The sequence below is a fragment of the Arthrobacter sp. NicSoilB8 genome, from assembly GCF_019977355.1.
Taxonomy (GTDB): Bacteria; Actinomycetota; Actinomycetes; order Actinomycetales; family Micrococcaceae; genus Arthrobacter.
The window spans coordinates 1,599,532-1,830,217 of the sequence record NZ_AP024655.1 but is presented as its reverse complement, the minus strand read 5'-3'; the positions used below and the strand labels follow the sequence as shown (position 1 = coordinate 1,830,217).

Annotated in this window: 193 protein-coding genes, 1 tRNA gene, 3 rRNA genes and 2 pseudogenes (2 of these 199 running past the window's edge); 56 read left to right on the top strand and 143 right to left on the bottom strand. The window is 67.2% G+C overall.

Annotated elements, in window-relative coordinates; translation table 11 throughout:
• Positions 1 to 507 carry the 3' portion of a M56 family metallopeptidase gene (locus LDO15_RS08140; RefSeq protein ID WP_223985795.1) on the top strand. 483 nt of this gene lie to the left of the window's left edge, so only the last 507 of its 990 coding nucleotides appear in the window; its start codon lies off the left edge, out of view; its stop codon occupies positions 505 to 507.
• Positions 508 to 665: 158 nt separating this feature from the next.
• Here LDO15_RS08140 and LDO15_RS08135 read toward each other — a convergent pair whose 3' ends face one another.
• Together LDO15_RS08135 and LDO15_RS08130 are read right to left on the bottom strand one after the other, a co-directional pair.
• The gene (locus tag LDO15_RS08135) at positions 666 to 2,210 is read right to left on the bottom strand and encodes a M20/M25/M40 family metallo-hydrolase (protein ID WP_223985793.1); all 1,545 of its coding nucleotides are present in this window, start codon (positions 2,208 to 2,210) and stop codon (positions 666 to 668) included.
• A 168-nt stretch (positions 2,211 to 2,378) separates the two neighbouring features.
• Entirely contained in the window at positions 2,379 to 4,487 is a 2,109-nt protein-coding gene (locus LDO15_RS08130) for a DNA topoisomerase IV subunit B (RefSeq protein WP_223985791.1), read from the bottom strand.
• Positions 4,488 to 4,737: 250 nt separating this feature from the next.
• Between LDO15_RS08130 and LDO15_RS08125 the strand changes: the two genes are divergently transcribed.
• The gene (locus tag LDO15_RS08125; protein ID WP_208748566.1) at positions 4,738 to 4,959 is read left to right on the top strand and encodes a hypothetical protein; all 222 of its coding nucleotides are present in this window, start codon (positions 4,738 to 4,740) and stop codon (positions 4,957 to 4,959) included.
• 242 nt (positions 4,960 to 5,201) lie between these two features.
• On the opposite strand, the gene LDO15_RS08120 is transcribed toward LDO15_RS08125, so the two are convergent.
• The 4 genes from LDO15_RS08120 to LDO15_RS08105 all read right to left on the bottom strand — a co-directional run bounded on the left by LDO15_RS08120 (position 5,202) and on the right by LDO15_RS08105 (position 11,064).
• Positions 5,202 to 6,539 (bottom strand): RNA polymerase sigma factor, encoded by a 1,338-nt coding sequence (locus tag LDO15_RS08120; RefSeq protein WP_223985789.1) that lies wholly within the window; start codon positions 6,537 to 6,539, stop codon positions 5,202 to 5,204.
• 263 nt (positions 6,540 to 6,802) lie between these two features.
• Complete coding sequence (locus tag LDO15_RS08115) at positions 6,803 to 8,545, bottom strand: DUF4192 family protein (protein WP_223985787.1); 1,743 nt, start codon at positions 8,543 to 8,545, stop codon at positions 6,803 to 6,805.
• 213 nt (positions 8,546 to 8,758) lie between these two features.
• Entirely contained in the window at positions 8,759 to 10,090 is a 1,332-nt protein-coding gene (locus LDO15_RS08110; protein WP_223985785.1) for an MFS transporter, read from the bottom strand.
• Between the two features lie 35 nt (positions 10,091 to 10,125).
• The gene (locus LDO15_RS08105) at positions 10,126 to 11,064 is read right to left on the bottom strand and encodes a PAC2 family protein (protein WP_223985783.1); all 939 of its coding nucleotides are present in this window, start codon (positions 11,062 to 11,064) and stop codon (positions 10,126 to 10,128) included.
• 394 nt (positions 11,065 to 11,458) lie between these two features.
• Between LDO15_RS08105 and LDO15_RS08100 the strand changes: the two genes are divergently transcribed.
• The 4 genes from LDO15_RS08100 (at position 11,459) to LDO15_RS08085 (ending at position 17,038) form a co-directional block, all read left to right on the top strand.
• Positions 11,459 to 13,000, top strand: a complete 1,542-nt coding sequence (locus tag LDO15_RS08100; RefSeq protein WP_223985779.1) for a leucyl aminopeptidase — start codon at positions 11,459 to 11,461, stop codon at positions 12,998 to 13,000.
• A 286-nt stretch (positions 13,001 to 13,286) separates the two neighbouring features.
• Positions 13,287 to 14,672: a dihydrolipoyl dehydrogenase gene (lpdA, locus tag LDO15_RS08095; protein ID WP_223985776.1), complete on the top strand. Its 1,386-nt coding sequence runs from the start codon at positions 13,287 to 13,289 to the stop codon at positions 14,670 to 14,672.
• Positions 14,673 to 14,797: 125 nt separating this feature from the next.
• On the top strand, positions 14,798 to 16,543 hold the full coding sequence (gene sucB, locus LDO15_RS08090; RefSeq protein WP_223985774.1) for a 2-oxoglutarate dehydrogenase, E2 component, dihydrolipoamide succinyltransferase: 1,746 nt from the start codon (positions 14,798 to 14,800) through the stop codon (positions 16,541 to 16,543).
• 144 nt (positions 16,544 to 16,687) lie between these two features.
• Complete coding sequence (locus LDO15_RS08085) at positions 16,688 to 17,038, top strand: hypothetical protein (protein WP_223985772.1); 351 nt, start codon at positions 16,688 to 16,690, stop codon at positions 17,036 to 17,038.
• Positions 17,039 to 17,121: 83 nt separating this feature from the next.
• Here the strand turns inward: LDO15_RS08085 and LDO15_RS08080 are convergent, their stop codons facing one another.
• The gene (locus LDO15_RS08080; protein ID WP_223985770.1) at positions 17,122 to 17,496 is read right to left on the bottom strand and encodes a VOC family protein; all 375 of its coding nucleotides are present in this window, start codon (positions 17,494 to 17,496) and stop codon (positions 17,122 to 17,124) included.
• 215 nt (positions 17,497 to 17,711) lie between these two features.
• Between LDO15_RS08080 and LDO15_RS08075 the strand changes: the two genes are divergently transcribed.
• Positions 17,712 to 18,140 (top strand): OsmC family protein, encoded by a 429-nt coding sequence (locus LDO15_RS08075; protein ID WP_223985767.1) that lies wholly within the window; start codon positions 17,712 to 17,714, stop codon positions 18,138 to 18,140.
• 145 nt (positions 18,141 to 18,285) lie between these two features.
• Here the strand turns inward: LDO15_RS08075 and LDO15_RS08070 are convergent, their stop codons facing one another.
• A complete protein-coding gene (locus tag LDO15_RS08070; RefSeq protein WP_223985765.1) occupies positions 18,286 to 21,909 on the bottom strand; it encodes a S41 family peptidase in 3,624 nt (1,207 codons plus the stop codon).
• 74 nt (positions 21,910 to 21,983) lie between these two features.
• On the opposite strand from LDO15_RS08070, the gene LDO15_RS08065 reads away from it, so the two are divergent.
• Positions 21,984 to 22,877 (top strand): TIGR01777 family oxidoreductase, encoded by an 894-nt coding sequence (locus tag LDO15_RS08065; RefSeq protein WP_223985762.1) that lies wholly within the window; start codon positions 21,984 to 21,986, stop codon positions 22,875 to 22,877.
• A 34-nt stretch (positions 22,878 to 22,911) separates the two neighbouring features.
• On the opposite strand, the gene LDO15_RS08060 is transcribed toward LDO15_RS08065, so the two are convergent.
• Both LDO15_RS08060 and LDO15_RS08055 read right to left on the bottom strand, forming a co-directional pair.
• Complete coding sequence (locus LDO15_RS08060; protein WP_223985759.1) at positions 22,912 to 23,553, bottom strand: hypothetical protein; 642 nt, start codon at positions 23,551 to 23,553, stop codon at positions 22,912 to 22,914.
• Between the two features lie 528 nt (positions 23,554 to 24,081).
• Positions 24,082 to 25,026, bottom strand: a complete 945-nt coding sequence (locus LDO15_RS08055) for a protein kinase (RefSeq protein ID WP_223985756.1) — start codon at positions 25,024 to 25,026, stop codon at positions 24,082 to 24,084.
• 143 nt (positions 25,027 to 25,169) lie between these two features.
• On the opposite strand from LDO15_RS08055, the gene lipB reads away from it, so the two are divergent.
• The 4 genes from lipB to LDO15_RS08035 all read left to right on the top strand — a co-directional run bounded on the left by lipB (position 25,170) and on the right by LDO15_RS08035 (position 28,297).
• A complete protein-coding gene (lipB, locus tag LDO15_RS08050) occupies positions 25,170 to 25,838 on the top strand; it encodes a lipoyl(octanoyl) transferase LipB (RefSeq protein ID WP_223985753.1) in 669 nt (222 codons plus the stop codon).
• Positions 25,835 to 26,842 (top strand): lipoyl synthase, encoded by a 1,008-nt coding sequence (gene lipA / locus LDO15_RS08045; RefSeq protein ID WP_175321644.1) that lies wholly within the window; start codon positions 25,835 to 25,837, stop codon positions 26,840 to 26,842. The genes lipB and lipA overlap by 4 nt, the downstream gene beginning before the upstream one ends.
• A 91-nt stretch (positions 26,843 to 26,933) precedes the next feature.
• Positions 26,934 to 27,683: a DUF4191 domain-containing protein gene (locus LDO15_RS08040; RefSeq protein WP_223985751.1), complete on the top strand. Its 750-nt coding sequence runs from the start codon at positions 26,934 to 26,936 to the stop codon at positions 27,681 to 27,683.
• 251 nt (positions 27,684 to 27,934) lie between these two features.
• Positions 27,935 to 28,297 carry a DUF3817 domain-containing protein gene (locus tag LDO15_RS08035; RefSeq protein WP_223985749.1) on the top strand — a complete coding sequence of 121 codons (363 nt, stop codon included), beginning with the start codon at positions 27,935 to 27,937 and terminating at the stop codon, positions 28,295 to 28,297.
• A 293-nt stretch (positions 28,298 to 28,590) separates the two neighbouring features.
• On the opposite strand, the gene LDO15_RS08030 is transcribed toward LDO15_RS08035, so the two are convergent.
• Positions 28,591 to 29,028 (bottom strand): RDD family protein, encoded by a 438-nt coding sequence (locus tag LDO15_RS08030; RefSeq protein WP_223985747.1) that lies wholly within the window; start codon positions 29,026 to 29,028, stop codon positions 28,591 to 28,593.
• 281 nt (positions 29,029 to 29,309) lie between these two features.
• On the opposite strand from LDO15_RS08030, the gene glnA (LDO15_RS08025) reads away from it, so the two are divergent.
• Positions 29,310 to 30,734 (top strand): type I glutamate--ammonia ligase, encoded by a 1,425-nt coding sequence (glnA, locus tag LDO15_RS08025; RefSeq protein WP_223985745.1) that lies wholly within the window; start codon positions 29,310 to 29,312, stop codon positions 30,732 to 30,734.
• A 121-nt stretch (positions 30,735 to 30,855) separates the two neighbouring features.
• Here glnA (LDO15_RS08025) and LDO15_RS08020 read toward each other — a convergent pair whose 3' ends face one another.
• The 5 genes from LDO15_RS08020 to glnA (LDO15_RS08000) form a co-directional block, all read right to left on the bottom strand.
• Complete coding sequence (locus LDO15_RS08020) at positions 30,856 to 31,056, bottom strand: transcriptional regulator (protein ID WP_090956597.1); 201 nt, start codon at positions 31,054 to 31,056, stop codon at positions 30,856 to 30,858.
• A gap of 139 nt (positions 31,057 to 31,195) precedes the next feature.
• Positions 31,196 to 31,711 carry a GNAT family N-acetyltransferase gene (locus LDO15_RS08015; protein ID WP_223985743.1) on the bottom strand — a complete coding sequence of 172 codons (516 nt, stop codon included), beginning with the start codon at positions 31,709 to 31,711 and terminating at the stop codon, positions 31,196 to 31,198.
• Positions 31,712 to 31,760: 49 nt separating this feature from the next.
• Positions 31,761 to 32,177 carry a VOC family protein gene (locus LDO15_RS08010; RefSeq protein WP_223985741.1) on the bottom strand — a complete coding sequence of 139 codons (417 nt, stop codon included), beginning with the start codon at positions 32,175 to 32,177 and terminating at the stop codon, positions 31,761 to 31,763.
• Between the two features lie 78 nt (positions 32,178 to 32,255).
• A complete protein-coding gene (locus LDO15_RS08005) occupies positions 32,256 to 35,267 on the bottom strand; it encodes a bifunctional [glutamine synthetase] adenylyltransferase/[glutamine synthetase]-adenylyl-L-tyrosine phosphorylase (protein ID WP_223985739.1) in 3,012 nt (1,003 codons plus the stop codon).
• Positions 35,268 to 35,276: 9 nt separating this feature from the next.
• Positions 35,277 to 36,617 (bottom strand): type I glutamate--ammonia ligase, encoded by a 1,341-nt coding sequence (glnA, locus tag LDO15_RS08000; RefSeq protein WP_018772372.1) that lies wholly within the window; start codon positions 36,615 to 36,617, stop codon positions 35,277 to 35,279.
• Between the two features lie 264 nt (positions 36,618 to 36,881).
• Here glnA (LDO15_RS08000) and panB point away from each other — a divergent pair, with 264 nt between their 5' ends.
• The 3 genes from panB to LDO15_RS07985 all read left to right on the top strand — a co-directional run bounded on the left by panB (position 36,882) and on the right by LDO15_RS07985 (position 39,265).
• Positions 36,882 to 37,832, top strand: coding sequence for a 3-methyl-2-oxobutanoate hydroxymethyltransferase (gene panB / locus LDO15_RS07995; RefSeq protein ID WP_223985733.1), 951 nt, complete (start codon positions 36,882 to 36,884; stop codon positions 37,830 to 37,832).
• 238 nt (positions 37,833 to 38,070) lie between these two features.
• On the top strand, positions 38,071 to 38,460 hold the full coding sequence (locus tag LDO15_RS07990; protein WP_223985728.1) for an SHOCT domain-containing protein: 390 nt from the start codon (positions 38,071 to 38,073) through the stop codon (positions 38,458 to 38,460).
• A gap of 34 nt (positions 38,461 to 38,494) precedes the next feature.
• On the top strand, positions 38,495 to 39,265 hold the full coding sequence (locus LDO15_RS07985; protein ID WP_223985725.1) for an MBL fold metallo-hydrolase: 771 nt from the start codon (positions 38,495 to 38,497) through the stop codon (positions 39,263 to 39,265).
• A gap of 36 nt (positions 39,266 to 39,301) precedes the next feature.
• On the opposite strand, the gene LDO15_RS07980 is transcribed toward LDO15_RS07985, so the two are convergent.
• Together LDO15_RS07980 and LDO15_RS07975 are read right to left on the bottom strand one after the other, a co-directional pair.
• The gene (locus LDO15_RS07980) at positions 39,302 to 41,350 is read right to left on the bottom strand and encodes a phage holin family protein (RefSeq protein ID WP_223985723.1); all 2,049 of its coding nucleotides are present in this window, start codon (positions 41,348 to 41,350) and stop codon (positions 39,302 to 39,304) included.
• A 140-nt stretch (positions 41,351 to 41,490) separates the two neighbouring features.
• Positions 41,491 to 41,655, bottom strand: coding sequence for an SPOR domain-containing protein (locus LDO15_RS07975; RefSeq protein WP_018772367.1), 165 nt, complete (start codon positions 41,653 to 41,655; stop codon positions 41,491 to 41,493).
• 129 nt (positions 41,656 to 41,784) lie between these two features.
• On the opposite strand from LDO15_RS07975, the gene map reads away from it, so the two are divergent.
• Both map and LDO15_RS07965 read left to right on the top strand, forming a co-directional pair.
• A complete protein-coding gene (gene map / locus LDO15_RS07970) occupies positions 41,785 to 42,663 on the top strand; it encodes a type I methionyl aminopeptidase (protein WP_223985721.1) in 879 nt (292 codons plus the stop codon).
• Positions 42,664 to 42,757: 94 nt separating this feature from the next.
• Positions 42,758 to 43,561 carry a polyphosphate--glucose phosphotransferase gene (locus tag LDO15_RS07965; RefSeq protein ID WP_223985719.1) on the top strand — a complete coding sequence of 268 codons (804 nt, stop codon included), beginning with the start codon at positions 42,758 to 42,760 and terminating at the stop codon, positions 43,559 to 43,561.
• A 190-nt stretch (positions 43,562 to 43,751) separates the two neighbouring features.
• On the opposite strand, the gene nrdR is transcribed toward LDO15_RS07965, so the two are convergent.
• From nrdR to LDO15_RS07950, 3 genes are all read right to left on the bottom strand, one after another.
• A complete protein-coding gene (gene nrdR, locus LDO15_RS07960; RefSeq protein ID WP_223985717.1) occupies positions 43,752 to 44,255 on the bottom strand; it encodes a transcriptional regulator NrdR in 504 nt (167 codons plus the stop codon).
• A gap of 232 nt (positions 44,256 to 44,487) precedes the next feature.
• On the bottom strand, positions 44,488 to 45,873 hold the full coding sequence (gene hisD / locus LDO15_RS07955) for a histidinol dehydrogenase (protein ID WP_223985715.1): 1,386 nt from the start codon (positions 45,871 to 45,873) through the stop codon (positions 44,488 to 44,490).
• Between the two features lie 4 nt (positions 45,874 to 45,877).
• A complete protein-coding gene (locus tag LDO15_RS07950) occupies positions 45,878 to 46,450 on the bottom strand; it encodes a hypothetical protein (protein WP_346655985.1) in 573 nt (190 codons plus the stop codon).
• Between the two features lie 283 nt (positions 46,451 to 46,733).
• On the opposite strand from LDO15_RS07950, the gene LDO15_RS07945 reads away from it, so the two are divergent.
• Positions 46,734 to 47,192 carry a flavin reductase family protein gene (locus LDO15_RS07945; RefSeq protein ID WP_223987197.1) on the top strand — a complete coding sequence of 153 codons (459 nt, stop codon included), beginning with the start codon at positions 46,734 to 46,736 and terminating at the stop codon, positions 47,190 to 47,192.
• A gap of 48 nt (positions 47,193 to 47,240) precedes the next feature.
• Here the strand turns inward: LDO15_RS07945 and dnaE are convergent, their stop codons facing one another.
• The 23 genes and pseudogenes from dnaE to dinB form a co-directional block, all read right to left on the bottom strand.
• Complete coding sequence (dnaE, locus tag LDO15_RS07940; protein WP_223985711.1) at positions 47,241 to 50,798, bottom strand: DNA polymerase III subunit alpha; 3,558 nt, start codon at positions 50,796 to 50,798, stop codon at positions 47,241 to 47,243.
• Positions 50,799 to 50,890: 92 nt separating this feature from the next.
• Positions 50,891 to 51,865, bottom strand: coding sequence for an RluA family pseudouridine synthase (locus tag LDO15_RS07935; RefSeq protein ID WP_223985708.1), 975 nt, complete (start codon positions 51,863 to 51,865; stop codon positions 50,891 to 50,893).
• Positions 51,858 to 52,436, bottom strand: a complete 579-nt coding sequence (gene lspA / locus LDO15_RS07930) for a signal peptidase II (RefSeq protein WP_223985705.1) — start codon at positions 52,434 to 52,436, stop codon at positions 51,858 to 51,860. The genes LDO15_RS07935 and lspA overlap by 8 nt, the downstream gene beginning before the upstream one ends.
• A gap of 167 nt (positions 52,437 to 52,603) precedes the next feature.
• Positions 52,604 to 53,299, bottom strand: coding sequence for a DivIVA domain-containing protein (locus LDO15_RS07925; protein WP_223985702.1), 696 nt, complete (start codon positions 53,297 to 53,299; stop codon positions 52,604 to 52,606).
• A gap of 163 nt (positions 53,300 to 53,462) precedes the next feature.
• Positions 53,463 to 53,771, bottom strand: coding sequence for a YggT family protein (locus LDO15_RS07920; protein ID WP_223985699.1), 309 nt, complete (start codon positions 53,769 to 53,771; stop codon positions 53,463 to 53,465).
• A 138-nt stretch (positions 53,772 to 53,909) separates the two neighbouring features.
• Entirely contained in the window at positions 53,910 to 54,440 is a 531-nt protein-coding gene (gene sepF, locus LDO15_RS07915) for a cell division protein SepF (protein WP_223985696.1), read from the bottom strand.
• Between the two features lie 87 nt (positions 54,441 to 54,527).
• A complete protein-coding gene (locus LDO15_RS07910) occupies positions 54,528 to 55,337 on the bottom strand; it encodes a YggS family pyridoxal phosphate-dependent enzyme (protein ID WP_223985694.1) in 810 nt (269 codons plus the stop codon).
• Complete coding sequence (locus tag LDO15_RS07905; RefSeq protein ID WP_223985692.1) at positions 55,330 to 56,079, bottom strand: polyphenol oxidase family protein; 750 nt, start codon at positions 56,077 to 56,079, stop codon at positions 55,330 to 55,332. The genes LDO15_RS07910 and LDO15_RS07905 overlap by 8 nt, the downstream gene beginning before the upstream one ends.
• Before the next feature lie 129 nt (positions 56,080 to 56,208).
• Entirely contained in the window at positions 56,209 to 57,426 is a 1,218-nt protein-coding gene (ftsZ, locus tag LDO15_RS07900) for a cell division protein FtsZ (protein ID WP_223985690.1), read from the bottom strand.
• Between the two features lie 254 nt (positions 57,427 to 57,680).
• Positions 57,681 to 58,694 (bottom strand): FtsQ-type POTRA domain-containing protein, encoded by a 1,014-nt coding sequence (locus LDO15_RS07895; protein ID WP_223985688.1) that lies wholly within the window; start codon positions 58,692 to 58,694, stop codon positions 57,681 to 57,683.
• Positions 58,687 to 60,087, bottom strand: coding sequence for a UDP-N-acetylmuramate--L-alanine ligase (gene murC, locus LDO15_RS07890; protein WP_223985686.1), 1,401 nt, complete (start codon positions 60,085 to 60,087; stop codon positions 58,687 to 58,689). Before murC ends, LDO15_RS07895 begins: the two co-directional genes overlap by 8 nt.
• On the bottom strand, positions 60,084 to 61,259 hold the full coding sequence (gene murG / locus LDO15_RS07885; protein ID WP_223985684.1) for an undecaprenyldiphospho-muramoylpentapeptide beta-N-acetylglucosaminyltransferase: 1,176 nt from the start codon (positions 61,257 to 61,259) through the stop codon (positions 60,084 to 60,086). The genes murC and murG overlap by 4 nt, the downstream gene beginning before the upstream one ends.
• A gap of 298 nt (positions 61,260 to 61,557) precedes the next feature.
• Positions 61,558 to 62,733 (bottom strand): annotated as a pseudogene (gene ftsW / locus LDO15_RS07880) (putative lipid II flippase FtsW); the annotation flags it as partial.
• A 149-nt stretch (positions 62,734 to 62,882) separates the two neighbouring features.
• Entirely contained in the window at positions 62,883 to 64,484 is a 1,602-nt protein-coding gene (gene murD / locus LDO15_RS07875) for a UDP-N-acetylmuramoyl-L-alanine--D-glutamate ligase (protein WP_223985681.1), read from the bottom strand.
• Positions 64,466 to 65,575: a phospho-N-acetylmuramoyl-pentapeptide-transferase gene (gene mraY, locus LDO15_RS07870; protein WP_223985678.1), complete on the bottom strand. Its 1,110-nt coding sequence runs from the start codon at positions 65,573 to 65,575 to the stop codon at positions 64,466 to 64,468. Before mraY ends, murD begins: the two co-directional genes overlap by 19 nt.
• Complete coding sequence (gene murF, locus LDO15_RS07865) at positions 65,572 to 67,182, bottom strand: UDP-N-acetylmuramoyl-tripeptide--D-alanyl-D-alanine ligase (RefSeq protein WP_223985675.1); 1,611 nt, start codon at positions 67,180 to 67,182, stop codon at positions 65,572 to 65,574. The genes mraY and murF overlap by 4 nt, the downstream gene beginning before the upstream one ends.
• A 6-nt stretch (positions 67,183 to 67,188) precedes the next feature.
• Positions 67,189 to 68,847 (bottom strand): UDP-N-acetylmuramoyl-L-alanyl-D-glutamate--2,6-diaminopimelate ligase, encoded by a 1,659-nt coding sequence (locus LDO15_RS07860; RefSeq protein ID WP_223985672.1) that lies wholly within the window; start codon positions 68,845 to 68,847, stop codon positions 67,189 to 67,191.
• 149 nt (positions 68,848 to 68,996) lie between these two features.
• Positions 68,997 to 70,799, bottom strand: a complete 1,803-nt coding sequence (locus LDO15_RS07855; protein ID WP_223985670.1) for a penicillin-binding protein 2 — start codon at positions 70,797 to 70,799, stop codon at positions 68,997 to 68,999.
• Between the two features lie 45 nt (positions 70,800 to 70,844).
• Complete coding sequence (locus tag LDO15_RS07850) at positions 70,845 to 71,534, bottom strand: hypothetical protein (RefSeq protein ID WP_223985667.1); 690 nt, start codon at positions 71,532 to 71,534, stop codon at positions 70,845 to 70,847.
• Positions 71,531 to 72,529, bottom strand: a complete 999-nt coding sequence (rsmH, locus tag LDO15_RS07845; RefSeq protein ID WP_223985664.1) for a 16S rRNA (cytosine(1402)-N(4))-methyltransferase RsmH — start codon at positions 72,527 to 72,529, stop codon at positions 71,531 to 71,533. The genes LDO15_RS07850 and rsmH overlap by 4 nt, the downstream gene beginning before the upstream one ends.
• 197 nt (positions 72,530 to 72,726) lie before the next feature.
• Positions 72,727 to 73,155, bottom strand: coding sequence for a division/cell wall cluster transcriptional repressor MraZ (gene mraZ, locus LDO15_RS07840; protein ID WP_090956633.1), 429 nt, complete (start codon positions 73,153 to 73,155; stop codon positions 72,727 to 72,729).
• Between the two features lie 401 nt (positions 73,156 to 73,556).
• Positions 73,557 to 73,928 carry a DUF3040 domain-containing protein gene (locus LDO15_RS07835; RefSeq protein WP_223985661.1) on the bottom strand — a complete coding sequence of 124 codons (372 nt, stop codon included), beginning with the start codon at positions 73,926 to 73,928 and terminating at the stop codon, positions 73,557 to 73,559.
• A gap of 303 nt (positions 73,929 to 74,231) precedes the next feature.
• Complete coding sequence (dinB, locus tag LDO15_RS07830; RefSeq protein ID WP_223985659.1) at positions 74,232 to 75,392, bottom strand: DNA polymerase IV; 1,161 nt, start codon at positions 75,390 to 75,392, stop codon at positions 74,232 to 74,234.
• 361 nt (positions 75,393 to 75,753) lie between these two features.
• Here dinB and LDO15_RS07825 point away from each other — a divergent pair, with 361 nt between their 5' ends.
• Positions 75,754 to 76,281, top strand: coding sequence for a hypothetical protein (locus LDO15_RS07825; protein ID WP_223985657.1), 528 nt, complete (start codon positions 75,754 to 75,756; stop codon positions 76,279 to 76,281).
• Positions 76,278 to 77,372 carry a polyprenyl synthetase family protein gene (locus tag LDO15_RS07820; protein WP_223985655.1) on the top strand — a complete coding sequence of 365 codons (1,095 nt, stop codon included), beginning with the start codon at positions 76,278 to 76,280 and terminating at the stop codon, positions 77,370 to 77,372. The genes LDO15_RS07825 and LDO15_RS07820 overlap by 4 nt, the downstream gene beginning before the upstream one ends.
• 238 nt (positions 77,373 to 77,610) lie before the next feature.
• Here the strand turns inward: LDO15_RS07820 and LDO15_RS07815 are convergent, their stop codons facing one another.
• A complete protein-coding gene (locus LDO15_RS07815; protein ID WP_223985653.1) occupies positions 77,611 to 77,964 on the bottom strand; it encodes an Rv2175c family DNA-binding protein in 354 nt (117 codons plus the stop codon).
• A gap of 309 nt (positions 77,965 to 78,273) precedes the next feature.
• Between LDO15_RS07815 and LDO15_RS07810 the strand changes: the two genes are divergently transcribed.
• The 3 genes from LDO15_RS07810 (at position 78,274) to LDO15_RS07800 (ending at position 83,242) form a co-directional block, all read left to right on the top strand.
• Positions 78,274 to 79,677, top strand: a complete 1,404-nt coding sequence (locus tag LDO15_RS07810; protein WP_223985651.1) for a lytic transglycosylase domain-containing protein — start codon at positions 78,274 to 78,276, stop codon at positions 79,675 to 79,677.
• 119 nt (positions 79,678 to 79,796) lie between these two features.
• Entirely contained in the window at positions 79,797 to 81,977 is a 2,181-nt protein-coding gene (locus LDO15_RS07805) for a PASTA domain-containing protein (RefSeq protein ID WP_223985649.1), read from the top strand.
• Between the two features lie 209 nt (positions 81,978 to 82,186).
• Positions 82,187 to 83,242 (top strand): DNA polymerase IV, encoded by a 1,056-nt coding sequence (locus tag LDO15_RS07800; protein WP_223987194.1) that lies wholly within the window; start codon positions 82,187 to 82,189, stop codon positions 83,240 to 83,242.
• A 608-nt stretch (positions 83,243 to 83,850) separates the two neighbouring features.
• On the opposite strand, the gene LDO15_RS07795 is transcribed toward LDO15_RS07800, so the two are convergent.
• Both LDO15_RS07795 and LDO15_RS07790 read right to left on the bottom strand, forming a co-directional pair.
• Positions 83,851 to 85,242, bottom strand: coding sequence for a 3-deoxy-7-phosphoheptulonate synthase class II (locus LDO15_RS07795; RefSeq protein WP_223985647.1), 1,392 nt, complete (start codon positions 85,240 to 85,242; stop codon positions 83,851 to 83,853).
• Positions 85,243 to 85,330: 88 nt separating this feature from the next.
• Positions 85,331 to 86,134: a lysophospholipid acyltransferase family protein gene (locus LDO15_RS07790; protein ID WP_223985645.1), complete on the bottom strand. Its 804-nt coding sequence runs from the start codon at positions 86,132 to 86,134 to the stop codon at positions 85,331 to 85,333.
• Between the two features lie 113 nt (positions 86,135 to 86,247).
• Here LDO15_RS07790 and LDO15_RS07785 point away from each other — a divergent pair, with 113 nt between their 5' ends.
• Genes LDO15_RS07785 through LDO15_RS07775 form a run of 3 tightly spaced genes read left to right on the top strand, consistent with a single transcriptional unit; the run spans position 86,248 to position 88,662 of the window.
• Positions 86,248 to 87,048: an alpha/beta fold hydrolase gene (locus LDO15_RS07785; protein ID WP_223985642.1), complete on the top strand. Its 801-nt coding sequence runs from the start codon at positions 86,248 to 86,250 to the stop codon at positions 87,046 to 87,048.
• Entirely contained in the window at positions 87,045 to 87,848 is an 804-nt protein-coding gene (locus tag LDO15_RS07780) for an alpha/beta fold hydrolase (protein WP_223985640.1), read from the top strand. Before LDO15_RS07785 ends, LDO15_RS07780 begins: the two co-directional genes overlap by 4 nt.
• Positions 87,841 to 88,662: a hypothetical protein gene (locus LDO15_RS07775; protein WP_346655984.1), complete on the top strand. Its 822-nt coding sequence runs from the start codon at positions 87,841 to 87,843 to the stop codon at positions 88,660 to 88,662. The genes LDO15_RS07780 and LDO15_RS07775 overlap by 8 nt, the downstream gene beginning before the upstream one ends.
• 105 nt (positions 88,663 to 88,767) lie before the next feature.
• Here LDO15_RS07775 and LDO15_RS07770 read toward each other — a convergent pair whose 3' ends face one another.
• The gene (locus tag LDO15_RS07770; RefSeq protein WP_223985638.1) at positions 88,768 to 89,859 is read right to left on the bottom strand and encodes an ROK family glucokinase; all 1,092 of its coding nucleotides are present in this window, start codon (positions 89,857 to 89,859) and stop codon (positions 88,768 to 88,770) included.
• 247 nt (positions 89,860 to 90,106) lie between these two features.
• Between LDO15_RS07770 and LDO15_RS07765 the strand changes: the two genes are divergently transcribed.
• Positions 90,107 to 91,930: a long-chain fatty acid--CoA ligase gene (locus LDO15_RS07765; protein WP_223985636.1), complete on the top strand. Its 1,824-nt coding sequence runs from the start codon at positions 90,107 to 90,109 to the stop codon at positions 91,928 to 91,930.
• A 145-nt stretch (positions 91,931 to 92,075) separates the two neighbouring features.
• Here the strand turns inward: LDO15_RS07765 and LDO15_RS07760 are convergent, their stop codons facing one another.
• On the bottom strand, positions 92,076 to 95,471 hold the full coding sequence (locus LDO15_RS07760; RefSeq protein ID WP_223985634.1) for a pyruvate carboxylase: 3,396 nt from the start codon (positions 95,469 to 95,471) through the stop codon (positions 92,076 to 92,078).
• A gap of 320 nt (positions 95,472 to 95,791) precedes the next feature.
• On the opposite strand from LDO15_RS07760, the gene LDO15_RS07755 reads away from it, so the two are divergent.
• Positions 95,792 to 96,682 carry a ParA family protein gene (locus LDO15_RS07755; protein ID WP_223985632.1) on the top strand — a complete coding sequence of 297 codons (891 nt, stop codon included), beginning with the start codon at positions 95,792 to 95,794 and terminating at the stop codon, positions 96,680 to 96,682.
• 127 nt (positions 96,683 to 96,809) lie between these two features.
• On the opposite strand, the gene LDO15_RS07750 is transcribed toward LDO15_RS07755, so the two are convergent.
• The 5 genes from LDO15_RS07750 to gcvH all read right to left on the bottom strand — a co-directional run bounded on the left by LDO15_RS07750 (position 96,810) and on the right by gcvH (position 100,018).
• Positions 96,810 to 97,406 carry a MerR family transcriptional regulator gene (locus tag LDO15_RS07750; protein WP_223985630.1) on the bottom strand — a complete coding sequence of 199 codons (597 nt, stop codon included), beginning with the start codon at positions 97,404 to 97,406 and terminating at the stop codon, positions 96,810 to 96,812.
• 351 nt (positions 97,407 to 97,757) lie between these two features.
• Positions 97,758 to 98,261, bottom strand: coding sequence for a bifunctional nuclease family protein (locus LDO15_RS07745; RefSeq protein ID WP_120954887.1), 504 nt, complete (start codon positions 98,259 to 98,261; stop codon positions 97,758 to 97,760).
• Entirely contained in the window at positions 98,261 to 98,983 is a 723-nt protein-coding gene (locus tag LDO15_RS07740; protein ID WP_223985627.1) for a MerR family transcriptional regulator, read from the bottom strand. Before LDO15_RS07740 ends, LDO15_RS07745 begins: the two co-directional genes overlap by 1 nt.
• Before the next feature lie 17 nt (positions 98,984 to 99,000).
• Positions 99,001 to 99,477 (bottom strand): FHA domain-containing protein, encoded by a 477-nt coding sequence (locus LDO15_RS07735; protein WP_223985624.1) that lies wholly within the window; start codon positions 99,475 to 99,477, stop codon positions 99,001 to 99,003.
• A gap of 154 nt (positions 99,478 to 99,631) precedes the next feature.
• On the bottom strand, positions 99,632 to 100,018 hold the full coding sequence (gene gcvH, locus LDO15_RS07730; protein WP_223985621.1) for a glycine cleavage system protein GcvH: 387 nt from the start codon (positions 100,016 to 100,018) through the stop codon (positions 99,632 to 99,634).
• Between the two features lie 193 nt (positions 100,019 to 100,211).
• Between gcvH and LDO15_RS07725 the strand changes: the two genes are divergently transcribed.
• The gene (locus tag LDO15_RS07725; protein WP_223985618.1) at positions 100,212 to 101,081 is read left to right on the top strand and encodes a DNA-formamidopyrimidine glycosylase family protein; all 870 of its coding nucleotides are present in this window, start codon (positions 100,212 to 100,214) and stop codon (positions 101,079 to 101,081) included.
• Between the two features lie 166 nt (positions 101,082 to 101,247).
• Here the strand turns inward: LDO15_RS07725 and LDO15_RS07720 are convergent, their stop codons facing one another.
• The 11 genes from LDO15_RS07720 to LDO15_RS07670 form a co-directional block, all read right to left on the bottom strand.
• Positions 101,248 to 103,110, bottom strand: coding sequence for a polysaccharide lyase (locus LDO15_RS07720; protein WP_223985615.1), 1,863 nt, complete (start codon positions 103,108 to 103,110; stop codon positions 101,248 to 101,250).
• A 347-nt stretch (positions 103,111 to 103,457) separates the two neighbouring features.
• A tRNA-Pro gene (locus LDO15_RS07715) sits at positions 103,458 to 103,534 on the bottom strand.
• A gap of 149 nt (positions 103,535 to 103,683) precedes the next feature.
• Positions 103,684 to 105,234: a ribosome biogenesis GTPase Der gene (gene der, locus LDO15_RS07710; RefSeq protein WP_223985613.1), complete on the bottom strand. Its 1,551-nt coding sequence runs from the start codon at positions 105,232 to 105,234 to the stop codon at positions 103,684 to 103,686.
• Entirely contained in the window at positions 105,231 to 105,911 is a 681-nt protein-coding gene (locus tag LDO15_RS07705; RefSeq protein ID WP_223987190.1) for a lysophospholipid acyltransferase family protein, read from the bottom strand. The genes der and LDO15_RS07705 overlap by 4 nt, the downstream gene beginning before the upstream one ends.
• A gap of 67 nt (positions 105,912 to 105,978) precedes the next feature.
• Positions 105,979 to 106,740: a (d)CMP kinase gene (gene cmk, locus LDO15_RS07700; RefSeq protein WP_223985610.1), complete on the bottom strand. Its 762-nt coding sequence runs from the start codon at positions 106,738 to 106,740 to the stop codon at positions 105,979 to 105,981.
• A complete protein-coding gene (locus LDO15_RS07695; protein WP_223985607.1) occupies positions 106,740 to 107,849 on the bottom strand; it encodes a prephenate dehydrogenase in 1,110 nt (369 codons plus the stop codon). The genes cmk and LDO15_RS07695 overlap by 1 nt, the downstream gene beginning before the upstream one ends.
• Positions 107,850 to 107,851: 2 nt before the next feature.
• On the bottom strand, positions 107,852 to 109,123 hold the full coding sequence (locus tag LDO15_RS07690) for a pseudouridine synthase (protein WP_223985604.1): 1,272 nt from the start codon (positions 109,121 to 109,123) through the stop codon (positions 107,852 to 107,854).
• Between the two features lie 110 nt (positions 109,124 to 109,233).
• Positions 109,234 to 109,803, bottom strand: a complete 570-nt coding sequence (locus tag LDO15_RS07685; protein WP_263428381.1) for an SMC-Scp complex subunit ScpB — start codon at positions 109,801 to 109,803, stop codon at positions 109,234 to 109,236.
• Between the two features lie 125 nt (positions 109,804 to 109,928).
• Complete coding sequence (locus LDO15_RS07680) at positions 109,929 to 110,741, bottom strand: ScpA family protein (protein WP_223987188.1); 813 nt, start codon at positions 110,739 to 110,741, stop codon at positions 109,929 to 109,931.
• A 119-nt stretch (positions 110,742 to 110,860) separates the two neighbouring features.
• Positions 110,861 to 111,760 (bottom strand): AAA family ATPase, encoded by a 900-nt coding sequence (locus tag LDO15_RS07675; protein ID WP_223985600.1) that lies wholly within the window; start codon positions 111,758 to 111,760, stop codon positions 110,861 to 110,863.
• Positions 111,761 to 112,060: 300 nt separating this feature from the next.
• A complete protein-coding gene (locus LDO15_RS07670; protein WP_223985598.1) occupies positions 112,061 to 113,419 on the bottom strand; it encodes a cation:dicarboxylase symporter family transporter in 1,359 nt (452 codons plus the stop codon).
• 136 nt (positions 113,420 to 113,555) lie between these two features.
• Here LDO15_RS07670 and LDO15_RS07665 point away from each other — a divergent pair, with 136 nt between their 5' ends.
• Together LDO15_RS07665 and LDO15_RS07660 are read left to right on the top strand one after the other, a co-directional pair.
• A complete protein-coding gene (locus LDO15_RS07665; protein WP_223985596.1) occupies positions 113,556 to 115,292 on the top strand; it encodes a sensor histidine kinase in 1,737 nt (578 codons plus the stop codon).
• A complete protein-coding gene (locus tag LDO15_RS07660) occupies positions 115,289 to 116,008 on the top strand; it encodes a response regulator (protein ID WP_223985594.1) in 720 nt (239 codons plus the stop codon). Before LDO15_RS07665 ends, LDO15_RS07660 begins: the two co-directional genes overlap by 4 nt.
• A gap of 130 nt (positions 116,009 to 116,138) precedes the next feature.
• Here the strand turns inward: LDO15_RS07660 and LDO15_RS07655 are convergent, their stop codons facing one another.
• Entirely contained in the window at positions 116,139 to 118,040 is a 1,902-nt protein-coding gene (locus tag LDO15_RS07655) for an AMP-binding protein (RefSeq protein WP_223985592.1), read from the bottom strand.
• A gap of 188 nt (positions 118,041 to 118,228) precedes the next feature.
• Between LDO15_RS07655 and LDO15_RS07650 the strand changes: the two genes are divergently transcribed.
• The 4 genes from LDO15_RS07650 to LDO15_RS07635 all read left to right on the top strand — a co-directional run bounded on the left by LDO15_RS07650 (position 118,229) and on the right by LDO15_RS07635 (position 122,505).
• Positions 118,229 to 118,870, top strand: a complete 642-nt coding sequence (locus tag LDO15_RS07650; protein ID WP_223985589.1) for a GntR family transcriptional regulator — start codon at positions 118,229 to 118,231, stop codon at positions 118,868 to 118,870.
• Between the two features lie 10 nt (positions 118,871 to 118,880).
• Complete coding sequence (locus tag LDO15_RS07645; RefSeq protein ID WP_223985587.1) at positions 118,881 to 120,401, top strand: MmgE/PrpD family protein; 1,521 nt, start codon at positions 118,881 to 118,883, stop codon at positions 120,399 to 120,401.
• Positions 120,401 to 121,303 carry a methylisocitrate lyase gene (gene prpB, locus LDO15_RS07640; RefSeq protein WP_223985583.1) on the top strand — a complete coding sequence of 301 codons (903 nt, stop codon included), beginning with the start codon at positions 120,401 to 120,403 and terminating at the stop codon, positions 121,301 to 121,303. Before LDO15_RS07645 ends, prpB begins: the two co-directional genes overlap by 1 nt.
• A gap of 62 nt (positions 121,304 to 121,365) precedes the next feature.
• Entirely contained in the window at positions 121,366 to 122,505 is a 1,140-nt protein-coding gene (locus tag LDO15_RS07635; protein ID WP_223985580.1) for a bifunctional 2-methylcitrate synthase/citrate synthase, read from the top strand.
• 760 nt (positions 122,506 to 123,265) lie between these two features.
• On the opposite strand, the gene LDO15_RS07630 is transcribed toward LDO15_RS07635, so the two are convergent.
• The 14 genes and pseudogenes from LDO15_RS07630 to LDO15_RS07565 all read right to left on the bottom strand — a co-directional run.
• The gene (locus tag LDO15_RS07630; RefSeq protein WP_223985576.1) at positions 123,266 to 124,585 is read right to left on the bottom strand and encodes a hypothetical protein; all 1,320 of its coding nucleotides are present in this window, start codon (positions 124,583 to 124,585) and stop codon (positions 123,266 to 123,268) included.
• Positions 124,586 to 124,604: 19 nt separating this feature from the next.
• Positions 124,605 to 125,114 (bottom strand): sigma-70 family RNA polymerase sigma factor, encoded by a 510-nt coding sequence (locus LDO15_RS07625; RefSeq protein WP_223985571.1) that lies wholly within the window; start codon positions 125,112 to 125,114, stop codon positions 124,605 to 124,607.
• Between the two features lie 68 nt (positions 125,115 to 125,182).
• Positions 125,183 to 125,671, bottom strand: a complete 489-nt coding sequence (locus LDO15_RS07620) for an 8-oxo-dGTP diphosphatase (RefSeq protein WP_223985569.1) — start codon at positions 125,669 to 125,671, stop codon at positions 125,183 to 125,185.
• A 611-nt stretch (positions 125,672 to 126,282) separates the two neighbouring features.
• Positions 126,283 to 128,229, bottom strand: a complete 1,947-nt coding sequence (locus LDO15_RS07615; protein WP_223985567.1) for an HNH endonuclease signature motif containing protein — start codon at positions 128,227 to 128,229, stop codon at positions 126,283 to 126,285.
• 364 nt (positions 128,230 to 128,593) lie between these two features.
• Entirely contained in the window at positions 128,594 to 129,523 is a 930-nt protein-coding gene (xerD, locus tag LDO15_RS07610) for a site-specific tyrosine recombinase XerD (protein WP_223987186.1), read from the bottom strand.
• Between the two features lie 128 nt (positions 129,524 to 129,651).
• Positions 129,652 to 130,317, bottom strand: a complete 666-nt coding sequence (locus LDO15_RS07605; protein ID WP_223985565.1) for an NUDIX hydrolase — start codon at positions 130,315 to 130,317, stop codon at positions 129,652 to 129,654.
• Between the two features lie 27 nt (positions 130,318 to 130,344).
• Complete coding sequence (locus tag LDO15_RS07600; protein WP_223985563.1) at positions 130,345 to 132,144, bottom strand: CTP synthase; 1,800 nt, start codon at positions 132,142 to 132,144, stop codon at positions 130,345 to 130,347.
• A 123-nt stretch (positions 132,145 to 132,267) separates the two neighbouring features.
• A complete protein-coding gene (recN, locus tag LDO15_RS07595) occupies positions 132,268 to 134,004 on the bottom strand; it encodes a DNA repair protein RecN (RefSeq protein WP_223985561.1) in 1,737 nt (578 codons plus the stop codon).
• Positions 134,005 to 134,007: 3 nt separating this feature from the next.
• Positions 134,008 to 135,033: an NAD kinase gene (locus tag LDO15_RS07590; protein ID WP_223985559.1), complete on the bottom strand. Its 1,026-nt coding sequence runs from the start codon at positions 135,031 to 135,033 to the stop codon at positions 134,008 to 134,010.
• A gap of 22 nt (positions 135,034 to 135,055) precedes the next feature.
• A complete protein-coding gene (locus LDO15_RS07585) occupies positions 135,056 to 135,868 on the bottom strand; it encodes a TlyA family RNA methyltransferase (protein ID WP_223985557.1) in 813 nt (270 codons plus the stop codon).
• Positions 135,865 to 136,296: a hypothetical protein gene (locus LDO15_RS07580; protein ID WP_223985555.1), complete on the bottom strand. Its 432-nt coding sequence runs from the start codon at positions 136,294 to 136,296 to the stop codon at positions 135,865 to 135,867. Before LDO15_RS07580 ends, LDO15_RS07585 begins: the two co-directional genes overlap by 4 nt.
• Positions 136,297 to 136,305: 9 nt before the next feature.
• Positions 136,306 to 137,295 (bottom strand): HAD-IIA family hydrolase, encoded by a 990-nt coding sequence (locus LDO15_RS07575; protein WP_223985551.1) that lies wholly within the window; start codon positions 137,293 to 137,295, stop codon positions 136,306 to 136,308.
• A gap of 4 nt (positions 137,296 to 137,299) precedes the next feature.
• Positions 137,300 to 139,291, bottom strand: a complete 1,992-nt coding sequence (locus LDO15_RS07570; RefSeq protein ID WP_223985548.1) for a hypothetical protein — start codon at positions 139,289 to 139,291, stop codon at positions 137,300 to 137,302.
• Positions 139,292 to 139,636: 345 nt separating this feature from the next.
• Positions 139,637 to 139,822: pseudogene (locus tag LDO15_RS07565) on the bottom strand (ISL3 family transposase); the annotation flags it as partial.
• A gap of 575 nt (positions 139,823 to 140,397) precedes the next feature.
• Between LDO15_RS07565 and LDO15_RS07555 the strand changes: the two are divergent.
• Together LDO15_RS07555 and LDO15_RS07550 are read left to right on the top strand one after the other, a co-directional pair.
• On the top strand, positions 140,398 to 140,736 hold the full coding sequence (locus tag LDO15_RS07555; RefSeq protein WP_223987710.1) for a hypothetical protein: 339 nt from the start codon (positions 140,398 to 140,400) through the stop codon (positions 140,734 to 140,736).
• Between the two features lie 66 nt (positions 140,737 to 140,802).
• Positions 140,803 to 141,384 carry a dihydrofolate reductase family protein gene (locus tag LDO15_RS07550; protein ID WP_223985545.1) on the top strand — a complete coding sequence of 194 codons (582 nt, stop codon included), beginning with the start codon at positions 140,803 to 140,805 and terminating at the stop codon, positions 141,382 to 141,384.
• 395 nt (positions 141,385 to 141,779) lie between these two features.
• Here LDO15_RS07550 and rrf read toward each other — a convergent pair.
• From rrf to LDO15_RS07520, 6 genes are all read right to left on the bottom strand, one after another.
• Positions 141,780 to 141,896 (bottom strand): 5S ribosomal RNA (gene rrf / locus LDO15_RS07545).
• 217 nt (positions 141,897 to 142,113) lie between these two features.
• Positions 142,114 to 145,258, bottom strand: a 23S ribosomal RNA gene (locus LDO15_RS07540).
• 539 nt (positions 145,259 to 145,797) lie between these two features.
• Positions 145,798 to 147,324, bottom strand: a 16S ribosomal RNA gene (locus LDO15_RS07535).
• Together the 16S, 23S and 5S rRNA genes form the textbook arrangement of a ribosomal RNA operon.
• A gap of 500 nt (positions 147,325 to 147,824) precedes the next feature.
• Entirely contained in the window at positions 147,825 to 149,138 is a 1,314-nt protein-coding gene (gene tyrS / locus LDO15_RS07530) for a tyrosine--tRNA ligase (protein WP_223985542.1), read from the bottom strand.
• Positions 149,139 to 149,304: 166 nt separating this feature from the next.
• A complete protein-coding gene (locus LDO15_RS07525; protein WP_223985539.1) occupies positions 149,305 to 151,533 on the bottom strand; it encodes an AAA family ATPase in 2,229 nt (742 codons plus the stop codon).
• A 150-nt stretch (positions 151,534 to 151,683) separates the two neighbouring features.
• On the bottom strand, positions 151,684 to 152,241 hold the full coding sequence (locus LDO15_RS07520; RefSeq protein ID WP_223985537.1) for an adenine phosphoribosyltransferase: 558 nt from the start codon (positions 152,239 to 152,241) through the stop codon (positions 151,684 to 151,686).
• A 137-nt stretch (positions 152,242 to 152,378) separates the two neighbouring features.
• Between LDO15_RS07520 and LDO15_RS07515 the strand changes: the two genes are divergently transcribed.
• Positions 152,379 to 152,993 carry a GNAT family protein gene (locus LDO15_RS07515; protein ID WP_223985535.1) on the top strand — a complete coding sequence of 205 codons (615 nt, stop codon included), beginning with the start codon at positions 152,379 to 152,381 and terminating at the stop codon, positions 152,991 to 152,993.
• Positions 152,994 to 152,997: 4 nt separating this feature from the next.
• Here the strand turns inward: LDO15_RS07515 and LDO15_RS07510 are convergent, their stop codons facing one another.
• Positions 152,998 to 153,519 carry a hypothetical protein gene (locus LDO15_RS07510; RefSeq protein WP_223985533.1) on the bottom strand — a complete coding sequence of 174 codons (522 nt, stop codon included), beginning with the start codon at positions 153,517 to 153,519 and terminating at the stop codon, positions 152,998 to 153,000.
• Between the two features lie 136 nt (positions 153,520 to 153,655).
• On the bottom strand, positions 153,656 to 154,456 hold the full coding sequence (locus LDO15_RS07505) for a DNA-3-methyladenine glycosylase (RefSeq protein ID WP_223985531.1): 801 nt from the start codon (positions 154,454 to 154,456) through the stop codon (positions 153,656 to 153,658).
• Positions 154,457 to 154,546: 90 nt separating this feature from the next.
• Between LDO15_RS07505 and LDO15_RS07500 the strand changes: the two genes are divergently transcribed.
• The gene (locus LDO15_RS07500; protein ID WP_223985529.1) at positions 154,547 to 156,094 is read left to right on the top strand and encodes an AlkA N-terminal domain-containing protein; all 1,548 of its coding nucleotides are present in this window, start codon (positions 154,547 to 154,549) and stop codon (positions 156,092 to 156,094) included.
• Positions 156,091 to 156,609, top strand: a complete 519-nt coding sequence (locus tag LDO15_RS07495; RefSeq protein ID WP_223985527.1) for a methylated-DNA--[protein]-cysteine S-methyltransferase — start codon at positions 156,091 to 156,093, stop codon at positions 156,607 to 156,609. Before LDO15_RS07500 ends, LDO15_RS07495 begins: the two co-directional genes overlap by 4 nt.
• A 154-nt stretch (positions 156,610 to 156,763) precedes the next feature.
• Here the strand turns inward: LDO15_RS07495 and LDO15_RS07490 are convergent, their stop codons facing one another.
• The 10 genes from LDO15_RS07490 to argC all read right to left on the bottom strand — a co-directional run bounded on the left by LDO15_RS07490 (position 156,764) and on the right by argC (position 167,037).
• Positions 156,764 to 157,501: a maleylpyruvate isomerase family mycothiol-dependent enzyme gene (locus LDO15_RS07490; RefSeq protein ID WP_223985524.1), complete on the bottom strand. Its 738-nt coding sequence runs from the start codon at positions 157,499 to 157,501 to the stop codon at positions 156,764 to 156,766.
• A 37-nt stretch (positions 157,502 to 157,538) separates the two neighbouring features.
• Positions 157,539 to 158,078: a pyridoxamine 5'-phosphate oxidase family protein gene (locus LDO15_RS07485; protein ID WP_223985521.1), complete on the bottom strand. Its 540-nt coding sequence runs from the start codon at positions 158,076 to 158,078 to the stop codon at positions 157,539 to 157,541.
• Positions 158,079 to 158,198: 120 nt separating this feature from the next.
• Positions 158,199 to 159,686 (bottom strand): argininosuccinate lyase, encoded by a 1,488-nt coding sequence (gene argH / locus LDO15_RS07480; RefSeq protein WP_223985518.1) that lies wholly within the window; start codon positions 159,684 to 159,686, stop codon positions 158,199 to 158,201.
• On the bottom strand, positions 159,683 to 160,888 hold the full coding sequence (locus tag LDO15_RS07475; RefSeq protein WP_091249950.1) for an argininosuccinate synthase: 1,206 nt from the start codon (positions 160,886 to 160,888) through the stop codon (positions 159,683 to 159,685). Before LDO15_RS07475 ends, argH begins: the two co-directional genes overlap by 4 nt.
• Positions 160,889 to 161,000: 112 nt before the next feature.
• Positions 161,001 to 161,531 (bottom strand): arginine repressor, encoded by a 531-nt coding sequence (locus LDO15_RS07470; protein WP_223985515.1) that lies wholly within the window; start codon positions 161,529 to 161,531, stop codon positions 161,001 to 161,003.
• A complete protein-coding gene (gene argF / locus LDO15_RS07465; protein WP_223987183.1) occupies positions 161,531 to 162,544 on the bottom strand; it encodes an ornithine carbamoyltransferase in 1,014 nt (337 codons plus the stop codon). The genes LDO15_RS07470 and argF overlap by 1 nt, the downstream gene beginning before the upstream one ends.
• 8 nt (positions 162,545 to 162,552) lie before the next feature.
• A complete protein-coding gene (locus tag LDO15_RS07460) occupies positions 162,553 to 163,866 on the bottom strand; it encodes an acetylornithine transaminase (RefSeq protein WP_223985512.1) in 1,314 nt (437 codons plus the stop codon).
• Positions 163,863 to 164,792 (bottom strand): acetylglutamate kinase, encoded by a 930-nt coding sequence (gene argB / locus LDO15_RS07455; RefSeq protein WP_223985509.1) that lies wholly within the window; start codon positions 164,790 to 164,792, stop codon positions 163,863 to 163,865. Before argB ends, LDO15_RS07460 begins: the two co-directional genes overlap by 4 nt.
• 50 nt (positions 164,793 to 164,842) lie before the next feature.
• Positions 164,843 to 166,009 (bottom strand): bifunctional glutamate N-acetyltransferase/amino-acid acetyltransferase ArgJ, encoded by a 1,167-nt coding sequence (gene argJ / locus LDO15_RS07450; protein ID WP_223985506.1) that lies wholly within the window; start codon positions 166,007 to 166,009, stop codon positions 164,843 to 164,845.
• Positions 166,006 to 167,037, bottom strand: coding sequence for an N-acetyl-gamma-glutamyl-phosphate reductase (gene argC, locus LDO15_RS07445; RefSeq protein ID WP_223985503.1), 1,032 nt, complete (start codon positions 167,035 to 167,037; stop codon positions 166,006 to 166,008). The genes argJ and argC overlap by 4 nt, the downstream gene beginning before the upstream one ends.
• A gap of 255 nt (positions 167,038 to 167,292) precedes the next feature.
• Between argC and LDO15_RS07440 the strand changes: the two genes are divergently transcribed.
• The 4 genes from LDO15_RS07440 to LDO15_RS07425 all read left to right on the top strand — a co-directional run bounded on the left by LDO15_RS07440 (position 167,293) and on the right by LDO15_RS07425 (position 175,019).
• On the top strand, positions 167,293 to 168,396 hold the full coding sequence (locus tag LDO15_RS07440; protein ID WP_223985501.1) for an acyl-CoA desaturase: 1,104 nt from the start codon (positions 167,293 to 167,295) through the stop codon (positions 168,394 to 168,396).
• Positions 168,397 to 168,552: 156 nt separating this feature from the next.
• The gene (locus LDO15_RS07435; RefSeq protein ID WP_223985499.1) at positions 168,553 to 169,518 is read left to right on the top strand and encodes a quinone oxidoreductase; all 966 of its coding nucleotides are present in this window, start codon (positions 168,553 to 168,555) and stop codon (positions 169,516 to 169,518) included.
• Positions 169,519 to 169,629: 111 nt separating this feature from the next.
• On the top strand, positions 169,630 to 173,562 hold the full coding sequence (locus LDO15_RS07430; protein ID WP_223987180.1) for a Pls/PosA family non-ribosomal peptide synthetase: 3,933 nt from the start codon (positions 169,630 to 169,632) through the stop codon (positions 173,560 to 173,562).
• 149 nt (positions 173,563 to 173,711) lie between these two features.
• Positions 173,712 to 175,019 carry a M1 family metallopeptidase gene (locus LDO15_RS07425; protein ID WP_223987177.1) on the top strand — a complete coding sequence of 436 codons (1,308 nt, stop codon included), beginning with the start codon at positions 173,712 to 173,714 and terminating at the stop codon, positions 175,017 to 175,019.
• A gap of 6 nt (positions 175,020 to 175,025) precedes the next feature.
• Here the strand turns inward: LDO15_RS07425 and LDO15_RS07420 are convergent, their stop codons facing one another.
• The 5 genes from LDO15_RS07420 to LDO15_RS07400 all read right to left on the bottom strand — a co-directional run bounded on the left by LDO15_RS07420 (position 175,026) and on the right by LDO15_RS07400 (position 181,666).
• Positions 175,026 to 175,787 carry a 4'-phosphopantetheinyl transferase superfamily protein gene (locus tag LDO15_RS07420; RefSeq protein ID WP_223985497.1) on the bottom strand — a complete coding sequence of 254 codons (762 nt, stop codon included), beginning with the start codon at positions 175,785 to 175,787 and terminating at the stop codon, positions 175,026 to 175,028.
• Positions 175,788 to 175,842: 55 nt separating this feature from the next.
• A complete protein-coding gene (gene pheT, locus LDO15_RS07415) occupies positions 175,843 to 178,386 on the bottom strand; it encodes a phenylalanine--tRNA ligase subunit beta (protein WP_223985495.1) in 2,544 nt (847 codons plus the stop codon).
• Positions 178,387 to 178,388: 2 nt separating this feature from the next.
• Positions 178,389 to 179,450: a phenylalanine--tRNA ligase subunit alpha gene (pheS, locus tag LDO15_RS07410; RefSeq protein WP_223985493.1), complete on the bottom strand. Its 1,062-nt coding sequence runs from the start codon at positions 179,448 to 179,450 to the stop codon at positions 178,389 to 178,391.
• Positions 179,451 to 179,825: 375 nt separating this feature from the next.
• Entirely contained in the window at positions 179,826 to 181,241 is a 1,416-nt protein-coding gene (locus LDO15_RS07405; RefSeq protein WP_223985491.1) for a hypothetical protein, read from the bottom strand.
• Positions 181,242 to 181,447: 206 nt separating this feature from the next.
• Positions 181,448 to 181,666 carry a hypothetical protein gene (locus LDO15_RS07400; RefSeq protein WP_223985488.1) on the bottom strand — a complete coding sequence of 73 codons (219 nt, stop codon included), beginning with the start codon at positions 181,664 to 181,666 and terminating at the stop codon, positions 181,448 to 181,450.
• A gap of 368 nt (positions 181,667 to 182,034) precedes the next feature.
• On the opposite strand from LDO15_RS07400, the gene LDO15_RS07395 reads away from it, so the two are divergent.
• Both LDO15_RS07395 and LDO15_RS07390 read left to right on the top strand, forming a co-directional pair.
• On the top strand, positions 182,035 to 182,505 hold the full coding sequence (locus tag LDO15_RS07395; RefSeq protein WP_223985487.1) for a hypothetical protein: 471 nt from the start codon (positions 182,035 to 182,037) through the stop codon (positions 182,503 to 182,505).
• A 1-nt stretch (position 182,506) separates the two neighbouring features.
• Entirely contained in the window at positions 182,507 to 183,145 is a 639-nt protein-coding gene (locus LDO15_RS07390; protein WP_223985479.1) for an SIMPL domain-containing protein, read from the top strand.
• Positions 183,146 to 183,172: 27 nt separating this feature from the next.
• On the opposite strand, the gene pcp is transcribed toward LDO15_RS07390, so the two are convergent.
• Positions 183,173 to 183,814 (bottom strand): pyroglutamyl-peptidase I, encoded by a 642-nt coding sequence (gene pcp, locus LDO15_RS07385; protein WP_223985477.1) that lies wholly within the window; start codon positions 183,812 to 183,814, stop codon positions 183,173 to 183,175.
• Positions 183,815 to 184,247: 433 nt separating this feature from the next.
• Here pcp and LDO15_RS07380 point away from each other — a divergent pair, with 433 nt between their 5' ends.
• Together LDO15_RS07380 and LDO15_RS07375 are read left to right on the top strand one after the other, a co-directional pair.
• Entirely contained in the window at positions 184,248 to 184,766 is a 519-nt protein-coding gene (locus tag LDO15_RS07380) for a DUF1269 domain-containing protein (protein ID WP_223985474.1), read from the top strand.
• A 51-nt stretch (positions 184,767 to 184,817) separates the two neighbouring features.
• Entirely contained in the window at positions 184,818 to 185,996 is a 1,179-nt protein-coding gene (locus LDO15_RS07375; RefSeq protein ID WP_223985472.1) for an Rv2578c family radical SAM protein, read from the top strand.
• 64 nt (positions 185,997 to 186,060) lie between these two features.
• On the opposite strand, the gene LDO15_RS07370 is transcribed toward LDO15_RS07375, so the two are convergent.
• From LDO15_RS07370 to LDO15_RS07355, 4 genes are all read right to left on the bottom strand, one after another.
• Entirely contained in the window at positions 186,061 to 187,434 is a 1,374-nt protein-coding gene (locus tag LDO15_RS07370) for an NAD(P)(+) transhydrogenase (Re/Si-specific) subunit beta (protein WP_223985471.1), read from the bottom strand.
• Positions 187,431 to 187,844, bottom strand: coding sequence for an NAD(P) transhydrogenase subunit alpha (locus LDO15_RS07365; protein WP_223985470.1), 414 nt, complete (start codon positions 187,842 to 187,844; stop codon positions 187,431 to 187,433). Before LDO15_RS07365 ends, LDO15_RS07370 begins: the two co-directional genes overlap by 4 nt.
• A complete protein-coding gene (locus tag LDO15_RS07360; RefSeq protein ID WP_223985469.1) occupies positions 187,844 to 188,986 on the bottom strand; it encodes a Re/Si-specific NAD(P)(+) transhydrogenase subunit alpha in 1,143 nt (380 codons plus the stop codon). The genes LDO15_RS07365 and LDO15_RS07360 overlap by 1 nt, the downstream gene beginning before the upstream one ends.
• 88 nt (positions 188,987 to 189,074) lie before the next feature.
• Positions 189,075 to 189,539: a (deoxy)nucleoside triphosphate pyrophosphohydrolase gene (locus tag LDO15_RS07355; protein WP_223985468.1), complete on the bottom strand. Its 465-nt coding sequence runs from the start codon at positions 189,537 to 189,539 to the stop codon at positions 189,075 to 189,077.
• Positions 189,540 to 189,805: 266 nt separating this feature from the next.
• On the opposite strand from LDO15_RS07355, the gene LDO15_RS07350 reads away from it, so the two are divergent.
• Entirely contained in the window at positions 189,806 to 191,014 is a 1,209-nt protein-coding gene (locus LDO15_RS07350) for an MFS transporter (RefSeq protein WP_223985467.1), read from the top strand.
• A gap of 129 nt (positions 191,015 to 191,143) precedes the next feature.
• Here LDO15_RS07350 and LDO15_RS07345 read toward each other — a convergent pair whose 3' ends face one another.
• Positions 191,144 to 192,064, bottom strand: coding sequence for a cation diffusion facilitator family transporter (locus LDO15_RS07345; protein WP_223985466.1), 921 nt, complete (start codon positions 192,062 to 192,064; stop codon positions 191,144 to 191,146).
• A 230-nt stretch (positions 192,065 to 192,294) separates the two neighbouring features.
• Here LDO15_RS07345 and LDO15_RS07340 point away from each other — a divergent pair, with 230 nt between their 5' ends.
• Positions 192,295 to 192,564, top strand: a complete 270-nt coding sequence (locus LDO15_RS07340) for a GlsB/YeaQ/YmgE family stress response membrane protein (protein ID WP_223985465.1) — start codon at positions 192,295 to 192,297, stop codon at positions 192,562 to 192,564.
• 132 nt (positions 192,565 to 192,696) lie between these two features.
• Here the strand turns inward: LDO15_RS07340 and LDO15_RS07335 are convergent, their stop codons facing one another.
• The 4 genes from LDO15_RS07335 to infC all read right to left on the bottom strand — a co-directional run bounded on the left by LDO15_RS07335 (position 192,697) and on the right by infC (position 195,639).
• A complete protein-coding gene (locus LDO15_RS07335) occupies positions 192,697 to 193,593 on the bottom strand; it encodes an RNA methyltransferase (RefSeq protein WP_223985463.1) in 897 nt (298 codons plus the stop codon).
• Positions 193,594 to 193,658: 65 nt separating this feature from the next.
• Positions 193,659 to 194,129, bottom strand: a complete 471-nt coding sequence (rplT, locus tag LDO15_RS07330; RefSeq protein WP_223985461.1) for a 50S ribosomal protein L20 — start codon at positions 194,127 to 194,129, stop codon at positions 193,659 to 193,661.
• 120 nt (positions 194,130 to 194,249) lie between these two features.
• Complete coding sequence (gene rpmI / locus LDO15_RS07325) at positions 194,250 to 194,444, bottom strand: 50S ribosomal protein L35 (protein WP_009358635.1); 195 nt, start codon at positions 194,442 to 194,444, stop codon at positions 194,250 to 194,252.
• Positions 194,445 to 194,559: 115 nt separating this feature from the next.
• On the bottom strand, positions 194,560 to 195,639 hold the full coding sequence (gene infC, locus LDO15_RS07320; RefSeq protein WP_263428349.1) for a translation initiation factor IF-3: 1,080 nt from the start codon (positions 195,637 to 195,639) through the stop codon (positions 194,560 to 194,562).
• Between the two features lie 452 nt (positions 195,640 to 196,091).
• On the opposite strand from infC, the gene LDO15_RS07315 reads away from it, so the two are divergent.
• Positions 196,092 to 196,478, top strand: a complete 387-nt coding sequence (locus LDO15_RS07315; protein ID WP_223985459.1) for a DUF1844 domain-containing protein — start codon at positions 196,092 to 196,094, stop codon at positions 196,476 to 196,478.
• Between the two features lie 214 nt (positions 196,479 to 196,692).
• On the opposite strand, the gene LDO15_RS07310 is transcribed toward LDO15_RS07315, so the two are convergent.
• From LDO15_RS07310 to LDO15_RS07275, 8 genes are all read right to left on the bottom strand, one after another.
• Positions 196,693 to 198,006, bottom strand: coding sequence for an MFS transporter (locus LDO15_RS07310; RefSeq protein WP_223985457.1), 1,314 nt, complete (start codon positions 198,004 to 198,006; stop codon positions 196,693 to 196,695).
• A gap of 61 nt (positions 198,007 to 198,067) precedes the next feature.
• A complete protein-coding gene (locus LDO15_RS07305; protein WP_223985455.1) occupies positions 198,068 to 199,030 on the bottom strand; it encodes an SseB family protein in 963 nt (320 codons plus the stop codon).
• A gap of 13 nt (positions 199,031 to 199,043) precedes the next feature.
• Entirely contained in the window at positions 199,044 to 199,790 is a 747-nt protein-coding gene (gene priA, locus LDO15_RS07300) for a bifunctional 1-(5-phosphoribosyl)-5-((5-phosphoribosylamino)methylideneamino)imidazole-4-carboxamide isomerase/phosphoribosylanthranilate isomerase PriA (RefSeq protein WP_223985453.1), read from the bottom strand.
• Between the two features lie 49 nt (positions 199,791 to 199,839).
• Positions 199,840 to 199,998 carry a hypothetical protein gene (locus LDO15_RS07295; RefSeq protein WP_223985452.1) on the bottom strand — a complete coding sequence of 53 codons (159 nt, stop codon included), beginning with the start codon at positions 199,996 to 199,998 and terminating at the stop codon, positions 199,840 to 199,842.
• Positions 199,999 to 200,775, bottom strand: coding sequence for an imidazole glycerol phosphate synthase subunit HisH (gene hisH / locus LDO15_RS07290; protein ID WP_223985450.1), 777 nt, complete (start codon positions 200,773 to 200,775; stop codon positions 199,999 to 200,001).
• The gene (gene hisB / locus LDO15_RS07285; protein WP_091557762.1) at positions 200,772 to 201,398 is read right to left on the bottom strand and encodes an imidazoleglycerol-phosphate dehydratase HisB; all 627 of its coding nucleotides are present in this window, start codon (positions 201,396 to 201,398) and stop codon (positions 200,772 to 200,774) included. The genes hisH and hisB overlap by 4 nt, the downstream gene beginning before the upstream one ends.
• 70 nt (positions 201,399 to 201,468) lie before the next feature.
• Complete coding sequence (locus tag LDO15_RS07280) at positions 201,469 to 202,587, bottom strand: histidinol-phosphate transaminase (protein WP_223985449.1); 1,119 nt, start codon at positions 202,585 to 202,587, stop codon at positions 201,469 to 201,471.
• 68 nt (positions 202,588 to 202,655) lie between these two features.
• Entirely contained in the window at positions 202,656 to 202,961 is a 306-nt protein-coding gene (locus LDO15_RS07275; RefSeq protein WP_223987172.1) for a LysM peptidoglycan-binding domain-containing protein, read from the bottom strand.
• A 485-nt stretch (positions 202,962 to 203,446) separates the two neighbouring features.
• On the opposite strand from LDO15_RS07275, the gene lexA reads away from it, so the two are divergent.
• Positions 203,447 to 204,196, top strand: a complete 750-nt coding sequence (gene lexA, locus LDO15_RS07270) for a transcriptional repressor LexA (protein WP_223985448.1) — start codon at positions 203,447 to 203,449, stop codon at positions 204,194 to 204,196.
• Between the two features lie 185 nt (positions 204,197 to 204,381).
• Here lexA and LDO15_RS07265 read toward each other — a convergent pair whose 3' ends face one another.
• Together LDO15_RS07265 and hflX are read right to left on the bottom strand one after the other, a co-directional pair.
• Complete coding sequence (locus LDO15_RS07265; RefSeq protein WP_276572945.1) at positions 204,382 to 206,514, bottom strand: ATP-dependent DNA helicase; 2,133 nt, start codon at positions 206,512 to 206,514, stop codon at positions 204,382 to 204,384.
• Positions 206,507 to 208,111 (bottom strand): GTPase HflX, encoded by a 1,605-nt coding sequence (gene hflX, locus LDO15_RS07260; RefSeq protein ID WP_223985447.1) that lies wholly within the window; start codon positions 208,109 to 208,111, stop codon positions 206,507 to 206,509. Before hflX ends, LDO15_RS07265 begins: the two co-directional genes overlap by 8 nt.
• 556 nt (positions 208,112 to 208,667) lie before the next feature.
• Between hflX and LDO15_RS07255 the strand changes: the two genes are divergently transcribed.
• On the top strand, positions 208,668 to 209,282 hold the full coding sequence (locus tag LDO15_RS07255; protein WP_223985446.1) for a methyltransferase: 615 nt from the start codon (positions 208,668 to 208,670) through the stop codon (positions 209,280 to 209,282).
• Here the strand turns inward: LDO15_RS07255 and dapF are convergent.
• The 6 genes from dapF to LDO15_RS07225 all read right to left on the bottom strand — a co-directional run bounded on the left by dapF (position 209,263) and on the right by LDO15_RS07225 (position 215,266).
• Entirely contained in the window at positions 209,263 to 210,216 is a 954-nt protein-coding gene (dapF, locus tag LDO15_RS07250) for a diaminopimelate epimerase (RefSeq protein ID WP_223985444.1), read from the bottom strand. The two genes, LDO15_RS07255 and dapF, sit on opposite strands and share 20 nt — an antisense overlap.
• Positions 210,217 to 210,267: 51 nt before the next feature.
• A complete protein-coding gene (miaA, locus tag LDO15_RS07245; RefSeq protein WP_223985442.1) occupies positions 210,268 to 211,218 on the bottom strand; it encodes a tRNA (adenosine(37)-N6)-dimethylallyltransferase MiaA in 951 nt (316 codons plus the stop codon).
• A gap of 4 nt (positions 211,219 to 211,222) precedes the next feature.
• Positions 211,223 to 212,692, bottom strand: coding sequence for a tRNA (N6-isopentenyl adenosine(37)-C2)-methylthiotransferase MiaB (gene miaB / locus LDO15_RS07240; RefSeq protein WP_263428380.1), 1,470 nt, complete (start codon positions 212,690 to 212,692; stop codon positions 211,223 to 211,225).
• 289 nt (positions 212,693 to 212,981) lie between these two features.
• Positions 212,982 to 213,494 carry a regulatory protein RecX gene (locus tag LDO15_RS07235; protein ID WP_223987166.1) on the bottom strand — a complete coding sequence of 171 codons (513 nt, stop codon included), beginning with the start codon at positions 213,492 to 213,494 and terminating at the stop codon, positions 212,982 to 212,984.
• Positions 213,495 to 213,705: 211 nt separating this feature from the next.
• Positions 213,706 to 214,758 carry a recombinase RecA gene (recA, locus tag LDO15_RS07230; protein WP_091249847.1) on the bottom strand — a complete coding sequence of 351 codons (1,053 nt, stop codon included), beginning with the start codon at positions 214,756 to 214,758 and terminating at the stop codon, positions 213,706 to 213,708.
• Positions 214,759 to 215,029: 271 nt separating this feature from the next.
• A complete protein-coding gene (locus tag LDO15_RS07225) occupies positions 215,030 to 215,266 on the bottom strand; it encodes a DUF3046 domain-containing protein (protein ID WP_223985437.1) in 237 nt (78 codons plus the stop codon).
• A 41-nt stretch (positions 215,267 to 215,307) separates the two neighbouring features.
• Here LDO15_RS07225 and LDO15_RS07220 point away from each other — a divergent pair, with 41 nt between their 5' ends.
• Positions 215,308 to 215,847 carry a MarR family transcriptional regulator gene (locus LDO15_RS07220; RefSeq protein ID WP_223985435.1) on the top strand — a complete coding sequence of 180 codons (540 nt, stop codon included), beginning with the start codon at positions 215,308 to 215,310 and terminating at the stop codon, positions 215,845 to 215,847.
• 183 nt (positions 215,848 to 216,030) lie between these two features.
• Here LDO15_RS07220 and LDO15_RS07215 read toward each other — a convergent pair whose 3' ends face one another.
• From LDO15_RS07215 to LDO15_RS07180, 8 genes are all read right to left on the bottom strand, one after another.
• Positions 216,031 to 216,483, bottom strand: a complete 453-nt coding sequence (locus tag LDO15_RS07215) for a helix-turn-helix transcriptional regulator (protein WP_120953958.1) — start codon at positions 216,481 to 216,483, stop codon at positions 216,031 to 216,033.
• 138 nt (positions 216,484 to 216,621) lie between these two features.
• Entirely contained in the window at positions 216,622 to 217,164 is a 543-nt protein-coding gene (locus tag LDO15_RS07210) for a CinA family protein (protein WP_223985433.1), read from the bottom strand.
• Positions 217,161 to 217,799: a CDP-diacylglycerol--glycerol-3-phosphate 3-phosphatidyltransferase gene (gene pgsA / locus LDO15_RS07205; RefSeq protein WP_223985431.1), complete on the bottom strand. Its 639-nt coding sequence runs from the start codon at positions 217,797 to 217,799 to the stop codon at positions 217,161 to 217,163. Before pgsA ends, LDO15_RS07210 begins: the two co-directional genes overlap by 4 nt.
• A gap of 26 nt (positions 217,800 to 217,825) precedes the next feature.
• Positions 217,826 to 220,771, bottom strand: a complete 2,946-nt coding sequence (locus LDO15_RS07200) for a DNA translocase FtsK (RefSeq protein WP_223985429.1) — start codon at positions 220,769 to 220,771, stop codon at positions 217,826 to 217,828.
• A 321-nt stretch (positions 220,772 to 221,092) separates the two neighbouring features.
• Entirely contained in the window at positions 221,093 to 222,784 is a 1,692-nt protein-coding gene (locus LDO15_RS07195; protein ID WP_223985427.1) for a ribonuclease J, read from the bottom strand.
• Positions 222,785 to 222,844: 60 nt separating this feature from the next.
• Positions 222,845 to 223,753, bottom strand: a complete 909-nt coding sequence (gene dapA, locus LDO15_RS07190; protein ID WP_223985426.1) for a 4-hydroxy-tetrahydrodipicolinate synthase — start codon at positions 223,751 to 223,753, stop codon at positions 222,845 to 222,847.
• Positions 223,754 to 223,856: 103 nt separating this feature from the next.
• On the bottom strand, positions 223,857 to 224,621 hold the full coding sequence (locus LDO15_RS07185) for a carbon-nitrogen hydrolase family protein (protein ID WP_223985424.1): 765 nt from the start codon (positions 224,619 to 224,621) through the stop codon (positions 223,857 to 223,859).
• A 68-nt stretch (positions 224,622 to 224,689) separates the two neighbouring features.
• Positions 224,690 to 224,992, bottom strand: coding sequence for a hypothetical protein (locus LDO15_RS07180; protein ID WP_223985423.1), 303 nt, complete (start codon positions 224,990 to 224,992; stop codon positions 224,690 to 224,692).
• A gap of 332 nt (positions 224,993 to 225,324) precedes the next feature.
• Between LDO15_RS07180 and LDO15_RS07175 the strand changes: the two genes are divergently transcribed.
• Entirely contained in the window at positions 225,325 to 226,578 is a 1,254-nt protein-coding gene (locus tag LDO15_RS07175) for a heparan-alpha-glucosaminide N-acetyltransferase domain-containing protein (RefSeq protein ID WP_223985421.1), read from the top strand.
• A gap of 27 nt (positions 226,579 to 226,605) precedes the next feature.
• On the opposite strand, the gene LDO15_RS07170 is transcribed toward LDO15_RS07175, so the two are convergent.
• From LDO15_RS07170 to glp, 6 genes are all read right to left on the bottom strand, one after another.
• Positions 226,606 to 227,088, bottom strand: a complete 483-nt coding sequence (locus LDO15_RS07170) for a hypothetical protein (protein WP_223985419.1) — start codon at positions 227,086 to 227,088, stop codon at positions 226,606 to 226,608.
• A gap of 5 nt (positions 227,089 to 227,093) precedes the next feature.
• The gene (gene dapB / locus LDO15_RS07165) at positions 227,094 to 227,852 is read right to left on the bottom strand and encodes a 4-hydroxy-tetrahydrodipicolinate reductase (RefSeq protein ID WP_223985417.1); all 759 of its coding nucleotides are present in this window, start codon (positions 227,850 to 227,852) and stop codon (positions 227,094 to 227,096) included.
• Between the two features lie 129 nt (positions 227,853 to 227,981).
• Positions 227,982 to 228,485 (bottom strand): molybdenum cofactor biosynthesis protein MoaE, encoded by a 504-nt coding sequence (locus LDO15_RS07160; protein WP_223985415.1) that lies wholly within the window; start codon positions 228,483 to 228,485, stop codon positions 227,982 to 227,984.
• The gene (locus LDO15_RS07155; RefSeq protein WP_223985412.1) at positions 228,475 to 228,987 is read right to left on the bottom strand and encodes a MogA/MoaB family molybdenum cofactor biosynthesis protein; all 513 of its coding nucleotides are present in this window, start codon (positions 228,985 to 228,987) and stop codon (positions 228,475 to 228,477) included. The genes LDO15_RS07160 and LDO15_RS07155 overlap by 11 nt, the downstream gene beginning before the upstream one ends.
• Complete coding sequence (moaC, locus tag LDO15_RS07150) at positions 228,984 to 229,409, bottom strand: cyclic pyranopterin monophosphate synthase MoaC (RefSeq protein WP_263428379.1); 426 nt, start codon at positions 229,407 to 229,409, stop codon at positions 228,984 to 228,986. Before moaC ends, LDO15_RS07155 begins: the two co-directional genes overlap by 4 nt.
• Before the next feature lie 128 nt (positions 229,410 to 229,537).
• A protein-coding gene (glp, locus tag LDO15_RS07145) for a gephyrin-like molybdotransferase Glp (RefSeq protein WP_223985407.1) crosses the window boundary here: on the bottom strand, positions 229,538 to 230,686 show its 3' portion. 75 nt of this gene lie beyond the right edge of the window; the window shows 1,149 of its 1,224 coding nt (coding positions 76-1,224); the start codon falls outside the window, past its right edge — the gene reads right to left on this strand; it ends in the stop codon at positions 229,538 to 229,540.

The following is a 230,686-nucleotide window of genomic DNA, read 5'->3' as shown; positions in this document are numbered from 1 at the left end:
GTACTCTCCGACGGACTCATGGCCGCGCTGGAACCCGATGAACTGCGCGCGGTGCTCATTCACGAGAACGCCCACCTGAGCCAGCGCCACCACCTCCTGCTGTGGGCCTTTGCCGCGTGGCGCCAGGCCCTGCCATGGCTCCCCACCACCAGGCTGGCGCAGGAGTCGGTCAACTCCCTGATCGAGATGCTGGCGGACGACGTCGCACTCAAAACGGAAAGCAAGGCCACCCTCATCCGGGCGATCGCCATTGTTGCCAGCGGTTCCCCGGCTGCCCCGACGGCGCGCCTGGCGTTCGGCGAGCCCGGCCTGCCCGACGCGGACCCCGGCCAGCCCGGCGCCACCGGGGGCACCGGCTCGGCGGGCACGACGGCGTCCCGCGTCAGCCGCCTGCTCTCGCCTCAGCCGCCGCTCCCCGAAGCGCTGCGCGCCGCCGTCCTGGCAGCCTGCGTCCTGCTGCTGGCCCTGCCGACGGCCCTGCTGCTGGTTCCGGGGCTGCTCGGCTGAGCCGGTCGCTTCCGCACCCATGCTGCCAGCGCTGACACATCCTCCTGCTCAGGCACCGGGCCGCCCCGCCTGACGACGGGCGAAGCGGTCCGGGTGGAGCTGTTCGTGCGGTTCTTCAACACGCGGTCACTTCAGCACGCGAATATTTCAGCACGCGGCTACTTCAGCAGCTTGCTGGCCTTGTATTGAAGGTCAGCGCTGCCGGAGCCGTTGCCCTTGGAGGTTCCGTTGATCGCCGAGGTGGTCATGGCAAAGGTCAGGGTGGAGTGGGCAATCGCGTCGGCCATCTGCTCCAGCACAGTGGTGTTGACGTTGTCGTTGTCGTCCGCTGTGTCGAGGGCGTCGCAGGCCGCGTGGTAGCAGGCGTCATAGGGAACGCCCGCGGTCCCGCCGAATACCGCCGCCTCGTCTGCTGTCTTCAGCCCCTCAGCGCCGGTGAACAGGCCGCCCGCCGGAATCCCGTTGTCGATGAAGCCGGAGTAGTCCGAGCGCCCGTCGAACTCCGTCGGCGCAGTCGGCAGGTTCTGGGACTTGAAGTAGTCCAGGAAGACCTTCTCGACGAGCGCGGAGCCGTTGGGGCCCTTCGTGCCGAACGAGGAACCGTCGCCGTCGTAGACGAACCGTACGAAGTTCGGCGAGCCGACCATGTCGAAGTTGAGGTTGACGGAGTGCCCCTTGATCTGGCTCGACGTCAGCTGGGACACATAGTAGTCGGAGCCGATGAGTCCCGGCTCCTCGCCTCCCCAGAAGGCGAAACGGACCCTGTTGACCGGGGTCTGCCCGGTCGCCTTCAGGTGGATCGCCGTCTCGAGGATGGAGGCAGTACCGGTGCCGTTGTCGTTGATGCCGGGCCCTTCAGGCACAGAGTCCAGGTGCGCTCCCACAACGACGGTGCGGTCGGACCGTCCGCCGGTGTCGGCCAGAATGTTGAAAGACGTCAGCGAGGTGACGGTGGCGTTCACCGAGAGGTGCATGCTCACGCCAGTCAGCCCGGCGAGTTCGGCGCCGGTGGCGAAGCTTGTGCTGACCACAGGAATGCCGGCCTGAGGGGCCCCGAGTGTGCCGGCGAAAAGTTCGAAACGCTCGTCGCCCGGGTCCACATTGCCCTGGTTGAAGATGATGACGCCGGCTGCCCCGGCCGCCGCGGCGTTGTCCGCCTTGATCCGGAAGCTACAGGTGCCGCGCTGGATCAACGCGATGCTGCCGGCAGTAAACCCGCCAAAATCGGATGCCTCGCAGCCGCTCGTGGATGCCCGGTCGCCGGTCAGATTGAGGTCGACGGCAGCCAGGGGGGCCGTGACGTTGCCGGAACCGGAGTAGGTCATGTCCAGGAAGCCGTCCGGGGCGTCATAGCCGTAGCTTTTCGGAGACGGCGCCAGACGTTCCAACGACGCCGAGACGGTCTCGTACCGGTCGTAGGGAAAGGTCTGGCGGACCGGGGTGTATCCGGCGGCCCGCAGCTTGTCCTCGATGTACCGGGCGGAGGCTTCGTAGCCCGGAGTGCTCGCCGCTCGGGTGCCATCGTTCGCGTCTGCGACCGCCTGGAGGGCTGCGAGATGCTTCATGATGTTCGTCGCCGACACAGCCGCACGCAGTGGTGCCGTGTTTGTTCCGTTGTCAGCGAGTGCGGGCGGCGCAAGGCTGGCCGCCAATCCGATCGAGGCGGCGATGGCCGCACGGCGGATATTCCGGCGTTGCTTCATAGGGATCTCCTGGATTTCGGCTGCGGAATCCGAGTCCGGGCGTCATTGCCCACATCGGTGAGATGACGCTATCGGATACACCTTGGGCGAAGGTTGGGAGACCCCGGTGGCGGCGGGACGGCCGAGACGGGACATCATCCCGTCGCCCGGACCGTCCGCCGCCGGGTGTCAGGCGTCGATGCGCTCCCGGTCCAGGCTTGCGGCGCCCGCAATGATGAAGTCCTTGCGCGGCGCCACGTCGGAGCCCATGAGGAGGTCGAAGGTGTCCTCGGCCTGCTTGGCGTTTTCGATCCCGACCTTGCGGAGCGTGCGGTGCCGCGGGTCCATGGTGGTTTCGGCCAGCTGCTCGGCATCCATCTCGCCCAGCCCCTTGTAGCGCTGGATCGGTTCCTTGTAGCGCTTGCCCTCCTTGGCCAGCCGCGCCAGCAGGACGTGGAGCTCAGCCTCGGAGTACGTGTAGATCATCTCGTTGGCCTTCTGGCCGGCGTTAATGACCTCCACACGGTGCAGCGGCGGGACGGCGGCGTAAACGCGGCCCTCGTCGATCATCGGACGCATGTAACGGAAGAAAAGCGTCAGGAGCAGTGTCCGGATGTGGGCGCCGTCGACGTCGGCGTCGGTCATGAGGATCACCTTGCCGTACCGGGCGGCGCTGATGTCGAACGTCCGGCCCGAGCCGGCTCCCACCACCTGGATCAGGGCCGCGCACTCGGCGTTGGAGAGCATGTCCCCCACGGAGGCCTTCTGGACGTTGAGGATCTTGCCGCGGATCGGCAGGAGCGCCTGGAAGTCGGAGGACCTCGCCAGCTTGGCGGTCCCAAGGGCGGAGTCACCTTCGACGATGAACAGTTCGGAGCGGCCGACATCGTCGGTGCGGCAGTCGGCGAGCTTGGTGGGCATGGAGGACGTTTCCAGCGCATTCTTGCGGCGCTGGGTTTCCTTGTGGACGCGCGCCGAGATGCGGGACTTCATCTCGCTGACGACCTTTTCCAGCAGCAGCGCGGACTGGGCCTTGTCGTTGCGGTGTGACGAGGTCAGTTTGGCGTTGATCTCGTGTTCCACCACCTTGGCCACAATGGCCCGCACGGCGGAGGTGCCCAGGATTTCCTTGGTCTGGCCCTCGAACTGGGGCTCCGCGAGCCGGACGGTCAGGACCGCGGTCAGCCCGGCGAAGATGTCATCCTTTTCGATCTTGTCGTTGCCGGCCTTGAGCTTGCGGGCGTTGGTTTCCACGGCCTTGCGGAAGGTCTTGAGCAGGGCCTGCTCGAAGCCGGACTGGTGGGTGCCGCCCTTGGGCGTGGCGATGATGTTGACGAAGCTGCGGACCGTGCTGTCGTAGCCGATCCCCCAGCGCAGGGCGACGTCGACCTCGCAGTCGCGTTCGACTTCGGCGAGGTGGCTGTGGCCCTTCTCGTCGAGCACGGGCACGGTCTCCTTAAACTTCCCGGCGCCGTGCAGGCGCCAGATGTCCGTGACGGCAGGATCTGCGGCAAGGAATTCGACGAACTCGGAGATGCCGCCGTCGTGGTGGAACACCTCCTCATGCGGGCCCGATTCCCCCGGCGTGCCGGCAACCCGGCGTTCATCCCGGACCGTGAGCTTGAGCCCGGGGACCAGGAACGAGGTCTGGCGGGCACGCGCGGCGAGATCATCGTAGGAAAACTTGGCGTCGGGCGTGAAAATCTGCCGGTCCGCCCAGTAGCGGATCCGGGTTCCCGTGACGCCGCGCTTGGCCTTGCCGATCACGTCGAGCACGGAGCCGTCAACGAACGGTTCGAAGATGGAGGCCGGGTCCGGCTTGGTGCCCGGATCCTTGAAGCGGCCGGGCTCACCCCGCCGGAAGGACATCTTGTAGGTCTTGCCGCCGCGGTCCACCTCGACGTCGAGGCGGGCCGAGAGGGCGTTGACCACGGAGGCACCCACGCCGTGCAGGCCGCCCGAGGCCGTGTACGAGCCGCCGCCGAACTTTCCGCCGGCGTGCAGTTTGGTGAAAACCACCTCGACGCCGGTCAGCCCGGTTTTCGGTTCGACGTCCACGGGGATGCCGCGGCCGTCGTCGTGGATCTCCACGGAGTTGTCGGCGTGCAGGATGATCTTGATGTCATGGCCGAACCCGGCGAGGGCCTCGTCGACGGAGTTGTCGATGATTTCCCAGAGGCAGTGCATGAGTCCGCGGGAGTCCGTGGAGCCGATGTACATGCCCGGGCGCTTGCGGACGGCCTCGAGGCCCTCCAGCACGGAGAGGTGCCGGGCGGTGTAATCAGAACTGGGTGCCACGGGTCGTGAACTCCTTACAGGATCGGGACGGCCCCGGCAGCGTGCACAGGCGGGCCGTCACAGTATTAACGCTCTTCCTAGGTTAGTCGGACTCCGGGTCCTCCCCGGTTTGCCACTCCCCGCGGGGACTCTTCGGCCGCCCGCCGTTACTGAGACGTGATACGCGGACAGCGAAAGTGGGCCATCCATGCGATGGTTTGGCCCCGAATGCTGGTTATATAGGTATACCGATCTACTAAGGAGGCCGAACATGACAACAGCAGTTGCGGACCGCACACTGACCGCCGCAGACCGGTGCGATCGTTGCGGAGCACAGGCATACGTCCGGGTTGTTCTCGGTGCCTCCGGCGGTGAGCTTCTTTTCTGCGGCCACCACGCACGCGCCGTAGAGCCGACACTCAAGCCGCTCAGCTCAGACTGGCATGACGAGACTGACCGCCTTCACGAGAAGGCCCCGGTTCCGGTCGACTAGACCACACCGGTTCCAGCTCGGCTCCCACCGGGTCCGGGCGACCTGAGACCACTGCACCAGGGCCCCTCCATTCGGAGGGGCCCTGGTTCGTTAAGCCCAATTCGCTAAGCCCAATTCATGAAACCCAAGGTTCTCCAGCAACAGCAACGCGGGGTCATTTCCGGCCCATTCCTCCGTTGAGGATGGGCGGGAAGTGACCCCGCGTTGCTTGAAACTGCGTTCGGTCTGCGCCAGCTCCGGGATTAGTCCAGGTAGTCGCGCAGGACCTGTGACCGCGACGGGTGCCGTAGCTTGGACATGGTCTTGGATTCGATCTGGCGGATGCGCTCACGCGTCACACCGTAGACCTTGCCGATTTCGTCTAAAGTCTTCGGCTGTCCGTCGGTGAGGCCGAAGCGCATCGCGACCACACCAGCTTCGCGCTCGGACAACGTGTCCAGCACCGAGTGCAGCTGTTCCTGCAGCAGGGTGAAGCTCACGGCATCCGCGGGAACCACAGCTTCGGAGTCCTCGATGAGGTCACCGAACTCGGAGTCGCCGTCTTCGCCCAGCGGGGTGTGCAGCGAGATGGGCTCGCGGCCGTACTTCTGGACCTCGACGACCTTTTCCGGCGTCATGTCCAGCTCGAGGGCCAGCTCCTCCGGTGTGGGTTCGCGGCCCAGGTCCTGGAGCATCTGGCGCTGGACGCGGGCGAGCTTGTTGATGACTTCCACCATGTGCACCGGGATGCGGATGGTGCGGGCCTGGTCGGCCATGGCGCGGGTGATCGCCTGGCGGATCCACCACGTGGCGTAGGTGGAGAACTTGAAGCCCTTGGTGTAGTCGAACTTCTCGACCGCGCGGATCAGGCCCAGGTTGCCTTCCTGGATCAGGTCCAGGAACAGCATGCCGCGGCCGGTGTAGCGCTTGGCCAGCGAGACGACCAGGCGGAGGTTGGCCTCCAGCAGGTGGTTCTTGGCACGCTTGCCGTCGTGGATGACGAATTCAAGCTCACGCTTGAGCTTCGGATCCATCGTGCCGTCGTCGGCGGCGATCTTCTCCTCGGCAAAGAGACCGGCCTCGATCCGCAGGGCCAGGTCAACTTCCTGCTCGGCGTTCAGCAGGGCGACCTTGCCGATCTGCTTCAGGTAGTCCTTGACGGGGTCGGCCGTGGCGCCGGCGGACATGACCTGCTGCACCGGGGCATCGTCGTCGTCGGCGTCGGAGTATACGAAGCCGGAGCCGGTGGTCGCTGCGGCCTTGCCGGCAACCTCTTCGCCCTCTACTTCGTCGCCGAGCTCGGCGGCATCGGGGGCGATGTCGTCGAGGTCCTCATCGACGTCGACATCATCGTCATTATCACTGGCTGATTTACCCGCGGCCTCGGCCGCGGCTTTGGCGCCGGGCTTGGGCCCGCGCTTCTTGGGCTCAGGCTTGGCGACTCCGGATACGGTGTCGCCACCCTCTGCGGAAACGGCGTCCTTGACAGCCTTGTTGGCTGCACGCGTAGCGGCGCGCTTGGCGTTAGTCGCCGCCTTCTTTTCCTCAGGGGACATTTCGGCCTGGTCGGCGGGTTCCTTCTTCGCGGAAGACGGGGTCACTGAAAACCTTTCTAGCTGCGGTCTGCGGATCGCCATACGGGCAACACCACTATGACCCTGTCAAGTCCGTGTTCGACATCAGGTGCAACCACGACCAGCAGAGCCACTTAGTAGAACTGCTGGAGTGGCCTTAATGTTCCCTGTTTCCAAGGTTCATTACGGCACTTGATACACGGACCCAACCGGGTCTCGGCAACCATTGTCTCACGGTTTTCCTCGCGGACCCCTTTCGGGCGCCGCGTCCAGACCATTGCGTCGGCGGCTCACGCCGCGTCGGGAGCAAACTTCTGCCAGGCAGCATCCCTTCTGGCCGCCCAGCCGCAAAGGGTGCCGCGCCGGCCAAGTTCCGCCAGCAGTTCCGCCAGCCTGTACCCCGGGTGGTCCTGCAATGCCTGACGGTACAGGGCATCGGCGTACGAGCCCCGGCCGCGGCACCATTCAATCCAGCCCCGCGCCGTCACGGCTGCTGCAGTTGGCTCACCGTCACCGAGACGGCCGAGCAACTCCAGGACCCGATCGAGCCCGACCATCAGGGCCCAGTCCGGGACCGACGGCGCCAGGCCGAGCAGGACCTCGCCGTAGCCGGGGACCGCGCCAGCGTCAGGGCCCGCGGCGGCAGCCGCGGCAGGACCCGGGGCGTTAAGGTCCGGAGCGGCAAGGTCTGGAGCGGCAGGACCCGGGGCGGCAGCCGCGGCGGCCCGCCCGTCAATGGGCACGTCCGGCAGAGGCGGCAACGGCGCGCATGGGGAACCAGACGTCGAACCGGCCCTTGCGCCAGGCCTGGGAGCGGACGGTGATCGGGACGTCGAACCGGGCAGTCGCTCCGGAATGGGGCCAGGAGCCGGGCCGGGCCGTGTTGCGGACCGGGATCCCGACCCGGCCTGGGTGTCGAAAATGCCAAACTCCTCGGCGCCGCAAACGGCCGCGGTCCGCCCTGCCGCTGCCATCACGAGCACGGCGTCCCGCCACGACGGCGTGCAAAGGCTTGCCCGCAGGTAGCCGGCCAACTCCGGTGAGAGTTCAAGGGGCTGGCCCTCGGACTGGGGATCAAAGTTTCTGGCATCAAGTGGGCCCGGGGAGCGCTCTCCCGGGGCTTGGGTGCCCGGGGCCTTGAGGTCCGTCACGAGGCCGTCTTGGGCCAGGCCGTCCGGGGCGAGGCCGTCTCGGACGAGGCCAAGTGGGCGCTCCCGGGCGGTGGCCGCCTGCAGGACCATCGTCCAAACATCGAGAACCTGCGCGAACTGGGCCCGGTCCCGCCGACGCGGAAAGAATTGCTCCGCCCAGCCGGACTCCGCCGCACGCACCGCCGGATCCACTGAACCCGGCACCGGAAGGGTTCCATGCGTGCCGGGGGCGGCACCTACACTGCTGCCGCGGTACACCATCTCCGCGTTGAGCCTGCTGTTCCTGATCTGCTCAACCGGCCGGCCTGCCGGCCCGCAGCACTCCGGATCACTGCAGTAGGCGTTTCGCCAGATTTCGGCACCGACAATCCAGGCGTCCCTCAAGGGCAGTCCGGCAGCTTCGAGGGCAAGTTCGAGTTCTCTAAGCAGTTCTGCCCATGCCGGGCTTGCGCCGTCGGCGTCACTATTCGTGCCGGCGCCGGTGTCAGTGTCAGTGAAGAAGGCCAGCAGCGTACCGTCGGCTGCGTCGTCCGCCTGCAGGTAGGACACGACATGTCGGGCAAAGCCGGCAAGTGTATCCCCGCGCCCGGATCTGGCACGGCGTTTAGGACCGGCAACGCCGCGCCCCACTTCCGCGGCGTCACCGCCTGCACCTCGCCCGCCTCTAGTGCCACCGCCCTCGCCTCCGGTGCAGCGCCGGCCGGAGGCGCCGGAGGAGGGACCGCCAAGCGCGGGGAGGTCGACACGCAGGGTGGCACCAAGCCGTTTGCCCTGCATGGTCATGGCCACGAGGCTGTTTTCCGGCCAGTAGCCCAAGGAGTGCGGGATGAAGCCAAGGATGTCTTCGGGCCCGGTGATTCTCAAATGATCTGGAGCTGTCATAAGCCCAGCTTCGCGGTGACAGGAACCTTGCGGTACGCCCCGGTTGCGCTATGTGGACAACTTGCTGCCCCGCCCGAAACTGCCCCGCCCGAACCGCTAAACCACCGAACCCGAGCCGCGAACCGTTGAACCACCGAACCCGAGCCGCGAACCGCTGAACCACCGAACCCGAGCCGCGAACCGCCGAACCCCCGAACCCTGCCAATCCGAGGGTCAGGGTGTGCGGCGGCGCTCCGCGACCAGCCGGCGCTGCTCGGCGAGGGCTTTGAGCAGCGGCGGCACCATGACGCCCTGGGCCGCCATCTGGCGCCGGACTTTCCGCCGGGTGGCGATGATGGCCCCGGCTCCCCCGGCCAGCAGCAGGAACTGCACGCTGAGGGCGATACGGAAGGGGTCCAGGGCGTAGAGCTCGCCCTGGGAGAATCCGGTGGCGTGCAGGAGGTCGAGTACGAGCCCAATGAGGTAGATGGACACCAGCGCGGCGATGAAACCACCCACGTTGACAATCCCGGTGGCGGTGCCGAGCCGGTGCGCCGGGTTGAAGGTCCGGGCGAAGTCGAAGCCGATCATCGAGCCGGGGCCGCCCACAGCCAGTGTCACAACGAGAACAGCCAGGAGCCAGAGCGGGGATCGTCCCGGCAGCAGCAGAACGGAGGCCCAGACGACCGCGGTGCATCCGGAAATCAGGAGCACCATGGTGGACCGCCGCAGCGGATGCCGGGCCACGAACCTGCCCATCAGGGGTCCGGCGGCAATGGCTGCGGCCACGTACAGCGCCATGAGGGCCGAGACGGTTCCGCGGTCCAGCCCCTGGGCGGAAATCAGGAACGGGTAGCCCCACGTCATGGCAAAGACCGTGCCGCTGAACTGGACGGTGAAGTGGCTCCAGAGCCCGAGCCGGGTGCCGGGCTGGCGCCAGGCGTGCGCCAGGGAGATCCCGGTGGCGCGCAGTCCCTGCGACTTTTCCGGCGGGGGGTGCCCGGGCGGAAGGTCCTGCAGCAGGAGCAGGACCAGCACGACGGCGAGGCCGGACATCGCGGCCAGCGTCAGGAAGGCCGGAGTCCACCCCGCGGAGTGCAGGATCATCGCAAACGGCACCACGCTGAACAGCTGGCCCAGTTGCCCGGACATGCCGGTCAGCTGCGTCAGCAGCGGCACTCGCGCCGCGGCGAACCAGAGCGGAATGAGCCGGATCACGGAGATGAAGGTCATGGCGTCGCCCGCGCCCACCAGGACGCGTCCCAGAACGCCGCCGGGGATGTTCTCGGCAAACGCCAGCTGAAGCTGGCCGAGTCCCATCAGGAGGCCGCCGCCGGCCAGCATGGCGCGGGAGCCGAACCGGTCCACGAGGATGCCCACCGGAATCTGCAGCGCGGCATAGACCAGGAGCTGGAGGACGGTGAAGAAGGAGATCTCGGCCGCACTGGCATGAAAGCGTTCCGTCGCCTCCAGGCCGACCACCCCGAAGGAAGTGCGCTGGCTGACGGCCACGAGATACGCAAAGATCCCGATGATCCAAATCAGCCAGGCGCGGGGAGAGGTCACTCCCCCATTATGCCCGGCCTTTTGATAAATAGTATTTATTCGCCGGGTTCTTTACGGGCCAGGTACGCCTCCACGGCGGCGCCGAGGGCATCGGCGTTCGGGATTTGGTCGTTCTCATCGGCCAGCAGCGACCGCCGGACCGTCCCTTCGGCCTTTTCGTCGTACCGGGCCTCCAGCCGCGAGACCACCTGCTGGACCTCCTCGGACGCCTCAATCTGCTCGGCGATCTGCCGGCCCACCTCGCGGCCGGCCTCGCGAAGGCGGTCGGTCGGCAGCATGAGGGACGTTGCCGCGCCCAGGTATTCGAGCCCGGCAACGGCGGCCGTGGGGTACTCGGCTTCTGCAAGGTAGTGCGGCACGTGGATCACGTAGCCGGCGATGTTGCGGCCGGCATCGGTCAGCCGCAGCTCCAGGATGTGGCCCACCGCGGCCGGGACCTCCACGGTGGGCTTCCAGACCGAGATTCCTTCGATCAGCTCGGGCCGGTTGCCGTGCACGGTCACGCCGACCGGCCGGGTGTGGGGCACGGGCATCGGGATCGAATGGACCCAGGTGACGAGGTTGACGTCGAGGTCCTCCACGATCCCGACGACGGCGCGCGCGAAGCGCTCCCACTGCAGGTCCGGCTCGAACCCGGCAAGGAGCAGGAACGGGCTGCCCAGCCCGTCGACCAGCCGGTAGAGCGCCAGGCTCGGCGCCTGGTAGTCCTGAAGGTGGTCCTCGACAAAGCTGATCTGCGGCCGCCGCGACCGGTAGTCGATCAGCTGGTCGGCGTCGAATTCTGCGATCATCTCGGCATCGAGCGTGTCCAGCAGTTCAGCGGTGATCTGCCGGACGACGTGGCCGGCGTCGGCGAAGCCGGTGAACCCCATGACGAGGTTGAGCCCGTGCAGTTCGGGGCTGGAGAACAGCGCGTCGTCACGGATGTAGAGAGACTTGGGGTCCAGCAGAGAGCCGGAAATCCGTTCAATCACGGCGTGTTCCTTTCACGATGGCGGCGGTGGGAGAGGCGGGGCGCGGTCCGTCATCCGGACGGTCAGGCAGATTCCGCACAGTCAGGCAAAACCCGCACCAGCAGGCAGATCCTGCCGGCCAGTCCGAGAGGGTCCGCACCGCACGCCAGCGCCGCTAACAGTACAACGCCCCGGCGACCGGGCTAATTCCTGTCCCGGGTGTGCTGCAGCTCTCATTCGATTGAATTTCCGGGCCGCGGAGAGACTACGATCGGAACTGGCCCTTTGGGCTTGCTTGCAGACACCGGGCGGCGTCCCAGAACGACGGCGGCCCGGGATCCGCGGCAGGGCGCCGAACATGCAGTTCCTGCCGAAAATCACCGAGAACCATCACAGAGAATTGAGGACTGTCCTCGTGGTCAAGAATAGTGAAGTCAAACTTAGTGCAGTTGCAGGGGACCTGAAGAAGTCCCCCAGCGATGCCCTCGTCATCGGCGTCGGACAGGGACCGGACGGTCCTGTCCTGCTCGACAATCCGCTGACGGCCAAGGCCGCGGAGGCCCTGGCTGAGTCACTGCGCGTTCTTGGCATCACCGGCGCGGCGGACCAGGCCCACCGCCTCCCCGGCCTGCCCGAGGCAGGAGCCACCATCCTGCTGCTCGCCGGCGTCGGCAAGCTGCCGTCGAATAAAGTCTCTGCGAAGCAGCCGCTCACCGAGGAGGCACTGCGCCGCGCCGCCGGCTCGGCCGTGCGCCAGCTGGCCGGCGTCACCACCGTCACCCTGGCACTTCCGACGACGACACTGGCCGAGGTCGCGGCCGTCGCCGAGGGCGCCGCAATGGGCGCCTATTCCTACACGGAGTTCCGGTCCTCCAAGGACGGACTCAAGGACCCGGTGAAGAACGTCGCCATCCTGACCGATTTCGCGGCGGACAAGGCACTCCAACCGGTCCTGAACCGCGCGTCCCTCATCGGCACGGCCGTGAACGCCACCCGCACGCTGGTCAACCAGCCCCCGAGCCACCTCTACCCCGAGTCCTTTGCCGACGCCGCCAAGGAGCTGTCCAAGGGCCTGCCCGTCAAGGTGACGGTCTGGGACGAGAAGCGCCTCGAGAAGGAAGGCTTCGGCGGCATCCTCGGCGTCGGCAAGGGCTCCACCCGGCAGCCGCGCCTTGTTAAGGTCGAATACGCCCCGGCCAAGGCCACGGCCAAGATCGCGCTCGTGGGCAAGGGCATCACCTTTGACACCGGCGGGATCTCCATCAAGCCGGCCCTGGGCATGGGTGACATGAAGAGCGACATGGCGGGCGCCGCCGTCGTCCTTAACACCGTGCTGGCCATCGCCGGCCTCGGCCTCCCGGTCAAGGCGACCGCCTGGCTGTGCATTGCGGAGAACATGCCCTCCGGCGCGGCCCAGCGCCCCGCCGACGTCCTGACCATGTTCGGCGGCAAGACCGTGGAGGTCTTGAACACCGACGCCGAGGGCCGCCTGGTCATGGCCGACGGCATCGTCGCCGCGGGCCAGGAGTACCCGGACGCCATCATCGATGTGGCCACCCTGACCGGCGCGCAGCTGATCGCCCTGGGTGACCGCACCGCCGGCGTCATGGGCTCCGATTCAGTCACCGGCGCCATCAAGGCCGCCGCGGACCGTGCCGGCGAGCTCGTCTGGCCGATGCCCCTGCCCGAGGAGCTGCGTGCCAGCCTCGACTCCCAGGTCGCGGACATCGCCAACATCGGAGAACGGCACGGCGGCATGATGACCGCGGCGGTGTTCCTGCGCGAATTCGTCGGCAAGGGCAAGGACGGCGAGCAGATCCCGTGGGCACACATTGACATCGCCGGTCCGTCGTTCAATAACGGCAGCCCCTACGGCTACAACCACAAGCAGGGCACCGGCTGCACCGTGCGCACGCTGGTGGCCTATGTCGAAGACCTCCTGCCGGCTTCGTCCTAACATCACTGCCTGGCACGGCTGTGCGCACTCACGCGGCTTTGCGGCCGGGGTCTGACGCCCCGGCCACAAAGCCGCGTGACACTGGACACAAGCGCTCCACAAACGCCTCGACAAGGTGGAGCATGTATTAGTGGTTCGCTAAGGTGAACCTTGTTTCAACGAAACAGACCCCAAGAAGTAGTCACAAATGAAAGGGAACAGGCCGGCTGGCATAATCGCCGCAGGCAGGTTTCAAGACCAGATGATGCGTACTCTCGCGTCATCGTTCACGCGAGGGAGCGTTTTAGTGGCCGATCAGGCAACTGCGCAAGAATTCGACATCCTGGTACTCGGCGGCGGCAGCGGCGGTTACGCCACCGCTCTGCGGGCCGTTCAGCTTGGCCTCACCGTCGGCCTCATCGAAAAGGCCAAACTCGGCGGCACCTGCCTGCACAACGGCTGCATCCCGACGAAGGCGCTCCTGCACTCCGCGGAGCTGGCGGACCACGCCCGCGACTCGGCGAAGTACGGCGTGAACGTGACCCTCGACGGCATCGACATCACGGCCGTCAACGCCTACAAGGACGGCATCATCGCCGGCAAGTTCAAGGGCCTGCAGGGCCTGATCAAGGGCAAGAAGGGCATCACCGTCATCGAGGGTGAGGGCAAGCTCCAGGGCGCCGACACCATCGTCGTGAACGGCACCGCCTACAAGGGCAAGAACATTGTCCTCGCCACCGGCTCCTACTCCCGGACACTGCCGGGCCTGGAAATCGGCGGCAAGGTCATCACCTCCGACGAAGCCCTCACCATGGATTACATCCCCAAGAGTGCGATCATCCTGGGCGGCGGCGTGATCGGCGTCGAGTTCGCTTCAGTGTGGAAGTCCTTCGGCGTCGACGTCACCATCGTCGAAGGCCTGCCTTCCCTCGTCCCGAACGAGGACGCCACGATCGTCAAGAACTTCGAGCGCGCCTTCAAGAAGCGCGGCATCAAGTTCTCCACCGGCGTGTTCTTCCAGGGCGTTGAGCAGAACGACGACGGCGTCAAGGTCACCCTTGTCGACGGCAAGACCTTCGAAGCCGATCTGCTGCTCGTCGCCGTGGGCCGCGGCCCCGTCACGGCCAACCTCGGCTACGAAGAGGCCGGCCTGACCATCGACCGCGGCTTCGTCATCACCAACGAGCGCCTGCACACCGGCGTCGGCAACATCTACGCCGTCGGCGACATCGTCCCCGGCGTCCAGCTGGCCCACCGCGGCTACCAGCAGGGCATCTTCGTCGCCGAGGAAATCGCCGGCCTCAAGCCGGTGGTCGTCGAAGACGTCAACATCCCCAAGGTCACGTACTCCGAGCCGGAAATCGCGACGGTCGGCTACACCGAGAAGGCCGCCAAGGCCAAGTTCGGCGACGACCAGGTCGAAACCCAGGAATACAACCTTGCCGGCAACGGCAAGAGCTCCATCCTGGGCACCAGCGGCATCGTCAAGCTGGTCCGCCAGAAGGACGGCCCGGTCGTCGGCGTCCACATGATCGGCGCCCGCATGGGCGAGCAGATCGGCGAGGCCCAGCTGATCGTGAACTGGGAAGCCTACCCCGAGGACGTGGCCCAGCTGGTCCACGCCCACCCGACCCAGAACGAATCCCTGGGCGAGGCGCACCTGGCGCTGGCGGGCAAGCCCCTGCACGGCTAGCAGCTCAACCCGCACCTCCGCAAGACCACAGGGCTTAGTGCGCCCGGCCCAAAATGCCGGGTGCACTAAGCTCAAACAAGGCAGCAATCATCCGCACTAAAATCAATAAGGAGAACGGGGACGACATGTCTGAATCCGTTAACTTGCCCGCCCTCGGTGAGAGCGTCACCGAAGGAACCGTCACCCGCTGGCTCAAGCAGGTCGGTGACCGGGTAGAGGTGGACGAGCCGCTGCTCGAAGTCTCCACCGACAAAGTAGACACCGAAATCCCCTCTCCGATTGCCGGCGTGATCGAGGAAATCCTCGTCGCCGAAGACGAGACCGCAGAGGTCGGCGCCCCGCTGGTCCGCATCGGCTCCGGCGACGCCGCACCGGCCGCTGCCGAGGCCCCGGCTGCGGCACCCGCCGAAGAGGCCCCGGCGGCTTCCGCGTCCGCTGCCGCAGCGCCGGCTCCTGAAGCCGCCGCACCGGCCGCCGAGGCGCCGGCAGCTGCTGCCGTTTCTGCTCCCGCCGGTGAAGGACACGACGTCACGCTTCCGGCCCTGGGCGAAAGCGTCACCGAAGGCACCGTCACCCGCTGGCTGAAGAGCGTCGGCGACTCCGTAGAGGTCGACGAGCCGCTGCTCGAGGTCTCCACGGACAAGGTTGACACCGAAATCCCGTCTCCGGTTGCCGGAACGCTGCTGGAAATCCGCGTCAACGAGGACGAGACCGCCGAGGTCGGATCCGTCCTGGCCGTGATCGGCTCCGCCGGCGCAGCCCCCGCAGCGCCGGCTCCCGCAGCGGCCGCACCGGCAGCCGCGCCGGAGCCCGAAGCGCCCAAGCAGGAAGCTCCGGCAGTTCCCGCCCCGGCGGCCGCTCCCGCAGCAGCACCGGCGCCCGCCGCGCCTGCCCCGGCAGCCCCGGCAGCCCCCGCGCCTGCAGCAGCTGCCGCACCGGCGGAATCCGGCTACGTCACCCCCCTGGTCCGCAAGCTGGCCAACCAGCAGGGTGTCGACATCGCCTCCCTGGCCGGCACCGGTGTCGGCGGCCGCATCCGCAAGCAGGATGTCCTGGCAGCCGCGGAGGCCAAGGCCGCACCGGCAGCAGCCACCGCAGCGCCGTCAGCGGCTCCGTCGGCGGCTCCGTCCGCAGCCGCAGCGTCCTCGCTGCGGGGCACCGTGCAGAAGGCCCCGCGCATCCGCCAGGTCATAGCCCGCCGCATGCGCGAGTCCCTGGACATCTCCACCCAGCTGACGCAGGTCCACGAGGTCGACATGACCAAGGTGGCCAAGCTGCGCGCCAGGGCCAAGAACTCCTTCCAGGCCCAGAACGGCTCCAAGCTGACCTTCCTGCCCTTCATCGCCAAGGCTGTCGCCGAGGCCCTGAAGCAGCACCCGAAGATCAACGCCTCCTACGACGAGGACAAGCAGGAGATCACCTACCACAACGCCGAACACTTGGCGATTGCGGTGGACACCGACAAGGGCCTGCTGGTTCCGGTCATCTCCGATGCCGGCAACCTGAACCTTGCCGGCCTGGCAGGAAAGATCGCCGACGTCGCGGACCGCACCCGCAACGGCAAGATCGGCCCGGACGAGCTCTCCGGCGGAACCTTCAGCATCACCAACATCGGTTCCGTGGGCGCCCTCTTCGACACCCCGATCATCAACCAGCCCCAGGTGGCCATCCTGGGCACCGGCGCGATCGTCAAGCGTGCCGTGGTGGTCGCGGACGAGAACGGCGATGACTCGCTGGCCATCCGCTCCATGATGTACCTCTCCCTGACGTACGACCACCGCCTGGTGGACGGCGCCGACGCGGGCCGCTTCCTGCAGACGCTGAAGGCACGCCTCGAAGAAGGCGCGTTCGAAGCAGACTTGGGCCTCTAGGGTCTAAAAGCACACCGACGGCGACGGCGGTGCGGGCTCCGGTGGGAAACCAGCGGAGTGCCCGTGCCGCCGTCGCCGTTTGCCGTTCCGGGGCCCCGGCGGGTCTTACTACGTTCTGTAGAATCTTCTGGCTAGACTGTTCCCATGAAAATTGTCTTTGACATCCTGGTCTTCCTGCACATCATCGGCGCGTCCATGATCGTCGGTATCTGGATTGGCCAGATGAAGAAGCCCACTGTCCACCCCCGCCAGTTCGACGGCGCGATGCTGCAGCTCATCACGGGTATCGCCATGATGGGACTGATCCCGGCCCTGGACATGAACGCCAACTACGTCAAGCTCGGCATCAAGCTCGTCATTGCCCTGATCGTCGGCGTCCTCGCCTTCATCGGCCGTCGCAAGTACAAGAAGGGCGAGCCCATCAGCAAGGGCCTCGCGCACAGCGTCGGCGGACTGGCGCTGCTTAACGTTGCGATTGCGACCCTGTGGCAGTAATCGGCATATAGCCGTGGCCACGACGGCGCCGCACCCGGCCGGGTGCGGCGCCGTCGTCGTTTAACGGCTTCGTTTTTCACGGCTCAGTCGCCGGCGATGCAGAATTCGTTGCCTTCGGGATCCTGCATGACGTCCCAATGGAAGTCGCCGATGTCATCGCCCGCCACGTAGCCGGCACCCAGGGACTCGGCGAGAGCCCGCAGCGCCTTGGGGTCGGACGCGTGGATGTCCAGGTGCAGGCGGCGCCTGCCCTGGGTGGGCTGCTCGACCTGCTGGAAGGCCATCTGCGGGGCGCCGGCACCGGCCGGCTGGAGCCAGACGAACTGTTCGAAGCGCGAGGCCACAGCGGTGCCCAGCAGCGTGGACCAGAACCGGGCGAGGCGTTCGGCGTCGACGGCGTTGACCATGATCGTGGCGATGCGCGCCGTGAGGGCCGCAGCGGGTTCGGTGATTTCCATGACGACACTGTACTGCCGACACTGTGCTGCCCCCTGGCCGGCCGGCACCGGGCGGGATCGCTGCAAGGGGTCGCTGGGCACGGTCGCGGGAGGGGGTCACAATCCACTGACAGCGGAACCCCCGTGCGGCGGCCGCGCGGAATCCCTAGGATTGATCACGGCAGGATCCGGCACCTCGCCGGATCGCTGATTCACATCGACGTCGAGGAGTGGACATGGCAACAACACGCACCGCACACACTGTATGGAATGGTGACCTGATGACGGGCGCCGGGAACACCACGCTGGACAGTTCCGGGCTGGGCAACTTCGATGTCACCTGGAAGGCGCGCGCCGAAGCCGCCGAGGGCAAGACCAGCCCTGAGGAGCTCATCGCGGCTGCACACTCCGCCTGCTTCTCCATGGCGTTCAGCAATGCCCTGGCCCAGGCCGGACACACGGCCGAGGAAATCAACACCAAGGCCGACGTGACGTTCCAGCCCGGCACGGGGATCACCGGCAGCCACCTCACCCTCGTTGGCCGGGTCCCGGGCATTTCCGCGGATGACTTCCAGCGCCTGGCCGAGGAAGCCAAGACCGGCTGCCCGGTCTCCGCCGCCCTGACCGGCATCGAGATCACCCTGGACGCCACCCTGGCCTCCTAGCCCCACCCGCTGTACCGGACCGCTGAACTGGTCCGCCGTAGCAGCCCGCAGCACGACGAAGGCCACCGCCGCACCGGATTTGTCCGGTGCGGCGGTGGCCTTCGTCGTGGTGGCTTCCGGGGTCGTGCGACCCCCCGGGGACCGCCTAGGCCTGGCCGGCCTGTTGCCGCGCAGGCAGCGGTGCGGGCCGGACCCGGCGGTAGCCCTCGCGCAGCGGCGGACGGTCCGTGGGCAGTTCCTGGATCATTTCCTTCAATGCCCCGATGCCGTATTCCAGCTGCGGGTCGGTCCCGGCAGCATAGGCGTGCGGCGGGAAGGTCACCTCGATGTCCGGGGTGACGCCGAAGTTCTCCACGCCCCAGCCCACGCCACCGGAAAACCAGGTGGCGTAGCGCGGCTGAGTGACACCCGTTCCGTCGGCCAGCGCGAAGCGGTTGTCGATCCCGACGACGCCGCCCCAGGTGCGGGTGCCGATGACGGGTCCGATCCCCCGCAGCTTGGAGACCTGCGTGATGATGTCGCCGTCGGAACCGGCGAACTCGTCCGTGAGGATGATGACCGGTCCGCGGGGTGCGTGGTGCGGGTACGTCCGCGGCTTTTCCCCGCGGGGCATGCTCCAGCCGGTGACCTTGCGTCCGATGAGTTCGGCCACGAGCTGGGAGGTGTGGCCGCCGCGGTTGCGGCGGACGTCGACGATCAGCCCGTCCAGGGCCGTTTCGGTGTCAAGGTCGCGGTGCAGCTGGGCCCAGCCGTTGGCCATCATGTCCGGGATGTGGAGGTAGCCGAACGTCCCCTTGGAGGCTTCCCGGACGGTCCGCCGGTTGCCGGCGACCCATTCCTGGTAGCGGAGTCGTTCCTCATCCTTGACCGGGACCACGGCCACGCGGCGCTGGGCGCCTGCGGCCGCGCCGTGGCCGGCACCGTTGCTCAGGGTGAGCTCGACGGCACGGCCGGCCGCGCCGACCAGCTGCATGGCCGGGGTCAGCGAGTCCGTGAGTTCAACGCCGTCGATGGCCAGCAGGACGTCGCCGGGCTTGGCGTCGGCGCCGGGACGGGTCAGCGGCGAGGTGGCCAGCGGGTCGGAGGACTCGCCCGCCAGGATGCGGGTGATTTCCCAGCCCTCGCCGGTGAACTCAAGATCCGCGCCGAGCCGGCCCTGCGGGCTGCTGCCGTTCTCGGCAACGGCCATCGGCCGGACGTAGGCGTGGGACGTGCCCAGTTCGCCGTGCAGCTCCCACAGCAGGTCCACGAGGTCATCGTGGGAGCCGAGACGTTCCACCACGGGACGGTAGCGGGAGTGGACGGACTCCCAGTCCTGGCCGGCCATGTCCTCGGTCCAGAAGAAGTCGCGCTGGAGCCGCCAGGCCTCGTCGAAGGCCTGGCCCCACACGCTGAGCGGGTCCAGCTGCACCCGGATGCGGCCGAGGTCCACCTTGACGAGCTGGCCGGAGTCCTCGTCGGCCTTGGCGCCGACTGGCGTAACCCGGATCTGCTTGTCCTGGATGAACACGACCTTTTCCCCGTCGCCGGTGACCCGGTAGCTGTCCAGTGCCTCCACCAGGGTGGAGGCACTGCGCTTGGCGAGGTCATAGCGGACCAGGCTCGGCGCGGCGGTCTTATCCTCCAGGCTTGCCCGGCCTTCGCCGGTGGTGCCGGAGAGTTCGCTGTCCAGCCAGAGCAGGGCCCCGGCCGTCGCGGAGAGCGACGAGTAGTTGCCTTGCGGCACGGGGACCCCGATCACGCGGTGGGCCAGGCCCTCGGCGTCGACCCGCACGGAAGGCACCGGCTTCGCGGCGGACGGTGCCGCCACCGCGGCGCCGTCCGCCGCGAAGCCGTCAGTGCTCGCTGTGCCGTCAGTGCTCGCTGTGCCGGCGTCGAATTGAAGGTCGACGCTCGGGCCGAACGGGGACGGGGTGTCGGCGGCGAGAGCCACGAGGTAAGGCTTGATCGGGCTCGGGAAGGACAGATCGAAGGAGTGGCCGTCATAAACCGGATCGAAGCTGCGGTTGGAGAGGAAGGCGAGGTACTTGCCGTCCGGAGTGAACGACGGTGACTCGTCGCGGAACCGGCCGTCGGTGACATCGATGATCGCCGCGCCCGTGCCGCCGTCGATCCTGGTGACGCGGAGCCGGCTGCGGGAGCCGAAGGACGTGACCGGTTCGGACCAGCCGAGCCAGGCGGAATCCGGAGACCAGCTGAATCCTTCAATGCTGCCTTCGCCGATGCTGCTCAGCAGGGACATCGTCCCCGCGCGCGTGTCCGCAAGGTAGATGTCACCGAAGGACGTGCCGACCGCGAGCCAGCGTCCGTCGGGGCTGGCCTCGATGGCGCTGGCCCGGCTGGGCTTGGGGAAGTCGATCCGCGTGACCCCACCGGAGGCAGGCACCTCCTTGACGGCGGCGGCTGTGCCAGCCGTGCCGCTGTGGTGAGCGGCGCCGGACGTGTCAGTGCCGGACGTGTCAGTGCCGGATCCTTCAGTGCCGGCTGCGGCGGGGACCGGGTTGGACACCCAACTGCCTGCCGCAGCGGGAGTTGATCCTGAGCCGGTCAGCGCGGCGGCGGACACCGGCTTCGGAAGTGGCGACCCGGCCCCGGTGTCGTCGGGCTGGACCGGGGATTGAACAGCAGGCTGGACGGCGGACTGGGGCGCCTTCGGGTCGGTCCCGGACGCGCCGGCCAGCGGGGCGGCAATGGCTTTGAGGTACAGGGCCTCTACGCCGGCGTGGTCGGCGACATAGACGATTCGGCCCTCGCCGAACGGCCGGGGCAGCCGGGCCCGGACGCCCGGGGTGGCTTCGAGGACCCGCGAGGGGCCGTCCTTGTGCCGCAGCCAGTGCACAGTGCCGTGAGATTCGACGGCACTGGACGCGCCGGTGCGGTCCGGAACGACGTCACCGAGGTGCCGTGAGGGCTTCAGCGGGGCGGGCCGGCGCGCCTGTGAGGCGGAACCCAGCGAAATGTCGAGCTTGACTGCTTCCGCGTCGAGGCCGGACAGCAGCCAGAGTTCACCGGCCGATTCGAAGATGACGCGCTCCCCGTCGGTGGAGGCGTGACGCACGTAGAAGTCTTCGTGGTCCGTGTGGCGCCGCAGGTCGCCACCGTTGGGCAGTAACGAATAGAGGTTTCCGTAGCCCTCGTGGTCGGACAGGAACGCAATCCGTCCCTTGACCCACAGGGGGTCCGTGAGGTTGCCGTCCAGTTCGGGGGCGAGCCGCTCGAACTCACCGTTTCCGTCGGCGTCGATCCACAGCTTGCCCGCCGCACCGCCGCGGTAGCGCTTCCACCAGGCAGGCTCACGCGAGAGCACGCTGGCGAGCACCACGGGTCGTTCGTCGCCGACGACCGGGCCGAAGGCCACCGATTCGACCGGGCCGAACGGGAGCTCCTCCGCCCAGCCGCCGGTGACGGGAAGGCTGTAGGCATGGGTGTGGCGGCTGTCCGACTGGCGGAAGGCGCTCGTGACCAGGACGTCGCCGCCGGGGGTGAAGCCCTTGACCCGGGTGGAGGGGTGGCCGAAGTAGCTCAACTGGCGGTAGCCGCCGCCGACGACGTCGGCCGTGACGACCTCCGGGGCTGTCCCCTGTACAACGGTCCACACCAGGCGCTTGCCGTCGGGGGTGAAGCGGGGGTTGCGGGCCGGCAGCTGCAGGGAGGAGACGCGCCAGGCACGGCCCCCGCCCACGGGCGCAATCCAGACGTCGTCCTCGGCCACGAAGGTGACCAAATCGCCGTGGACATGCGGGAAACGGAAGTAACTCGAGGGGGTCATCGTTCGATCATAGCCACAACGGCCATTGCGGCCCGGAAGGTTTCGCCGCCGTGCCGGGCGTGGTGAGATGGATCATGCGAATCCTTGTTGCCGGCGCCTCCGGGCTGATCGGAACCGCCCTTTCCAACGCGCTGCGCACCGAAGGGCACGACGTCGCTGCCCTGGTCCGGCGTCCCCCCGCCTCGGCCGCCGAGTTCCAGTGGGACCCGGCCGCCGGCCGGATCGACGACACCGCCCTGAAGGACGCGGACGCCGTGGTCAACCTCTCCGGCGCCGGAATAGGCGACAGGCCCTGGACCCGGGCGCGCATCAACGAACTCCGCAGCTCCCGGCTGGGAGCTACGCAGACCCTCACCGGCGCCATGGCGCGCATGGACACGCCTCCTGCGGTGTTCCTGAGCCAGTCGGCGTCCGGCTACTACGGCAACGCCGGTGCACAGGTGCTTCGTGAGAACGCGCCCGCCGGCTCGGGCACACTCGCCCGGATCTGCGTCGATTGGGAGGCCGCGGCGCATGAGGCTCCCGCCGGCGTCCGCGTTGTCACGCCCCGCACCGGAGTCGTCCTGAGCCGCTCCGGCGGCGCACTGGGCCGGCTGATGCCGCTGCTGCGGCTGGGCGTGGGCGGGCCGCTCGGCAACGGCAGGCAGTACTGGCCTTGGGTCACCCTGCCGGACGTGGCCGGCGCCTTTTCCTTCCTGCTCTCAACTCCGGTGTCCGGGCCGGTGAACGTGTGTGCCCCCGAAACCGCGGACGTGAACTCCCTGATCGCCCGGCTGGCCGCGGCCTTGCACCGGCCGGCGCTGTTGCGGGTCCCCGCGCCGGTGCTGCGGCTGGTGATGGGCCAGCTCGCCGACGAACTGCTCCTGGCAAGCCAGCGCCTGGAGCCGGCGGTCCTGGCCGACCATGGCTTCGAGTGGCAGCACCCGTCTCTCGCCGAGGCCGCGGCCTGGGCGGCGGACCGGGACTAACCGTTCATCGCCACCCGGAGGTCACCGGACCCGGCTAGCCGGACGCAGTGTCCGCGGCGAGAATCTGTGCAATCCGCCACCGTCCGTCAACGCTGGCCAGGACCAGCCGCAGCCTGACCTCTTCCCCGGCCGGAGCCTGAGCCACCACAGCACCGGCCGCATCGCGTTCCTGGTAGGGCGAGGACACGGCGCTGACCGCCACCACGGCCCGGTCCGCGCCGCCCGGGGCTGCCTGCACACTCGTCAGTGTGGTCTCGAACCCGGACAGGATGTGTCCGGCCGCTGCCAGCCGGGCGGCGATCCTGGTGTCCGCGGCCGCGGCATCCGACGCCGGGACGTTCACTTCCTCCAGCAGCCGCAAATTCCCGGAGCGGAACGCCAGCGAACGCAACGCAGCAAGTCCGCGGACCGCTTCTCCGGGGTCGTTTGATCCCAACAGGTCCCTGAGCTCGTTGGGGATGGCCTCCGGCACCGGCGCCCCGGCAGTCCCCTCGCCGCGCGATGACTTGTCCGCGCCTGAGCCGTGTGCATCTGAGCCGTGTGCATCGGAGCGGTCGGCATCGGCCGCTTTGGCGCCGGCAGCGCCCGGCCTTGCGGCGGACGGATGAGAGGCAGCGAGCAGATCCGGGATGCTGCCTCCCCCAAACAGCCAGATCCCGCCGAGGCCTGCGAGCACAGCGACCGCAACGGCCCACCCGGCCCGGGCTTTCCGACAACCACGACGGCGGCCCCCGGCCGGGGCACCTCGCCGGCCACCGCGCAGGCCACCTCGCCGGGTGCCACGCCGAATGCCGGGCGCGGTCTGACCCCGTGCGTCGTGCCCGGCGCCGGACCCGGCGACGCGCGCGCCATCCCGCGCGCCGGCAGTCGGGCTGTCGACGGCTCGATCCGGGCCGGATTCAGGACCGGAGCCGGGACCGGTGCCGGCGGCGGAGTGCCTCGCCGTGCCCCCGCTGACAGCGTGCCTCGCGGTCGCGGCCGAGGAGGGCCTGGAATGCGCCCCCGGAAGCGCTGCGGGAGACCGCCTCCCGGCCAAGGCGGCCGGCCCGGCCTGGGCGGTCCCGGATGCGCGGTCAATGCTGCCGGGCGGCGCCCCGTTGCCGGCAGAGGCGGCAGGACTGGCGGCACCGTTTGCCGGAACCCCGCTGCTCCCCCCGGGCGGGCGGCGCCACCGGCGGAACCACGGGCGGCGCCGGCGGAGACTTTAGGCCCGGCGCTCCCGGGCGGTGCGGGGCACCGCCCGCCGGGTCAGCAACTGCGGAACCACGCTCGGATGGGCCGTGACGGACAGATCCACGGGCTCCGCCGCAGCGCTGCGGTAGACAGCGGCGGCCAGTTCCGCGGCCGAGGGCCGCCGGCGCCGTTCCTCGTCGAGTCCGGCCTCCAGCGCGGCGGCCAGCGCAGCCGGCACGCCGGGTACGAGCAGCGGCAGCGGCGGACGCCGGACGCCCGGACCCGGCGGCTGGCCCGTCAGGCAATACCAGCCGACGGCCGCCAGCGAATAGACATCGCGCTCCGGTTGGAGGCCCGCCCGGACAGCATCCACCGGGGCCGGATCGGAAAAGCCCTGGGTCCCGGCGACGCCGGCGGATCCGACGTCGGCCACCATCCGGGCCAGACCCGCATCGGCGAGCAGCGGCTTCCCGTGCGCCGTGAACAGCACATTGCCCGGAGAAACATCGCCGTGGGTGAAGCCCTGCGAGTGCAGGTACTCAAGCGCCTGCGCAATCGGCGTCAGGACCGTTACCGTTTCGCCCGCGCCAAGCCGGCCCCGACCCGCCACGAGCTCAGCGACTGATCCGCCGGGCGCATAGTCCAGCAGCAGCGCCAGGGCGTCGCCGGAATCGGGCCCGGACCACGGACCGCGAAGGCGCAGCACGGCGTGGGCCCTGAGCAGGTGGTCGTGGTCCAGCGCCGACAGGATACGGACCTCCCGCCGCACTGCCTCTTCGGCTTCCCGGGCCCGGGCCCCGCCGCCTTCCTCCGTTGTCTCACCGCCGGGGTCGAAGCATTTGAGGGCATAGTCGCGGCGCGTCGACTGTTCGGTGACCAGCCAGACGGCGGCCGTGCCGCCGCGCCCCAGCAGGCGTCCGACGTCGTAACCGGGAACCTCCGGGGCGGCACTGCCTGAATCACGGACAACATCCATACCCAAGAGATAGCCGATCGCGCGGAATCGTGCAGAAGTTATCCACAGACAGCCCGGCGCGGGACCTCCCACGACCCGGCAGGGCTGTGAGAGCTTAAGCACACCGACGGGCAGGCGGTGCGGCGGGGTCTAAGCTTGATGCCATGACTCTTGAGTTCAAACAGCTGGGTCTTGCCCCGGACTTCATCGACTACACCCGCGGCTGGGACCTCCAGCGCGAACTGCACGAAAAAGTCCTCGCGGGCACGGCACCCAGCACTGTACTACTGCTCGAACACTCCGCCGTCTATACCGCCGGCAAGCGCACCGAAGACCACGAACGGCCCTTTGACGGAACCCCCGTTGTCGCGGTGGACCGCGGCGGCAAACTCACGTGGCACGGCCCCGGCCAGCTCGTGGGCTACCCCATCATCAAGCTGAAGAACAAGGCCGGCATCCGCGATTACGTGGAGCGCCTGGAGGCCGTGATCATTGCCGTCCTCGCGGACTACGGCATCGAAGCCGTCCGCATCAAGGGCCGCGCCGGCGTCTGGATCGAGCAGGACGAGAAGGGGCCGGCCCGCAAGATCGCAGCCATCGGCATCCGCGTCCACGACGGCGTCACGATGCACGGATTCGCCATCAACTGCAACAACGATCTCGCCCCGTACGCCCAGATCATCGCCTGCGGTATCACTGACGCCGGAGTCACCACGATCGCCCAGGAACTCGGCAGGGACGTCACCCCGGCAGACCTCGTGTCGCGGATCACCGAAGAACTGCGCAACAATGAAGAAGCCCTAGTTGCAACCCCAGAAGGAGCTCTACTGTGACACTGGCACCAGAAGGCCGGAAGATGCTGCGCATTGAGCAGCGAAACGCGGCCACACCGGTGGAACGTAAGCCGGAATGGATCAAGGCCAAGGTCCAGATGGGCCCCGAGTTCGTCCAGCTCAAGAACCTCGTCAAAAAAGAAGGCCTCCACACGGTGTGTGAAGAGGCCGGCTGCCCCAACATCTTTGAATGCTGGGAAGACAAGGAGGCCACCTTCCTGATCGGCGGCTCCGAATGCACGCGACGCTGCGACTTCTGCCAGATCGACACCGGCAAGCCCTCACCCGTTGACATGTTCGAGCCCACCAAGGTGGCGCGCTCGGTGCAGTCCATGCAGCTGCGCTACGCCACCGTGACCGGCGTGGCCCGCGACGACCTCGCCGACGAGGGCGTCTGGCTGTACGCCGAGACGGTCCGCAAGATCCACGAACTGAACCCGGGCACCGGCGTCGAACTGCTGATCCCCGACTTCTCCGGCAAGCCCGAGCACATCGAGGCCATCTGCGACTCCAAGCCCGAGGTCTTCGCCCACAACGTGGAAACCGTGCCCCGGATCTTCAAGCGGATCCGTCCGGCCTTCCGCTACGAGCGTTCCCTGGACGTCATCACTCAGGGCCGCAAGCTCGGCATGGTGACGAAGTCCAACCTGATCCTCGGCATGGGCGAGACCCGCGAGGAGATTTCCGAGGCCCTGCGCGACCTCCACGAGGCCGGCTGCGACCTGATCACCATCACCCAGTACCTCCGTCCCTCCGAGCGCCACCTCCCGGTGGACCGCTGGGTCAAGCCGCAGGAATTCGTCGACCTGCAGCAGGAAGCCGACGAGATTGGCTTCCTGGGCGTCATGTCCGGCCCCCTGGTGCGTTCCTCGTACCGCGCCGGCCGGCTCTGGGCCACCGCGATGCGCAAGAAGGGCTGGGAAATCCCGGCCGAGCTCGCCCACATCGAAAGCTCGGGCAGCACCCGCCAGGAAGCCAGCTCGCTGCTCGCGGCGCATTCCTGAACCCTGCTGTAACACCCGTCCACCTAGGGGCCGGCACCGGATCATTCCGGCGTCCGGCCCTTAGCCGTCAATCACGTAGAATTAAGGCACTATGGCGAATTCCCCTGATTCCAGCAACTCCAGCCCGGCTTCCGATGCTCCGAAGCGCGGTCTTTTCTCCCGCAAGCCCAAGGAAGCAAAGGCCAAGAAGCCCAGCCGGCTGAAGCAGATCGGCGAGGTCTTCCAGATGACGCGCCGCCATGACCCCATGGTTCCGTGGCTCATGTTGCTGGCGTTCCTGGGCGTTGTCGCCGTCAGCCTCCTGGTCGGCTTCCTGCTCGAAAACTGGGTCACCGGCCTGATCATCGGCATCGCCCTGGGCGCCATTGCCGCCACCCTCATCCTGTCGCGCCGCGCCGAGCGCGCCGCGTTCGCGCAGATCGAGGGCCAGCCGGGCGCCTCAGGTGCCGCCCTGGGCACGTTGAAGCGCGGCTGGATCACCGAGGACCAGCCCGTTGCCGTCAACCCCCGCACGCAGGACGCGGTGTTCCGCGCCATCGGCCGTCCGGGCGTCGTGCTTGTCAGCGAAGGTCCCAGCAACCGGGTCAAGCCGCTGGTTGACGCCGAACGCAAGCGGCTGGCACGCATCCTGCCCAACGTCACCATCCACGTGATCGAGAGCGGCCGCGGCGAGGGCCAGGTGCCGCTCAGCCAGCTCGCCAAGAAGATGAACAAGCTCAAGGGCGAACTGACCAAGACCGAGGTCAGCGCCGTGTCCAAGCGCATTTCCTCGCTCGGCGGCCGCCTGCCGATTCCGAAGGGCATCGATCCCTACAAGGCCCGCCCCACCCGCGGACGCTAGGCCCTGCCGGGGGCACCGCCCTAACGCAGCAAAGCGCAAGCAGCAAAGAATCGCCCGCAGTACGGAATCGCCCCGGTTCACGGCCACATCAGGCCGCCAGCCGGGGCGTTTCTTTTACCGCCCGACGTCGGCCGGCGCGGCCGCCTGGAACTCAGACACCAGCACCACAGACACCAGTACCACAGCCGCCGGCAGCACGGACGACACGGACCCCTCGGACCCCACGGACGCAAAAAATTCAGGAGACCAGCATGAAATTTCCCTCGACCGCCACCATGATCCGCGTTTTCCGGGGGCTGGCGATCGCCGAAGCGTTCAGCTGGGCCGCGCTCCTGCTCGGCATGGTGCTCAAATGGGTCACCCGGACCACCGAAGTCGGAGTGGAGATCGCCGGTCCGATCCACGGAGCGTTCTTCATCGGCTACGCGATTGCGGCGTTGAGCCTGTGGGCGATGCTGCGCTGGCCGTTCCGGGTTGCCCTGCTCTCAGGGCTCTCGGCCGTCTGTCCTTTCGCGACGGTCTGGTTTGAGCGCTGGGCCGGGCGCCGCGGCCACCTCAATGCCTCCGCCGCAGCGGCTTCACGGACGACGGCTCAGGAGACGGCGGGGGTCTAGCTCCGCCCCGCAACTCGGGTTCTGTGCCCTGGCATCATCACTGCGCCCATCTGACGCATATGGCCGCTATGCGGGGAGATTAGCGGCCGTTCGTGGCGACCCGCCGCCGATCGTCGAGGTCTACCGGCCATCCGTGGCCAACAGACGAGGGAACGCGCCGCCCTGGCACCATCACTGCGCCCATCTGACGCATATGGCCGCTGTGCGGGGAGGTTGACCGGCCGTTCGAGGCAAACGGACGGGGGACCGCCGCGCCCTGGCATCATCGCTGCGCCGTCGGACACGGGCAGGGGTTACATCCGGAGGAGCACGGTGTTCATGGCCTTGTCATGGAGGCCGCGCTGGTCCGGATCGAAGATGACGGCGGGAATGACCAGGCAGAGCAGCAGGGTCCGCACCAGGGCCGCGAGCGGACCCGCAGGGCCGCCGCCCAGCCGGACCACGTGGATGCCCACGATCCGGTGGCCGATGCTGTAGCCCAGGGTGCCGATCAGCAGGACCTGCTCGATGGCAAACACGGCCAGCGTGGCCCATGAATCGCCGGCGAAGGCGAAGTTGCTGATCAACAATGCGATCGCCCAATCGACGCAGATCGCCAGGATCCGGCGTCCTGCGCGGGCGATCGATCCGGGCCCGGCCTCCGGCAGGCCGAGCCGCTCCCCGGGGTACCTGGAAATGCCGGATGTGTCCGGCCCGCTGAGCCATGAACCGATGTCTTTGCGATCTACCACCCTCCCAGCTTATCGGCTCCCGCCCGTCCACACTGTGGGCGCCCCTGTGTCACACTGTGGGACCGGATAGGTCACACTGTGGACAGCGACTAGCGTTTACGTGTCAGGGCATTCTGTAACCTCCCCGAAACAATACGGACACTGCAAGGAAATCCCGTGTCCTTAGAGTGGTAACAGTTGCTAGCGGCTCAGGAGCGGGGATGCTTTTTGCCTTCCCGCTGTTGGACTGCCCTGGACCAATGTGCCTGACGGCCAGATCTTTCATATGCGTAAGGAGCATAATGTTCAAGACTGCGGACGAAGTCCTCAAGTTCATCAAGGACGAAGACATCAAATTCGTCGATATCCGCTTCACCGATCTTCCTGGCGTTCAGCAGCACTTCAACGTGCCCGCCAAGAGCGTTGACGCCGACTTCTTCGTCAATGGCCAGCTCTTCGACGGATCTTCGATCCGCGGCTTCCAGGGCATCGCCGAGTCTGACATGCAGCTCATCCCGGACGTCACCACTGCATTCATCGACACGTTCCGCATGGAGAAGACCCTTGCGTTGAACTTCTCGATCGTGAACCCCCGCACCGGCGATCCCTACCACCGCGACCCCCGCGGCGTAGCCGAGAAGGCCGAAGCCTACCTCGCCTCCACCGGCATCGCCGACACCGCGTTCTTCGCCCCGGAAGCCGAATTCTTCGTCTTCGACAACGTCCAGTACCAGTCCTCCCCGCAGGGCAGCTTCTACAAGATCGACTCCGAAGAAGCGCACTGGAACACCGGCCGTGAGGAAGAGGGCGGAAACCTCGGCTACAAGACCCCCGTCAAGGGCGGTTACTTCCCCGTCTCCCCCACCGACAAGCAGGCCGACCTGCGCGACGCCATGTGTGTCGCCCTGGACGAGGCCGGCCTCGAGGTCGAGCGCAGCCACCATGAAGTCGGCTCCGCCGGCCAGGCTGAGATCAACTACAAGTTCACCACCCTGACCCACGCGGCTGACGACCTGCAGAAGTTCAAGTACGTCATCAAGAACACCGCCGACGCCTGGGGCAAGTCGGTGACCTTCATGCCGAAGCCGGTCTTCGGTGACAACGGCTCGGGCATGCACTGCCACCAGTCGCTGTGGACCGGTGGCGAGCCGCTGTTTTACGACGAGAAGGGCTACGCCGGCCTGTCTGACACCGCCCGCTGGTACATCGGCGGCCTGCTGAAGCACTCCTCGGCAGTCCTCGCCTTCACCAACCCGACGGTGAACTCCTACCGCCGCCTGGTCAAGGGCTTCGAAGCTCCGGTCAACATGGTCTACTCGCAGGGCAACCGCTCCGCCGGTATCCGTATCCCGATCACGGGCTCCAACCCGAAGGCCAAGCGCATCGAGTTCCGCGCTCCGGACCCCTCTTCCAACCCGTACCTGGCGTTCGCTGCCCAGCTGATGGCCGGCATTGACGGCATCCGCAACCGGATCGAACCCCCGGCTCCGATCGACAAGGACCTCTACGAGCTCCCCGCCGAAGAAGCCAAGGACATCCCCAAGGCTCCGGGCACCCTCGAGGAAGCCCTGGAGGCACTGGCCGAGGACAACGAGTTCCTGCAGGCCGGCGGCGTCTTCACCCAGGACCTGATCGACACCTGGATCGAGTACAAGTACGAGAACGAGATCCGCCCGCTGTCACTGCGCCCGAACCCGTACGAGTTCGAGCTCTACTACGGCGTCTAGCCAGACCACGCGGATAAGCACGGTTTAGCCCGCCGGAACCCCGCAAGGTTCCGAAACAGAAAGGCCGGCCACGGAGATCTCTCCGGGGCCGGCCTTTCTGTTATGGCCCAGCCACGCCGCCTCAGCGCTTACCGTACTTCTTGTGCACGGCCTGCTTGCTGACGCCCAGGCACACCGCGATTGCCTCCCACGAGAGACCGGCCTGCCGGGCGCGCAGCACCACCTCTGTTTCAGTGCGCGCCAGTTCCTTGTGGAGCTCCGCCACGGCGTAGAGCGCCTCGGCCGGGCCTTTGCCGTCCATTGAGCCAATCAGTGTTTTCATGCCACACCTCCTGGCGTCAACCCTAGTTGACGCCAGAGGGTGCCGTCAACGAAAATTGACGACGGATCACCCGGATCCTCGAGCTGTCCGGTGCCCCGAAGCTAAGGGCTCAGGGCTCAGGGCTCAGGGCTCCCGGATATCAGAACGCCCGGTACATGATGCGCTGCGGACCGGCGTCGCCGCCGTCGTAGCGGCCGCGGTCCTCGAATCCGGCCTTTCGGTAAGCGGCGCGCCCGCCGGGGTTCAGTTCGTTAACGGAGAGTACGACGCCGGTCTGGCCGCTGCCGAAGCCGGCCGTCAGTTTGGCAGCCTCCCGCACTGCGGCGTCCGCGGCGAGGGTGCCCAGGCCTTTGCCCTGCTGCCGCCGGTCGATCAGGAAGCCCCGGAGGAGCCAGGCGGAGTCGTCGTCGGGCCAGCCGGCCAGGGTGGCCGCCCCGGACTGGAGCGTCAGGACTCCCACCGCGGTGCCGTCGGAGTCCACGGCAAACGGGTGGCGGGAGTCCTCTTCCAGCGCGATGAGCATCATCCGCAGCGGCTCGCCAACGAACTTCTGCTGCCCCTCGCCCAGCTCCAGCAGCGCAATCTCCCCCAGTTTGATGGCGCGGGCGTCATCGTCGAGGTTTTTCAGGGGCAGCAGCCAAACTTGTCCAGACATGTAGACAGCGTACCTGCGCCGGCGTCGCCTGCCGGCGTGAGGAACCGGGTTAGAGCGCCGCGTCCTTGGGCGGGCCTGCAGGATCCATCCAGAAGACTTCCCAGAGGTGGCCGTCCGGGTCCTGGAAGCTGTGGGTGTACATGAAGCCGTAGTCCTGGGCCTCCTCCGATGCCCTGCCCCCGGAGGTCAGCGCCGTGCGGATGGCCTCATCCACGGCTTCACGGCTCTCAAGCGAGAAGGACATGATGACCTCGGCGCCGTCCGCGGTGGGGGCAACGGACTTGGCGGTGAAGGTCTTGAAGTAGGACTCGACGAGCAGCATCACGTAAGCGCCGTCATTGACGATCATGCAGGTCGCGTTCTCGTCGGTGAAATCCGGGTTGAAGGAGAACCCCAGCGCGGTGAAGAACTCAACGGTCCTATCGAGATTCCGGACGGGGAGGTTCACAAACAGTTGCCTGGCCATCCGCCCAAGGTAGCACCGCAGGGCCATCGTGTCAGCAAGGGGGCGCGACAGTAGCCGTCCACCGGCGGCCCGGCGGCGTCACTGGCCGTAGAAGACCCGCTCGAAGACGGCGCGGGCGCGCCGGCTCAGCCGCAGGTAGTCCTCTTCCAGCGCCGCGGCGTTTCCCTGCCCGTACCCGCACCAGCGGGCCACGGCTTCAAGGTCGCGGCGGGAGGAGGGCAGCAGGTCCGAAAGCCGGCCGGTCCAGATGACGTTGGCCGAGCGGATCCGGCTCGCCAGCCGCCAGGCCCGGAGCAGGATCACCGCGTCCCCGGCGTCAATCAGGTCCAGTGCGGCGGCCGCCTCAAGGGCCTCCACGGTGGATGTGGTCCGCAGCTCCGGGTGCTTGCCGGCGTGCCGGAGCTGGAGGAGCTGGGCCAGCCATTCGACGTCGCTCAGGCCTCCGCGGCCGAGCTTCAGGTGCCTGGCGGGATCGGCGCCGCGCGGCAGGCGCTCCGACTCCACCCTGGCCTTGACCCGCCGGACCTCGCGCACGTCCTGGTCGGAGAGTGCCTCCGGGTACCGGATCGGATCGATCAGGGCCATGAAGTCCTCCGCCAGGGCGTCGTCACCTGCCATCGGGCGCGCCCGCAGCAGCGCCTGGGCCTCCCAGACGAGGGACCACCGGCGGTAGTACTCGGCGAAGGACTCCAGGGACCGCACCATGGGTCCGCTTTTGCCCTCGGGGCGCAGGTCGGCGTCCACCGACAGCACCCGTTCTGCCAGGATCGCCGGCTTGAGCGGCTGGGTCAGCAGGCTGGAGAGCTTAGCCACGATCTGCAGGGCCTGAGCCTGCGCTTCCTCGTCCGGCACGCCGGGGAGTCCGCGGTGGACGTACATGACGTCGGCGTCGGAGCCGTAGCCGATCTCCCGGCCGCCCTGCCGGCCCATCGCGACCACCAGCACGTGCGTCTTGAGCGGTTCCTCGGCGGTGATGATCGTCTCCGCCACGCGCAGCGCCCCCAGGACGGCTGCCCGGTCCGTGTCGGCCAGGGCTTCCCCCACCTGGTCCTGGTCCAGCAGCCCGGCGCTGTCCGCAATGGCGATCCGGAGGATCTCCCGGCGCCGGATCAGCCGGATCAGCCGCATGGCGCTCTCGGGGTCCGCGTGCCGCGACATCTTCGACGTGATCTCGAGCCATTGGGATTCGAAGCTGAGCGGCACCAGTTCCTTGTCCGTGCCGAGCCATGCCACGGACTCGGGCGACACCTCCAGCAGGTCCGCGATCAGCCGGGAGTTGGCGAGCACGTGGCACAGCCGCTCGGCCGCCGCCGTCGAATCCCTCAGCATGCCCAGGTACCAGTGCGTCGTGCCGAGGGCCTCGCTGACCCGCCGGAAGGCGAGCAGCCCGGCGTCGGGGTCCACACCGTCGGCGAGCCAGTCCAGCAGGATCGGCAGGAGCTGGCGTTGGAGCGCGGCGCGGCGGCTGACGCCGGCGGTGAGGGCCTCGATGTGGCGCATGGCGCCGCGGGGGTCGAGGTAGCCGAGGGCGGCGAGGCGGCCTTGCGCGGCTTCCGGCGTCAGGCGCGCCTCTTCGCTGCTCAGGGTGGCGACGGTGTTCAGCAGCGGGCGGTAGAAGATGCGTTCGTGGAGTTCGCGGACGGAGCGCTTGGTCTTGCGCCAGGCCGCCACCAGGGCGTCCGGCTTGGGCCGCTCGGTGGAGAACGGGCCCAGGACGGCCTTGGCCAGGGAGCGCAGCGACGCTTCGTTCACCGGCATCAGGTGCGTCCGGCGCAGCTGGAAGAGCTGGATCCGGTGCTCGAGCAGCCGCAGGTAGCGGTAGTCACGGTCGAACTCCGCGGCGTCCGAGCGGCCGATGTACCCGCCTGCCGACAGCGCGGTAATGACCGACGTGGTGTCCCGGCAGCGCAGCGATTCATCGGACTTGCCGTGCACGAGCTGCAGCAGCTGGACGGTGAATTCGACGTCGCGCAGTCCCCCGCGTCCCAGCTTGATCTGCCGCTGCTCCTCATCGGCCGGAATGTGCTCCGTGACGCGGCGGCGCATGGCGCGGACGGATTCGACGAAGCCTTCCCGGCCGGCCGAGGACCAGATCAGCGGCGACACGGCGGCCTCGTAGCGCTCTCCGAGGGCGGTGTCGCCGGCGATGGTCCGGGCCTTCAGGAGGGCCTGGAATTCCCAGCTCTCGGCCCACCGGGCGTAGTAGCTCTCGTGCGAGGCCAGGGTCCGGACCAGCGGCCCGGATTTTCCCTCGGGCCGCAGGTTCGCATCCACCTCCCACAGGCCGGGTTCGCGGCTCGTCGACATGATCGCCCGCGAGATCCCCGAGGCGAGGGCCGTGCCGATCGTGGTGGCCCGGACATCCTCCAGCGTGCCGGAATCGATCACGTAGATGACGTCGACGTCGGAAATGTAGTTCAGTTCGCGCGCGCCGCACTTGCCCATGCCGATCACCGCGAGCCCGACGTCGGCAACCTCCGCGGCGTCGAACTTCTGCGCCGCTTCGGCCCGGGACACGGCGAGGGCCGCCTCGATGGCGGCGCCGGCGAGGTCCGCCAGTTCCGCGCCGGCAGCCGGCATGAAATCCAGCGGATCGGCGGCACAAAGGTCCTTGATGGCGAGTTCAACAAGTCCGCGCCGGTAGGCGGTCCGCAGGGCGGCATAGGCTTCTTGCCCGCTGAGGGCAGCCACCGGCCGGGCAGACTTCGGATCGGCCCGCACCGACTGCAGCAGCCGGTCGCGCAAGACCACGGCATCCGCGGCCAGGGGTTCCGGGCTGGCGCGGACCTCGAACGCGTCGAGGTGTTCGGGGTGGCGGATGAGGAATTCGCCGAGCGCCTCGGAAGCGCCCAGGACCCGGTACAGCGGTTCGCTGATTTCCGGGTCCGCGACGGCGAGCTTGCGCAGCTCCGGGTGCTTCTCGATCAGCCGGACCAGGGACTGCAGCGCCGTGTCCGGGTTTGCCGCCAGCTGCAGCCCGGCAAAGAGGGCATCCTGATCGAGCCCCTCCAGTTCCCGGGCGGCCAGGAACCGTTCGCCTTTATCAAGATCGCTGAATCCGGCGGCAATGAGGCGTCGTGCCAGGCTCACCGGGCTCGCCTACAGAATGCCGAGGTTGCGCTGCAGTTCGTAGGGCGTCACCTGGAGGCGGTAGTCCTGCCATTCTGCACGCTTGTTGCGCAGGAAGTGCTCGAACACCTGTTCGCCGAGGATCTGCGGCATGAGTTCGGAATCCTCCATGGTCCGGATGGCGTCGTGCAGGCTCGCCGGCAGCGGGTCGTGTCCCATGGCGCGGCGTTCGGCCGAGCTCAGCGACCAGATGTCGTCTTCCGCCGCCGCGGGGAGCTGGTAGCCTTCCTCGATGCCCTTGAGTCCGGCGCCCAGGAGCACGGCGTACGCCAGGTAGGGGTTGGCAGCGGAGTCGATGCCGCGGTATTCGATCCGCGCGGACTGGCCCTTGCCGGGCTTGTACAGCGGGACGCGGACCAGCGCGGAGCGGTTGTTGTGCCCCCAGCTCAGGTAGCTTGGCGCTTCTCCGCCGCCCCAGAGCCGCTTGTAGGAGTTTACGAACTGGTTGGTGACGGCCGTGAATTCCGGCGCGTGCTTGAGGATTCCGGCAATGAACTGCCGCGCGGTCTCGGAGAGCTGGAACTCTGAACCGGCCTCGTAGAAGGCGTTGGTGTCTCCTTCAAACAGCGAGAAGTGCGTGTGCATGCCGGATCCCGGGTGGGCCGTGAAGGGTTTGGGCATAAAGGTGGCGTAGGTGCCCTGCTGCAGCGCGACTTCCTTGATCACGGTCCGGAACGTCATGATGTTGTCCGCGGTCTGCAGTGCGTCGGCGTAGCGCAGGTCGATCTCGTTCTGGCCCGGGCCGGCCTCGTGGTGGCTGAACTCCACGGAAATGCCCACCGATTCGAGCATGGTCACGGCGGTCCGGCGGAAGTCCTGGGCCACGCCGCCCGGGACATGGTCGAAGTAGCCGCCCTCGTCCACGGGGACGGGCGATCCGTCAGGACCCGGCTCCTGGGACTTGAGCAGGTAGAACTCGATCTCGGGGTGGGTGTAGCAGGTGAAGCCCATGTCCGCGGCTTTGGCCAGAGTGCGCTTGAGGACGTTGCGCGGATCCGCAGCGGAGGGTTCGCCATCGGGCGTGAGGATGTCGCAGAACATCCGCGAGGTCGCCTCGGTCTCGCCGCGCCACGGCAGGATCTGGAAGGTGGCCGGATCCGGCTGTGCGAGCATGTCGGATTCAAAGACACGGGCCAGGCCCTCGATCGAGGATCCGTCGAAGCCGAGTCCTTCTTCGAAGGCGCCCTCCACCTCGGCCGGGGCAAGAGCCACGGACTTGAGCGATCCCACGACGTCGGTGAACCACAGGCGCACAAACCGCACATCGCGCTCTTCGATCGTCCGCAGGACAAACTCTTGCTGGCGGTCCATACTGGCCTCTTTCCGGTTCTTCCATCCGTGCCCCAGGCCCGCCTTTCATGGGCCCCGCGGCTGCTCACGGTTCACTTTACTAATCATTGGCACCGATTGCTGAAGCCGGAGCTCCGCGTAACACACCGTTAACACAAAGTCGGACGTTTTGGTGCTCCTTCGGCGGCGTCGGGCGGCCAAGGGAGTGGCGCGTGTGACGTGATTCACCGGCGTCGGCCGCTCTCCCGGTAGCTGCGGCACCCCGTGTCGCATTACGCTCGTGGCATGGCCACCAGCAACAGCTCCGATTCCAGCACGCCCGCCGAACTTGCGGCCCCCTACGGCAGCGGCCCGGCGGCTTCCCCGGCCGCCGGCACCGGGGACAGTGCCGGGAACAGTGCAGGGAACAGTGCAGGGAGTGCGGAGGCGGCCCGGAAACCGGCGGCCAGGATCCGCACCCATCATCTCCACCAGGCCAAGGTCAGCGGCGAGCACTTCGCCATGCTCACCGCCTACGACCAGTACACGGCCGAGATCTTTGACCAGGCCGGCATCGAGGTCCTGCTGGTGGGCGATTCGGCCTCCAACAACGTCTTCGGCAACGAGACCAGCCTCCCCGTCACGGTGGACGAGCTCCTTCCCCTCTGCCGGGCCGTCGCCCGCTCCGCGCGCCGCGCCCTGGTGGTCGCGGACCTGCCCTTCGGCAGCTACGAGGTCTCCGCCCAGCAGGCCGTCGCCACCGGCGTGCGGTTCCTCAAGGAGGGCCTGGCCCACGCCGTCAAGATCGAAGGCGGAAAGTTCTACGCCGAGACCGTCCGCGCCATGGTCCAGGCCGGCATCCCGGTCATGGCACACATCGGCTTCACCCCGCAGAGCGAGCACGCCCTCGGCGGCTACCGGGTCCAGGGCCGCGGCGATGACGCCCAGCGGCTGATCGAGGACGCCGTCGCCCTGGCCGACGCCGGCGCGTTCTGCGTGCTGATGGAAATGGTCCCCGCCGCCACGGCGGCCGCCGTGGATGCCGCCGTCGACGTCCCCACGGTCGGCATCGGCGCCGGCAGCGCCACCACCGGGCAAGTCCTGGTATGGCAGGACATGGCGGGACTGCGCGGCGGAAAGATGGCCAAATTCGTCAAGCAGTACGCGGACCTGCGGACCTCGCTCACCAACGCCGCCAAAGCCTACGGCGACGACGTCCGCTCCGGCCACTTCCCCGGCCCCGAACACTCCTTCTAAGCCACAGCCGGCGCACTGATTCCAAGCCACCACCGGTGCCCGGAAGGCAGTCGCTATTACTCTCCAAACCGTGACCTGCGGTGACACCTCATCCTTCCCGGGGGATGCGTTGCGTAGGGAGTCCGGGCAGGCTGACCATTAAGGTCCGCATCAGGACCTCAAGATGTTCCGCCGGACCGGCCGTCTCGTGCGAGAGGCGCTGGGCCCGGCACCGGCGGACACGATGGGAGGAGTATCGATGGGCACCACTAGCTTCTGGGACATTCTGCTGTGGAGTTTCTGGTTCTTCATCTGGATCGCCGCGCTGACGGTGTATTTCCGCTGCTTGTTTGACATGTTCGGCGACCACTCGCTCAGCGGCTGGGCCAAGGCCGGGTGGGCAATATTAATGATCTTCCTGCCCTGGCTCGGCGCCCTTATCTACCTGATCGCCCGGGGGCGCAGCATGGCCGAACGCCAGATGGCCCGAGTGGCCCAGCAACAGGCTGCCCAGCAGGAGTACATCAAGCAAGCCGCTGGCACGGCGGCCACTCCGGCCGCGCAGATCGCGGACGCCAAGGCGCTGCTGGATTCCGGAGCCATCAGTGCGACCGAGTTTGAATCCCTCAAGGCAAAGGCCCTGGCCTGAGCTGACGTGACGTGACACGCGGGCCGCGCCCGGCATGAGAATCACCTGGCTGGGTCACTCGTCAGTGGTTCTGGATATCGACGGGGTTCGGGTCCTGACCGATCCGCTGCTTCGTCCACATGCCGGGCTGTTGCGGCGCCTGGCACCGCGGCCGGACCCGGCATTGTGGCGCCGGCCGGACGTGGTGCTCCTCTCCCACCTCCATCACGACCACGCCGAGTTGCGCTCCCTCCGGATGCTGCGCGGAGCGGCGCTCATGAGCGCTCCGGCGAACGTCGACTGGTTAAGTCGCCGGAACCTGGCGCACACTGTTCCCCTCGGGGACGGCTGGACTTCGCCAACCGTCCCGGCCGGCAGCGGGGTCCAGATTCGCCAGGTGCCGGCGGAGCACCGCAGCCGCCCCATGCCGCACCGCCCTAACGACGCCAACGGCCAGCTGGTCCGGGGGCCATCGGGCATCGTCTGGATCGCCGGTGACACGGGGCTGTATCCGGAGATGGCAGCGCTCCCCGCCATGGCGGGCGGCCCCATCGATGTCGCCCTGGTCCCGGTCTGGGGGTGGGGACCGCGGCTCTCGGCTGGTCACCTGTCTCCGGAGAGCGCCGCTGAGGCGGTGGCGATGTGCGGCGCCCGGTTCGGCCTGCCGGTGCACTGGGGAACCTTGCACCCTCCGTTGATCACGCACTTTGCCCGGGGCTGGCTCGAGCAGCCCGGCCGCCGGTTCGCTGATGCCGTCGCGCAGCAGGCTCCCGGCTGCACGGCAGTGATCCTGGCACCCGGCCAGTCATGGGTGGTGCCATCGTGAGCCGGCTGTCAGGATCCACACCCGCCCTGGACTCGCTCAGCCGCGGAACGCCGTCGTGGCGCGCTGGCCGCCGGACTCGAGCATGGCCACCAGCAGCCGGTGGAGTTCACCGGCACCCTCTATCCGCTCGGGCAATCCCGCCATGAATTCGGCCGGGCCAAGGAGCAGAGCGCGATCCTGCCACCCGCCCAGTCCTCCATGAGATCCGACGAGGCCTTCGAACGCAGCGACGTCGCCGGTCAGCGGATCAACCGTGCTGTTGACGTAGAGATCCGGTGCCTCGGGGTGCATCAGCGCACGTCCTAGCATCCGCGCCGCGTGGGACCCGAAGTTGGCCAACGGGTCGGCGCCCTCCACCGCGCCGCTGGTGATGTTGATGCGCCCGCCGCTCCCGATCGCCCATGCTTGGCCGTGGTCATCGATGCCGGCGACGAACCCGACGCCAGCATGTCCTGCCAGTCCGGGGACCAGGGCGGGCCACCGCCTGTCGAGGCCTTGAAGAGTCCAGCGCCGGTCACCACGCACGTAGACCAGGCCGAGGTTGCCCGAGCCCAGCACTACAACCGGATCCTCGGGGGCCCCGCCAGGGCCGGGAGTCTGCCGTGCCGGCGTCTGCTGTGCTTCGGTCAACGCCCGGTCGGCACGGGCAGCGAGTTTCCCGGCCACTCCACCGGCTGCGATGTCGCCGGCGATGGAGTCCGCACGTCCGAGCCCCTCGACGGCAGCGTCCACGTTCTGGACGTGGTCGTCGATGAGTTCCGCGCACAGATCGCCGAGTGTCTGGCCGTATCGGTCGGCGAACGGGGTTCCCTGGGACTGGCCGTGGTCCGAGAGCACCACCAGCCGATAGCGGCGGGGAGCGGATTCCGCGAGCCGGGCCAAGGACCCCAGGGTGCGATCCAAGCCGTCCAGGGCGGCGAGCGATTCGGGCCGGAACACGCCGGCGTGGTGGGCGATCTCGTCGTAGTCAACGTAGTCGACATAGATGCTCTTCGTGCCGCGGCGCAGCTCCTCTGCCACCAAGGACGTGTTCAGATCACGCAGGAGGCCGTTGGTGACTGCCCGCAGCAGAGCGAAGGTCCAGTCCCGGTGCACTCGCGGGTCGAAGTCGCGTTTGACCTGTCGCCGGGCCTGCCAACGCTCCTTGAGGATCTCCCCCGTGGTCCGGGTAAGGCTGCGCATGAACCCGTTGGGCGAGGCGAAGAACCAGGCAAACGCACGACGGGTTTGGGTGGAGCCGCGCCTGACCTCCACCCGGCTCATTGTCAGGAGTGATCGGGGCGCGTCACCGGTAAACAGGTTTGAGATGGAGACGCCGTCATCGCAGAGCAGGCCTTGGCCGGTGCTGTGCCGCTCCTCGATCACCCGGGCGTCGGCAGGACGGTTGGCCACCAGGACCCGGTTGAGCTCACGGTCGTACCACCGGAAGGCGGGGATCCCCTCGACGGTGCCGTGCAGGATGCCCAGCTGGCTGGCGGGCGTGGTGCACGGGAGCTGGGGGGTCCATTCCCGGAACAGGTACTCCCCCGATGTCAGCCACCGCCGGATATTCGGTACCGCCCCGGACTGGACCGCCCACTGCAGCACCGGGAAGGGGACACCGTCAAGCTGGACGAACAGGACGCCGTCAACCTCCGGATCGGCCACCGCCTCCTGCCGCCGTGCCCGTGCGGCCAACGAGGCGACAAGGCCGTCATCAGTGCCGGCGGTGGTGGCCCATGAAATGAGCGTGCCGACGGCGGCACTGACCCAAGTTGCGGCAAGAGCGGTCCAGGCTGTCGACTCGATGCCGGGCACCAGACGGATGGCGATGTACGTGATCAGGGCCTGCCCGACCAACGCGGTAAGAAGCACCGCCACCCAGCCCACCCTGGCCGAGAGTTCCACCAGCGCGGGGCGGAGGACCAGGCCAACGACGCCTGCCACCGCCGCAACGGCGGCGTATGCCCACCAACTGGTCGCCGAAAACCCTGGCAGCAGCGCGCCGGTGATAATGAGGGCTGCGGTCGAGGCAGCCCAAGCAACGGCCAGCCTCGCCAGGTCGGTGACTCGGACGCCGCGGGTTCGGGCAACGCTCGTCGGCATTTTCTCAGTATGGCGGGCCGTAGCCGGCACGCACTCACCCGCACAGGGTGAGAATGATGGGACGGGAAGAATCAGTTCCGTGAGTGGAGCCCGGTTCGCAATGGCCCTAGGCCCTCACGGGCACGGCGGGCCGGTACGGGCTAGTCGTCCTCGTCCTTGTCCCACGCCTCGTTACGGGCCTTGACCTTTTCCAGGGCGTGTTCGGCTTCCTCACGGGTCTTGTACGGTCCGATCAACTGGCTCCAGTCGGACATCGCGTCTTCTTCGATCTCGTGGGTGTTGACGTTGTACCAGTATTCGGGCATTGCTGCTCCTTCGCGACTTCCCGCCACTTTCCGGCTGTGTTTTCCGGCTGTTTCCGGGCTGTGTTTCCCGGGGTGTATTTTCCAGGCTGTATTTTCCGGGGTGGGCCCGGGGGCTTATATGATCAATCTATGCCTTCTCTAGCCTCGACTGCACCCATCGGCACGCTTGTCCCGGGGACAGTGAGCCCGCAGCTTGCCGTACCTTCGTCCATCCCGCGTCCGGAATATGTGGGCAAGCCCGGTCCCGCCAAGTTCACGGGATCCGAGGTCAAGTCGGCGGAGACCATCGAGAAGATCCGGATCGCCGCCAGGATCGCGGCCCAGGCCATCGTGGAGGTCGGCAAGCACATCGAACCCGGCGTCACCACGGACCATCTGGACCGGGTGGGCCACGAGTTCCTGCTGGACCACAAGGCGTACCCCTCCACCCTCGGATACCGGGGCTTTCCGAAGTCTCTGTGCTCCTCGCTCAACGAGGTCATATGCCACGGAATCCCGGACACCACGGTGGTCCGGGACGGCGACATCCTCAACATCGACATCACTGCCTTCATCGGCGGTGTGCATGGTGACACCAACTACACGTTCCTGGTCGGCGACGTCGACGAGGAATCCCGCCTCCTCGTCGAGCGCACCAGGGAATCACTAAACCGGGCCATCCGTGCGGTCGCGCCGGGACGCGAAATCAACGTGATCGGCCGGACCATTGAGTCCTACGCCAAACGCTTCGGCTACGGCGTGGTCCGCGACTTTACCGGTCACGGCGTCGGCGAAGCCTTCCACACCGGGCTGATCATCCCGCACTACGACGCCGCCCCGGCATACAACACCGTCATGGAAACGGGTATGGTGTTCACGATCGAGCCGATGCTGACCCTGGGCACCGTTGACTGGGACATGTGGGCCGACGACTGGACCGTTGTGACCCGCGACCACAAGCGCACTGCACAGTTCGAGCACACACTGCTCGTCACGGAGTCCGGCGCTGAGGTCCTCACGCTGCCCTGATTACCCGCTCCACGGTATTGCCCGAAAGATCCAGCTCTTCACCCGCCGGCCCTGTCCGGTCCCACAGCCCGCCCCTGCCACGAACGGAACGATATTGGCCAAGAAGGACGAGAAGTCGAAAAAGAACGCCCCCCTGATCGGCATTGACATCGGCGGCACCGGTATCAAGGGCGGGATCGTGGACCTGAAGAAGGGGAAGCTGATTGGCGACCGCGTGCGCTTCCCCACGCCGCAGCCTTCCACCCCCGAGTCCGTGGCAGAGGTCGTCGCGCAGGTCGTCGCCGAGCTCTCGGCGCGTCCTGACGCCCCCGATGCCGGAAGCCCGGTGGGAGTCACCTTCCCGGGCATCATTCAGCACGGTGTGGTCCACTCGGCGGCCAATGTGGACAAGTCGTGGCTGGAGGCTGACATCGATGGCATGCTCACGGCGCGCCTGGGCCGGCCCGTGGAAGTCATCAACGACGCCGACGCCGCCGGTCTCGCCGAGGCCCGCTTTGGTGCCGGCGAAGGGGTCGCGGGCACCGTCCTGGTGATCACCCTCGGCACCGGCATCGGTTCGGCCTTCATCTTCGATGGCAAGCTGGTTCCCAATGCCGAACTCGGCCACCTGGAGATCGACGGCTTCGATGCCGAGACCAAGGCCTCGGCCGTGGCCCGTGAGCGCGACGGCCTCAGCTGGGAGCAGTACAGCGTGCTCCTGCAGCGTTACTTCTCGCACGTCGAGTTCCTCTTCTCCCCGGAACTGTTCATTGTGGGCGGCGGCATCTCCAAGCGTGCCGACGAGTACCTGCCGCACATGAAGCTGCGCACTCCGATCGTCCCGGCCGAGCTGAAGAACGACGCCGGAATCGTCGGCGCCGCCATCGAAATTGCGCTTAAGCACAAGCTGGCCAAGTAGCACATAGCCAGGCAGCCCAAAAGAGCCGTCACTCGGGGTCGTTCCCAGCGCTGGGAACGACCCCGAGTGACGGCTCTTCGTCTTTGGTGGAGCCGGTGGTGGCTGCGGCTTCCCCTCCGCTGCCACCACCGGAGTGGATGGCGCGCCCCGGGATTCAACACCAGGGACACAATCATTGGTGACGCAGAACCTACGACGGCGCCTGCAACGGACTCTTCTGCGGGTTCTTGCCGTCCCGGCCCTTGGTCTCGGCCTCGTGGCGAAGCAGGGAAATCGCGGATTCAAAGTCCTCCAGCGATTCGAAGGCCTGATACACGCTGGCAAACCGCAGGTATGCGACCTCGTCGAGGCGCTGCAGCGGTTCCAGGATCGCCAGCCCGACCTCATGGGCTTCGATTTCCGCGGCCCCGGAGCCGCGGATCGACTCCTCGACCTCCTGCGCCAGCAGCGCAAGATCGTCCTCGGTGACAGGGCGTCCCTGGCAGGCCTTGCGGACGCCGTTGATGACCTTGCTCCGGCTGAAGGGCTCACCGACGCCCGAGCGCTTGATGACGGTCAGGCTGGTCGTTTCCACTGTGGTGAACCGGCGGCCGCATTCGGGGCACTGCCGGCGGCGCCGGATCGCGGAGCCGTCGTCGGCGATCCGGCTGTCCACCACGCGCGAGTCAGGGTTTCGGCAGAACGGGCAATACATGTTCGTTTCCTCCCCTGTCGCAAACCTCGGTGTCAGCGCCGGCAGCAGCGCAACTGATGCAGATAACAAGCAGCAGTGCCGCTGGCAATACCTCCGTCAATACCGCTGGCGGGCCGGTGCCACGCCCGCGGCGGACGCCGTCGGCAGCACCGTCCTGTTTCCTCAGTTTACGACTAGATATAGCTGAATAACAAGCCTGTAATTACTACATGTAGTGGTCGGTGCCCTTGGGCTACCGGTCGGCGAACCGCGCCGTGACGGCCTCGCCGTGGGCCGGCAGGTCTTCCGCGCCGGAGAGGCTGACAATGTGCCCGCTGACCTGCTCCAATGCGGAGCGGCTGTAGTTGATTACCTGGATGGCCCGCAGGAAGGTGGTCACGTTCAGTCCTGAGGAGAAGGCCGCGGTGCCGCTGGTCGGCAGCACATGGTTGGAGCCGGCGCAGTAGTCTCCCAGGCTTACGGGGCTGTAGTCCCCCACGAAAATCGCGCCCGCGCTGCGGATCCGGCCGGCCACCCGGGCGGCGTCGGCGGTCATGATTTCAAGGTGTTCCGCGGCGTACGCGTTGCAGGCGGCGATGCCCTGCTCCAGATCCTCCACCAGGACGACGCCGGACTGCGGGCCGGAGAGGGCCTCGCGGACGCGGCCGGAGTGCTTGGTGGCTGCCGCCTGCCGCTCGAGCTCGACGCGGACGTCGGCCGCGAGGGCCTCGGAATCGGTGATCAGGACCGAGGCCGCCTTGGGGTCGTGCTCGGCCTGGCTAATGAGGTCGGCGGCAACGAGCGCGGGACTGGCGGTGGAGTCCGCGAGGATCGCAATCTCGGTGGTGCCGGCCTCGGAGTCGATCCCCACGACGCCCTTGACCAACCGCTTGGCGGTGGCCACGAAGATGTTGCCCGGACCGGTCACCACGTCCACGGGGTCGATCCCGGGGAGGTTGCCGGCGTCGGACTCGACGGCGGGAATGCCGTAGGCGAAGGCGGCGATGGCCTGTGCGCCACCGATCGCGTAGACCTCCTCGATGCCCAGCAGGCAGGCCGCCGCAAGGATCGTGGGGTGCGGAAGGCCGCCGAAGTTTTTTTGCGGCGGCGAGGCCAGCGCAATGGACTCGACGCCGGCCGCCAGGGCCGGGACGACGTTCATGATCACCGAGGACGGGTAAACCGCCAGGCCGCCGGGGACGTAGAGCCCCACCCGCGCCACCGGCAACCAGTTCTGGCTGACGACGGCGCCTTCGCCGAGTTCGACGTCGACGTTCGCCGGACGCTGGGCGTCGGCGAAGCGGCGGGCCCGCTTTATGGACTCCTCAAGGGCCGCGCGCACGGCCGGGTCGAGGTCCGCCAGGGCCGCTCGCAGCGCCTCGGCCGGAACACGGGGGTGCTCCTGTTGGACGCCGTCGAAGGACAGCGCCAGTTCCCGCAGTGCGGCGAAGCCCCGCGCGCGGACGGCGGAGATGATGTCCAGAACCTTGTCCTCGGCATCTGCCATGGTGCCGGACTGCGCCCGGGGCACGGCGGCGCGCAGGCCGGCGAGGGACAGGTGCTGGCCGCGCACGTCCACCGTGCGGAAGATGAGGGCGGCGGGAATCGGGGTCACAGTGCTGTCAGGAGTTAGGCTCACCCGATCATTTTACGTGCCCGGCCACGGCGGCCCGACGCCGTGACGTCCGGTCGCCGGTGCGCGGTTTGCCGCCGGAGCCCGGGAAGAGCGCGTTTAGGAAGATGGCCAGGGCGATCGCCGCGGGCCAGATGGCAAGGACCGCGTAGGACCGCAGTGAGAAGGCGACGCTGGCGTTGGCCGAGGTATCCGCCGGCGCTCCCCACCATTGGGCGCTGAGAATGCCCGTCCCCCATGCAAGGAGCGAGCCTGCAACGCCGGCGAGGACCACCAGGATGACGGTGCCGGGCGCGGGCTGTGCATGTTTGGAGCCGGCGACGAACGAGCCTGCGATGCAGCCGGCGAGCAGGCACAGACCTGCCAGCACGAGGTCCCTGGGCAGCCAGGTTGCGGTGTTGGTGCCGGCGGCGAGGTCCGGGTTTCGGGTCAGCAGGTTCAGGCCCGACGGCGCCAGAAGCCACCAGAGCAGCCCCACCGGGACGCCGGCGGCCGCGATGACCGCGGCTTTGCGCCACGGGGTTCCGCCGGGCCGGGCCCGGTGCTCCGTGTTTGCCTGCTCCGCGTCTGTCTGAAGGGGCATGGGCCGATCCTGGTCTGTGGGCTCGCCGGCGTGCCCGGGCTCCCCGGAGTGCTGGACGGGACCGTCAACTGCGGGCTGTGTCATGCAACAAACCGTAACAAGGATTCCTCCGGCCGGGCACATAACCCCGCGGGTCACCACATGACGGAAGGCGTAAACAAATGCCCCACTCCATCACCGGCGGAATACGCTGGCAGAGTAGGAACCATGACACGCACGTGCAGCAGGGAGTTGGATCGCAGTGGCCACAGATGACGGAGCCTTCGAGGGGACATTCAAGGAAATGTTCCGCCGGCACGCGGCGGGCGTGGCCATCATCACCGCCAACCTCAACGGCGTCCCTTTCGGATTCACGGCGACGTCTGTGGCCTCACTGTCCGCCAAGCCGCCGCGCTTCACGTTCAACATGGCCAGGACCTCAAGTTCGTGGCCGGCCGTGGCGAACACAACCTACATCGGCGTGCACATGCTCGGGCTTGAAAACCAGGAACTCGCCGACCGCTTCGCCCGGGCCGGCAACCGGTTCGACGGCGACCACTGGGAGCTCGGCCCCCACGAGGTGCCCGTGCTCAAGGGCGTCACCGGCTGGCTGATCGGCAAGGTCCAGATGCGGCTGTCGTTTGAAAACAACGCCGTCGTGGTGGTCGAGGTGGTGGAGGGCCAGGTCGGCGAGGACGGCGCTCCACTGCTCTACCATTCCGGGGCCTACAGCCAGCCTGTTCCGCTCGACTACGAGATCTGAGCGGCAGCGCCGGTCATCAGCGCCGGGCATCAGCGCTGGTTGTCGGCGCTAGTTATCCAGGCATGTCGGGCCGAGCAGCACCTTCAGGTCGCCGAACAGCGACGGGCTCGGGTTGACGCGCAGATGCACGGGCAGGCCCATGACCTCCACCCGGGTGTCGCCCTGCAGGTGCAGCCGGACCTCGGAGTTCCCGCGGTGGGTGCGCAGGACATCTCCCAGCTCGGTGACGACGGCCTCGGTGGCCTTGTGCGTGGCCATGGTGATCACCACGGGCCCGTTTTGGCTGTCGCTGAGGTCCGGCACGGAAAGTTCCATGCAGTTCAAGGTGACGGCGCCGTCGTCGCGCCGTTGCAGGCGGCCCTTGACCACCACAATCAGGTCCTCCGCCAGCACCGAGGCGATGGGTCCGTAGACCTGGCCGAAGAACATGACCTCCATGGAACCGGCGAGGTCCTCGATTTCGGCGCGGGCGTAGGCGTTGCCGCTGGCCTTGGCGATCCTTCGGCTGAGCGAGGTGATCATGCCCGCGATGGTCACGATCGAGCCGTCCGGCGGGCCGTCTTCGGCGATGATCGAGGTGATCGACCGGTCGGCATGCTGGCTCAGGAGCCCCTCGAGCCCCTGCAGCGGGTGATCGGAGACGTAGAGGCCGAGCATGTCGCGCTCGAACGCCAGCTTGTCCTTTTTCTCCCATTCCGGCAGGTCGGGGATTTCCGTGCTGAGGGAGGCCTCGGGCTCCTGGTCCTCAAAGCCGGCGAAGAGGTCGAACTGGCCGATCGCCTCGTTGCGCTTGAGGGTGATGACGGAGTCGATTGCTTCCTCGTGGATCATGGCCAGGGCCCGCCGGTGATGGCCCAGCGAGTCGAAGGCGCCTGCCTTGATCAGGGATTCAATGGTGCGCTTGTTGCAGACCACGGCGGGGACCTTCAAGAGGTAGTCCTTGAAGGACGTGTATGCGCCCTCCTTTTCGCGCGCCGCCACCATGGCTTCGACGGCGTTGACGCCGACGTTGCGGATGGCGCCCATGCCGAAACGGATGTCGTTGCCGACCGGGGTGAAGTTGAGGGCTGATTCGTTGACGTCCGGCGGAAGCACCGTGATGCCCATGCGCCGGCATTCGTTGAGGTAAATCGCCGATTTGTCCTTGTCGTCGCCCACCGAGGTCAGCAGGGCGGCCATGTACTCCGGCGCGTAGTGCGCCTTCAGGTACGCGGTCCAGTAGGAAATGACGCCGTAGGCGGCCGAGTGCGCCTTGTTGAAGGCGTAGTCGGAGAACGGCAGCAGGATGTCCCAGAGGGTCTTGACCGCGGCCATGGAGTAGCCGTTGTCCTGCATGCCCTGCGAGAAGCCGGCGAACTGCTTGTCCAGCTCGGATTTCTTTTTCTTGCCCATGGCGCGGCGCAGGATGTCGGCCTGGCCCAGGGTATAGCCGGCGAGCTTCTGCGCCACGGCCATGACCTGCTCCTGGTACACGATCAGCCCGTAGGTGCCGCCGAGGATTTCGGACAGCGGTTCCTCCAGCTCCGGGTGGATCGGAATGACCTCTTGGATCTTGTTCTTGCGCAGCGCGTAGTCCGTGTGCGCGTTGGCGCCCATAGGTCCGGGCCGGTAAAGGGCCAGCACGGCGGAGATGTCTTCGAAGTTGTCGGGCTTCATCAGCTTGAGCAGGGACCGCATGGGTCCGCCGTCGAGCTGGAAAACGCCCAGCGTGTCTCCCCGGGCCAGCAGCTCGTAGGACGCCGTATCGTCCAGTTCCAGGGTTTCGAGGTCGAGGTCGATGCCCCGGTTCATTTTGATGTTTTCCAGGGCGTCGGAAATGATCGTCAGGTTTCGCAGCCCGAGGAAGTCCATCTTGATCAGGCCGAGGCCTTCAGATGTCGGGTAGTCGAACTGCGTGATGACCTGGCCGTCCTGGAAGCGGCGCATGATCGGGATGACGTCGATGATGGGGTCCGAGGACATGATGACGCCGGCCGCGTGGACACCCCACTGCCGCTTCAGGCCTTCGATGCCCAGCGCCGTCTCGAAGACTTTGGCGGCCTCCGGGTCCGTGGCGATCAGCTGGCGGAAGTCCCCGGCCTCGCTGTACCGCTTGGATTGGGGGTTCTGGATGTCGGCCAGCGGAATGTCCTTGGCCATCACGGCCGGCGGCAGCGCCTTGGTCAGCTGCTCGCCCATGCTGAACGGGTAGCCCAGCACGCGCGAGGAGTCTTTCAGGGCCTGCTTGGTCTTGATGGTGCCGTAGGTGACGATCATCGCCACACGTTCGTCGCCGTATTTGCGCGTGACGTAGTCGATCACTTCGGAGCGGCGCCGGTCATCGAAGTCGACGTCGAAGTCAGGCATGGAGACGCGGTCCGGGTTGAGGAAGCGCTCGAAGATCAGGCCGTGGTGCAGCGGGTCGAGGTCGGTGATGCGCATGGCGTACGCCACCATGGAGCCTGCACCCGAGCCACGCCCGGGACCCACCCGGATGCCGTTGTTCTTGGCCCAGTTGATGAAGTCGGCCACCACGAGGAAGTACCCGGGGAAGCCCATGGAGGTGATGACTTCCAGCTCATAGTCGGCCTGTTTGCGGACCTTGTCCGGGATGCCCTGGGGGTAGCGGTAGCGGAGTCCCTTGTCGACTTCCTTGACCAGCCAGGACGTTTCGTCCTCCCCTTCCGGGCAGGGGAACCGGGGCATGTAGTTGGCGCCGGTGTTGAACGAGACCTCGCAGCGTTCGGCGATCAGGAGCGTGTTGTCGCACGCCTCCGGGTGGTCGCGGAACAGCTCCCGCATTTCCTGCGGTGACTTCAGGTAGTAGCCGCTGCCGGAGAAGGCGAAGCGGGAACCGCCGTTGTCGTACGTCGGCTCCAGGAGGGTGGAACCGGACTGGATGGCCAGCAGGGCCTCGTGCGCCTTCGCGTCGTGCTCGTGCGTGTAGTGGAGGTCGTTGGTGGCCACCAGCGGCAGGTTCAGTTCCTTGGCCAGGCGCAACAGGTCGCCCGTGACGCGCCGCTCGATGTCCAGGCCATGGTCCATGAGTTCGCAGAAGTAGTTCTCGGCGCCGAAGATGTCGCGGAACTCCGCGGCCGCTTCGACGGCTTCGCGGTACTGGCCCAGCCGCAGCCGGGTCTGGACCTCGCCGGACGGGCAGCCGGTGGTGGCGATGAGCCCTTCCGAGTAGGTGGTCAGCAGCTCACGGTCCAGCCGGGGCCATTTGCCGAAGACCGAGTCCAGCGAGGCAATCGAGGAGGCCCGGAAGAGGTTCCGCATGCCCACGTTGTTGTAGCTGAGCAGGGTCATGTGCGTGTAGGAGCCGCCGCCGGAAATGTCATCCTTGCGCTGGTGCTCCTCACCCCACCGCACACGGGTCTTGTCCGTGCGCGCCGTCCCGGGAGTCACATACGCCTCGACGCCGATGATGGGCCGGATGCCCTGGTCGGTGGCCCGCTTCCAGAAGTCGAAGGCGCCGAACAGGTAGCCGTGGTCCGTCGTGGCCAAGGCCGGCATGCCGAGCCGCTCGGTTTCGTCGAACAGCTCACCGAGCCGGGCGGCGCCGTCCAGCATCGAGTACTCGGTGTGGTTGTGGAGATGGACAAACGAGTCGTTGCTGGAAGTCACCGCACCATTCTAGTGCCGTGCGGCGACAGTGGCGCGCCACCACGACGGCGGGAACGGAACCCGTGCGGATCAGGCAGCCGCCGCCGGGCGGCTCAGGCGTCCCCGGACTCCAGGACCTCGAGGGCATACTTCAGGTCCTGCGGATACTCGCTGGTGACGGTGACCCGCTCCCCCGTCCGCGGGTGGTCGAAGGACAGTTCCCGGGCATGAAGCCACTGCCGGGTCAGGCCCAGGGTGGCCGCCAGCCGCGGGTCTGCGCCGTACGTGAGGTCACCGGCGCAGGGGTGGCGCAGGGCCGCGAAGTGGACGCGGATCTGGTGGGTGCGGCCCGTTTCCAGGTGCACCTCCACGAGCGAGGCCTTTCCGAAGGCTTCGAGGACCTCGTAGTGCGTGATGGAATCACGGCCGTCCTCGATCACGGCGAACCGCCAGTCGTGGCCCGGGTGGCGGCCGATGGGCGCGTCGATGGTGCCGGCCAGCGGATCGGGAAGCCCCTGGACCACAGCGTGGTAGACCTTGTCCACAGTGCGTTCCTTGAAGGCCCGTTTGAGCACGGTGTAGGCGTTTTCGGTCTTGGCGACCACCATGACGCCGGAGGTGCCGACGTCGAGCCGGTGGACGATGCCGGCGCGCTCCGGTGCCCCCGACGTCGAGATCCGGTAGCCGAGGCCGGCGAGGCCGCCCACTACCGTGGGTCCTACCCAGCCGGGCGAGGGGTGGGCTGCCACACCGACGGGCTTGTCGATGACCACGAACTCGTCATCGTCCAGCAGGACCTTCAAGCCTTCCACGACTTCCTCCACGATTTCCAGGGGGTCCCGGCGGCCGGGCACCACGACGTCGAGCACGGTGCCGGCGGCGAGTTTGAGGGATTTCCCGACCCTCTTGGCGTTGCTGCTGACGTTGCCTTCGGCAATCAGGACCGCCGCCTGAGAGCGGGAAATTTCCATCAGTTTGGACAGGCCGGCGTCCACGCGCGCGCCGGCAAGGTCTTCCGGGACGGTGAACCGCCGGTGCTCGGCAGCGGCAGCGCCGGAGTCCCCGGCCAGATCTGCTTGTTCAGACATCCTTGGCCACTGTTTCCTTCGTATGGCGCGAACCGTCGAGGGAGATCCCGCGGAGCGTAAGCAGGCAGATGATGACGACGGCGGAGACGACGGCCGAGTCGGCAATGTTGAAGATCGCGAAGTTCGGGAGCTGGATGAAGTCCACCACGTGGCCCATCGCGAAGGATGGCTCCCGGAAGAGCCGGTCCGTCAGGTTGCCGAGCGCGCCGCCGAGCAGCAGCCCGAGCGCCAGGGCCCACCAGAGCGAACCGAGCTTGCGCAGCTGCAGCAGGATAGCGACGGACACGGCCGCCATGATGATCGTGAAGACCCACGTGACGTTTTCGCCGATCGAAAACGCCGCTCCGGAGTTGCGGATGTAGAACCAGTGCAGCAGCGGTGGAAACACCGGTATCCGCTCGCCCTCCGTCATGGTGGACGTGACCCAGAGCTTGGTCAGCTGGTCGAACACATAGGCGAACACGGCGAAGGCAGCGAACAGGACAAACAGCGCCGCCCGGCGCGGCCGGGCGTGGACGGTCTCTGCCGCCTCGGCGGGCTGCGTGGCGTCTGGTGATGGTGCGTCAGTCATAGTGCTTTCGATCGGGAGCCAGTACGAAGACCGGGGATGGTGCCCGGCAAGCGCCGGCACCGGGACCGGTGGCGGCACCGTGCAGGACTAAAACGGTGCGGGAAAGACGAAAGGCCGGCGGCCGAGGAGTCCTCAGCCACCGGCTTTCAGAATACTTGCTTAATGCGCTAGCTGGTTTCGCTAACCTCAGGGGCGGCAACCGAGCCGCGGGCGTCGAGGTCACGGAGCTGGCCTTCGATGTAGGCCTTCAGGCGTGAGCGGTAGTCACGCTCGAAGCCGCGCAGCTGCTCGACCTTGCGTTCCAGGACGGAGCGCTGCTGCTCGAGGGCACCGAGGATCTTACGCGACTTCTCCTGCGCATCGTTGACGAGGCTGCTGGCTTCGATCTGCGCCTCGGCGATGATCTTGTCGCGCTGCTGCTCGCCGTCGGCGATGTGCTTGTCGTGCATCTGCTGCGCCATGGCGAGCAGGCCGGCTGCGGACTCGGAGGCCGGGGTGGCAGCGGTGCGTGCCGGTTCGACTGCCTGGGCAGCCTTGGCGGCCTGCTCGGCTTCCTTCTTCTTGGCGGCTTCCGCGGCCGCCTTTGCCTTTGCCTCGGCCTCGGCCTTGGCAGCGTCTTCCTTCTCGGCCTTGACGGGTGCCGGCACCTTTTCCACGACGGGCGCCGCGGCGGTGGAGCTGGCAGGCGTGCCGGCGCCGAGTTCGGCGAGCTTCTTGCGGAGCTCGTCGTTCTCCTGGTTCAGGCGTCGCAGTTCGACGACGATCTCGTCCAGGAAGTCATCAACTTCATCCTGGTCGTAGCCTTCGCGGAACTTGGTCGGCTGAAAGCGCTTGTTGACAACGTCTTCTGGCGTCAAAGCCATCTGGTCACCTCGTTGGTCTAGTTAGTCAGTAGGCCTTCCGGCCGTCAAAACTACGGTACCTAAATATGGTCTGGTTCCTCTAATTCAACACCGCAGTGTCAAACCGGAGTTTCTATCGGTTTGGGCGTCGGCCCTGGTCAGTCGCCTGCCGTGCCGGGGCGGCTCATGCTGCGACCGGTTGGGCGTACACCAGGCCCTTGACGACCCACATCGCCACGCTCACGGCCACGAACAGCAGCAGGAAGCCGATGTCAAGGGAAACTCCGCCCAGACGCAGCGGCGGGATCAGCCGGCGAAGCAGCTTGAGCGGCCTGTCCGTGACCGAATACACAGCGTGGGCGGTCACGAGCGCCGCTCCGCGCGGCCGCCAGCTCCGGGCAAACATCTGCACCCAGTCGAAGACGAGGCGGATGATGAGTGCCACGAAAAAAAGCAACAGAGCGATATAGACGAGCCCAAAAACAATTCCCATGAGCTAACTCATATCTCCATGTTCATTCCGGATACCGCAGTGTCCTAAGGAAAGTGTTGCTTCTATTTCAACACGGATAATTCCACACCCATGCCAGGCGGGTCTCCCCCGCCTGGCATTCGTGCGAAATATTCGCCGCTAGCTTTGGTTGAAAAAACTCGCCTGCGTCTCGCTGGCCTTCTTGTCATCGCCAATGACCTCGATGTACGACGGCGAGAGCAGGAACACCTTGTTCGTCACCCGCTCGATGCTGCCGCGGAGTCCGAAAACAAGGCCGGCGGAGAAGTCCACGAGTCGCTTGGCGTCGGCCTCGCCCATGTCGGTGACGTTCATGATGACGGGGATCCCGTCGCGGAAGCTTTCGCCGATGAGTTTGGCGTCGTTGTACGAACGCGGATGGATTGTGGTGATTTGCCGGAGTCCGGTGGTCTCTTCGCGGCTCGATGCCGCACGCTTGATGGGTGTCACAGGTGCGCGATATTCCTCTTCGGCGGCGTAGGGCTCTTCCCGGGGGACCTCGCGGACGGGCGCCGGCGCTCGTCGTTCCTCGCGGTCCTGCTCCATGGATTCGTCCTCATCCTTGTGCGGTGTGGGGTGCTCAGACTCGTAGTGTTCGTCGCCGTCGGCGAGCCCAAGATAGATCATTGTCTTGCGCAGAGCGCCAGCCATGGTCGACTCCTAATCTTGTCCGTAAGCGGGCCGCTTAATGACTAGATAGCCTTGGAATCCCCGCCGTTACCTTCCAATACGTCGAACTTACCGCAGCGCCGGACGCGGACCGAGAATATCGGAGCCAATGCGCAGGTGTGTCGCCCCGAACCGGACAGCCTCCTCGAGGTCCTGGCTCATGCCGGCCGATATTCCCGTGGCGTCCGGAAATTGGTCGGTCAGCCGCCCGGAAATGCCCGCCAGTTTCTCGAACGCGGCCGCCGGGTCCGCGCCGAGCGGGGCAACGGCCATGACGCCCGCGAGCCGGAGTCCGGCCGCTCCGGCTAGCTGTTCGGCGAGGGCCGGGACCTCTTCGGGGGCCGCGCCGCCGCGGTGCGCCGCCGCTGAATCGGCGGCCTGCTCCGCCAGGTTGACCTGGATGAAACAGTCCAAAGGCGGACGCCCTGTGCGGTCACTTTCGGCTGCCATCGCCTTGGCGAGGGCGGCAGCCAGGGCCTGCCTGTCCACCGAATGCACGGCGTGGGCGTACTTCACCACCGACTTGGCCTTGTTGCTTTGGAGCTGGCCGATGAAGTGCCACCACAGGCCGAGATCGCCGAGCTGTGCCGCCTTCTCCGCGGCCTCCTGGTCCCGGTTTTCCCCGACGTCGGTGACCCCCAGGGACGCGAGCCGGCGGACGTCCTGTGCCGGGTGGAACTTGGTGACGACGATCAGCCGGGGCGGCGTCGCCTGCCGGCCGGCGGCGGCCGCTGCGGCGTCGATCCGGCGGCGGACAGCTGTCAGGTTCGTGTCCAGCTGCGCCAGCCGGGGACCCTCGAGCGCGCCTGCCGGGTTCTCCCCCTGTCCGGCGGCAGGGATTGGACTGTGTGCGGGCCGCCCCTTCGCCGGCTCAGTCATGGCCATGTCCTCGGGTTCCGTCCGTGGCGTGCATCCACACGAGGCCGGCGAAGCGGCCGGTCTGGCCGTTGCGCCGGTAGGAAAACAAAGTGTCGTCCTCGAGGGTGCAGCCCCCGGAGTATTCGACCGAGACCCCTTCCGCCTCCAGTTGGCTCCGGACGCCCGCGGGCAGGTCCAGCCCGGGAGTGCCGGTCGAGGTGGTGCACCAGGTCGCCGGGACGGCCGCGGCAACGTCAGCGCGCAGGCCGTCAGGCACCTCGTAGCAGCCTCCGCAGACGGACGGACCGACCCAGGCGCCGATGTTCTCCGCGCCAAGTTCCCGCAGGCGCGAGACGGCGGCCGGCACCACGCCGGCGGCCACGCCGGGCCGCCCGGCGTGGACGACGCCAAGGACCGGGGCGCCGGCCGGGCCGTCGCCGACCAGGACTACCGGGACACAGTCCGCCACCATGACGGCCAGCGGCTCGGTCAGGGTCACCATGGCATCGGCGGTCGGGGCAACCGCAGCCTCCGCGGCGTCTGCCGTAGCGGCGCCGCCGCTGATCGTGGCGACGTCAGCGCCGTGGACCTGGTTCATGTACCTGAAGGAGCGCCCGCCGAGTCCCGCGGCGGCTTCGAGCTCCGCACGGCGGCGGCGAACCTCCGCGGGGTCATCGCCAACGTGCAGTGCCAGGTTCCCGGCTCCGACGTCGGTGAAGGCCACCCAGACGCCCGGCCGGACTTCAGCCCGCCAGGAAAACAATCACAACACCGCCATCAATATGTCCGGAATTCTTGCGTTCATACCATCCACCGTAACCCGATCCACCGTGACCTGCCGCAACGCAGCATGGCACCGCCGGACGGCGGTGCCATGCTGAAGCCGATCCGTTTACTTCAGGAAGTCGGGGACATCCAGGTCATCGGAGTGGCGGCCGGAGAGGTCCGGCTCCACGACGGCCGGAAGGTCGACGTCGAAGCCCGAGTCAGCCGGTACCGCGGAGGGGCGCTGCTGGCCCCAGCCGCCGTAGCCGGAGGCCCCGACGGCAGCGTGCAGCGGCTGAACCTGGGCGGAGGCGGGTGCCTGCGCCGGGACCGGGGCTGCCGACGCCGGGCGCTGCGGCGCGGCGGGCAGGGACTGGTCCATGGACGGCGAGGTGGCCTTGACGTCGTCGAAGCCGGCGGCGATGACGGTGACGCGCGCCTCATCGCCGAGGGCGTCATCGATCACGGCGCCGAAGATGATGTTGGCCTCCGGGTGGGCGACCTCCTGGACCAGGCGGGCCGCCTCGTTGATTTCGAAGAGGCCGAGGTCCGATCCGCCCTGGATGGAAAGCAGGACGCCGTGGGCGCCGTCGATCGATGCTTCCAGCAGCGGCGAGGCGATGGCGAGCTCCGCGGCCTTGACAGCGCGGTCTTCGCCGCGGGCCGAGCCAATGCCCATGAGTGCGGAGCCGGCGCCCTGCATGACGGACTTGACGTCGGCGAAGTCAAGGTTGATCAGGCCCGGCGTGGTGATGAGGTCCGTGATGCCCTGGACACCGGACAGCAGGACCTGGTCAGCGGAACGGAACGCGTCCAGGACCGAGACGTTGCGGTCGCTGATGGAGAGGAGGCGGTCGTTCGGGATCACGATCAGGGTGTCGACTTCATCGCGCAGGGCGTCGATGCCGGCTTCGGCGGAGCCGGCGCGGCGGCGGCCCTCGAAGGTGAAGGGGCGCGTCACGACGCCGATCGTCAGCGCGCCAAGGGAACGCGCAATCCGGGCCACGACGGGGGCGCCTCCGGTGCCTGTTCCGCCACCTTCGCCAGCGGTGACGAACACCATGTCTGCGCCGCGGATGACCTCTTCGATTTCATCGGCGTGGTCCTCCGCGGCCTGACGGCCGACCTCGGGGTTCGCGCCAGCACCGAGTCCACGGGTCAGTTCACGCCCGACGTCGAGTTTGACGTCGGCATCGCTCATCAACAATGCCTGGGCATCGGTGTTGATGGCGATGAATTCGACGCCGCGAAGACCGACCTCGATCATGCGGTTGACTGCGTTCACGCCACCGCCGCCGATGCCGACGACCTTGATGACGGCCAAGTAATTCTGCGGAGCTGCCACGTTACGTGTCCCTTGTTCGTGTACTAATGCGAAAACTTATCGAGTCCTGCTTGAAGCTTTGAACCTTAACCTTCGAGTTGAAGGTTATAGTTATGTCAAGTAACTCATGTCTGTGACGGTATTTCCTATGCCGGGGACATTCAATAACCGGCGCCGCGTGTCGCGGGAATACCGGTTAAATAGGCCCTTCTTGCACTCCATCCGGCCCCGCCGCCGCCCCTGCCCGCCCGGACCGCAGCGGAACCGATCGCCGGCTACCGCGTCACAGGGTGCCGGGGCACGCTGACATCGTAAACCTTTACCGGATTTTTCGGGTCCGCCGGGACTTTCAGGAGGGCCGCGAGGACCCGGGCCTTCAGCTCCTTCTCCCCCGCGTTGCCCCAGACGATTGTCTGCCCGTCGACGAGTCTGAGTTCGACGGCGTCGGCCGAGGCGGCGGAGGCGTTGGACAGCCGCGCAAGCACGTCCGCCGGCAGCGCTCCGAGCACCGCCGTGATGGCCTGGAACAGGTCCTTCGGCAGTGTCCCGCCGCCGCCGTCGATCACCGGGAGCGGGACCGAGGAAGCGTCTTTGGTGGTGCTGAGCTGGACGCCGTCGACGTCCACCAGCTGGAATGTGTCGCCCTGCTTGACCTGGGCCACGGGAATGCGCTCGGTGATGCGCACCTGCAAGGTGGACGGCGGCAGCGCCTTGGCGCTGACGTCCTTGACCTGGACCAGGGGCTTGAGCAGGGCCGTGACCTCCTCCTCGCTGATCTGGGGCAGCGGTTTGCCCTGCAGCGGCGTGAGCGCGGCCTGGATCTGGTCAGGGCTTACGATCTTGGTGCCTTGCACCGAGACTGTCCGCAACGCGAGCACCGGCGAGTAGACGGCGGCCGCGACGATCCCCGCCATCAGCACGGCAACAATGCCGATAGTGCTGAGCAGGATGCGCTTGCGGCGTTTCCCCTTGGGCTCGGGGAAGGACAGGACGTTGCCGGGCGAGGTGTCCGGGCTGCCTGGGCCGTTCCGGGACGGGCCGTTCCGGTCCGCGCCGCTACTGGCCTGGCCGCTACTGGCCTGGCCGTTACTGGCCTGGCCGATCCCGGCGTCCGGGGCGTTTTTGGATGCCGAAATGACGTCCGTGCCGGTTCCGCCGGCCGCCGGCCGGGATCCGGCCCGGGACGGGTTGGATGCGGACGGGTTGGATGCGGACAGGTTGGATGCGGACAGGTTGGATGCGGACGAGCCTGCTCCCCGGCGGTAGGTGGGGCGCCTGGTGCTAGCCACCGGCTGCCTCTCCCGTCAGCGCGTCGACGATCAATGGCCCGTAGGCAGTGACGTCGCCGGCGCCGGCGGTCAGCACGATGTCCCCGGCTGCGGCGGCGGCGAGTACGGCCTGCACCGCGTCCCCGCCGGGGCCGACAAGGCTGCCCCCGGACCCGAGGTGCTCGGCGATCAGCCCGCTCGTGACGCCGGGAATGGGGTCCTCGCGGGCCGGATAGATGTCAAGGACCAGGGCCGTGTCCGCACTGTTGAGGGCCTCGGCGAACTCACGGGCAAATTCGCGGGTCCTCGAAAACAGGTGGGGCTGGAAAAGCACGTGCACCTTGTGCTCTCCGGCGACGGCCCGCGCGGCGGACAAGGCGGCGCGGACTTCCGTGGGGTGGTGGGCGTAGTCGTCGTAGACGCGGACGCCGCGGCCCTCCCCCTTGAACTCGAAACGGCGCGAGGCTCCGGAGAAGTGCGCCAGTGCGGCCGCCGCCGTCTCCGGCGCGACGCCGAGTTCGAGCGCGACGGCGAACGCGGCCGCGGCGTTGAGCGCGTTGTGCCGGCCCGGAACCTGGAGGTCGAGACCGAAGGTGCCGGCCGTCGTCGCGATCCCCAGCCGGCCGGGTCCTGCGTCGTGGAGCCGGATGGCGGCGTCCTCCGCCGTCCCGTACAGGACCACGCGGGTGTTGCCGCGGGCCAGGGTGCGCTCTGCGAGGGCCCTGGCGCCGGGGTCGTCGGCGCAGGCCACCAGGACGCCGTCGGCCGGGAGCAGCGCCGTGAAGCTGTCGAAGGAGGCATAGACGGCCTCGGCGGTGCCGTAGAAGTCCAGGTGGTCCGGCTCGACGTTGGTCACCACGGCGATCGTGGGGCGGTAGTTCAGGAAGGAGCCGTCCGATTCGTCGGCCTCGGCGACGAAGATCCCAGAGGAGCCGTGGGCCGCATTGACGCCGAGCGCGGGAACGTTGGCGCCGATGGCGAAGGACGGATCCAGCCCGGCGCCCTGCAGCAGCACCGTGATCATGGAGGTCGTGGTGGACTTGCCGTGCGTTCCGGCGACCGCCACCACGGTGTCCTCAGCCATGGTGGCGGCGAGGGCTTCGGAGCGGTGCAGCACCGGGAGCCCTGCGTCGCGGGCCGCCACGAGCTCGGGGTTGTCGGGCCGGATCGCCGAGCCGGCGACCACCGTCTGGGCATCGCCGAGGTTGTCCGGACCGTAGCCAACGGCAATGCGTGCTCCGGCGGCCTCGAGGTCCGTCATCACGGGCAGTGCTTTGGCGTCGGAGCCGCTCACCGGGATGCCGCGCGCCACCATGATGCGGGCGACGGCGGACATGCCGACGCCGCCGATGCCGATGAAGTGCACGCGGCCAAGGGATTCCAGGGTACGGGTGCCGTGTTGGGGCTGGGTCATTGCTGCTGCTTCCTGCCGTGCTGGGTCGGGCGCTGCCGGTTCGTGCTGTGCTGGTTCCTGCTGTCCTGGTTGGAGGACGCGACTTCCAGGATGAGATCGGCCATACGCCGGTCCGCGTTCCGGATGCCCAGGTGTTCGGAACTGGCGGCCATCCTGGCCAGCCTGTCCTTGTCCAGCAGCAGCGGGATGATGTTCTCGCGGATCCAGTCAGCGGAGAAGGCCTTGTCCTCCACGATCAGGGCGCCGCCGGCGTTGACGAGGCCCGCAGCGTTCAGCGCCTGTTCGCCGTTGCCGATGGGCAGCGGGACGAAGACGGCGGGCACGCCCACCGCCGCCACCTCGCAGACGGTGGCGGCGCCGGCCCGGGCCAGCAGCAGGTCCGCCGCGGCGTACACGGTTTCCATGCCGTCCACGTACTCCACCTGCCGGTAGCCAGGCGCGGCGAGCGGCTTGCCGTCGGCGTCGTGCACGGACTTGTCGCGGCCGGTGATGTGCAGGGTCTGCACGCCGGCGTCAGCGAGGGCTCCCACCGCCGCGGCGAGGGACCGGTTGATGCTCTGGGCGCCCGAGGAGCCGCCGGTGACGATCAGCGTAGGTTTGTCCGGGTCCAGCCCGAGCGCCTGCCGTGCGCCGGCCCGGGCAGCGCTGCGGTCCAGGCCGGAGATTTCCGGGCGCATCGGCATGCCCACGTGCCGCGCGCGGCCGAGCTTGGTCGCGGCGAAGGCGACGGCCACATGGCCGCCGAGACGGGCTCCGACCCGGTTTGCCAGTCCGGGGCGGGTGTTGGCCTCGTGGACCACGATCGGGATCTTCCGGCGTCGGGCGGCAAGGTACATCGGGGTGCAGACGTAACCGCCGACGCCCACCAGGACATCGGCCCGGGCTTCATCCAGGATGGAGCCCGCCTGCTTTACCGCGCCGGCCATCCGGCCGGGAAGCCGGAGGAGGTCGGCGGACGGCCTGCGCGGGAGCGGAACCCTGCTGATGGTGGCCAGATCGAGCCCGGCGGCCGGGACCAGCCGGGCTTCCATCCCGCCGGGGGTGCCGACAGCCAGAAGCTGCACTCCGGGCCGCGACTGCCGGAGGGCGCCGGCGATGGCCAGCAGCGGGCTGATATGTCCGGCGGTACCGCCGCCGGCAAGGACCACGGACAAAGGCGACTCGGTGTTCATAAAGGGCTGTTTACGCTTTCGTGCGGTTCTTGGAGGCGGGGTTCTTTGATTCGGGGTTCTTGGATACGGGGTTCGTGGTTACGGGCTTCTTGGCGTTGTTCCGCGCCGGAGTCGCGGCGCCCGCCGCGCCGGGGTTCCTGGCAGGGTTCCTGGCCCCGTTTGCGCCCGGGTTCCTGGCAGGCTTCCTGGGGCCGTTCGCAGCGGGGCGGGCAGCTGCGCCGGAGGATTGGCTGGATGCCTTGCCGGCGGCCCGCGCAGCCCGGGCGCTTCGCACGGAATTCGCGAAGGCGGCAGGGCCGAATTTCAGCATCTTCTTCGGCTGCATGCCCGGGTCCATCTGCGCCCGGGCCAGGGACAGGACCACGCCGATTGCACAAAGCGACATCAACAGGGCCGAACCGCCGTAGGAAATGAAGGGCAGGGGGACGCCGATCACCGGTGCCAGCCCGGTGACCACGGCCATGTTGACGCTGGCCTGGCCCAGGAGCCACACCATGATGGCACCGGCCAGGACGCGGTGGAAGACGTCCTGCTGGGCGACGACGACTCGGTAGATGGCGGTGCCGAGGATGGCGAACAGCACCAGGACCACGATCGTCCCAACCAGTCCGAGTTCCTCGCCGATGATGGCGAAGATGAAGTCGTTGTGCGCTTCCGGGATCCAGCTGTACTTCTGCCGGCTCTGGCCCAGTCCGACGCCGAACCACCCGCCGGACGCGAGCCCGTACAGGCCGTTGGTGGACTGGTAGTTCAGGTCGGAGCCGTCGGCGCAGGTCTGGCCCGTCCATGACAGGATGCGGCACATCCGGTTGGGGCTCGTGACGGCGAGGATGGTCGCGCCAAGGGCCAGGAACGCCCCGGCAATCCCGAAGAGGTAGAGCCGGACGCCGGCGAAGAACAGCGCGGCGGCGATGATGATCATCACGATCATCGCCGTGCCGAGGTCGTTTCCAGCGAGAATGAGCCCTAGGACCGCGATGGCTCCTGGAACCACGACGGGGATGAGTGCGTGGCGCCATTCGTGAAGGAGCTTTGCCTTGCGGTCAAGCACCGTCGCCATCCAGAGCGCGAGGGCGAGCTTGGCGGCTTCGGAGGGCTGGAAGGTGAACGGGCCGACGTCGATCCAGTTCTGGTTGCCCAGGGCGCTGCGCCCCACCAGGAGGACCAGGCCGAGCAGCGCAATGGCCAGGATCATGAGCGGCCAGGCAAAGCGCCTGAGCCATATGACGTTGACTCGAGAGAGGACAAACATCGCGAAGACGCCGATCGCGGCGAATCCGCCCTGTTTGAGGGCGGCCGAGTACGGTGACTCCCCCGCGGCTATGGCTTCCACACTGGAGGCGGAGAGGACCATCATGATGCCGATCGCCGTCAGCGCCAGGGTGGAGCCGAGGATCAGGTAATAGGTGGATCCGTTGCGGGACTTGCCGGTTCCTTCCAGCGCGGACCAGAATCCGCGGTACCAGGTGCGCACCCTCGCGGCGGGAGTGACGGCCGGCCTGCGGGCCGGCGAGCCCCCGGCGGTCTTGCCCCCGGAGGGCCCGCTGCCGGCGATCTTGCCGCCGGCGGCACCGCCGCTGGCGGGGCGTGCCGCCGTCGTACGTGTGGGCGTGCTGACCACTGTTACTCCTCGCCGGTCTGAGCCTGCCCTTCCACGAGCTCGCGGACAGCTTCGATGAAGGCATCGCCACGGTGAGCATAGGAAGAGAACTGATCCATGGAAGCAGCCGCCGGTGCCAGCAGCACAGTGTCCCCGGAGGCGGCCAGCTGCGCCGCCGAGGCAACCGCCTGGGCCATCACAGTCTCGCTGAAGATCGGCGAAGGGCCTGCGTCGGCTTGGGCCGGTCCGGCAGTCTGCACACCTTCAGTCTCGCCCTTCGCCTGCCCGATCACGGGGACATCCGGCGCGTGTCGCTTCAGGGCGGCCTGCAGATCGCTGGAGTCCGCTCCGATCAGGACCACGGCCTTGAGCCGGTGGGCGTGTTCCTGGATCAGGGAGTCGTAGTTCACACCCTTGGACAGGCCTCCCGCGATCCACACCACGTTCTGGAACGCGGACAGTGCGGCGGAGGCGGCGTGCGGGTTGGTGGCCTTGGAATCGTTGACCCAGAGCACACCCGCATGCCGGGCCACCGGCTGGATCCGGTGGTCTCCAGGAAGGTAGTTCAGCAGTCCGTTGCGGACCGCGGACGCCTCCACCCCGTAGGCGCGGACCAGGGCAGCCGCAGCCAGCGCGTTGGCCACCATGTGCCGGGGGGCGGCCGAGCCCAGGTCGGACATCGAGGCGAGTTCTGCCGCGCTGTCCTTGCGTTCGGCGATGAACGCGCGGTCCACCAGCAGTCCTTCCACGACGCCGAGCATGCTGATGGCCGGTGTGAGGGTGGTGAAGCCCACGGCCCGGCAGCCTTCGACAACATCGGCGTCCTCGACCATGCGTTCGGTCTCGATCTGCTCGGCGTTGTAGATGCACGCCCTTTGCGTGTTCGCGTAGACCTTGGCCTTGTCGGCCAGATAGGAGGCGTAGGAGCCGTGCCAGTCCACGTGGTCTTCGGCGACATTGAGGCACACGCTGGCCAGCGGTGACACGGAGTGGCTCCAGTGCAGCTGGAAGCTGGAGAGTTCGACCGCGAAGACGTCGTAGTCCACGGGGTCGCGGAGGGCGTCCAGGATGGGGGTCCCGACGTTCCCGACGGCGATCGCCTTGAGCCCGGCCGCCTGGAGCATCGACTCGGTCAGGCCCACCGTGGTGGTCTTGCCGTTGGTGCCGGTGATGGTCAGCCAGTCCGCAGTTTTGCGGCCTTTTCGTTCGCGGAGCCGCCAGGCGAGTTCGACGTCGCCCCACACCGGGATGTGTGCGCGTGCGGCTGCAGCGAGCAAGGCCTGGTCCGGGCGCCAGCCCGGCGACGTGACCACGAGGTCCGGCTTTTGCCCGTCGATCTTGGGGACGGACTCCACGGCCGCTTCGCCCAGCAGGACGTCGGCCGCGCCGACGATCCGGAGCGTGTCTGCCTGGGCCAACGCCTTGGCACTGGTGGCGGCGTCAACCACCACCACCCGGGCGCCGAGTTCGATCAGGGTATCGGCGGCGGAGAAGCCGGAGACACCGATGCCCGTAACCACGACGCGGAGGCCGGACCAGTCCGAATCCCAGGTGGTGAGCCCCTCCAGCCGGGGCGACGTGGTGAGCGGGGCGGGGATGGGGCCAGTCACAGGAGTACCACCCATTCTGCGTAGAAGATGCCCAGGCCGGCGGCGACGAACAGGCCGCAGAGGATCCAGAACCGGACCACCACCGTCACTTCCGCCCAGCCTTTGAGTTCGAAGTGGTGCTGCAGCGGTGCCATCTTGAAGAACCGTTTGCCCTTGGTGAGTTTGAAGTAGCCCACCTGGATGATGACCGAGAGGGTGATGAGCACGAAGAGGCCGCCGATGAAGGCCAGCAGCAGTTCGGTGCGGGAGAGAATGGCGAAGGCTGCGACGGCGCCGCCGATCGCCAGGGACCCGGTGTCGCCCATGAAGATCTTTGCGGGCGAGGTATTCCACCACAGGAAGCCGACCATTGCCGCGCTGAGGATGGCGGCCAGCAGGGCCAGGTCCAGGGGGTCGCGGACCGAGTAACAGCCGCTGCCTGCCTGCCGCGGGGACCCGCAGGCCTGGTTGCTTTGCCAGATGCCCATGAGCGTGTAGGCGCCGAACACCATGACCGAGGCGCCGGCGGCCAGGCCGTCGAGACCGTCGGTGAGGTTCACGCCGTTGGTCGCGGCGGTGACGATCAGGTTGGACCACAGGACAAACAGGATGGCGCCAAGCACAGTGCCGGCAAAGGCCAGGTTGAGCCAGGGAATATCGCGCACCAGCGAGATCTGGGTGGAGGCGGGCGTCAGGCCTGCGGAGTTCGGGAAGTTCAGCGCAAGCACGGCAAAAATGATGCCGACGGCGGCCTGGAGGATCAGCTTGGCCTTGGCGTTCAGCCCCAGGCTGCGCTGCTTGGAGATCTTGATGAAGTCGTCCAGGAAGCCCACAAGCCCCATGCCCACCATGAGGAACAACAGCAGCAGCCCGGAAACGCTCGGCCCCGGGGAGTGCGGGTTCATGAGCCACATGATCAGGTGAGTGAGCCCGTAACTGACGAGAACCGCCACGACCACGACGGCGCCGCCCATGGTGGGCGTGCCTCGCTTGGTGTGGTGGGACGTGGGTCCGTCGTCGCGGATGAATTGTCCGTAGCCCTTGCGGACCAGGAACCGGATGAACAGGGGGGTGCCCGCGAACGCGAGGAACAGCGCCATTCCGGCGCCCATCAGCAGTGCAATCACAGCTGTGCACTCCCTTCGGTGGCGGTTGCGGCAGGTCCCTCAGCAGGTCGCTCGGGAGTGTTTTGGGGGGCTTGTGGGGGTAATGCTATCCGATCCCCCAAATGGCGTAGCCCGATGCCGTTCGATGACTTGAACAGGACCAGGTCGCCCGGCCGGAGCTCGGCCTGGAGGAGCTCGTAGGCCTCCTCCGCGGTCTCCGCGAAGACGCATTCATCGCCCCACGAGCCTTCGTTGACAGCGGAGACATACAGCGAACGGGCCTCCCGGCCCACCACGACCAGACGCGAAATGTTCAGGCGCACCACCTGGGTGCCGACGGCCATGTGCTCGCGGATGGAATCCGGGCCAAGTTCAAGCATGGCGCCCAGGACAGCCCAGGTGCGGCGGCCCTGGCCCAGCTCGGCCAGCGTCCGCAGCGCCGCCCGCATGGACTCCGGGTTGGCGTTGTAGGCGTCGTTGATGACGGTCACGCCGTCGGGGCGCTCCGTGCGCTCCATCCGCCACCGGCTGGCAGCGCTCTGGGCGCTGAGGGAGGCCGCGATCCGGGCGCCCGGGATGCCGGCCGCGTGCGCGGCGGCGGCGGCCGCGAGGAGGTTGGCGATGTGGTGGGCACCGATCAGCTTCGCGGTGACGTGGTGCTGTGTTGTCCCTTGCTGTGTTGTTCCCTGCTGTTTTGTTCCCTGCGGGGCGGGGTCGCCGGGCAGGTAGAGCTCAAATTCGGGGTGGCCTGCGGCGTTCAGCTCTACGCCCTCAGCCCTCACCACGGCAGCCCTCACCACATCGGCATGGGCCGCGTCCGCCTGGCCGCTGTGGTCCTGGCCTATGCCGGCAGCGCCGGAAGTGTAGCCGAGCACACGGGCCCGGGTGCGGGCGGCCATCGCGGCGACGCGGGCGTCGTCCAGGTTAAGCACGGCGGTGCCGCTGGCCGGGAGCGCCTCGACGAGTTCGCCCTTGGCGATGGCGATGTTGTCGATGCCGCCGAACTCCCCGGCATGGGCGGTGCCGACGCCAAGGACGACGCCGATCTCCGGCCGGACCATGTCCGCAAGGTACTGGATGTGGCCAATTCCCGTGGCGCCCATCTCGATGACGAGGTAGCGGGTGTCGTAGTCGGCCTTGAAGACGGTGAGCGGGACTCCGACTTCGCCGTTGTAGGACCCCTGCGGGGCCACGGTGGTGCCTTCGGCGCCGGCGGCGGCGAAGATTCCGGCCAGCAGGTCCTTGGTGGTGGTCTTGCCGGCGGAGCCGGTAATGCCGATGACGGTGAAGGCGGCGCCGGCGGCCGCGCGGCGGGCGCGGATCCGGCGGACCGTTTCGGCGGCCAGTGCGCCCATGGCGAGGACGGCGTCCTCGACCACGACGGCGGGGTAGTTTGCCCCGGCGGCGTCGGCGACGTCGCGCTCCACGAGCGCCAGGACAGCGCCCCGGTCAAAGGCGGCGGCGACGAAATCATGGCCGTCGGCGCTCTCCCCCGGCTTGGCCACATAGAGGGATCCCGCCGTGGCTTCGCGGGAGTCGGTCACCACGGAGGTGGGGCTGATGCCCGGTTCCGCGGCCAGCCGGCCGTTGGTTATGTCGGCGATTTCCGCCGCTGTAAGTGCAATCATCTCGGTTTAGGACTCTATCCGGTGGTCTTCGAGAACGGTGAATCCCCGTGCTGTCAAGGCGTTCCGGAGCTCCACGCGGTCATCGAGGGACAGGTTGACTCCTTTGACCTCCTGCCACACCTCGTGGCCCCGGCCGGCGACGAGGATGACGTCTTCCGGTGCGGCGAGCTCCACGGCCTTGAGAATTGCTGCGTCGCGCGGGAAGACTTCCAGGACCGTGCAGTCCAGGCCTTCGCTGTCCTTGGCGGCCCGGGCCCCGGCAAGGACGTCCGCTCGGATGGCTGCCGCGTCCTCGTCGTGGGGGTCGTCGTCGCTGACAATCACGGTGTCGGCCAGCCGGGCCGCGATGGCGCCCATGGCGGGGCGTTTGCCCTGGTCGCGCTGTCCGGTGGCGCCGAAAACAATGATCACCCTGGACCCGGGTTCCGGGGATCGCACGGCTTCGAGGGCCCGGGCCAGGGCGTCGGGGTTGTGGGCGAAGTCCACCACGGCCGCCGGGGCCGTGGACACGAGCTGCATCCGGCCGGGCACGGCCACGGTGAAGGGGTCTCCTGCGTCGAGGGCGGCCTGCACGGCAGCATGGTCGTGGCCGCCGGCGAGCACCATGACGGTGGCGAGGGCTGCGTTGGCGACGTTGAAGCCCCCCGGCAGGCCGGTGTGGACGCGCAGCTCGGCGCCGTCGCGGTGCCGGAGGACGAAGTCGGTGCCGAGTCCCCGCGGGGTTGTCTGGACCACAGACCAGTCAGCGGTCCCGCCGGCGGCCGAGTCGGCGTCGTGACCGCCGGCCGTGGCGAGGGTCGTGACGGGGATTTTCGCGGCGGCCGCGAGCTTCCGGCCCCAGGCATCATCCACGGTCACGACGGCGGCCCGGGCGCGTTCCGGGGTGAACAGCCGGGCCTTGGTCTGGAAGTACTCCTCCATGGTTCCGTGCAGGTCCAGGTGGTCCTGGGTGAGGTTCGTGAATCCGGCGACGTCGAAGACCACGGCGTCCACGCGGTGGAAGGACACGGCGTGCGATGAAACTTCCATGGACGCGGCATCGAGCCCGCGCTCCCGCATGAGCGCAAGCAGGGCGTGCACGTCCGTGGATTCGGGAGTGGTGAGCAGGCTGGGAATCGGCTCGCCGCCTGCAAGGATCTCAATGGTCCCGATCAGCCCGGTCCGCTTGCCCAGCGCCCGAAGCAGGGAATTGATGAAGTACGTGGTGGTGGTCTTGCCGTTGGTGCCCGTCACCCCGAACAAGGCGGGCGCCGCGGCGCCCTCGGGCCGGCTCTGGTAGATCAGTGCCGACAGCCGTCCGACCACGCTGCGCGGCTCTTCGGCGAGCAGCACGGGGACGGGGATGTCGTTGGAGAGCGCCAGCAGGCGCGCTCCGGCATCGTCCGTCAGGACGGCGACAGCGCCGGCGTCGACGGCCTGCGAGACGAAGTCGGCCCCGTGCCGGGTGGCGCCCGGCAGGGCTACGTAGAGGTCCCCCGGGTGGACCGCCCGGGAGTTCAGGGAGATCCCGGTGACCGGGACGGAACTGGAGGCCCCGGGAACGACGACGCCGATCGACTCACCGATGACTGCCAGCGGCACTGCGGCAACCGCAGTGGGCCGGAAGCCCGGGGTCGAGTCGTGGCCGGACGGCGCGGAAGCGTCGGGGGCGGTGAGCTCTGACAAGTGGATCTCCGTTGTGGTGCTAGTGGGTCGGGCACTGTTTGGGTCGGGAACTGCGTGGATGGGGCGCTGCGCACGGAGACATGCTCCGGCCCGCAGGCACTGTGGTTGGGCGCCGGATTGTGACGTCCGGGTGCCGGGCGGAAAAGGGGCTACTTGGCGTACTGCGGCAGCCGGACGGGTTCGCCGGTGGAGGGCTGGACGTTGAACGTGCGCAGTGTCTGGCTCATCACCGAACGGAACACCGGTCCGTTGGTGATTCCGTAGATGCTTCCCTTGGGCCGTTGCAGGACCACCTCCACAATAAACCGCGGATCGTCCATGGGCGCCATTCCGATGATCGAGGCAGTAAAGCCGCAGAAGCCGGATTTGCCGTCATCGCAGGGCGATTCGGAGGTGCCCGTCTTGGCACCTACCCGGTACCCGTCGATCGCTGCCTCCTTGATCTCGCCTTCGGTCACGGCGCTCTCCAGGATGTCGCGGACCTGCTTCGCGGTCTCCTTGCTGACCACCTGCTGCGGGTCCTTGGCCGGGACTTTTTCCTCGGTTCCGTCCGGGTTGATGTAGCTGTCAATCAGCCGCGGCTGAAGCATCACGCCGTCGTTGGCGATGCTCTGGTAGGCCCGGACGGTCTGGAGGGTGGATTGGGCGACGCCCTGGCCGAAGAGCACGGTGTACTGCTGGCGGCCGTCCCATTGGTCGGCCGGAGTCAGGATGCCCTTGGACTCGGCCGGAAGGCCGATGTCGGGGGCGTCGCCGATGCCGAACTTCTGCAGCCAGCCATAGCGCTGTTCCTTGCTCAGGCGCTGGCCCACCATGACCGTCCCGGTATTCATGGAATAGCCGACGATGCCAGCCAGCGTCCGTTGCTCGGTGCCGTGTTCGAACGCGTCACTGAAGGTCTGCCCGTCCACGGTGTAGGTGGGCGGAATGGTGAAGGTATCCAGCGGGCTGGACTTCCCCTCTTCGATCACGGCCGCGGCCGTGATCATCTTCTCCACCGACCCCGGCTCGTAGGAGGCGGTGACGGCCCGGACGCCGCGGTCCTGGGCGGCAACCTTGCCGGGGTCGTTGGGATCCGGGGCGTCGGTGTCCGCCATGGCGATGATGTTGCCGGTCTTGGCGTCGGAGACCACGATCACGCCCCATTCGGCGCCGAGCTTGTCCTTCTGGCTTTGGATCGCCTGCTGGGAGAAGTACTGCAGGTCAGAGTTCAGCGTGAGCTTGATGTCTTTGCCGTTGATCGCCGGCGTCAGCTCGTCCACGCCCACAGGGATGCGCAGTCCGTCGGCGCCGATCTCGAACACGCGTTTGCCAGGCGTTCCCTTGAGGATCTCGTCCTGGGTCTGCTCGAGCCCCGCCTGCCCGGTGGTGCCGTCTTTGAGGAACCCGACAATTCCGCCGGCCACGGAACCGTTGGGATAGACCCGCTTGCTGGTGCCTTCGGTGACGATGCCGGGAATCTGCAGCTTGGAGACCTTGTCTTCGACGTCGGGCTTCAAATCCTTGGCCACGATGTAATACCGCTGGGTTCCGGTCAGGGCCTCGCGCAGCGCGTCCCGGTCCATGCCGAGCACGCCGGCCAGCTCGGAGATGCCCTGGTCCCTGGTGACCTTGACGAGTTCGTCCTTGCCATTGACGGTTTCGAGCCGGCGGAAGGAATCAGTCTTGGTGTTGACCGTCTGGTCCACCACGATGTTGTAGCGGATGACGCTGCTGGCCAGGACCGTACCGGAGGAATCGAGGATACTGCCGCGCTCCGCGGGCAGCTCGATCGGAGTGAGCCGGTTATTGAGCGCGGCTTCTGCCATGCCCCCGACGTCCAGCCCCTGGACCATGAACAGCTTGCCGCCGACCACCAGCAGGAGCGTCAGCATGATGCCGAGCCCCCAGCGGAGCCGCCGGGTGGCGTTTGGGGCTTTCGCCTTGCTTGCCTTGCCGGTGTTCTGCGCCACGGTGAGTCCTTGCTGCTTGCCTTGCTGGTGGTTGGTCAGTGAACGTTACTGCCCGGGCACCTTCTGTGCGGGGGCCGGCACCGATCCGCCGTGGAGTTCGACGGCGGGGGCTGCGGGCCGTGCGGGTGCGGCGTCTGCCGGAGCCGGCTTCGTGTCCGCCTGCTTCGTGTCCGCCTGCTTCGTGTCCGCCGTCGTGTCCGCCGCTTTGCGCTGGGCGAGCGGATCGTTTCCAGCGGCCGGCGGCACGACGGTGCGCTGCCCGGCGACGGCCGGTGCGGCGATGACGGCGCCCGGGGCGTCGCCCTTGACGGCTGGCTTGGCCTTGCCGGTGACGCTCAGGGTGGAGAGGTCGATCTGGCCCTTGGCGAGGGACGCCACCATGCCCAGTTCTGTGGCCTTGGCGGCGAGGTTCTGCGGGGCGTCGAAATTCTGCACCTGCTGGGTGAGGTCCTGATTCTGCTTGGTCAGGGTGGTCTGCTCACTGCGGAGCTGGACCAGCTGGTACTGCGCGGAGGAGACGGAGATGTTCAGCACCAGCACGGCCATGAGGGCAACCGCCAGGAGTCCGAAGCAGAGGACGACGAATGGCGCGCGGCGCTTGCGGGGTGCCGAGCGGACCAGCGACAGCGGAGTGCGTGACTTCCGGGCAGGACCGGTGCCGGGGCGGATGCCGGGCAGGGCGCGGGCAGTGGCGCCCTGGGCAACGGGATAGCTGTTGACTGCGGCGTTGCTCATGCTGCTCTCCTGGCTTTGATGCGTTCGACGGCGCGCAGCCGGGCGGAAGCTGCGCGGGGGTTTTCAGCGATTTCAGCGGCGGTGGGCACCTCGGTGCCCTTCGTCAGGGTTTTGAGTTCGGCTTTGTGCTCTTCGAGCTCGACCGGGAAGCCGAGCGGGGCGGAGGACTTCGATCCGGCTTGGAAGAAGCCCTTGACGATCTTGTCTTCAAGGGAGTGGTAGGACATGACCACGACGCGGCCGCCTACTGCGATGGCCTCGATCGCTGCCGGGATGGCACGCTCGAGCACGTCCAGTTCCTCGTTGACCTCGATCCGGAGTGCTTGGAACGTGCGCTTGGCGGGATGTCCGCCGGACTTGGCGGCACCCGCGGGCACCACGGAACGGATCTGTTCGACGAGTTCCCCGGTAGTGGTGAAGGGCTTGTCGGCGCGCGCGGCAACAATCCTGTTCGCGATGCGGCCGGCGAACTTTTCCTCGCCCCATTTCCGGATGATCCGGACAAGGTCCTCTTCGCTGTAGTTGTTGACGACGTCGGCCGCGGTCTGGCCGCGGCTCGTGTCCATTCGCATGTCCAGCGGGGCGTCAAAGGAGTAGGCGAAGCCGCGCTCCCGTTCGTCCAGTTGAAGGGAAGAGACGCCAAGGTCCATGAGCACACCGTGGACTTCGGTGAAGCCCAGGTCCTCAAGGACGTCCGGGATTTCGTCGTAGACGGCGTGGACAAGATCGATCCGGTCCGCGAAGGGCTTCAGCCGCTCCCCCGCCAAGGCCAGTGCCTCCTCGTCGCGGTCGATGCCGATCAGGTGAAGGTCTTCAAAACGCTGGAGGAGGGCCTCGGAATGGCCGCCCATGCCGAGCGTGGCATCGATGACCACCGGAGTCTCGCCTCTGCTCCGGGCAGCTTCGAAACCAGGGGCCAACAAATTGATGCACCGATCCTTGAGGACCGGTACATGGCGTTCGGACGTAGGCTTCGCCTGGTCGGGATCCGTCATGCCTTCGTCCTTTCGTTGGCGAGTTTGTTGGTTACGCGTAGCTGGCTGAGGCTCTTAAGCAACATTCCTTGGTCCAGATCCCCATCCGCGCCTACCCTGCGCCGGCCTGGCTCCGGGGAAGTGAGCCAGGACAGCAGCCGGATGGGCGGCTGGAGATCTCGATCAAGGAACGTTGTGTGCTGTTTATCGGCGGGAATTCAGAGAATCCCCGGGATTGCGTCGTCGGTCTCCGAGAAGGCGGTTTCCTTTTCGGCCAGGTACTCACTCCAGGCCTGGGCGTCCCAGATCTCCGCCCGGGACCCTGCGCCAATGACGGCGAGTTCCCGGCCTAGACCTGCGTACTCCCGGAGCGCCGGCGGAATCGTCACGCGCCCCTGCTTGTCAGGTACCTCGTCCGAGGCTCCAGAGAGGAAAACACGGATGTAGTCACGTGCTTGCTTGGAGGAAATTGGAGCCTCCCGCATCTGCTCGTGAACCCGGCCGAATTCCGCCTCACTGAAGACGTAGATGCAACGCTCCTGGCCTCTTGTGAGAACCAGCCCGCTTGCAAGTTCCTCGCGGAACTTCGCAGGGAGGATAATCCGACCTTTTTCGTCCAGACGTGGCGAATGTGTGCCGAGAAACACGGCCCACCGCCTGTCTGTTCTAGGAAGTCAAACGTCCCCTGCGCTGCCACTACCCTCTTACGCCCTCCACATTACTCCACATCGCTCCACAGTCAACGACACGCCCGGGATGTTTGGACAAATATGCGGATGTTAATCGCCTTTCTTCCCAGCATTTGCAAGGAGATGGGATTGGTGGGGGAAAGTGGAGCGCTTTTGAGTCCTTGCGGCGACCGCCGTCGCCGATCCAGGCTGCGGACCCTGCGCCGGCGCGAAAGAATTCCTCGGCGTGGCCCTGATTTGTCCCGGACAGGGGAAAATTGCCGCTTAAAAGGCGAAAGACCCGCCTAAGCGGGTCTCGAGCCGTCCCCCGGTGAACCGGTGGCGGGAAGTGGAGGTCTGCGAATCCCTCGTGGAGCAGTTTAAGGTTCGCCCCGGTGCCGTTCGTCCCAGCGCTGCTCAAGGTTGCTCATAAACGAACTCCGGGGTTTGCCCTGCTTGCGCCCGCCGGCTGCCTTGGCCTTGCCGACCGCCGAACTGCGCATTGTGGCGAAATACACGCCGGCGCCCATGACCACAAAGCCAAGAACCCCGACAAAGATGTTCTGCATAGACACACCCACTAGCAACAGCAGCACGCCTGCGAGAGTGGCGAGCACGCCGATGACGAGGTGGCGGGTGGACCAAGATCGCCCGGGGACCGATCCCATGGAACTGGCGAACTTGGGATCGTCTTCATGCAGCTGCTTCTCAAGTTGCTCCAGCAACTTCTGTTCGTGCTCCGAGAGCGGCATCACGACCTCCTCAAGTCTGCCATCGTCGTCTCATGACGTGGCCATTGCCCTAATCCCCTAACGCCCGGGATTCCGAAGTGGTTCCCCATCGCCGTCATTGGCGAAAAGGGGCAATTCAATAGTCCCGTGCCGGCCCTCAGCTCGCCGGATCTTTGCCTCAGCTGTCGATCCAGTCGTCCTAAACCTAGGTATTAATAAGGATAGATTGTCGCGGCCCGTTCTGAAAGACAGTCTTAAGGCCCTGTCCCGGCCCGCCGGGCCTTGACAGGGCCGTAAATTGAGGGCCGACAAGACCCTGCCGACTCATTCGGTGGTGGCCCCGGGATCCAGGAGCCGTGCGGGCAAAACTGATTTGTTGCCGAATTTCCGGGTGACCGCATCGAGGGCTTGTTCAGCGGCCCGCCAATTATCGTCCCGGCGGTCCAGGCTGAGCTGCAGCGGCGCGTCAGCGGCCTCTTCCAGCTGTTCCGCCCGGATGCCCACGAGCCGCACTGTCATGGGCCTGTCGCCCACGGATTCCAGGAGCTGTACTGCGACGGCGTAGAGCAGCTGGGCGCTGTCGATCGGGGTGCTCACGGTGCGGCTGCGGGTAATGGTGGAAAAATCCGCGTAGCGCAGCTTGAGCGCAATGGTGCGGGCATGCATGCCCGCACCGCGGAGGCGTTCGGCCGTCCGGTGCGAAAGCCGCAGCAGTTCCCGATGCAGCAGGGCGTCATCGGCGGTATCCGTGGCGAAGGTTTCCTCGGCCCCGATGCTCTTTTCCAGCCGGACGGGCGTCACGGGCCGCGGATCGATGCCCCACGAAAGCTGGTAGACATGCTCCCCCGCGGCACCTAGGAGCTTCCGGAGCGAGGGCAGGGGTGAGGCGGCGACATCAGCGACCGTGCGGATACCCCGCCGGGCAAGCACCTCTACCGTCTTGCCCCCTACTCCCCACAGCGCGCTGACGGGCAGGCTGTGCAGGTATGGGACCGTTTCCTCGGGCCGGATCAGGAGAAGTCCGTCGGGTTTGCAACGCGTCGACGCGATCTTGGCCACAAATTTGCTCGCCGCGATCCCCACCGACGCCGTGATTCCCAGTTCCCGGAAAACCCGTGCCCGGATCAGTTCTCCGATCTCACGCGGCGGACCGAGCCGCCGGATGGCTCCTCCGACGTCCAGGAAGGCCTCATCGACGCTGAGCGGCTCCACGAGATCGGTAATGGAACCAAAGATGGCCATGATCTGGCCGGACACTTCGTAGTAGAGCTTGTGGCGGGGCTCAATGATGACCGCTGAGGGGCACATGCGTGCCGCGACCACCATGGGCATCGCTGACCTGACACCGAATGCCCGGGCCTCGTAGGAGGCGGAGAGCACCACGGACCGGTCCGCCGGATAGCCCACAATCACGGGCTTCCCCTTCAGCTCGGGGCGGCTGCGCAGCTCCACCGAGACAAAGAACGCGTCCATGTCAACGTGCATGATGCTGCTGCGCCGGAGTTCCCGCAGGGATTCCTCGCTGAGCCGTCCGTGGGACGGAAGATCCGGTTGGCGAGAGTTCGGGAGACCAGGCTGGATATGGGGCCGCCCGGGCGTCTGGGGCTGCATATCGGCGCGCACAGTTGGCGGTACTCTCTGTTCTTCTCTCGGCCCTGCTTCCGGCCCTGCTTCCGGCCCTGCTTCCGGCCCTGCTTCCAGCCCTGCTTCCGGCACTGCTTCTGACTGTACTTCTGGCCGTACTCTCGGCTGTTTCTCTGCGTCCGGCCCCACGTCTTCAATCCTATGCCCGGGGACTGACTAAACTGGAGGCTGATTCCGCGTCAACACCAGGAGGAAAATCCCTGTGAAGGTATTTGGACAGCGCAAACGTGCCGCAGCGGCCATCGCGGCGGCGGCCACGTTATTGGCCTTGGCCGCATGCACGCCTGCCAGCACCGGGACCCCGGGGGCGTCGTCGGCGTCGACCTCGTCCGCATCGCCGCAGTCCTCCACCACCGCTCCCCCAAGCCCTTCTGCGGAGCCCGGCACTTCGGCCACGGTCGGCGCCCTGGTCCCCGGTTTCCCGCAGGCCCTGCTGCCGCTCATGCCCGGGGCCAAGGTGGTGTCCAGCAGTTTTGACAAGACCACCGTGCCGGCCACCGTGGCACTCGTCGGCAGCATCACCGGCCCCGCCGCCAATGTTTTGGCCTTCTATACCAAGGCGCTGGAGGCACAGGGCTTCAAGGCCGTACCGGGTGAAACCGTTGGCACCGTGCCCTCCAAAGACTTCCTCCGCGGGGACAACGAAACCGTGAACATCTCCGTGATGGAGACAACAGGAGTGTCCACTTTCACGATCGGCGCGAACGTCGCTGCCGAGTCCGTCAAGTGACTCTCGCCGAACAGCTGCGGCTCGAGCAGGCAGCCTTCGTGGCCGCCGTCGCCGGCAAGCTCACAGATTTCCTGACCACGCGCCAGGCTGTCATGTCCTCAATCTCACAGGACATCGATCCGCTCATGGGCTCGATCTCGAACCTGGTCACGGGTGGAAAGCGCCTCCGGGCCCTCATGTGCTACTGGGGCTGGCGCGGCGCCGGCGGTGAGGCCGGAGCGGCCGAGGTGGTGACTGCCGGCTCGGCCCTCGAGCTGTTCCAGGCCGCGGCCCTGATCCACGATGACATCATTGACCGCTCGGATACCCGCCGGGGCGGCCCCAGCGTCCACCGCCGCTTCAGCGAACTGCACGAGACGCAGGGCTGGGCGCTGGACAGCGAACGGTTCGGCCACGCGGCCGCCATCCTGACCGGGGACCTCTGCTTGTCCTTCAGCGAGGAATCCTTCACGGAAATCGGCCACCGTGCGGCCTCCGGCAGCCCGGCACGGCTGATCTTCAACCTCATGCGAGCCGAGGTGATGGCCGGGCAGTACCTGGATATCCTGGAGGAAGTTGCCGGGCCCCGGCGGGACCGGGCAGGCGCGGTCAGCCGGGCCCAATCCATTATCAGGTTCAAATCGGCCAAGTACTCCACGGAGCATCCGCTCGCGCTCGGCGGCGCCCTGGCCGGCGCCGGCGACGAGCTGCTGCGCGGCTATTCCGCCTTCGCACTGCCGCTGGGTGAGGCGTTCCAGCTGCGGGACGACGTCCTTGGCGTCTTCGGCGACCCCGTCACTACCGGAAAACCTGCCGGGGACGATCTGCGCGAGGGCAAGCGCACGGTTCTGGTGGCATTTGCCCTGGATCAGGCCGCGCCGGCCGAATCGGAGTTCATCGACGCCAAGCTGGGCAGCCCCGATCTCAGCGATGCGGACATTGAGGAGATCCGGCGGATCATCGTGGACTGCGGCGCGCTGCAGGCCACTGAGGTCCTGATAGATGAGTTCGGGAAGGCGGCCTTCGCCGCCCTGGACCTCCTGCCGCTGGAGGAGCTGCCCAAGACGGCGCTCCGCAAGCTGGCAGAGGCAACTGTCAGCCGCGCCGCCTGACCCAAACATCCGGGGCACCCGGCCCTGCAGACAGGCCGGGCGCCCGCAACCGGGCAGGACTCCCGGCTTGCGAAACCAATATGCGAAGGCAGCGCGCGAAAAGCAGAACGAAAACACCGCGGGCCGTGTACAGCGCATGCGCTGTACACGGCCCGCAAACGGCACGTCTTAGGGGTGCTGCCGGCTGTCATTGCCGCCGGCAGGCTTCCTACCAGCCGGTTTCCTACCAGCCGGTTTCCTACCAGGCCAGGGACTGTGCCCTGCGGCGGATTTCGGTCTTGCGCCCTTCCCGCAGGGCGTCGATCGGCCGGCCGCGGAGGGACTCGTCCGGGGTGAAGAGCCAGGTAATCAGTTCCTCGTCCGAGTATCCGGCGTCGGAAAGGACAATGATGGTGCCCTTCAGGCTCTCCACTGCGTGGCCGTCCTGGATGAAAGCCGCCGGTATGGACCGGATGCGCCGGTCACCGATTCTCAGGGCCGCCAGTGCACGCTCGTCCAGAAGTGCATGGACCTTGGTAATAGATACGTTCAGAAGCTGTGCGACATCGGGCAGGGGCAGCCATTCGCCCACGAGGCTTTCTACATTACTCACGGGATAAAGATTGCCACGCCCGATGCCCCGGCGCCTAGTCGGCGGCCGTGGAAATGACGGCCGCGGCCGCAGGCGCGCCGGTCCTCCGGGGAATGCCCTCCGGTCCATCAGGGACTCTGCCGGGACGCCGGCCGGCCGACACTCCGCCGAAAACGGCTTTACGGAATATCAAACGGTTCTTGTGCTAATTGCCAATTCATGAGACATTCACTTAGATCACATTTGTAACAGCAATAACTTTTGTCACACTGGTAACACCAGTTGTACCGGCCTGACCGCAGCGTTGCCGCTGAGAAGAGGATCTTTCCAATGACAACCTCACGTTCGCCACAGCATCACCCGAGGCCCAGCCTGCCGCTGATCGCGGCGACGACGGCGGCGCTTCCCGCCGTCGTGCTTTCCTCCCTGGCGATCGCCCAGCCTGCCGCGGCCGAATCGCGTGCGCGCGCTATCCCGGCAACCCTCGCGGCGGCCATGCGGGCCCAGGCCACTGCGGACGTGGCAACGTCCCTGAAGGCTGCAGTGATCCCCGCGGCGTCCGTGCCGGCAACCCTGCCCGCGGCGTTGCGTCCGGCGAAGCCGGCCGTTCCCGCCGAATACACGATCGCCCGCGGCGACACCATCAGCGCCGTGGCCGGCCGGTACGGCCTGGACACCTACGCCGTGCTCAAGCTGAACAAGCTGCAGGCGAACACCATCATCTACCCGGGGCAGAAGATCAAGCTCACAGGCTCGGCGACGACGCCGGCGGCTCCGGCCGCACCGGCGAGTTCCGCTTCTGTCACGACCGCTTCTGTTAATTCCGCCGGTGGCGGAAGCCGCGTCTACGTCGTGAAGGCAGGCGACACCCTGGGCGCCATCGCGGCCCGCCACGGCGTCGGGCTTTCCGAGGTCTTCAAGTGGAACGGGCTCAATATGGGCTCCATCATCTACCCCGGCCAGAAGGTCAAGGTCGGCGGCGGCTCCAGCGCTCCGGCTCCGTCCGCTCCCGCGGCGACCACGACGGCACCCGCAACGCCGTCGACGTCGGCCGCATCCGGTTCCTACACCATCAAGGCCGGCGACACCCTCTCCGGCATCGCGGCACGCAACGGCGTCCGGCTCTCGGACATTCTGTCCGCCAACCGGCTGACGATGTCCAGCATCATCTACCCGGGGCAGAAGCTCGCCATCCCCGGCGCATCGACGATCGCACCCGCGTCAAGCAATCCTGCTGCGACCACGCCGCTTGTGCCCAGCACGTTCCTCGGGTTCAGCTACCCGGCAGCCGTGGTCAGCTCGGCCAACCAGAACAAGGCCCTGCTCAACGCTTCTCCGGTCCCCACCCGCGAGCAGATGAAGTCCATTGTGGCGGACACGGCACGGCGCATGGGCTTGGACTCCAGCCTGGCCCTGGCCTTCGCGCTCCAGGAATCCGGCTTCGACCAGCGGGCGGTGTCCCCGGCCAATGCCATCGGCACCATGCAGGTCATCCCGTCCTCCGGCGAGTGGGCCTCGGACCTCGTGGGCCGCAAGCTGAACCTGCTGGATCCGTATGACAACGCCACGGCAGGCGTCGCGATCATCCGCCAGCTGGTCGGCACGAGCCCCGACCTGGACAGCGCCATTGCCGGCTATTACCAGGGCCAGTACTCGGTCAGCCAGAACGGCATGTTTGAGGACACCAAGGCGTACGTGGCCTCCATCAAGGCCAACCGGCAGCTGTTCCGCTAACCGGACACCGGCACCAAATACTGCTCCACCACAGGCTCCAGCACAGCGGAGCGTGACGCTACGGGCCCGGATCGCATGTTGATTCGGGCCCGTTTCTGTCCAGCGACTACGATTGTAAGGTGCAGGAATACGTGTCGGACGCTCTCGTCGGGAACCTGGTGGACAACCGCTACCAGGTTCAATCCAGGCTTGCCCGCGGCGGGATGTCCACCGTGTACCTCGCCACGGACCAGCGCCTTGAGCGCGATGTCGCGCTGAAAGTGCTGCACCCCCATCTTGCCGACGACCCCCAGTTCCTGGACCGGCTGGGGCGCGAAGCCAAAGCGGCCGCCCGGCTCTCCCACCCCCACGTAGTGGGCGTCCTGGACCAGGGCGAGGACGGGCGCCTCGCCTACCTCGTCATGGAGTACATCAAGGGACACACGCTGCGGGACGTCCTCAATGACAAGGGTGCCCTGTCACCGCGGCTGGCCCTGGCGCTGATCGACCCGGTGGTTGAGGGCCTGGGCGCCGCGCACGCCGCCGGAATGATCCACCGGGACATCAAGCCGGAAAACGTCCTAATCGCCGACGACGGGCGGATCAAGCTCGGCGACTTCGGACTGGCACGCGCCATCTCGACGTCAACGAGCACCGGCGCCCTGATCGGGACCGTCGCCTACCTCTCCCCCGAGCTCGTCCTGGGCAAGCAGGCTGATGCCCGCAGCGACATCTACTCGGTGGGGATCATGCTCTACGAAATGATCACCGGCCGTCAGCCGTTCGACGGCGAGGTGCCCATCCAGGTCGCCTACCAGCACGTCAATTCCACCGTGGACGCCCCCTCCGCGGAGGTGCCGGGGCTGGCCGCGGAAATCGACGAACTCGTGCAATGGTGCACGGACAGGGACCCTGACAAGCGCCCCGTCGACGGGAACGCGCTCCTGAGCGAACTCCGGCACATCAGGACCAACCTCAGCGACGCCGAACTCGACCTCCAGCCGCCGGCCGCGGTTCGCAGCGCGCTGCCCGCCGTGGCCGCCCCGCCGGCCCGCCCGCCCGGCGGCCCGGTCCCGGCGTCGGACGCGCGGGAAACCGCCTATGTGCCAGCTCCTTCTGAAATGCCCACCGAAACGTACGGCAGGTTCCAGCAGCCCACCGAGGCGGTCGGCAGCCTGCAACGGCCCACCGAAATGATCGCCCGCAACAACGGCAACCCGACCACGGTGATGTCCAGTGCCCCGCAGCGTCCTGCCTACGGACCGTTGTCCGCTCCGGACGAGGCGGCCTACCGGAGCCCTGCCGGGTACGACGATGCCGGCGAGGTTGCGGTTGCCCCCAGCAAGCGTGCCCAGCGCAAGCTGGACCGGGACGAGGAGAAGGCGCGCCAGCGCGCCGCTGCCACGCCCACCAAGACCCTGCACGAAGGAAACCCCCGACGCCGCGGGCTGCTGTGGATTGTCCTGCTCGTGGTCGCGGCGCTGCTCGCCGCCGTCGCCGGCTGGTTCTTCGGCATGGGGCCGGGCTCGCCCGGAACGATTCCCCCGGTGGCCAACAAGACGGTTGCCGAGGCCCAGGACCTGCTCCGCACGGCTGGGTTCCAATCGACCGTCAAGGACGTGTTCGATGACAACGTTTCGCCGGGCCTCGTGGTCGGCTCAGAGCCGACTGCCGGCGAGGTCATCCGGAAATTCCAGCCCGTCTCACTTGCCGTCTCCAAGGGCCCGCAGCTGTTCCCGCTGCCGGAGCTCACCGGAAAGACCCTGGATGAGGCCAAAACCGCCCTCAACGGCGCCGAGATGGCTCTCGGCCCGATTACCGAGACGTTCGACGAGTCGGCGCCCGCCGGGACTGTCCTGGCCCAGGCGCCGCGCAGTGGAAACCCCGTCAAGCACGGGACGCCCGTGGCCCTGACGGTCTCCAAGGGCCCGCAGCCCATTCCGGTTCCGGATGTGCGCGGCCAGGAGCAGGGTGCCGCGGTCAAGGCCCTCGAGGCTGCCGGCCTGAAGGCCGTGGTCTCCCCGGAGACCGTCAATGACCGGAGCGTCCCGAAGGGCGCTGTGGTGGCTCAGGACCCGGCCTCCGGCAACCTGACCAAGGGCGGCTCGGTCACCCTCATCATCTCCAAGGGCCCGAGGCTCGTCGAGGTGCCAAGCTTCATCGGGAAACAAGCCTCGGAAGCCCAGAAAGCCCTCGAGGAACTCGGCTTCAAGGTCCAGGTCGACAATATCCTGGGCGGCTTCTTCGGCACCGTCCGCGCCCAGGATCCGGTGAACACGAGCGTCCCGGAAGGCTCGGTCGTCACGCTGACCGTGGTCTGACCGAAGTCGTCGCTCCGCCTAAAGCCGGCTCACCGCACAAAATAGCTCCGCCAGGCTGACCCGACATACTCGGGGCCCGCGTCTGCCATGGCCGCGATCACTCGCAGCGGCTTATTCGAGGCCGCCGGCGCAGCGGCCAGGCTCTGTGGAGAGCCGGTGCTTGTCTGGGATGTTTAGGGCAGACTGGTGGCGTGAGCGGAATCCGGTGGGTGCTGCACGTCGATCTCGACCAGTTCATCGCGGCGGTCGAAGTGCTCCGGCGGCCGGAGCTTGCGGGCAAGCCGATCATTGTCGGCGGTCGGGGCGACCCCACGGAACGGGCTGTGGTGTCGACCGCATCCTACGAAGCCAGGGCATTCGGCGTGGGTTCCGGAATGCCCCTCCGCATTGCGGCCCGGAAGGTGCCCGACGCTGTGATCCTGCCCGTCGACCACGAGGCTTACCTCGCGGCGTCTGAAACGGTGATGGCTACACTGCGCGCCCAGCCCGGTGCTACCGTGCAGGTGCTGGGTTGGGATGAAGCCTTTATCGGCATTGAGACAGAGAATCCGGAAGCCTACGCCCGGCAGGTGCAGGCCGCTGTCCTGGAGCGAACGCAGCTGCATTGCAGTGTGGGCATCGGCGACACCTTGGTCCGAGCCAAGGTCGCCACCGGTTTCGGCAAGCCGGCCGGCGTCTTCCGTCTCACTGCCGGGAACTGGCTAGACGTCATGGGCAGTCGGCCCACCAAGGACCTGTGGGGCGTCGGAGCCAAAGTGTCGGGCCGACTGGCCAAGCTGGGCATCAACACAGTCGCCGAGCTCGCCGCATCCGACCCCCAAGACCTGGTCCCGGAGTTCGGCCCCAAGATGGGTCCTTGGTACGCGGAGCTCGGCCGCGGGGACGGTGCCAGCGTTGTGGACGACACCCCATGGGTTGCCCACGGGCATAGCCGGGAGACCACCTTCCAGCGGGACCTGACCGAGCCCTCCCAGGTGGACGGCGCCGTCAGGGAGCTGACAGCGCATGTCCTGGAGGATGTTGCTGCCGAAGGACGGCCCGTGGTTGGGCTGACCCTCAAGGTTCGGTACGCGCCGTTCGTCACCAAAACCCTCACGAGGAAGATTCCCGAAACGTCCGACCCGAACGAAATCCTCACGCGGGCCCTGGACCTCGCGGCCGGAATCGAAGCGGGCCGTCCGATCCGACTCCTGGGCCTGCGGGCCGAAATGACAATGCCAGACGATGCCCGAAAAGGACATACGCCCACGCGCGGCGGTTGGTGACGGCGTCGCTGGTCTGAGCTGCCGCCTCCGTCCCGTTTGGGGAACGGGCTTCCCGGGCCGAACACTTTGGCGGGGCTCAACTCCGATCCGGGGAGGTGCCAACCTGGTGTTCCCGAGGGCGTCGGCAGCCACGCCTCCGGTGGTGAATCAGTGCGCTAATGCCCTCCAGGACGACTAGGGGCGACCTAAGGGACGCGGAGCCCACCCCACGGTAGGGGCTTTTTCATGACGACCCGCGACCACGCGTCCAAGCCGTGCTCATTTTCTGCCTGCACGATCCGGCGAATGCCCGGGGACCACTGACATTCGGGTATCCGGACGAAGCCCAAACGCGCGTAGCAGGGGGCATTCCACGGGACCTCTTCAAAGGTCGTCAAGGTCATCCCCGGAAGCAGTCGGCCCACGGCCCAGCCAGCCATTTCAACCGCTCATTCCCGCACACAACCTCTGAAAGGAGACCGGCACCCCCGGTTAAACAGGCTCCGCCCGGCTGGTTCAGCCGGGCGGAGCGTTCTGTCAGCGAGTTTATGTTTCAGGAACCTTTGCCAGTGAGCTTCTCCGACAGTCAGATTCTCCGACAGTGATCTTTTTGCAGTCAGCCCAGCAGCTCAGCGCTTGGCGAGGGCACCGGCCACGAGGAACGCCATTTCCAGGGACTGCATGTGGTTCAGGCGCGGATCGCAGACCGATTCGTAGCGGTCCAGGAACGCTTCCTGGTCGATCGGGTCGGCTCCGCCGAGGCACTCGGCGACGTCGTCGCCGGTCATCTCCACGTGCAGGCCGCCGGGAACGGTGCCGAGCGCGTGGTGGACTTCGAAGAACCCGCGCACTTCATCGATGACGTCGTCGAAGTTACGGGTCTTGTAGCCGTTGGGCGAGGTGACCGTGTTGCCGTGCATGGGGTCGGTGACCCACAGGACCTGCGCCCCGGAGGCAGTGACGCGCTCGACGATCGGGGGGAGCTTCTCGCGGATGTTGCCGGCGCCCATGCGGGTGATGAAGGTGAGCCGGCCGGGCTCCCGCTCCGGATCGAGCTTGTCGATCAGGCGCAGGGCGTCGTCGCCGCTCGTTGACGGGCCGAGCTTCACGCCGATCGGGTTGCGGACACGGGAGAGGAAATCAACGTGCGCGTGGTCCAGTTCGCGGGTGCGCTCCCCGATCCACAGGAAGTGGGCCGAGGTGTCGTAGGGCAGCCCGGTGCGCGAATCGATGCGGGTCAGGGCGCGCTCGTAGTCCAGCAGCAGGGCTTCATGGCTGGCGTAGAACTCCACGCGCTTGAGGGCCTCGAAGTCGGCGCCGCAGGAGGACATGAACTTGATGGCGCGGTCGATGTCCCGGGCCAGCGACTCGTAGCGGGCGTGCGCAGGGTTTTCGGTGAAGCCCTTGTTCCACTGGTGCACCAGGCGCAGGTCCGCAAAGCCGCCCTGCGTGAAGGCGCGGATCAGGTTCAGGGTGGAGGCGGAGGTGTGGTATGCCTTCAGCATCCGGCTGGCATCATGCGCCCGGGATTCCGGGGTGAAGTCGTAGCCGTTCACGATGTCGCCGCGGTACGCCGGGAGGGTGACGCCGTCGCGCGTTTCGTCGTTGGAGGAGCGCGGCTTGGCGAACTGCCCCGCCATGCGGCCCATCTTGATGACCGGCATGGCCGCACCGTAGGTGAGGACCACTGCCATCTGCAGGATGGTCCGGACGCGGGCACTGATCTTGTCAGCTGTCGCCGCCTCGAAGGTCTCGGCGCAGTCGCCACCCTGGAGCAGGAAAGCCTTGCCCTGCGCGGCCGCGGCGAGCCGTTCGCGAAGGATGTCCACTTCGCCCGCGAAGACGAGCGGCGGCAGGACGGAAAGTTCCTTGACGGACGCCTCGAAGACAGCCTGGTCCGACCACGTGGGCTGCTGCGAGGCCGGGAGCTCACGCCAGTTGTCCAGGCCGGGATAGTTGGCGGCTCCGCTCTGGGCGGTGCTGGTCAGCGGGGAAACTGGTTTCTCAGATAGCTCGGTCACCCTCTAAGGATAGTTGTCCCGTCGAGGTTCGGCGGCCCCGCCTGTCATTGACAGCCCGGATTCCGTCACATGGCCCCCGTTCAACCGGTCAGACGGTCCCCGGAGCTTCCGGGCCGTCCTCCCCTGCCGCCGGCGGCGGAACCTGTTCGGGGCCTGCCGTCGGGGTCGCAGAAGTTGTGCCCTTGCCTGCGTCCGGGCCTGCCACTTGGGCCTTGCCCGTCTGTCGCAGTTTGACGACGGCGGCGTACTCGTCCACGTATTCCTGCCCGGACAGCCGCATGAGCTCGTACATGATCTCGTCGGTCACCGAACGCTGGATCAGCCGGTCGTCCTCCATCCCGTAGTAACGGCTGAAGTCGAGCGGTTCGCCGAAGATCATGCCGATGCGGCGGATGTTGGGAACACGCTTGCCGATCGGCTGCACCTTGTCCGTTCCAATCATCGCCACCGGAATGACCGGCACGCGAGCCTGCAGCGCGAGGCGGGCGACGCCCACCTTGCCGCGATAAAGGCGCGCGTCGGGGCTGCGGGTGCCTTCCGGATAGATGCCCAGCAGCGAGCCGCTCTTGAGCACGTCCATGCCGGCGTTTAGGGACTGCGCGGACGCAGCACCCCCGGACCGGTCCATGGGGAGCTGGTTGGTGAGCCGGAAAAAGGCCGCGGTCAGCCTGCCCTTGATCCCGGTGCCGGTGAAATATTCGGACTTGGCCAGGAAGACGACCGGACGCGGAACCATGACCGGCATGAAGATCGAGTCCGAGAAGGAGAGGTGGTTCGAGGCCAGGATCGCAGCGCCTTGGGCCGGGACGTTGTCGAGGCCCTTGACCCAGGGCCGGAACAACAGCTTCAACACCGGTCCCAGGACAAACGTCTTCATGAACCAATAAAACACTCGGTGACCTCTCCGGAAGGCGGCTGGCCGGCCGCCCGAACCGGGTCCGGCCAGGACTTCAATGGACACCTTACTCTAGTGAGTTTTGTCGCTAAGGGTGACACGATGGGCTCATGACTGAAAGCAGTATTTCCCCGGCTCCCGCCGCTTTCAGCTACCCCGGCCATGGCACTAACGCCCGGATCGGCGTGGCCATCTGCCACGGCTTCACGGGCAGCCCGCTCAGCGTCCTGCCTTGGGCCCGGCACCTGGCCGACCAGGGCTTCGCGGTGTCGGTGCCGCTGCTGCCCGGGCACGGCACCCACTGGCGGGACCTCGCCCGGCAGGGCTGGCAGGACTGGTACACGAGCTTTGAGACGGCGTACCTGGACCTGGCCGCCCGGACCAGCGACTGCTACGTCGCCGGGCTGTCCATGGGCGGCACGATCGCCCTGCGCACCGCGGCCCGCCACAAGGTGGCCGGCGTGCTCGCCGTAAACCCGGGGCTGAGCTTCTATGACCGCAGGGTCAGGGTGGTCGGACTGCTCAAGTACTTCCAGCGCACCACCACGCCGATCCAGGAGGAAAGCTCCACGGCGCCGGCCACCGACGACGGCGACTACTCCCTGACGCCGCTCGCGGCGGTCCACCAACTGCGCCGACTGTTTTCCGCGACCCTGCGGGAACTCCCGGCCGTGCAGGCGCCGGTCCTGGTCTTCAAGTCGGACACCGATGCCGTCGTCCCGCCGTCGTCCTTGGAGCTGCTGCGCAGCCGCCTGGGGTCCCGGGACCTCACGGTAGTCCGGCTTCCGCGCAGCGGGCACGTTGCGACCCTGGATGCCGATGCGCCGCTACTCTTTGAAGAGTCAGTACGCTTCGTCCGCCAGCAAGCCCGCTCCACGACGCCGCCCACCGCCCCCTCGGAGACCCCATGAGCATCCTCCCGGACCATTCGCCGTTCAGCAGCCCCTTCACGGGAACCGGCCCCCGGACCGGCGTCGTGGTGTCCCACGGCTTCACCGGCAGCCCGCACAGCGTGCGGGACTGGGCAATGGCATTGGCCAGTGCCGGATACGCCGTCCGGCTCCCCCTCTTGCCGGGGCACGGAACGAGCTGGCAGGAGTTGGCCAGGACCCGCTGGCAGGACTGGCACGGGGCCCTGGACGCGGCCTACCTCGAGCTTGCGGAAGAATGCGACGTGGTGGTCATGGCCGGGCTTTCCATGGGCGGCACCCTGGCGTTGCGGATCGCTGCGACCCGCCCTGTGGCGGGAGTCGTGGTGGTCAACCCGGGACTGGTCATCGATGACCCCCGCGCCCCGCTCGCCGGCGTCTTGAAATTCGTCCTCAAGAGCACCCCCGCGATCGCCAACGACATCCTCAAACCGGACATGGATGAGGGCGCGTATCCGCGGACTCCGGTGGCCGCCGCGCACGAGCTCAACAAGATGTTCAAGGACACCGTGCGCCTGCTGCCCCAAATTACGGCGCCCGTCCGGGTCTACCGTTCCTCGGTGGACCATGTGGTGTCCGAGTCCAGCATGGTTGCCCTGCGCCGCGGGTTGACCAATGCCCCGCTGGAAGTGGTTCCGCTGGAAAACAGTTACCACGTCGCCACCATCGACAACGACGCGCCCGAGATCTTCCGTGGCTCCGCCGAATTCGTCCGGTCCGTGGCTTCCCAGGCCAGTCCGGGCGCCGCCCGCGCCAGCCGGAAGGACACGGCCCATGACTAAGCCGGACCCCAGCGTGCCGGACCCGGAGACTCCGGATCCTGAGACTCCGGACCCCGGGACTCCGGACCCCGCCGGCAGTCATTCTCCTGGACTCGATGGGGCCGGCGATGCTGTCCCCGGCGCCTCTGTCCCAGGTGCCCCGCCTGTTCCAGGCGCCCCGCCGCCCCCTGCGCCCCGGCCCTATGAGCCCCAAGCCCACGGCTCGCCGGCCCACCCGTCGCCGGACACTTCCGCCGACAACGCACCGTCCGACGATGACGACGCCGTCTGGCTGGATCTGGTCGCCCGGCTCGAAGGCGTGGGGGCAGCCGGGGACGAGGCTACCGGCAGCGGGCCGGCCGCCGGGACGGCCGGTTCTGCGGGCAGTGGGCCGCCCGGCGGGACGGACAGCGCCGGCAGCTCACCTGCGTGGACGTTCCGTGACTTTGACCCGCTGGGTCTCGCCGGCACGGCGCCGATCGAGCTCTCCGCTAAGGAGCGGCTCTCTCCTGCGGCCGGGAGGCCGGCGGCTGCGGGCGGCGACGAACTGCCGGACACCACTGCCGGGCCGCGCGACTACGAGCCCGAGGACGACGACGGGGCGTTTGTCCCGGAGGAGCCTCCCAGTCTCGCCGGCGCTGATCCGATGACTGTCCTTGCCTGGATTGGCGCCGTGGGCGGGCCGATCGCGCTCGTGCTCTCGGCGATATTCTGGCGCTCGGCCCCGCTGGTGGCCATCCTTGGCATGGTGGCCGCGTTCGCGGCCTCCGTGGTCTTCCTGATCATGAAACTGCCGGGCGAGAAGGACGAACACGACGACGGGGCGCGCATTTAGTCCATCCCGGGGCTCCGGTTCATCAGGGTCTTCAACGAGTAGGTCCCCACGCAAGACGCTGCCTTCTTTCACTGCGCTCCTGCGGGGTTTCCATCCTCCGCTGCGCTAGGTGTGCATGCGGCTGCTGACCCGCGAGAGGTCGGCAGCACCGATGAGTCCGGCGTTGGGCCCGAGGGCCGCCAGTTCGATTTCCGCCGCGGGGCGGAAGCCGCGGCCGGTGAGGTTGCGCAGGAAAGACTTCCGGGCCGGGCCGACCAGGAGCTCGCCGGCATCGCACAGTCCGCCGCCGATCACGAACTTCCCGGGATCCAGGGCCGCGGCAAGGTTCGCCAGGCCCAGGCCCAGCCATTCGCCGACGTCTTCGAGCAGTTCCCTGGACGTCGGATCCCCGGCCTTGGCCAGCTCCGTGACAATCGCACCCGTGATGCGTCCGACGTCTCCGTCGACGGCCTTGAGCAGCTCCTGGGCTACCGGGGAGTTCGCGGCGGCCAATTCCCTGGCCTCACGCCCCAGCGCATTGCCCGAGGCATATTGTTCCCAGCAGCCCCGGTTGCCGCACTCGCAGCGTTGGCCGCCAGGCATGATGATCTGGTGGCCGAACTCCCCCGCCACGCCGAACTGGCCGCGCTCCACCCTCCCGTCCATCACCATGGCGCCGCCGATACCGGTACCCAGGGTGATGCAAACCAGCCGGCTCTGCCCCTGCCCGGCACCAAAGCGCCATTCCGCCCAGGCGGCGGCGTCGGCGTCGTTGGTCAGCAGGACGGGGCGGCGCAGCAGCCGCTGCAGATTCTCCCGCAGGGGTTCATTGCGCCATGCCAGATGCGGGCTAAAGAGGACTGTCGCTCCGTCGAGGTCCATCCAGCCGGCGGCGCCGATCCCGACCGACCAGATCCGGTGCCCTGCGCCCAGTTCTTCGACCAGTTCAACAATGACCTGCTCCACGGCGCGCGGATCGCTGCCCGGCGTGGATCGTTTCGCCTGGCTGAGGATCCTGCCCTCGGCGTCAACCACCCCGGCCGCAACCTTGGTTCCCCCGATGTCGACGCCGATTGCCAGGCCCTTGCGGCCCAGCCGCAGCTGCGAACGGATGTCGTGCCCGGCCGCGGCCGCCGCCGCTCCGGCCAGGGTCCTGTTTCGCCAGGCGGCGGTCCGGCGGCGCAGGCCGGGCTGCCGGCCGGGTGTTGGTGTCTGCATGATTCCCCATTCTATTCACCGGGGCCGGCGCATCCGCGAAGGCCCGGCAGCATGACGCCCCGGCATGGCATGCTGCGGGACACCGCGGGATGCCCCGCAGCCGGCGGCCACGGCACCCTGACTGGCGGAACTGCGCCCCTGAACGTAAAGTTACTGGCCAGTAGGTGTCGCAGAACACACCTTCTCGGGACCGCATACTAGGCTTAGCCGTACCCGTTGCGGGCCTATGGATACCAAAGGAGCTGTCGTGCGAGAAATCATTGTCCCGCCCCTGGTGAATGTCGATCCGGACACCAACGTCACCGATCTCGTGGTGCGCCAGGCGGCAAAGGCCTCCAACCCCGCGCTGTTCTCGCGGCTCGACGCGGCGGGCCAGTGGCAAGACGTCCGCGCCACGGATTTCCTGGCCGACGTCGCGGCCCTCGCCAAGGGCCTCATGGCCAGCGGTGTCGCCGCCGGCGACAGGGTCGGCATCATGTCCCGTACCCGTTACGAATGGGCCCTGATCGACTTCGCCGTCTGGTTTGCCGGAGCCGTCTCCGTTCCGATCTACGAGACCTCCTCCCCTTCCCAGGTCGCCTGGAACCTCGGTGACTCCGGCGCCGTGGCCGCGTTCGGCGAATCCGCGCACCACGAGGACGTCATCCGGCAGGCGGCCACCTCCGAGGGGCTCACGGCCCTGCGGCATGTCTGGCAGCTCGAGGGCAACAGCCTGGACGAGGTCCGCGCGGCGGGAGCCGGCATCAGCGACGCCGAACTCGAGGCCCGGCGCAGCCTGGCGTCCCTGAACGATGTCGCCACGATCATCTACACCTCGGGAACCACGGGCCGGCCCAAGGGCTGCGAGCTGACCCACGGGAACTTCGTGGAACTCTCCGAGAACGCCCTCGCCACGTCGCTGGGCACCATCGTCCACGAGCAGGCCAGGACCATCATGTTCCTGCCGCTCGCCCACGTCTTCGCGCGCTTCATCTCCGTGCTGGCGGTCGCCGCCGGCGTCACGGTGGCGCACACCCCGGACATCAAGAACCTGCTGCCGGACCTGCAGAGCTACAAGCCGACCTTCATCCTCGCCGTCCCGCGCGTCTTCGAAAAGGTCTACAACTCCGCCCTGACCAAGGCCGAGGACGGCGGCAAGGGCGCCATCTTCCACCGCGCCGCGGACACCGCCATCGAATACTCCCGCGCCCGGCAGGCCGGCAAGGTGGGGCTCGTCCTGAAGCTCAAGCACACGGTGTTCGACAGGCTCGTCTACAGCAAGCTCCGCGCCGCCATGGGCGGCCACGTCTCCCACGCCGTTTCCGGCGGCGGCCCGCTCGGCGAACGGCTGGGTCACTTCTTCCAGGGCATTGGCATGCAGATCCTGGAAGGCTACGGGCTGACCGAAACCACGGCGCCGGTCACAGTGAACACCCCGGACCTGATCAAGATCGGCACCGTCGGCGCCCCGATTCCCGGCAACGCGGTCAGGATCGCGGACGACGGCGAGATCCTCGCCAAGGGCGTCTGCGTCATGCGCGGCTACTACAAGCGCGCTGACCTGTCCGCCGCGACCTTCGACGGCGACGGCTGGTTCCGCACCGGCGACATCGGCCAGCTGGATGAACAGGGCTTCCTGACCATCACCGGGCGCAAGAAAGAAATCATCGTCACGGCGGGCGGCAAGAACGTGGTCCCGGCCCTGCTGGAAGACCAGATCCGGGCCGACGCGCTCGTCTCGCAGGTGCTCGTCGTGGGTGACAACCGACCGTTTATCGGCGCCCTGGTCACGCTGGACGAAGAAGCCCTCCCCGGCTGGCTGGGCCGCCACGGGCTCCCGGCGTCGACGTCGCTTGCCGAGGCCGCCGAGAACCCGACAGTGAAGGCTGCCGTCCAGGAGCTCATCAACCACGCCAACCAGTCCGTGTCCCAGGCCGAGGCGATCAAGTCCTTCCGGATCGTGCCCGCCGACTTCACCGAGGCCTCCGGCCATCTGACCCCCTCCATGAAGGTCAAGCGGGCCCAGGTGCTCAAGGACTTCGAGACCGTGATCGAGGAAATGTACAGCGCCAAGCGTCCCACCCTCGCCTAAAAGCAACGCGGGGTCAGATACGGCCCATCCGGCGCCCCCTGATGGACCGTATCTGACCCCGCGTTGCTTTTCGTTCGGCGGAAACAGAAGGGTCCTTCCAGCCTCTCGGCCGGAAGGACCCTTCGTCGCTCTCAATCTTCGGCTGCTATTCAACCACCAGCAGCAGATCCCCGCCCTGAACCTGTTCGATCGCGCCGACGGCGAGGCGTGCCACGGTGCCTGCCACCGGCGTCGTGATCGAGGCTTCCATCTTCATGGCCTCGATCGTGGCGACGGTGTCGCCGGCCTTGACCGTGTCGCCCGTCTTGACGGTCAGCGTGACGGCACCGGCGAACGGCGCGGCCACCTGGCCAGGCTGGGACGTGTCGGCACGTTCGGCGGCCTTGACGTTGCTCACCACGGAACGGTCGCGGACCACCACGGGCCGGGACTGGCCGTTGAGCGTGCACATGACGGTGCGCATGCCCTTCTCGTCCGGTTCGGAGACGGCCTCGAGCGAGGCGATCAGGCGGACGCCCTTCTCCAGCTCGATCTCGTGCTCTGCACCGCGCTGCAGCCCGAAGAGGTAGTCGCGCGTGTCCAGCACCGACAAGTTGCCGTAGGACTCAACGCTCTTCTGGTAATCCTTGGTGGGACCGGCGAAGAGCAGGCGGTTGAGAGTGCGCTGGCGGGTCTTGGAATCGCCCTGCAGCGCGGCGCTGTCCTCGGGGCTGAGCTCGACGTCGCGGACCTTCACGTTACGGCCCTGGAGCGCCTTGGTGCGGAAGGGCTCTGGCCAGCCGCCGGGCGGGTCGCCGAGCTCGCCGGAGAGGAAGCCGATGACGGAGTCCGGGACATCGTACTTCTGCGGGTTCTCGTTGAAGTCCGCGGGGTCGGCGTTGAGGCCCACGAGGTGCAGGGCGAGGTCGCCCACCACCTTGGACGACGGCGTCACCTTCACGAGACGGCCGAGGATGCGGTCCGCGGCGGTGTACATGTCCTCGATTGCCTCGAAACGCTCGCCAAGACCCAGGGCCATCGCCTGCTGGCGCAGGTTGGACAGCTGCCCGCCCGGAATCTCGTGCTGGTAGACCCGGCCCGTGGGGCCCGGCAGGCCTGATTCGAACGGCGCGTAGACCCGGCGGACGGCTTCCCAGTACGGCTCAAGGGCACAGACGTTCGCGAGGTTCAGTCCGGTGTCGCGCGGCGTGTGGGCCAGCGCGGCGACGAGGGCGGAGGCCGACGGCTGGCTGGTGGTCCCGGCCAGGGAGGCCGAAGCCACGTCCACGGCGTCGACGCCGGCATCCACGGCCGCGAGGAGAGTGGCCAGCTGGCCGCCTGCGGTGTCGTGGGTGTGCAGGTGGACCGGGAGGTCGAACCGCTCCCGCAGTGCCGTCACGAGGCGAGCCGCGGCGGCAGGGCGCAGCAGCCCGGCCATGTCCTTGATTGCGAGGATGTGCGCCCCGGCGTCGACGATCTTCTGCGCCAGCTCCAGGTAGTAGTCCAGGGTGTAAAGCGTCTCCTCCGGATCCAGCATGTCCGCCGTGTAGCAAAGGGCGACCTCGGCGACGGCGGTTCCGGTCTCGCGGACGGCCCGGATGGCCGGGGCCATCTGGTTGACATCGTTAAGGGCGTCGAAGATGCGGAAGATGTCGATGCCCGTGGCGGCGGCCTCGTTGACGAATGCCACCGTGACCTCTTCCGGGTAGGGCGTGTAGCCGACGGTGTTGCGGCCGCGGAGCAGCATCTGCAGGCAGAGGTTCGGCAGTGCCTTGCGCAGCGCCGCGAGCCGGTCCCACGGGTCCTCGCCGAGGAAGCGCAGCGCGACGTCGTAGGTCGCCCCGCCCCAGGCCTCGACCGAGAGCAGTTCCGGGAGCAGCTTGGACACGGCCGGTCCGGCCGCCACCAGGTCTCGGGTGCGCACGCGGGTGGCGAGCAGGGACTGGTGCGCGTCCCGGAAAGTGGTGTCCGTGACGGCCACGGCGTCCTGCGCGCGCAGGGCCTTGGCGAAGCCTTCCGGGCCGAGCTCCAGGAGCCGCTGGCGGGACCCCGGCTGGGCCTTGGCGTTATCGAGGGCCGGGAGCTTGTCCGCCGGGTCCGTGTGGACCTTCAGTTCGCCGTTGGGCTTGTTGACCGTGACATCCGCGAGCCAGGTCAGGAGCTTGGTGCCGCGGTCCGCAGAGACCCTGGCCTTGAGCAGCTCGGGCCGTTCATCGATGAACGAGGTGGCCACATCGCCGGCGACGAAGTCGGGATCGTCCAGGACGGCCTGCAGGAAGGAGATGTTGGTGGACACGCCGCGGATGCGGAATTCGGCGAGGGCGCGGCGGGCCCGGGCGACGGCGGCAGGGTAGCTGCGGCCGCGGCAGGTCAGCTTAACCAGCATGGAGTCAAAGTGCGGGCTGATCTCCGCGCCCGAGTAGACGGTGCCGCCGTCGAGCCGCACGCCGGCGCCGCCGGCGGAGCGGTAGCCTGTGATCTTGCCGACGTCGGGCCGGAAGCCGTTGGCGGGGTCCTCCGTGGTGATGCGGCACTGCAGGGCCGCACCCTTGAGCTGGACGCTGTCCTGCGAGAGGCCCAGGTCCGCGAGGGTCTCGCCGGAGGCGATGCGCAGCTGCGCCTGGACGAGGTCGACGTCGGTGACCTCCTCGGTGACCGTGTGCTCGACCTGGATGCGCGGGTTCATTTCGATGAACACGTGCTGGCCGGCGCGCTCTCCGACCGTGTCGACGAGGAACTCAACCGTGCCGGCGTTGACGTAGTTCAGCGCCTTCGCAAATTTCACGGCGTCCCGGTACAGCGCCTGCCGGATGCCTTCGTCGAGGTTCGGGGCCGGTGCGATCTCAACGACCTTCTGGTGGCGGCGCTGGATGGAGCAGTCGCGCTCGAAGAGGTGCATGATGTTGCCCTCGGCGTCGGCCAGGATCTGGACCTCGATGTGGCGCGGGCGCAGGACGGCCTGCTCGAGGAACATGGTGGGGTCCCCGAATGCGGCGTCCGCTTCGCGCATGGCGGCCTGCAGGGCCTCCGGGAGCGCCTCGCGGGTGTCCACGCGGCGCATGCCGCGCCCGCCGCCGCCGGCAACGGCCTTGGCGAAGATGGGGAAGCCGATCTCGTCCGCGGCGGCGATCAGTTCATCCAGGTCCTTCGAGGGCTGGCTGGACTTGAGCACGGGAACACCGGCCTTGCGGGCGGCTTCCAGGGCGGCAACCTTGTTGCCCGCAAGTTCCAGGACTTCCGCCGGCGGGCCGACGAACGTGATGCCGGCCTCCTTAGCGGCCCGCGCCAGGCGCGGGTTCTCGGAGAGGAAGCCGTAGCCGGGGTAGATGGCGTCCGCCCCGGCCTCCTTGGCCACCCGCACCACCTCGTCGACGTCGAGGTAGGCCCGGACCGGGTGCCCCTCTTCGCCGATCAGATATGCCTCGTCGGCCTTCTGGCGGTGGATGGAGTTGCGGTCCTCGTGGGGAAACACAGCGACAGTCTTGGCACCCAGCTCGTAGCCCGCGCGAAAGGCGCGAATCGCGATTTCGCCGCGGTTGGCCACCAGAATCTTAGAAAACATACTTCTCCTGCATCATCGCGGGCGTATCGGTAAGTGCTCACAGTGTGTAAGACCCGTGTGGGCAAACACAAATCATTGTGGCCACCGTCACAGCATTATCCGTCACGGACGCTGCTATGGGCAGTGCTTCCGCGCTGGTATGTGCCGCCGGCCCGGCCGGTTCGCGGTATTCTGCCGCCCCGGCGAAGGATGAAACAGGTTTCGCCGGAGCATCAACATATGATGAGGGGGTGGGTGGCGCACGCACGCCCCGGCTCCCAAGAACGCAGGAGCCGGCACGACCCCGTCTCGGCAACCGGCGTTAGGTATTGGTTTTTCAAGTGCAAGTAGTGAGCATCAGCAGCCTCAAAGGCGGTGTCGGCAAGACATCCGTGACCAGCGGTCTGGCGTCGGCGGCATTGGCCGCAGGCATCCCCACCCTCGTCGTCGACCTTGACCCGCACGCTGATGCCAGCACCGCCCTGGGCGTCAGCCCGGACGATCAGCTCGATATCGGCAGGATGCTGAGATCGCCCCGCCGCGCGCACCTGGCGGACAACGTGGTTCCCAGCGGCTGGGTGGAACATGCCCGGGCCAACGGCCACGCCAACGGGGCGGCCCTGTCCGGGGCAGCACGTTCGGGCGCCGCACGTTCGGGCACAGCACCCGTCCTTGATGTGGCCGTGGGCTCTGCCTACACGGGCATCTATGACCGGCCCGACCTCGGCCGCCGTGACCTCCGCCGGCTCTCCACGGTCCTGGCCGGTGCCGAAAACTACGAATTGGTCCTGGTCGACTGCCCGCCGTCGCTGAACGGCCTGACCCGGATGGCGTGGTCCGCGAGCGACAAAGTGACCCTGGTGGCCGAGCCCGGGCTCTTCTCGGTCGCCGGCACGGAGCGCACCATGCGTGCCATCCAGCTGTTCCGGCAGGAATTCGCCCCCAAGCTGTCCCCCGCCGGCATCGTGGCCAACCGGGTCCGCAGCGGCTCGGCGGAGCACACGTTCCGGCTCTCGGAGATGGAGTCCATGTTCGGCCAGCTGCTGCTGAGCCCGCACATCCCGGAGCAGGCCAACTGGCAGCAGATCCAGGGCGCGGCCCACTCCATCCACCACTGGCCCGGTGACTCGGCCAAGAACGCGGCCGCGCTGTTCGATGCCCTGCTGCAGAATCTGCTCAATCCCGGCGGCCTCGCTGCCGCGGGCACGGTCCGCAGCCGCAGCCAGCGCTGACCGCTCCGGCCAGAAACAACGCCAACAACAACGCGGGGTCACTTACCGCCCATCCCGAAGGTGCTGATGGGCGGAAAGTGACCCCGCGTTGTTTGGTTACGGCGGGAGATGCTGTGGGCGCCGGGGGCTAGCCGATCTTGCGGGCGGCGCGGCGCTTGCTCAGTTCGTCGTCGGGAAAGGACTGGTCCGCGGCGTGTTCGCTGGGCAGGGCGGCGAGGCTTCCTTCAACCTCGCGCCAAACACGGCCTACGGCGATGCCGAACACCCCCTGGCCGCCCTGGACGAGATCGATGACTTCATCCGCGGAGGTGCACTCGTAGACGCTCGCCCCGTCACTCATCAACGTGATCTGGGCGAGGTCTTCGACCCCGCGCTCCCGGAGGTGTTCGACGGCGGTGCGGATCTGCTGCAGGGACACCCCGGTGTCCAGGAGTCGCTTGACCACCTTGAGGACCAAGATGTCGCGGAAGCCGTAGAGCCGCTGCGAGCCGGAGCCGGCCGCGCCGCGTACGGCGGGCTCAACGAGTCCGGTGCGGGCCCAGTAGTCGAGTTGGCGGTAGGTGATGCCGGCCGCCTTGCAGGCGGTAGGGCCGCGGTAGCCCGCGTCTTCGTCCAGAACGGGAAGATCCTCGGTGAACAGCAGGCCTTGGGCACCGCTGGCGGGCACAGCAACGCCAGCCGTTACAGCTTGCTTGAGCTCGCCTGCTTCGCCTTTCGGACTCACGTGGACCCTCCTTGTCGTGAGTTCCCCTGAGTTAGTTGCATCGGCAGCAATGTATATGACTGGCTGCACGACACAGGATGAAGACTCCATCCGTGTAATTCAGCCGGGGCTGCACTTTCCAGTGTGACTTGCGCGGCTACCGTATGCAATGGGAACTTGTACCTCCGACGTTAGGCCTGCGGGGGCCCAAGGTCAAAGACGTTGGGGCTATTCGGCGGGCGTGTCGAAAGTTTCATTCTCGGCTTTAACGTTGACGTCCGTCACAGGGGTCCCAGAAGCCTCAGAAACCACACCAGTCACAGGCGCTCCGGCAGCCTCATACACCTCTGTGGAGCCACCAGTTAGGGCGGTTCAGCCGGCGAAATCCTCCGGTTCGACGTCGTCGAGGAATTCGCGGAAACGCCGCAGTTCGCCTTCTTCATCCACGGCGGGCCCGGGGTGCGTGTCCTCCCCCTCATCGTGTTCGGTGATCCGGACGCCGGCCTCGTCCATGACGGCATCGGCGCACCAGATCCGGCACTTGGCGCGCAGGGCCAGGGCCAGCGCATCCGAGGCACGGGAGCTGACGGTGGTTCCGTTCTCGAACTGCAGCTGCCCGTAAAAGATGTTGTCTTCCACCGCCACGATGTTGACGCTGACGATGGTGTGGCCAAGAGCCTCGACGACGTCCACCAGGAGGTCGTGGGTCATCGGCCGGGGCGGGACAACCCCCTGCTGGGCCAGCGCGATGGCGCTGGCTTCCGGGGTCCCGATCCAGATCGGTACATGGCGCTCACCATGGATTTCCTTGAGCAGGACCAGCGGCTGGTTGGACGGCAGCTCAATCCGCACGCCCACAATCTCCACCTCAATCATCAGATGTCCATCCTTGAGATGCGGTCGTGGACCAGCGCCTGGTGCAGGGACAGGCAGAGGTCGCTGATTTCCCGGGCTGCCTCGGCGGCCCGGGCGTGGGAGGCGGCGTCCTTGCGGGAGGTCAGCGTGGCTACGGCACGTTCCACGAGCCCGAATTCGCGGTCCGCGGCCGCCTGGAAGGGACGCAGGTGGCGCGGCTCCAGGCCGTGGCTCTCCAGCTGGACGCACGCCCGCGCCACCTGCAGGGCGTGTTCATCGAACTTGCCGTTGACGTGCCCGATCAGTCCGTAGCTCAGCAGGGACTCTAGCAGCGGAACGCTCGCCCCGGACTCGGCCCGGAGCTGTTCCTCGCTGAGCCGGCGCGCACGGCTTTGCAGCTCGGTGGCCAGCTCCTCGGAGACAATCCGCGGAGAGAGCGTGACGCCGGCCGGCAGGTTCTCCGGCCGTTCGCCGCGGTCGATCGCGTCAAGATAATCCTTGATGACCTTCAGCGGCAGGTACTGGTCCCGCTGGAGGGCCAGGACGAACCGCAGGCGTTCGACGTCGTTCTCGGAGTACTGCCGGTAGCCGGCAGGGGTGCGCTGCGGGTTGATGAGGCCCTTTTCCTCCAGGAACCGGATTTTTGACGCCGTCATGCTCGGGAAGTCGTCGCTCAATTGAGCCAGGACTTCCCCGATGTTCAGAACCTGGGGTCCGCGCCGGTCCGCATGTGCCGTGGCCACAGGCAGCTACCCCGGAATCAGACGTTGCCTGCTGCGCGGGCAGGGCTCAGGTAGAAGGTGAGGCGGAACTTGCCGATCTGGACCTCATTGCCGGACTTCAGCTCCACCGAATCCACGCGGTCGTGGTTGACGTAGGTGCCGTTGAGGCTTCCGGTGTCCACTACCTCGAAGCTGCGCGGGGTGCGGCGGAACTCTACGTGCCGGCGCGACACGGTGACGTCATCGAGGAAGATATCGGCGTCCGGGTGACGGCCCGCCGTCGTGACGTCCGTGTCCAGCAGGAAACGCGCGCCGGCGTTGGGGCCGCTGTGCGCGACGAGCAAAGCAGATCCGAAGGGAAGGGCCTCGACCGCAGCCCGCTCCTCGGTAGAGAGCTTCGGCGTGAAGTTGGGTTCGTCGCGCACCGGAGTGAGGTTGATCGACGTGGTCTCCGAAGCTTTCACTCCACCCGCGCGGTAACCGTCACCGGTGTCGTTCCGTTCGTGCCCAAACATTGAGTCCTCCTCATTCGCTGCAGGTGTCCCCCCTGCAAACAACGCATGCCGTCCGGAAAAGCCTCGCAGTCCCGGAGAGAGCCTTCGGGTGGGGCGTGGCTTGTTTGTTATCCCAACAACATTCCCCAGCGACCCGCCCGAACGACCTCTGTCTTTAGCCTACCTGCTGTTCATACTCGGATGCACTGAGCAACGACTCCACCGCGTCGGGTTCCGCGAGCTTAATTTCGATAAGCCAGCCCTCACCGTACGGATCCGAGTTAATCAGGGCTGAGTCGGTATCCAGGGACTCGTTCCGGGCCACGACCTCACCCGCGACGGGGGCGTAGATGTCGCTGACGCTTTTGGTGGATTCGACCTCTCCAACGACGTCGTTCGCCTTGATGGTTGTCCCCACTTCGGGCATCTGGGCGTAAACGACATCCCCGAGGGCGTCCTGGGCAAAATCGGTGATGCCGACGCGCACAACCCCGTCGGCGTTGGGGGCCGAAACCCATTCGTGTTCTGCGGTGTAGGACAGTTCTTCGGGAATGATGCTCATGACGGGCCTTTCATCGGGAATCACCAATGTCAACGGCGGCCAATCGAACTGCCCGCCGCTGAAAAGTATAGGCATATCCGGCCAGCGCCCGGGAGGACTCTGACATGATGAAGCGATGACGGAATATGCGCGGGCTTCGGTCAGGAAAAGAGTCAACTGTGGCCCCGACGGCCCAGCGCAAACGGCCTAGGCAATGCCGGAGCTTCCGGAAGTGGCGGGCCTGACGGCTTTCCTGGGCAAGCAGTTGCTCGGGGCAGCGGTGACGAGGGTGCAGATCGTCTCGTTCGCGGTACTCAAGACCGCCGATCCACCCTTTTCCGGGCTTGAGGGCCGGGTGGTCACCGGGGTGCGGCGGTTTGGCAAGTTCGTCAGCCTGGACGCCGACGGGCTGTCATTCGTTTTCCACCTCGCGCGGGCCGGCTGGATCCGCTTCACCGATGCGCCCAGTGATATCCGGCTGAAGATGGGCCAGGGCCACATTGCGGCGCGTCTGTCCTTTTCCGGCACAGCAGGACCGCGCGGCCTCGATTTGACGGAGGCCGGCACGAAGAAGGGCATGGCGGTCTATGTCGTCCGGGATCCCCACGACGTGCCCGGCATCGCGGCGCTCGGACCGGACCCGTTCAGCCCCGGGTTCGACGTCGATACCTTGGCGGGAATCTTGGGCTCGAGCCCGCAACAGGTCAAGGGCCTCTTGAGAAGCCAGAGCGTGATTGCCGGCATCGGGAACGCTTACAGCGACGAGATCCTGCACGCCGCCAAGATCTCTCCGTTCGCCATCGCCAAGACACTGGACCGGGATGCGGTCCAGCTGCTCTATGACGCCATCCACAGCATTCTTGGAACGGCCCTGCAGGAAGCGCACGGCAAGGCGCCCAATGAGCTCAAGGACACCAAACGGAGCCACATGAGGGTCCACGGCCGGACGGGCGAAGCGTGCCCGGTGTGCGGCGACACCGTTCGCGAGGTTTCCTTTGCGAACACCGCCCTGCAGTACTGTCCCACCTGCCAGACCAAGGGAAAGATCCTGGCCGACCGCCGGACGTCGCGCTTTTTGAAGTAGGCGCCTCCGGAGCGCTGAGCCGACACGGCGGCGGCCGGGCGCCGGCGCCCGGCCGCCGCGTCGCGGACACCGCCCGGCCCGATTACCGCACGGCACGGTTACCGCGCGGCCCGGTTACTGCACGGCACGGTTACCGCGCGGCTCGATTACCGCGCGGCCCGTTTTTCTAGGGGAGGAAGTAGCCGGCGAGGTCGGCTACCAGGTGGGCCTTGCCAGCGGAGCGGTTGAACAAGGCGATCCTGCCGTCGGAACCGAGCGGGGCGGACACCAGGTTCGGTACCGACTGCCCGGCGGAGAAGTTCAGGTTCGACGCATTTGGCCGGGCCGTGCCGGAGGGGTAGGCGGTGATGAAGCCGAAGGATTGCGGCGAGGTGACCGTGAGGTTGAAGACCGCTGCCAAGGCACCGGAGGGGACGCCGTTGGCGCCCGCGACCCGGAAGCTCACCGCAGCGTCCGCCCCTACCGGGGAGGTGTTGCGGGTGTCGAGGACCCTGGTGGGCCCGAGGGCCTTGAACGCGCCCGTCGCCGTCGGCGTGCCGGGCAGGTAGTAGCCGGCCACGTCCGCGATGAGCTGCGACGTTCCGGAGGACCTGTTGAACAAGGTCACCTTGCCGTCCGATCCGACCGGGACGGTGACCGAGTTCGGCACCGTCTGGCCGGCCGAGAAGTTCAGGTTGGACGCGTTCGGCCTGGACGTGCCGGACGCGTACGCGGTGACGAACCCGAAGGACCGGGCCTCGGTCACCGTCAGGTTGAACACCACCGCAGCAACCGAAGCAGGAATGCCGTTGGCGCCCGCAACCCGGAAAGACACCGCCGAGTCCGCACCCACCCCGCCGCTGGAGCGGGTATCCAGGAGCCTCGACGGGGAGAGGCTCCTGAAGGCACCTGCCGTGGCCGGCGTGCCGGTGACGTAGTAGCCGGTGACGTCGGCGATCAGATGGGACGAGCCCGAGGACCTGTTGAACAGTGCGACCTTCCCGTTTGACCCGACCGGGACTGTGACGAGATTCGGCACTGTCTGGCGCGCGGAGAAGTTCAGGTTCGATGCGTTGGGACGGGAGGTGCCAGAGGCGTAGGCGGTGATAAACCCGACAGCACGCGGCTGGGTCACCGTCAGGTTGAATACGACGGCGGCGACCTTCGCCGGCATCCCGTTGACACCTGCGACCTGGAACGAAACGGAGGAATCCGCGCCCACCGGGGAGCTGTTCCGGGTGTCCAGGACCCGCGTCGGAGAGACGGGAGTGAACGTCCCGGGAAGCTGCGAGGCGGACCCGCCGGCCTTCTGTGCCTTGATCACCACATCATCGATGTAGCTGTCGCCGGCCTGCCGACGGTGTTCGGCTCCCAGCTGTATCCGCGAAATGGTGGAAAATCCGGTGGCGACCTGCTTGCTCGAATAGACCAACTGGTCGTCTAGCCACGCCTCGACCGTCGAGGACGCCCCGTTGGCCACCACATGGACCACCAGATGATGCCATGTGCCCAGCGGCACGTTCGGCGACAGCGTCCGGTAGGTGAAGGCACCGGCCTGGGTGGGTGAGGTCACCCGCAGCACCAGGTCCCCGCTGCCGTTGTTCCGGAACAGATCCAGCATCCGGGTGCTGCCATTGAAGAACCGGAAATAGGGGACGTCGTTGCCCGTCACGCCGGCCTTGGTGATGTTGAACCAGCCGTCCGTGTAGACCTCGTCGCTGCCGGCGGGAAGCGGGGCCGAAAAATTGGCCAGGGAACCCGCGTCCGTGGTCACATGCAGGTGCGCGGAACAGCGCCCCGAGTGTCGTTCGGCAGAGGAGACATCGGCGGTGCCGGTTCCCGCGGTCACGGGAGCGTCGAAACCGTCACCCGCGATGCTGCCCGACTCAAAGTTCGCGGCGGCCACCGTCCTGCCGGGATACTGGTTGGACGGCCCCGGACTCCCCGGCTGGCAGGTAGCTGCAGAAGCCGGGCTCGCGCCAAGGGCCACCCCGGCCAGAACCAAGAGATTCAGCGCGGCCAGCACTCCCGCGCGTCGCAATATGTTCATTGATCTACCCGCCCAGCCGAGGTTCTCAATTCGGGTGAAACACCCGCATGGTGGTCCGCAAAGGGCAGTGGCACCGGGACGACGAGGGCCGTCGCCGCGGAGGCGCTGCTCCTGCAATAGTCCGTGCAGAGTATCCGGTACCACCTTGGGGAAATCTTGGCCGGCCGCAGACGCCGGACTGCGGATGCCGGCCTGCCTGCGCCGGCCGGGCCGGAGGAGCAGCGAGCGGGAGCCCGGCGCCGGCAGTGTCGCCCGGCGGCCGGAACGGATCCGCTCAGGGAAGGATCCGGCCAGGGAAACAGAAAACCCCGCCGTTCCCTGATCAGGAACGGCGGGGTACTTTCTGTTGGTCGGGCTGACAGGATTTGAACCTGCGACCCCTTGACCCCCAGTCAAGTGCGCTACCAAGCTGCGCTACAGCCCGTTAGTTCCGCCGTTCTCCGCTGGGAAGTCGCCCTGGTTTTTCTCCAGAATTTCTTCCAAGCAGTCCGGCCGAACCACCTCCAAAAGCTTACACGATCCCGGAGGGTGCCTGTGACAATTTCACGCTGTCACAGCCATGGTGTGTCGGAATTAACGTTTCTTGCCCCGCTTTTCGCGCACACGCATGTTGACTTCGATCGGCGTGCCCTCGAAACCGAAGGTCTCGCGCAGGCGCCGGGTGATGAAGCGGCGGTATCCCGGATCCAGGAATCCGGTGGTGAAGAGCACGAACTTCGGCGGCCGGCTGGAGGCCTGGGTGCCGAACAGGATGCGGGGCTGCTTGCCGCCGCGGACCGGGTGCGGGTGCGCCGCCACGAGTTCGCCCAGGAACGCGTTGAGACGTCCGGTGGGGATGCGCTTGTCCCAGCTTTCCAGTGCGGTGTCCAGGGCCGGGACCAGACGATCCTTGTGCCAGCCGGTCTTGGCCGAGATGTTCACGCGCGGGGCCCAGGCCACGTGGGCCAGGTCCTGCTCGATTTCGCGTTCCAGGTAGCGGCGGCGCTCGTCGTCGAGGAGGTCCCACTTGTTGAAGGCGAGCACCAGGGCGCGGCCGGATTCGACAGCGAGCTGCAGGATGCGAACATCCTGCTCGCTGAGGACTTCATCCACGGCGAGGAGCACGACGGCGACCTCCGCCTTTTCGAGCGCGCTTTGGGTGCGCAGGGAGGCGTAGAAGTCCGCGCCCTGCGCCATGTGCTGGCGGCGCCGGATGCCGGCGGTGTCGACGAAGCGCCACGTGCGGCCGCCGAGTTCGATGAATTCATCCACCGGGTCGCGGGTGGTGCCGGCGGTGTTGTCCACCACCACACGCTCGGAACCGGCGAGCTTGTTCAGCAGCGAGGACTTGCCGACGTTCGGCCGGCCGATCAGGGCGACGCGGCGGGGACCGCCGGAGCGCTCGAGGCCTTCGATCAGGGAGTACTCCGGGAGGGTGTCCATGACGTGGTCCAGGAGATCGGCCACACCGCGGCCGTGCAGGGCCGAGACGGGGTACGGTTCGCCGAAGCCCAGGCCCCAGAGGGTGGCGGAGTCGGCTTCCTGCGCGAAGTCATCGACCTTGTTGGCCACCATGATGACCGGCTTCTTCGACTTGCGCAGCATCTTCATGACGCCTTCGTCGGTCGCGGTTGCGCCCACGGCGGAGTCGACGACGAACAGGACGGCGTCCGCGAGTTCCACGGCCATCTCGGCCTGCTCCGCCACACGGGCGTGGATGCCGCGGGCATCGTGTTCCCAGCCGCCGGTGTCCACGACCGTGAAGTTGCGGCCGTTCCAGTTCGCCGAGTACATGACACGGTCGCGGGTGACGCCGGGGGTGTCCTCGACCACTGCCTCGCGGCGGCCCAGGATCCTGTTGACCAGGGTGGACTTGCCCACGTTGGGCCGGCCGATGATGGCCAGGACCGGATCCAGTTTCACCGGGCCGTCAAAGTCCTCGTCGTCGAAGTGGCCGCTCAGCAGCGCGGCGTCGTCCTCGTCGAGCTCGTAGTCGTCCAGGCCGGCCCGCAGGGAGGCCGCACGGATCTCCGCTTCCTCGTCGTCCAGGGCGGCAAGGTGTTCAGCCACCTGGTCGGTGCCGGTGGGCGTGTATTCGTCTTCGCCGGCGCCAAAATTGCCGGAGGTTTGAGTCGTATCGCTCATTGCACTTTCCTTAGGTGGTGATCTGCCGACGTCCCGGCTACTGCTTCATGACGTTGGTGCGGGGATTCCGCGTGGGGCAGGGACTGCCCGGTTCTTAGTACTGAGTCCTGGACATGGCGCGCCAGCGCGGCCCGGATTTCGATTCCCGCCCTGTCCATTGAAACACGGCCGGTCTCACCGGGCCTGCGGCTGACGTTCACGGCCCCGCCGAAGCTGACGTGCAGCCGGCGGCGGGGTGCGGGAACCGTGCCCAGGTCTTCGCCGCCGACCCTTGTGCCCAGGATGGCCACGGGGACAACTGTGGCGCCGGAGTTGAGCGCCAGCCAGGCGACACCGTTGTTGATCGCGGCGGCCGCACCGCTCCCCCGCGTGCCTTCGGGCAGGATCCCGACACACCGTCCGGCGTCGAGCAGGCGGCGGGCCGCCGTCAGCGCCGCGCGGCCGCCGCGGCGGTCCACCGGCAGCTGGCCGGACGCCGTGAGCACCCGGCCGAGGAATCCGGTGAACATCTCCTGTTTGACCAGGATGTGCATGGGCCGGGGCGAGGCGCCGAACATGACAGGGCCGTCGAGGAGGCTGATGTGGTTGCCCGCGAAAATCACAGGCCCGGCCGCCGGGACATTGGACCGTCCGCTCACGGAGGTGCGGTAGGCGACGTGGTCCAGGAGCCAGCCCACGGGACGGCTCCACGCCGTCGTCCAGCGGCCGGGCAGGGTAACCGGCGGTGCCGCCTGGGTGCGCCCGTCAGTCACCGTGCGCGGCCCGGTGCTGAGAGGTGCTCTTCTGCTGGCCAACGGTGTAGTTGACCACGGTGTCCACGATGTCGAGTGCGGCCTGAACCGTCTCGTCAAAGTCCAGCTCCGAGGAATCGAGAGTGACGACGCCGTCGGCGGCGGTGGTGAAGTTCACCACCGTGGAGTCCTTCGCATCGCGCTGGGTGACCTGGGCCGCCAACTGCTCGGCGTTCTGGCTGCCGCCCAGCTGGATGCCCCGGCGGCGCAGCCGGGCCTCTTCACTGGCGGTGAGCAGCATCCGGACCTCGGCCCCGGGGGCTACGACGGTGGTGATGTCCCGGCCCTCCACCACCATGCGGCGGTGGTGCTTTTCGATCAGTTCGCGCTGCCGGCGGATCAGTTCCGTGCGCGCGCCCAACGTGGTGGCAACGGCGCTGACCGCCGCGGAAATGGCGGGCTCACGGATGGCCAACGTGACATCTTTCCCGTCGACGCGGACATACTCTTCCTGGGGACTCGTGCTGATCTCCAGCGGGAGGGCCTCGGCCGCGGTCTCGACGGCAGCCCCGTCGTTCAGGTCGGTGCCGTTCTCCACGCAGAACCACGTCAGGGCGCGGTACATTGCGCCCGTGTCCAGGTAGGCCAGCTTGAGCCGGCGGGCCACCTCTTTGCTGACGCTGGACTTGCCGGAGCCGGAGGGGCCGTCGATCGCAACCACAAGGCTTTTCCCGGGGCGGAGCACGCTCACGGTCTCGATGAGTTCCTGGGTCATTACTGGAGTACCCGCCATCCGCGGTCGTTAAGGGCTTCTATCAAGAGGTCGTGCTTGTTGGGCAGGACGGAAATTTCCACCATGCCCACATTCTGTCCCGAGGAGTGATCGAGCCGGAGGTCCTCGACGTTGACGCCGATCTCGCCGATCTCGGTCAGGAGCTTCGCGATCTGTCCCGGCGTGTCATCCACCAGGACCGTGAGCCACGAGTACGCCTGCGGGGGTCCGCCGTGCTTGCCCGGAATCCGGGACTGGCCTGCGTTGCCCTCGCTGATCAGCTGGGCAAGATCCAGCCGGGCGCCGGGAGCGGTGGGGGCCTCCAGGGTGCCGATCAGCCGGTTGAGGTCCTCGCGGACTCCGTACAGGATCCCGACCACCTTCTGCGCGTTCGCGCCCAGGATTTGGACCCAAAGGGTGGGATCGCTCGCGGCGATGCGCGTAACGTCCCGCAGCCCGTTGCCAGCCAGGGACAGCGCGTGCAGGGGTGTGCCCTGCAGGCGGCTGGCCACCAGCGAGGACATGACCTGAGGCAGGTGGGATACGAGCGCCACGGCTTCGTCGTGTTCCTCGGCGCCGAATTCAGACACGACGGCGCCGAGATCGCCGGCCAGCGCACGCGCCACCCGCAGGGATTCCGGCAGGGTCTCCTCCGCCGGACACACCACCCACGGCATGGAGGTGAACAGCTCGCCGCGGGCGGCGACGGGGCCGGATTTCTCGCGCCCGGCCATGGGATGGGTTCCCACGTAGCGGCCCAGGTCGGCGCCGCGGCTGCGCAGATCGGCCAGGATGGCTGACTTCACGCTCGCGATGTCCACGACGACGGCGGTCGGGTAATCCTGCAGGGCTTTGGCAGCGACGTCCGCCGTGACGTCCGGCGGCGCAGCCACGACGACGAGCTCGGGTTCGTCGCCGTCAAGGCGCGCCAGCGGCAGGCCGGCGCCGATGTCGACGGCGACGGCCTGGTTGGTCGGCGACGGATCCGAGAGGAACACCGCCACTCCGCGCCCCCGCAGCCCCAGCCCGATGCTGGTGCCCAAGAGACCGGAGCCCACAATGACCACCGGACCGTTCAGGTGGCCGCGGCCGTGCGTGCGAAAGGCGGACATGGTTACAGCCCCACGGATGCCAGCAGGTGGCCGACTTCCTGCTTGCCGAGGTTGCGGATGCTGCCCTGGCGCTGGTCACCCAGCCCGATGGGGCCAACCTTGACGCGGACCAGTCGCAGCACGGGGAAGCCGACGGCGTCGAACAAACGCCGGACGATCCGGTTCTTGCCCGAGTGCAGCACGACCTCGATCAGCACGTGGCCCGGGGTCGAGTCCACGAGCTTGAACGAGTCCACCGAGGCGATTCCGTCCTCGAGTTCGACGCCGGCTTTCAGTTCGGCGCCAATGCCCTGCGGGAACGGCCCGCGGACCTGCACAAGGTAGGTCTTGGGGACTTCGTAGGAGGGGTGGGTCAGCCGGTTGGCGAGTTCGCCGTCGTTCGTCAGGAGCAGCAGCCCTTCGGTGGCGACGTCGAGACGGCCCACATGGAAGAGGCGTTCGCCGTGGCTGTTGCGGACGAAGTCGCTGATGCACGGGCGGCCGTCCGGGTCCTCCATGGTGGAGACAACGCCCTTGGGCTTGTTGAAGACCATGTAGACCATGTTCTCGTCCAGCTGGATGCGCAGGCCGTCGACGTGGATCACGGCCGTCTTCGGGTCGACGCGCACGCCGAGCTCAGTAACAACCTGGCCGTCGACCTCGACGCGGCCTTCGGCGATCATTTCCTCGCAGACGCGCCGTGAGGCGACGCCGGCCGAGGCCATGACCTTCTGCAGGCGGATGCCGTCGGAGTCGTGCAGCTCAGACTGGGGCACCTCGCGGCGCGGTCCGCGGTTGCGGGCGGGCTTGCGCACCGGACCGAGGTTCTGGCCGAAGCGTTCGCTGCCGAAGGCGCGGGGACCCGCGAACTTGGCGGCTCCGGTGCGCGGCTTGGGCTTGAGGGCGCCGGGCGTGCCGGGAGCCTTGCCGAAGCCGGGCTTGCGGGCGGCAGCCTTGCGGGCCGCTTCCTTGCCGGACGGCGCTTGGCCGTACGGCGCTGCAGCCTTCCGGCCACCGGACGCCGGACGGGCAGCCGACGGCGCGCCGTCGGGACCCTGCAGGTCCGGGTCGATGAAGGCCTCTTCGCGCGGCTTGGGGTGCTTGAAGGGGCGGTCTCCGCCGCCCTTGTAGCCGGCTCCGCCGCTGCGGCCTGCGCCGCCGGAGCTGCGGCCGGCGCCGCCCTGTGCGCCGCGGCCTGAGCCGCCTTGCGCCGGCTTTTGGCCGGAATAGTTTTGTCCGGCACTGTTACGTCCCGAACTGTTACGTGGTGAACTCTGGCGTCCCGCCTGTGTCATGACCCGTCCTTCATTTGTTGGCCGACGGCCGCTGTCTCCCGACAACTCCCGCCGACGGGGCAAAATGGTTCTGCCCTGGTGGATACTCGTGCGCAGGCAGTGGTTCCTGCCTACATTCTTCCAGCGTCGTAAAACTCTTCGATGCCTTCCAGCCCCGGAAGATGGGGTGAAAGCTGCGGCAATTCAGCCACAGAGCCGATTCCCATCCGCTCCAGGAAATACGACGTCGTGCGGTACAGGATTGCTCCGGATTCGGGATCAGTTCCCGAATCCTCGATCAGCCCCCGCTGCGTCAGCGTCCGCACGACAGAGTCAACATTGACTCCTCGAATTGCAGACACCCGCGCCCTCGAAACGGGCTGGCGGTAAGCGATGACGGCGAGCGTTTCGAGCGCCGCCTGCGTCAGCCTGGCTGTCTGTCCCTCCAGCACGAACCCGCCCACGATCTCGGCGAACTCCGCGCGGGAATAGATGCGCCAGCCTCCGGCGATATTCCGCAATTCAAAACCCCGGGCGGTGGTGCTGAAGCCGTTAAAACTGGCATCGTCCACATCCGGGGCATTAACAGTATAGCCGTTATACTCCCGCTGCAGGTCAGCCAGCAGGGATTCGACGGCGTCGACCGTCAGGTTCAGTCCCGTGGCCAGGGCCGTGGCCGTGGCCGGTTCGTCGATCACCATCAGGACGGCTTCGAGGGCGGCGCGGGCGCCGCCGGGCAGGGCCGCCACGTCCGGCCGTGTGCCAGGCTCAACGTCAGGCCCGGTTCCCGCCTCAGTGCCCGGCTTAGTACCTGGCAATCCTTCGTTCACGGCTGGTCCTCGTATTCTTCACTCAGGTTTTCGCTGCTCCACTCGTAGGTATCGGCCGTCCAGTGCACCGTCAGGTCCCCCAGCGGCAGCAGCTGGTCAAAGCCCACCGCGCGGTCGCGGAACAGCTCCAGCAGCGCCAGGAACCGCGCCACCACCACGAGGGTGGATTCGGCGTCGGCGATCAATGCCCGGAACGTCAGGGGCGTGCCCAGCCGCAACCGGTCCCCGAGCAGTTCGGCCTGTTCCTTGACGCTGACCGGAGCACCGTGCAGGTGTGCCAGCCCCACTTCCGTGGGGGCTGCTTCCTTGGGCTTGAGGGCGGCCTCGGCCAGGCCGGCGAACTGCTCCGGGGTGTGCCGCCAGAGCAGTTCGGGGAGCAGTGCCGCGAAGTGTCCCTCCAGCGCCACCTGCCGGGGATACCGGCGGGCTTCGTGCTCGAGCGTGGCGCCGATCATCCCGGCCACGTGTTTGAAGGCCTTGTACTGCAGCAGCCGGGCGAACAGGAGGTCGCGGGCTTCCAGCAGGGCAATGTCCTCTTCGTCCTCGACCTCGCCGGCGGGCAGCAGCCGGGCGGCCTTGAGGTCCAGGAGCGTGGCCGCAATCACCAGGAATTCGCTGGCCTCGTCCAGGGCCCACTCCTCCCCCAGCTGCTGCAGCCCGCGGATGTACTTGATGAATTCGTCCGTGACCGTGGACAGTGCGACCTCGGTGATGTCCAGCTGATGCTTGGAGATCAGGCCGAGCAGGAGGTCGAATGGGCCGGTGAAGTTGGCCAGCCGCACTTCGAATCCGGGCTTCTTCCCGGGCAGCCCTGCCGTGGCTTCCGGCACTGCCGTGCCTTCCGGCTCTGCCGGGAGGTCCGGGGCTACTGGATCCGCCGGCGCGTCGAGCTCCGCCGGCGGCGAGGAGGCGCCTGCCACGTTCGTGGCTAGGGCGCGCCGCCGCGCGAAATGAGCTCTTTGGCCAGGCGGCGGTAGGCGTCGGCACCGACGTGGTTGCCCGCGTAGGTGGTGATGGGCTCGGCCGCCACGGTGGCGTCGGCAAACTTGATGGAGCGCTTGATGACGGTTTCGAAGACCTTGTCGCCGAAGGCCTCCACCAGGCGGGCGATCACCTCGCGGCCGTGCAGGGTCCGGGCGTCGTACATCGTGGCGAGGACGCCGTCGACCTGCAGGCGCGGGTTGAGCCGATCCTGGACCTTGTCGATGGTTTCGACGAGCAGCGCCACGGCGCGCAGGGCGAAGAATTCGCAGATCAGCGGGATGATGACGCCGTGCGCGGCAGTCAGCGCATTGACGGTGAGGAGGCCGAGGGAGGGCTGGCAGTCGATCAGGACGACGTCGTAGTCGTCCTCGACCTTCTTCAGCGCCCGGTCCAGGACCTGCTCGCGGGCCACTTCGTTGACCAACTGCACCTCGGCGGCGGAGAGGTCGATGTTGGCCGGCAACAGATCGACGTTCTCAACGCCGGTCTTCTGGATGGCGTCGCGGATGTCCACCTTGCGGTCCATCAGCACGTTGTACACGGTGAGGTCGAGCTCGTGCGGGTTGGTGCCCAGGCCCGCGGACAGGGCACCCTGCGGATCGAAGTCAACCAGGAGCACGCGGCGGCCGTATTCGGCCAGTGCGGCGGCGAGGTTGATGGTGGACGTGGTCTTACCGACTCCGCCCTTCTGGTTCACCATGGCGATGACCCGCGCAGGACCGTGGGAGGACAGCGGCGCGGGCTCCGGAAAGTCGCGCTGGGGGCGCCCTGTGGGGCCCATGATGGCGTCTTCCAGATCGAGTTCGGTGCCTTCCAGAGTTGCTGAACCCTGTTCGCTGCTCACGTATCTATCCACACTTTCGATGACGGTGATTGTGGTGCCTATCTTGCTGCCGCCGGGCTCCCGGAGCCCAGCGTGTTCCTCCCAAGGTTACAGCGCCCGACACGGTATTCGGCGGACCTTGACAACCGCCGTCATCTGAGCCTTGACCTTCCGGTAGAAGTCGAAGGTTGATGCCGGCGGCGGAAGAGTTAGCGGGAGCCGGGGCACTGGCTGCCCTCGCCGCAGCGGAACGACGACTGCCCGGACACTGGCGGGTGTCCGGGCAGTCGCCTGCGGTGGTCGGTTCAGGCGGGGTCGGGCCTAGGCATAGGCGGGGACAGCCGGGGCAGGCTCTGAAACGGCATCCTGGGCGCCGGCGTGGCCGGCGATCATGGTCTCTTCATCGAAGGGCTCGGCGCCAGCGAGGACACGGTCAACGCGTTCGCCGTCGATCTCCTTGACCCAGGTGCCGATCAGCACCGTGGCGACGGCGTTGCCGGTGAAGTTGGTCAGGGCTCGGGCCTCGGACATGAAGCGGTCGATGCCGACGATCATGCCCACGCCGCCCAGCAGCTGCGGCGCATGGGCCTGGAGCCCGGCGGCCAGGGTGGCGAGGCCGGCGCCGGTGACACCAGCGGCACCCTTGGAGGCGATGATCATGAAGACCAGCAGGGAAACCTGGGCACCGAGGTCCAGCGGGGTACCCATCGCGTTGGCGACGAAGAGCGCGGCCATAGTCAGGTAGATGGCCGTCCCGTCAAGGTTGAAGGAGTATCCGGTGGGTACGGTGACGCCGACGACGGGCTTGGACACGCCGAGGTGTTCCATCTTCGCGATCAGTCGCGGCAGCGCCGCTTCGGAGGAAGACGTGGAGAAGATCAGCAGGTATTCGCGGGCCAGGTACTTCATGAGCCGGAAGATGCTGACGCCGGCGACCACCTTGAGCAGTCCGCCGAGGATCACCACGATGAACAGCGCGCAGGTGATGTAGAAGGCGATCATCAGGGTGAACATGCTGAAGATGGCCTGCACTCCGGTGGCGCCGACGACGGCGGCGATCGCACCGAAGGCGCCGACCGGGGCCATCCACATGATCATGATGAGGATGCGGAACACCAGGGCCTGTCCGTAGCCGATTGCCTTGAGGATCGGGGCTCCCTGCGGACCCATCTTCTGCAGGGCGAAGCCGACCAGGATCGCGGCGAGGAGCGTCGGCAGCACGGGGATGTCGCCGGGGATGATGCCCAGCAGGAAGTCGACGGTGCTGTCGACCGCAGCTTTTTTGTTCGGGTCGTAGGGCGCGAGCTTCAGGCCCTCACCGGGGTGGATCAGGTTGCCGACTACGAGGCCGATCGCCAGGGCGAAGGTGGACATGACCACGAAGTAGGCGAGCGCCAGGCCGCCGACCTTGCCTACCGTGGCGGCCTTGGCGATGGAGCCGATGCCCAGCACGATCGTGCAGAAGATCACGGGGGCAATCATCATCTTGATGAGCTTGATGAAACCGTCGCCCAGCGGCTTGAGGGACTTGCCGACTTCGGGGAACAGCAGCCCGACGAGGGCACCTGCGATCACGGCGACGATGACCGCAATGTAGAGGTAGTGGGACTTGTCCAGTCCCTTGCGCTTCTTGGCCGGCGCTGCGGCCGGTGCCGCTGACTCTCCTCGCTGAGAGGCCATGGTGTGCTCCTTGGATAGGCTGGACTATTGTGCGGTCCATGCGGTCCGCTGAAGTCCGTTCTTGTGTGTAACCCCATCATTGATGACGAGGTGATGCACATCACCCTTGCGTTCATATTGGTCATGGAAGGTGTTGATGATCCACCGCTGGAGCATCGCGCGCAGGCTGTTTGTGTCCCAACTGCTGTTCATCGTGGCGCTGACGGCCGTTGTCGGTACGGCCACCTTCGTCGACGCCCGCGATCACGCCTATGAAGAGGCCGGACGCCGAATGGCCGGCATTGCCACCACTGTGGCCGATGCTCCCTTCGTCCTGCAGGCGGCGAGCGCCCCCGACCCGTCAGCCTTGCTCCAGCCGTATGCCCTGAAGATCATGAAGGATGCGGACGCGGACTTCGTGACGATCATGGCCCCGGACCGGACGCGGTGGACGCATCCCCGCGACGAGGAACTGGGCAAGCCGTATATCGGGTCGATCGATGAGGCCCTCAATGGCCAGGTGTTCACGGAGGTCATGGCCGGCACGCTCGGCCCGTCGGTACGCACCATCGCCCCGGTCAAGGATGCGGACGGAAAAGTGCGGGCCCTCGTGGCCGCGGGCGTGACGGTCCGGACAGTGGATGTGGCGATCTCCGGCAGGCTGCCGGCTCTGCTGGCCATCGCCCTGGCGCTGCTGGTCGGCGGCTCGGTGGCGTCATGGCTTCTGGGGCGGTACCTTCGCCGCGTGACCCGCGGCTGGGGACCCGAGGAACTGGGCCAGCTCTTCGCCTATTACGAATCGGTGTTGCATTCGGTGCGGGAGGGCGTGATCCTCATCGACCCCAAGGGCAAAGTGGTGATGTACAACGACCAGGCCGCCGAGTTGCTGGGGCTGCCCAAGCAGTCTTCCGACGGCGCACCTGCCACGGATACCGCCGGTGCCGCAGCACGCGGGAGGAAGGCGGCGCCGTCGCTCGCGGATTTGCCGCTTGCCCCCAGCCTCAAGGAACTCTTCGAATCCGGGCGGACCGCGCTCGATGAGATCCATCTGACCGGGTCCCGGGTCCTGGTGGTCAACCAGGGCCCGGCGGTGGGCCCTGCCTCCGCGGCAGACCGACGGCGGGGGCCGGTTTCCGGGGCGTCTGGCCACGGCACTCCTGTTTACGGAACTGTGGCCACCATCCGGGACCGGACCGAAATCGAATCCCTCGGCAGCGAACTGGAAACCATGCGCACGCTTTCCGACGCCCTTCGCGCCCAGACCCACGAGCATGCCAACCGCCTGCACACGATCGTCTCACTCATGGAACTGGGGAGGGCCCCCGAGGCGCTGGACTTCGCCACGAAGGATCTGGAACTCAGCCAGCGCCTGACGGATGACCTGGTGAGTTCCATCGAGGAACCGGTGCTCGGCGCCCTGATCATGGGCAAGGCAGCCGAAGCGCATGAACGCGGGGTCGAACTGACCCTCAATACGAGCGGTTCTACGGCGGTGACGGGGCTGGCCGTGCAGGACCTGGTGGCCATCCTGGGGAACCTGCTGGACAACGCGATCGACGCCGCGTCCGAAGCACCGGCACCCAGGCTCGTAGAGCTGACGGTCGAGACCACCGGATCCACGCTCGAGCTCACTGTGGAGGACAGCGGCCCCGGAATAGACCCCGCGGCCGTGGACGACGTCTTCCGTCACGGCTTCAGCACCAAAGCGCCGGGCCCGTTCGGACGGGGCCTCGGCCTGGCCCTGGTCCGCCAGGCCGTGCAGCGCCTGGGCGGTACCATGACAATCACCAGCCCTGCCGGAGCACTCTTCCGCGTCACACTGCCGGCCACAACACCGCCGGTCACAACACTGCCGGTCACAACACCGCCGGTCACAAAAGAGGGACAGCCATGAGCGACATCCGGGTGCTCGTCGTCGAAGACGAGCCCATCGCCGCCGCAGCGCACGCCGCCTACATCGGGCGGCTTGACGGATTCACCCTGGCCGGCTCCGCTCCCGACGGGCAGTCCGCCCTGCGCCTGCTCACGGAATTCGCCGCGGCTGGCAACCCGGTGGAACTGGTGCTGCTGGACATGAACCTCCCGGACCTGCACGGGCTGGACATCGCACGCCGGATGCGGGCGGCCGGACTCTTCGCGGACATCATCGCCATCACCGCCGTGCGGGAACTGAACATCGTCCGCAGCGCGGTGGCCACGGGCGTGGTCCAGTACCTGATCAAGCCGTTTACGTACGCCACGTTCGCGGACAAACTCGCCAGCTACCGGCAGTTCCGCGAGCAGCTGGCCTCACCCCGGGCGGGAGGCCCCGGGCCCGGTGCCTCCCAAAGTGATGTGGACCAGGCCTTCGCGAGCCTGCGTGCCCCGTCCGAGGTGTCGCTGCCCAAGGGCCTGTCCGTCTCCACGCTGGAATCAGTCAAGGACTTCATCAGGGGTCAGGCCGGGGCGGTGTCGGCCAGCGAGGTCATGGAATCGCTCGGCATGTCCCGGGTCACCGCCCGGCGCTACCTCGAATACCTGGCCGACGGCGGGACAGTCTCCCGCGCCGCGCGCTACGGCACCCCCGGCCGGCCGGAGAACGAGTACCGCTGGAACCGGCCACCGTCGTAGGCCTGCCCCGCCCCGCGTTTTCACGTCGTCGAGGTCGCACTTGGCGGCAATGATTCCGCGAAACACTGACGCGAAATGCGGACTCGGCGGCGCGCCACGCCGCCATTGGCTGCCGGACACTCTGTACGCGCTACTCCCCCGTGGCGGCGGGGCGCAGGGTGCCGAGCAGCCGGTCGATCACGCCGGCGTCCTCGATCGTGGAAGGCACCACGTAGTTCTCGCCGTCGGCGATCTGGCGCATGGTCTTGCGCAGGATCTTGCCCGACCGCGTCTTGGGCAGGGCCTCCACCACGGTGACGTGTTTGAAGTCCGCCACGGCCCCGATGTCGCGCCGGACCAGGGCGATAAGGTCCTTGACCAGGATGTCCTCAGGCACGTCCACCCCGGATTTGAGGACCACGTAGCCGCTGGGCCGCTGGCCCTTGAGCGGGTCGGCGAGGCCGATCACCGCGCATTCGGCAACTGCCGGGTGCTGGCCGATCACCTGTTCCATGGCGCCGGTGGAGAGCCGGTGCCCGGCGACGTTGATGATGTCGTCGGTGCGGCCCATGACGAACACGTAGCCGTCCTCGTCACGGTAGCCGGAGTCGCCGGTGGCGTAGTAGCCCTCGAATGCCTGGAGGTAGGAGGAAACGTAGCGTTCGTCGTTGCGCCAAAGCGTGGTCAGGGTGCCAGGCGGCAGCGGCAGGCCCAGGACAATGTTGCCCTCGGTGCCGGCCTCCACGTCCTCGCCCGCGCCGTCGACGATCGTGAGCCTGAAGCCGGGCATCGGGACGCTGGGCGAGCCTGCCTTGATCGGCAGCCCGTCGAGGCCGCGGGGGTTGGCGCAAATGGCCCAGCCTGTCTCGGTCTGCCACCAATGGTCGACCACCGGAACGCCCAGGACCCGGGAGGCCCAGTGGAACGTGTCGGTGTCCAGCCGCTCGCCCGCCGCGAACAGGGTCCGCAGGCTGGAGATGTCGTACTTTTCGAGCAGCTGCGCCTCAGGGTCGGCCTTCCGGATGGCACGCAGTGCGGTGGGCGCGGTGAACAGCACGTTGACCTTATGGTCCTGGATCACCCGCCAGAACGCGCCGGCGTCCGGGGTCCCGACGGGCTTTCCTTCGTACAGCACCGTGGTGGCGCCGGCCAACAGCGGCCCGTACACGATGTAGGAGTGGCCCACCACCCAGCCGACGTCGGAGGCCGTCCACATGACGTCCCCCGGACCGACGTCGTAAATGTTTTCCATGGTCCATCTCAGGGCCACGGCATGGCCGCCGTTGTCCCGCACCACGCCCTTCGGCGAGCCGGTGGTGCCCGAGGTGTAGAGGATGTACAGCGGATCCGTCGCCTTGACGTCCACCGGCGCGGCGGGCTCGGCGGAGGCCATCTCGGTGTCCCAGTCGAGCCATCCGGGGTGTGCGGCCACGGACGTGGCGAAGCCCTCCCTGGCCTTGACCAGTACCGGGGTGTCCGGGGCGCCCGCGATGCCGAGGGCCTCGGCGACGGCGGGCAGGTATTCAATCCGGCGCGACGGCTCGATGCCGCCGGATGCCGTCACCACCGCGGCGGGGGCTGCGTCCCGGATCCGGGCGGCGAGTTCCTTGGGCGCAAAGCCGCCGAAGACCACGGAGTGCACGGCGCCGAGCCGGGCGGTGGCCAGCATCGCGATCGCGGCCTCGGGGATCATCGGCATGTAAATCACAACGCGGTCGCCCCGGCCGACTCCGCTGCGGCGCAGCACACCGGCGAACCGGGCCACGAGCTCCGTGAGTTCGGCATAGCTGAAGCGCTGTTGAATTCCCAGCATGGCCGAGTCGTAGACCAGGGCGTCCTGCGCGCCCCTGCCCTGGGCCACGTGCCGGTCAAGGGCGTTGTAGCACGTGTTCAGGACGCCGTCGGGAAACCAGTCGTACAGCGGTGCCCGGCTGTCGTCGAGGGCCTGGCGGGGCTCGGCGGACCAGGAGATCCCCCGCGCGGCATCCAGCCAAAATTCTGCGGGCTGTTCCAGGCTACGTTCATAAGCGGGCCGGTAGCTCTTGCTGACCATGACATGCATCCTGTCCACGACGGTGTGATGCAGCCCATGGTAGACCGGTGAAGACCGGCGGCACAAGGGTTGTGTATACACGGCTGGCTAATTTCTACACTGCAGCCGCAGAATACTGGGCAAAGTGACCCTTCGTGTATACACTGGGTTGTGATCACCCCAACAGAGCCACCACCGAAGGAGGCAGGATGCGCGCCAGCGACAAGGCCTACGCGGCCCTGCGCGATGACATCATCGAGTGGCGCCTCCTGCCCGGAACGGTCCTTGCCGAAGTCGAACAGTCAGAGCGCCTCGGCATCTCGCGCACTCCGCTGCGGGAGGCCCTGAGCCGGCTCACCGCCGAAGGACTGACGACGACGGCGGGCGGCCGCGGCGTCGTCGTCACCGACATTTCACTGGACGACATCGATGAACTGTTCGAACTGCGCGAAACCCTCGAGGGAAAGGCCGCCGCCCTGGCCGCCGAGCGCGGCGACCCCGCGACCTTCGATGCGCTCCGGCGCGAGCTGCTCCGGGCCCCGGAACTGATCGGCGGCCAGGATCCCGCCCTGCACGAGTACTACGAGCTGGTGGGCCGGCTCGACGCGGCCATCGACGCCGCGATCTCCAACGCCTACCTCGTCCAGGCCATGCGCAGCCTCCGTGTGCACCTCGTGCGCGTCCGGCGTCTGGCCGCCGACGACGCCGCCCGGCTCACCGCCGCAGCCGCCGAGCACGCCGCGATCGCCGAGGCAATCGCCGCCGGCAACCCTCGGCTGGCCGAGGCCGCCACCACGCTTCACCTGCACCGCAGCCTTTCCCACGTCAAAGCCACGCACACACCTCACTAGAAGGAGCACCATGGTCAAGGAACACCACGTCCGCGTTTACAAGAGCGAGGAAAACCTGCCCCGCGAGGACCAGCTGGCCTACAAGATCGCCAAGGTCGCTGCGGATCCCGTGGACGTCACCGCTGACGTCACCGACATGGTGATCAACCGCGTGATCGATAATGCCTCCGTCGCGATCGCCTCGCTGAACCGTGCCCCGATCGTCGCGGCCCGGGCCCAGGCCCTCACCCACGGCCCCACCACCGGAGGCAAGGGCTCGAAGGTCTTCGGCATCGAAGAGCGCGTGGCCCCGGAGTGGGCCGCCTGGGCCAACGGCGTCGCGGTCCGCGAGCTCGACTACCACGACACCTTCCTCGCCGCGGACTACTCCCACCCGGGTGACAACATCCCGCCGATCCTTGCCGTCGCCCAGCACGTCGGGGCCAGCGGCCAGGACCTGATCCGCGGGATCGCCACCGGCTACGAGATCCAGGTCAACCTGGTCAAGGCCATCTGCCTGCACAAGCACAAGATCGACCACGTGGCCCACCTCGGCCCCTCCGCGGCCGCCGGCATCGGCACCCTGCTGGACCTCGACGTCGAGACCATCTTCCAGTCCGTCGGCCAGGCACTGCACACGACCACCGCCACCCGGCAGTCCCGCAAGGGCGAGATCTCCACCTGGAAGGCGCACGCCCCCGCGTTCGCCGGCAAGATGGCCGTCGAATCCGCGGACCGCGCCATGCGCGGCCAGACCTCCCCCGTGCCGATCTACGAGGGCGAAGACGGCGTGATCGCCTGGATGCTCGACGGTCCGGACGCCTCCTACATGGTGCCTCTGCCCGAGGCCGGCGAGGCCAAGCGGGCCATCCTTGACACCTACACCAAGGAACACTCGGCCGAGTACCAGGCGCAGGCGTGGATCGACCTCGCCCGCAAGCTGCACGGCGAGCACCCCGAGGTCACGGACCCGGCCAACGTCGACTCCGTGCTGATCAAGACCAGCCACCACACCCACTACGTGATCGGGTCCGGCGCCAACGACCCCCAGAAGTACAGCCCCACGGCCAGCCGCGAGACCCTGGACCACTCCATCCCGTACATCTTCACCGTCGCCCTGCAGGACGGTGCCTGGCACCACGTCGATTCCTACGGCCCGGAACGCGCCGCCCGCCCGGACACCGTGGAGCTGTGGCACAAGGTCACCACGGTCGAGGATCCCGAGTGGACCCGGCGCTACCACTCCCTGGACATCGCCGAGAAGGCGTTCGGCGGCACCGTGGTCATCACGCTCAAGGACGGCACCGTCATCACGGAGTCGATCGCCGTCGCCGATGCCCACCCGCTGGGCGCCCGTCCGTTCGCGCGTGAGCAGTACGTCAACAAATTCCGTACCCTCGCCGCGGGCCTCGTGGCCGACGAGGAAATCGAGCGCTTCCTCGCCGCCGCCGCACGGCTCCCCGAGCTCGCCGCCGGTGAACTGGACCAGCTGAACATCCAGGCCGCCGACGGCGTGATCGACCTCAGCGCCGCACCGAAGGGACTGTTCTGATGCTGTATTCGAAGACCACGCCGGAGCAGAAGAGGATCCGCTTCCGCGAACTCCTCGCCTCCGGCACCATCGCGCAGTTCCCGGGCGCGTTCAACCCGCTCTCGGCCCGGCTGATCGAGGAAAAGGGTTTCGCCGGCGTCTACATTTCCGGCGCCGTCCTAGCCAACGACCTCGGACTGCCGGACATCGGGCTGACCACGCTCACCGAGGTCGCCACCAGGGCCGGGCAGATCGCCCGGATGACCGATCTGCCCTCGATCGTCGACGCCGACACCGGCTTCGGCGAGCCCATGAACGTGGCCCGCAGCATCCAGGAACTCGAGAACGCGGGCCTGGCCGGCTGCCACATCGAGGACCAGTTCAACCCCAAGCGCTGCGGCCACCTCGACGGAAAAAACGTGGTGGACCTCGAGACAGCGACCAAGCGGATCCGTGCCGCGGCCGACGCCCGGCGCGACCCGAACTTCCTGATCATGGCGCGGACCGACATCCGCGCCACTGACGGTCTCCAGGCCGCCCAGGACCGGGCAAAGGCGCTGGTGGAAGCCGGCGCGGACGCGATCTTCCCCGAGGCAATGAAAGACCTGAGCGAGTTCCAGGCGATCCGCGACGCCGTCGACGTCCCCATCCTGGCCAACATGACCGAATTCGGCCAGAGCGCCCTGTTCACGGTGGACGAGCTCGCCGGCGTCGGGGTCAATATGGTGATCTATCCGGTGACACTTCTCCGTAGTGCCATGGGGGCTGCGGAGCGTACTCTGGAATCGATTAAGGCCGACGGTACCCAGGAGGCACAGGTTGGGAGCATGCTGACCCGTGCGCGTTTGTACGATCTCGTTGATTATGAGGCTTACAACCGTTTTGACACCGGAGTCTTTAATTTCCAGATCCCAGGTCAGTAAGCCCCGCATGGAACCGCCGGCACCTGCCGGTACACAGGCGTTAGGAACAAAGGAGTTTCAGCATGGCTGAACAGGACATTAAAAAGGGCCTCGCCGGCGTCGTGGTGGACTACACCGCGGTCTCAAAGGTCAACCCGGATACCAACTCGCTGCTCTACCGCGGCTACCCCGTCCAGGAGCTGGCCGCCAAGTGCAGTTTCGAGGAAGTCGCCTACCTGCTCTGGAACGGCGAACTGCCCACCGCGGAGCAGCTGGCGGAGTTTTCCGCGCGGGAACGGGCCGGCCGTGCGCTGGACCCCGTGGTCAAACAGGTGATCGACGCCCTGCCGACCACATCCCATCCCATGGATGTCTGTCGGACGGCGGCCTCCGTGATGGGGGCCCGGCACCCCCTCGAAAATGATTCCTCGCGGGAGGCCAACCTGGCCAAGGCCATTGATCTGTTCGCGGCAATGCCGGCCGTGGTGGCCTACGACCAGCGGCGCCGGCGAGGCCAGGACGTGGTGGAACCCCGCGAGGATCTGGGTTACGACGCCAACTTCCTCTGGATGACGTTCGGCGAGGAGGCCGTCCCCGAAGTAGTCGACGCTTTCAACGTCTCCATGATCTTGTACGCGGAGCACTCCTTCAATGCCTCCACGTTCACGGCACGGGTGATCACGTCCACGCTCTCGGACCTGCACTCGGCCGTGACGGGCGCCATCGGCGCCCTCAAGGGCTCGCTCCATGGCGGAGCCAACGAGGCCGTCATGCACACGTTCGACGAGATCGGCATCCGGCCGGAAGAGTCACTGGACGAGGCCCACGCCCGGGCCAAGGCCTGGATGGAAGATGCCTTGGCCCACAAGCGGAAGGTGATGGGTTTCGGCCACCGCGTCTACAAGCACGGCGACTCCCGGGTGCCCACCATGAAGGCCGCCCTGGACAAGATGATCGCGCACTACGGCCGCCCCGAACTCCTTGGCCTCTACAACGGGCTGGAAATGGCGATGGATGAGGCCAAGGCGATCAAGCCCAACCTCGATTATCCGACCGGCCCGACCTACCACCTCATGGGATTCGACACGGCGACCTTCACTCCCCTGTTCGTCGCCAGCCGCATCACGGGCTGGACTGCGCACATCATGGAGCAGCTCGAATCGAACTCACTGATCCGCCCGCTCAGCGAGTACAACGGCGTCGAGGAACGGCACTTGCCTTAGTAGCTGCCTTAGCTGCCTGCGGAACCTACGCCGGCAGCCAGAGAACGCGGGCCGGTCACCCCCAAAGGTGACCGGCCCGCGTTTTTTCTGCCTGCTTTCCGCCAGCTATTTTCTGCGTGCTTTCTCTGCCTGCGGCGGTGCGGCTAGCCTGCGCTGATTTTCAGCGAGGCGATCATGCGCTTCACGTTCACGTACTCGGGGGTCTGCATATAGGCCTTCGCCGCTTGGCACCCTTCCGGTTTCCGCTCGGTTCGGATCCGCCGGAGTTCACCTGGACGTCGTCGGTGAAGTAGTAGAACGGCGATTCGGCCGGCCCGCTCACCACGTTGTAGAACATGCAGGACTTCCCGTCCCTCCCGGCCACACTGCTCGCTGAGGTGCCCTGCCCGGCGGCCGGTGAGCCTGCACCGGACTGGGCGCCGGCTGTGGCGCCAAGCAGCAGGGCGGCGGCTACGGCCGCCACCGCAGCCTGCCTGGGCCTGAGGAGGCATTGAACGGCTTCTCGGCGTAATGCGGCGCGGTTCCCTCATGACCGAAGGCAGCCTCTCCTGTGATGTTTTTCTTGGTCGAATTCATGTCAGTCCCTCGTTGTGCTGTTGGTGCTTCAATTTTGTTTGTGCGGGCGGTTCTTGTCGGCCGCGGCCGCGTTCTTTCCGGCCAGGCCGCGTTCCACCCCGCAGGCTAGCGGCAATCGCGGTGCGTTGCTTGTCAAGCGGTGTGCAATGGTCGATCGGTCTTTTAGATGTTCTGGGTGATGGTCCTAGTTGACCTTGGTGACGGTGAGCGAGGTGATGACTGATTTCAGGTCCTTGTAGCCCTGCGTCCGGGTAAAGGCTGCCGCCTCGTCCATGGTCTGGAACTTAAAGAGGCCCCAGGCTGGGCCGCCAAGTGGACGACGGTCCGTGAAGCTGTAGGCGTTCAACGGGTCAGGTCCCCCCACCGCGAAATCAAGGACACAGCCGATCCCGGATTGTCCGGCTATGCGGTTCGTGATGCCTATACCCGCTTGGACGGGGCCGCCATCGTCTGCGGCTGAGGTCATGACGACGAAGACGAACCGAGGTGTTCCTTCTGCCGGTGCTGCAGCATCGAACGGCAATTCCGGCATGGACTGGCTGTCCAGGACCTTGTAGGGAGCGTTGTTGCGGCAGGCGCTGGTCCTCCAGTCAGTGGGGTCCCCGGAGGCCAGCTGTGCCACGACCTTGCCGGCCGAGTCTTTAAGGGCAGTCCCCGGACCGTTGGACAGGGCAATACTCTCGGACGAGTCGACCAGGCGCCACGCCGCGGGGTAGTTGAAGGCCAACGTGTAGCCGGCGGACCCGTAGGAGTAGGTCTTGATCCCTCGGGCGGCCAAACTACCGGCCTCAGGCACCCCGACGAGCGCCTCCCGGAGTCCAACGGGGATGCCCTTGTCCGCGAATTCCTTGTCCATTGACCGCTCTGCGGTCAGTCCGTCGTTGTTCAGGTTCGCTTGCCGCCAGCTGGAGATGCTGGACGAAGGGTCAGTGTTGTCGAAAACGTACGTGCCATTGACCAGCGACGCGATCCAGAACGAATCGCCGGGAGACGGTTCGGGGGCGTCGTTTGCCGCGGCGGCAACCATGCCCATCCAGCCCGCCGAACATCCGACGAGTTCAATGACGGGCCGCACTTTCTGAAACATCTCCCAATTGCTTGTGAGATTCTCTTTGGTGCACTCCCCGTGGCCAACAGCGGCCTTCGGCGTTGAGGATGCGGACGTTGAAGGCGTCGGTGTGGCCGTCGGTGTGGGAGTCGGAGTCGGCGTGGGCGTAGCAGTGCTCGAGGCTGTCCCGAGACCGGCTACCGTGCTTGCCGGCTCCGGGGCGGTGGTCAGGGAGCCCAGGTTAGTGGCGACCAGGATACCGGCGGTGACGGCCGCCGCGGCGAGGGTCAGCACACCGGCGAGCCGGGCGCGCCGGTGCTTCCGGGCGGCGAGGGAGAAGACATTGCGCGGGAGGCTGTCGCTGAACTCCCCGGGTTCGGCGAGCATCTTACTCAGGGCTGCCTCGCCGTCGGGCACGGACGGATCGTTGTGCACGGGGTCAGTTGCGGAAATCATGTTCTTGATCGGATCCATCTCAGGCACCCATCTTCTGTGTCATCGTTTCAGCACTGACCGGCATTTGCTTGCGAAAGGCGGCCCGGGCCCGGTGCAGCCGGACCTTCGCGGCGGACTCGCTGCAGTGCAGCACGCCCGCGATGTCCGCGATGCTCAGGTCATCCCAATAGGCGAGTTGGAGAATGTCCCGGTCCTTCTCCCGCAAACCGGCCATGGCGTCCTGGACCCCCACGTTGTCCGAGGCGTCGCCGAATCGGATAACGGCCTCGGAGCGCAGTTTGTCCTGCAGCGCCTGCTGCCGGTCCCGGCTCCGGTAGGCGTTCCCGATCAGGTTGCGGGCCACGGTCAGGAGCCACGCGGTGTCTGTCCGCGGTGCGCTATCCCACTTCTGCCAGACCACCCGAAACACATCCGCGGCCAGTTCCTCCGCCAGCTCGGCCGATTCCACGCGCCTCCGCACAAACCTGTAGACCAGCGGATAGCTGTCTTTATGAATGGCGATAAACCCCAATTCGCGCTCCGAAAGCACGCATCCCCCAAAGTAAGTCGTGTCCGAACTGCTGGATACCTGTATTGTTTCCGGCCGCCGGAGCGGGGTTACACGTCCCGCAAAGAATATTCCGCCGAGGCCACGGTCTCGTTGTCATCGTTCAGGGTGATGACGGCGTCCACGGCGCCATCACCCAAAGCCAACGGCAGCCAGTGTCCGGCATCCTGCCACATGCGCTCCAGCGGCAAGGCAGCGACCTGGAACCACTCCGGGATGATTTCGTGGCTCTCCACGGGGTCACCGGTCCAGCGGCGCGCCGTGAACAGGCTCGTGGACATGTTCCATTCCGGTCTGGCGGGGAAGATAAACTCGATCAGTCCGGCGACGCGGAGATCGTGCTCTTCGACCACGATTCCGGATTCCTCGAACACTTCGCGGCAGGCAGCCTCGGCGTGGGACTCCCCCGGCTCGACGTGGCCGCCCAGACCCACGATCTTTCCGACGCCGAACCCGGTCCTTTTCATGCCCAGCAGCACCTCTGTGCCGCTCTCCGCGTCACGGAGCAAGAAGCAGAGGGTGACTGGCGTGAACTTCATGAGTTCAACCATATAGCTGCCGCATAGCTGCCGCCGGATACCGAAGCTATCCGGCGGCCGATACCAAGGCCGACAAGCTGCGGCCATAGTTCGACCGGAATTCCCATTGCCGCGAATTCATTGCCCCTGGCCTGCTGCGGCGTGAGGCTTGGGCCGTTTTGCGAGATGTCATTGTTTAGCGCCTGGAACAGAAGCCTGGAACAAAAATCACTGTGATGGCCCGTTTCTGGTCATTGCGTTGCTGGTCGACGTGGCGGGGCGCACGCGACACCGCCAGCGCACAGGCTCCGGCTGTGGATCTCACTTGAGTTTGAGGGGCGGCGGGAAGTCCCTAGGCCGCGCGAGCCCGCTCTCAACAGCCACCGCTACTGGCCGAACCGCACGGAGTCACCCTTTGTGGGACCACGTGGCGGGGCGTACGCCCATCCGCTCCCGAGGACTGCATGACCGAAGAGCCGCCGACGGCCGTCACCGAATATGGCGCACCGTCCTCGTGAATCCACTCGCGGAATGGAACACCAAAATCGCGGAGGACAGCGGATCGATCATCAGCTTCGCGTTCATGGGCTCCAGCACCGGCCTCCCTCCCTGAACCCACCGCTACGAGTAAGTCAGACGCTTTGGAACTGGAAGCTTTCCGGGAAAGGACTGTCGAGGGACCCCGGCCAGCCCGGATCGCCTATGTCTGCCACATGCAACTCCACCGGCAATAGATGCTCGGCCGTGAAGTGGTGCCAGTCCGGGAAGGGATCCGGGGGCAGGTCGGAATCCGTGGGCAGGTCCAGACGGTGATGATCTCCGGGGTCCGGGAGTAGTCCCCGGTCCAGGCCGGGATCCGGGGGCAGTCCCCGGTCCAGGCCGGGATCCGGGGGCAGTCCCTGCTCCAGGTCCGGGCCGTGATGTGGTTTGGGGTCCGCGGGAAGTCCGGGGTCTAGGGGCAGTCCCAGATCCGGGCCGTTGTGCGTGGCCGGGGTGTGGTCTGGCCAGTGGGGTGGTTCCCAGTCCTGGTGTTCGGCGGGGTAGTGCCGTCCCGAGGGGGAGATCCAGCCTGGCGGGCTGGTTTTGCTGGCCCCGACGGGTTGCCAGGCCGAGGAATGTTTCAGGCGGTGGTGTTTCGGGCAGGGCTGGCCCAGGTTGGCGATGCCGGTGGTGCCGCCGTCGGCCCAGGCCAGAAGATGGTCCGCGTCGTTGTCCAGGGAATGGTTGTTACAGCCCGTGAACGTGCAGTGGCTGTCGCGGAGCCGGAGCCAGTGCCGCTGGGCCTTGGTGACCCGGTAGCTGCTCCGGCCGATTTCCAGCGGGGCCCCGTCCCGCGGGTCAACCAGGACCCGGTAGAAGGACCCGGCGCCCTCGGCGACCAGGCGCCGGGCCATCGACGGCGGGATCGGCCCGTACCCGTCCAGGACGGCCGGTTCCCCGGTGACGCCCAGCAGCGACAGCACCGGGACGGTGACCAGGACCTGCGCCCGCGGCGACGGCACACCCCCACCCACACACCCGCCGGTATTGACGCCCGCCCCGGCGATACCCGCGCCGGTGGTGGTGCCGGCCGGCCCGCAGTTGGCCATGCCGTCGCCGGTGGTCCCGGCGCCGGTGGTGCCGGTGGTGGTGAGGAGCCAGGTGGCGGTGATGTCGGCGCGGAGCTGGGCCAGGGTGCGGGCCTCGTCCGGGCCCTGGAGGGCGCGGGCGGCCGTGGTGGCCCGGTCCCAGATCCCGGCGGCGGTGTCGGCCGGGAGGTAGGCCGAGAGCCAGGCCATGCCGTCCCGGTCCGGGACGTACTCGACCCGCCGGTCCGCGGCGCTTCGGGCGTGGCGGGCCTCGATGCTGTCCCGGTGGTGGCGTTCGCGCCAGGTGCGGGCCTTGGCCCGGAACCGGGACGCCGTGAGCTCCCCGGCCGGGCAGCCCCGGGCCGGGTCCGGGGCGCCGGGGTCCAGGAAGTGCGCCTCCAGCCCGGCCGCCCCGGCCCGGTCCAGGTTCTGGGTTTCGTCGATAATGACCCGGGCGTGGGCCCAGGAGATCGTCCCGGCGCCCAGCGCGGCCAGGGTCAGCGGCAGCGCCGTGGTCAGGGCGTGGGCCTCGGCGAGCAGGGCCCCGGCGGCGCGTTCGCTCACGGTCAGGACACCCGCGACCTCGGCGACCAGCGCCATTTCCTGCACGGTGTGCTCCCGCGGGGACACCGCCGGGGCCGCCAGGGCCGTGGCCGCCCGCAGATAGTCCGCGGCCAGCCGCACCTTCAACGCCGCGGTCCGGGCCTCCAGCCGCGCCACCCCGGCCAACCCGTCCAGACACCCATCCGCCAGATCCCGCAACGGATCAGAGCCCCGCAAAGGATCAGAGCCCTGAAACGGATCAGCCTCCCGAAACGGATCGGCGTTGTGTCGCGGATCCACGGTGCACGGCCGGTCGGCGCCGGGCGGATCAGCCGGGCCGGCAACGGTTCCGAGGCCGGCACCGGCGTCCGTGAAGGCAGCCAGGCCGGCGGCAAGCGCATCAGCAGACGCGGCGACAGCCGCTAGGGCCTCCCTGCCTTCCGCACTCCACGCCGCCGTGCTATCCATGCCTCGATCATCTCGCGAGCCACCGACAATTTGATGAAGGGTCGGGTTGCGGGGTGACGCCGGTACCGAAACTGGCTGTGGCATGACTCCGGTACCGGATGACGCACGGAGTTGGGTTCAAGTTCAGCAGACGGACGTCCGGTAGAGGGACTGACGAAGCAGTTGGCTTAAGGCAGGTCGGCATCCTTCGATGATGAAATCCCCTGCCCAGCCCGCAGCTCATGGCCGCACCCGTCTCGTGCACCTGTCGAAGTCGGCGACGTCACTCTTGTGCAGAAAGTCTGCGGCGGAAATCTTCGACAACGCCAAGCATCACCGTGGCCTCCAGAGGACCAGCTGACCCTTGCACCCGGCCCACGGGTTCCTAGCCCAGGGCGCGGGGGTGCGCGGCGGCGTAGATTTCCCGCAGCGTATCGGCCGTCACCTGGGTGTAGACCTGCGTGGTGGTCACCGAAGCGTGCCCCAGCAGTTCCTGGACCACGCGGACATCGGCGCCGCCCTCCAAGAGGTGGGTCGCGAACGAGTGCCGGAGAGTGTGCGGTGAAACGTCTTTGGTGATGTTGGCCTTTTCCGCGGCCGTCTTGAGGATGGTCCAGGCGCTTTGCCGGCTAATTCGTCCGCCCCGGGCATTCAGGAACAGCGCCGGGGTTCCCTTGCCCTTGGCGGCCAGCAGGGGCCGGCCGCGGACAAGGTAGGCATCGAGGGCGCGCGCCCCATAGGATCCCAGCGGGACGAGGCGTTCCTTGGAACCCTTGCCGAACAGCCTGACGATCGCCGGGCCGTCGGTGTCGCCTGGTTCGCCGGGGGTGTGCAGGGAGATGTCGTCGACGTCCAGTCCCACGGCTTCGCTGATGCGGGCGCCGGTGGAGTAGAGGAACTCAAGCAGCGCACGGTCGCGCAGGCCGGTGGCCGTATCCGTGCCGGCGGCCTCGAGGATTCTGGTGACCTCGCCGACGCTGATGGCTTTGGGCAGCCGTTTGCCGGGCATGGGCGGGTGGACGTCGCTGGCGGGGTCGGTGGGGGTGATGCCTTCGAGTGCCCAGAACTTGTGGAGACCGCGCACCGCCACGACGGTGCGCGCCGCGGACCGGACATTGAGGGCGGATCCGCCGTCGGACCCGTCGGAGAGCGCCTGGACGAATCCGGTGACATCATGCCGGGTGACATCCGTCGGGCGCTGGCGCCCCGACCGGGCGAGGTGGCTCGCGTACCGGGCGAGGTCGCGCCGGTAGGCGGCGAGGGTGTTGGCCGCCAGTCCCCGTTCCACGCCCATGTGCTGTAAGTAGTCCGTCATGGCGCGGTCGATCGCGGTGACCGGACGTGGCGGGGTGACCGGACGAGGCGCGGTGACCGGACGAGGCGCGGTGACGGCGCCGGCCGGTGTGACTGCGCCAGGCTGTGGGGTGGCGATCAGGGCGTCGGTCATTGACGCTGGCTGGGATGGGCGGGCCAGGGCGCGTCGGCCGGGCGGAGGTTTTCGAAGTTGTCGGCCCGGGCGGCGGCGGCGGCCAGGATGCCGACGACGGCGGACGGGTTATGCAGGCGGCCGTCCAGCACCGCGTGGACGGCCTCGTCCAGCGGGGTCCAGTGCAGTTCGATTTCGGCTTCCTCGTCGGTGCGGACGTGCCGTTCGTGTCCGGGCACGTCGCTGAGGCCGCGGGCCAGGTAGATGCGGATGGCTTCGCTGGAGGATCCCGGGGAGTTGAAGAAATCGGCCAGCACGTTCCAGCGGTCCGCCACGAGGTCCGCTTCCTCGGCCAGCTCGCGGGCGGCGCCGACGACGAAGTCCTCCCCCTCGACGTCGAGCAGCCCGGCGGGGATTTCCCAGAGGTCCATGCCGACGGGGTGCCGGTACTGCCGCAGCAGCAGCACGTCGCCGGCGTCGTTCATCGGAAGAACGGCAACCGCGCCGGGATGGTCGATGTAGTCCCGGACCAAGGTGTCGCCGTCGTCGTTGAGCTGGAAACTGTCGCTGACGACGTCCCAGATCCTGCCTTCGTAGACTTTTCGGGAAGACAAAAGACGGCGCGGGCTAGGTTCATCCGAAACCTGCCGTGCAGCATTGGGGGTTTCAGACATACCGGGCATCACGCCGTCCTTTGATTCAGTTGGAAATTACCTGGACACTGCTGCGGACGAGGGCTTGGCGGCAGTGACCGGAGCCTCAGCCTTCACCGCGGCACTGTCGTTGACGCTCGCGGCGGGCACGCCGTCAGCGGCCTTCTGGTGGGCCAGGGCGGCCTTGATCAGGCCCGCGAAAAGCGGGTGCGGGCGCGTGGGCCGCGAGCTGAGCTCGGGGTGTGCCTGCGTTGCCACGTAGTACGGGTGGACGTCGCGGGGAAGTTCCACGAACTCGACCAGCTTGCCGTCGGGCGAGGTTCCGGAGAAGGTCAGTCCCTTGGCGGCGATCTGCTCGCGGTACTTGTTGTTCACCTCGTAGCGGTGCCGGTGACGTTCGCTGACGTTCGTGGTGCCGTAGGTTTCGGCAACAACCGAGCCTTCGTCGAGTTTGGCCTCGTACAGGCCCAGGCGCATGGTGCCGCCGAGGTCGCCCTTGCCGTCAACGATGTCCAGCTGCTCTTCCATCGTGGCGATAACGGGGTACTTGGAGTCCGGCTCGAACTCGGACGAGGAAGCGCCCTCGAGGCCCACCACGTTGCGGGCGTACTCGATCACCATGCACTGCAGACCCAGGCACAGGCCAAGGACTGGGAGCTTGGTTTCGCGGGCGTATTTCAGGGCGCCAAGCTTGCCTTCGAGTCCGCGGATGCCGAAGCCACCCGGAACGCAGATGGCGTCGACGCCGGCCAGGGACTGCACGGCGCCCTCGCGGGTTTCGCATTCGTCGGAGGGGACCCAGCGGATCTTGACCTTGGTGTCGTTGGCGAAACCGCCGGCACGCAAGGCCTCGGTGACGGACAGGTAGGCGTCCGGCAGGTCGATGTACTTGCCGACGAGCGCGATCTCGACCTCGTGCTTCGGGTTGTGGACCGCATCGAGGAGCTTGTCCCAGCTCGTCCAGTCCACATCCTTGAACGGCAGGTCCAGGGCGCGGACGATGTACGAATCCAGGCCCTGGGAGTGCAGGGTCTTCGGGATGTCGTAGATGCTCGGCGCGTCAGGGCAGCCGATCACTGCGTCGATGTCGACGTCGCACATGCGGCCGATCTTCTCGCGCATGGGCTGGGGCACGTCGCGGTCCGAACGGATCACGATCGCCTCAGGCTGGATGCCGATGGAGCGCAGCGCGGCAACGGAGTGCTGCGTCGGCTTGGTCTTCAGCTCCTGCGACGGGCCAATGTACGGCACGAGCGAGACGTGGAGGAAGAACACGTTGTTGCGCCCGATGTCCTGACGGACCTGGCGGGCGGATTCGAGGAACGGCTGGGACTCGATGTCGCCCACGGTGCCGCCGATTTCGGTGATGATGACGTCCGGGGCGTTCTTGCCCTCGGCGGGCAGCCGCATGCGCCGCTTGATCTCATCGGTGATGTGCGGGATGACCTGGACGGTGTCGCCGAGGTATTCGCCGCGGCGTTCCTTGGCGATGACGGTCGAGTAGACCTGTCCGGTTGTGACGTTGGCCGAGCCTTCGAGGTTTTCATCGAGGAAGCGCTCGTAGTGTCCGATGTCCAGGTCCGTTTCGGCGCCGTCGTCGGTGACGAAGACTTCGCCGTGCTGGAAGGGGTTCATCGTGCCCGGATCCACGTTGAGGTAGGGATCGAGCTTTTGCATTGTTACAGACAGACCGCGTGCGCGCAGGAGGTGGCCGAGGCTCGAAGCCGTCAGTCCCTTACCGAGCGAGGACGCTACACCACCGGTGACGAAGATGTGTTTGGTCGTCTTGGACGAGCCCGGAAACCGGGAATTTACACGAGAGTTTGATCGCTGCACCACGGGGTTTGAGCTTATCATCAATTCGGCCTTCCACGGGTTCTTTGGCGGGATCCCGATGTGATTGTTGTCTTAGCGGCGGTCCTTGGGGACGACCTTGCTGCGGCCTTTTCGGGTCCCTTGCGAGGTCTCTTGGGGTTGCGCTCAGATCTGCGGCAGGAGTTTGGCATCGTCCAGCAGTTCCTGGGCGTGGGCCTGGGCGGATTCCGAGTCCTCCTGGCCGGCGAGCATGCGGGCCAGTTCGCGGACGCGCTCGGCCTCGTCCAACAGCTGCACGTCGCTGGAGGTAAAGCCGGTGGCGGTGGCGCCGTCAGCGCCCCGGACGGAGGTCTTCGTGACCCGGATGTGCTGGTTCGCGAAGGCGGCCACCTGCGGCAGGTGGGTCACCACCAGGACCTGGACGTGCCGGGCCAGCATCGCCAGCCGGCGGCCGATCTCGACGGCGGCGCGGCCGCCCACGCCGGCGTCGACTTCGTCGAAGACGAACGTCGGGACAGGATCGACGGCGGCGAGCACCACCTCTATGGCGAGCATGACGCGTGAGAGTTCACCACCCGAGGCGCCCTTGCCAAGCGGCCGGGCGGGCGCGCCGGAGTGCGGCTGGAGCAGGAAGGAGATCTCGTCGGCCCCGAACGGTCCGAGCTGGCCCGCGGGCTCCACGTTGATGACCAGGGTGGCGTCGGCCATGGCCAGCGCCGTCAGCTCTGCACTGACCCGGGCGGAGAGGTCCTTCGCAGCTTTGGTGCGCGCCTTGCTGATCCCGGCGGCCTGCTTCTTCAGCTCGGCTTCGGCCCGGGCAACCTCGGCGTCCAGTGATTCGATCCGGGTGGAGTCGTCCTGCAGCTCTTCGTAGCGGGCCCGGGCTTCCTCGGCCCAGACCAGAACCTCGTCGATGCTCGGCGCGTACTTGCGGACCAGTTTGGCCAGCACGGCCCGGCGGTCCTCGATCTCCGCGAGCCGTTCCGGGCCCTCCGTGTCCAGGGCGGCCTGGTAGCTGGCGAGCTCGGCGGCGATGTCGTTGAGCAGGAACCCGACCTCGGCCAGGCGTGCCGCGGCTTGCCCCAGCTCCTCGTCGTGTTCGGCAACGTGCTCCAAGGTGCGTTTGGCGGCGTCCACCAGGGTGGTGGCGTCGGCCTCTTCGCCAAAGTCCTCGGCGATGAGTGCCTGGTGCGCGGTGCTGGCCGCGATCCGCAGTTCCTCGACGTTGGCCAGCTTCACTGCCTCGGCCTTGAGGGCCTCGTCCTCGCCCGGCTGCGGGTCGACGGCGTCGATCTCGGCCAGGGCGGCCTGCAGCGACTCCGCCTCGCGGAGGCGTTCCCGGGCGGCGCTGCGCAAGGCATCGAGCTCGCCCTGGCTGGCATGCCAGTGGGCGTAGAGGTCCTGGTAGGCCGCCAGTGACCCCGCGAGGCTCTCGCCCGCGAACTTGTCCAGAGCGCCGCGTTGCGCCACAGGGCTCTTGAGCCGGATCTGGTCTGATTGACCGTGCACCACCACGAGGGTTTCGCCGATTTCGGCGAGCACGCCGACCGGCGCGGCACGTCCGCCCACGTACGCACGGCTGCGCCCGTCGGCGCCGACGCTGCGGGCTAGCAGCAGTTCCGCTTCGCCGTCGAACTCTTCAACCTCCGCGCCGGCCTCGCGGGACCGCGCGACGGCGGCGTGCCCGGCGTCGAGCTTCAGCACGGCCTCCGCGGAGGCGCTCTTCGCGCCGCTGCGGACGGCGCCGGCGTCGGACCTGGCACCGAGGAGCAGGCCGACGGCGGTGACCACCATGGTCTTGCCGGCGCCGGTTTCACCGGTCACGACGCTGAGGCCCGGGCCCAGCGGCAGGACGGCGTCCGTGATGACGCCGAGATCGCGGATTCTCAGTTCTTCAAGCATGATTCACTTCGCAGTCGTTGGATCGGGGGCGTCGCCGGGTCCGGCGTGGCGCGGCGAGGGCAGCGGCGGCATGGGACGGGGGGTGCGGATGATCGGGACGGGTCCGGTGTGGATGGCCTCGGCCTGCGGCATCGGGCCGCGCCAGCCCTGGATGGGGAGTTCGAATTTGCGCACCAACCGGCCGGAGAAGGGGGTCTGGTGCGTCCTGGCAAGCCGCACGGGCGTGGCGGAGCGGGTTACTTCGACGCGCGCGCCGGGTGGCAGGTCCACGGAGCGGCGGCCGTCGCACCACAGGACGCCCTGGGCATCGGTCCGGTTCAGGATCTCGACGGCGAGCCTGGACCGGGGCGAGACCACGAGCGGCTTCGCGAAGAGGGCATGGGCGCTGATGGGCACGATCAGCAGCGCCTCCACCTCGGGCCACACCACGGGGCCGCCGGCGGAAAAAGCGTACGCCGTGGAGCCCGTGGGGGTGGCGAGAACCACGCCGTCGCAACCGAAGGAGGTCAGGGGGCGTTCGTCGACTTCGGTGACCACTTCAAGCATCCGTTCCCGATTGCCCTTTTCGATCGCGGCCTCGTTGAGGGCCCAGGTGTGCCAGATCTTCTGCCCGCGGACCCAGACCTGGACGTCGATGGTCATCCGTTCCTCCACCGTGTACTCACGGCTGGCGATCCACTCGACGGTCTGGGCGAGGTCGGCCCGCTCGCTCTCGGCCAGGAACCCGACGTGGCCAAGGTTCACGCCGAGCAGCGGCACGTCGACTTCCCGGACGAGCTCGGCGGCCCGGAGGATGGTGCCGTCCCCGCCCAGCACCATGACGAGTTCCACCTCAGGCAGCTTCACGTGGTCGTGAAGGACCTCGACAGGGTGGTCGAGCCGGCCGAAGAAGCGCACCATATCCCCAAGCTCGTTCTCCTGCAGCACGGGGACCAGGCCGGATTCATGCAGCAGGGCGCACGCCTCCCAGGCAGCCTTGAGGGACTCCTCGCGCCCTGTGTGGGCAAGGATGAGGACACGCCTGCTCATCGGGTTCCGCCTTCTGGTGGTACTAGTGGTTCGGCCAGATTGTTCCGAGCAACGCAGCCACGGCTGCGTCCCGCTCCTCGATCTTAGGCGGGACTTCCGACATCGCGCGTTCTATCCACAGAAAGTACTCGACATTGCCGTCCTGGCCCGGCAGCGGGCTTTGGGCGAGGCCCATCAGGACCAGGCCCGCGTCCACCGCCGCGGCAGCCACCTTGCCCACGGCAAGCCGGCGTTCCCGCTCCGAGGTGACGACGCCGGTCCGGCCGAGCCGGTCCTTGCCGATCTCGAACTGCGGCTTGACCATGAGGACAAGGTCGCCGCCGGGTTCGGTGCACGCCGCGAGGGGCGCCACCACGAGGGTCAGTGAGATGAAGGACAGGTCCGCCACGGTCAGCGCGGCCGGTCCGCCGATCTCCGCGGGCGTCATGTACCGCACGTTGAGTCCCTCGTGGACCGAGACCCGGGGGTCATGCCGGATTTCCGGGACCAGCTGGTCGTGCCCGACGTCCACGGCCACCACATGGGCGGCTCCGCGCCGGAGCAGCACATCGGTGAACCCGCCGGTCGAGGCGCCGGCATCGAGGCACCGTTTGCCCGCGACGTCGACGGCGGGGAACGCGTCCAGCGCGCCGGCCAGCTTGTGCCCTGCGCGGCTGACGTAGCCGTCCTCGGCAGAGGCGGCGACGTCCAGCACAGCGGCATCCGGAATCTGCAGGGATGCCTTGGCGAGGACCTCGCCTCCGGAGCTCACCTTGCCCTCGGAAATCAGGCGGGCGGCATGGGTGCGGGATCTCGCGAGCCCGCGGCTGACGAGTGCCTGGTCCAGCCGGCTCACGATCCCCCGTCCCTCGCGGCATGGATGCGGTGCGCCACGCCGGTGCGGGACGCCACGTCCTCATTCAGGGCCTCCAGCAGGGAATCGTGCATGTCCGCATAGAGTTCGCCGTGCCCGGACACGGGCGTTAGCCGCACGGCCGCGAGGCGGTCCAGCACGGCGCTGACGGCCGGGTCCTGGGCGGGCGCCTCGGCTCCCTCTGGTTCGTGCCCCTGAGCCTCGTAATCTGGCGCCTCGTGATCCGGGGTCTGATCCGCGCGCGGCCTGTGACCCGCCGCGGAACGTTGCGACGGCAGGGCGGGCCAGGCGACGTCGGCCGCGGGCGAGGCTTCCGCAGCCTCAGCCCGCTCCGGCTGCGCTCCGGGCCCCGCTGCATGGTCCAACGCCTCGGTTAGCGCAGGGTCGGGCTCCTGGTTTAGCTCGGTCATGTTTCCAGTCTAGTGATCGAGCCACTCGAGGACCGGAGCCAGCGCACTGGTCGTCTCGGGGTTCGCGGCCCACCAGGCCGAGCAGGCGGCACGCCATGAGTCCAGATCCGCGGGGTCGCCGCAGATGTGGACGGACTGACCGCGTACGATCGCCGAGGCGGTGCCGCTGCGGAAGCGCCCGGCGTCGTGCTCGACGGCGGGGTACGGCGCGTACAGGCCGGTGAGGTCGTTGATGAGGAAATCGGGACGCTCCATGGACCGTGCGGCGAGGATCGATTCCCTGGTGTCGACGCCCGTCAGTACAGCCACGGTGGCGAACCCGGCGTTGTTGCCGCCCAGGATGTCGGTGTCCAGGCGGTCGCCGACGACGAGCGGCCGGTCCGAGTCCAGCCGCTTGGCGGCGGTGTGGAACAGCGGCGCCTCCGGCTTGCCGGCCACCAGCGGGGTCTTGCCGGTGGCTGCCGCCACGGCAGCCACCAGGGTCCCGTTGCCAGGGGCGATGCCGCGCGCCTGGGGAATGGACATGTCCGCGTTGGTCGCCACCCACAGGGCACCGCCGGCGACGACGTACGACGCCTCGGCGAGGTCCTTCCACCCGAGGTCCGGGCTGAAGCCCTGCACAACGGCAACGGGGTTATCCTCCGCGCTGCGGACGGGAACCAGGCCGACCAGTTCAATCTCCTGGGCCAGCGCGGCACTGCCCGTGATGAGCACGTGCGCCCCGGACGGCAGCAGCGAGCCCAGCAGGGCAGCCGCCGCCTGCGAGGAGCTGACCACCTGGTGGTCCTCGGCGGGGGCGCCGAGCTCGCGCAGGTGTTGCGCCACCTGCGCGGGAGAGCGGGATGCGTTATTGGTGACGTATCCCAGCCCGACGCCGACGCCGGCGAGCCGGCGCAGCGACTCCACGGCCCCGGGGATCGCGTGCGGGCCGGCGTAGACGACGCCGTCGAGGTCGGAGAGGAGGGCGTCGAAGGTGGAGATCAGTGCCGTTTCGGTCATGCGACTAGTCCTCCACACGTTCGCGCTGAGACGGCTCCGAGTCGTCGACGAGTTCCTGATCCGCGTCAGAGTCCGATTCCTCGTCGGCTTCATCGAGGACGTCGGCCTCCACGGAATCCTGGTCGGACTCGGCGTCGTCGGACTCGAAGTAGTCCCCCTCGGCGTCGTCAGCGCCTCCCTCGACCGGGTTCAAGCCGGTCTCCGCTACCGCGGCGCCAGTGACTTCCGCCACAGCCGCAGCACTGGCGGCACGCGGGGCGCGCTCATCGGTCCCGGCGTGCGTGCCTGCAGTCTCTTGGGCTTCCTGGGTCTCCTGGGCGCGGGCCCGGCGCTGCCGTTCCTCCTCGCGGGCTTCTTCTTCCTCGTCCCAGCCGAGGTCGATGATGTCCGGTTCCTCTTCCTCGCCCAGGCCCAAAGCGTTTTCGGCTACGACTGCCTGCCGCTGCCACTTGGCCGCTTCGGCTGCCCGGCCGGCCGCCGTGAGCGCGTCAGCGTACGCACGGAACAACCGGGGGCTGTAGGAAAAGGCACGGTTGATGTCCAGTTGCGGGATCTCCAGCTCGGACACCGCGGCATCGAGTTGTCCGAGGTCGGTGCGGGCGCCGGCGGCGACGATGGCCAATTCCACCTTGCCCGGGGCATCGAGGTCCTTGGCTTCTTCGGATCGGGCCATGTCCAGGGCACGATCCGGGCGGCCCAGGCCCCGCTCGCAGTCGGCCATGACCGGAAGGTGCATGTTGGAGCCGCTGATCCGGCGGTAAGTGCGGAATTCCCTGAGGGCTTCACCATAGTGACCGGCCGCGTAGGCCGTCAGGCCGACAGCTTCACGGACGGACGCGAGACGTCCGCCGCGGCGGCTGGCTGCCAGGGCATGCTGGAAGGCCAGCTCCGGTTCTTCGTCCAGGAGCCGTCCCGCCATGACCAGGTGGCGTGCCACCCATTCGGCGCTGGTGGCCTCGAGGGTCTTGATCTGGTGCTGCGTGGCGCGGTCAAGTTCCTTGCCCGTGACGTCCTCGTCGATCTGAGGTGAACGCTCACGGTCAGGACGGTTGGCGCTGCGGAGATCGCGCGCGTTCGGCACGCGCACGGGACGATCCTCGGGGCGGTCGCGACCGAACTGGCGAGGTCCCGACTCGCCGCGGTCGAAGCTCCGCGCCGGACGCTCCTCGCGGCTGCCGAACGGCTTGCGGTTCTCGCCGCCAGCGTACGGCTTGCGGTCACCGCCGCTGAAACTGCGGCCCGCTCCACCTTCACGCGGGGCACGGTCGCCATACGGCTTGCGCCCACCGCCGCCGCTGTAAGGCTTGCGGTCACCGCCGCCGCTGTAAGGCTTACGGTCACCGCCGCCGAAACCGCGCTGATCCCCCTCGCGCGGAGCACGATCACTATACGGCTTGCGCTCACCGCCACCGCTGTAAGGCTTACGGTCACCGCCGCCGAAACCGCGCTGATCCCCCTCGCGCGGAGCACGATCACTATACGGCTTGCGCTCACCGCCACCGGCATACGGCTTACGGTCGCCGCCGCCGAAGCTGCGGCCCGCTCCACCTTCACGCGGAGCACGATCACCATAGGGCTTTCGCTCACCGCCACCGGCATACGGCTTACGGTCGCCGCCGCCGAAGCTGCGGCCCGCTCCACCTTCACGCGGAGCACGATCACCATACGGCTTTCGCTCACCGCCGCCGCTGTAAGGCTTACGGTCACCGCCGCCATAGCCGCGCTGCTCGCCACCCTCACGCGGAGCACGATCACCATACGGCTTTCGCTCACCGCCGCCGCTGTAAGGCTTACGGTCACCGCCGCCATAGCCGCGCTGCTCGCCACCCTCACGCGGAGCACGATCACCATAGGGCTTTCGCTCACCATACGGCTTGTCATCCCTGGCGCGGAACCCACGAGGATCGCCGCCCGAGTTACTCGTGCCACGGTAAGGGGCTCCGCCAGTGTTGTCGCGGGCTTTGCCGCCGCGGTTTCCGTCGTTGTGCTCAGCCATGCTGGATTCCTCCTGTTGCGAGCTGACCACTGGCGCAATCGCAGCCGCTCTGTTCCGTGTTTCGTTTCCTACGCAACCCGAAATCAAGCGCTTCGAAGTCCGTACATCTCCCCCAATTCTAGGCGAGCAACCCCTCACCGACTAACGGCATCACCCCCAGGAGGCCCCGCGGTGGCAAGACTCACAACACGCGCGCCGCAGATGTGTCCGGGACCGGCGGGCGCCGCACCGATGCCACCCATAGACCCTCCCCCGGAACGCATCCCGGACGCTAGGCCATTGACCGCGACCGCCGGACCAGGGGATGCAGCCCTCGGATCCGGGCGTCCGCTGCACTACATAACGGGGACGCCAGGCCGGCGGCTCGTGCACCAACCCCCGGGTCACCGTGTCCCGCGCCATGCCCCCGAGCCCGCAACGTCGACACGACCAGCCGATTGAATCCCGGGCTCAACGACCTGACACACCAGCACCGCGCGATCGGACTCGAGCCGCCTGCCCAGTGACCTGCAGACCCAGTTCGTCGATCAGACAGAGCGTGGTGAGATCAGGACAGGCGAAAACGGTCGTGGGGGTCGGTCGCGACGCTCGGTCTTGACCACATGTCGGGCGCCAGAGCCATAATTGGGCTGGGCACCAGAGCGGTGTTGCAGAGAAGAGCCGACGGATAGCACCGTCGGAGCAGAGGGCCGCGAAGATCGCCGTCACTTGCCGGTGCTCGCAAGAGGTCCGGCAGTTCCAGTACGACTCGGCCAGCTGACGACGGAAACCTCAGCCAGGGTCGGTCGTGGGTGGCGCGCCCATAATTCAGGGCGTGAAGCAGCGTATAGGCGGGGTGGGTTCGAGGTTTTAGGACTCGTCGGGTGTTAAGCGCCTGTGCTCCCTGGGGCGTGTGCGGGGCCGGGTTCGGTGAGCCGGACTGGGGCTGGGGGTTTAAGGCTCTTCAGAATGCAAAGTGTCTTCGGTGACGCTGATGCGCCGATTGTCGTCGAACTCGCGCAAGAACCAGATCTACAAGGCGTTCCGGGAGGTCGGGCGCGTGAAGCGGACTGCGGCGCTGCTGCGGTTCCTCGCCGCGAGCGGTGTCATCGTGGCGGCCACGGGCGGTGGCGATCGGCGACCTGAGCGTGGCAGCCGGCGTCTGCAGCACTCATCTGGCACAGCGGTTCAAGGAGCTCATCGGCGTCGCGCCGAAGCGGCGGGCCCGCACCTACCGCTTCGCCGCCACCGTGTTCGCGATCAACCCCGCCGGACCGATCGGCTGGGGCGACCCCGCCGGTGGCGCAGGCTACTTCGACCAGGCCCACTTCGACCAGGCCCACTTCGGCCACGAGTTCCGGGCGTTCAGCGGGCTCACGCCGATTTGGTATGGCGAGGACCGGCGGCAGTTCCTGCGAGAACATCCCGGCCACGTGCTGGACAGCTGGCTGCTGCCGGCCGATTGATTTCCTTCAAGAGCGACAGCTCACGACACGCTAATCTGGGGGCAACCCAAAGCAAAGGAGAGCCTCATGGGCAAGGTGGTCATGTACAGCTCGGTGTCGGTGGACGGCTTCATCGCGGACGAGAACGACCAGCCAGGACCCCTGTTCGACTGGTTGTCCAGCGGTGACGTGCCGTTGGACGAGAGCGGCGAGCTGAAGGTGTCGCAGACGTCCTACGACTACACCCGGCCGTACTGGGACCAGATCGGGGCGACCGTCGTCGGCCGCCACGTCTTCGACATGACGGACGGCTGGGACGGGAAGCCTCCGGGCGGGGTCGACCACGTGGTCGTCGTGACGCACCGGCCGGAGCCTGAGGGCTGGGACGCCGAGGCGCCGTTTCACTTCGTCGATGGCGTCGAGGCAGCCGTGGCCAAGGCGCAGGAGCTTGCGGGTGACCGCGTGGTCGAGGTCGCTGCTGGCGACGTCGGTGGCCAGGTGCTTGCCGCGGGCCTGGTCGACGAGGTGCGCATGGACGTCGTACCCATCGTGTTCGGGTCCGGCAAGCGCTTCTTCGGGTCGGTCCACGCGCAGCACCTGTTGGAGGATCCTGACGTGGTGATTCAGGGCAACCGGGTGCTTCACCTGCGCTATCGGGTGCGCCGTTGACCGATCTGAGCGGGTACGCGAAGAAGTCTGCTGCGTACGGTGACACGAGATCGGGCCTTCGCCCGCTGGCCTAGCACCCGTGCGGCTGCCCGCCGGTGTACGTGCCGCACTTGGGGCGGGTGTCGTAGACGTCGCGCAGCGCGTCGAGCACCTGGTCTGCCGGCGTTGGTGCCGGCCGCCGGCGCCGCTCGAGCACCTAGTCGACGGTTAGCAATGAGCGCAACTACCGATCCCGTATTCTGCTCACCGGCGCCGAGAGAGTCGGAGCGTGAACACCGTTCAGCAGGTCAATTCACCACGAACCGCGAAGGGCCGGGGGACGGCCGCATGATGGGTTGGGGTTTTAAATGAGGGAGGACCCCCAACGTGGTTGGGGGTCCTCGACCTTAATGATGTTCCGGCGGTGACCTACTCTCCCACACCCTCCCGGGTGCAGTACCATCGGCGCTGTGGGTCTTAGCTTCCGGGTTCGGAATGGGACCGGGCGTTTCCCCCACGCTATGACCGCCGTAACCCTTGCTCCGCCGCCTTCCACCCTGGGGGTGTGGCGGGGAAATCTTGTGGTTACAACACGCTGCATGTTGTGCAGTTGTGGTGTTATTTAGTTGTTGGTTCTCAAGCAACGGGTTTGTTGGTTGGGAACCACATAGTGGACGCAAGCAGTCTTGTTTCTTTGTACCCTCTCCCGTGGTGCGAACCCCTTTTGAAACGGGTTCGCGGGAGGGGTGTGTGGTGTAAGTTATCGGCCTATTAGTACCGGTCAGCTTCACGAGTCGTTAGTCCTCGCTTCCACATCCGGCCTATCAACCCAGTGGTCTGGCTGGGGGCCTCTCACACACAAGGTGTATGGAAATCTCATCTCGAAGCGAGCTTCCCGCTTAGATGCTTTCAGCGGTTATCCCATCCGAACGTAGCTAATCAGCGGTGCACTTGGCAGTACAACTGACACACCAGAGGTTCGTCCGTCCCGGTCCTCTCGTACTAAGGACAGCCCTTCTCAAATTTCCTGCGCGCGCAGCGGATAGGGACCGAACTGTCTCACGACGTTCTAAACCCAGCTCGCGTACCGCTTTAATGGGCGAACAGCCCAACCCTTGGGACCTACTCCAGCCCCAGGATGCGACGAGCCGACATCGAGGTGCCAAACCATGCCGTCGATATGGACTCTTGGGCAAGATCAGCCTGTTATCCCCGAGGTACCTTTTATCCGTTGAGCGACGGCCATTCCACAATGTACCGCCGGATCACTAGTCCCGACTTTCGTCCCTGCTCGAGATGTCTCTCTCACAGTCAAGCTCCCTTGTGCACTTACACTCGACACCTGATTGCCAACCAGGCTGAGGGAACCTTTGGGCGCCTCCGTTACTTTTTAGGAGGCAACCGCCCCAGTTAAACTACCCATCAGGCACTGTCCCTGACCCGGATTACGGGCCGAAGTTAGATGTCCAAAGTGACCAGAGTGGTATTTCAACGATGACTCCACCCGAACTGGCGTCCGGGCTTCAACGTCTCCCACCTATCCTACACAAGCCACTCCGAACACCAATACCAAACTATAGTAAAGGTCTCGGGGTCTTTCCGTCCTGCTGCGCGTAACGAGCATCTTTACTCGTACTGCAATTTCGCCGAGTTTATGGTTGAGACAGCGGGGAAGTCGTTACTCCATTCGTGCAGGTCGGAACTTACCCGACAAGGAATTTCGCTACCTTAGGATGGTTATAGTTACCACCGCCGTTTACTGGGGCTTAAATTCTCAGCTTCGCCTTGCGGCTAACCGGTCCTCTTAACCTTCCAGCACCGGGCAGGAGTCAGTCCGTATACATCGTCTTGCGACTTCGCACGGACCTGTGTTTTTAGTAAACAGTCGCTTCCCCCTGGTCTCTGCGGCCCCGATCCCCTCCCACCAGCAAGTGGTGTTCAAGGTTGGGGCCCCCCTTCTCCCGAAGTTACGGGGGCATTTTGCCGAGTTCCTTAACCATAATTCTCTCGATCGCCTTAGTATTCTCTACCTGATCACCTGTGTCGGTTTGGGGTACGGGCGGCTAAAACCTCGCGTCGATGCTTTTCTCGGCAGCATAGGATCACCGAATCCCCCCTACGGGGGTCCCGTCAGATCTCAGGCATCATGAACGGCGGATTTGCCTACCGTTCGCCCTACATCCTTAGACCGGGACAACCATCGCCCGGCTCGGCTACCTTCCTGCGTCACACCTGTTAATACGCTTGCCTCCCAGGATCAGGTCCCGCGCTCCACCAAAACCCTTCCGCCCCGAAGGACGGTCAGGCAGGTTTCGGGCGGTTAGTATCCCCTGTTCAGCATGGGCGGTTTTTCGCCGGTACGGGAATATCAACCCGTTGTCCATCGACTACGCCTGTCGGCCTCGCCTTAGGTCCCGACTTACCCAGGGCAGATTAGCTTGACCCTGGAACCCTTGATCATTCGGCGGACGGGTTTCTCACCCGTCTTTCGCTACTCATGCCTGCATTCTCACTCGTGTAGGCTCCACCGCTGGTTTACACCGCGACTTCACCGCCCACACGACGCTCCCCTACCACTCCAGACGCCTGAACCAACCCCACAAGGGAGCGGCTTGGCTACTATCTGAAATCCACAACTTCGGCGGTGTACTTGAGCCCCGCTACATTGTCGGCGCGGAATCACTTGACCAGTGAGCTATTACGCACTCTTTTAAGGATGGCTGCTTCTAAGCCAACCTCCTGGTTGTCTTCGCAACTCCACATCCTTTCCCACTTAGCACACGCTTAGGGGCCTTAGTTGGTGGTCTGGGCTGTTTCCCTCTCGACTATGAAGCTTATCCCCCACAGTCTCACTGCTGCGCTCTCACTTACCGGCATTCGGAGTTTGGCTGACGTCAGTAACCTTGTAGGGCCCATTAGCCATCCAGTAGCTCTACCTCCGGTAAGAAACACGCAACGCTGCACCTAAATGCATTTCGGGGAGAACCAGCTATCACGAAGTTTGATTGGCCTTTCACCCCTACCCACAGCTCATCCCCTCCATTTTCAACTGAAGTGGGTTCGGTCCTCCACGACGTCTTACCGTCGCTTCAACCTGGCCATGGGTAGATCACTTCGCTTCGGGTCTAGATCACGCCACTGCAACGCCCTATTCAGACTCGCTTTCGCTACGGCTTCCCCACACGGGTTAACCTCGCGACGTAACACTAACTCGCAGGCTCATTCTTCAAAAGGCACGCCGTCACCACAACACAGCAAGCTGCGATGGCTCCGACGGATTGTAAGCACACGGTTTCAGGTACTGTTTCACTCCCCTCCCGGGGTACTTTTCACCTTTCCCTCACGGTACTGGTCCGCTATCGGTCATTAGGGAGTATTTAGGCTTATCAGGTGGTCCTGACAGATTCGCACGGGATTTCTCGGGCCCCGTGCTACTTGGGATACTCTCCAGGCGGTGCACAACATTTCGGTTACGGGGCTCACACCCTCTACGGCCGGCCTTTCAAGACCGTTCACCTATGCCTGCACTCTCACCTCACCAGCCCGGCAGAGCTGGAACGGACAGTCCCACAACCCCGACCATGCAACGCCCGCCGGCTATCACACATGGAACGGTTTAGCCTGATCCGCGTTCGCTCGCCACTACTAACGGAATCACTATTGTTTTCTCTTCCTGCGGGTACTGAGATGTTTCACTTCCCCGCGTTCCCTCCACGCACCCTATGTGTTCAGATGCGGGTCACCAGGCAGCTCGCGCCCCTGGCGGGGTTTCCCCATTCGGACACCCTGGGATCACAGTCCGGTTATCGACTCCCCCAGGCTTATCGCAGATTCCTACGTCCTTCTTCGGCTCCTAATGCCAAGGCATCCACCGTGTGCTCTTAAAAACTTGACCACAAAAGATCAAGGAGTAATTTTCGAGAGAACCACAGAAACCACCCCCACACCCCAAAGGATGCAAGGACAGATCCAGGTTCATATTCTTGGAAATTGCTTCTTATAAAAGATGCTCGCGTCCACTATGTAGTTCTCAAACAACAACCCCGTACCACACACCCCACACACCCAACCCCCACAGGGGCCAAACAGTGCATGCTCGATGCAGCCAGGAAACCAGAAACAAACCAAACCCACACCCCGGCCACGCACCCCACAAAAAAGGGTTACGCGGCCAGGCCGTGGTCCTGTTGCCTCAGGACCCAACAGTGTGCCAAACACTAAACCGCTGATCACCCCACCCGCACCGTTCCAGGACCTCCCGCCCCGAGGGGTGAGTGTCCGTACTGGGTGCCGGCGAAGAACCGGCGGCCGCTATTTGCTGATATTCCACCCGTGAGCACCCGCCGCAGAACTAGCGTCTGCGCAACGGGCGTACTCCTGACAACCCCTCCACACCCGCATACACGGGGCAAGGTGACTGTAGGCGCTCCTTAGAAAGGAGGTGATCCAGCCGCACCTTCCGGTACGGCTACCTTGTTACGACTTAGTCCCAATCGCCAGTCCCACCTTCGACAGCTCCCTCCCACAAGGGGTTAGGCCACCGGCTTCGGGTGTTACCAACTTTCGTGACTTGACGGGCGGTGTGTACAAGGCCCGGGAACGTATTCACCGCAGCGTTGCTGATCTGCGATTACTAGCGACTCCGACTTCATGGGGTCGAGTTGCAGACCCCAATCCGAACTGAGACCGGCTTTTTGGGATTAGCTCCACCTCACAGTATCGCAACCCTTTGTACCGGCCATTGTAGCATGCGTGAAGCCCAAGACATAAGGGGCATGATGATTTGACGTCGTCCCCACCTTCCTCCGAGTTGACCCCGGCAGTCTCCCATGAGTCCCCGCCATTACGCGCTGGCAACATGGAACGAGGGTTGCGCTCGTTGCGGGACTTAACCCAACATCTCACGACACGAGCTGACGACAACCATGCACCACCTGTGAACCGGCCCCAAAGGGGAAGGACTGTTTCCAGCCCGGTCCGGCCCATGTCAAGCCTTGGTAAGGTTCTTCGCGTTGCATCGAATTAATCCGCATGCTCCGCCGCTTGTGCGGGCCCCCGTCAATTCCTTTGAGTTTTAGCCTTGCGGCCGTACTCCCCAGGCGGGGCACTTAATGCGTTAGCTACGGCGCGGAAAACGTGGAATGTCCCCCACACCTAGTGCCCAACGTTTACGGCATGGACTACCAGGGTATCTAATCCTGTTCGCTCCCCATGCTTTCGCTCCTCAGCGTCAGTTAATGCCCAGAGACCTGCCTTCGCCATCGGTGTTCCTCCTGATATCTGCGCATTTCACCGCTACACCAGGAATTCCAGTCTCCCCTACATCACTCTAGTCTGCCCGTACCCACCGCAGATCCGGAGTTGAGCCCCGGACTTTCACGGCAGACGCGACAAACCGCCTACGAGCTCTTTACGCCCAATAATTCCGGATAACGCTTGCGCCCTACGTATTACCGCGGCTGCTGGCACGTAGTTAGCCGGCGCTTCTTCTGCAGGTACCGTCACTTTCGCTTCTTCCCTACTGAAAGAGGTTTACAACCCGAAGGCCGTCATCCCTCACGCGGCGTCGCTGCATCAGGCTTGCGCCCATTGTGCAATATTCCCCACTGCTGCCTCCCGTAGGAGTCTGGGCCGTGTCTCAGTCCCAGTGTGGCCGGTCACCCTCTCAGGCCGGCTACCCGTCGTCGCCTTGGTGAGCCATTACCTCACCAACAAGCTGATAGGCCGCGAGTCCATCCAAAACCACAATAAAGCTTTCCACCCCCCACCATGCGATGAGGAGTCATATCCGGTATTAGACCCAGTTTCCCAGGCTTATCCCAGAGTTAAGGGCAGGTTACTCACGTGTTACTCACCCGTTCGCCACTAATCCCCGGTGCAAGCACCGGATCATCGTTCGACTTGCATGTGTTAAGCACGCCGCCAGCGTTCATCCTGAGCCAGGATCAAACTCTCCGTTGAAGAAAAACAGACACACCATGCGCCCCCGGGAAAACGGGAAACACACAATGCACAAAATTTGAAACCAGCCAAAAACACCAGACCACACCACGGGGTGGCGCAACCTGGCACATTCAACCAATTCAATACAATAAATTGGTATCAACAAACTTGGCACACTATTGAGTTCTCAAACAACAGACACATTCGAATACTTGCCGAAACAATTCATTTCCATGAATTCTTTATTTCGTTTTTCTTCGCTGCGATGTTTACATCTTATTTCATTCATTTCCACTTTGCAAATTCACGATTTTCATCCGAATTTCACTCTGTGGAGTGAATCCGCCCAGCAGAATTGAAGCAATTTTCATTATCTGCGCCTAGCGCATGAAGAATTGCTTGTCATTTGTGGGGGTTTGTCACCACTCAGTGGCGGCGACTCAGAAAACAATACACGCTCCTCCCCCGCCGTGCAAATCGGCCGGGGAGGAGCGTGCAGCGTGCGTTGGAGCAGCCGATTAGACGCCGGCTACTTCCACCGTTGCCAGGTTCTTCTTGCCCCGGCGCAGGAGCAGGTAGCGGCCATGCAGCAGCTGGCTGGCCGCAATAACGGCGTCGGGATCGGAAACCTTCGCATTGTTGACGTAAGCCCCGCCTTCCCCGACCGTGCGGCGGGCTGCGGACTTGCTCTCGGACAGTCCCGAGGCGACCAGCAGTTCGATGATGCCCAGGGCGCCGGCTTCGACCGTAGCTGACGGCAACTCGGAGGTCGCGGCCTTCAAGGTTGCTTCGTCCAGCACAGACAGATCACCATTGCCGAAAACGGCGGCCGATGCCGCAATCACTTTTTCTGTGGCATCCACGCCGTGAACCAGCGAAGTTACCTCGTACGCCAGTTTCCGCTGGCCTTCGCGTGCGAACGGCCTTTCGGCGACAGCCAGTTCCAGAGCCTCGATCTCGGCCCGGCTGAGGAACGTGAACACTTTGAGGCGGGCCGCGACGTCGGCGTCCGCCGTGTTGAGCCAGAACTGGTAGAAGGCGTACGGGCTGCACATTGCCGGATCCAGCCAGATCGCGTTGCCCTCGCTTTTGCCGAACTTGGTGCCGTCAGAGTTGGTGATAAGAGGGGTTCCCAGGGCGTGGACGTGCTTGCCTTCGACCTTCCGGATCAGTTCAGTGCCGCTGGTGAGGTTGCCCCACTGGTCCGACCCGCCGGTCTGCAGCATGCACCCGTAATCACGGAACAGCTGCAGGTAGTCCATGCCCTGCAGGATCTGGTAGCTGAACTCGGTGTAGCTGATACCTTCGTCGGAGCCAAGGCGGGAGGCAACGGCGTCCTTGCGCAGCATGGTGCCGACGCGGAAGTGCTTGCCGATGTCGCGCAGGAAGTCGATAGCGCTCAGGGGAGCCGTCCAGTCCAGGTTATTGACCATCCGGGCGGCGTTATCGCCCTCGAAGCTCAGGAAGCGGCGGACCTGGGCCTGGAGGTAGCCCACCCACTCCGAGACGGTGTCCTTGGTGTTGAGCGTGCGCTCCGCCGTCGGGCGCGGATCACCGATCAGGCCCGTGGAACCGCCCACCAGCCCGAGCGGCTTGTGGCCGGCCAGCTGGATCCTGCGCATGAGCAAGAGCTGGACCAGATTGCCCAGGTGCAGGCTCGGCGCGGTCGGATCGAAGCCGCAGTAATACGTCACGGGGTCGCCGGCGAGAAGCTTTTCAAGCTCCGCCTCGTCCGTGGAGACGTGGACAAGGCCGCGCCATTTCAGCTCCTGCCAGACGTTGGCGAAGCTGGGGTCGTTCTGCTGGGCATCGAGAATATTTAGCTGGGACACGGAATCTAAGTTAGCAGGATCAACACGTGCGCAGCGCAGGTGACGCCAGGCCGGCCGCTGTGCGGCAGGGCCGCACAGCACCAGCGCCGCACCAGCCCCGCACCCCAGAAGCGCCGCACCACAGAAGCGACGCGGCACCCAGCCGCGGGACAGCCGTGCAGCGGGCCTACTCCTCGATGCCGGCCGGGACCCCGGCGGCGGCGATGAGCCTCAGACGTTGCGTGGGCCTGGTCATGGCCACATACAGGTCACCCACCCGGCCGTGCTCGTGGTTGAGCATGGCCGTCGGCTCCAGGACCACGACGCCGTCGAATTCCAGTCCCTTGGCCTCGCGGGGGCTGATCACCACGATGTCCTGCGCATAGCTGCCCGCACCGGAACCGACGCGGTGGCCGTATACGGCCCGCAGTGCCGCGCTGGCCTCGGGGAGAAGCTCACCATCGGCGATGACCGCCAGAAGGCCGCCCTCGATGGCGTCCAGTTCCTCCGGCAGCACCTCGACGAGCTTGCTGACGATCTCGCCTGTGCCGACACGGTCGATGACCGGAGACCAGCGCCCCTCCCTGACGGCCTTGGGCGCCGAGACCACCAGTCCGGCCGCGTTGGCCATCCGGGCAGCGGCCTCGGCGATCTGGGACGGCGTGCGGTAGTTGACGGTCAGTTCCTCGAGCTGCCAGCGGTCGCCGAACATGGGGCCCAGTGCGCTGTGCCAGGAGTTGGCGCCGGCGACGGAACTCGTCTGGGCGATGTCGCCGACGATCGTGAACGACTTCAGCGGGCAGCGGCGGACCAGCAGCCGCCACTGCATGGGTGACAACTCCTGCGCTTCGTCCACGACGATGTGCCCGAAGGCCCAAGTGCGGTCCGTAGTGGCGCGTTCGGCAGCGGTCAGCCGCGTCTCACGCTCCTGGTTCTGGTCCACGAGGTCTTCGGCCGTGACGAGGACGTCCACGCCGGCGGTCTCCATGTTGACCAGGGTCTGCTTGGCGTTGGCCAGGTCACGGGCACGGTCCTGTTCCTGCTGCGCGAGTCCGCGTCCGGCGGCGGCATCAAGCTCGCCAAGCAGTTCGGCGGCCTCGTCGAGCAGCGGAACGTCCGACTCGGTCCAGGGCGAACCGGCGGGACGGAGCAGCAACGCACGCTCCTCCGGGCTGAGGTTCGGCGTGCACGCCTCGAGGATGGCCGGCTTGCTCAGCAGCTCCCCCACGAGCTTTTCCGGGGTCATCGGCATCCAGCACAGGTTCAGGGCGATCCGGACATCGCGGGCGGAGCGGACGTCCTCCGCCAGGTAGGAGCGGTCGGCATTGTTGCCGATGTTCCCGGCCTCCACGAGCTCCGTCATCTGCTCCGTCAGTTCGCGGAGCAGGATCTTGACGAACGAGACGCGGGCCTCGTTATGCGGCTTGCCCGTGGCGCGCGCCCGTTCCTTGGCGCGGCGGACCTGCCGGGGGGTGAGGACGAGCTTGCGGCCGTCGACCTCCAGGATCCGGTTTCCGGCCGGGATGCGCTGCCGGTTGGCCACGGCGTTGGCCACCACCTCGGCCATGTCCAGCCGGCCCTTGATGGCGGCAACGGCGGAGTCCAGTTCGGCGACGGCGGTGATGCCGGGCATGAGCCGGCCCAAGCTCGCCATGACGACGCCGGTCTCGCCAAGCGAGGGCAGCACGCGTTCGATGTACTTCATGAAGGACGAGGTCGGTCCCACCAGCAGGACGCCGGCGCTCTTGAGCCGGTCCCGGTGCGTGTACAGCAGGTAAGCGGCGCGGTGCAGTGCGACGGCGGTCTTGCCGGTGCCCGGCCCGCCCTGGACCACGAGTGCACCGGAAATGGAGGAACGGATGATCCGGTCCTGCTCGGACTGGATGGTGCCGACGATGTCTGACATCCGGCCGGTCCGCTTGGAGTTCAGGGCAGCCAGCAGCGCGCCTTCGCCCTGGAGCGAATCACTGTCGGCGAGCATGTCGGCGTCGAGCACGTCGTCTTCGATCGCCTTGACCTCGCGGCCCTGCAGAATCAGGTGACGGCGGCGGCGGACACCCTGCCGGTCGAAGGCCGTGGCCTGGTAGAAGTGGCCGGCCTCGGGCGCCCGCCAGTCGACCATGAGCCGCTGCAGGTCCTCGGTGGTCAGGCCGATGCGGCCGATGTATTGGGCCTCACCGGAGTCCAGGTCCAGGCGGCCGAACACGAGCCGGTCGTCGACGGCGTCGAGCTGGGCGAGGCGGTCCTCGTACAGTGCCGCGAAGGCATCGCGCTCGGAGACGTTCTGCATGGTGCCCACCGCACCGGCACGTCGCACCTGGGCCAGCTGGGTGCGCTTTTCTGCCCGCAACTCATCGAGCCGGGCGTAAAGTCCGGCCACATAGTCGCGTTCATGGGCCAAATCAGCGTCGTGCATCGAACGTTCCCCTATCGAAAAAGACAGACCCACCATTCTACAGCCATTTCGGCAGACGTGGCTGTTACCCGTCCCCCGAACAATGCCAAGGCAGTCTTCGTCAGGGAATTCTACCGACCCAGACCCAATGGTCCAGTCTCGCGGCGCCCGTTACAGCCGCAGCAGGGAACGGACGTTATGGCTGGCCAGGGCCGCACGGCCGCCGAGATCGTCCAGTTCCATGACCACGCCGACGCCGGCCACGTGAATGCCGCAGCGTTCGAACAGCCGTGCCGCGGCGCCGAGCGTGCCGCCGGTGGCGAGTACGTCGTCGAGAATCAGCACCCGGCTCCCGGGCGCGAGATCGGTCGTGTGCAGTTCGAGGGTGGCGGTGCCGTATTCCAGGGCGTAGTCCTCGGAGACGACGGCGCGCGGCAGCTTCCCGGCCTTCCGGACCGTGATCACACCGGTACCGGTGGCGTACGCGGCGGCGGCCGCGAGCAGGAACCCGCGGGCTTCGACCCCGGCGACGGCGTCGAACTGGCCCTTGAAAGGTTCGACGAGGGCCTCGACCACGGCCGCCAGGGCAGGCCCGTCGGCGAACACCGGGGTCAGATCCTTGAAGCTGATGCCGGGTTTGGGATAGTCCGGGATGGTGGCACACAGGCTGCTGATCAGTTGATCCACCGGTTGCGCTGATTTGGTCTGGTTTGGCTCGCTTAGATTCACCCGTCCACCTTACTGGCTGGTAGCCAGAGGGCCGCCGGCACCGCAGCAGCCCGGGCAACCTGGCGGTCACCAAATGTTCACTCGAGCGGCGCCGAATGCCACCGCCACGTCCACCCCGGCGGTGATTGAATGCTCCAATGCGACACGAAATCGTCCTCACCGGCCATGGGGTCCGCCTGGTTCCCCTCGCCCCGGAGCATGCGGCCGGTCTCTTTGATTTCGTGGATCCCGGCATGTGGGCAGGCCTGGCGGCACCGCTACCCGTGACCAGCGGCGAACTGGCCGCGCTCTTCCAGTCCAGGCTGGACGAACCCGCCACTATCCCTTTCGCCGTAACAGACGGACGCACCGGCGCCCTCCTCGGCACGACATCCTTCCGTGACTATGTCCCGTCGCAACAGCGGCTGGAAATCGGCGGGACTTTCTACGGACGGCAGTTCTGGGGCAGCCACGTCAATCCTGCGAGCAAGCACATGCTCCTCGCCTACGCCTATCAGGAACTGGGCATCCAGCGGGTGGCGTTCCGCTGCGACGCGCGCAACACTCGCAGCGCGACGGCGATTCAACGGCTCGGTGCCCGGTTCGAGGGGGTGCTCCGCGGCCACCGCGCGGCGCCCGACGGAGGCCGTGCGGACACCGCCGTGTTCTCGATCCTCGCGGACGAGTGGCCGCAAGTCCGCGAAGATCTCCGGCGCCGCCTCGCCCCGTTCGCCGTCGGCGCCGACCGTGCGTTCGGCACGTTCGCCGCCTAGGTCCCTACACCTCTGCCGGGGACGGCCCGGCATCGCCGTCCGGTTGCGGGGACCGCAGGAGTTCGTTCGCGAGCCCGTAGGAAACGACGTCGAGCGCTTTCCTGAGCGCCCGCTCGGCGGCGAAGCGACCGGCCGCCACCGCACTTAGCCGGTGGTAGTCTTCCGCCCATCCGGACCGGTGAAACCTGTCGGCGTCGCCATGCAGGAGCCGACCGTAGAGAACGTCCTCGAAGAGGTCATGGTCGCCATCACTCTCGGCGAGCCCCGCCATCAGCGCCGGGCGGCCCCGGATCATCTCGTTCGTGAACAACGTGGCCGCTTCCTTCGTGCCCTCCGTCAACCGCGGGTCCGCCGAGTAATTGCACAGGCGCAGGGCACGCACCACGAGTTTGAGTGAAACGTGTTCATCAGGAACGATGAATTTGCGCAGAAGTGCCGCCCGGAAAAGCTCGACCCAGTGCCGGCGCTCCCCCTCGGCCGGGTCGTCGGGGACAGGCCCGCCACCAGGTGTGAACAGCTCAACCATGCGGAAGTACTCCGTGGCCAGCTGCGCAAAAATCTCTAGCCTTTCCAGCTCGCTGCCTGGTTTTCCGCGTTTCCCCTCGCCCATAATGCTTCATCATCCCCTACCGCGGGTGCCCGGCATCAGAAGGGGAGTCGTGCTACGTACCGCCGGTGTCTAGCGCCTTTCCCGCATCTGGCGCCTTTGCCGTTTTTGGTGCCTTTGTCGTGTTTGGCGCCTTTCCCGCGGGTGCCTGCTTGGCCGCCTTGTAGCGGGAGACGGTCGGGTCGCCGGTCAGCCAGAACCGCCAGGGGTAGTCGTGGCTGCCGCCAGCGCCGGAGACGCCGACGCGCGGACCCGAGCTGATGCCCGCGCCGGACGTGTCGGGCAGGTTTGCGGGCAGTTCCAGCCGGAACGGCGCGGCGAGGGCATCCCGTCCGCTGTCCGCCGTCGTCAGCCCCAGCGCAGTGGCAAGCCGGGCAGGCCCGCTCGCCAGGTCGTTGTCGGATTTCGACGCCGGGCGCCTCGCCCTGGCCAGCTCCTGTCCGGCAACCACTTCGCCGGCCCGCAGCAGCACCGCCGACGCCACGCCGTCGGGCCCGCAGACGATGTTGGCACAGTGGTGCATCCCGTAGGTGAAATAGACATAGAGATGGCCGGCCGGTCCGAACATCGGCGCATTCCGGGCCGTCTGGCCGCGGAAGGTGTGGGAGCCGGGGTCAGGGTGCAGAGAATCGTGCGGACCCAGGTACGCCTCCACTTCGGTGATCCGCACGGAGACGGAGCCGTCGCGCCCGGCGTGCGTCAGCACAGCCCCGAGAAGCAGCGGCGCCACGTGCCGGGCATCCGCCGAGAGCAGCTCCCGGAGCGACGCTGCCGTGCCTGATTCCGGGCCTGATAGTGTGCCTGACTCCGCGCCCGGGGTGGCGCCAGACGGGGCAGGACGCGCGCTGGGAGTCATGTTCAGACTTTAACAAACACCTGCCGGACGTCCCACGGCCGTGTCCGAATTCCGCTAGCAGGTGCCCGGCGAAGCTGGCAGGATGGGGTCATGGACTTCTGGCAGCGCTACCGGGCAATCGACGCCCGCGACACCCGTTTCGACGGGCAGTTCTATACCGCTGTCCGGACCACCGGCATTTACTGCCGGCCCTCATGCCCCGCCCGGACGCCCAAGGCGGACAACGTCACGTTCTACGAAACCTCCGCCGCCGCGCACGACGCCGGCTACCGGGCTTGCAAGCGCTGCCTGCCGGAGGCCGTCCCCGGAACGCCGGCCTGGAACGTGCGATCGGACATCGCCGGCCGCGCCATGCGGCTGATCAACGACGGCGTGATTAACCGCGACGGTGTCGAGGGGCTGGCGTCCCGGCTGGGCTACTCCTCGCGCCAGCTCAACCGGATCCTGAGCCACGAACTCGGTGCCGGTCCGCTGTCCCTGGCGCGGGCGAGCCGGGCCCAGACCGCCCGGACCCTGCTGGTCTCCACCGCAATGAAGGTCTCGGACATCGCCTTCGCCGCAGGTTTCAGCAGCGTGCGCCAGTTCAACGAGACCATCGGCGAGGTCTTTGCCATGACGCCCTCCGCGCTGCGGGCCACGGCCCGGCATCACCGCGCTCCTGCGGCGACCACGGCGCTCACCCTCAACCTGCCGTACCGGGAACCATTCGATCCCGGCGTGTTCGACTTCCTGGCCGTCCGGGCCATCCCCGGGATCGAGGAAGGCACGTCCACTTCGTACGCCCGGACCCTGAGGCTGACCCACGGCGATGCCCGGTTCCGCGTGGATTACGACGCCGGCACGGCCGGGCGTCCGCTGGCGCTGACCATCGGGGCTGTGGACCTGAGGGACCTGGCAGCCCTGCTGAGCAGGGTCCGGCGCCTGCTGGACCTCGACGCCGACCCCGTCGCCATCGATGCCGCCCTCGCCGCCGATCCCCGCCTCGCCGCAGCGGTGGCACGCACGCCGGGCATGCGGATGCCCGGCGCCGTTGATCCGCAGGAGCTGTTGATCCGGGCCATGATTGGCCAGCAGATCACGGTGGCCGCCGCGCGGACCGCCCTGGCCCAGCTTTCCGCGGCCGGCAGCGAGAGCCTGGTCCCCGACGACGGCCTCCACCGGCTGTTTCCGACGGCGGCGCAGATCGCGGAGACCGGCTTCGAACTGCTCCGCGGCCCGAAGCGGCGGATTGATGCCGTCCGCGGCGCCGCGGCGGCGATGGCCACCGGGGACCTGGACTTCGGCTACGGCGATGACCTGCGGGGCCTGGAGGCAAAGCTCCTGCCGCTGGCCGGCGTCGGGCCGTGGACCGTGGGCTACGTCGCGATGCGGGTCATCGGCGCCCCGGACGTGTTCCTGGCCAACGACGCCGCGGTCCGCAACGGCATCCGGTCGCTGACCCAAGCACCGGACGGCGCCGCCCTGACCCCCGATTTCCGTGAAGTCAGCCCTTGGCGCTCCTATGCCACGATGCACCTTTGGCGCGCGGCGGCGGCTGCCCAGGCCGCGGCGCGCACGCCATCCCTCACTCCGACACAGGCTCCTAAAAAGGCTCCTAAAAAGGCTCCGATAAAGACTCCGAAGAAAGCGACACCATGAAAGCCCAGTTGTTGACCATGTCCACCCCGGACGGTCCCTTCACCATCATTGCCCGTGACGGTTCCGTGCTCTCATCGGGCTGGACCGCCGTCCCGGGCGAGCTGACCGGGCAGATCCACGCGGACCTGCTGCCGGCCGAATTCGAAACGGTCACCGGCCTCGGCGCCATCTCCGACGCGGTCGAGGCGTTCTACTCCGGTGATCCGGAACCGGCCATGGGGGTGGCCGTGCTGCAAAAATCCGGCCCCTTCCGCAGCCACGCTTGGGACGTGCTCCGCACGGTCGCGCCGGGGCGCCCCGTGACCTACACGGAGTATGCGGAACTCTCCGGCAACGCCAAGGCCGTCCGCGCGGCAGCCAGTGCCTGCGCCTTCAACGCGGCGGCCCTTTTCGTGCCATGCCACCGGGTCATCCGCACCGACGGGACGCTGGGCGGCTTCCGCTGGGGGCTGGCCGTCAAAGGCAGCCTGCTCGACCGGGAACGCGAACTCGCCCTCGCCGCGGCGCGGCCCTAGGGTGCGCGGCACTTGGGTGGCGCCGCGTTAGGTTTTGCGCGGCCTTAGGTTTGCGCGGCACTTGGGTGGCGCGGCGTTAGGACGCGGCCTGGTACCAGGCCCGGCGAAGGGCCGGCAATAGGCGCCCAAGCCCGCCAGGAATACCGTGGGCCGCCTAGTTGTTGACGGGCACTCCGGCAGGCCAGGGCAGCAGTTCCGGGAGGTCGACGCCGTCGGCCGCTGCCGTGGCGCGCAGGCTCCCGAGGGTGGGCGTGCGCCCGGCGAGCCAGGCGGCGATATCGGTGATCATGCCGCTGATAACGGTGGAACGCCCTCCGCTTCCGATTCCCCGGCCGGGCAGGCCCAGCGGCTGGAGCACAAACCGCTGGCCGTCCGGCACCCGTGCGGAGAGGAAATCGAAAAGATGCTCGCAGAAGGGCCGGCTCCAGGTCTCCGGTCCGCGGCCGGTGCCGAGGTCGGTGGCATGGATCACGAGTTCGCGCCACAGCGCCAGGCCGCCGTCGAACACGACTCCTCCGCGGTAGCTGATGGGCACGCGCCAGCCCGACTCATCGAGGGAGTCGAAGGCACGCAGCGCCCTTTCCAACGATGCTTCGAGGTCTGCCCGGTGTTCCGCGAGGCTGTGGCCGGCAGCCATGTCGATGGCGCGGGTGCGGCCGTCATAGCCGCCGTCGTAGAGCTCAATGGTCTCACCGCGGGCCGCAAATTCGAGCTGGCGGGCCATTGCGGTGGCGATGCCGCAGATGTGGGCCAGCACGTGCCCGCGGGTCCAGCCGGGCAGTTCCGACGGCGCCTTGATGTCCTCTTCCGAGAACGAGGCAGTAATCGCGGCCACGGCGTCGGCGGCCCGGTGCAGTTCGTCCCGGAGCTTCTCTGGTGTGATTGCGGTCATAACGCCCATCCTAACGGAGCCGATGGATTAACCATGGTTAACTGAACGGACCCTGATTAGCGGGGGTGTAGCGGTGCCGGATGTGCCGTCGGTCATGCCGTGCCTGCCAGAATTCGATCTCCCGCGGACGCACCGCGTAAAGCTGCCAGCCGGGGTTCTCGCTGCCGTCCGCGCCGGGCCGCGCATGCCAGTCCGCGGCCGAGGCCTCGGCGGACAACTCCACGACGGCCCCGGCCACCCGGACCTGGCGTCCCTGCTGCTGCCAGAAGAAATTCAGTGCGGCGTGCGGGTTGGCCGCGAGCTCGTGTCCCTTGCGGGAATCCCGGGACGTGGCGAAATGCCAGCCCTCGGCGTCGATGTCCTTGAGGATCAGCATCCGTGACGACGGCCGGCCGTGCCCGTCGGCCGTGGCCAGGCTGCAGGCGTTGGGCTGCGGTACTCCGGCGTCCAGGGCTTCGGCGAGCCACAGCCGGAAGAGTTCCGCAGGGTCCGCGGGGGCCGTGGCCGGGTCAAAGTCCGGGAGGCGCTCGGGGAAATCGGGCAGGGCACGCAGCAACTGGCGGAACGTTTCGCTCATGCACCCACTTTAAACACCGCGAGTTGGCATTTCGCGGCAGTGTCGTTCGACGACACTGCCGCGAAGTGCTGCCTCGCGGGGCATCCGCCCCCTCGCGCGGGGCGGGGCCCTGGCTGGGTCCTAGCCCGCGTACTCGCGGACGCCGTCGAGCTCGGCCGCAAGGGCCAGCAGCTGGCGTTCGACGGCGGCCGGTGCCGTGCCGCCCTGGGAGTTCCGGCTGTTGAGCGAGCCTTCGGTGGACAGGACCGTGCGGACCTCCGGCGTCAGGTGCTCCGAGATGGCCGCGTATTCCTCATCCGTCAGGTCCCAGAGCTCGACGCCGCGGCTTTCGGCCTGCTTGACCGCGGCCCCGGAGAGCTCGTGCGCCTCACGGAACGGAACGCCCTGACGGACCAGCCATTCAGCAATGTCCGTGGCCAGCGCGAAGCCCTGAGGTGCCAGGGATTCCATCCGCTCGGTGTTGAACTTCAGGGTCGCGATCATGCCGGAGACAGCCGGAAGCAGGACTTCCAGGGTGTCGGCGGCGTCGAAGACCGGTTCCTTGTCCTCCTGCAGGTCGCGGTTGTACGCGAGCGGCAGGCCCTTGAGCGTGGCCAGGAGCCCGGTCAGGTTGCCGATCAGCCGGCCGGCCTTGCCGCGTGCAAGCTCGGCCACGTCCGGGTTCTTCTTCTGCGGCATGATCGAGGAGCCGGTGGAGTAGGAATCGTGCAGAGTGACGAAGGAGAACTCCTTCGTGGCCCACAGGATGACTTCCTCCGACACCCGGGACAGGTCCACGCCGATCATGGCCGTGATCCAGGCGAATTCGGCGAAGACGTCGCGGGAGGCGGTGCCGTCGATCGAGTTGTGCGTGGCCGAGAAGAAGCCCAGTTCCGCGGCCACGGCTTCCGGGTCCAGGCCCAGAGAGGAACCGGCAAGGGCGCCGGAGCCGTAGGGCGATACCCCGGCGCGCTTGTCCCAGTCGGCCAGCCGCTGCACATCGCGCAGCAGCGCCCAGGCGTGGGCCAGCAGGTGGTGGCTGAGCAGCACCGGCTGGGCGTGCTGGAGGTGGGTGCGGCCCGGCATGGCCACACCCTGGTGGGCCTTGGCCTGCTCCACGAGCGCATCGATCGTGGCGAGCACGCCGCGGGCGATGATCCGGGCGTGGTCACGCAGGAACATCCGGCCCAGCGTGGCCACCTGGTCGTTGCGGGACCGGCCGGCACGGAGCTTGCCGCCCAGCTGGGTGCCGGCGCGCTCGATCAGTCCGCGCTCCAGCGAGCCGTGCACGTCCTCATCGGATTCCGCGGGCAGGTATGCGCCGGAGGCGACGTCCTCGTCCAGCTGCGTCAGGGCGGCAAGCATGCCTTCCAGTTCGGCGTCGTCCAGCAGCCCGGCCTTGTGCAGCACGCGGGCGTGCGCCTTGGACCCGGCGATGTCGTAGCGGGCCAGCCGCCAGTCAAAGTGCGTGGACTTGCTCAGCGCCGCGAGGGCGTCCGCGGGGCCGCCGGCGAACCGGCCGCCCCACAGCGCGCCTTCATTTGTGGCGGACCTCGTCCCCGGGCGCACCCCAGCCTCGCTTCGCTCGGCCGGGGACCCCTGCGCCCGTGGGCCCTGCTGCTGACTCACTTTCCTGCGACGCGGATGTCGCGGCCGGAGGCAACCTTGGCGGACATGCCCCACAGCTCGATGAAGCCGCGCGCCATGGACTGGTCGAAGGTGTCGCCGGTGTCGTACGTGGCGAGGTCGAAGTCGTAGAGCGAGGTCTCGGAGCGGCGTCCGTTGACGATCGCCTGGCCGCCGTGCAGGACCATGCGGATGTCGCCGGAGACGTAGCGCTGGGTGTCTTCGATGAAGGCGTCGAGGGAGCGCTTGAGCGGGGAGAACCACTGGCCGTCGTAGACCAGCTCGGCCCAGCGCTGGCCGACCGTGGCCTTGAAGCGGGCCTGCTCGCGCTCGATCGTGATGTCCTCGAGGTGCTTGTGGGCCGTGATCAGGGCCATGGCACCGGGGGCCTCGTAGATTTCGCGGGACTTGATGCCGACCAGGCGGTCCTCGACGACGTCAATCCGGCCGACGCCCTGGGCGCCGGCACGGCGGTTGAGTTCCTTGATGGCCTGCAGCGGCGTGACCTTGACGCCGTCGATCGCGACCGGCACGCCGGCCTCGAAGGAGATGGTGACTTCATCCGGTGCCGGCGGGAATTCCGGGGTGGCGGTGTAGTCGTAGATGTCCTTGGTGGGGGCGTTCCAGATGTCCTCGAGGTAGCCGGTCTCGACGGCGCGGCCCCAGACGTTCTGGTCGATCGAGTACGGGTTCTTCTTCGTGGTCTCGATCGGCAGTCCCTTTTCCTCGGCGAAGGCGATGGCCTTGTCGCGGGTCAGGGCGAGGTCGCGGACCGGGGCGATGCACTTCAGGTCCGGGCCGAGGGTCTGGATGCCGACCTCGAAGCGGACCTGGTCGTTGCCCTTGCCGGTGCAGCCGTGGGCCACGGTGGTGGCACCGAATTCGCGGGCCGCCTTGACCAGGTGCTTGACGATCACCGGGCGGGAGATGGCGGAGACCAGCGGGTAGTGGCCCTGGTAGAGGGCGTTAGCCTTCAGCGTGGGGACGCAGTACTCGTTGGCGAACTCGTCGCTGGCGTCGGCGACGTAGGCCTCGACGGCGCCGCAGCCCAAGGCGCGCTGGCGGATGGTTTCCAGCGATTCGCCGCCCTGTCCGACGTCGACCGCCACGGCGATGACCTCGGCGCCGGTGGCTTCACCGATCCAGCCGATGGCTACGGAAGTATCCAGGCCACCGGAGTAGGCCAGAACAATACGCTCAGTCACTTCAAATGCTCCTTAGTTGTTTGGTGATGCTGCAAGTCTGGGAAAAATCTGTCTGTTGCAAGCCTGTCACAAGCCCGGTGGGACCGGTCCCTTGAAAGGCTCAGGGTGTGGCTTATTGGCCGGCTTCCTCGGCGAACTGCAGGAAGCGGGCGGCGACGTCCGCGCCGCCCAGGGGATCCCGGGTGACCAGGAGGACGGTGTCGTCCCCCGCGATGGTGCCCAGGATGGAGGGCATCACGGAGTGGTCGATCGCGAGGGCCAGGAAGTTCGCGGCGCCCGGCGGGGTCCTGAGCACCACGAGGTTGGCTGAAGCCTCGGCGGTGACCAGCAGTTCCCCGCACAGCCGGCTCAGCCGGGCATCGAGGATTTCCTGCGTGACGCCGCTCTTGGCCCCGCGTTCGCCGCCCTCCCCCGGGACGGCGTAGACGAGCACGCCGTCCTTGCCGCGGACCCGGACCGCGCCGAGTTCCACGAGATCGCGGGAGAGCGTGGCCTGGGTGACCTGCACGCCGTCGTCCGCGAGCAGCGCCGCGAGTTCGGCCTGTGAGCGTACGGATTCGCCGGTCAGAATCGCCGTGATCCGCGCCTGCCGGGCCGTCTTGGTGGCCGGGCTGGCCCCCGGAGAGGCTGGCTGGACGGACATCAGGCCAAGCCGTCCACCGGTGCCGGCCCATCGACTGGCGCGAGCCCGTCAACAACAGCCAGGCCGGAGCGGTGCATAAGCCAGGCCATGAGCGCCTTCTGGGCGTGGAGCCGGTTTTCGGCCTCGTCCCAGACCACGGACTGCGGGCCGTCAATGACGTCCGCGGCGATCTCGTAGCCCCGGTAGGCCGGCAGGCAGTGCAGCACGACGGCGTCCGGCGCCGCGAGCTTCATCGCGTCTGCGTCCACGGAATAGTTGCGGAAGAGGTTCATCCGCGCTTCCTTCTCCGCCTCCTGGCCCATGGACACCCAGGTGTCGGTTGCGACGACGTCGGCGCCGAGGAGGGCCTCGGCGGCATCGATCGTCACCAGCACCGAGCCGCCGGTCTCCGCGGCCCGGTCCTCGGCGGCGGCGACGATCTCCGGGGACGGCAGGTACCCGTCCGGGCCGGCGACACGGACGTTCATGCCCGCTGTGACACCGGCCAGCAGATAAGAGTTGGCCATGTTGTTGGCGGAGTCACCCAGGTAGGCCATGGTCAGGCCCTTGAGCCCGCCCTTGTGCTCCTTGACGGTCAGGAGGTCGGCAAGGAGCTGGCACGGGTGGTAGTCATCGCACAGGGCGTTGATGACCGGGACGCGCGAGTTTGCGGCCATCGCGACGAGCCCCGCGTGCGCACCAGTGCGCCACACGATGGTGGACACCATGCGTTCAAGCACTTTGGCGGTGTCCTCGACCGATTCCTTGTGGCCGATCTGCGCCTCACCGGGGTTGATGATGAGCGCGTTGCCGCCCATGTCCGCGATGCCGGTGGCGAAGGAGACCCGGGTCCGGGTGGAGGTTTTGTCGAAGATGACAGCCACGGTCTGGCGGCCGCTGGCCGCCGCGGCGAAGGGCTGCACGCTGTACGGCGCGGCCTTCATCCGGACGGCAAGCTCAAGGACCTCGGCCTGTTCGGCCGGGCTCAGGTCCGTGTCCTTCAGGAAGTGGCGGGTAGGAACTGAAACGGTCACGGGGGCGCTCACTTGGTGTCCTTTGCAGTCTGGAGGAGGGCGGGCAGCGCGGCCAGGAAGCGGTCGGCCTGCCCGGCGGTCAGGATCAGCGGCGGTGCCAGCCGGATCGTGTGCGGGCCCGGGCTGTTGACGATGAACCCGGCGTCGAGGCCGGCAGCAACAACGCCCGGGGCGACGTCGGCGTCGAGGTCGAAACCGATCAGCAGCCCCTCGCCGCGGACCTCGGTCACGCCGTCGATTCCGGCGAGTCCGGCGCGCAAGTGCTCCCCGACGGCCCGGACGTGGGCCAGGACGTCCTGGTTTTCGAGGACGTGCAGGGTGGCGAGGGCGGCCGCGGTGGCCACCGGGTTGCCGCCGAACGTGGTCCCGTGCTGGCCGGCGGTCAGCAGCGCGGACGTTTCCGGGCCGAACGTCACAAGGGCGCCGATCGGGAAGCCGCCGCCCAGGCCCTTGGCGAGCGTCACGGCGTCGGGCACGATCCCGGCGTCCTCACTGGCCAGCCACTTGCCGGTGCGGCCGATGCCGGTCTGGACCTCGTCGAGGATCAGCAGGGCGCCGGCAGCGCTCGTGGCCTCGCGGGCAGCCTTAAGGTAGCCGGCGGGCAGCGGCCGGACGCCGGCCTCGCCCTGGATCGGTTCGAGGAAGACGGCTGCCGTGGTCTCGTCCACCGCGGCGCGGAGTGCCTCGATGTCACCGAACGGGACATGCACGACGCCGCCGGGCAGCGGCTCGAACGGCGCCCGGTACGCCTCTTTCGCGGTGAGCGCGAGGGCGCCCATGGTGCGCCCGTGGAACGCGCCTTCGAGCGCGATGATCTTGGTGCGCGGCTTGACTGCGCTCTCCGCGTCAGTGCTGTCCGCGTCAGCGGAGTGGCTGGAGCCAATGTTCCGGCGCGCCAGCTTGAAGGCCGCCTCGACGGCCTCGGTGCCGGAGTTGGTGAAGAACACCTTCGAGCCTGCCGGCGCCTTGGACAGTTCCAGTATCTTCTCGGCCAGGGCAATCTGGGTGGGGCTTGTGAAGAAGTTGGAGACGTGGCCCAGGGTGGCCAGCTGGCTGGAGATCACCGACGTCACGAACGGGTGGGCGTGACCGAGGGCATTCACCGCGATCCCGCCGAGCAGGTCCAGATACTCCTTGCCGTCGGCGTCCCACACTAGGCAGCCGGCGCCGCGGACCAGGACCCGCTGCGGGGTGCCAAAGACGCCCAGCAGCGAGGAGGAGTAGCGGGAGAGCCACTCGGCTCCGCTGCTGTGCGAGTGGACAAGCTCCCCTACGGGAGAGTGTTCAAGATCAGTGGAGGGTGCTATTTCGATCTGGTTCATTTGCTTTCCTCGTCGGGGACGACCTGGGTACCGATGCCCGCGGTCGTGAAGGTTTCCAGGAGCATCGAGTGAGGCAGCCGGCCGTCCACGATGTGGGCTCGTTCGACGCCGTCGTCAATCGCTTTCAGGCAGGCCGCCATCTTCGGGATCATGCCGGACTCAAGGCGCGGCAGCATCTCGCGCAGCTCCGAAGCCGTCAGCGACGAGATCAGCGATGACCTGTCCGGCCAGTTGGCGTACAGGCCTTCGACATCGGTCAGGATGACCAGCTTGGATGCACCCAAGGCCGACGCGACCGCAGCCGCTGCCGTGTCCGCGTTGACATTGAGTACCTGCCCGGTGGTGGAACCGTCTGCGGAGATCTCCGGGGCAACAGTGGAAACCACCGGGATCCGGCCGGCCGCGAGGATGTCCACGATCCCTTCCGGGTTGACGCCCACCACTTCCCCGACCAACCCCAGGTCCACTTCTTCGCCGTCCACCACGGTGCCGGTGCGGACGGCGCGGAGCAGTCCCCCGTCTTCACCGGACATGCCGACGGCGTACGGGCCGTGCGAGTTGATCAGGCCCACGAGTTCACGTCCCACCTGGCCGGTGAGGACCATCCGGACGACGTCCATGGCCTCGGGCGTGGTGACGCGCAGGCCGCCCTTGAACTCGGACTCGATCCCGAGCCGGCTGAGCATGGCGTTGATCTGCGGGCCGCCGCCGTGCACCACCACGGGGTGTATACCGACGTGGTGCAGGAAGACGACGTCCTCGGCGAAAGCGCGGCGGAGCTCGTCATTGACCATGGCGTTGCCGCCGTACTTGATCACCATGGTGGTGCCGGCAAAGCGCTGGATCCAGGGCAGTGCCTCGATCAGCGTGGCGGCTTTGTCCCGGGCGTCGGACATGGAAGTGGTCTCGCGGGTCTGGGTGTTCATGCGGTCCGTCCTAACTGTTCGTCCTTACTGGTCGTCCTTCCCGCGGGGGGTCAGCTCGAGTAGGCGCTGTTTTCGTGGACGTAGTCGTGCGTGAGGTCGTTCGTGAGGATCGTGGCCTCGGCCTCGCCGGCCTGCAGGTCGATTTCGACCAGGACCTCGCGCGGCTCCAGGTCCACGAGGTTCCGGTCATCGCCGATGCTGCCGTTGCGGCAGATCTGCACGCCGTTCATGGACACATTGAGCTGGTCCGGATCGAATGCCGCGTCGGTGGTGCCGACGGCGGAGAGCACGCGGCCCCAGTTCGGGTCCTTGCCGAAGATCGCGGTCTTGAACAGGTTGGAGCGGGCGACGGCGCGGCTGACGATCTCGGCGTCCCGCTCGCTCGCGGCGTTGAACGTCCGGATTGCGATGTCGTGGCTGGCGCCCTCGGCGTCGCCGATCAGTTTGCGGGCCAGTTCGGCGCAGACCTGGGTCAGCCCGGCGCCGAAATCGACGGCGGACGGCACGGCGCCGGAGGCTCCCGACGCCAGGAGCACCACGGTGTCGTTGGTGGACATGCAGCCGTCGGAGTCCGCGCGGTCGAAAGTGACCCGGGTGGCGTCGCGGAGGACGACGTCGAGCATTTCCGGCTGGACGTCGGCGTCGGTGGTGAGGACCACCAGCATGGTGGCGAGGCCCGGGGCCAGCATGCCGGCGCCCTTGGCCATGCCGCCGATGGTGAACTCCTTGCCCTCGGCGTCCGTACCGGTGAAAACGGCCTGCTTGGACACGGAGTCCGTGGTCATGATCGCGGTGGCTGCCGCCGGACCGCCGTCGGCGGCCAGAGCGGCAGTGGCGGAGCCGATCCCGGCGAGGATCTTGTCCATGGGCAGCTGCTCGCCGATCAGGCCGGTGGAACACACTACGACGTCGGTCGCGGAGGCGCCCAGCGCTTCGGCGGTCTTCTCCGCGGTGGTGTGCGTGTTCTGGAAGCCTTGGGGTCCGGTGCAGGCGTTGGCTCCGCCGGAGTTGAGGATGACGGCGTCCACGCGGCCGTCCTTGACCACCTCGCGGGACCAGTGCACGGGGGCCGCGGCGACCCGGTTGGAGGTGAAGACCGCGGCGGCGGCCTTGGCCGGGCCGTCGTTGACCACGAGGGCCAGGTCCGGCTTGCCGGAGGCCTTGAGGCCGGCCGTGACCCCGGCGGCGCGGAATCCCTGCGGTGCGGTGATGCTCACGGTGCGACTCCCTGAAGGTTGAGGCCGGCGGTTTCCGCCAGGCCGAGGGCAATGTTCATGGACTGCACGGCCCCGCCGGCGGTTCCCTTGGTCAGGTTGTCGATGGCGCAGCACACGATCACGCGGCCCGTGTGCTCATCGAAGGCAAGCTGCATGACTGTGTGGTTCGAACCCTGGACCGACTTGGTGGAGGGCCAGTGGCCTTCGGCGAGCAGGTGGACGAACGGTTCGTCGTCGTAGGCCTCGCTCCAGGCGCGGCGCAGCTCCCCGGCGGTGACTCCCTCACGAATCTTGGCTGTCGCCGTCGTGAGGATGCCCCGGCTCATCGGCGCCAGCGTGGGCGTGAAGGACACGGTGACCGGAGAGTTCAGGGCCTTGGAGAGCCCCTGTTCAATCTCCGGGGTGTGCCGGTGTCCGCCGCCCACGCCGTAGGGGCTCATGGAGCCCATGACCTCGGCGCCGATCAGGTTCACCTTGGCGGCCTTGCCGGCCCCCGAGGTGCCGGACGCGGAGACGATGACGACGTCGTCGCCCTGCAGCAGGTGATTGCTGAAGCCGGGCGTGAGGGCAAGGAGGGCCGACGTCGGATAGCAGCCCGGGACGGCGATCCGGGTGGCGCCGCGGAGGGCCTCACGCTGGCCGGGCAGTTCCGGCAGGCCGTAGGGCCAGGTTCCGGCGTGCGCGGAGCCGTAGAACTTCTGCCAGGCCTCGGGGTCCTCGAGGCGGTGGTCCGCGCCGGCGTCGATCACCAGCGTCCCGGCGGGCAGCTTGGCCGCAATCTCCGCGGACGCCCCGTGCGGAAGCGCCAGGAACACGACGTCGTGCCCGGCCAGGTTATCCACCGTGGTGTCTTCGAGGATCCGGTCCGCCAGGCCATGGAGATGCGGCTGCAATTCCCCTAGTCTGGAACCGGCGTTGCTGTGGGCCGTGATGGCGCCGATCGTGACGTCGGGGTGACCGGCGAGGAGCCGCAGGACCTCGCCGCCGGCATAACCGCTCGCCCCGGATACGGCAACAGAAATAGTCATAAGCACGACTATACAGCAAGAGTATGCATAGATGCCGATATTTATGCATCGATGGTGCTTTGTCCGATTTGGGTCCGGTGCTGTCCTGTGTCCGGGATTTGGGCCGCCTTCCGGAATTGCGCCGGCAGAGGATTCCGTTGCGGAGCGGCGGTCCGGATAAACCGGGGGCGTATGCTGGGTGGAGGGTGATCCAGACCGTGCAGCTGCGAATGTCAGTTGCAGCGTTGCCCGTAACAGTGACGAGGCCAGCGCTCTATGACCGCCACTTCCACCCTTTCCACCCAAACGCCGGCGCGTCCGCCATCGCGCGTCCGCCAGCCCAACGCCGTCGTCCTGAGCTATTCGGAACTCCTGAAAAGCGTCAAGACGGCCGGCCTCCTCGAGCGGCGTGTCGGTTTCTACGTCACCGTCTTCGCCAGCCTCGTGCTGCTGATGGCCGCCACCTGGTTCGGGTTCGCGCTGATCGGTGACAGCTGGTTCCAGCTCCTCATCGCGGCCGCCCTGGGCATCCTGTGCACCCAGCTGAGCTTCCTGGCCCACGAGGCCGGGCACCGGCAGATCTTCGCCTCCCGCCGCGCCAACGACTGGGCCGCACGGCTGCTCGCCACGTCCGTGGCCGGCATCAGCTACTCCTGGTGGGAGCAGAAGCACGGCGCACACCACAACCACCCGAACGTCATCTCCAAAGACCCGGACATCGCGCCCGGCCCCATCGCCTTCCACCCCGAGGCCGTCGCCGACCGCAAGGGGCGTTTCGCTTTCCTGACCCGCAAGCAGGGCTGGTTCTTCTTCCCGCTGCTGTTCCTGGTGGGCCTGGGACTCCAGATCGATTCCGTGAAATTCATCGTCCGCCGGGCCAAGGTCACGCACCGCTGGGTCGAAATCCCGATCCTCGCGGTCCGGCTCAGCCTGCTGCCGGCGCTGGCCTTCTCCTTCCTCCCCCTGGGCATGGCGTTCGCCTTCATCGGCGTGCAGCTGGCCGTGTTCGGCTTCTACATGGGTGCGTCCTTCGCACCCAACCACAAGGGCATGCCGGTCCTGCCGGCGGACAGCCGGGTGGACTTCTTCAGCCGCCAGGTCCTGACGTCCCGGAATATCTCGGGCGGCCGTTTCATGGACATCCTGCTCGGCGGCCTCAACCGCCAGGCGGAACACCACCTCTTCCCGGACATGGCCCGGCCCCAGCTGGACAAGGCCGCCAAGATCGTCCGCGAGTACTGCGCCAAGCACCAGGTTCCGTACACGGAAACCACGCTGATGCAGTCCTACGCCATCATTGTCCGTTACCTCAACGACGTTGGACTCGCCGCGGGACGCCACTTCGAATGCCCCATGGCGACCGTCACCCGCCGCTACTAGCCGCGCTCCTGCCGGCCCGTGCACCGGCGGGGACACGCCGGTGCCGAACGCATCACGTGACGGCTAGTTACGAACGGCCCCTTCATGGTTGTTGCCGGTGTCCCTAGGATGGTCCCAGGGACCGGGACAGAATTCCCCGCCCGGAAAAGGAGCCACATGATGCACGCAATCGTCGCCAGCCGGGCTGGGGGCCCCGAGGTCCTGGAGCTCGACGAGACCGCCCGCCCCGTTCCCGGGCCGGGCCAGCTGTTGGTCAAGGTCGCCGCCGCGGGCGTGAACTTCATCGACACCTACAAGCGCAGCGGCGTCTACAAGGTCAGCTACCCCTTCACTCCCGGCTCCGAGGCCTCGGGCACCATCGAGGAAATCGGCGACGGCGTCACCGGGTTCACCCCCGGCGAACGGGTGGCTACCGCGGAAGGCATCAACTGCTACGCCGGCTATGCCCTCGTCGACGAGGACAAGGCACTCCCGGTTCCGGACGGCCTGGACGATCTCACCGCCGCGGCGCTGCCGCTTCAGGGCGTGACCGCCCACTACCTCATCAATTCGACCTTCAAGGTCGAGCCCGGCCACACGGTGCTGCTCCATGCCGGCGCCGGCGGCGTGGGCCTCCTCCTGATCCAAATGCTCAAGGCCAAGGGCGCCCATGTCATCACCACCGTTTCAACGGACGCCAAGGAGCAGCTGGCCCGCGAGGCCGGCGCCGACCACGTCCTGCGCTACGACGGTTTCGCGCAGCGTGTCCGGGAGCTGACGAACGGCACCGGCGCGGACGTGGTGTACGACGGCGTCGGGAAAGACACCTTCGATTCCTCCCTGGCCTCGCTGCGCATCCGGGGCATGCTGGTGCTCTTTGGCGGGGCATCCGGCCCGGTTCCGCCCTTCGACCCGCAGCGGCTCAACGCCGGCGGCTCCCTCTACCTCACGCGCCCGACCATGGGCCACTACCTTCGCGACGCCCGGGAGCGCCGCTGGCGCTCCGATGAGGTTTTCGCCGCCGCGGCCGAAGGCAGCCTCAAGGTCAGGATCGGCGCCCGCTACTCCCTCGCCGAGGCGGCCCGGGCCCACGATGACCTCGAACAGCGCCGCACCACCGGCAAAGTCATCCTGATCCCCTAACCTCTGCGGTCCCCTGGGCCGCGGCAACACCATCCGTTCATCTCCTGCAGGGACAATGCGCCAGTGACCGAGCAACGACTGACCCAGAGCGAAGCCCCCGAGACCGGCACGGTGCAGAGCCTTCAGGTGGCCGGCGCCGCCGTGTACGCGCCCCAGCTGCCGGGCGCGCTGTCCGCTCCGCCGGAGCGGACGCTCATCGACCTCCTGCGCGAAACTGCTGCCCGGTTCCCGGATGCTTCCGCGCTCGACGACGGCCACCGCTCGCTCAGCTACGCCCAGCTCATGCACGAAGTCCGGGCAACCGCGCGGAAACTGCACATGGCCGGGCTGGGTGCCGGCGACAAGATCGGTGTCCGGATCCCGTCCGGTACCAACGAGCTCTACGTCTCGATCCTAGCGGTGCTGCTGGTCGGCGCTGCCTACGTCCCGGTCGACGCCGACGATCCGGATGAGCGGGCCAAACTGGTCTTCGGCGAGGCCAGGGTCGCCGGAATCCTTCGCGCCGGCGGGAAGATCGTCACGGACAGCAAACGCCCCCGGCCTTTCCCCGGTGCCCGGCCGGCCGGCCCGGACGACGACGCCTGGGTCATCTTCACCTCCGGCTCCACCGGCACCCCCAAGGGCGTTGCCGTCCAGCACCGCTCGGCCGCCGCGTTCGTGGACGCGGAAGCCCGCCTCTTCCTGCAGGGCGAGCCGATAGGCCCGCAGGACCGGGTGCTGGCCGGATTGTCGGTTGCCTTCGATGCCTCCTGCGAGGAAATGTGGCTCGCGTGGCGGCACGGCGCGTGCCTCGTTCCGGCACCCCGGGCGCTGGTCCGGACCGGCATGGACCTCGGCCCCTGGCTCATCAGCCACGGCATCACTGTGGTCTCCACAGTCCCCACGCTCGCCGCGCTCTGGCCCGTCGAGTCGCTGGAAAGCGTCCGGCTGCTCATCTTCGGCGGGGAGGCATGCCCGCCGGACCTTGCCGAACGGCTGGCCGTCGAGGGCCGCGAAGTGTGGAACACCTACGGCCCCACTGAGGCCACGGTGGTTGCGTGCGCCGCGCGGCTGGGGACGCCGGGGCCCATCCGGATCGGCCTGCCGTTGGACGGCTGGGACCTCGCCGTCGTCGACTCCGACTCAGTGCCCGTCGCCGAAGGCGCCGTGGGCGAACTGATCATCGGCGGCGTGGGCCTGGCCCGCTACCTCGACCCGGTCAAAGATGCGGAAAAATACGCCCCCATGCCGTCGCTGGGCTGGGCGCGGGCCTACCGTTCCGGCGACCTCGTCAAGTATGAGGCCGAGGGCCTCATCTTCCAGGGCCGCGCCGATGAGCAGGTCAAGCTCGGCGGGCGCCGGATCGAACTGGGTGAAATCGACGCCGCCCTGCAGTCGCTGCCGGACGTCGCCGGCGCCGCGGCCGCGGTGCAGACGACCGCCGCGGGCAACCAGATCCTGGTCGGCTACCTGGCGGCCGTGTCGGGCCGGGACATCGATCTCGCCACAGCGCGCGAACTGCTGGGCGAAAGCCTGCCGGCGCCGCTCATCCCGCTCCTGACGCTCGTGGAGTCGCTGCCGACCAAGACCAGCGGCAAGGTGGACCGCCACTCCCTGCCGTGGCCGTTGAGCGGAACCGGAGCCGCCGAGGCAGAAGGTGCCCCGCTGAACCTGCCGGACGACGCGCAGTGGATCGTGGAGCAGTGGAGCGCCGTGCTGGGAAGCCCCGTCACGAGCCTCGACGCGGATTTCTTCGCCTACGGCGGAGGGTCGCTGGCCGCTGCGCAGCTCGTGTCCGCCCTGCGCGTGCGCTACCCCACCATCACCGTGGCCGACATTTACGCGACACCCCGGGTGGGCGCCCTGGTGGACGCGGCCCGGCAGTCGCTGCCCGAGGGCGGCGCAGTTCCCGCGCAGGAGCGCACCGTCCGGCCCACGGCCCGGAAGTCCCAGGCCTTCCAGACGCTCATGGGCGTCCCCTTGCACATCCTCGTCGGCATGCGCTGGCTGACCTACCTGATGGCCGCCAACAACCTCCTGGCAGCCTTCGCCGGATTCAGCGCCGCGCCCACAATCTCCTGGTGGTGGGTCGGGGCATCCTGGCTCGTCTTTGTCAGCCCCGCCGGGCGGATGATGCTCTCCATCGCCGCCGCCCGCATCCTGCTCCGCAACGTTGTGCCGGGCACGTACCCGCGATCCGGGCGGGTGCACATCCGGCTCTGGCTCGCCGAACAGATCCAGGACCTCGCCGGCGCTATCAGCCTGGCCAGTGCGCCCTGGGTGCCCTACTACGCCAAGGCCCTCGGGGCCCAGATCGGCGAGAACGTCCAGCTCCACTCGCTCCCGCCGGTCACGGGGCTGCTTTCCCTGGGTGCCGGTTCCAACATCGAGCCGGAGGTCGATCTGTCCGGCTGGTGGATCGACGGCGACCGCGTCCACATCGGCGCCATCCGGATTGGCGCGGGCGCCAGCATTGGAGCCCGCAGCACGCTCATGCCGGGAGCCATCGTGGGGGCCGGAGCACAGGTGGAGCCGGGATCTGCGGTGATCGGCAAGGTCAAAGCCGGGCAGCTGGTGGCAGGGTCACCGGCCGAACGCCGCGGCAAGGCCCGGCACTCGTGGCCGGACTCCCCCGCCGAACACCGGTTCATCGGCCGGTTGTGGTTCGCCGGGTTCGCCGCGGCATCCGCCCTCCTGTCGCTCATCCCCTACGTCTCCGCCGCCGCCGCGGCCCTCGTGATTTTCGCGTTCATCCGGGGCAGCTCGTCCCTGTCCGCCGCCCTGCCCGGACTCGTTCTCTCAGTCCCCCTGGCGGCGCTGGTGTGGTTCCTGACCAACCTGCTCCTGGTCCTGGCCACCACGCGGCTCCTCAGCATCGGCCTGGCAGAAGGCTACTACCGGGTCCGGAGCCGGATCGGATGGCAGGTGTGGGCCACAGAGCGGGTGCTGGACCTGGCCAGGGACCTGCTGTTCCCGATCTACGCCAGCCTCTTCACCCCGGTCTGGCTCCGCCTCCTCGGCGCGAAGGTCGGCCGCAACGTGGAGGCCTCGACGGTGCTGCTGATTCCCCGGATGACCACCGTCGGGGAGGGCGCGTTCCTGGCCGACGACACCATGGTGGCATCCTACGAACTGGACGGCGGCTGGATGCGGATTGCGCCAGCCAAGATCGGTAAACGCTCCTTCCTGGGCAATTCGGGCATGACGGCGGCAGGACGGAATGTGCCCAAGAACTCTCTCGTGGCCGTCCTCTCCGCCACGCCGGCCAAGGCGAAGGCCGGGACGTCGTGGCTGGGCAGCCCGCCGGTACGGCTGCGGCGCACCGCCATCGCCTCCGATGACACGCGGACGTACCAGCCGCCCGCGAGACTGAAGGTCGCGCGCACCTTGTGGGAGCTGTGCCGGTTCGTCCCGGTCATGCTGACAGTCGCAATCGCCGTCGGCGTGTTGGTCGCGTTTGACGCTCTCGCGACACTCTTCAACTATGGAGTGGCCGCGGTCCTGGGCGGGGTGGTGGTGCTGCTTGCGGGCGCCACGGCCGCGGCCAGTGCGGTGGCGGCCAAGTGGCTGCTGGTGGGCCGCATACACGCCGGCGAGCACCCGCTCTGGAGCTCCTTCATCTGGCGGAACGAGGTGGTGGACACCTTTATTGAGATGGTCAGTGCGCCGTGGTTCGCGCGCGCGGCCACGGGTACCCCGGCCATGGTCTGGTGGCTGCGGGCCCTCGGCGCGAAAATCGGCACGGGGACCTGGTGCGAAAGCTACTGGCTGCCCGAGGCGGACCTGGTCACCCTGGGCAGGAATTCGACCGTTAACCGCGGGTGCGTCGTCCAAACCCATCTGTTCCATGACCGTGTCATGAGCATCGACACTGTTACCCTCGATGACGGAGCCACCATGGGACCGCACGGCGTCATCCTGCCCCAGGCCAGGATCGGCAGCGGCGGCACGGTGGGGCCGGCGTCCCTCGTCATGCGGGGCGAAACCGTCCCCGCCGGGACGTACTGGATGGGCAACCCGGTCAGCCCGTGGGACGGGCCGACACCGCCCGCCAAACCCCGGTAGGCCCCCGGCCAGCGCCCGTCCACCAGCACCACAATCCGAAGGTCCGTCCATTGAGCACCAGCGCAGCAAGCAGTCGGGAAAGCAGCAGGGAAACGAGCCCGGAAGCCAGCCGGGGACCGGTCCGGGAAGCCGGCGCCCCGGACCCCTACATGCCAGGGCACGGGACCAATGCCTACCGCGTCACCCGGTACGAACTCGACCTCGACTACAGGGTCAGCAGCAACCGCCTCGGCGGCCATGCGGTCCTGCATGCCGTCGCCCAGTTCCGGACGTCGGCTATTGTCCTGGACCTCACCGGATTGCGGGCCACCAAGATCCAGCTCGACGGCCGCAGGGTGCGCAAGTTCACCCAACGGGCCGAGCAGCTCGTTGTCTACCCCGAGGTTCCGTTGCTCCCCGACGAGGCATTCACCCTGGACATCCGCTATGAGGGCTACCCGGCCCCGCGTCGCGGCCTGTGGGGCGAAGTGGGCTGGGAGGAACTCTCCGATGGTGTCCTGGTCGCCGGCCAGCCCAACGGCGCCGCCTCCTGGTTCCCGTGCAATGACCACCCGCGGGACAAAGCGAGCTATCTGATCACGGTGACCACCGACGCGAACTATCGCGCGGTGTGCAACGGCGTGCTCCTGTCCCGCACCAGCAGGGCGAGCCGTGAGACCTGGGTGTATGAGCAGTCCGAGCCCATGGCGACCTACCTGGCAACGGTCCAGATCGGCCGTTATGAGCTCCTGATGCTCAATGCCGAGCGGCCCTCAGGGCACGTTCCGCAGTATGTGGCTGTTCCGGCGTCGCTGGCGGCGGAAGCGCGGGCGGCCCTGGCCCGACAGCCCGACATGATGCGGACCTTCACCAACTGCTTCGGGCCGTATCCCTTCCCGGAATACACCGTGGTGGTGACGGCAGACGTGCTGGAGATCCCGCTGGAGGCACAGACCCTGTCCATTCTTGGCCCCAACCATCTGCGGCAGGAGTGGGAGTCACAGCGCATGATCGCCCACGAACTCGCCCACCAGTGGTTCGGGAACTCACTGACCACCGCGACGTGGAAAGACATCTGGCTGCACGAGGGCTTTGCCTGCTACGCGGAATGGATCTGGTCCGAAGAAGCCGGCACGATGACGGTCGCGAACCGCGCCCGCGCCGCCTGGCGCAAACTGTCCTCCACGGCACAGGACCTGGTGGTGGGCGATCCTGGCCCGGAACTGATGTTTGATGACCGCGTCTACAAGCGCGGAGCCCTGGCCCTGCACGCCTTGCGGGTGCGTTGCGGCGACCTCGCGTTCTTCGCCCTCCTGCACGACTGGACGGACCGCTTCCGCCACGGCACCGTGACCACGGCCGACTTCATCATCGCGGCCAGCCACACCACGGGCCTGGACGCCGAGGCGCTGCTGCACCCGTGGCTGTTCGACGAAGCCCTCCCGCCGCTCCCGCAGGCAGCGCCGCCAAAGTTCTGAGGAAGCCTAGGGAAGGACCGCGACGGCGGCAGCGGCCACAAGCTCCGCGGGCAGGCCCGTCTCTTCCGCCGGCAGGTCCCGGAGCCCGGCATGGCCGTTCACGCCGGTCCGCAGGGCGTCATCCAGCACGTCAAGAGTGTCCGGGGCCGTCTGGAGCCCCGTACCCAGCAGCTTGAGCCACGCCTCCTTGCGCGCCCACAGCCGTGCCCGGCCCCGCAGCAGCGGGAGGCCGTGCAGTCCGGCGAGGTGCAGCCGTTCCGCCGGGGTCAGCACCACGTCGTCGAATCCATCGAAGTCGGCCCGGGCCGGATCCTCGACATCGATCCCCAGGCCCAGGCCAGGGTTCGGGTCCACGACGCCGCCCAGAAGGGTCCAGCCGGCCGAGCGGGACAGGCTCAGCAACAACGGCACGGCCTCCCCGCGGAGCAGGTAACCCGGCCGGCCGTGGGAGATGTTCGCGCCGGTGCCGCACCGGGGACAGCTGTAGCAGGCAGTGAGCTCCGACGCCGGCACGCCGAGCAGCTCGGCGGCGAACCGCCGCTGGGCGAGCCGCCCGGCAAGGAAATCCTCCCGGGTTCGCGGGGTCATGGCCCGGGCCCGCTCAAGCTCGGCCGCGTCCAGGAGGGAACGCGAGTCGCGTTCCAGCTCCTGCTCAGCTGCCGCAGGTGCCGCCAAAGGTGCCGCCGCGGGCGCGGACGCGCCGGGGACTCCGGAAGAGCCGGGGGCGCGAAAGGGCGGGCAGGCCCGCACAACAAGGTGTGATGCCATGACCCGCCCTTTCAGCTCGTCAGCGCCGTCGTCAGCGCTGTGCTCAGCCCCGCAGTTAGCGCTGCACCGCCCCGAAGCGTTTGTGGGCAGCGGCGACGGCACCCTCACGCGCCGCCGATGCCTCGTCCGCAGTCAGGGTGCGGTCGTCGGCGCGGAAGCGCAGGCTGAACGCGAGCGACTTCTTGCCGTCCTCGATCCCCTTGCCCGCGTAGACGTCGAACAGTGCGACGTCCTCGAGCAGTTCGCCTGCACCGTCGCGCAGGGCCGTGAGTACCTCTTCCGCCGGAACGTCCTGCGGCACCACGAGGGCCACGTCCTGGGTAGCCACCGGGTAGGCCGAGATGTGCCGGGCCACGATCACGTCGGCGGCAGCCTCGAAGAGGGCATCGGCGTTCAGCTCCAGCGCCACGGAGCGGGCCGGCATGTCATGGGCCGCCAGCAGCTTGGGGTGCAGCTCGCCGGCGTAGCCAACCACTGCGCCGGTGCGCAGCGCAATCTGCGCCGCCCGGCCCGGGTGGAAGGCCTGGTGCCGGCCCTGCGTGACCACGAGGTCGACGCCGAGCACGTCGCCGGCGATCCTGGCGATGTCCAGCGCGTCCGCCCAGTCCCAAGCCCGCGGGGTGTGGGCCGGGGCGGCAGGCGAGTCGTGTCCCGTGAGCACGGCCGCGAGGTGCAGCGGCTGGTCCGGGACGCCGTCGTACAAGCCGTCCAGCACCTCGTCGCCGGGCTTGACGCCGAGCGGCGGAATCGAAGCGGTGCCAAGCTGCTCGCCGGGCAGGAACACGAGCCCCGCCTCGAAGAGGGCGAGGTCACGGAACCCGCGGGAGTGGTTGCGCTTGGCGACCTCGATCAGGCCCGGCAGGATCGAGGTGCGCAGGTAACCGTGCTCCTCGCTGATCGGGTTGGCGAGCTTGAGGGCCTTGCGCGCAGTGCCCTCGGCTGGCACGCCGAAGGTGTCATTGGCGGCCTTGGAAACGAACGGGTAGGCCATCACCTCGGTCAGTCCGGCGTCGGCGAGGGCCTGGATCAGGCGGCGTCGCTGCTGCTGGACACGGGTCAGGCCACGGCCCGGCGGCGCCACCGGCAGGGTCGCCGGAATCTTGTCGTAGCCGACCAGCCGGGCGATTTCCTCGGTAAGGTCGTCCCTGGTTTCGAGGTCGTTGCGCCAGCTCGGGGCGGTCACCGTGTAATCGCCGCCGTTCTTCACGACGACGGCGCCGAGGTCTTCGAGCGAGGTCACGATGTCCTGGTCGGTGAAGTCGATCCCGATCCGGGTCGCGGCGTACCCTGCCGGCAGTTCGATCGTGACGGCGTCCGGCGCGGTTCCGACGTCGGTCCCGGCTTCGTCGGCCGTCCCTCCGGCGAGTTCGACCAGGAGGTCCACCACGCGCTGCGCGGCGACATCCGCCACCTGCCAGTCCACGCCGCGTTCGAAGCGCTTGGACGCCTCGGAGGGCAGCTTGTGGCGGCGGCGCGCACGCGCAATCGAGACTTCATCAAAGTGCGCGGCCTCCACCAGCACGTTGGTAGTGGAGTCCGAGACCTCGGTGTGAGCACCGCCCATGACACCGGCGATCCCGATCGGCCCGGAGGCGTCCGTGATCAGCAGGTCCTCGGCGTCGAGCGTGCGCTCCTTGTCGTCCAGGGTGGTGATCTTCTCCCCTGCCGTGGCACGCCGGACGACGATGTCGCCGGCGAGCTTGTCCAGGTCATAGCAGTGGTTCGGCTGGCCGAGCTCGAGCATGACGTAGTTGGAGATATCCACCGGAAGGGAGATGGACCGGATGCCGGCGAGCCGGAGCCGGGACGTCATCCACGGCGGCGTAGGCCGGGTGGCGTCCACGCCGCGCACCGTGCGGGCCACAAAGCGGTCACAGCCGGGCTTGCCGTAGATGGGGGCGTCGTCGTTGAGCTTGACGCCGTAGCCGCCGGACAGCACCTCCGGGACCCGGACCTTGGACACCGGGTCCGTGAAGGCGGTGCCGGTAGCGTGCGCGTATTCACGGGCCACGCCGCGGATGGAGAAGCAGTAGCTGCGGTCCGGGGTGACGTTGATTTCCGCGGCCTGGTCGTAAAGTCCCAGCAGTTCCATGGCGTCGGTGCCCAGTTCCGGGTCGAGGCCGATCCGAGACAGCACCAGGATGCCGTCGTGGTCCTCGCCGATGCCGAGCTCGCGCACGGAGGCGATCATGCCGGCGGAGAGGTGCCCGTACGTCTTGCGCGCGGAGATCCTGAAGTCGCCCGGCAGCACGGCGCCCGGCAGGGTGACCACCACCTTGTCGCCTTCAACGAAGTTGTGGGCGCCGCAGATGATGCCCTGCACGCCCGAGGGGTCGATGCCCTCGCCGGTCAGCGTCTGCGGCTGGCCCTCGGGAACAACCCGGACCTGGCACCAGTTGATGGTCTTGCCGTTGGTCTGGGGCTCCTTGACGATGCTGAGCACCTGGCCCACCACGATCGGACCCTGGATGGTGTCCGTGGGGCGGTGGACTGCTTCTTCTTCGAGTCCGACCTTGACGAGCTCGGCCATGACGTCTTCGGCCGTTGCATCGGCCGGTACCTGCGCGAATTCGCGCAACCAGGAAAGTGGGATACGCACTGTTAGATCTCCATCCCGAAGTGCTGGCTGAAACGTACGTCGCCTTCAATCATGTCGCGCATGTCGCCAACCTCGTTGCGGAACATGAGGGTGCGTTCAATGCCCATGCCGAAGGCAAAGCCTGAATAAACCTCCGGATCGATGCCGGCGGCGCGCAGGACATTGGCGTTGACCATGCCGCAGCCGCCCCACTCGATCCAGCTCGGGCCGCCCTTGGCACCCGGGTGCCAGATGTCCAGCTCCGCGGACGGCTCGGTGAACGGGAAATAGTTCGGGCGCAGTCTGATCTGGGCTTCCGCGCCGAACATTTGCCGCGCAAAATGCTCCAGCGTGCCGCGAAGGTCCGCCATGCTGAGGTTTTTGTCGATGGCCAGGCCCTCGAACTGGTGGAACACCGGGGTGTGTGTCGCGTCGAGCTCGTCTGTGCGGAACACTTTGCCCGGGCACAGCACGTAGATGGGCAGCTCGCGTTCCAGCATCGAGCGGACCTGCACCGGCGACGTGTGAGTGCGCATGAGCAGGTGGGCCTCGGGAGGCTCGACAAAGAACGTGTCCTGCATGTCACGCGCGGGGTGGTCCGGCTTGAAGTTCAGGGCATCAAAGTTGAACCACTCGGACTCGACCTCGGGTCCTTCGGCGATTTCCCACCCCATGCCGACAAAGATGTCCGCGACGCGGTCCTGCAACGTGGAGAGCGGGTGGCGTGCGCCGGCCCGGCGCCGGCGCGGCGCCGCCGTGACGTCCACGGTCTCCTCGACGAGGATCCGCGCGTCGTTCTCGGCTTCGAGCTCGGCCGTGCGGTCCGCGAGCGCCTTATTGACCCGTCCCCGGGAGGCTCCCATGAGTTTGCCGGCGGCGGCCTTCTGGTCTTTGGGAAGCGCACCGATCTCACGGTTGGCGAGGCTCAATGCTGACTTCTCACCGGTGTGCGCGAGGCGCACGGCCTTGAGTTCATCGAGGGTCGCGGCGGCGGCGATGGCGGCAACGGCTTGGTCTACGGCAGCGGTAATGGCGGCTTCATCCAGAGGATTCGGGACGGCGGCGCCCGGCAAAGTTTCAGTCATCTACTGTTCTTAGCTACGAGTTGGATCATGCCGGCGGCACGCGGCTCGGGCACAGGGCACGGCCGCTGGTTGTCGGCAAGGCTTATGGTCACAGTTCATTGTCACAGTTCCTGATCACAGTTCTCGATCATGGGCGGCTGTCACAATTCACTGCGCTGGATTCATTGTGCAGGGTTCATTGTGCAGGCCCGCCGATATCCCTCCGGCGGGCACTGACTCCAGTCTAGTAGACGGCTGTGGGCCGCACGGCAACGGCCGCGCGACGTGACGTGACGGCCCAGTCGTTGATGAATTCGTAACCGTTGCCCGAATCGATCCCGATGATCGGGAACGGGAACACCGCGGTGACGCTTCAAGCGTTGCCGACGGTTCCGCTTACCGCCCGTATCGAACGTGATAGGGGTTTTGCGTGATACCGCCTCCATTGGTGGTGAAATAGCCGAACCCGTCGAAGTGGGCTGAAGTGACTTGAGACCGGTGAGTGCGGAGGAAGTCGCCCCACCGGCCTTCGGTGGCGGTCGATCCGTCCCGGTACCAGACGACGAAGTCACCGAGGATCCCGAACGCTGCGTCTGCCTCGTCGTTCGGGCCACCCCATGCCACCGCGATCCCGACCTCGTTGTTCGAGTTCAGCGCCAGCGCGCCATACGCGAATGCGTAGTCGGGGTTCCACACCTGGAGCTCGCTATCCGTTTTCCACGTGGACGTGTTGATGCGCACCACTCGGGTATAGGGCTGCGGGTAGTTGGGGCTCTCACCGGCGCCGCTGCGCGGCGCCGTCCATGACAACCAGAGACTCCCGTCCTGCCAGGTCGATCCGCTGAGCCGAGCTCCGCAGCGACTGCTCCAGTCGACCCCTGACGGCGTAGTCGACGAGAAGTCGCCGGAGTCGGAGTACTTGCCGACGGTGACGTCGTGCTCGTGAAAGTTCGGGTCGCCGTCGCGCCACTCGATCACCCGCAACGTGGAGGTGTCCACGTGACCAGCAAGGAAAGCGCCGGGCGGTCTCTCGCCGCAGGGGGCGGAGAACTGGTAGCTGATGCCCGAGAGCGGGGGTGTGTATTCCCATCCCACGCTGCCGGTCTGCAGATCCGTGAGCGGGATCCGGACGACGACGCGACCGTTCCCTTGCGCGTCCACGGCGACCAGCAGGTTCCGGTTCGAGTAGGACAGGTGCGGCTGGTCCAGGAACGCCGCGGCCACGTCGAGGTCGGAGGCGACGAAGTCGACAAAGGTCCACGCGGACTTCGGCGTCGAGCCGACGTCGCTGGCAGATCCCCAGGCGATCCGGAACGCGCCGTCCGATGTGGCAGGCACAGGGTTGTGCAACATGATCCATACAAACAGGTCGAACTCGGGGACGTAGATCATCTGCTGGTCTCCGACCAGACCGCCGGCGAACGACGGGAAGATGGTGGTCGGGTCGAAGTATCGCCAGGTGGCACCGTCGTCCTTGGAGACTGCGAGGTAGACGTTGCCCACCATCGCCACCACGTGTGACGGCGATGCCGCCCCTGAAGGGTCGACCGGGACCTTGACATTGCTCAGCTGGGTCGGATCCAAAGGCGAGTATGAGGTGAAGGTGACGGGTTCTCGGCCAGGTCCCTCCGGCCCCTCGGTGGAAGCGGTCCCGGTCGGTTCGCTCTGCTGCTCCGACAACGGGCCGACGCCGGGCGGCACGCGGCCCGGTTCAGCCTCCTCCTCGAAGCGCTCCGGGATCTTCTTGGGCCGGTAGCCCCGCCGGCTGACCTTGCGGGCTTCCTTGTCAGCGCCACGACGTGCTTCTGGCATGGGACACCTCCTTGATCTGATGCGGCCCGGTTTATCACAGTTGATCGCAGCGCGACAGTGGGCCGTGGAGGCTGCCTGCACCGGCTCCGTACACCGTCGATTGCCCCTACTGGCTCACGCAGCACCCGACCAATCCACGTCCCGGAGGCCGGCTCGATGGTTGGTGAACAGACGGTGATCGGTTCAGGCAACACGGAAGCAATCCGTCAGGCCTGCGCCGTCCGCCTCCGAAGCACCGCCGTCCGAGTGCCGAGCCCGGCTGCGACAAGCGCGAGCACACCAAACGACGCCACGATTATCCCTTCCAACGCGCCGCTTCCCCGGTCCGGATCGATACCGAACACCGTCTCAATCCACTGCGAGTTCACCGCGGTCACGATCGCAAGAAGCATGAAGATCCCGGCCAGAGCGAACTCAACGACCATTCTTACCATTCGCGTTCCTTCCACATTCGTTTCTCACCCAAGGTCGTACTACTCGCACCAACGGATGCTGTCAACCGCAACTCCAACTCCTGCAATCGCATAGCCCGACGACGGATCGCCCCCGGTTCGTTGAGGATTCGGGACCTGCCTGCACGATCCGCACTCTTGTGGGCGAGGGCCAACTTGTTCGTCACAGCTTTGCCGTTGGGCCATCGTTAAGCTCCATGAAAACGGGCACAGCCCTACCCGCCGCCGAGAACCACGCCGCCGCGCGGAGGTCTTCAACTGAGGCAACCTATCCGGCTACGCGGAGGTTTTCTATGATGCGCTCCCTGACCGCCGGACATGTCCCCGGCTACCATGGCCTCATGACGTCCGGACAACGGCTGCGGCAGATCGCCAACGTGCTCAACGGGTCCACCCTCGTGGGCCTGCTGCTGGCAGCCGGCGCCCGGACGCCCGTCAGCACCGGTCCGCGCGGACTGCTGATCGCGAGCCGCTACCGCTGGCGGCTTCCCTTTGCCGCTGCCTTCACGGTGGGCAATGTCATCCTGTTTCGCGCCGGCCCGGAATTCGCCCGCGCCAATCCAGCGCTGCTGGGGCATGAGGAGCGCCACAGCACCCAGTACGCGTGGTGCCTCGGGCTGCCGTTCCTCCCCCTGTACTTCCTTGCCGCCGGCTGGTCCCTCTGGCGGACGGGCAACCCGGGCAGCGCCAATGTCTTCGAACGCCACGCCGGCCTGGCGGCAGGCGGCTACCCCCTGCGGGACAGCGCGGGAACCGATCCGCGGATACACCAAACCCCGGGCGGGACTGCCCGCGAACGATACGAGGCCTGACATGGCGGACAACCCGCGAAGCATCTCCGTGACCGGAACCGGCACCGCGGAGGCGGTGCCGGACCTCCTGACGTTGTCGATTGGCGTGGAATGCCGCCGGGAGACGGTGGCCGGGGCCTATGGCGACGCAGGAACGAGTTCGGCCGCCATCACCTCGGCGCTCCGGCAGCACGGGGTGGAGGACGCTGACATCTCTGCCTCCGGGCTGAACGTCCGGGCCGAGGTGAACTGGCAGGAGGGCCGGGGCCAGACTGTTTCCGGATACCTGGCCTCGAGCATGCTCACCATCAGGATCCGCCGGTTGTCCGCGTCCTCGCAGGTCCTTGCCGCTGCCGTGGCTGCCGGCGGCGACGACGTCCGGTTGAACGGGCTGAGCCTCGGCTTCGCGGATGCCGCCGCGGTCGAGGCCCGCGCCCGGGAGGCGGCCTGGCAGGACGCCCGCACCACGGCCGCGCACTACGCAGCCCTCTCCGGGACAGGCCTGGGCCGGGTTCTTTCCCTCACCCAGCACACCGGGTTCCAGCCACCGGTCCCGGTGGCGAAGATGCAGCGGGCGGTGGCCGCGGAGTCGCTCACCGTCGAGGCCGGCGAGTCGAGCGTCACGGCAACGGTCGGCGTCGTCTGGGAACTGCTCGACTGACTGTTCGGCTCGCCGGCGGCGAGCCGGCTAGTGCGTTGCGCCGGCGGCGAACTTGAGGTCCGTCGTCGTCGCCAGTGCGGCGCGGACGACGACGGCGAGCGCCGCCGCCATCTGCCGGGCCGGCATCGACGGCGCGCTGCTGCCCGCCGGGAGTTGGGTGTCCGCGTACGGAACGTGGACGAAGCCGCCCCTCGTGCCCGGACGCAGCCGCAGGGCATGCATGAGCGCATAGAAGACGTGGTTGCAGACGTAAGTCCCTGCGCTCTGAGACACCTCGGCCGGGATCCGCTCTGCGGTCAACGCCGCGAGCGCCGCCTTGACAGGCAGGGACGAAAAGTACGCCGCCGGGCCGCCGCGGACCACTGGTTCGTCCACGGGCCGGTTGCCGGCGTTGTCCGGGATCCTGGCGTCATCACAATTGATGGCCACCCGTTCCAGGGAAATGCGCGCCCTCCCGCCCGCCTGGCCGGCGCACAGCACAAGCTCCGGCCGAAGGCGCTCCAGGGCCTCCTCCAGCACCGCGGCCGATGCCCCAAAGACGCAGGGCAGTTCCACCGCCCGGACATCCAGCCCCTCGGATTGGAGCAGCCCTGCCGCTGAACGGGCCGCGGCCCACGACGGGTTTTCCGTTTCGCCGTCGAACGGCTCGAACCCGGTCAGGAGAATCATCGCCCCAGCCTAGCAATGCGCCCTGACGCCGCGACTCCAGGCCGTAGCCCAAGCAACGCGCCCTAACATCGCGGCTTGGCCGTCCATTGGTAACGTGCCGAGTCGCTCTTGACCGAATAGCCCTCCGAGACCACCCGGGTCATCCTTTGTCGCCGCTCCGTAACGACCCGCCCGGCGTCGAAGTTCACCGCAAGGCATCATCGGCCCGGCCGGCCGCCTGGGCTCTTTCCGGAAGAGTGCCTTAAGGCCCTGCCGGTGCGCACCTGCCGGGGCAAGAGTTGGACCCAAGCGACGACCGGCGTGCGTACCGCCCCGGTCCGGACAGGCCGCCCGGCGTTCGGATTCGATAATGTCCGGCACGGTCCGGTCCGACAGCGTCGAGTAAGGAGACGGAGTGGCCGCTGCGCCGGCCGGAACCGAGTGGAGGCACACCATGTCAGAGCACAACTACACCTTGTTCGTATCGTCGTACGCCGACGAGGACTCGGCGGCAGAGGATTTCAAGGCGATCAAGAGCATGGACGACGCGGCCGTAGCGGCTGCGGTCGTCCTGTCGCGTGACGCCGCGGGCCAGACCGAGGTCAAGGAGCACGGGGGCGGCCTGGTCGCCGGCGGAACCACGGCCGGCGCCATCGGCGGCCTCGTGGTCGGACTGTTCGCTCCGCCGCTCCTGCTTTCGGGCGTCATTGGTGCTGGGATCGGCGCTGGTGCTGGCGCCATCGCAAAGCGTCACGAGGAGAAGTCCATCGGCGTCAACGCGGACGAGTGGCTGCCGCCGGGCTCCTCTGCGATGGTTGCCGTCGTCGACGACCTCTACCTTGACCGCGTCGACGAGGCAATCGAGAAGGCCACCAAGAAGGTCAGCAAGGCTGTCGAAAGTGGTGACTACGACGCCGTGGTCAAAGCCGTCAACGAGGGCGACCAGAAGATCATCGAAGCCGCTTCGTCCTGATCGGCCGGTGCTATCCTTGACATTTAGTCGAACATATATTCGAATGTAGGCATGAGATGGGACGCACAGGCACTTGAGCGCGGCGATTCCCCGGCCGGCTTGTCCGCCGATTCGCCGGCTGCACCAGCCCTGCTGCCGCTGGCCGGGCTGGTGCGGTCCGTGTCCACTCCGGAGTTTGCCGGGGTCACCTTCCATGAGGTCACCGCCAAATCGGTGCTCAACAAGGTGGTCGCCGGTTCGATGATGCCTTTCGACTGGACCATCAACCCCTACCGCGGCTGCAGCCATGCCTGCGTCTACTGCTTCGCTCGCAAGAGCCACACGTATTTGGACTTCGACGCCGGCCTGGACTTTGACAGCCAGGTGGTGGTCAAAATCAACGCGGCCGAAATCCTGCGCAAAGAACTGGCCAAACCCTCCTGGCGGCACGAGCACGTGGCCCTCGGCACCAACACGGACCCGTACCAGCGCGCCGAAGGCCGCTATCAGCTCATGCCCGGCATCATCGGCGCCCTCGCCGACTCCGGCACTCCCCTGTCCATCCTCACCAAGGGCACGCTCCTGGCCCGGGACATCCCGTTGCTGAAGCACGCCGCAGCCCAGGTGCCGGTCGGGGTGGGCATTTCGCTGGCCATGACTAATGAAGAATTATCCGAGGCCGTGGAGCCGGGCACGCCGGGGCCGCGGGCGCGGCTCAAGCTCATCTCCCGGCTGCGCGAGGCCGGCCTGCCCTGCGGCGTCATGGCCATGCCCATCCTGCCCTGGCTGTCCGACAGCGACGACGCCCTCGACTCCCTTTTCGGCGCCCTGGCGGCGGCCGGCGCCACGGGCGTCACGGCCGGCGCGCTGTACCTGAAACCAGGCACCCGTGAATGGTTCATGCAGTGGATCGCACGCGAACATCCGCAACTGGCCGGCAAGTACCGTCGCCTGTACGGCAGCGGGTCCTACGCGTCCAAGGACTATCGGGCGTGGCTGGCCGGCCGCATCCGCTATTTCAAGGACCTGCACGGTTTTTCCGGCTCGCAGGGCTTCAGCCACAGGGATCTTGACGGGGGCACCAACCACGACGACGCCCGCCAGGAAGAGGCCCAGTACCCGGCCGGAAGCATCCCCGACGTTTCCGGGCACGCAGGCACCCGGGACGCCGGTCCCGCGGGCACAGCCCACTCCGGCTCAGCCGGTTCCAGTTCAGCCTGTTCCAGTTCAGCCCAGCCCACACTGTTTTGAAGCCCGCGCCGCCTCGGAAAGCCCGCTCCATGTCAGAGCGCCGTGGACTCAGAAAACCTCGAAGCTAGAGTGCCTTGACCGCACCGAGCACTCTGGCCAGCGAATCCTTGGCGTCCCCGAACAGGAGCGTGGTCTTGGGGTCGTGCAGGAGTTCGTTCTCGATTCCGGCGAACCCCGGGCGCATCGACCGCTTCAGGAACACCACCTGCTGGGCCTGCACCACCTCCAGGATCGGCATCCCGTAGATCGGTGAACCCGGGGAAGACTTCGCCGCAGGGTTGACGACGTCGTTGGCGCCGACCACCAGCACGATGTCCGTGTTGGCGAACTCCGGGTTGACTTCCGCCAATTCGCGCAATGACTCATACGGGACGTTCGCTTCGGCCAGCAGTACGTTCATGTGCCCGGGCATGCGTCCCGCCACGGGATGGATGGCGAAGACCACATCCACGCCGCGGCCGGCCAGGGCCGTGGCAAGCTCCGCCACCGTGTGCTGGCCCTGCGCCACGGCGAGCCCATAGCCGGGAACGATCACCACGCGCTGGGCATAGCCGAGCTGGACGGCGACGTCCTCCGGCGAGGACGAGCGCACTGGCCGGTCGCTCACGGCGGTGGAACCCGCCGTCGAGCCGCCTTTGAAGGCCCCGAACAGGATCCCGGTAACTCCGCGGCCCATGGCCGAGGCCATGACCTTGGTCAGGATGGTGCCGCTCGCGCCCACGAGCGTTCCGGCGACGAGCAGCAGGACGTTGCCCAGGACCACGCCGGACGCGGCCACAGCAAGCCCGGTGAAGGCGTTCAGCAGTGAGATCACGATCGGCACGTCCGCCCCGCCGACCGGCAATACCAGGAGCAGCCCGGCCGCGAGCCCCAGGCCCAGCAGCGCCAGCGACCAGCCGACGGACCCGGTCAGGACCACGAGCACGCCGGAGAGGACCGCCCCCAGTATGACCGCCCCCATGACCCAGGGCATCCCGGGAAACAGCAGCGGGCGGGTACTGATGAGCTCCTGCAGCTTTCCCACCGTCACGGCCGAGCCTGCGAAGGACACCGCGCCCACTAGCATGGTGAAGACCACGGCCAGGCGGACCCAGGGGTCCTCGCTGTGGCCGAGTTCCAGCACGGCAACGAGCGCGGCGGCACCGCCCCCGACGCCGTTGAAGAGCGCCACCAGCTGGGGCATCTGGGTCATCTGCACCCGCCGGGCCACGGGGACGGCAACCGCGGAGCCGACGGCAATGGCGGCCAGGATGAGTGGGATGTTTTCCAGCCGCGCTGAGAAGAACACGGTCACGACGGCAACCAGGGCCCCGGCGGCACCGATGGCGTTTCCGCGGCGGGCCGTCTTGGGCGAGCTGAGGCCCTTCAGCGCCAGGATGAAGCAGACGGCGGCTGCAAGATAGAGCAGGGCGGTCCACTCGGGGCTTAGGAGACTCATCGGGCATCCCCCGTCACGCCGCCGGAGGTGCCCTGACTCGAGTGCCCGTCACCGGCACGTCCGTCACCGGCGGCTCCGCCGGCTGTGGCTCCGCCGGCTTTGGCGGCACCGCTTCGTTGCGGTTTGTGGGTCCGCTTATGTCCGCTGAACATCTCCAGCATCCGGTCCGTGACCACAAAGCCGCCCACGAGGTTGACGGTGGCCAGGACGACTGCCAGGAGCGCTATGCCGAGCACCCAGGGATCGCTGGCCTGTCCGGCCACGATAATGGCGCCGACCAGGATGATGCCGTGGATGGCATTGGCGCCGGACATGAGCGGTGTGTGCAGCTTGCTGGTCACCTTGGAGACGACTTCGAAGCCGACGAAGACGGCGAGCACCACCACTGTCAGGAGCGCGACCGGGCCCATTATGCGTCCTCTCCCAATGCTGCCGCGGTGGGGCCGTGCCGCACGGCGCCGCCGTGGGTCAGACAGGTTCCGGCGACGACGTCGTCGCCGAAGTCCGGGGCAACCGTGCCGGCGTCGGTCATGAGGGCGAGGAAATTGCTAACGTTCCGGGCGAAGAGCCGGGACGCGTCCGACGGCATGGCGGAAGCTGCATCCTGCAGGCCCACGAGCGTGACCGATCCGCCGTCGACCGGCACCTGGATGTCCTGGCCGGCGATCACTCCCTCCACGTTGCCTCCGGACTCCGCGGCGAGGTCGACGACGACGGACCCGGCCCGCATGCCGGTCACCATAGCGGTGGTCACGAGCAGGGGAGCGGCGCGGCCCGGGATGGCCGCCGTGGTGATCAGGACGTCCGCTGCGGCGACGTGCGGGGCAAGGAGGCTGCGCTGGCGTTCTGCCCGGTCTTCGCCCAAGGCACGGGCATAGCCCCCGGTTCCTTCGGCCGCCGCATCGAGGTCCAGATTGATGAAGGTGCCGCCCATCGAGGCGACCTCGTCGGCGGAGGCTGCGCGGATGTCGTTGGCCGAGACCCGGGCGCCCAGGCGCTTCGCGGTGCCGATCGCCTGCAGGCCGGCGACCCCGGCGCCGAGGACCAGCACCCTCGCCGGGGGGATGGTGCCGGCGGCAGTCATGTAGAGCGGGAAGAACCGCGGATAGCGCACGGCGGCTTCGAGCACGGCGCGATAGCCGGTGACGAGGGATTGCGAGCTGAGCGCATCCATGGACTGGGCACGGGAGATCCGCGGAAGCAGTTCCAAGGCGAAGGAGGTGATCCCCGCGGCGGCCAGCGCCCGGACGGTCGGCAGTTCCGAGGCCGGCGACGCAAGGCCGATGGTGACGCTGCCGGGCCGAAGCAGGGCCACGGTCTCCGGGGTGAGCGGACGGACGTGCAGCAGGACGTCCAGGGCAGCGAGCGGAAGTTCGGAAATCACGGTGGCGCCGGCTTCTTTGAACGCCTCGTCCGCGAACCCTGCCTCGGTTCCGGCGCCGCTCTCAACCAGGAGATTGAGCCCAAGGGCTGTCAGTTGCCGCACCGTATCCGGTGTGGCTGCCACCCGGCGTTCTCCGGCTCGCTGCTCTCGTCCGACACCGACCTGCACGGGCCACTCCTCTCGATTGCGTTCAGAGTAGGCACATGCCCCGCGGTTTGGCGAGAGGCGCACCACGACGCCGGGCGGGTCGTCCGGGTCAGCGGATCAGTTCGGCTCCCACGCCGTGCGGGGCGCTGGCACGGACGGCCGCCAGGAGGGCCTCTACGATGGGGAAGTCCGCCGGGATCCACGGCAGGTCCAGGACGTCGCCGGGGCTGCGAAGGTCGAGCCAGCGCAGTTCGTCGTGGTCCTCCAGCGGCCGGGGCTCACCGTCCGCGAGCTCGGCAAACCAGACCCTCATCGCTGCCTTGTCGTTGAGCGGCCAGCCCGCGGCGGATTCGGCGGGCAGCTCGGACCCGAGCCGCACCAGCACGCCCAGCTCTTCCCGGAGCTCGCGGTGCAGGGCGTCTTCGGCCGCCTCGTCAGGCTCTACCTTTCCGCCGGGGAACTCCCACATTCCGGCAAACTGCGGGGGCGCCGTGCGCCGCGCCACGAGGAGCAAGCTTGGTTCCGCCAGGGAGTCCACTACTGCGCCGCCAACAACGCTTATGAGTCCAGTCACGCCCCCAAGTCTAAGGCGGGCCATCGGATCCGGGCGCGCCGCAGGCGCCGGAGGCCGGGACGACGGCCGCCACAGAAGGCTGGAAGCTCCGCAGGCGGCGACTAGCGTGCGGCGGGCGGGCCGCGGGGGCGGGCCGGGTAGGGGACAATGGTGGGGGTGGCCGCCCGGACCCGCTGCGGAATATCCGGCGCCCCCGCCCAGTTCTTAAAAACATACTTATGTGGCCGGCTCCGGCACTTCCCGGCACAACTCCGACGAAAAGACGAATGACTTCCACCACACACGCCCCGGCGCCGTCCACAACCGGCACCCGTCACGTTGCCCTCGCCATCATTGCCCTGGCCATGGGCGGCTTTGGCATCGGCACCACGGAGTTCACCATGATGGGCCTGCTCAAGGAGATCGAACAGGGCCTGAACATCAGCACCCCCGAGGCCGGCCACCTGATTTCGGCCTACGCCCTCGGCGTCGTGGTTGGCGCTCCGGTATTGGCCGCCGTCGGCGCCAGGCTTCCGCGGAAGCATCTGGCCTTGGGGCTCATGCTCTTCTTCAGCATCGCCAACCTCAGTTCCTTTCTCGCCCCGGACTACGGCTCCATGCTGGTGTCCCGGTTCGCCGCGGGACTGCCCCACGGCGCGTTCTTCGGGGTCGCGGCCGTGATCGCCGCTTCCCTTGTGGCGCCGACGAAGCGCGGCTGGGCGATTTCGATGGTCATGGCCGGGCTGACCGTGTCCAACGTCATCGGCGTCCCCTTCGCCACCTGGCTGGGCCAGAGTTATGGGTGGCGGCTCCTGTTCCTGCTGGTCGGCCTGATCGGCATCATCACGCTCGCCATGCTGTGGAAGTTCGTCCCGTTCCAGAGGCCGCACGCCGATGCCAGCTTCCGCCGCGAGCTCGGCGCCCTCAAGCGGCTTCAGGTGTGGCTCGCCATTCTGGTCGGCATCGTCGGGTTTGGCGGTTTCTTCGCGACCTACACCTACATTTCACACACCATGACGTCCGTGGCGGGCCTCCCGGCGCCCTGGCTGCCGCTCGTGGTGGCCCTGTACGGAGTGGGCATGGTGGTGGGCAACATCGTTGGCGGCCGGATCGCCGACAAGTCCGTCATGGGCACCATCTACTGGGTGCTGCCCGCCACGGCCGTGGCCCTGGTGGCCTACGCCGTTGCGGCCCACTGGGCCTGGTCGGCGCTGGTCATGGTCTTCGTGGTCGGCGCCGCCGGGTCCATGCTGGTCCCGGCCCTGCAGACCAGGCTTCTTGATGCTTCTCCTGACGCGCCGTCACTGGCCTCCTCGCTGAACCATGCGGCGCTCAACGTCGCCAATGCCCTGGGCGCGTTCCTCGGCGGGCTCGTGATCGCCTGGGGCTGGGGTTATGTCGCACCCGCGCTCGTGGGTGCGGTCCTTGCACTCCTGGGGCTCGGTGTCGCGGCCATCAGCGGCGCTGTGGAACGCAGGCGGCCGCTGGCCTCGTAGGGACGCAACCATGCCACCCCGGAAGGCCCGGCAAATCCGCCCGCACGTGGTCATAGAAACGGCAGTCCGGCCCAGTTATGCACTGGGCCGGACTGCCGTTTCTTAATGCGTTGCTGTGGACTGCCGGGCCTAGGGAGCGCTGACGCGCTGCACGTCCGGTTCCAGGTAGATGACCCGGGCAATCGGGACGGCCTCGCGGATCCGGACCTCGGCGTCGTCAATCGCTTTCGCGATGTCCTGCCCGGAGTCCGACCTGCCGATGCTGATCTTGGCCGCTACCAGCAGCTCCTCGGGACCAAGGTGCATGGTCTTCAGGTGGATGATGCTGGTGCCGCCGGATTCGATCGCGGTGCGGATCTTGGCGACGTCATCACGCGTGGCCGACTCGCCCAACAGCAGGGACTTCGTTTCCATGGCCAGGACCACGGCGATCGCGACTAGCAGCAGGCCGATCATGGCGGTTCCCAGGGCGTCCCAGATGCCGTTCCCGGTAATGAGCGTCAGGCCCACGCCGAAGAGAGCGAACACCAGGCCCACGAGGGCGCCGAAATCCTCGAGCAGGATTACCGGGAGCTCGGGCTGCTTGGCATTGCGGATGAATTTGACCCAGCTCTGCTTCCCGCGGAGGTGGTTGGATTCGGTGATCGCCGTCCTGAACGAGAAGGACTCGGCAATGATCGCGCCGACCAGCACAGCCAGCGGCACCCACCAGAAGTCGCCTTCGATGGCGTGCGGGTGCTGGATCTTCCCCCAGGCCTCATACAGTGCGAAAAGACCGCCGACGCTGAAAAGCACAATCGAGACGATGAAGGCGTAGATGTAGCGCTCACGGCCGTAGCCGAAAGGGTGTTCCTGGCTGGCTTCGCGCTGCGCGCGCTTGCCACCCACCAGGAGCAGCAACTGGTTGCCGGAGTCCGCCAGCGAGTGAATCGCCTCCGCAAGCATGGACGACGACAGCGTCAGGAAGTAGGCGACGAACTTCAATACGGCGATGGTCAGGTTGGCGGCCAATGCCGCCAGAATCGCCTTGGTACCGCCATTTGCAGCCACGTGTGCTTCTCCTTGAGGGGTTCTTCCGGGGTGTACACGGAGACCGAGAATTTCCGGCACCCGCAAGGAATACCGTACCCGTTTCCGGGCAGCCGACGAACCGCGGCAGGGACCCCTGCGGCCACGTAACGATTGGGCATTCCCCTGCTGACAAGTAATCCGGCCTATGTTAGCTTGAAGCCATATTCGGGATTCACAATTTGGATGCCGACGAATATGTAGGAGGAGACATGGGCTTTCTTGGCTGGATCATTCTCGGACTCATAGTAGGTGCAATCGTCAAGGCAGTCATGCCCGGCAGGGTCGGCGGCGGCTGGGTTACCAGCCTCGTGCTCGGCGTCGTCGGAGCCGTAGTCGGCGGCTGGATCGGCGATCTTCTGTTCGGCGGCGGCAAGATGGAATTCTGGAATCTCGGTTCCTGGCTCCTGGCCATTGTCGGTGGCTTGGTGGTTGCCCTCGTCTACGGCGCCATCACAGGACGCAACAAGACGACCACATAAATTTGCACAGCACTGAAATTTGCTCAGCACTGGCCGCACGCTTCGCGTGAGGCGGCGGCAACAGTTCGGCAGTATCAGTACGACGGCGGGGCCCACCGAAAGGTGGGCCCCGCCGTTTGTCTATCTGGGCTCCTAGGATGCCTGCTGGGAGCGCGCGCTGGCGTAAAGGCAGACGGTGGCGGCGGTGCCGAGGTTCAGGCTCTCCGCTTCCCCGTAGACGGGCACGGCCACCCGGTGGTCAGCCAGCGCGATTTCGTCTTCGGACAGGCCTTGAGCCTCGTTGCCGAAGAGCCAGGCCGTGGGGCCTTCCAGCGCGTAGACCGATGCGGCGGCGGAGGCCCCCAGCCGGCGGGCGGCGTTCTCGTCCTGGAGTCGGTCCAGGTTCAGCTGGCCGTAACCGTCGGCGGCGAGCACGCCGATCCCCTGTTCCTTGCAGCGGGCCACCAGGTCGGCCACGTCGGCGCCGAGGACGATCGGCAGGTGGAAGAGGGACCCCGCCGTCGAGCGGACCGCCTTGGGGTTGTAGATGTCCACGCTGGAGGCAGTCAGGACGACGGCGTCGGCGCCGGCCGCATCGGCCGCGCGGAGCACGGTTCCGGCGTTGCCGGGGTCACGGACCTGGCAAAGGACTGCGATGAGCTTTGGTGCGGCGGCCAGCACTGTATCGAGGCTGACATCAAGGAACGCGCAGACGGCGAGAATGCCCTGCGGGTTGACCGTGTCCGCCATCGCGGCGAGAACTTCGTCGGTGGCGAGGTATGCGGTGGTGCCCTCCGCGAGTGTCTCCAGGTCCGGGTGCCGGTCGAGGCAGGCCTCGCTCGCGTAAACCTCATAGACGATGCCGGGCTCCCCTGCGGCAATCCTTTTCTGGTGCAGGGCCAAGGCCTCCCGGACAGCCTGCGGGCCTTCGGCCAAGAACTCGCTGCGCTTTAAACGGGCCGGGCGCCCGGCAAGTTGTGCCACCTTCCTCACCCGATCGGCTCGGGGGTTGGAGAGTGGAAAGTCTTGCGGGCGCCCGGTTTCGTTCATATAAGAACCTTAGTTGCTCTCGCAGCAGGTTCTGGAACGACGCAGGTTTACAACTGCGGCAGGAACTACTTTGCGGCCTCGGCGTCAGCCTTCTTGGCAGCAGGCTTCTTCGCGGGAGCCTTCTTGGCAGCCTTCGGAGCCGTAGCGGCCTCAGCCTGGACGGCCGGAGCGGACGTGTCGGCGGGCAGCGCATCCTTGGCGACCTTGACCAGCGCGGCGAAGGCGTTGGCGTCGGACACGGCGAGCTCGGCCAGCATACGGCGGTCAACCTCAACCTCAGCGGCCTTCAGGCCCTGGATCAGGCGGTTGTAGGTCAGGCCGTTGGCGCGGGATGCAGCGTTGATGCGCTGGATCCAAAGACGGCGGAAGTCGCCCTTCTTCTTCTTGCGGTCGCCGTAGCTGTACACGAACGAGTGCAGCAGCTGCTCTTTGGCCTTGCGGTACAGGCGTGAACGCTGTCCACGGTAGCCCTTTGCGCGTTCGAGGATAACCCGGCGCTTCTTGTGGGCGTTTACCGCCCTCTTCACACGTGCCACGTGCGTACTCCTTCAGAATTCTGATCCCAAGCGTCTACTGCCGGATAGTTCCGGCTGGCCTGAGAAGCCTTTTTGGTAGTTGACTGCTGCCAGGTGGCGAACAATCGGAGAACTTGGAACTTAGATGCCGAGCATCTTCCGGATGACCTTGGCGTCGCCCTTGAAGACGATCTTGTCGCCGGCAAGGCGACGGGTCAGCCGCGAGGACTTGTGCTCGAGGTAGTGACGGCGGTTGGCCTGCTGGCGGCGCAGCTTGCCGCTACCGGTCAGCTTGAAGCGCTTCTTAGCACCGCTGTGGGTCTTCATCTTCGGCATGGGAACCGATCTCCTTACGTATCCGCAGAAAAGTCTGCAGCTCTTTCGTGCAGCCGCCCCTGCGGGCGGCGTGCTGGTTGCTTACTGCCGGACACTGCTGTCCGGCAGCCGTGAACTAGTTGGTCTTCTTGCTGCCAGGCTTGGCGGCTGCCCGGGGGGCGGCCGGCCGTGCGGCGGGCTTCGGCGCTGCAGGCCTCGGAATCGGCTTGGGAGCAGCAACCGGCTTCGGTGCGGCCGCCGGAGCCGCCGGAACGGATTCCGCAGCCTTCTCTTCAGGAGCCTTAGCCGCAGGAGCCGGAGCCGCTTTCGGAGCCACGGCAGCCTTGGCTGCTACCGGCTTCTCGGCCTTCGGAGCCTCAGGAGCCTTGATGGCTGCCGGCTTCTCAGCCACAGCCTCCTTCGGTGCTTCCTGGGCCGGAGCTTCTTCGATCTTGGTCTCCTCGACCGGGGCCGGCGTGGTCGCTTCGGCCTTGGCCTCTTCGACCTTGACCTCTTCGGCCTTGCTCTCCTCGACCTTGACCTCTTCGGCCTTGCTCTCTTCGACGGCGGCCTCCGTTGCGGGAGCCTCCGTCTCTAGGACAAAGCCTTCCGGCAGGAGGTCCGACAACGTCTGGGTCAGCGGCGCGTTGCCACCGGAGACGTCGACGCGCCCGGATGCCTTGGCCTCGTTCTCAGCCTTGGCTTCTGCACGCTGCGTTGCGCGGCGGGCCTCCGCCTTGGCCTCGGCCTTGTTCTTCAGCGGGCCCACCACCATGACCATGTTGCGGCCATCGATGCGCGGGCTGGACTCCACAACGCCCACTTCGGCGACGTCGTCGGCGAAGCGCTGGAGCAAGCGGATGCCCATCTCGGGGCGCTGCTGCTCACGGCCGCGGAACTGGATCATGGCCTTGACCTTGTCACCGGCACCGAGGAAGCGAAGCGCGTGGCCGCGCTTGGTCTCGTAGTCGTGGGTGTCGATCTTCAGGCGGAAGCGGATTTCCTTCAGGACCGTGTTGGTCTGGTTCTTCCGGGCTTCACGTGCCTTGACAGCGGCTTCGTACTTGTACTTGCCGAAGTCCATCAGCTTGCACACCGGAGGCTTGGCCTGCGGTGCTACTTCAACGAGATCAAGATCGGACTCGGCAGCCAAACGCAGGGCATCCTCAATACGGACAATTCCTACTTGTTCGCCTGCAGGGCCGACCAGCCGCACCTCGGGGACGCGGATACGCTCATTGATTCTTGGCTCGCTAATGTTAAAGCTCCTGTGTTCGTGAGGGGTATTCCACCGGCAAAAAGAGAAGGCCCCCAATTGCCGGAGCAATCGAAGGCCTCGAGATCGGAGCTGCCGGCCTCAGTGAGGCGGCATGCACATCCTGCGGACCAGAGTCCGAAGTTGTGCCCGACCAGGTACCCGGCAACCTTGACTCCCGAAGGGAGGGGCTTCCCGAAGGAAGTTTCGCGGCTGACGCGGGTGGGAGAGAACTCCGCTTGCAAACTAAAAGTCAATTCTACAGAAAGATACCCGCTCAACGCACATGTGCGCCGCCCGGGCAACAACTTCAACAGAAGCACTGCACTGTAAACAAGTACAGCACTGATGCTGGACTGTAAGAAGCACTGCAAAATAACGACATTTAGTCGGTCTGTGACAAGCTTACCAGCATGAGTACATCAGAGCGTAATTCCCACGTCTTCGAGCCAGCAGCCCCCCAGGCCGACGTCTCGCAACAGATCCGCGACATCTCGGAAGTCCCCGCGATCGAGGTCATCACCACGGCCGCCGTGCACCTGATGAGCGCCGCCGCAGTGAAGCTGGGCCTCGCCGCCGAGGAAAATGCCCAGGAACTCAAGGACCTGGACGAGGCCCGCAAGCTGATCACCGCCCTTGCCGGCTTGGTGACCGCGGCGGCGCCGGAAATCGGTTCCCAGCACGCCGGACCGTTGCGCGATGGACTGCGATCCCTCCAGCTCGCCTTCCGCGAGGAATCGATCATCCCGGACGCTCCGGGCAAGGGCCCGGGCGAGAAGTACACCGGCCCGGTCAACTAAGCACTTTCGTCACCATGATGCGGCGGCGGCCGGACCACATCGGTCCGCCCGCCGCCGTCGTCGTTAACTCCCCCGGGCGTTAACTCCCCCGGGCTCCGCGTGTAGCCGCGGACGTCGTCGGTGGCCCGCAGCCGGTGGGCGACGGTCAGCCGGTGGACAGCGGCCGACAGTCGGTCGGCGGTCAGTGGGCGAGCGGGCGGTCAGTGGCCGGCAGTCAGGCGTGGGCGAGGCGGCGGCGCCGCACGTGCTGCAGGGCAAGTCCCACGAGGCAGAGGCCCACACCGGCCAGCCCCACGGCAACGAAGCCGGCCGACGGGCCGATGACGTCGATGAACAGCCCGGCCAGCGGCGCTCCCAGGGCCACTCCGCCGGTCAGGGCGGAACCGTACCAGCCCATCGCCTCGCCGCGTCGGCTCTCGTCGACCAGCTCGGCCACCTTTTCCGAGGCAGCCGAGAGTACCGGGGCGCACAGCAGCCCGGGCAGCAGCGAGAGCAGGCTGAGGGTCCAGGTGTCGGTCGCGAAGGCCATCGGGATGGTCAGGGCCGACATGCCCAGCAGCAGGAGGATTGGCGAGATGGGCCGGTGCATGGCGCCATAGAGGACGCCGCCCACCACCGAGGCCGCGCACCAAAAGAGGAACACGATCCCGATCTCGGCCTCGTGGCCGCCGGTCTGGAGGGCCGCGACGATCCCGACGTCGGTACCGCTGAGGACCATGCCGGCGCCGGCAGCGACGGCGAAGACGGCGGCCACAGCGGCGGTGAACCAGCCGAAATTGTGGACGACCCTGTGCCGCAGGCCGGAGCGTCGTTGCCTCCGTTCCTCGGCGGCGGCTGCCAGCGGCGCCAGTTCCGCGGCGGCCTCCTGCAGGTGGGCCGGCGCGGCGGCGACGACGGCGGCCTCCGCGCATTCCAATTCCTCCGCTTCGAGCCCGGTGTCGGGGGTAGCCGTCCGGGTGGGCGGGTTGAACCACATGAGGAACAATCCCGAGACGGACGTGGCCACGCCGACTATTGTCAGGCCCAGGACGGACTGCCCGCTGGTGGCGACGACGGCACCGACAGCGGGGCCGATCATGAAGACCAGTTCAGTGGCGATGGCGTCCAGGGCGAAGGCGGTGCGGCGCTGTTCTCCGGGGGCGAGCACGCCCAGTGACTGGCGCACCACGCTGAAGATGGGCAGGGTCAGCAGGCCGCCGATGAAGACCAAGGGCAGCAAGGCCTCGTAGGACACGTGCGGCACGATTGACCAGATCACGGTTTCGGAGATGACGGACGGAATGAGCGCCTTGCGCAGTCCCACTGTGTCGACACGGCGACCGCGCCAGGGCGCGCCAACGGCGATGCCGATCGTCATGACGGCCGCAGCCGCGCCGGCGGCGGCGTAGCCCTGGCCAAGGCTCAGGACGATGTGCAAGGTCAGCAGGACGCCGGCCGCCGAGTGCGGTATGCGGGCGATCATGCCGACCAGCAGGAGCCTCCTGATGGGCCGGACAGCAAGCAGTTCCCGGTAAAGCGCGAAATTCACGGACTACATCCTTCTGGTACTGCCCACGGCAGCACCAGGATATCCCCCGTCGGACCGTCAGCTATGGTGCCGCGCGCTGCAGCTTGACCTCGATCGAATCAACCCGCTCGGCAAAGATTTCATTCCGGGCCCAGGCGTTGTTGAGGCCGGCAACGATGGACTGCACGCCGGCGGCGTCGAGCCCGTCTTCAAGGTACAGCACCACACGAAGTTCCGGGCCTGCTCCCCCACCAGGGAGCCGCCTGCCGTCGGCCGTGGCCGAGGCAACTCCACCCCCTGGATGAATTTCAACACGCCGGACCGCCGCAAAGCCAACAGTACTGTCCCCGAGGGCACCGGCAACTTCCGCATCGGCGTACGACGGCGTCCAGGTCTGCTGCTGCGCCAGGGCCCAGACCGCGGGCCGGCGCACCACGAAGGTCAGCTCCGATCCGGGATCCACCACGAGCAGCTCGGCACCTTCCGAGACAGCTGACAGGGCCGCCCGGGCCGCGTACACGGCGACCGGCCTGGCTTCCTTATGCCATGCCTCCAGTGACGCCGCGGAGGTGAAGACGGGCATGGCCGTCCTCCCGTCGGGCGCCTTGAGCGTCACGAGGGCCATGTCGGCCTGTTTGTCCGAGTGCAGTCCGTGCGGCTCATCCTCGTGCGGTTTGTCCCCCTGCGACTTGTTCCCTTGCGGGCGGGTCACGGCTTCGCCCTCTTCGGCGAGCTGGGCAACAATCGGCACAAACACCCGGGCGGTGGCAAGCGCTGCGACCACGGCCGCTTCATTGCCCGTGCCTGCGGCGAGGTCGGCCACGGCCGCCAGGTAGCCGGCGTCGGCGGCGCCGTCGTCGTCCTCGAAGTTATGGATCTTCGCGGCCTCCCCGGACAGGCTGCGGCCTGCCCACGGTTGACCGGCGGAGTCTGTGGCACCGCCGGCGCCAGCAAGGGCAGCCGCGATGTGTCCGGGCAGATGCCGGACGGGAGCCGCTCCGGTGCCTGCCCGCGCGCCGTCGTGGGGCTCGTGGGTGTGCGTCATGACTGCTGACCGCCTAGCGGCGGCCGGCGACGTCGAGGGCCTCAGGCAGGGTGAAATTGCCGCTGTAGAGGGCCTTGCCGATGATGGCGCCCTCGACGCCGAGCGGGACCAGGGACCGCAGGACCAGGAGGTCCTCGAGGCTGGAAATGCCGCCGGAGGCGACAACGGGCTTGCCGGTCTTCTCAACCATCTGACGCAGCAGTTCGACGTTGGGGCCCTGGAGCGTGCCGTCCTTGGTCACATCGGTGACGACGTACCGGGCGCAGCCAGCGTCCTCGAGACGGCCCAGCACCTCCCAGAGGTCCCCGCCTTCCTTGGTCCAGCCCCGGCCGGCGAGGGTGGTGCCCCGGACGTCCAGGCCGACGGCGATCTTGTCGCCGAAGCGTTCAATCACCCGGTGGGTCCACTCCGGGTTTTCCAGTGCCGCGGTGCCCAGATTGACGCGGGCGACGCCCAGGTCGAGGGCCTTCTCAAGGGACTCGTCGTCGCGCAGGCCGCCGGAGAGCTCCACCTTGATGTCCAGCCGCCCCACGACCTCGCGCAGCAGTTCGGCGTTGGAGCCTCGCCCGAACGCGGCGTCGAGATCGACCAGATGCACCCATTCAGCGCCCTGCTCCTGCCAGTTGAGTGCGGCCTCCAGCGGAGTGCCGTAGCTCGTCTCGCTGCCGGCTTCGCCCTGCACGAGCCGGACGGCCTGGCCGTTGACGACGTCGACAGCGGGCAGAAGCTCGAGTACGGGCAGCGGGGTTTCGGTGGTCATCGTGGAGTCCTCAGCTTGGGAATGGATGGTTGGTAACGTGGCCGGGCCGTCAGGACGCCGACAGGGTCAGGAGGTAGGCGGCCAGCAGCGACATGCCTGCCAGGATGTAGAACACAATCTGCACCCAGAGCGGACTCTTCTGCTGCCGGAAAGAGATCGCGCCGCCAACCAGCAGGCCGGCGACGCCCATGAGCACCAGGGACCACATCTAGGCGGTCTGTTCCGGGGCCGCGGGTTCCACGGCTGCGGCCTCGGCAGCTGCGGATTCCGGGGTTGCCGGTCGCAGGCCCTGGACCCAGTTGCGCAGCAGCCGGGCGCCGGCATCGCCGGACTTCTCCGGGTGGAACTGGGTGGCGCACAGCGGTCCGTTTTCGACGGCCGCGATGAACGGGGCACCGTGCTCTGACCACGTCACCAGGGGCGCGGCCATCCGGGGCTGGATGACATCGAAGTCCCAGTGCTGGACACCGTAGGAGTGCACGAAGTAGAAGCGCTCGCCCTCAACGCCCGCGAACAGTCTGGACCCAACAGGCACGGAGACGGTGTTCCAGCCCATGTGGGGCACGACGTCGGCGGGCAGCAGCTCGACCTTACCGGGCCACTCCCCCATGCCTTCGGCTTCGGTGCCGTGCTCGACGCCGGCCTCAAACAGCACCTGCAGCCCGACGCAGATGGCAAGCACGGGGCGACCTCCGGCGACACGGCGGCCGATCATGCGGATGGCATCCACGGCCTTGAGTTCGCGCATGACGGTTTCGAAGGCACCGACGCCAGGGACGACGAGGCCGTCGGCGTTCAGGACGTCTTCGGGCTTGGAGCTGAGGATGACCTCGGCGCCGGCCCGCTCCAGGGCACGCACGGCAGAGCGGACATTCCCGGAGCCGTAGTCCAGCACCGTGACGGTGGGCTTTCCCTCCGGAGAGGCCGGCCTGGTCCCGGCGGCGGGATCGATGATGGCGCCGTCGCGGAGTATCGGGCCGGTCACAAGGCACCCTTTGTGGATGGAATGCCTTCGACGCGGGGATCCGGTTCGACGGCCGCGCGCAGTGCCCGGGCAAAGGCCTTGAACTGGGCCTCGACGATGTGGTGGGGGTCGCGTCCGGCAGTGACGTTCATGTGCAGGCAGATCCCGGCGTGAAGCGTGATCGCCTCAAAGACGTGGCGGGTGAGGGAGCCCGTGAAGTGGCCGCCGATCAGGTGGTATTCCTGGCCTGCCGGTTCGCCGGCGTGTACCAGGTACGGACGGCCGGAGACGTCGACGACGGCCTGCGCGAGAGCCTCATCCAGTGGGACGGTCGCCTCGCCAAAGCGACGGATCCCGGCCTTGTTGCCCAGGGCGGTCCGCAGAACCTCGCCGAAGGTGATGGCCACGTCCTCAACGGTGTGGTGGACATCGATATGGGTGTCTCCGGTGGCCTTGACGGTCATGTCAATCAGGGAGTGCTTGCTCAGGGCCGTCAGCATGTGGTCATAGAAAGGGACCGACGTGCTGATATCAGAGACCCCGGTGCCGTCCAGGTTGATCTCGACCAGGACCGAGGACTCGCTGGTGGTCCGTTCCATGCGTGCGGTCCGGCCCTCGGCGGCGGTGGATCCGGTGTTGCTCATGTAGATGTGTCCTTTGGAAGAAGGCAGGGTGCTGGGCTGTCTGGCGGGGCGCTCTGGCTCCCCGTCAAGTCTAGGCCTGCAGTTTTGCGGGGCTGGTCAGGATGCGTTCAAGGGTTTCAAGGAAGGCTGTGGTTTCCGTCTCAGTGCCGGCGGTCACGCGAAGGTGCCCCGGGATGCCGACGTCGCGAATGAGGACTCCGGCATCCAGCAGGCCCTGCCAGACTTCGTGCGGGTTCTCCAGTCCGCCAAAGAACACGTAGTTCGAATCCGACGCGGCCGGCGTGAGGCCCAGCCGGGTCAGTTCGGACACGATCCTGTCGCGCTGGCGCTTGATGTCCTCGACGTCCGCCATGAGCGCCGTCCGGTGCTGCAGGGCAGCCAGGGCCGTCGCCTGGGTAATGGCGGACAAGTGGTACGGGAGACGGACCAGGCGCAGGGCGTCGGCAACTTCCGGAGCCGCGGCCATGTACCCGAGCCGCGCGCCGGCGAGGGCGAAGGCCTTGCTCATGGTGCGCGAGACGATGAGCCGTTCCCGGCCGGGCAGCAGTGTGAGCGCACTCGGCGTTCCGTCGTGGGCGAACTCGTGGTAGGCCTCGTCGACAATCACGACGGTCTGGCTGGCCTCGCCCGCGTCATAGACGGCCTCGACGACATCAAGTCCGAGACCCGTGCCGGTGGGGTTGTTCGGGGAGCAGAGGAAGACGATGTTCGGCTGAAGTTCCCGGACCTGCCGGGCTGCCGATTCCGCGCTGAGTCCGTAGTCTGCCGCCCGGGCCCCGACGATGTACCCCGTATCCGTGCCGGAGGCCAGCAGCGGGTACATCGAGTAGGTGGGAGGGAAACCGAGAGCGGTCCGGCCGGGGCCGCCGAATGCCTGGAGGATTTGCTGGAGGACCTCGTTGGAACCGTTCGCGGCCCAGATGTTCTCCGCGTCGAGACCGTGGCCGAGGTACTCGGCGAGGGCTTCACGCAATTGCGTGAACTCGCGGTCCGGGTACCGGTTCAGGCCGGCAGCGGCCGCGCTGACTGCTTCAGTAATGGCCGCGCGGACATCGGCCGGAACCCCGTGAGTGTTCTCGTTGACGTTGAGCAGGATGGGGACGTCCAGCTGGGGCGCGCCATAAGGCCGCAGGCCGCGGAGATTGGTTCGAAGGGGCAGTCGGTTGAGGCGCTCAAGCTGGTCAGTCACGTGACCAGTTTAAGTGGTAGCTCGACGGGCCCTGAAACTGTGACGCCTGCGGCAGTACTTACGGGATGCTATTTGGACGGGACAAACAGCTGCTGGCCCGGCATCACGCGCGCAGCATCGAGATTGTTCAGCTGCACGATGTCGGCCACGACGTCGCGGGGATCGCGCTCGGGTGCCACAGACCCCGCAATGGCCCAGAGCGACTCCCCCGGCTGCACCGTCACGGAAACGGTGGGTGTCACGGAGAGCTGGTCCGCCGAATCCGCCGCCTTCGCGGGAGCGTTGAGGAACCCGCTAAACGACAGGATGAACGCCGCCAGCAGGATCAGCGGGACGCCGAAGAAGACGAAGCGCCCACGCCGCGTGAGCCGCATCGGCGGCTGCTTTGGCTGCCGCACCTGCTGCGACCGGGCGGCGGAAGACGCGGCCCCGTAACGACGTGCATTGCCGTGCTGTTCCGTGACGCCGTGAACAAAAGTGCCGTGAAACGCGCTTGCTGCTGACATGAACTGAGCCCTCCTGGACCATACGGTGCCGCCCGGCGTACTCCACGTACTCGCCGCCAACCGGCCAAACCTTCGAACATAGAACCGAACTGTGCAGTCAGTAAGTGAAACTTCGTATCGAACACATATTCGAATGTTGCTTGTTCTGTTTTAGCACTTAGTAACGAACGATGTCGAGACTCGCTAGAACAAATGTTTGAAAAAGCTCTCCGGCTGGCCTACTTTTGAGGGAAGGAACAACCACTGTGAACTCGTTCATAGGCAGTTGATCAGGAGGGTCTGACATTTCAGGCCGGAAGTTCCCGGCGGCAGCAGCCACGGCCACCGGGTGGAACGGAAAGGCGTTGGCGAACATGGCAACTCAAGCCACCGGCGGCAGGGCCACCTCACGGAGCGCCCAGCCCGCACGGACCCCCAAGAGCCTCACCGTCCGGCAGAAGAAAATCCTGGAGACCATCCAGCGCTCCGTCACGGACAACGGCTACCCGCCGTCCATGCGGGAAATCGGCGACACGGTCGGACTCGCCAGCCTGTCGAGTGTGACCCACCAGCTCTCCCAGCTTGAAAAACTTGGCTACCTGCGCCGCGACCCCAAGCGCCCGCGGGCCATGGAAGTGCTCATGCCACTGACCCTGGATGAGGGGACCACATCCATTTCGGGAGTCGAGAAGTCGAGCGGCCTCCGCGCCGTCGGCGGCCTCTCCGTCACCGAACTCGCCAGCGCCACCGACACGGCCATGGTGCCGTTCGTCGGACGCATCGCGGCCGGCGGGCCAATCCTCGCCGACCAGGTGGTGGAGGACGTCATGCCCCTGCCGCGCCAGCTCGTGGGCCACGGCGAACTCTTCATGCTCAAGGTGGCCGGCGACTCGATGATCGATGCCGCCATCTGCGACGGCGACTGGGTGGTTGTCCGCCGCCAGGGCGACGCCGTGAACGGTGACATCGTTGCCGCCCTGCTCGATGACGAGGCCACGGTCAAGACGTTCCGCCAGCGCGACGGCCACACCTGGCTGCTGCCGCAGAACACCCAGTACGAGCCCATCCTCGGCGATCACGCCGTGATCATGGGCAAGGTCGTCTCGGTACTCCGCTCCCTGTAGCCACCACACTCCCTGCAGCCACCACGGACCACATGGCCGATCCGGGTGCTCCGGCCCCCGGCCCTGCCCTAGTGCCGGCCCCGGTCCTGACTCCGGCCCCGCCGGAGTCCTAGTCCTGGCCGGAGTTCTAGTCCTGGCCGGAGTCCTTCGCGAGGCCCGGTCCTGACTCCGGCCCCGCCGGAGTTCTAGTCCTGGCCGGAGTCCTTCGCGAGGCGCTGCAGGGCGGCCACGGCTATCGCAGGGTCGGTGGTGGGCCAGAAGGGCGGAAGCGCTGCGCGGAGGAATCCGCCGTAGCGCTCCGTGGACAGCCGCGAATCCAGCACCGCCACAACACCCTTGTCCGACGTCGAGCGGATCAGCCGTCCGGCCCCCTGCGCGAGGCGGATCGCGGCGTGCGTCGCCGAGACGGACATGAAGCCGTTGCCGCCGGCCTGGGCCACTGCCCGAGAGCGTGCCGTCATGAGCGGATCATCCGGCCGGGGGAACGGAATCCGGTCAATGACCACCAGGCGGCAGGACACCCCGGGAACGTCCACGCCCTGCCACAGTGACATAGTGCCGAACAAGCACGTGTCCGGCTCATCTGCGAACTGCCGCACGAGCGCCGTCATGCTCGACTCCCCCTGGCACAGGATGCTGACGTCCAGCCGGGGCCGCATGGCCTCGGCCGCCTCCTCCGCCGCACGCCGCGAAGAAAACAGGCACAGGGCACCGCCGCCCGAGGCGCGGATCAGCTTCTCGAGTTCGTCCAAGGCCTCGGGGGATGTCCCGCGGCCGGGCTTGGGCAAGTGCCGGGCGACGTAGAGGATGCCCTGCTTGGGATAGTCGAAGGGGGATCCCACGTCGACGCCGGTCCAGCTCGGGGCACCGCTGCCGACGAGGCCGAGGCCTCCGGCGGCAGGCTCGAATGCCGCTCCGATGGCCAGCGTGGCCGAGGTCAGGATCACGGTGTGGTCCGCGAACAGTCCCTCACGCAAACGCCCCGCGACGCTCAACGGGGCAACATTGATCAGGGCCGGCGCGCTCTCGTCCGGCGGGGAGTAGCCCTGCGCCGGGTCGAAGCTGCTGTTGCGGGAGAACCAGACAACTTCGCGGTTTTCGCGCGCGGCCAGGAGGCGTTCGCAGAGTTCCAGAATGACCATCAGGCGTGACCGGGCGAGCTGGCGTCCGCCGTCGGCCGGCGTGGAGCTGTCCCCCTTGGAATCGGACAGCGCGGCGCGGCAGGCGTCGCGCAACTGGTCGATGCAGTCCAGCTGTTCGGTGTTCAGGCCGTTGGGCATCAACCCGCTGGGTACGCCGTCAATGGCCAGTTCCAGGTGCGAGGCGGCATTGTTCAAAGCGTCCACGGTGATGCCCGTGTGCTTCCGGGCTCCGGAGGCGGCGGCGTGCACCATCGCCACGGAGAGCTGGCCGGAGACCGCTCCCGTGACGCGGTCCTGGAGTTCGTGCGCCTCGTCCACCACTACGACGTCGTACTCGGGCAGGACCGCCAAGCCTTCGAAGGCGCTGACGGCGAGCATGGCATGGTTGGTGACGACGACGTCGGCGTCGGCGGCATTTTGCCGCGCCAGTTCGCTGAAGCACTCGGCCGCGAGCGGGCACTTCTGGGCTCCGAGGCACTCCATGGAGGTGACCGAGACCTGGCGCCAGGCGCGGTCCGTGACACCCGGCATGAGCTCGTCCCGGTCCCCCGTCGCCGTCTCCTCGGCCCATTCACGCAGGCGGACTACCTCCTTGCCGAGCTGGGAGGACGGGCCGCCGAGCGCGGCGGCGAAGTGCGGCACGGACGTGTCCTCACCGAGGGAGAACAGCTGCCCCTCCGATGGTTCCTCGGACGGGAAGCCGCCTTCGAGCTTGTGCCGGCACACATAGTTGGCCCGCCCCTTCACCAGGGCGACCTTGACGGGCCGTTCCAGCGCCGGCGTGATGGCCTTGAGCAGCCTGGGCAGGTCGCGGCCGACAATCTGCGTCTGCAGTGCCAGGGTGGCCGTGGAGACCAAGGTGGGCTTGTCGCTGGTCAGCGAATGGGCGATCAGCGGTATCAGGTAGGCCAAGGACTTGCCGGTGCCGGTGCCGGCCTGGACCAGCAGGTGGTCGCCGCTGTCGATTGCGCGCGCCACCTGCCGGGCCATTTCGTGCTGGCCGTCGCGGCTCTGGCCGCCCATGCCGGACACGGCACGGTCGAGCAGTTCAACCACGAACTCCTCGCCGGCCGCGCCTCCGACCCGGTCGTCTGCAGATTCAGCGTCCGCGTCGGTTTCGGCAGATTCAGCGTCCTCAGACGAAGCGTCAGCCTTGTTCACCGCCGCCTCAGTCATTGCTGATGAAGGGATCCAGTTCAGCGGCGAGTCCTTCGCGCACCATCACCACGGCACGGGTTCCGGTTTCCTCGTGGTCCAGGCTCAGGATCTCGGCGTCGGTCTCGTGGAGCTTGTTCAGCAGATCCCCGCGGTTGTAAGGGATCAGCAGTTCAAGCTTCACGCCGGGCCGCGGAATGCCGTCGCTGATGGCCTTGAGCAGTTCCGGGATGCCTTCACCCGTGCGGGCCGAGACCACCACGTGGCGCGGTTCGCGCTGCTTGAGCCGTTCGAGGACGAACGGATCGGCGGCGTCGGCTTTATTCAGGACAATGATCTCCGGAACCTTGCGGGCGTCGACTTCGCTGAAGACCGTACGGACTGCGGCGATCTGGCCTTCGGGGTCGGGGTGCGATGCGTCCACGACGTGCAGGATCAGGTCCGAGTCGGCCACTTCCTCCAGGGTGGAGCGGAACGCTTCCACGAGCTGGGTGGGCAACGAGCGGACAAATCCCACGGTGTCCGCAAGGGTGTAGCCCAGGCCGTCGGCGGTTTCGGCCTTGCGAACTGTGGGGTCCAGGGTGGCGAACAGGGCGTTCTCCACCAGCACCCCGGCGTCGGTCAGCCGGTTCAGCAACGAGGACTTCCCCGCGTTGGTGTAGCCGGCGATCGCCACTGACGGCACCGCATTGCGACGGCGGTTGGCGCGCTTCGTTTCCCGGGCGGGCTTCATGGCGGCGATTTCACGCCGCAGCTTGGCCATCCGGGTGCGGATCCGGCGGCGGTCCAGTTCGATCTTCGTCTCACCAGGACCACGCGAACCCATGCCGGCGCCGGCGCCACCCACCTGGCCACCGGCCTGGCGGGACATCGACTCACCCCAGCCACGCAGGCGCGGGAGCAGGTATTCCAGCTGGGCCAGTTCCACCTGGGCCTTGCCTTCGCGGCTCTTGGCATGCTGCGCGAAGATGTCCAGGATCAGCGCCGTGCGGTCGATGACCTTGACCTTGACGATGTCCTCCAAGCCACGTCGCTGGGACGGTGCCAGTTCGGCGTCGACCACGACGGTATCGGCACCCGTGGACATCACGATGGCCTTGAGTTCCTGGGCCTTGCCGGAACCGAGGAAGGTTCCGGGATCGGGCTTGGCCCGACGCTGGACGAGCCCGTCGAGAACTTCCGAGCCGGCGGTCTCAGCCAGGGCCGCAAGTTCACGCAGCGAATTCTCGGCATCGGCGAGAGTACCTTCGCTCCAGAGTCCGGCCAGGACAACTCGCTCCAGACGCAACTGCCGGTATTCGACCTCGGTGACGTCTTCGAGTTCGGTGGACAGGCCGGCCTTGCGGCGCAGCGCGTGGCGCTCCTCGAGATCCTGCTGGTCGCCGTCGAAGTTGGTGTACACCTCATCCAGGCGGGAGATGGCTTGTGCTTTGCCGAGCACCGCGTTGGCGCCGCCGGCGCTCCCGGCGGCTGCGGCGTTGGCACCGGTTCCGGAGCTGCGGCCGGTGCTCGGGGCGGGGGTGTCCTTGGAGAGGATCCGGTCGATTACAGCCTGGATCTCCTCAGGACTCATGTCCTGGGCGGCTGAATCGGGTCCGGTGTTGGGCTGGCTGGTCATGGTCTCCTTTAAAGGTTCGGCTATTTCAGAATAGTGCCGATTGTTGCTCTGTGGGACGGTATTCGCGCTGGGCTGACGGCGAGGGGTCATGCAGGCCTCCTGGAGTGCCCGCAGCAACGGTGCCTGGGGCAGGTGAGCTCCGTGCGGAGCGGTGGCTGGGTGAAAAGGAGAGGCGACAGAATGCGCCCGGCTGTGGGGAACACAGTGAGGTAATTGCCGTCCGCTGAGCCGGACCCGGAAGCGGGCCGAATACGGTGTCAACGAAATGCGTGCCAAAGAAAAGCGGCTGGATTCCAAGTGATTCGGGCGCCGGCGGGTGAACATACTCACCCTTGCGATGGCGCACGGAGCGGAAGGCGGTTACCTGCGTCGCTGCGGGAACGGGATCAAGCCCGTGCCGGCTACTTGAAATTCAAGATCATGTATTTAAGCCTAACAGACGGCGATGCTCCCTGGCCGCACCGTTGGCCGGGGCCGCCTCAACCGTTCGCGGAGCCCTTTCCGGGTCCGCACCCGGTTTCCCATTCGGGCGGCCCGCCAACTAATCTGGCCCATTATGGAGTCTGCACACTATTTCAGCGCCCAGCCCGCCGGGCCCTTCACCCGCAAGCCGCTCATTGTGGATCTTGCCGGTGAGACGCGCCGGTTGCAGACGTCCTCAGGGATCTTCAGCCCGGACGGGATCGACAAGGGAACCGCCGTGTTGCTCGCCGACGTCCCGGCCCCGGCTCCGCAGGGCAACCTGCTCGATATCGGCTGCGGCTGGGGACCGATCGCCCTGACCATGGCCCTGCGTGCACCGCATGCCCGGGTCTATGCGGTGGACGTGAATGAACGCTGCGTGACGCTGACCAATGAAAACGCCGCACTATTGGGACTGAGCAATATCACCGCCAGCACACCGGAGGCCGTGGACCCGGAACTGCGTTTTGACACCATCTGGTCCAACCCGCCGATCCGGATCGGCAAGGACGAGCTTCATGCCCTCCTGCGCCTGTGGATTCCCCGGCTGGCGCCGGGCGGATCAGCCTGGCTTGTGGTCCAGAAGAACCTCGGCTCGGACTCGCTGCAGCGCTGGCTGGCAGCGGAGCTGGACCCCAGCTTCACCGTGACCCGGGAGAGCACTGCCAAGTCCTTCCGGATCCTTCGGGTCAGGAAAGCGTCCCACTAGCGACGATCACGGCCGGGCCGCTGAGTTCGACGTGCTCGTGCCCTTCCGGGCCCAGGAAGAACTTCACTCCGACGACGCCGCCGGGAACGTGAACGTTCCACGCATCCGGTGCGTCCTGGCCGGCCCAGTGGCGGATCGCGACGGCGGCGGCGCACGCGCCGGTGCCGCATGACTGGGTCTCCCCCACTCCCCGCTCGTGGACCCGCATGGTGATGGTGCCCGTGCCGTCGTGGACCAGCGGTTCGGACGGCACAACAAATTCGACGTTGGTGCCGTGCGGCGGCGTCGGATCCACCCGGGGGGCCGTGAACAGCTGGGTGGCCTCAAGTTCGGCCATCTCGGCCAGCGCCACGACCGTGTGCGGGTTGCCCATGCTGACGGACAGTGCCGGCCTGGCCACCTCGAGCCCCTCGGCGCTGACGAGCGAATCCATCGCCCGCGCGGTTGCCTCGCCGGGAAAAATGAACTCCCACGGGCCCATGTCGACGGCATAGCCAGCGGCCGTCCGGACGATCGTCTTCGCCCCGCCCCGGGTGCCAATGACGAGGGACTCACCGGCCGGAAGGTCCACCAGGCCTTCGGCAATGAGGAAGTGCACAAAGACGCGGACGCCGTTGCCGCACATCTCGGACAATGAGCCGTCGCCATTGCGGTAGTCCATGAACCACTCGGCAGCGGGGTGCGCGGTCAACAACTCCTGGCCCTCGGGCAGGAGCCGGGAGGGCACCGCGCGGATCAGGCCGTCGCCGCCGATCCCCCGGTGGCGGTCGCAGAGCGCCGCGACGTGCTCGGGGCTCAGCGAGAGGGTGCCGTTGGGGTCGGCGATCAGGACAAAATCGTTGCCCGTTCCATGGCCCTTTGAAAACTTCAGGCCGCTGAGGGCTGCGGTATCGCCGGCGGTACGCTCAGCTGCTACGGATTCGGTGTGGTCCATGCTCCAAGGTTACCGTTCCGCCCGCACCGCTCCGGAACCGTGACCGGGCCGCTACGCCACCGGCAGAACCGGCGGGGTCCGGCACAGTACGGCGGCCCGGGCCGCCAGGTCCGGATCCTGCCAGTCGAGCCAGTGGACCCGGGGATCGGCGCGGAACCAGGTCAGCTGGCGGCGTGCGAACTGCCGGGTGGCGATGATCGTCTCGTCCGTTGCCTGCGCCAGGCTGGAACCGCCGTCGAGGACCCGGAGGAACTGCGCATAGCCCAGGGCCCGCGGCGCCGTCTTGCCGTGACGCAGCCCTGCGGCGTCCAGCCGGCGCACTTCCTCCAGAAGCCCCTTGGCCACCATCGCCTCGACACGGCGCGCCAGTCTCTCCCGTAGCAGCTCCCGGTCCACGTCGAGTCCGATCTGGACGGCAGGCTGGAAGTACTCACGGGCGGGCATGAAGGAGCTGAACGGCCGGCCGGTGAGTTCGAAGACCTCCAGGGCGCGGATGATCCGCCTGGCATCGCCGAGCCTGCCCGCCGATACGGGGTCCACGGCCTCCAGCCGTTCCCGCAACGCTCCGGGACCTGCTGTCTCAAGCTCCATTTCCAACCGGCGGCGGATCTCCGGATCCGTGCCGGGAAACTCCAGGATATCCAGCGCCGCGCGGACGTAGAGTCCGGAACCGCCAGCCAGGATGGCCCGTTTCCCCCGGCCGTGGATGTCGCCAATTAGGGCGCGGGCCTGCTGCTGGAAGGCCGAGACGCTTGCTTCCTCCGTAACCTCCAGAATGTCCAGGAGGTGATGCGGGACCCCCCGACGTTCGGCGTCGGTGATTTTGGCGGTGCCGATGTCCATGCCGCGGTAGAACTGCATGGAATCGGCGTTGATGACTTCGCCGTCGAGCTCCAGCGCGAGCGAGACGGCGAGATCGGACTTGCCGGAGCCGGTGGGTCCGACGACGGCGATCACCGGCGGCGTAGCCCCCGCCGGCGCACTCTGGTGCGGGCTTGGCACGGCGCTAGCGGCCGCGGACCGGGAGGCTGGGCATGCCCAGCGACACACCTGCCTTGCCCGACGCACTGGTCTTGCCTGCCGGGCCAGAACCGCACGAGTCTGCCTGGGAACGGTCCCAGGCGTCGCCGGCGCGGGACCGGCGCAGGCTGTAGTCTTCCGCGGATGCGGGGTCGGCGACGAGGTGGAACGCAGCGGCCTCCGTGATGGTGACAGTCACGAGATCGCCGGGACGGGGAACTTCGGCGCCGGCGGGTACGGAGAAGTGCACCAGGCGCTGATCCTGGGACCGGCCGGAGAGGCGATGGGTTTCCTCGGCTTTGCGGCCCGACCGGGCAGTCACCATGACCTCGACGCGGCGGCCCAACTGGCGGGCGTTTTCCTCCGCCGCAATCCGGTCCTGGAGGGCCGTGAGGCGCTCAAAGCGCTCCTGGACCACGGCTTTGGGGAGCTGGTCCGGCAGGTCCGCAGCCGGGGTGCCGGGCCGCTTGGAGTACTGGAAGGTGAAGGCGGTGGCGAACCGGGACTTCTCAACGACGTCGAGCGTGGCCTGGAAGTCTTCCTTGGTCTCGCCGGGGAACCCGACAATGATGTCGGTGGAGATCGCCGCGTGCGGAATCTTCTCCCGTACCTTGTCCAGGATGCCAAGGAACTTGGTGGAGCGGTAGGAGCGCTTCATGTCCTTCAGGACCTTGTCCGAGCCGGACTGCAGCGGCATGTGCAGCTGCGGCATGACGTTGGGGGTCTCGGCCATGGCGTCGATGACGTCGTCGGTGAAAGCTGCCGGGTGCGGGCTGGTGAATCGGACGCGCTCCAGGCCCGGGATTTGCCCGCATGCGCGCAGGAGCTTCGAGAACGCCTGCCGGTCGCCGAACTCGACGCCGTAGGAATTCACGTTCTGCCCCAGCAGGGTCACTTCGATGGCGCCGTCGTCCACGAGGGCCTGGATTTCGGCCAGGATTTCGCCGGGGCGGCGGTCCTTTTCCTTGCCGCGCAGGGCCGGGACGATGCAGAAAGTGCACGTGTTGTTGCAGCCGACCGAGATGGACACCCAGCCCGAGTACACGGAGTCGCGCTTGGTCGGAAGCGTCGAGGGGAAGACATCGAGGGACTCGAGGATTTCCAGCTGGGCCTCGTTGTTGTGGCGGGCCCGGTCCAGCAGGGCCGGCAGGGCACCGACGTTGTGGGTGCCGAACACCGCATCCACCCACGGCGCTTTCTTGAGGATGGTCTCCCGGTCCTTTTGCGCGAGGCAACCGCCGACGGCAATCTGCATGCCGGGGTTGGCTGCCTTGACCGGGGCCAGGATCCCGAGGTTGCCATAAAGCTTGTTGTCGGCATTCTCCCGGACCGCGCAGGTGTTGAAGACCACGACGTCCGCCACTTCGCCGGCGGACGGAACATAGCCGGCGGCCTCAAGCATGCCGGCCATCCGCTCGGAATCGTGCACGTTCATTTGGCAGCCGAAGGTGCGCACCTGGTACGTGCGGGGTTGAGCCTGCCCGGCGCTGCGCTCCGCGGCGACAGCTGTGTCTGCGCCGGCTGCCGGGGAGGCTGCTGGCGGCGCTGCGGGAGACGCTGTTGGAGAAGTGGTGCCGGCCGCTGGGGAGGGAATGGTAAAACTCACTTCTTAAGGGTACCGGCTAAGGGTTGCGGCTTTGGGCTACGGGTTGGTGGCGGGACGGGTCGGTGGCAGGACGGGTCGGTGGCAGGACGGCGCGGGCACCGGGTGGGTGCGCTTCGTCCCGGGACGCGGCACGGCCGGCTTAACCCCCGGCATCGGCAAGACCATCCTCGTCCCCGGCCCCTGCGCTGCCGGCGACGGCGTCGAGCACCTCGCCGACGATGCGGAAGGCCAGTGAGGGCGGGTAGCCCTTGCGGGCAAGCATTGACGCGAGGCGCCGCGTGACCTTGTCGCGCTCGGCGCGGTCTTCCTCGCCGGTGAAGCCGCGCAGCTTTCGTTCCACGAGTTCACGGGCGGCCGCTTCTTCGTCGGCGTCGCTGAGCTGGTCCAGCGCGCCGGCAGCAGTGTCAGGGTCGATACCCTTATCCGCAAGTTCACGCCGCAGGGCCGCCTTGGCGAGCTTGCGCGTTTGGGACCTGCTGCGGACCCACATGTCGGCGAATTCGGCGTCGTCAACCAGCCGCACTTCCTCGAAGCGGTCCAATACTGCCTCGGCCACGTCCTCGGGAACATTGCGTTCGGCGAGCTTGCGCGCGAGCTGAAGCCGGCTCTTGGGCGAAGCCGTCAGCTGCCGCAAGACAATGGCGCGGGCCACCGCGGCGGGATCCGCGTCCGGATCGAGTTCCGGGGATGGTGCCCCTGAACCGCGCGAACCCGAACCGCGCGAATTCGAGCCACGTGAATTCGAGCCGCGTGAACTGCGCGACCCCTGTGAACTGTGCCGGGATGCCCCGGCACCCGGGTCGGCATCGCCGCCCGGGCCAGGGCTCCACTGCTGGAACCCTGCCCCGGCGTCTGCTCCGGCGTTAGAAGCCGTCAACGGCCTTCAGCTTCGGTGATTCCTCGGTCTCGGCCGGGGCCTTCACGCCGACACCGAGCTTTTCCTTGATCAGGCGCTCAAGTTCGGCCGCCAGCTCCGGGTTGTCCCGCAGGAACCGGCGGGAGTTCTCCATGCCCTGGCCCAGCTGATCGCCATCGTAGGTGAACCAGGAGCCCGACTTCTTGATCAGGCCGTGCTCGACACCCATGTCGATAATGCCGCCCTCACGGGAAATGCCCTGGCCGTAAATGATGTCGAACTCGGCGATTTTGAAGGGCGGGGCCATTTTGTTCTTGACGATCTTGGCCTTGGTGCGGTTGCCGACCGAGTCCGCGCCCTCCTTGAGGGTCTGGATCCGGCGGACGTCGATGCGGATTGAGGCGTAGAACTTCAGCGCCTTACCACCAGTGGTGGTTTCCGGGGAGCCGAAGAAGACGCCGATCTTTTCGCGCAACTGGTTAATGAAGATGGCCGTGGTTTTGGTCTGGCTCAGGCGGCCGGTGATCTTCCGGAGGGCCTGGCTCATCAAGCGGGCCTGCAGGCCGACGTGGCTGTCGCCCATGTCGCCTTCGATTTCCGCGCGGGGAACGAGCGCGGCGACTGAGTCGATGACGATGACGTCAAGGGAGCCGGAGCCGATGAGCATGTCCATGATTTCCAGGGCCTGCTCGCCGGTGTCGGGCTGGGAGACCAGAAGCGCATCGGTGTCGACGCCCAGCTTGGCGGCGTACTCCGGATCCAGGGCGTGTTCGGCGTCGATGAAGGCGGCGATGCCGCCCAGGCGCTGGGCGTTGGCAACGGCGTGCAGCGCGACCGTCGTCTTACCAGAGGACTCCGGGCCGTAGATTTCCACGACTCTGCCGCGGGGCAGTCCGCCAATGCCCAGGGCGACGTCCAGGGCGATGGAGCCGGTCGGGATGACCTCGATGGGCGCACGGACTTCGTCACCCAAACGCATGACCGAGCCCTTGCCGAACTGCTTGTCAATCTGGGCAAGCGCTGCGTCGAGCGCCTTCTGGCGATCCGGGGCTGCGGCCATGGTTCACACCTCTAATACTTTCTCGCTGTGGAGTGGCCGTGTAGGCCCTTCGTCTGTCATCACTGACGCTACCGGGGCCCTCTGACAAAGTTGCCGAGGGACCCACTTATGTGGAAAACGCCATGTCGAAAACGCTCATAAAAAGCATATCCCTATCCGAACAGATATTCGAACAAGTGGGCGGCGTGTCAGGTGCCGGCCGTACCGGCTGCGCGTCAGGTGCCGCCCGCGTGTCAGGTCAGCCGTAACCATGCCGGCGGCGCGGCACGCGTCAGCGCGGTCCGGTGTTGTCGCGGGGTTTGACGTCCCGGCCGAGGCGACGGTCCGGCGGGACGTCCTGGACGTCGCACATGGCAAGCCAGACCTGGCGGGGAGGGATGCCGGCGCTGAGGGCCTGGTCCGCCGTGCGTCCGCCGACCCCTGCCAGGACCAGCGAGCTGCTCAGGACGCGGGAGTAGCCCGCTCCGAACTCGTCGTCCATTAGCCGCCAAAAGTCACTGATTCGCACCAGTAAAGTCTCTCACGGCGCGGGACTCTAGAATGGTTGCCATGAGCAACCCAACCGAGCCCGCCGGTGATTCCGTCCCCGGAACCGTCGGCAATGATGCCAGCGGAACTGCCGGCGCTGACGCCGACGCCGCCCTCAATGCCGTCGAAGTCCAACTAAGCCTGCTCTGGCGCCGCGGCCGGTCCATTTCCCATCAGCTCTCACGCCAGGTCCACCCTGATATGGAGCCCGCGGCCTACGGGCTGCTGAGCGTGATCCGTAAGCAGGGCCCTATCCGGCTGACCGAGCTCGCGTCATCCATCGGAGTCGGCAAGCCCTCGGTGAGCCGGCAGGTCGCCTTCCTCGAGGGCCTCGGGCTGGTGTCGAAGGAGGCCGATCCGCTGGACGGCCGGGCGCAGTCCATTCGGCTTACGCCGGAGGGTGAGGACAGGATGCACCAGGTCCAGGACGCCAGGCGCGAGGTGTTCCGGGAACGTCTGGCAGAGTGGCCTGCCGAGGATCTGCAGGCCCTGGCCATGTACATGGCGAAGCTCAACGCCACCTACGAACGTGACGGTTTCCCCCGGGACGAGCCCGCCTGACGCGGCCTGACGCGGCTTGAAACCGCCCTGCACAACGGGCTCTTCACGACGCATGCTGCACAACGGGCTCTGCAGGACGCACCCTGAACAACCCGCCCTGCACGAACTGCGGGGTCGTGACACGTCAAAGGACCCCCGGCCTGGGCCGGGGGTCCTTTTGGTAGGTCATGGGTGGGTCGGCGGTTAGCGCGCTCCGGAAAGGAGGCCTTTCGCCAACTCGTCGTTGAGGTCGGAGTTGAGCTCTCGGTCAAGGTCGCGGCCATAACGCTGCGCGAACTCCTGCGGGACGGTGTCCGGAACAGCGACACCCTCGGCGACCGCGACGCGGTCGCTGACTTCACGGAGCATGCTCGAGAGCGGAACATCGAGGGCCGAGCAGATCGAGGACAGCAACTCCGAAGAGGCTTCCTTCTGACCGCGTTCCACTTCGCTCAAGTAGCCCAGGGAAACACGGGCACTGTGCGAGACTTCGCGGAGGGTACGGCCTTGGCGCTGGCGGACATCGCGCAGGACATCACCGATTTCGTGACGAAGTACAACCATCTTGCGCTCCTTCTGTTCGCTCTTTGCCTGATCGGCGAGGCCCACATCCTTCCAGCGGACAACGCCGTTTATGGATACGGGCTGCTTTACCATCTGTATCGCCTTGCTCCTCGTACTGTCGAGTCCGCCGGAGGGGCGGACTCTGCTGATGTTTTCATCCTAGGCGCCTCCCTTATTTGGAAGCGACACAATGTAACAACTATTCGGAATCAACTTTTGTTCCCGGCAACTTTACGCCGGGTAGCCTTCGGAAGATAGGGCCTCAAGCAGGCGTTCCAGGGCCGCTCCGCACGCGAGTGCGCGGATCTCGGCCCGGCTTCCGTCAAAGGAATACGGGTACGACGTCGATCCCTCCGCCGTGGCGACGCCGATGTAGACGGTGCCAACCGCTTTGCCGTCGTGCGGTTCGGGCCCGGCCACACCGGTGGTGGACACGCCGATATCGGCACCGCAGATGCGGCGGGCGCCCTCGGCCATGGCGGCGGCGACTTGCCCGTCCACGGAGCCGACGGCGTCCAGCAGCTCACCGGGGACGCCCAGGACGTCGGCCTTGACCGAGTTGGCGTAGGAGACCACGCCGCCCTGCAGCATTCCGGAGGCGCCGGGTGTGTCGGCCAGCACGGCGGCGACCATCCCTGCGGTGAGGGATTCTGCGGTGGCGGCAGTCATCCCGCGGCCGATGGCGCCGGTGACGGCCTGCTCCGCCAGGCGGTGCAGGTTGGGGTGCAGTGCGGGGTGGGGACTGGGGTGAACATTGGCGTTCGGATCGTTCATTGCTTGTTCTCCCTTACCCGTTCTTTTTCTGCCTTGATGCCTGCGGCACGCAGCTTGAGCGCCTCGACAACGTACTGGCCGCCGGTCCACAGCGTGATCGCCAGCGCGGCCATCATGACGGCGAACGCCACGACGCCGAGCCATGGGGCGATGGACGCCAGCGGAAGGATGTAGAGGAAAATGGCCACTGTCTGGACTACGGTCTTCAGCTTTCCGCCGCGGGAGGCCGGCATGACGCCGTAGCGGATCACGAAGAACCGCAGCGCGGTGATGCCCCACTCCCGGACCAGGATCAGGATGGTGACCCACCACGGCAGTTCCTGGAGCAGCGAGAGCATGACCAGCGCGGAGCCGGTCAGGAGTTTATCGGCGATCGGGTCGGCGATCTTGCCGAAGTCCGTGACGAGTCCGCGGGATCTGGCGATGTCGCCGTCGAGCTTGTCGGTGTAGATGGCGACGGCAAAAACGAACGCCGCCGCCCAGCGCCAGACGCCGTTCTGGGCCTGCCATCCCGGGGCGTCCAAGATGAGGAACCAGACGAAGAATGGCACCAGCACAATCCGCAGCATCGTGAGGATGTTCGGCAGGTTCCAGATCCGCGAGGCGGACCCGGCGTTGGCTTCGGCGCTATTCACCTTCCTAGGCTACCTGTCTTCGCACGCTACCGTCCGGTGAGCGACCAGGCGTCCTCCGAGCCGTCCTCGTCATCGGAGCCGACGTCGGCGCCGTCGTAGTACTCGGTCGCCTGCGTACGGTTGGCGAGGTCGGCGGCCACGAGGTCCTCCGCGTACCCGCCCTGGGCGATGTTCGCATTGGCGTTATCGCTCAGGGCTGCCGTCTGGGAGTCAGCGACGGCGGGCGCCTCGAGCCCCTTCATCGCGGCCAGCACGGCAGCGAGGTCGTCCGGCTTGACCAGCACGTCGCGGGCCTTGGAACCTTCGGAGGGGCCCACCACTCCCCTGGACTCGAGCAGGTCCATGAGCCGGCCGGCCTTCGCGAACCCAACCCGGAGCTTGCGCTGCAGCATCGAGGTGGAGCCGAACTGTGTGGTGACCACGAGTTCGGTTGCCTGGAGCAGGACTTCGAGGTCGTCCCCGATGTCGTCGTCGATCTGTTTCTTCTGCGCCTCGGGTGCCACGTCGTCGCGGTAGACGGCCTTGAGCTGGCCCTTGACGTGCTCGACCACCCTGTGGATCTCGGACTCGGTGACCCAGGCGCCCTGAACGCGCATCGCCTTGGAGGCGCCCATCGGCAGGAAGAGGGCGTCGCCCTGACCGATGAGCTTTTCGGCGCCCGGCTGGTCCAGGACCACCCGGGAGTCGGTGACCGAGGAGGTAGCGAAGGCCATCCGGGAGGGCACGTTGGCCTTGATCAGGCCGGTCACGACATCGACCGACGGACGCTGGGTAGCGAGCACCAGGTGGATGCCGGCCGCACGGGCCAGCTGGGTGATGCGGACGATGGAGTCTTCGACGTCGCGCGGGGCCACCATCATGAGGTCGGCGAGTTCGTCCACGATCACCAGCAGGTACGGGTAGGGCTTGATGACGCGTTTGGAGTCGACCGGGGGGTGGACCTTGCCGGCCCGGACGGCCTTGTTGAAGTCATCGATGTGCTTGAAGCCGTAGTTGGCCAGGTCGTCGTAGCGGGCGTCCATTTCCCGGACCACCCATTGCAGGGCCTCGGCGGCTTTCTTCGGGTTGGTGATGATGGGGGTGATGAGGTGCGGTACACCCTCGTACGCCGTGAGTTCCACGCGCTTGGGGTCCACCATGACCATGCGGACCTCGTCCGGGGTGGCGCGCATCAGGATCGAGGTGATCATCGAGTTCACGAATGAGGACTTGCCGGCGCCGGTGGCACCGGCCACCAGCAGGTGCGGCATCTTGGCGAGGTTGGCCACGACATAGCCGCCCTCGACGTCTTTGCCGACGCCCATGACCATGGGGTGGTCCGTGCGGCGGGCGTTCTGGCTGCGGAGCACGTCGCCCAGAGACACGGTCTCGCGGTCCGTGTTGGGGATCTCGATGCCGATGGCGGACTTGCCCGGAATGGGGCTCAGGATCCGCACGTCCGAGCTCGCGACGGCGTAGGAAATGTTCTTGGAAAGGGCGGTAACCCGCTCCACCTTGGTGCCCGGGGACAGCTCGATTTCGTAGCGGGTCACGGTGGGGCCACGGCTGAAGCCGGTCACCTGAGCATCGACGTTGAACTGGTTGAGGGTTTCCGTGAGCGAGGCGACGATCGCGTCGTTGGCCTCGGTGCGTTCCTTGGGGACTGACCCGGGCGTGAGCATGTCCGATGCCGGCAGGGTGTAGGTGACGTCGCCGGCCAGGGAGAGCTGTTCGGTGCGCTGCGGAATCGGGGTGGGCAGGGGTGCCGGGGCCACCGGGTTGGCGGGGACCTTCGGGGCTGCGGCGGCGGGGTTGAGCGATCCGGCGGCCACCATCCCGGGCGTCACCAGCGGGATGGCCTCCGTTGCGTCGTCTGTGGGCCCTTCGGCCGTTCCGGCGCCGAGGCCCTGGGCCGCCTTGATCTTTTCGACGGCGATCTCGGCCTGGGTGGGGCGGCGGACGCCGGGCGCGATACCGGCCGCCGAACCAGACTGCGCCTTCGCGCCCTTCGCGCCCTTGGCGGGCGGCGCGTCGTCGCCCGCTGCCTCCTGATCTGCGATGAGCGCACGTTCGAAGGCCTCGTCGCCGACGTAGCCTTCCAGTGTGGCGTCGTCGTCGTTGTCCTTGCCGAAGAGGCGCTTGCGCTTCTTCCTGGGTGCGGCCGGGGCGTCGTTCTCGTACAGGTAGCTGCGGTCGTGACGGTCGCCGTCGTCGTCCTGCAGGTCGATGCCCATGAGGTGCTCGTACCCGTCCCGCAGGCGGCCGGGGATGGCACCGAAGGGGGTGGCGGTAGTGATCAGCAGCGAGGTGAACGCTAGCAGACTGTAGACGACGACGGGGACTGCGGGGTGCAGGGCCGCCAGCGGGGCGGCGGCGAGGTATCCGAGCATGCCGCCCGCCCTGCGCAGGCCATCGAAGCCGTCTGCCACCGTCGGCTGGCCGCCAATGATGTGGGCCAGGCCGGTGCCGGCGAAGGTCATGATGAGGAAGCCGATGCCGATCCGGTTGTTGCCGCGCCCGTCGTCGGGCTGGCGGAACAGTCGGAAGGCGCACACGAACAGCATGAGCGGCAGCAGCAGGGCCATCCAGCCGAAGGTGCCGTTGACGATCGCGAACACGAGGTCGGGGAGCCAGCCCTGGAAACCCCACCACGCGAAGGTGGCGACGAAGACTCCCAGGGCCAGGTTGAACAGGGCTGCGCCGTCGCGGCGGTCCTCGGGGGCGAGGTCGCTGACGTCGTGGCCGACCCGTCGGATGCCGGCGCCGACGACGTGGGCTACACCGAGCCAGGCACCGGCCAGAATGCGCACGACCCAGGGCTGGTGCGGTTCAACGGCGGCCAGCTGCCGTGTCCGCGCTGTTCCACCGGTTCCGCCCGTGGCTCCCCGCGACCGGGCGGATTTGGATGCGGCGGGACTGGACCCCCGGCCGGGAGAACTGCCTGATTTGCCGCTTGAGTTGCCTCTAGGCGCGGAAGAAGTACGAGTCGCCATACTCGCCACGGTACCGGACGCCGGGCCGAAAGCCCCGAATTTCCGGGCCGTCCGGGATCATGTTGTCCCCGGCCGCCGCGCGAAACGGCCTCCCCCGCCCGCCGCGGCCCTCAGGCTGCGCTCGGGCCGGGGAGGCCGCTGACCAGGCAGGTGCCTGGGAGGTGTTGAGGCTTACGCCCGGTGAACCACCTGAGGCTTACGCCCGGTGAACCACCTGAGGCTTACGCCTCAAGGACCACCTGAGGCTTACGCCCGGTGAACCACCTGAGGCTTACGCCCGGTGAACCACCTGAGGCTTACGCCTCAAGGACCACCTGAGGCTTACGCCTCAAGGACCACCGGGATGATCATGGGCTTGCGGCGCAGCTTGCGGTTAACCCACGTGCCGACGACCCGACGGACGACCTGCTGCAGCTGGTGCGTCGTGTGGTCCGTGCGGTTCTGCACGGCTTCTTCGAGGGCCTCGTTGATCTTGGGGATGATCTCGTCGAAGACGGAATCGTCCTCGGCCACGCCGCGGGCGTGGATCTCCGGCCCGGACACCACCTTGCCGGTAGCGCGGTGGATAACGGTGATGATGGAGATGAAGCCTTCATCGCCGAGCGTCTGGCGGTCCTTCAGGTCTGCCTCGGTGACTTCTCCGACGCTGGAGCCGTCGACGTAGACGAAGCCGACCTCGACCTGGCCGACGATATCGGCCTGGTGGTCCCGGAGGTCGATGACGGTGCCGTTGTCCGCGAGCAGGATGCTTTCCTCCGGGACGCCGGATTCGAGGGCGATCTTGCCGTTGGCGATGAGGTGGCGGGTTTCGCCGTGTACTGGCATCGCGTTGAGCGGCTCAAGGATGTTGTAGCAGTACAGCAGCTCGCCGGCAGCGGCGTGGCCGGAGACGTGAACCTTGGCGTTGCCCTTGTGGATGACGTCGGCGCCGAGCTTGAGCAGGCCGTTGATGATGCGGAAGACGGCGTTCTCGTTGCCCGGGATAAGGCTCGACGCGAGGATGACGGTGTCACCCTCGCCGACGACGACGCGGTGGTCGCCATTGGCCATGCGGGACAGGGCCGCCATGGGCTCACCCTGGGAGCCCGTGGACATCAGCACCACCCGGTTGTCCGGCAGGTTGTCGATGTTCTTGATATCGACCAGGATCCCGGCCGGAACCTCAAGGTAGCCCAGCTTCGCGGCGATGGCCATGTTCCGGACCATGGAGCGGCCCACGAAGGCAACTTTGCGGTTGTGGTTGGCAGCGGCATCGAGGACCTGCTGGACGCGGTGGACGTGGGAGGAGAAGGAAGCGACGATGATGCGCTTGGACGCCTGGCCGAACAGCCGGTCCAGGGTGGGCCCGATTTCCTTCTCGGCGGTGGTGAAGCCGGGGACGTCGGCGTTGGTCGAGTCCGACATGAACAAGTCCACGCCTTCTTCGCCGAGCTTGGCGAAGTGCCTGAGGTCGGTGATGCGGCCGTCCAGCGGCAGCTGGTCCATCTTGAAGTCACCGGTGTGCAGGACGGTGCCGCCCGCCGTCCGGAGGAACACGGCCAGGGCGTCCGGGATGGAGTGGTTGACGGCGACGAACTCGCACTCGAAGGGCCCGAACTTCTCGACCTGACCCTCGACGACAATCTTGGTGTTGGGCTTGATCCTGTGTTCCTGCAGCTTGGCCTCGATGAGGGCCAGGGTGAGCTGCGAGCCAACGATGGGGATGTCGGCGCGCAGGCGCAGGAGATAGGGGACGGCGCCGATGTGGTCTTCGTGGCCGTGGGTCAGGACGACTGCGAGGATGTCCTGGAGCCGGTTTTCGATGTACGCGAAATCCGGCAGGATGAGGTCGACGCCGGGCTGGGTCTCTTCGGGGAAGAGTACGCCGCAGTCAACGATGAGGAGCTTGCCCTCGATCTCGAATACGGTCATGTTGCGACCGATTTCCCCGAGACCGCCGAGCGGAACGATCCGCAGGGTGTTGTTCGGAAGGCGGGGAGGCGTGACAAGGCCGGGAAGGGCGGTTTGGGTCATAGTGCACTACTTTCCAGGCAAAAGCCGGGCTGGTTCTCAACGATCAGGATTGGCTCCCGATCAGGAGAAGACCATCCCCGCTTCCGCCAAATCCTCGCGGATGATTGCGATCTCGGCCTCGTCCGGCTCCACGAGGGGCAAACGGACAACCGAGTTGGGCAGGACTCCCTGCCACTTAAGAACCTGCTTGGCAGCGACAGCACCCTGAATGTGGGTCATCACTGCGCGGACCACGGGGTCCAGTTCGAAATGTAGAGTGCGGGCGGTAGCAAAATCGCCTGCAAGTGCGGCATCGATCAGTGCGCGGAACTGCCGCGTCGCGACGTGCGCGGAGACACTGACCAGTCCGACGGCGCCGGCGGCCATCCACGGCAGCGTGAGGCCGTCATCGCCGGAGTAGACATCGATGTCGGTGTTCGCCAGGACCTGGGTGACGGCGGCGAAATCTGCCTTCGCGTCCTTGAGGGCAACGATCCTGGGGTGGTCAGCGAGCCGGATCATGGTCTCGGGCAGGATGGGGACGCCGGCGCGGCCGGGGATGTCGTAGACCATGACGGGGAGGTCGGCGGCGTCGGCCACGGCCTCGACGTGCGCCTGGATGCCGGCCTGGCTCGGCTTGTTGTAATACGGGGTGACGATCAGCTGGCCGTGGGCACCGGCTTTGGCGGCCCGCTTGGCCATCTCGATCGAGTGCGAGGTGTGGTTGGTTCCGGTTCCCGCGATGACCTTGGCGCGGTCGCCGACGGCCTCGACGATGACGCGGAAGAGCTTCTCTTTTTCGTCGTCTTCGAGGGTGGAGGTCTCCCCCGTGGTGCCGGAGATGACGAGGGCGTCGTTGCCGTCGTCGACGAGCTTGCTCGCCAGTTCCGCGGACTGCTTGTAGTCGACCTCACCGTCCGAGGTGAAAGGCGTGACCATGGCAGTCACGAGGGTCCCGAACGTGTAAGAGCGAATATCAGAGTCAGCCATATGAAAAACGTTACCTTGTCTCCGGCATGTTAGGACAATGGCGGCGGTGTGACGAACGTCAAACTTGCCGGCCGCACGTCACGTTTGCGCTGCCCGGCCGGACTCAGAGTCGCCGAAACCGCGCCAGGATGCTGTGCTGGAGGCTCGCGGTCAGCACCTCGGTTCCGGTCCCTGCCGCCTGCCGGACGGGGAGCCCGTCCGGACCCCAGAAGCCGCTCAGTCCACACGAGGGTCCGAGCGGCGTGGTGCCTGCCAGGTTCGCCAGGACGGAGAACATCCGGTTGTCCATGGCGCGGGCGCCGAGGTGCAGGCCCAGCCGGTGATCTTCGCCCGCGGTGTAGAGGGCCGAGACGGCATAGATGTCCGCGCCTGCCCCCGCCGCCCATTCCGCATGGCCGGGGCGTGCGGCATCGAAGCAGATGGCCAGCGCGACCTTCCAGCCGTCGATGTCCAGGACAGCCGGATGGCTGCCGGCAACAAAGAGCCCCTGCTCCGGGCCGTGTAGCCAGGTCTTGAAGCTGGGCTCAATCGTGCCTGCCGGGTGGACCGCGAGGGACGCCAGACGCGGCGTGCCGTCCTCCTCCTTGAACGCGGCTCCGACCACTGCGGTGATTCCGGTGCGCCGGCAGATTTCCCTGATGCCGTCCAGCCGCCCGTCTGCCGCGCTTAGCCACTCCCCCGGCTCCGCCAGCAGGTCCAGCCGGTATCCCGTCAGTGAGAGCTCAGGGAAGACGACCAGGCGGGCTCCGTGGGACTCCGCGTCTTCGATCAGGCGGATGTGTTCGTCCACGTTGGCGGCAACGCCGCCGTCCAGGGCCTCGTATTGAACGGCAGTCAGGGTCAGGTCAGTGATTGAGCCAGTAGTCACCCTGCCATCCTAGGCACCTCCCTCGGCCGATGATCAGCACTGCGGCGCCGACAATTCAGGCTGGCAGTTCAGGCTGGAGCGGCGGCTCCGCCGGAGGACGCCGACGGGGCCGCCGGTGCCGAGCAGTAACGCCCGACGGCGGTCTCGCGCAGGGACTCGGCCCAAGCCGCGAGCCGCTGGGCCGCGCGCACATAGTGGAACAGCTCGGTAGGAGTGAGGGCATCGAGATCCGTCTCGGACAGCCGCCGGGCCAGTTCCGCTCCCGGAGGCTGCACGGCCAGCGCCGTGCCCTCATTGCCCCACTGGATGTCCTCTGCCGGCTCTCCGGCGACCAGGCGCCGGAAGAGGAAGTCCACCACGCCCGGACTCATGGCTTTGAGGACCCCGGTCCCCGCCTCACAGCCGCCCGCGCGTCCGCCGGGCGGGACGGCGGTAGTTTCCCGGCCGGCGGCTCCCCTGCCTGAAGATCGTCGGCCCGCGGATCCCCCGGCTATTGATTCCCCGCCTGTGGATCCCCCACCTGCGGATCCCCCACCTGCGGATCCCCCACCTATAGGTCCCCTGCCAGAGGATTCCGGATTCGAGAATGCGGGCTCTGAGGCTTCGTTCATGCGCCCATACTATTCGAACATATATTCGAATACAAGGTTTTGTCGGCCCCGGCTCCAAGCCTCGGACCGGCCGGACATGAGACGATCAGACGATGACCGCACGCGGAATGACCACTGCTTCCCGGACCGTCAAGGGCGCTTCCGCCGGCGCCCGGCTGGCCGGCATCGACGCCGCGCGCGGGCTGGCGTTGCTGGCGATGATGGCCACGCACGTGCTGGCGACCTTTGAGTCGGACCCGCAGCTCACGCCGACCTGGATCGGGCTGGCATTTTCCGGGCGGGCCTCGGCGCTGTTCGCCGTGCTGGCCGGCGTCGGCCTGGCCTTGTCGACCGGGAAGCAGCAGCCGCTCCAGGGTCCTGAACTGTGGGCGGCCCGCCGTGGCATTGCCCTCAGGGCGCTCGTGGTGGGTGCTGTCGGGCTCTCCCTGGGCGGTCTGGAAGTGAACATCGCCATCATTCTGGTCCACTACGCGCTTCTTTTCCTCTGCGTGCTGCCGTTTGTCGGGCTCGGAGCGAAACGCCTGCTCGCACTGGCGGCCGTCTGGATCCTGGCTGCGCCCGTGCTGGCCTACCTGCTCCGGCCCTGGCTGCTGTCCGCCGACCCGCCCCTTCGGCTGGGGCACAACCCCGGCTGGGAGGACCTGGGCACGCCCGCCAGGCTGCTCGGCGACCTCTTCCTCACCGGCTACTACCCGGTCCTGCAATGGATCGCCTATCTCCTGGTGGGGCTCGCGATCGGCCGAATGGCGCTATCGAAGGCAGCCGCACCGTTCCTGCTGCTGGCCGCCGGGACGGTGGTGGCCGTGTTTGCCAAGTGGCTGGGGGCAGTCCTGATGGAGGACTGGGGTGGCAGGCACGCACTGGAGGCGCACATCGGCGATCCCGCTTACCCGCTGGAGAGCCTGCTGCAGGTCAACCTTGCCGGCGTCGACCAGTCGGGCTCAGTATGGTGGCTGGCCACGAGTTCACCCCATGCGGGCACCACGCTGGATCTGCTGCACACATCGGGCGTGGCCGCGGCCGTGATTGCCGTGTGCCTCCTGCTGGGACGGCTGGGCGAATGGCTGGAGCTTGATCTGCTGCTCCCGTTGCGCGGCGTCGGCGCCATGACGCTGAGCCTCTACACGGCCCATCTGTGCATCATGGCGGCCCTGCACGATCAGCCGCTGGCGCCCGGGTGGACCGTGGAGGGCGTCTACTGGGCGCAGGCCGCCGGCATGCTGGCGATCGGCGCGGCGTTCGCGGCGCTGGCCTGGCGCGGGCCGCTGGAGTGGGTGACCCATGCCGCCAACCAGGTAGGCAGGTACCAGCCCGCCCGGGTCCGCCCGCCTGCCCGCTTCCGTTAAGTTCTGCCAGGGCTTCTGTAAGTTCTGCTAGGGCTTCTGCGGCCCGGCGCGGAACATCCGCACGGCATCGCGCATCGAGGCGCGGGCCCGCTTGCGGTCTCCTGCGGCATCGTAGGCACAGCTGAGCCGGAACCACGAACGCCAGTCGTCGGGGGCAGCCTCTGCCTCGGCACGGTATTTCTCAAATTCGAGGTCTGCGGCTTCGCGGATGATCCGGCCGGCGGGAGTGCGCGGCAGCGTATCCTCCGGCAGACCCCCTTCGGCTTCAAGGATCTTCGCCAGACGCTCGGTACGGGCGCCGAACAGCAGCTCACGGACCAAGGCCCAGGCGCCGATGACCGGCAGCACCAGGTAGGCGACGCCGATCGCCTTCGCCACGAGGTTGGGGTCGGACATCAGGAGCAGGGAACGCTGGAAGGACACCACCAGGTAGAACACGAGCAGGAGGGTGACGGCGCCCACCCAGATCTTGGTGCGGTTGGCTTTCAGAGCGGTGAGGGCAGCGGACATCGGACTCAGATCCCCAGGTCCAGGTAGCCGTCGAGGCCCACGGTGAGGCCGGGATGCGCGGTGACGTTGCGGACGCCGAGCAGCACGCCCGGCATGAAGGAGGCCCGGTCGAAAGAGTCGTGCCGGAACGTCAGCTGCTCCCCCGGGCCGCCCAGCAGAACTTCCTGGTGCGCCACCAGGCCGCGGAGCCGGACGCTGTGGACGCGGACCCCGTCGACCTCGCAGCCGCGGGCGCCGGCGAGCTCCGTCGTGGTGGCGTCCGGGCTCGAGGGGACCCCTGCAGCGGCGCGCTCCGCCGCGATCAGCTGCGCCGTGCGCACGGCCGTGCCCGAGGGGGCATCCACTTTGTCGGGGTGGTGCAGTTCGATGATTTCAACGGATTCGAAGTACTTGGCGGCCTTGGCGGCGAAGGCGGAGGCCAGGACCGAGCCCAGGGCGAAGTTGGGGGCGATGAGGACTCCGACGCCGGGCCGGGCGGCGAGGAGTTCTTCCAGTCCTGCGAGCCGGCCGGCATCCCAGCCGGTGGTGCCGACGACGGCGTGCATGCCGTGCTCGACAGCAAACCGGACATTCGTCTCGGTGGTTTCGGGGACGGTCAGGTCCACCACGATCTGCGCGCCGGAGCTGACAAGCGTGTCAAGGGAGTCGTTGCGTCCAAGCGCCGCGACGAGCGTTAGGTCCGCGGCGGCTTCGACGGCCTTGACAGCCTCGGCGCCCATGCGCCCGCTGGCGCCCAGCACGGCGACTGAGAGTTGTTCGGTCATGCCATCAACCCTACCGCCGGGGCAGTTGCCTTCCGGAACCGGTGGCCTTGGGTTACAGGCCCGCCCGGCCCGGCCGCTGGCCGCTCCCCCGCAGACTCCCCCGGCGTGCGTCTGCTCCCTGCTGTGTGCCTACTCGCCGGCGCCGACCCATTCAACGGTGCCGTCGGCGAAGAACTGCTCCTTCCAGATCGGCACCTGGGCCTTGATCCGGTCCACGAGTTCGGCACACACCGCGAAGGCCTGGCCGCGGTGGGCTGCGGAGACGGCGCAGACCAGTGCCGGGTCGCCGATCTCCAGCATGCCGATCCTGTGGGCCGCCCAGATCCGCACCGGCTGCTGCTGTTCAGCGGCGCCGCTGGTGTCGCTACTGTCGGCTGCCCCGCCGCTGGCAGGGGCGGAGTGCTCCGCGACGACACCGGCGACGACGTCAGCCATCACCTGGTGCGCCGTGGGGTGGGCACTGTAGCTGAGCCGCGAAACCTGCTTGCCGCCGTCGTGGTTGCGGACCACACCGCTGAAACTGACCACCGCACCGGCGGTGTCCGATTCGACGGCCGCGATGGCCTGGTCGACCGAGATGGGCTCGGGGCTCAGCACGGCGTGTACGATTTCAAATCCGGTTTCAGTGCCCATGGCTGCCTTCCAGCTGGTCGCAGAGATGTCCAAGGATGGGATCCAGCACGCTCAGGCCGTCCATGACGCCCTTCGGGGATCCCGGAAGGTTCACGATGAATGTCTGGCCGGCCGCGCCCGCGTGGCCCCGGCTAAGCATGGCCATGGGGGTCTTGGCCGCCCCGGCGCTCCGGATGCCCTCCATGATGCCCGGGATTTCGCGGTCCAGGAGGGGCAGGGTCTGCTCAGGGGTCGCGTCGGTGGGGCTCAGTCCCGTGCCGCCGCTGGTAATGATGACGGCGGGCTGCTGGGTCAGCAGCGCACGGAGCGCGGCCCCCACCGGCGCCCCATCCGGGACCACCAGGGCGGGAAACGGCTCAAAGCCGTGTTCGGTCAGCCAGTCGACGATGACAGGACCGGTGAGGTCGTCATAGACGCCGGAGGCCGCGCGGGTGGAGGCGATCACGACGCCGGCCTTCCGGCCTGTGGCTTCGCCGTGGCGGTGTGGTTCGGGCATGTTCATAGGGTCCAGTCCCCGCTCTTGCCGCCGCTTTTGGCGAGCACTTTGATGTCGGTCAGGACCGCGTGCTTGTCCACGGCCTTGATCATGTCGTACACGCTCAGTGCCGCTACGGACGCCGCCGTCAATGCTTCCATCTCGACGCCGGTGACACCGCGGGTCTTCACCGTGGCGAACACCGTCACGGAGTCGGCGTCGAGCTCAAAGTCTATGGTGACCTTGGCGATCGGCAGCGGGTGGCACAGCGGGATGAGCTCCGGTGTTTTCTTGGCCGCCATGATTCCGGCGACGCGGGCAACGGCCAGGGCGTCGCCCTTCGGGAGCTCACCGCCGCCGAGGAGGTCAAGAACTTCAGCCGTGCTGCGGACGGTCGCCGTGGCCGTGGCCTCCCGCGTGGACTGGGCCTTGTTGGACACGTCCACCATGTGGGCCGTGCCGTCGTGCCGGAGGTGGGTCAGGCGGGTGTTGTCCGCCGTGCTGTTGTCCGCTTTGCTGTTGTCCGCTTTGCTGTTGTCCGCTGCGCTGTTTTCCGCTGCGGCGGTATCTGCTTCATTCACAAGATCCATACTTCCACTTCATCGCCGGCGGCGAGCGCTGCTGTCCCCTCGGGAACGTGGACCAGGGCATTGGAAAGGGCCAGGGCGTGGACGAGGTGCGAGCCGGCGCCGCCCTCCAGCCGGACCGTGCCGTCCGGAGTCAGCGTGCCGCGCCGGACCTGGTGTTTGCCCGGCGGGGAGGTCAGCGCCTCGGCGAGCCGGGCCCGGACGGCGGGACGAGGCGCCGGAGCGCCAAAAAGCTCCGTGAGGACGGGGCGCAGGAACATTTCAAAGGACACGAGGCAGCTCACCGGGTTACCGGGGAACCCCAGGACGGGGACGCCGTCGAAGCTGCCGATCCCCTGCGGACCGCCCGGCTGCATGGCCACCGGGCTGAACTCGACGTCGTGTCCCGCCATCGCCTGCCGGACCACCTCGTAGGCGCCCTTGCTGACACCGCCGGTGGTGACGATCAGGTCCACCGCCGGGACGTGCCTGCGCAGCAGCCCGGCGAGCTCGTCCGGCCGGTCCGTGGAGATGCCGGTCCGCGTGACCTGGAGCCCGGCCTGGCGCATGGAGGACTCGAGCAGCGTGCCGTTGGAGTCAAAGATCTTTCCCGGTCCCAGCGGGTTGCCCGGTTCCACCACCTCGTCGCCGGTGGTGACCAGCAGGACCCGAAGGCACGGACGGACCGGCACGTGCGTGAAGCCCAGTGCCGCCAGAAGTCCCAGCTGGCCCGGGCCGAGGAAGGTCCCCGCGCCGAGGGCGAGCTCGCCGGCGCGGATGTCACTGCCGGCGTCCCGCACAAACGATCCGGAAGCCGCGGCCGGAAGCAGCACCGTGGCGGGCTCTCCGGGCAGCGGAAACGAATCGGGCACGGCCTGTTCAATGGGCACGACGGCGTCGGCCCCGGCCGGCATCATGGCCCCGGTCATGATCGGCGCGGCCGTGCCGGCGGCCAGTTCCGCCGGTGCGGCACCGGCCGGGACGGGCGCGACGACGCGCAGTTCCGCGCCGGCGTCGGGCACGTCGGCACTGCGGATCGCGAAGCCGTCCATCTGCGAGTTGGCAAAGGGGGGAAGATCCAGCGGAGCCAGGATGTCGGCGGCGAGCCCCCGGCCCAATGCCTCGAGCAGCGGAAGCCGTTCCACCCGTTCCTCAGTGCG

Coding starts and splice junctions, on each gene's coding strand:
- dapF (WP_223985444.1), bottom strand. CDS start 210,216: ATGGACCACACCGAATCCGTAGCAGCTGAGCGTACCGCCGGCGATACC.
- argC (WP_223985503.1), bottom strand. CDS start 167,037: ATGACTATTTCTGTTGCCGTATCCGGGGCGAGCGGTTATGCCGGCGGC.
- LDO15_RS07425 (WP_223987177.1), top strand. CDS start 173,712: ATGCCAGGGCACGGGACCAATGCCTACCGCGTCACCCGGTACGAACTC.
- LDO15_RS07365 (WP_223985470.1), bottom strand. CDS start 187,844: ATGGGCCCGGTCGCGCTCCTGACAGTGGTGGTGCTCGCCGTCTTCGTC.
- LDO15_RS07735 (WP_223985624.1), bottom strand. CDS start 99,477: ATGTTTGGGCACGAACGGAACGACACCGGTGACGGTTACCGCGCGGGT.
- LDO15_RS07590 (WP_223985559.1), bottom strand. CDS start 135,033: ATGAGCAGGCGTGTCCTCATCCTTGCCCACACAGGGCGCGAGGAGTCC.
- LDO15_RS07645 (WP_223985587.1), top strand. CDS start 118,881: ATGGTCAAGGAACACCACGTCCGCGTTTACAAGAGCGAGGAAAACCTG.
- LDO15_RS08065 (WP_223985762.1), top strand. CDS start 21,984: ATGCGAATCCTTGTTGCCGGCGCCTCCGGGCTGATCGGAACCGCCCTT.
- gcvH (WP_223985621.1), bottom strand. CDS start 100,018: ATGAGCATCATTCCCGAAGAACTGTCCTACACCGCAGAACACGAATGG.
- recA (WP_091249847.1), bottom strand. CDS start 214,758: ATGGCCGCAGCCCCGGATCGCCAGAAGGCGCTCGACGCAGCGCTTGCC.
- LDO15_RS07980 (WP_223985723.1), bottom strand. CDS start 41,350: ATGCCGACGAGCGTTGCCCGAACCCGCGGCGTCCGAGTCACCGACCTG.
- LDO15_RS07525 (WP_223985539.1), bottom strand. CDS start 151,533: ATGCACGACGCTGATTTGGCCCATGAACGCGACTATGTGGCCGGACTT.
- sepF (WP_223985696.1), bottom strand. CDS start 54,440: ATGGCTGGCGCTCTGCGCAAGACAATGATCTATCTTGGGCTCGCCGAC.
- LDO15_RS07550 (WP_223985545.1), top strand. CDS start 140,803: ATGGGCAAGGTGGTCATGTACAGCTCGGTGTCGGTGGACGGCTTCATC.
- LDO15_RS07695 (WP_223985607.1), bottom strand. CDS start 107,849: ATGTCCGCCTTTCGCACGCACGGCCGCGGCCACCTGAACGGTCCGGTG.
- LDO15_RS07685 (WP_263428381.1), bottom strand. CDS start 109,803: ATGGTGATCGACGAACCGGCCACGGCCACGGCCCTGGCCACGGGACTG.
- LDO15_RS07850 (WP_223985667.1), bottom strand. CDS start 71,534: ATGAGCAACGCCGCAGTCAACAGCTATCCCGTTGCCCAGGGCGCCACT.
- LDO15_RS08070 (WP_223985765.1), bottom strand. CDS start 21,909: ATGACCCCCTCGAGTTACTTCCGTTTCCCGCATGTCCACGGCGATTTG.
- LDO15_RS07200 (WP_223985429.1), bottom strand. CDS start 220,771: ATGGCGACTCGTACTTCTTCCGCGCCTAGAGGCAACTCAAGCGGCAAA.
- LDO15_RS07350 (WP_223985467.1), top strand. CDS start 189,806: ATGACTTCCACCACACACGCCCCGGCGCCGTCCACAACCGGCACCCGT.
- LDO15_RS07950 (WP_346655985.1), bottom strand. CDS start 46,450: ATGCCCCTTCAGACAGACGCGGAGCAGGCAAACACGGAGCACCGGGCC.
- LDO15_RS07580 (WP_223985555.1), bottom strand. CDS start 136,296: ATGACCGAGCTAAACCAGGAGCCCGACCCTGCGCTAACCGAGGCGTTG.
- LDO15_RS08035 (WP_223985749.1), top strand. CDS start 27,935: ATGAAATTTCCCTCGACCGCCACCATGATCCGCGTTTTCCGGGGGCTG.
- LDO15_RS07390 (WP_223985479.1), top strand. CDS start 182,507: ATGGCGGACAACCCGCGAAGCATCTCCGTGACCGGAACCGGCACCGCG.
- LDO15_RS07690 (WP_223985604.1), bottom strand. CDS start 109,123: ATGACACAGGCGGGACGCCAGAGTTCACCACGTAACAGTTCGGGACGT.
- LDO15_RS07670 (WP_223985598.1), bottom strand. CDS start 113,419: ATGGCCTCTCAGCGAGGAGAGTCAGCGGCACCGGCCGCAGCGCCGGCC.
- LDO15_RS07155 (WP_223985412.1), bottom strand. CDS start 228,987: ATGAACATGCCCGAACCACACCGCCACGGCGAAGCCACAGGCCGGAAG.
- LDO15_RS07220 (WP_223985435.1), top strand. CDS start 215,308: ATGAGCAACCCAACCGAGCCCGCCGGTGATTCCGTCCCCGGAACCGTC.
- LDO15_RS07975 (WP_018772367.1), bottom strand. CDS start 41,655: ATGCCCGAATACTGGTACAACGTCAACACCCACGAGATCGAAGAAGAC.
- murF (WP_223985675.1), bottom strand. CDS start 67,182: ATGATTGCACTTACAGCGGCGGAAATCGCCGACATAACCAACGGCCGG.
- LDO15_RS07810 (WP_223985651.1), top strand. CDS start 78,274: ATGACAACCTCACGTTCGCCACAGCATCACCCGAGGCCCAGCCTGCCG.
- LDO15_RS07605 (WP_223985565.1), bottom strand. CDS start 130,317: ATGCCCGGTATGTCTGAAACCCCCAATGCTGCACGGCAGGTTTCGGAT.
- LDO15_RS08075 (WP_223985767.1), top strand. CDS start 17,712: ATGGCAACAACACGCACCGCACACACTGTATGGAATGGTGACCTGATG.
- LDO15_RS07505 (WP_223985531.1), bottom strand. CDS start 154,456: ATGACTCCCAGCGCGCGTCCTGCCCCGTCTGGCGCCACCCCGGGCGCG.
- dapB (WP_223985417.1), bottom strand. CDS start 227,852: ATGACCGAACAACTCTCAGTCGCCGTGCTGGGCGCCAGCGGGCGCATG.
- LDO15_RS07775 (WP_346655984.1), top strand. CDS start 87,841: ATGACTAAGCCGGACCCCAGCGTGCCGGACCCGGAGACTCCGGATCCT.
- LDO15_RS07395 (WP_223985487.1), top strand. CDS start 182,035: ATGACGTCCGGACAACGGCTGCGGCAGATCGCCAACGTGCTCAACGGG.
- LDO15_RS07920 (WP_223985699.1), bottom strand. CDS start 53,771: ATGGGAATTGTTTTTGGGCTCGTCTATATCGCTCTGTTGCTTTTTTTC.
- LDO15_RS07945 (WP_223987197.1), top strand. CDS start 46,734: ATGTTCCGCCGGCACGCGGCGGGCGTGGCCATCATCACCGCCAACCTC.
- LDO15_RS07745 (WP_120954887.1), bottom strand. CDS start 98,261: ATGATTGAGGTGGAGATTGTGGGCGTGCGGATTGAGCTGCCGTCCAAC.
- LDO15_RS07340 (WP_223985465.1), top strand. CDS start 192,295: ATGGGCTTTCTTGGCTGGATCATTCTCGGACTCATAGTAGGTGCAATC.
- LDO15_RS07720 (WP_223985615.1), bottom strand. CDS start 103,110: ATGAACATATTGCGACGCGCGGGAGTGCTGGCCGCGCTGAATCTCTTG.
- glnA (WP_018772372.1), bottom strand. CDS start 36,617: ATGGACCGCCAGCAAGAGTTTGTCCTGCGGACGATCGAAGAGCGCGAT.
- LDO15_RS07985 (WP_223985725.1), top strand. CDS start 38,495: ATGAGAATCACCTGGCTGGGTCACTCGTCAGTGGTTCTGGATATCGAC.
- LDO15_RS07215 (WP_120953958.1), bottom strand. CDS start 216,483: ATGGTAAAGCAGCCCGTATCCATAAACGGCGTTGTCCGCTGGAAGGAT.
- panB (WP_223985733.1), top strand. CDS start 36,882: ATGGCCACCAGCAACAGCTCCGATTCCAGCACGCCCGCCGAACTTGCG.
- sucB (WP_223985774.1), top strand. CDS start 14,798: ATGTCTGAATCCGTTAACTTGCCCGCCCTCGGTGAGAGCGTCACCGAA.
- LDO15_RS07910 (WP_223985694.1), bottom strand. CDS start 55,337: ATGACTGAGCCGGCGAAGGGGCGGCCCGCACACAGTCCAATCCCTGCC.
- LDO15_RS07760 (WP_223985634.1), bottom strand. CDS start 95,471: ATGTTTTCTAAGATTCTGGTGGCCAACCGCGGCGAAATCGCGATTCGC.
- LDO15_RS07295 (WP_223985452.1), bottom strand. CDS start 199,998: ATGTGGTCCCTGGTGCTCATGGGCGTCGCCGGCCTGCTGGTTGGCGGC.
- LDO15_RS07170 (WP_223985419.1), bottom strand. CDS start 227,088: ATGTCCGCTGCCCTCACCGCTCTGAAAGCCAACCGCACCAAGATCTGG.
- LDO15_RS07460 (WP_223985512.1), bottom strand. CDS start 163,866: ATGAACCAGATCGAAATAGCACCCTCCACTGATCTTGAACACTCTCCC.
- LDO15_RS07180 (WP_223985423.1), bottom strand. CDS start 224,992: ATGAGTCCGGGCGTGGTGGACTTCCTCTTCCGGCGCCTGGTCGCCGGA.
- lipB (WP_223985753.1), top strand. CDS start 25,170: ATGACTCTTGAGTTCAAACAGCTGGGTCTTGCCCCGGACTTCATCGAC.
- LDO15_RS08020 (WP_090956597.1), bottom strand. CDS start 31,056: ATGAAAACACTGATTGGCTCAATGGACGGCAAAGGCCCGGCCGAGGCG.
- LDO15_RS07440 (WP_223985501.1), top strand. CDS start 167,293: ATGACCGCCACTTCCACCCTTTCCACCCAAACGCCGGCGCGTCCGCCA.
- LDO15_RS07420 (WP_223985497.1), bottom strand. CDS start 175,787: ATGGCATCACACCTTGTTGTGCGGGCCTGCCCGCCCTTTCGCGCCCCC.
- LDO15_RS08080 (WP_223985770.1), bottom strand. CDS start 17,496: ATGGAAATCACCGAACCCGCTGCGGCCCTCACGGCGCGCATCGCCACG.
- LDO15_RS08040 (WP_223985751.1), top strand. CDS start 26,934: ATGGCGAATTCCCCTGATTCCAGCAACTCCAGCCCGGCTTCCGATGCT.
- LDO15_RS07990 (WP_223985728.1), top strand. CDS start 38,071: ATGGGCACCACTAGCTTCTGGGACATTCTGCTGTGGAGTTTCTGGTTC.
- lspA (WP_223985705.1), bottom strand. CDS start 52,436: ATGACTGACGCACCATCACCAGACGCCACGCAGCCCGCCGAGGCGGCA.
- glnA (WP_223985745.1), top strand. CDS start 29,310: ATGTTCAAGACTGCGGACGAAGTCCTCAAGTTCATCAAGGACGAAGAC.
- cmk (WP_223985610.1), bottom strand. CDS start 106,740: ATGACCCAGGAACTCATCGAGACCGTGAGCGTGCTCCGCCCCGGGAAA.
- pheS (WP_223985493.1), bottom strand. CDS start 179,450: ATGACTGAAACTTTGCCGGGCGCCGCCGTCCCGAATCCTCTGGATGAA.
- LDO15_RS07335 (WP_223985463.1), bottom strand. CDS start 193,593: ATGAACGAAACCGGGCGCCCGCAAGACTTTCCACTCTCCAACCCCCGA.
- xerD (WP_223987186.1), bottom strand. CDS start 129,523: ATGACGGACTACTTACAGCACATGGGCGTGGAACGGGGACTGGCGGCC.
- lexA (WP_223985448.1), top strand. CDS start 203,447: ATGGCAACTCAAGCCACCGGCGGCAGGGCCACCTCACGGAGCGCCCAG.
- LDO15_RS07650 (WP_223985589.1), top strand. CDS start 118,229: ATGCGCGCCAGCGACAAGGCCTACGCGGCCCTGCGCGATGACATCATC.
- LDO15_RS07630 (WP_223985576.1), bottom strand. CDS start 124,585: ATGATTTCCGCAACTGACCCCGTGCACAACGATCCGTCCGTGCCCGAC.
- LDO15_RS08115 (WP_223985787.1), bottom strand. CDS start 8,545: ATGACAGCTCCAGATCATTTGAGAATCACCGGGCCCGAAGACATCCTT.
- dapA (WP_223985426.1), bottom strand. CDS start 223,753: ATGGCTGACTCTGATATTCGCTCTTACACGTTCGGGACCCTCGTGACT.
- LDO15_RS08085 (WP_223985772.1), top strand. CDS start 16,688: ATGAAAATTGTCTTTGACATCCTGGTCTTCCTGCACATCATCGGCGCG.
- pcp (WP_223985477.1), bottom strand. CDS start 183,814: ATGATTCTCCTGACCGGGTTCGAGCCGTTCGACGGCGAAACGGAAAAC.
- LDO15_RS07485 (WP_223985521.1), bottom strand. CDS start 158,078: ATGAGCGAAACGTTCCGCCAGTTGCTGCGTGCCCTGCCCGATTTCCCC.
- LDO15_RS07315 (WP_223985459.1), top strand. CDS start 196,092: ATGAGTACATCAGAGCGTAATTCCCACGTCTTCGAGCCAGCAGCCCCC.
- LDO15_RS07570 (WP_223985548.1), bottom strand. CDS start 139,291: ATGGCTGAGCACAACGACGGAAACCGCGGCGGCAAAGCCCGCGACAAC.
- dinB (WP_223985659.1), bottom strand. CDS start 75,392: ATGCACGTTGACATGGACGCGTTCTTTGTCTCGGTGGAGCTGCGCAGC.
- LDO15_RS07175 (WP_223985421.1), top strand. CDS start 225,325: ATGACCGCACGCGGAATGACCACTGCTTCCCGGACCGTCAAGGGCGCT.
- rsmH (WP_223985664.1), bottom strand. CDS start 72,529: ATGACGGATCCCGACCAGGCGAAGCCTACGTCCGAACGCCATGTACCG.
- LDO15_RS07660 (WP_223985594.1), top strand. CDS start 115,289: ATGAGCGACATCCGGGTGCTCGTCGTCGAAGACGAGCCCATCGCCGCC.
- LDO15_RS08135 (WP_223985793.1), bottom strand. CDS start 2,210: ATGAAGCAACGCCGGAATATCCGCCGTGCGGCCATCGCCGCCTCGATC.
- LDO15_RS07210 (WP_223985433.1), bottom strand. CDS start 217,164: ATGAACGATCCGAACGCCAATGTTCACCCCAGTCCCCACCCCGCACTG.
- LDO15_RS07265 (WP_276572945.1), bottom strand. CDS start 206,514: ATGACTGAGGCGGCGGTGAACAAGGCTGACGCTTCGTCTGAGGACGCT.
- LDO15_RS08125 (WP_208748566.1), top strand. CDS start 4,738: ATGACAACAGCAGTTGCGGACCGCACACTGACCGCCGCAGACCGGTGC.
- prpB (WP_223985583.1), top strand. CDS start 120,401: ATGCTGTATTCGAAGACCACGCCGGAGCAGAAGAGGATCCGCTTCCGC.
- LDO15_RS08015 (WP_223985743.1), bottom strand. CDS start 31,711: ATGTCTGGACAAGTTTGGCTGCTGCCCCTGAAAAACCTCGACGATGAC.
- LDO15_RS07515 (WP_223985535.1), top strand. CDS start 152,379: ATGCGACACGAAATCGTCCTCACCGGCCATGGGGTCCGCCTGGTTCCC.
- LDO15_RS07835 (WP_223985661.1), bottom strand. CDS start 73,928: ATGCCGCTCTCGGAGCACGAACAGAAGTTGCTGGAGCAACTTGAGAAG.
- LDO15_RS07785 (WP_223985642.1), top strand. CDS start 86,248: ATGACTGAAAGCAGTATTTCCCCGGCTCCCGCCGCTTTCAGCTACCCC.
- LDO15_RS07490 (WP_223985524.1), bottom strand. CDS start 157,501: ATGACCGCAATCACACCAGAGAAGCTCCGGGACGAACTGCACCGGGCC.
- murD (WP_223985681.1), bottom strand. CDS start 64,484: ATGGGTGGTACTCCTGTGACTGGCCCCATCCCCGCCCCGCTCACCACG.
- LDO15_RS08055 (WP_223985756.1), bottom strand. CDS start 25,026: ATGGATGTTGTCCGTGATTCAGGCAGTGCCGCCCCGGAGGTTCCCGGT.
- argB (WP_223985509.1), bottom strand. CDS start 164,792: ATGAACACCCAGACCCGCGAGACCACTTCCATGTCCGACGCCCGGGAC.
- LDO15_RS07620 (WP_223985569.1), bottom strand. CDS start 125,671: ATGAAGTTCACGCCAGTCACCCTCTGCTTCTTGCTCCGTGACGCGGAG.
- hflX (WP_223985447.1), bottom strand. CDS start 208,111: ATGACCAGCCAGCCCAACACCGGACCCGATTCAGCCGCCCAGGACATG.
- LDO15_RS08010 (WP_223985741.1), bottom strand. CDS start 32,177: ATGGCCAGGCAACTGTTTGTGAACCTCCCCGTCCGGAATCTCGATAGG.
- LDO15_RS07255 (WP_223985446.1), top strand. CDS start 208,668: ATGGAGTCTGCACACTATTTCAGCGCCCAGCCCGCCGGGCCCTTCACC.
- LDO15_RS07600 (WP_223985563.1), bottom strand. CDS start 132,144: ATGATAAGCTCAAACCCCGTGGTGCAGCGATCAAACTCTCGTGTAAAT.
- map (WP_223985721.1), top strand. CDS start 41,785: ATGCCTTCTCTAGCCTCGACTGCACCCATCGGCACGCTTGTCCCGGGG.
- LDO15_RS07615 (WP_223985567.1), bottom strand. CDS start 128,229: ATGGATAGCACGGCGGCGTGGAGTGCGGAAGGCAGGGAGGCCCTAGCG.
- LDO15_RS07375 (WP_223985472.1), top strand. CDS start 184,818: ATGAGATGGGACGCACAGGCACTTGAGCGCGGCGATTCCCCGGCCGGC.
- LDO15_RS07575 (WP_223985551.1), bottom strand. CDS start 137,295: ATGACCGAAACGGCACTGATCTCCACCTTCGACGCCCTCCTCTCCGAC.
- LDO15_RS07275 (WP_223987172.1), bottom strand. CDS start 202,961: ATGCGGCTCACGCGGCGTGGGCGCTTCGTCTTCTTCGGCGTCCCGCTG.
- LDO15_RS07400 (WP_223985488.1), bottom strand. CDS start 181,666: ATGGTCGTTGAGTTCGCTCTGGCCGGGATCTTCATGCTTCTTGCGATC.
- nrdR (WP_223985717.1), bottom strand. CDS start 44,255: ATGTATTGCCCGTTCTGCCGAAACCCTGACTCGCGCGTGGTGGACAGC.
- LDO15_RS07770 (WP_223985638.1), bottom strand. CDS start 89,859: ATGCAGACACCAACACCCGGCCGGCAGCCCGGCCTGCGCCGCCGGACC.
- rpmI (WP_009358635.1), bottom strand. CDS start 194,444: ATGCCGAAGATGAAGACCCACAGCGGTGCTAAGAAGCGCTTCAAGCTG.
- LDO15_RS07435 (WP_223985499.1), top strand. CDS start 168,553: ATGATGCACGCAATCGTCGCCAGCCGGGCTGGGGGCCCCGAGGTCCTG.
- recN (WP_223985561.1), bottom strand. CDS start 134,004: ATGCTTGAAGAACTGAGAATCCGCGATCTCGGCGTCATCACGGACGCC.
- LDO15_RS07495 (WP_223985527.1), top strand. CDS start 156,091: ATGAAAGCCCAGTTGTTGACCATGTCCACCCCGGACGGTCCCTTCACC.
- moaC (WP_263428379.1), bottom strand. CDS start 229,409: ATGGTGGACGTGTCCAACAAGGCCCAGTCCACGCGGGAGGCCACGGCC.
- LDO15_RS07160 (WP_223985415.1), bottom strand. CDS start 228,485: ATGGGCACTGAAACCGGATTTGAAATCGTACACGCCGTGCTGAGCCCC.
- der (WP_223985613.1), bottom strand. CDS start 105,234: ATGAGCGATACGACTCAAACCTCCGGCAATTTTGGCGCCGGCGAAGAC.
- LDO15_RS07305 (WP_223985455.1), bottom strand. CDS start 199,030: ATGACGCACACCCACGAGCCCCACGACGGCGCGCGGGCAGGCACCGGA.
- murC (WP_223985686.1), bottom strand. CDS start 60,087: ATGACCCAGCCCCAACACGGCACCCGTACCCTGGAATCCCTTGGCCGC.
- LDO15_RS07195 (WP_223985427.1), bottom strand. CDS start 222,784: ATGACCCAAACCGCCCTTCCCGGCCTTGTCACGCCTCCCCGCCTTCCG.
- LDO15_RS07925 (WP_223985702.1), bottom strand. CDS start 53,299: ATGGCTTTGACGCCAGAAGACGTTGTCAACAAGCGCTTTCAGCCGACC.
- LDO15_RS07370 (WP_223985471.1), bottom strand. CDS start 187,434: ATGAGTCTCCTAAGCCCCGAGTGGACCGCCCTGCTCTATCTTGCAGCC.
- LDO15_RS07510 (WP_223985533.1), bottom strand. CDS start 153,519: ATGGTTGAGCTGTTCACACCTGGTGGCGGGCCTGTCCCCGACGACCCG.
- LDO15_RS07725 (WP_223985618.1), top strand. CDS start 100,212: ATGCCGGAGCTTCCGGAAGTGGCGGGCCTGACGGCTTTCCTGGGCAAG.
- LDO15_RS07635 (WP_223985580.1), top strand. CDS start 121,366: ATGGCTGAACAGGACATTAAAAAGGGCCTCGCCGGCGTCGTGGTGGAC.
- LDO15_RS07665 (WP_223985596.1), top strand. CDS start 113,556: ATGATCCACCGCTGGAGCATCGCGCGCAGGCTGTTTGTGTCCCAACTG.
- priA (WP_223985453.1), bottom strand. CDS start 199,790: ATGACCACCGAAACCCCGCTGCCCGTACTCGAGCTTCTGCCCGCTGTC.
- LDO15_RS07500 (WP_223985529.1), top strand. CDS start 154,547: ATGGACTTCTGGCAGCGCTACCGGGCAATCGACGCCCGCGACACCCGT.
- LDO15_RS07935 (WP_223985708.1), bottom strand. CDS start 51,865: ATGTCTGAACAAGCAGATCTGGCCGGGGACTCCGGCGCTGCCGCTGCC.
- LDO15_RS07655 (WP_223985592.1), bottom strand. CDS start 118,040: ATGGTCAGCAAGAGCTACCGGCCCGCTTATGAACGTAGCCTGGAACAG.
- hisB (WP_091557762.1), bottom strand. CDS start 201,398: ATGAGCAACACCGGATCCACCGCCGCCGAGGGCCGGACCGCACGCATG.
- murG (WP_223985684.1), bottom strand. CDS start 61,259: ATGAACACCGAGTCGCCTTTGTCCGTGGTCCTTGCCGGCGGCGGTACC.
- LDO15_RS07380 (WP_223985474.1), top strand. CDS start 184,248: ATGTCAGAGCACAACTACACCTTGTTCGTATCGTCGTACGCCGACGAG.
- LDO15_RS07405 (WP_223985491.1), bottom strand. CDS start 181,241: ATGCCAGAAGCACGTCGTGGCGCTGACAAGGAAGCCCGCAAGGTCAGC.
- LDO15_RS07470 (WP_223985515.1), bottom strand. CDS start 161,531: ATGTCCGTCCAGCCAGCCTCTCCGGGGGCCAGCCCGGCCACCAAGACG.
- LDO15_RS07780 (WP_223985640.1), top strand. CDS start 87,045: ATGAGCATCCTCCCGGACCATTCGCCGTTCAGCAGCCCCTTCACGGGA.